The sequence below is a fragment of the Microbulbifer regidiadema (SeqCode) genome (genome assembly GCF_052466995.1).
This window is the reverse complement of the sequence record NZ_CP174297.1, coordinates 1,152,822-1,383,507: the sequence shown is the minus strand read 5'-3', so window position 1 is coordinate 1,383,507 and position 230,686 is coordinate 1,152,822. Positions and strand designations below refer to the sequence as shown.

The 230,686-nt window shown below is 49.7% G+C and carries 195 protein-coding genes and 1 pseudogene; 108 read left to right on the top strand and 88 right to left on the bottom strand.

Going from position 1 to position 230,686, the window contains the following annotated elements; translation table 11 throughout:
- Positions 1–158 precede the first annotated feature (158 nt).
- Complete coding sequence (locus ACJJIK_RS05815) at positions 159–1,124, top strand: NAD(P)/FAD-dependent oxidoreductase (RefSeq protein ID WP_444944461.1); 966 nt, start codon at positions 159–161, stop codon at positions 1,122–1,124.
- 154 nt (positions 1,125–1,278) lie between these two features.
- Here the strand turns inward: ACJJIK_RS05815 and ACJJIK_RS05810 are convergent, their stop codons facing one another.
- From ACJJIK_RS05810 to ACJJIK_RS05795, 4 genes are all read right to left on the bottom strand, one after another.
- A complete protein-coding gene (locus ACJJIK_RS05810; RefSeq protein WP_444944460.1) occupies positions 1,279–2,664 on the bottom strand; it encodes an L-serine ammonia-lyase in 1,386 nt (461 codons plus the stop codon).
- A gap of 187 nt (positions 2,665–2,851) precedes the next feature.
- Positions 2,852–3,829 carry a tRNA 5-methoxyuridine(34)/uridine 5-oxyacetic acid(34) synthase CmoB gene (cmoB, locus tag ACJJIK_RS05805; RefSeq protein ID WP_444944459.1) on the bottom strand — a complete coding sequence of 326 codons (978 nt, stop codon included), beginning with the start codon at positions 3,827–3,829 and terminating at the stop codon, positions 2,852–2,854.
- A 6-nt stretch (positions 3,830–3,835) separates the two neighbouring features.
- Positions 3,836–4,579 carry a carboxy-S-adenosyl-L-methionine synthase CmoA gene (gene cmoA, locus ACJJIK_RS05800; RefSeq protein ID WP_444930730.1) on the bottom strand — a complete coding sequence of 248 codons (744 nt, stop codon included), beginning with the start codon at positions 4,577–4,579 and terminating at the stop codon, positions 3,836–3,838.
- Between the two features lie 104 nt (positions 4,580–4,683).
- Entirely contained in the window at positions 4,684–7,593 is a 2,910-nt protein-coding gene (locus ACJJIK_RS05795) for an insulinase family protein (RefSeq protein WP_444944458.1), read from the bottom strand.
- Between the two features lie 177 nt (positions 7,594–7,770).
- Between ACJJIK_RS05795 and ACJJIK_RS05790 the strand changes: the two genes are divergently transcribed.
- The 3 genes from ACJJIK_RS05790 to ACJJIK_RS05780 are packed head-to-tail and all read left to right on the top strand — an operon-like array spanning position 7,771 to position 9,608.
- Positions 7,771–8,502 (top strand): DUF599 domain-containing protein, encoded by a 732-nt coding sequence (locus ACJJIK_RS05790; protein WP_444930732.1) that lies wholly within the window; start codon positions 7,771–7,773, stop codon positions 8,500–8,502.
- A complete protein-coding gene (locus ACJJIK_RS05785) occupies positions 8,489–8,824 on the top strand; it encodes a nucleotide pyrophosphohydrolase (RefSeq protein ID WP_444930733.1) in 336 nt (111 codons plus the stop codon). Before ACJJIK_RS05790 ends, ACJJIK_RS05785 begins: the two co-directional genes overlap by 14 nt.
- Positions 8,817–9,608, top strand: a complete 792-nt coding sequence (locus tag ACJJIK_RS05780) for a methyltransferase (protein ID WP_444930734.1) — start codon at positions 8,817–8,819, stop codon at positions 9,606–9,608. The genes ACJJIK_RS05785 and ACJJIK_RS05780 overlap by 8 nt, the downstream gene beginning before the upstream one ends.
- An 11-nt stretch (positions 9,609–9,619) precedes the next feature.
- On the opposite strand, the gene ACJJIK_RS05775 is transcribed toward ACJJIK_RS05780, so the two are convergent.
- Entirely contained in the window at positions 9,620–10,126 is a 507-nt protein-coding gene (locus tag ACJJIK_RS05775; RefSeq protein ID WP_444930735.1) for a J domain-containing protein, read from the bottom strand.
- 135 nt (positions 10,127–10,261) lie between these two features.
- Between ACJJIK_RS05775 and msrA the strand changes: the two genes are divergently transcribed.
- The 3 genes from msrA to ACJJIK_RS05760 all read left to right on the top strand — a co-directional run bounded on the left by msrA (position 10,262) and on the right by ACJJIK_RS05760 (position 13,161).
- Positions 10,262–10,885 (top strand): peptide-methionine (S)-S-oxide reductase MsrA, encoded by a 624-nt coding sequence (gene msrA, locus ACJJIK_RS05770; protein ID WP_444930736.1) that lies wholly within the window; start codon positions 10,262–10,264, stop codon positions 10,883–10,885.
- 623 nt (positions 10,886–11,508) lie between these two features.
- Entirely contained in the window at positions 11,509–11,988 is a 480-nt protein-coding gene (locus tag ACJJIK_RS05765) for a YopT-type cysteine protease domain-containing protein (protein ID WP_444944457.1), read from the top strand.
- Between the two features lie 429 nt (positions 11,989–12,417).
- Positions 12,418–13,161: a hypothetical protein gene (locus ACJJIK_RS05760; protein WP_444944456.1), complete on the top strand. Its 744-nt coding sequence runs from the start codon at positions 12,418–12,420 to the stop codon at positions 13,159–13,161.
- Positions 13,162–13,179: 18 nt separating this feature from the next.
- Here the strand turns inward: ACJJIK_RS05760 and ACJJIK_RS05755 are convergent, their stop codons facing one another.
- The 7 genes from ACJJIK_RS05755 to ACJJIK_RS05725 all read right to left on the bottom strand — a co-directional run bounded on the left by ACJJIK_RS05755 (position 13,180) and on the right by ACJJIK_RS05725 (position 17,974).
- Positions 13,180–13,860 carry an alpha/beta fold hydrolase gene (locus ACJJIK_RS05755; protein WP_444930739.1) on the bottom strand — a complete coding sequence of 227 codons (681 nt, stop codon included), beginning with the start codon at positions 13,858–13,860 and terminating at the stop codon, positions 13,180–13,182.
- Positions 13,861–14,016: 156 nt separating this feature from the next.
- Positions 14,017–14,286, bottom strand: a complete 270-nt coding sequence (locus ACJJIK_RS05750; RefSeq protein ID WP_444944455.1) for a hypothetical protein — start codon at positions 14,284–14,286, stop codon at positions 14,017–14,019.
- A gap of 69 nt (positions 14,287–14,355) precedes the next feature.
- Positions 14,356–14,892 carry an RNA 2'-phosphotransferase gene (locus ACJJIK_RS05745; RefSeq protein ID WP_444930741.1) on the bottom strand — a complete coding sequence of 179 codons (537 nt, stop codon included), beginning with the start codon at positions 14,890–14,892 and terminating at the stop codon, positions 14,356–14,358.
- Between the two features lie 125 nt (positions 14,893–15,017).
- A complete protein-coding gene (locus ACJJIK_RS05740) occupies positions 15,018–15,308 on the bottom strand; it encodes a YciI family protein (RefSeq protein WP_444944454.1) in 291 nt (96 codons plus the stop codon).
- Between the two features lie 153 nt (positions 15,309–15,461).
- On the bottom strand, positions 15,462–16,217 hold the full coding sequence (locus ACJJIK_RS05735) for a hypothetical protein (RefSeq protein WP_444944453.1): 756 nt from the start codon (positions 16,215–16,217) through the stop codon (positions 15,462–15,464).
- Positions 16,218–16,229: 12 nt separating this feature from the next.
- Positions 16,230–16,841: a DUF6915 family protein gene (locus ACJJIK_RS05730; RefSeq protein WP_444930744.1), complete on the bottom strand. Its 612-nt coding sequence runs from the start codon at positions 16,839–16,841 to the stop codon at positions 16,230–16,232.
- A 665-nt stretch (positions 16,842–17,506) separates the two neighbouring features.
- Positions 17,507–17,974: a sulfurtransferase gene (locus ACJJIK_RS05725; RefSeq protein WP_444944452.1), complete on the bottom strand. Its 468-nt coding sequence runs from the start codon at positions 17,972–17,974 to the stop codon at positions 17,507–17,509.
- Between the two features lie 268 nt (positions 17,975–18,242).
- On the opposite strand from ACJJIK_RS05725, the gene ACJJIK_RS05720 reads away from it, so the two are divergent.
- Both ACJJIK_RS05720 and ACJJIK_RS05715 read left to right on the top strand, forming a co-directional pair.
- A complete protein-coding gene (locus tag ACJJIK_RS05720; RefSeq protein WP_444944451.1) occupies positions 18,243–18,479 on the top strand; it encodes a hypothetical protein in 237 nt (78 codons plus the stop codon).
- A 927-nt stretch (positions 18,480–19,406) separates the two neighbouring features.
- On the top strand, positions 19,407–20,123 hold the full coding sequence (locus tag ACJJIK_RS05715) for a YopT-type cysteine protease domain-containing protein (protein WP_444944450.1): 717 nt from the start codon (positions 19,407–19,409) through the stop codon (positions 20,121–20,123).
- Positions 20,124–20,335: 212 nt separating this feature from the next.
- Here the strand turns inward: ACJJIK_RS05715 and ACJJIK_RS05710 are convergent, their stop codons facing one another.
- From ACJJIK_RS05710 to ACJJIK_RS05700, 3 genes are read right to left on the bottom strand one after another with little or no spacing between them, the layout of a single operon-like run.
- The gene (locus ACJJIK_RS05710) at positions 20,336–21,166 is read right to left on the bottom strand and encodes a sulfurtransferase (RefSeq protein ID WP_444930750.1); all 831 of its coding nucleotides are present in this window, start codon (positions 21,164–21,166) and stop codon (positions 20,336–20,338) included.
- A gap of 60 nt (positions 21,167–21,226) precedes the next feature.
- The gene (locus ACJJIK_RS05705; protein ID WP_444944449.1) at positions 21,227–22,879 is read right to left on the bottom strand and encodes an alpha/beta fold hydrolase; all 1,653 of its coding nucleotides are present in this window, start codon (positions 22,877–22,879) and stop codon (positions 21,227–21,229) included.
- A gap of 45 nt (positions 22,880–22,924) precedes the next feature.
- Positions 22,925–23,542 carry a trimeric intracellular cation channel family protein gene (locus ACJJIK_RS05700; protein ID WP_444930752.1) on the bottom strand — a complete coding sequence of 206 codons (618 nt, stop codon included), beginning with the start codon at positions 23,540–23,542 and terminating at the stop codon, positions 22,925–22,927.
- 219 nt (positions 23,543–23,761) lie between these two features.
- On the opposite strand from ACJJIK_RS05700, the gene ACJJIK_RS05695 reads away from it, so the two are divergent.
- A complete protein-coding gene (locus ACJJIK_RS05695) occupies positions 23,762–24,664 on the top strand; it encodes an EamA family transporter (protein WP_444930753.1) in 903 nt (300 codons plus the stop codon).
- Between the two features lie 18 nt (positions 24,665–24,682).
- Complete coding sequence (locus ACJJIK_RS05690; RefSeq protein WP_444930754.1) at positions 24,683–25,558, top strand: EamA family transporter; 876 nt, start codon at positions 24,683–24,685, stop codon at positions 25,556–25,558.
- A 73-nt stretch (positions 25,559–25,631) separates the two neighbouring features.
- On the opposite strand, the gene ACJJIK_RS05685 is transcribed toward ACJJIK_RS05690, so the two are convergent.
- Positions 25,632–26,816 carry an acyl-CoA dehydrogenase gene (locus tag ACJJIK_RS05685; RefSeq protein WP_444930755.1) on the bottom strand — a complete coding sequence of 395 codons (1,185 nt, stop codon included), beginning with the start codon at positions 26,814–26,816 and terminating at the stop codon, positions 25,632–25,634.
- A gap of 319 nt (positions 26,817–27,135) precedes the next feature.
- Between ACJJIK_RS05685 and ACJJIK_RS05680 the strand changes: the two genes are divergently transcribed.
- The 17 genes from ACJJIK_RS05680 to ACJJIK_RS05600 all read left to right on the top strand — a co-directional run bounded on the left by ACJJIK_RS05680 (position 27,136) and on the right by ACJJIK_RS05600 (position 47,571).
- The gene (locus tag ACJJIK_RS05680) at positions 27,136–28,572 is read left to right on the top strand and encodes an efflux transporter outer membrane subunit (protein WP_444944448.1); all 1,437 of its coding nucleotides are present in this window, start codon (positions 27,136–27,138) and stop codon (positions 28,570–28,572) included.
- Complete coding sequence (locus ACJJIK_RS05675; RefSeq protein ID WP_444944447.1) at positions 28,572–29,810, top strand: efflux RND transporter periplasmic adaptor subunit; 1,239 nt, start codon at positions 28,572–28,574, stop codon at positions 29,808–29,810. Before ACJJIK_RS05680 ends, ACJJIK_RS05675 begins: the two co-directional genes overlap by 1 nt.
- Positions 29,803–32,961: an efflux RND transporter permease subunit gene (locus ACJJIK_RS05670; RefSeq protein ID WP_444930758.1), complete on the top strand. Its 3,159-nt coding sequence runs from the start codon at positions 29,803–29,805 to the stop codon at positions 32,959–32,961. The genes ACJJIK_RS05675 and ACJJIK_RS05670 overlap by 8 nt, the downstream gene beginning before the upstream one ends.
- A gap of 334 nt (positions 32,962–33,295) precedes the next feature.
- Entirely contained in the window at positions 33,296–36,943 is a 3,648-nt protein-coding gene (locus ACJJIK_RS05665) for an amino acid adenylation domain-containing protein (RefSeq protein ID WP_444930759.1), read from the top strand.
- Between the two features lie 302 nt (positions 36,944–37,245).
- Positions 37,246–37,683, top strand: a complete 438-nt coding sequence (locus ACJJIK_RS05660) for a hypothetical protein (protein ID WP_444930760.1) — start codon at positions 37,246–37,248, stop codon at positions 37,681–37,683.
- A 196-nt stretch (positions 37,684–37,879) separates the two neighbouring features.
- The gene (locus ACJJIK_RS05655; RefSeq protein WP_444930761.1) at positions 37,880–38,449 is read left to right on the top strand and encodes a hypothetical protein; all 570 of its coding nucleotides are present in this window, start codon (positions 37,880–37,882) and stop codon (positions 38,447–38,449) included.
- Between the two features lie 321 nt (positions 38,450–38,770).
- A complete protein-coding gene (locus ACJJIK_RS05650) occupies positions 38,771–39,244 on the top strand; it encodes a CYTH domain-containing protein (RefSeq protein ID WP_444930762.1) in 474 nt (157 codons plus the stop codon).
- A gap of 1,240 nt (positions 39,245–40,484) precedes the next feature.
- Positions 40,485–40,922, top strand: a complete 438-nt coding sequence (locus ACJJIK_RS05645; protein ID WP_444944446.1) for a peptidoglycan recognition protein family protein — start codon at positions 40,485–40,487, stop codon at positions 40,920–40,922.
- Between the two features lie 51 nt (positions 40,923–40,973).
- A complete protein-coding gene (locus tag ACJJIK_RS05640; RefSeq protein ID WP_444930765.1) occupies positions 40,974–41,357 on the top strand; it encodes a hypothetical protein in 384 nt (127 codons plus the stop codon).
- A gap of 170 nt (positions 41,358–41,527) precedes the next feature.
- Positions 41,528–41,854, top strand: a complete 327-nt coding sequence (locus tag ACJJIK_RS05635; protein ID WP_444930766.1) for a low molecular weight protein tyrosine phosphatase family protein — start codon at positions 41,528–41,530, stop codon at positions 41,852–41,854.
- 177 nt (positions 41,855–42,031) lie between these two features.
- The gene (locus tag ACJJIK_RS05630) at positions 42,032–42,337 is read left to right on the top strand and encodes a hypothetical protein (protein WP_444930767.1); all 306 of its coding nucleotides are present in this window, start codon (positions 42,032–42,034) and stop codon (positions 42,335–42,337) included.
- Positions 42,338–42,442: 105 nt separating this feature from the next.
- Positions 42,443–42,949, top strand: a complete 507-nt coding sequence (locus tag ACJJIK_RS05625; protein ID WP_444930768.1) for a hypothetical protein — start codon at positions 42,443–42,445, stop codon at positions 42,947–42,949.
- Between the two features lie 770 nt (positions 42,950–43,719).
- On the top strand, positions 43,720–44,088 hold the full coding sequence (locus ACJJIK_RS05620; protein ID WP_444930769.1) for a L,D-transpeptidase family protein: 369 nt from the start codon (positions 43,720–43,722) through the stop codon (positions 44,086–44,088).
- On the top strand, positions 44,085–44,633 hold the full coding sequence (locus tag ACJJIK_RS05615; protein ID WP_444930770.1) for a hypothetical protein: 549 nt from the start codon (positions 44,085–44,087) through the stop codon (positions 44,631–44,633). Before ACJJIK_RS05620 ends, ACJJIK_RS05615 begins: the two co-directional genes overlap by 4 nt.
- Before the next feature lie 665 nt (positions 44,634–45,298).
- Complete coding sequence (locus ACJJIK_RS05610; RefSeq protein ID WP_444944445.1) at positions 45,299–45,865, top strand: hypothetical protein; 567 nt, start codon at positions 45,299–45,301, stop codon at positions 45,863–45,865.
- A gap of 513 nt (positions 45,866–46,378) precedes the next feature.
- Positions 46,379–47,029 (top strand): metallophosphoesterase family protein, encoded by a 651-nt coding sequence (locus ACJJIK_RS05605; protein ID WP_444930771.1) that lies wholly within the window; start codon positions 46,379–46,381, stop codon positions 47,027–47,029.
- 116 nt (positions 47,030–47,145) lie between these two features.
- On the top strand, positions 47,146–47,571 hold the full coding sequence (locus ACJJIK_RS05600) for a hypothetical protein (RefSeq protein WP_444930772.1): 426 nt from the start codon (positions 47,146–47,148) through the stop codon (positions 47,569–47,571).
- 405 nt (positions 47,572–47,976) lie between these two features.
- Here the strand turns inward: ACJJIK_RS05600 and ACJJIK_RS05595 are convergent, their stop codons facing one another.
- On the bottom strand, positions 47,977–48,333 hold the full coding sequence (locus ACJJIK_RS05595; RefSeq protein WP_444930773.1) for a hypothetical protein: 357 nt from the start codon (positions 48,331–48,333) through the stop codon (positions 47,977–47,979).
- A gap of 207 nt (positions 48,334–48,540) precedes the next feature.
- On the opposite strand from ACJJIK_RS05595, the gene ACJJIK_RS05590 reads away from it, so the two are divergent.
- Entirely contained in the window at positions 48,541–48,663 is a 123-nt protein-coding gene (locus tag ACJJIK_RS05590) for a hypothetical protein (protein ID WP_444930774.1), read from the top strand.
- A gap of 94 nt (positions 48,664–48,757) precedes the next feature.
- Here the strand turns inward: ACJJIK_RS05590 and ACJJIK_RS05585 are convergent, their stop codons facing one another.
- The 3 genes from ACJJIK_RS05585 to putA form a co-directional block, all read right to left on the bottom strand.
- Positions 48,758–50,737, bottom strand: a complete 1,980-nt coding sequence (locus ACJJIK_RS05585; protein ID WP_444930775.1) for an alkyl/aryl-sulfatase — start codon at positions 50,735–50,737, stop codon at positions 48,758–48,760.
- 486 nt (positions 50,738–51,223) lie between these two features.
- On the bottom strand, positions 51,224–51,613 hold the full coding sequence (locus ACJJIK_RS05580) for a hypothetical protein (RefSeq protein ID WP_444930776.1): 390 nt from the start codon (positions 51,611–51,613) through the stop codon (positions 51,224–51,226).
- A gap of 257 nt (positions 51,614–51,870) precedes the next feature.
- Positions 51,871–55,017 carry a bifunctional proline dehydrogenase/L-glutamate gamma-semialdehyde dehydrogenase PutA gene (gene putA, locus ACJJIK_RS05575; RefSeq protein WP_444944444.1) on the bottom strand — a complete coding sequence of 1,049 codons (3,147 nt, stop codon included), beginning with the start codon at positions 55,015–55,017 and terminating at the stop codon, positions 51,871–51,873.
- 141 nt (positions 55,018–55,158) lie between these two features.
- Between putA and ACJJIK_RS05570 the strand changes: the two genes are divergently transcribed.
- Positions 55,159–55,668: an Lrp/AsnC ligand binding domain-containing protein gene (locus ACJJIK_RS05570; protein ID WP_444930778.1), complete on the top strand. Its 510-nt coding sequence runs from the start codon at positions 55,159–55,161 to the stop codon at positions 55,666–55,668.
- 241 nt (positions 55,669–55,909) lie between these two features.
- Positions 55,910–57,064 (top strand): acyl-CoA dehydrogenase family protein, encoded by a 1,155-nt coding sequence (locus ACJJIK_RS05565; protein ID WP_444930779.1) that lies wholly within the window; start codon positions 55,910–55,912, stop codon positions 57,062–57,064.
- Between the two features lie 223 nt (positions 57,065–57,287).
- Here ACJJIK_RS05565 and ACJJIK_RS05560 read toward each other — a convergent pair whose 3' ends face one another.
- From ACJJIK_RS05560 to ACJJIK_RS05525, 8 genes are all read right to left on the bottom strand, one after another.
- Positions 57,288–58,136 carry a metallophosphoesterase family protein gene (locus tag ACJJIK_RS05560; protein WP_444930780.1) on the bottom strand — a complete coding sequence of 283 codons (849 nt, stop codon included), beginning with the start codon at positions 58,134–58,136 and terminating at the stop codon, positions 57,288–57,290.
- Between the two features lie 145 nt (positions 58,137–58,281).
- Positions 58,282–58,551 carry a DUF3601 domain-containing protein gene (locus tag ACJJIK_RS05555; protein ID WP_444930781.1) on the bottom strand — a complete coding sequence of 90 codons (270 nt, stop codon included), beginning with the start codon at positions 58,549–58,551 and terminating at the stop codon, positions 58,282–58,284.
- A 1,606-nt stretch (positions 58,552–60,157) separates the two neighbouring features.
- Entirely contained in the window at positions 60,158–60,766 is a 609-nt protein-coding gene (locus ACJJIK_RS05550) for a hypothetical protein (protein WP_444930782.1), read from the bottom strand.
- 1,303 nt (positions 60,767–62,069) lie between these two features.
- Positions 62,070–62,411 carry a DUF6717 family protein gene (locus ACJJIK_RS05545; RefSeq protein ID WP_444930783.1) on the bottom strand — a complete coding sequence of 114 codons (342 nt, stop codon included), beginning with the start codon at positions 62,409–62,411 and terminating at the stop codon, positions 62,070–62,072.
- Between the two features lie 85 nt (positions 62,412–62,496).
- A complete protein-coding gene (locus ACJJIK_RS05540; protein ID WP_444930784.1) occupies positions 62,497–63,444 on the bottom strand; it encodes an alpha/beta fold hydrolase in 948 nt (315 codons plus the stop codon).
- Positions 63,445–63,865: 421 nt separating this feature from the next.
- A complete protein-coding gene (locus ACJJIK_RS05535; RefSeq protein ID WP_444930785.1) occupies positions 63,866–64,147 on the bottom strand; it encodes a hypothetical protein in 282 nt (93 codons plus the stop codon).
- A 289-nt stretch (positions 64,148–64,436) separates the two neighbouring features.
- On the bottom strand, positions 64,437–65,177 hold the full coding sequence (locus ACJJIK_RS05530) for a hypothetical protein (protein WP_444930786.1): 741 nt from the start codon (positions 65,175–65,177) through the stop codon (positions 64,437–64,439).
- A 707-nt stretch (positions 65,178–65,884) separates the two neighbouring features.
- Entirely contained in the window at positions 65,885–67,405 is a 1,521-nt protein-coding gene (locus tag ACJJIK_RS05525; RefSeq protein WP_444930787.1) for a flavin-containing monooxygenase, read from the bottom strand.
- A 116-nt stretch (positions 67,406–67,521) separates the two neighbouring features.
- Between ACJJIK_RS05525 and ACJJIK_RS05520 the strand changes: the two genes are divergently transcribed.
- Positions 67,522–68,559, top strand: a complete 1,038-nt coding sequence (locus ACJJIK_RS05520) for a helix-turn-helix domain-containing protein (RefSeq protein ID WP_444930788.1) — start codon at positions 67,522–67,524, stop codon at positions 68,557–68,559.
- Positions 68,560–68,588: 29 nt separating this feature from the next.
- Here the strand turns inward: ACJJIK_RS05520 and ACJJIK_RS05515 are convergent, their stop codons facing one another.
- Complete coding sequence (locus tag ACJJIK_RS05515) at positions 68,589–70,124, bottom strand: DUF1254 domain-containing protein (protein WP_444930789.1); 1,536 nt, start codon at positions 70,122–70,124, stop codon at positions 68,589–68,591.
- Between the two features lie 803 nt (positions 70,125–70,927).
- Between ACJJIK_RS05515 and ACJJIK_RS05510 the strand changes: the two genes are divergently transcribed.
- The 17 genes from ACJJIK_RS05510 to ACJJIK_RS05430 all read left to right on the top strand — a co-directional run bounded on the left by ACJJIK_RS05510 (position 70,928) and on the right by ACJJIK_RS05430 (position 88,721).
- Positions 70,928–72,403 carry a class I adenylate-forming enzyme family protein gene (locus ACJJIK_RS05510; RefSeq protein WP_444930790.1) on the top strand — a complete coding sequence of 492 codons (1,476 nt, stop codon included), beginning with the start codon at positions 70,928–70,930 and terminating at the stop codon, positions 72,401–72,403.
- A 94-nt stretch (positions 72,404–72,497) separates the two neighbouring features.
- The gene (locus tag ACJJIK_RS05505) at positions 72,498–73,646 is read left to right on the top strand and encodes a PLP-dependent decarboxylase (RefSeq protein WP_444930791.1); all 1,149 of its coding nucleotides are present in this window, start codon (positions 72,498–72,500) and stop codon (positions 73,644–73,646) included.
- A 3-nt stretch (positions 73,647–73,649) separates the two neighbouring features.
- The gene (locus tag ACJJIK_RS05500) at positions 73,650–74,690 is read left to right on the top strand and encodes a hypothetical protein (protein ID WP_444930792.1); all 1,041 of its coding nucleotides are present in this window, start codon (positions 73,650–73,652) and stop codon (positions 74,688–74,690) included.
- Positions 74,687–75,520, top strand: a complete 834-nt coding sequence (locus tag ACJJIK_RS05495) for a hypothetical protein (RefSeq protein ID WP_444930793.1) — start codon at positions 74,687–74,689, stop codon at positions 75,518–75,520. Before ACJJIK_RS05500 ends, ACJJIK_RS05495 begins: the two co-directional genes overlap by 4 nt.
- On the top strand, positions 75,520–76,047 hold the full coding sequence (locus ACJJIK_RS05490; protein ID WP_444930794.1) for a hypothetical protein: 528 nt from the start codon (positions 75,520–75,522) through the stop codon (positions 76,045–76,047). Before ACJJIK_RS05495 ends, ACJJIK_RS05490 begins: the two co-directional genes overlap by 1 nt.
- A gap of 2 nt (positions 76,048–76,049) precedes the next feature.
- Positions 76,050–77,069 (top strand): hypothetical protein, encoded by a 1,020-nt coding sequence (locus ACJJIK_RS05485; protein WP_444930795.1) that lies wholly within the window; start codon positions 76,050–76,052, stop codon positions 77,067–77,069.
- The gene (locus ACJJIK_RS05480) at positions 77,062–78,924 is read left to right on the top strand and encodes an acyl-CoA dehydrogenase (RefSeq protein WP_444930796.1); all 1,863 of its coding nucleotides are present in this window, start codon (positions 77,062–77,064) and stop codon (positions 78,922–78,924) included. The genes ACJJIK_RS05485 and ACJJIK_RS05480 overlap by 8 nt, the downstream gene beginning before the upstream one ends.
- Positions 78,921–80,888 carry an NAD(P)/FAD-dependent oxidoreductase gene (locus ACJJIK_RS05475; protein ID WP_444930797.1) on the top strand — a complete coding sequence of 656 codons (1,968 nt, stop codon included), beginning with the start codon at positions 78,921–78,923 and terminating at the stop codon, positions 80,886–80,888. The genes ACJJIK_RS05480 and ACJJIK_RS05475 overlap by 4 nt, the downstream gene beginning before the upstream one ends.
- Positions 80,885–81,799, top strand: coding sequence for an alpha/beta hydrolase (locus tag ACJJIK_RS05470; protein WP_444930798.1), 915 nt, complete (start codon positions 80,885–80,887; stop codon positions 81,797–81,799). The genes ACJJIK_RS05475 and ACJJIK_RS05470 overlap by 4 nt, the downstream gene beginning before the upstream one ends.
- A complete protein-coding gene (locus ACJJIK_RS05465) occupies positions 81,796–82,926 on the top strand; it encodes a hypothetical protein (protein ID WP_444944443.1) in 1,131 nt (376 codons plus the stop codon). Before ACJJIK_RS05470 ends, ACJJIK_RS05465 begins: the two co-directional genes overlap by 4 nt.
- Positions 82,927–82,928: 2 nt before the next feature.
- Positions 82,929–83,183: an acyl carrier protein gene (locus ACJJIK_RS05460; protein WP_444930800.1), complete on the top strand. Its 255-nt coding sequence runs from the start codon at positions 82,929–82,931 to the stop codon at positions 83,181–83,183.
- A gap of 19 nt (positions 83,184–83,202) precedes the next feature.
- Positions 83,203–83,937 carry a hypothetical protein gene (locus tag ACJJIK_RS05455; RefSeq protein ID WP_444944442.1) on the top strand — a complete coding sequence of 245 codons (735 nt, stop codon included), beginning with the start codon at positions 83,203–83,205 and terminating at the stop codon, positions 83,935–83,937.
- Entirely contained in the window at positions 83,937–84,641 is a 705-nt protein-coding gene (locus ACJJIK_RS05450) for an ABC transporter ATP-binding protein (protein WP_444930802.1), read from the top strand. The genes ACJJIK_RS05455 and ACJJIK_RS05450 overlap by 1 nt, the downstream gene beginning before the upstream one ends.
- Positions 84,638–85,360 carry a hypothetical protein gene (locus ACJJIK_RS05445; RefSeq protein WP_444930803.1) on the top strand — a complete coding sequence of 241 codons (723 nt, stop codon included), beginning with the start codon at positions 84,638–84,640 and terminating at the stop codon, positions 85,358–85,360. The genes ACJJIK_RS05450 and ACJJIK_RS05445 overlap by 4 nt, the downstream gene beginning before the upstream one ends.
- Positions 85,361–85,362: 2 nt before the next feature.
- The gene (locus tag ACJJIK_RS05440) at positions 85,363–86,592 is read left to right on the top strand and encodes an ABC transporter permease (RefSeq protein WP_444930804.1); all 1,230 of its coding nucleotides are present in this window, start codon (positions 85,363–85,365) and stop codon (positions 86,590–86,592) included.
- A gap of 32 nt (positions 86,593–86,624) precedes the next feature.
- Positions 86,625–87,377 (top strand): outer membrane lipoprotein-sorting protein, encoded by a 753-nt coding sequence (locus ACJJIK_RS05435; protein ID WP_444930805.1) that lies wholly within the window; start codon positions 86,625–86,627, stop codon positions 87,375–87,377.
- Between the two features lie 12 nt (positions 87,378–87,389).
- The gene (locus tag ACJJIK_RS05430; RefSeq protein WP_444930806.1) at positions 87,390–88,721 is read left to right on the top strand and encodes a hypothetical protein; all 1,332 of its coding nucleotides are present in this window, start codon (positions 87,390–87,392) and stop codon (positions 88,719–88,721) included.
- On the opposite strand, the gene ACJJIK_RS05425 is transcribed toward ACJJIK_RS05430, so the two are convergent.
- The gene (locus ACJJIK_RS05425) at positions 88,718–90,982 is read right to left on the bottom strand and encodes a multiheme c-type cytochrome (RefSeq protein ID WP_444930807.1); all 2,265 of its coding nucleotides are present in this window, start codon (positions 90,980–90,982) and stop codon (positions 88,718–88,720) included. The genes ACJJIK_RS05430 and ACJJIK_RS05425 overlap by 4 nt on opposite strands.
- Before the next feature lie 214 nt (positions 90,983–91,196).
- On the opposite strand from ACJJIK_RS05425, the gene ACJJIK_RS05420 reads away from it, so the two are divergent.
- Together ACJJIK_RS05420 and ACJJIK_RS05415 are read left to right on the top strand one after the other, a co-directional pair.
- Positions 91,197–92,183: an HAD family hydrolase gene (locus tag ACJJIK_RS05420; protein WP_444944441.1), complete on the top strand. Its 987-nt coding sequence runs from the start codon at positions 91,197–91,199 to the stop codon at positions 92,181–92,183.
- 93 nt (positions 92,184–92,276) lie between these two features.
- Positions 92,277–93,788, top strand: coding sequence for an arylsulfatase (locus ACJJIK_RS05415; RefSeq protein WP_444944440.1), 1,512 nt, complete (start codon positions 92,277–92,279; stop codon positions 93,786–93,788).
- 57 nt (positions 93,789–93,845) lie between these two features.
- Here ACJJIK_RS05415 and ACJJIK_RS05410 read toward each other — a convergent pair whose 3' ends face one another.
- Both ACJJIK_RS05410 and ACJJIK_RS05405 read right to left on the bottom strand, forming a co-directional pair.
- Entirely contained in the window at positions 93,846–93,953 is a 108-nt protein-coding gene (locus tag ACJJIK_RS05410) for a hypothetical protein (RefSeq protein ID WP_444945040.1), read from the bottom strand.
- A 104-nt stretch (positions 93,954–94,057) separates the two neighbouring features.
- Positions 94,058–94,297 (bottom strand): hypothetical protein, encoded by a 240-nt coding sequence (locus ACJJIK_RS05405; RefSeq protein ID WP_444930810.1) that lies wholly within the window; start codon positions 94,295–94,297, stop codon positions 94,058–94,060.
- Between the two features lie 606 nt (positions 94,298–94,903).
- On the opposite strand from ACJJIK_RS05405, the gene ACJJIK_RS05400 reads away from it, so the two are divergent.
- From ACJJIK_RS05400 to ACJJIK_RS05375, 6 genes are all read left to right on the top strand, one after another.
- Positions 94,904–95,350 (top strand): hypothetical protein, encoded by a 447-nt coding sequence (locus ACJJIK_RS05400; RefSeq protein ID WP_444930811.1) that lies wholly within the window; start codon positions 94,904–94,906, stop codon positions 95,348–95,350.
- A gap of 133 nt (positions 95,351–95,483) precedes the next feature.
- A complete protein-coding gene (locus ACJJIK_RS05395) occupies positions 95,484–95,930 on the top strand; it encodes a hypothetical protein (RefSeq protein WP_444930812.1) in 447 nt (148 codons plus the stop codon).
- Between the two features lie 110 nt (positions 95,931–96,040).
- On the top strand, positions 96,041–96,976 hold the full coding sequence (locus tag ACJJIK_RS05390; protein ID WP_444930813.1) for a hypothetical protein: 936 nt from the start codon (positions 96,041–96,043) through the stop codon (positions 96,974–96,976).
- Between the two features lie 125 nt (positions 96,977–97,101).
- The gene (locus ACJJIK_RS05385; protein WP_444930814.1) at positions 97,102–97,614 is read left to right on the top strand and encodes a hypothetical protein; all 513 of its coding nucleotides are present in this window, start codon (positions 97,102–97,104) and stop codon (positions 97,612–97,614) included.
- A 666-nt stretch (positions 97,615–98,280) separates the two neighbouring features.
- On the top strand, positions 98,281–98,781 hold the full coding sequence (locus tag ACJJIK_RS05380; protein ID WP_444944439.1) for a hypothetical protein: 501 nt from the start codon (positions 98,281–98,283) through the stop codon (positions 98,779–98,781).
- 46 nt (positions 98,782–98,827) lie between these two features.
- Complete coding sequence (locus tag ACJJIK_RS05375) at positions 98,828–99,124, top strand: hypothetical protein (RefSeq protein ID WP_444930816.1); 297 nt, start codon at positions 98,828–98,830, stop codon at positions 99,122–99,124.
- Between the two features lie 64 nt (positions 99,125–99,188).
- Here the strand turns inward: ACJJIK_RS05375 and ACJJIK_RS05370 are convergent.
- Both ACJJIK_RS05370 and ACJJIK_RS05365 read right to left on the bottom strand, forming a co-directional pair.
- A protein-coding gene (locus ACJJIK_RS05370) for an IS3 family transposase (protein WP_444945039.1) occupies positions 99,189–100,315 on the bottom strand; the annotation gives its coding sequence in 2 pieces (ribosomal slippage) (positions 99,189–100,108 and positions 100,108–100,315; 1,128 coding nt in all).
- Positions 100,312–100,611, bottom strand: coding sequence for a site-specific integrase (locus ACJJIK_RS05365; RefSeq protein ID WP_444930817.1), 300 nt, complete (start codon positions 100,609–100,611; stop codon positions 100,312–100,314). The genes ACJJIK_RS05370 and ACJJIK_RS05365 overlap by 4 nt, the downstream gene beginning before the upstream one ends.
- Positions 100,612–100,770: 159 nt before the next feature.
- On the opposite strand from ACJJIK_RS05365, the gene ACJJIK_RS05360 reads away from it, so the two are divergent.
- Complete coding sequence (locus ACJJIK_RS05360; protein ID WP_444944438.1) at positions 100,771–101,034, top strand: hypothetical protein; 264 nt, start codon at positions 100,771–100,773, stop codon at positions 101,032–101,034.
- A gap of 162 nt (positions 101,035–101,196) precedes the next feature.
- Positions 101,197–102,288, top strand: coding sequence for an alpha/beta hydrolase (locus tag ACJJIK_RS05355; RefSeq protein ID WP_444930818.1), 1,092 nt, complete (start codon positions 101,197–101,199; stop codon positions 102,286–102,288).
- Positions 102,289–102,800: 512 nt separating this feature from the next.
- Here ACJJIK_RS05355 and ACJJIK_RS05350 read toward each other — a convergent pair.
- Both ACJJIK_RS05350 and ltrA read right to left on the bottom strand, forming a co-directional pair.
- Entirely contained in the window at positions 102,801–102,995 is a 195-nt protein-coding gene (locus ACJJIK_RS05350) for a hypothetical protein (protein WP_444944437.1), read from the bottom strand.
- Complete coding sequence (gene ltrA, locus ACJJIK_RS05345) at positions 102,992–104,071, bottom strand: group II intron reverse transcriptase/maturase (RefSeq protein WP_444930819.1); 1,080 nt, start codon at positions 104,069–104,071, stop codon at positions 102,992–102,994. Before ltrA ends, ACJJIK_RS05350 begins: the two co-directional genes overlap by 4 nt.
- 1,432 nt (positions 104,072–105,503) lie before the next feature.
- On the opposite strand from ltrA, the gene ACJJIK_RS05340 reads away from it, so the two are divergent.
- The 3 genes from ACJJIK_RS05340 to ACJJIK_RS05330 are packed head-to-tail and all read left to right on the top strand — an operon-like array spanning position 105,504 to position 106,187.
- The gene (locus ACJJIK_RS05340) at positions 105,504–105,638 is read left to right on the top strand and encodes a hypothetical protein (RefSeq protein WP_444930820.1); all 135 of its coding nucleotides are present in this window, start codon (positions 105,504–105,506) and stop codon (positions 105,636–105,638) included.
- 9 nt (positions 105,639–105,647) lie between these two features.
- On the top strand, positions 105,648–105,971 hold the full coding sequence (locus ACJJIK_RS05335; protein ID WP_444932311.1) for a Tse2 family ADP-ribosyltransferase toxin: 324 nt from the start codon (positions 105,648–105,650) through the stop codon (positions 105,969–105,971).
- On the top strand, positions 105,972–106,187 hold the full coding sequence (locus tag ACJJIK_RS05330; protein WP_444930821.1) for a hypothetical protein: 216 nt from the start codon (positions 105,972–105,974) through the stop codon (positions 106,185–106,187).
- Between the two features lie 83 nt (positions 106,188–106,270).
- Here the strand turns inward: ACJJIK_RS05330 and ACJJIK_RS05325 are convergent, their stop codons facing one another.
- Together ACJJIK_RS05325 and ACJJIK_RS05320 are read right to left on the bottom strand one after the other, a co-directional pair.
- Positions 106,271–106,492: a hypothetical protein gene (locus ACJJIK_RS05325; RefSeq protein WP_444930822.1), complete on the bottom strand. Its 222-nt coding sequence runs from the start codon at positions 106,490–106,492 to the stop codon at positions 106,271–106,273.
- 305 nt (positions 106,493–106,797) lie between these two features.
- On the bottom strand, positions 106,798–106,974 hold the full coding sequence (locus ACJJIK_RS05320) for a hypothetical protein (protein WP_444930823.1): 177 nt from the start codon (positions 106,972–106,974) through the stop codon (positions 106,798–106,800).
- A 392-nt stretch (positions 106,975–107,366) separates the two neighbouring features.
- Between ACJJIK_RS05320 and ACJJIK_RS05315 the strand changes: the two are divergent.
- The 6 genes and pseudogenes from ACJJIK_RS05315 to ACJJIK_RS05290 all read left to right on the top strand — a co-directional run.
- Positions 107,367–108,497 (top strand): annotated as a pseudogene (locus tag ACJJIK_RS05315) (IS91 family transposase); the annotation flags it as partial.
- Between the two features lie 103 nt (positions 108,498–108,600).
- Complete coding sequence (locus ACJJIK_RS05310) at positions 108,601–109,029, top strand: hypothetical protein (protein WP_444930824.1); 429 nt, start codon at positions 108,601–108,603, stop codon at positions 109,027–109,029.
- The gene (locus tag ACJJIK_RS05305; protein ID WP_444930825.1) at positions 109,029–109,802 is read left to right on the top strand and encodes a hypothetical protein; all 774 of its coding nucleotides are present in this window, start codon (positions 109,029–109,031) and stop codon (positions 109,800–109,802) included. The genes ACJJIK_RS05310 and ACJJIK_RS05305 overlap by 1 nt, the downstream gene beginning before the upstream one ends.
- Positions 109,803–110,014: 212 nt before the next feature.
- On the top strand, positions 110,015–110,377 hold the full coding sequence (locus tag ACJJIK_RS05300) for an ankyrin repeat domain-containing protein (protein ID WP_444930826.1): 363 nt from the start codon (positions 110,015–110,017) through the stop codon (positions 110,375–110,377).
- 127 nt (positions 110,378–110,504) lie between these two features.
- Positions 110,505–111,014: a hypothetical protein gene (locus ACJJIK_RS05295; protein WP_444930827.1), complete on the top strand. Its 510-nt coding sequence runs from the start codon at positions 110,505–110,507 to the stop codon at positions 111,012–111,014.
- A gap of 199 nt (positions 111,015–111,213) precedes the next feature.
- Positions 111,214–111,957, top strand: a complete 744-nt coding sequence (locus ACJJIK_RS05290; RefSeq protein WP_444944436.1) for a sporulation protein — start codon at positions 111,214–111,216, stop codon at positions 111,955–111,957.
- 100 nt (positions 111,958–112,057) lie between these two features.
- On the opposite strand, the gene ACJJIK_RS05285 is transcribed toward ACJJIK_RS05290, so the two are convergent.
- The gene (locus tag ACJJIK_RS05285; RefSeq protein WP_444944435.1) at positions 112,058–112,366 is read right to left on the bottom strand and encodes a winged helix-turn-helix transcriptional regulator; all 309 of its coding nucleotides are present in this window, start codon (positions 112,364–112,366) and stop codon (positions 112,058–112,060) included.
- 138 nt (positions 112,367–112,504) lie between these two features.
- Here ACJJIK_RS05285 and ACJJIK_RS05280 point away from each other — a divergent pair, with 138 nt between their 5' ends.
- Together ACJJIK_RS05280 and ACJJIK_RS05275 are read left to right on the top strand one after the other, a co-directional pair.
- Positions 112,505–112,810 (top strand): YciI family protein, encoded by a 306-nt coding sequence (locus tag ACJJIK_RS05280; RefSeq protein ID WP_444930830.1) that lies wholly within the window; start codon positions 112,505–112,507, stop codon positions 112,808–112,810.
- A gap of 357 nt (positions 112,811–113,167) precedes the next feature.
- Complete coding sequence (locus tag ACJJIK_RS05275; RefSeq protein ID WP_444930831.1) at positions 113,168–113,461, top strand: YciI family protein; 294 nt, start codon at positions 113,168–113,170, stop codon at positions 113,459–113,461.
- 54 nt (positions 113,462–113,515) lie between these two features.
- Here the strand turns inward: ACJJIK_RS05275 and ACJJIK_RS05270 are convergent, their stop codons facing one another.
- Positions 113,516–114,256 carry an SDR family oxidoreductase gene (locus ACJJIK_RS05270; RefSeq protein WP_444944434.1) on the bottom strand — a complete coding sequence of 247 codons (741 nt, stop codon included), beginning with the start codon at positions 114,254–114,256 and terminating at the stop codon, positions 113,516–113,518.
- Between the two features lie 103 nt (positions 114,257–114,359).
- Between ACJJIK_RS05270 and ACJJIK_RS05265 the strand changes: the two genes are divergently transcribed.
- Positions 114,360–114,962 carry a TetR/AcrR family transcriptional regulator gene (locus ACJJIK_RS05265; RefSeq protein WP_444930833.1) on the top strand — a complete coding sequence of 201 codons (603 nt, stop codon included), beginning with the start codon at positions 114,360–114,362 and terminating at the stop codon, positions 114,960–114,962.
- Positions 114,963–115,011: 49 nt separating this feature from the next.
- On the opposite strand, the gene ACJJIK_RS05260 is transcribed toward ACJJIK_RS05265, so the two are convergent.
- The gene (locus ACJJIK_RS05260; protein WP_444930834.1) at positions 115,012–115,560 is read right to left on the bottom strand and encodes a DUF934 domain-containing protein; all 549 of its coding nucleotides are present in this window, start codon (positions 115,558–115,560) and stop codon (positions 115,012–115,014) included.
- Positions 115,544–117,205 (bottom strand): nitrite/sulfite reductase, encoded by a 1,662-nt coding sequence (locus ACJJIK_RS05255; protein WP_444930835.1) that lies wholly within the window; start codon positions 117,203–117,205, stop codon positions 115,544–115,546. Before ACJJIK_RS05255 ends, ACJJIK_RS05260 begins: the two co-directional genes overlap by 17 nt.
- Before the next feature lie 433 nt (positions 117,206–117,638).
- Between ACJJIK_RS05255 and ACJJIK_RS05250 the strand changes: the two genes are divergently transcribed.
- Positions 117,639–118,451 carry a hypothetical protein gene (locus tag ACJJIK_RS05250; protein ID WP_444930836.1) on the top strand — a complete coding sequence of 271 codons (813 nt, stop codon included), beginning with the start codon at positions 117,639–117,641 and terminating at the stop codon, positions 118,449–118,451.
- Between the two features lie 113 nt (positions 118,452–118,564).
- Here the strand turns inward: ACJJIK_RS05250 and ACJJIK_RS05245 are convergent, their stop codons facing one another.
- The 3 genes from ACJJIK_RS05245 to metH form a co-directional block, all read right to left on the bottom strand.
- Positions 118,565–118,951: a lysozyme inhibitor LprI family protein gene (locus tag ACJJIK_RS05245; RefSeq protein ID WP_444930837.1), complete on the bottom strand. Its 387-nt coding sequence runs from the start codon at positions 118,949–118,951 to the stop codon at positions 118,565–118,567.
- Between the two features lie 551 nt (positions 118,952–119,502).
- On the bottom strand, positions 119,503–119,721 hold the full coding sequence (locus tag ACJJIK_RS05240; RefSeq protein ID WP_444930838.1) for a DUF2970 domain-containing protein: 219 nt from the start codon (positions 119,719–119,721) through the stop codon (positions 119,503–119,505).
- Between the two features lie 4 nt (positions 119,722–119,725).
- Positions 119,726–123,421 carry a methionine synthase gene (gene metH / locus ACJJIK_RS05235; protein WP_444944433.1) on the bottom strand — a complete coding sequence of 1,232 codons (3,696 nt, stop codon included), beginning with the start codon at positions 123,419–123,421 and terminating at the stop codon, positions 119,726–119,728.
- A gap of 221 nt (positions 123,422–123,642) precedes the next feature.
- Here metH and ACJJIK_RS05230 point away from each other — a divergent pair, with 221 nt between their 5' ends.
- The 8 genes from ACJJIK_RS05230 to ACJJIK_RS05195 all read left to right on the top strand — a co-directional run bounded on the left by ACJJIK_RS05230 (position 123,643) and on the right by ACJJIK_RS05195 (position 130,624).
- Positions 123,643–124,233, top strand: a complete 591-nt coding sequence (locus ACJJIK_RS05230; protein ID WP_444944432.1) for a TetR/AcrR family transcriptional regulator — start codon at positions 123,643–123,645, stop codon at positions 124,231–124,233.
- 119 nt (positions 124,234–124,352) lie between these two features.
- Positions 124,353–125,384 (top strand): NADP-dependent oxidoreductase, encoded by a 1,032-nt coding sequence (locus ACJJIK_RS05225; RefSeq protein ID WP_444944431.1) that lies wholly within the window; start codon positions 124,353–124,355, stop codon positions 125,382–125,384.
- Positions 125,385–125,417: 33 nt separating this feature from the next.
- Complete coding sequence (locus ACJJIK_RS05220; protein ID WP_444944430.1) at positions 125,418–126,098, top strand: type 1 glutamine amidotransferase domain-containing protein; 681 nt, start codon at positions 125,418–125,420, stop codon at positions 126,096–126,098.
- Positions 126,099–126,206: 108 nt separating this feature from the next.
- Positions 126,207–126,797 carry a Fe-S biogenesis protein NfuA gene (gene nfuA / locus ACJJIK_RS05215; RefSeq protein WP_444930843.1) on the top strand — a complete coding sequence of 197 codons (591 nt, stop codon included), beginning with the start codon at positions 126,207–126,209 and terminating at the stop codon, positions 126,795–126,797.
- Between the two features lie 258 nt (positions 126,798–127,055).
- Entirely contained in the window at positions 127,056–127,928 is an 873-nt protein-coding gene (locus ACJJIK_RS05210) for a patatin-like phospholipase family protein (protein ID WP_444930844.1), read from the top strand.
- Between the two features lie 181 nt (positions 127,929–128,109).
- Entirely contained in the window at positions 128,110–128,979 is an 870-nt protein-coding gene (locus tag ACJJIK_RS05205) for a patatin-like phospholipase family protein (RefSeq protein WP_444944429.1), read from the top strand.
- 351 nt (positions 128,980–129,330) lie between these two features.
- The gene (locus ACJJIK_RS05200) at positions 129,331–130,206 is read left to right on the top strand and encodes a patatin-like phospholipase family protein (RefSeq protein WP_444930846.1); all 876 of its coding nucleotides are present in this window, start codon (positions 129,331–129,333) and stop codon (positions 130,204–130,206) included.
- Positions 130,190–130,624: a nuclear transport factor 2 family protein gene (locus tag ACJJIK_RS05195; protein ID WP_444930847.1), complete on the top strand. Its 435-nt coding sequence runs from the start codon at positions 130,190–130,192 to the stop codon at positions 130,622–130,624. Before ACJJIK_RS05200 ends, ACJJIK_RS05195 begins: the two co-directional genes overlap by 17 nt.
- A gap of 34 nt (positions 130,625–130,658) precedes the next feature.
- Here the strand turns inward: ACJJIK_RS05195 and ACJJIK_RS05190 are convergent, their stop codons facing one another.
- Both ACJJIK_RS05190 and hrpB read right to left on the bottom strand, forming a co-directional pair.
- Positions 130,659–131,651, bottom strand: a complete 993-nt coding sequence (locus ACJJIK_RS05190; protein ID WP_444930848.1) for an endo alpha-1,4 polygalactosaminidase — start codon at positions 131,649–131,651, stop codon at positions 130,659–130,661.
- Between the two features lie 193 nt (positions 131,652–131,844).
- Positions 131,845–134,409: an ATP-dependent helicase HrpB gene (gene hrpB, locus ACJJIK_RS05185; RefSeq protein ID WP_444930849.1), complete on the bottom strand. Its 2,565-nt coding sequence runs from the start codon at positions 134,407–134,409 to the stop codon at positions 131,845–131,847.
- A 196-nt stretch (positions 134,410–134,605) separates the two neighbouring features.
- Between hrpB and ACJJIK_RS05180 the strand changes: the two genes are divergently transcribed.
- A complete protein-coding gene (locus ACJJIK_RS05180; protein WP_444930850.1) occupies positions 134,606–135,070 on the top strand; it encodes a cupin domain-containing protein in 465 nt (154 codons plus the stop codon).
- 583 nt (positions 135,071–135,653) lie between these two features.
- On the opposite strand, the gene ACJJIK_RS05175 is transcribed toward ACJJIK_RS05180, so the two are convergent.
- The 4 genes from ACJJIK_RS05175 to ACJJIK_RS05160 all read right to left on the bottom strand — a co-directional run bounded on the left by ACJJIK_RS05175 (position 135,654) and on the right by ACJJIK_RS05160 (position 140,096).
- Positions 135,654–136,109, bottom strand: a complete 456-nt coding sequence (locus ACJJIK_RS05175) for a cupin domain-containing protein (RefSeq protein ID WP_444930851.1) — start codon at positions 136,107–136,109, stop codon at positions 135,654–135,656.
- Positions 136,110–136,639: 530 nt separating this feature from the next.
- A complete protein-coding gene (locus ACJJIK_RS05170) occupies positions 136,640–137,227 on the bottom strand; it encodes a hypothetical protein (RefSeq protein ID WP_444930852.1) in 588 nt (195 codons plus the stop codon).
- A gap of 574 nt (positions 137,228–137,801) precedes the next feature.
- On the bottom strand, positions 137,802–138,752 hold the full coding sequence (locus ACJJIK_RS05165; RefSeq protein ID WP_444944428.1) for an alpha/beta hydrolase: 951 nt from the start codon (positions 138,750–138,752) through the stop codon (positions 137,802–137,804).
- Positions 138,753–139,415: 663 nt separating this feature from the next.
- Positions 139,416–140,096, bottom strand: a complete 681-nt coding sequence (locus tag ACJJIK_RS05160) for a hypothetical protein (RefSeq protein WP_444944427.1) — start codon at positions 140,094–140,096, stop codon at positions 139,416–139,418.
- A 750-nt stretch (positions 140,097–140,846) separates the two neighbouring features.
- Between ACJJIK_RS05160 and ACJJIK_RS05155 the strand changes: the two genes are divergently transcribed.
- Positions 140,847–143,021 (top strand): jacalin-like lectin, encoded by a 2,175-nt coding sequence (locus tag ACJJIK_RS05155; RefSeq protein WP_444944426.1) that lies wholly within the window; start codon positions 140,847–140,849, stop codon positions 143,019–143,021.
- 584 nt (positions 143,022–143,605) lie between these two features.
- Here ACJJIK_RS05155 and ACJJIK_RS05150 read toward each other — a convergent pair.
- The 20 genes from ACJJIK_RS05150 to ACJJIK_RS05055 all read right to left on the bottom strand — a co-directional run bounded on the left by ACJJIK_RS05150 (position 143,606) and on the right by ACJJIK_RS05055 (position 163,762).
- Positions 143,606–144,472, bottom strand: coding sequence for a hypothetical protein (locus ACJJIK_RS05150; protein ID WP_444944425.1), 867 nt, complete (start codon positions 144,470–144,472; stop codon positions 143,606–143,608).
- 57 nt (positions 144,473–144,529) lie between these two features.
- Positions 144,530–145,396, bottom strand: a complete 867-nt coding sequence (locus tag ACJJIK_RS05145) for a hypothetical protein (protein ID WP_444944424.1) — start codon at positions 145,394–145,396, stop codon at positions 144,530–144,532.
- 56 nt (positions 145,397–145,452) lie between these two features.
- Positions 145,453–146,319, bottom strand: coding sequence for a hypothetical protein (locus ACJJIK_RS05140; RefSeq protein WP_444944423.1), 867 nt, complete (start codon positions 146,317–146,319; stop codon positions 145,453–145,455).
- A gap of 56 nt (positions 146,320–146,375) precedes the next feature.
- Entirely contained in the window at positions 146,376–147,248 is an 873-nt protein-coding gene (locus tag ACJJIK_RS05135) for a hypothetical protein (protein ID WP_444930859.1), read from the bottom strand.
- Between the two features lie 56 nt (positions 147,249–147,304).
- Positions 147,305–148,177, bottom strand: a complete 873-nt coding sequence (locus ACJJIK_RS05130) for a hypothetical protein (RefSeq protein WP_444944422.1) — start codon at positions 148,175–148,177, stop codon at positions 147,305–147,307.
- Between the two features lie 56 nt (positions 148,178–148,233).
- Positions 148,234–149,046, bottom strand: coding sequence for a hypothetical protein (locus tag ACJJIK_RS05125; protein ID WP_444944421.1), 813 nt, complete (start codon positions 149,044–149,046; stop codon positions 148,234–148,236).
- Positions 149,047–149,156: 110 nt separating this feature from the next.
- Positions 149,157–150,023, bottom strand: coding sequence for a hypothetical protein (locus tag ACJJIK_RS05120; RefSeq protein ID WP_444944420.1), 867 nt, complete (start codon positions 150,021–150,023; stop codon positions 149,157–149,159).
- A 68-nt stretch (positions 150,024–150,091) separates the two neighbouring features.
- On the bottom strand, positions 150,092–150,958 hold the full coding sequence (locus ACJJIK_RS05115; protein WP_444944419.1) for a hypothetical protein: 867 nt from the start codon (positions 150,956–150,958) through the stop codon (positions 150,092–150,094).
- A gap of 56 nt (positions 150,959–151,014) precedes the next feature.
- Positions 151,015–151,881 (bottom strand): hypothetical protein, encoded by an 867-nt coding sequence (locus ACJJIK_RS05110; RefSeq protein WP_444930864.1) that lies wholly within the window; start codon positions 151,879–151,881, stop codon positions 151,015–151,017.
- A 56-nt stretch (positions 151,882–151,937) separates the two neighbouring features.
- Complete coding sequence (locus ACJJIK_RS05105) at positions 151,938–152,804, bottom strand: hypothetical protein (RefSeq protein ID WP_444944418.1); 867 nt, start codon at positions 152,802–152,804, stop codon at positions 151,938–151,940.
- Positions 152,805–152,860: 56 nt separating this feature from the next.
- On the bottom strand, positions 152,861–153,694 hold the full coding sequence (locus ACJJIK_RS05100; protein ID WP_444944417.1) for a hypothetical protein: 834 nt from the start codon (positions 153,692–153,694) through the stop codon (positions 152,861–152,863).
- A gap of 95 nt (positions 153,695–153,789) precedes the next feature.
- Positions 153,790–154,662, bottom strand: a complete 873-nt coding sequence (locus ACJJIK_RS05095; protein ID WP_444930868.1) for a hypothetical protein — start codon at positions 154,660–154,662, stop codon at positions 153,790–153,792.
- Between the two features lie 56 nt (positions 154,663–154,718).
- Complete coding sequence (locus tag ACJJIK_RS05090) at positions 154,719–155,585, bottom strand: hypothetical protein (RefSeq protein WP_444944416.1); 867 nt, start codon at positions 155,583–155,585, stop codon at positions 154,719–154,721.
- Between the two features lie 56 nt (positions 155,586–155,641).
- Entirely contained in the window at positions 155,642–156,508 is an 867-nt protein-coding gene (locus ACJJIK_RS05085) for a hypothetical protein (RefSeq protein WP_444944415.1), read from the bottom strand.
- A 56-nt stretch (positions 156,509–156,564) separates the two neighbouring features.
- Positions 156,565–157,431, bottom strand: coding sequence for a hypothetical protein (locus tag ACJJIK_RS05080; protein WP_444944414.1), 867 nt, complete (start codon positions 157,429–157,431; stop codon positions 156,565–156,567).
- 56 nt (positions 157,432–157,487) lie between these two features.
- Entirely contained in the window at positions 157,488–158,354 is an 867-nt protein-coding gene (locus ACJJIK_RS05075) for a hypothetical protein (protein ID WP_444944413.1), read from the bottom strand.
- Positions 158,355–158,549: 195 nt separating this feature from the next.
- Positions 158,550–159,416, bottom strand: a complete 867-nt coding sequence (locus ACJJIK_RS05070) for a hypothetical protein (protein WP_444944412.1) — start codon at positions 159,414–159,416, stop codon at positions 158,550–158,552.
- A 196-nt stretch (positions 159,417–159,612) separates the two neighbouring features.
- A complete protein-coding gene (locus tag ACJJIK_RS05065; RefSeq protein ID WP_444944411.1) occupies positions 159,613–160,479 on the bottom strand; it encodes a hypothetical protein in 867 nt (288 codons plus the stop codon).
- Positions 160,480–160,507: 28 nt separating this feature from the next.
- Positions 160,508–162,250 carry a hypothetical protein gene (locus ACJJIK_RS05060; RefSeq protein WP_444944410.1) on the bottom strand — a complete coding sequence of 581 codons (1,743 nt, stop codon included), beginning with the start codon at positions 162,248–162,250 and terminating at the stop codon, positions 160,508–160,510.
- Between the two features lie 555 nt (positions 162,251–162,805).
- On the bottom strand, positions 162,806–163,762 hold the full coding sequence (locus ACJJIK_RS05055; protein WP_444944409.1) for a ribonuclease Z: 957 nt from the start codon (positions 163,760–163,762) through the stop codon (positions 162,806–162,808).
- Between the two features lie 197 nt (positions 163,763–163,959).
- Between ACJJIK_RS05055 and ACJJIK_RS05050 the strand changes: the two genes are divergently transcribed.
- Both ACJJIK_RS05050 and ACJJIK_RS05045 read left to right on the top strand, forming a co-directional pair.
- A complete protein-coding gene (locus ACJJIK_RS05050) occupies positions 163,960–164,784 on the top strand; it encodes an arylamine N-acetyltransferase family protein (RefSeq protein ID WP_444944408.1) in 825 nt (274 codons plus the stop codon).
- 15 nt (positions 164,785–164,799) lie between these two features.
- Positions 164,800–165,387 carry a flavodoxin family protein gene (locus ACJJIK_RS05045; protein ID WP_444944407.1) on the top strand — a complete coding sequence of 196 codons (588 nt, stop codon included), beginning with the start codon at positions 164,800–164,802 and terminating at the stop codon, positions 165,385–165,387.
- 617 nt (positions 165,388–166,004) lie between these two features.
- On the opposite strand, the gene ACJJIK_RS05040 is transcribed toward ACJJIK_RS05045, so the two are convergent.
- From ACJJIK_RS05040 to ACJJIK_RS05015, 6 genes are all read right to left on the bottom strand, one after another.
- A complete protein-coding gene (locus ACJJIK_RS05040; protein ID WP_444944406.1) occupies positions 166,005–166,427 on the bottom strand; it encodes a GNAT family N-acetyltransferase in 423 nt (140 codons plus the stop codon).
- Position 166,428: 1 nt separating this feature from the next.
- On the bottom strand, positions 166,429–167,583 hold the full coding sequence (locus ACJJIK_RS05035) for a JmjC domain-containing protein (RefSeq protein ID WP_444944405.1): 1,155 nt from the start codon (positions 167,581–167,583) through the stop codon (positions 166,429–166,431).
- Positions 167,584–167,715: 132 nt separating this feature from the next.
- Positions 167,716–169,089, bottom strand: coding sequence for an adenylosuccinate lyase (purB, locus tag ACJJIK_RS05030; protein ID WP_444944404.1), 1,374 nt, complete (start codon positions 169,087–169,089; stop codon positions 167,716–167,718).
- Positions 169,090–169,104: 15 nt separating this feature from the next.
- The gene (hflD, locus tag ACJJIK_RS05025; protein WP_444944403.1) at positions 169,105–169,740 is read right to left on the bottom strand and encodes a high frequency lysogenization protein HflD; all 636 of its coding nucleotides are present in this window, start codon (positions 169,738–169,740) and stop codon (positions 169,105–169,107) included.
- 9 nt (positions 169,741–169,749) lie between these two features.
- Positions 169,750–170,895: a tRNA 2-thiouridine(34) synthase MnmA gene (gene mnmA / locus ACJJIK_RS05020; RefSeq protein WP_444930881.1), complete on the bottom strand. Its 1,146-nt coding sequence runs from the start codon at positions 170,893–170,895 to the stop codon at positions 169,750–169,752.
- Positions 170,896–170,992: 97 nt separating this feature from the next.
- The gene (locus ACJJIK_RS05015; RefSeq protein WP_444930882.1) at positions 170,993–171,595 is read right to left on the bottom strand and encodes a pseudouridine synthase; all 603 of its coding nucleotides are present in this window, start codon (positions 171,593–171,595) and stop codon (positions 170,993–170,995) included.
- 149 nt (positions 171,596–171,744) lie between these two features.
- Here ACJJIK_RS05015 and icd point away from each other — a divergent pair, with 149 nt between their 5' ends.
- The gene (gene icd / locus ACJJIK_RS05010; protein ID WP_444944402.1) at positions 171,745–172,995 is read left to right on the top strand and encodes an NADP-dependent isocitrate dehydrogenase; all 1,251 of its coding nucleotides are present in this window, start codon (positions 171,745–171,747) and stop codon (positions 172,993–172,995) included.
- Positions 172,996–173,102: 107 nt separating this feature from the next.
- On the opposite strand, the gene cspD is transcribed toward icd, so the two are convergent.
- On the bottom strand, positions 173,103–173,390 hold the full coding sequence (cspD, locus tag ACJJIK_RS05005) for a cold shock domain-containing protein CspD (RefSeq protein WP_444930884.1): 288 nt from the start codon (positions 173,388–173,390) through the stop codon (positions 173,103–173,105).
- Between the two features lie 451 nt (positions 173,391–173,841).
- On the opposite strand from cspD, the gene clpS reads away from it, so the two are divergent.
- A complete protein-coding gene (gene clpS / locus ACJJIK_RS05000; protein WP_444930885.1) occupies positions 173,842–174,222 on the top strand; it encodes an ATP-dependent Clp protease adapter ClpS in 381 nt (126 codons plus the stop codon).
- 134 nt (positions 174,223–174,356) lie between these two features.
- Entirely contained in the window at positions 174,357–176,636 is a 2,280-nt protein-coding gene (gene clpA / locus ACJJIK_RS04995; protein ID WP_444930886.1) for an ATP-dependent Clp protease ATP-binding subunit ClpA, read from the top strand.
- Between the two features lie 101 nt (positions 176,637–176,737).
- Here clpA and infA read toward each other — a convergent pair whose 3' ends face one another.
- From infA to trxB, 4 genes are all read right to left on the bottom strand, one after another.
- A complete protein-coding gene (gene infA, locus ACJJIK_RS04990; protein WP_010130378.1) occupies positions 176,738–176,956 on the bottom strand; it encodes a translation initiation factor IF-1 in 219 nt (72 codons plus the stop codon).
- A 125-nt stretch (positions 176,957–177,081) separates the two neighbouring features.
- Positions 177,082–177,801 (bottom strand): arginyltransferase, encoded by a 720-nt coding sequence (locus ACJJIK_RS04985; protein WP_444930887.1) that lies wholly within the window; start codon positions 177,799–177,801, stop codon positions 177,082–177,084.
- Complete coding sequence (aat, locus tag ACJJIK_RS04980) at positions 177,794–178,486, bottom strand: leucyl/phenylalanyl-tRNA--protein transferase (RefSeq protein WP_444945038.1); 693 nt, start codon at positions 178,484–178,486, stop codon at positions 177,794–177,796. Before aat ends, ACJJIK_RS04985 begins: the two co-directional genes overlap by 8 nt.
- An 89-nt stretch (positions 178,487–178,575) precedes the next feature.
- The gene (gene trxB, locus ACJJIK_RS04975) at positions 178,576–179,523 is read right to left on the bottom strand and encodes a thioredoxin-disulfide reductase (protein WP_444930888.1); all 948 of its coding nucleotides are present in this window, start codon (positions 179,521–179,523) and stop codon (positions 178,576–178,578) included.
- Positions 179,524–180,277: 754 nt separating this feature from the next.
- On the opposite strand from trxB, the gene ACJJIK_RS04970 reads away from it, so the two are divergent.
- The 7 genes from ACJJIK_RS04970 (at position 180,278) to ACJJIK_RS04940 (ending at position 188,199) form a co-directional block, all read left to right on the top strand.
- Positions 180,278–182,623 (top strand): DNA translocase FtsK, encoded by a 2,346-nt coding sequence (locus ACJJIK_RS04970; protein WP_444930889.1) that lies wholly within the window; start codon positions 180,278–180,280, stop codon positions 182,621–182,623.
- A gap of 94 nt (positions 182,624–182,717) precedes the next feature.
- Positions 182,718–183,329: an outer membrane lipoprotein chaperone LolA gene (gene lolA / locus ACJJIK_RS04965; RefSeq protein ID WP_444930890.1), complete on the top strand. Its 612-nt coding sequence runs from the start codon at positions 182,718–182,720 to the stop codon at positions 183,327–183,329.
- Complete coding sequence (locus ACJJIK_RS04960) at positions 183,322–184,665, top strand: replication-associated recombination protein A (protein WP_444944401.1); 1,344 nt, start codon at positions 183,322–183,324, stop codon at positions 184,663–184,665. Before lolA ends, ACJJIK_RS04960 begins: the two co-directional genes overlap by 8 nt.
- 14 nt (positions 184,666–184,679) lie before the next feature.
- The gene (gene crcB, locus ACJJIK_RS04955; RefSeq protein ID WP_444930892.1) at positions 184,680–185,054 is read left to right on the top strand and encodes a fluoride efflux transporter CrcB; all 375 of its coding nucleotides are present in this window, start codon (positions 184,680–184,682) and stop codon (positions 185,052–185,054) included.
- Positions 185,055–185,101: 47 nt separating this feature from the next.
- Positions 185,102–186,385, top strand: coding sequence for a serine--tRNA ligase (gene serS, locus ACJJIK_RS04950; RefSeq protein WP_444944400.1), 1,284 nt, complete (start codon positions 185,102–185,104; stop codon positions 186,383–186,385).
- Between the two features lie 92 nt (positions 186,386–186,477).
- Entirely contained in the window at positions 186,478–187,872 is a 1,395-nt protein-coding gene (gene cysG, locus ACJJIK_RS04945) for a siroheme synthase CysG (protein ID WP_444944399.1), read from the top strand.
- A gap of 63 nt (positions 187,873–187,935) precedes the next feature.
- The gene (locus ACJJIK_RS04940) at positions 187,936–188,199 is read left to right on the top strand and encodes a hypothetical protein (protein WP_444944398.1); all 264 of its coding nucleotides are present in this window, start codon (positions 187,936–187,938) and stop codon (positions 188,197–188,199) included.
- A gap of 19 nt (positions 188,200–188,218) precedes the next feature.
- Here ACJJIK_RS04940 and ACJJIK_RS04935 read toward each other — a convergent pair whose 3' ends face one another.
- The gene (locus ACJJIK_RS04935; RefSeq protein ID WP_444944397.1) at positions 188,219–190,576 is read right to left on the bottom strand and encodes a penicillin acylase family protein; all 2,358 of its coding nucleotides are present in this window, start codon (positions 190,574–190,576) and stop codon (positions 188,219–188,221) included.
- A 299-nt stretch (positions 190,577–190,875) separates the two neighbouring features.
- On the opposite strand from ACJJIK_RS04935, the gene ACJJIK_RS04930 reads away from it, so the two are divergent.
- The 4 genes from ACJJIK_RS04930 (at position 190,876) to ACJJIK_RS04915 (ending at position 196,550) form a co-directional block, all read left to right on the top strand.
- Positions 190,876–193,425 (top strand): TonB-dependent receptor, encoded by a 2,550-nt coding sequence (locus tag ACJJIK_RS04930; RefSeq protein ID WP_444944396.1) that lies wholly within the window; start codon positions 190,876–190,878, stop codon positions 193,423–193,425.
- Positions 193,426–193,823: 398 nt separating this feature from the next.
- On the top strand, positions 193,824–195,107 hold the full coding sequence (egtB, locus tag ACJJIK_RS04925) for an ergothioneine biosynthesis protein EgtB (RefSeq protein WP_444944395.1): 1,284 nt from the start codon (positions 193,824–193,826) through the stop codon (positions 195,105–195,107).
- A 2-nt stretch (positions 195,108–195,109) separates the two neighbouring features.
- The gene (gene egtD / locus ACJJIK_RS04920) at positions 195,110–196,078 is read left to right on the top strand and encodes an L-histidine N(alpha)-methyltransferase (protein ID WP_444930899.1); all 969 of its coding nucleotides are present in this window, start codon (positions 195,110–195,112) and stop codon (positions 196,076–196,078) included.
- A gap of 4 nt (positions 196,079–196,082) precedes the next feature.
- Positions 196,083–196,550 carry a DUF411 domain-containing protein gene (locus tag ACJJIK_RS04915; protein ID WP_444944394.1) on the top strand — a complete coding sequence of 156 codons (468 nt, stop codon included), beginning with the start codon at positions 196,083–196,085 and terminating at the stop codon, positions 196,548–196,550.
- A gap of 18 nt (positions 196,551–196,568) precedes the next feature.
- On the opposite strand, the gene ACJJIK_RS04910 is transcribed toward ACJJIK_RS04915, so the two are convergent.
- Together ACJJIK_RS04910 and ACJJIK_RS04905 are read right to left on the bottom strand one after the other, a co-directional pair.
- The gene (locus ACJJIK_RS04910; RefSeq protein ID WP_444944393.1) at positions 196,569–197,810 is read right to left on the bottom strand and encodes an SLC13 family permease; all 1,242 of its coding nucleotides are present in this window, start codon (positions 197,808–197,810) and stop codon (positions 196,569–196,571) included.
- Positions 197,811–198,043: 233 nt separating this feature from the next.
- On the bottom strand, positions 198,044–198,922 hold the full coding sequence (locus ACJJIK_RS04905; protein WP_444944392.1) for a 3-hydroxyacyl-CoA dehydrogenase family protein: 879 nt from the start codon (positions 198,920–198,922) through the stop codon (positions 198,044–198,046).
- Positions 198,923–199,463: 541 nt separating this feature from the next.
- Here ACJJIK_RS04905 and ACJJIK_RS04900 point away from each other — a divergent pair.
- The 9 genes from ACJJIK_RS04900 to ACJJIK_RS04860 all read left to right on the top strand — a co-directional run bounded on the left by ACJJIK_RS04900 (position 199,464) and on the right by ACJJIK_RS04860 (position 215,043).
- Entirely contained in the window at positions 199,464–200,585 is a 1,122-nt protein-coding gene (locus ACJJIK_RS04900) for an acyl-CoA dehydrogenase family protein (RefSeq protein ID WP_444944391.1), read from the top strand.
- 29 nt (positions 200,586–200,614) lie between these two features.
- Positions 200,615–201,658, top strand: a complete 1,044-nt coding sequence (locus tag ACJJIK_RS04895) for an HAD-IIIC family phosphatase (RefSeq protein ID WP_444944390.1) — start codon at positions 200,615–200,617, stop codon at positions 201,656–201,658.
- Between the two features lie 50 nt (positions 201,659–201,708).
- A complete protein-coding gene (locus ACJJIK_RS04890; RefSeq protein WP_444944389.1) occupies positions 201,709–202,311 on the top strand; it encodes a hypothetical protein in 603 nt (200 codons plus the stop codon).
- Between the two features lie 44 nt (positions 202,312–202,355).
- Positions 202,356–203,036 carry a hypothetical protein gene (locus ACJJIK_RS04885; protein WP_444944388.1) on the top strand — a complete coding sequence of 227 codons (681 nt, stop codon included), beginning with the start codon at positions 202,356–202,358 and terminating at the stop codon, positions 203,034–203,036.
- 9 nt (positions 203,037–203,045) lie between these two features.
- Positions 203,046–203,765 carry a hypothetical protein gene (locus ACJJIK_RS04880; protein WP_444944387.1) on the top strand — a complete coding sequence of 240 codons (720 nt, stop codon included), beginning with the start codon at positions 203,046–203,048 and terminating at the stop codon, positions 203,763–203,765.
- Between the two features lie 95 nt (positions 203,766–203,860).
- A complete protein-coding gene (locus ACJJIK_RS04875) occupies positions 203,861–206,599 on the top strand; it encodes a pentapeptide repeat-containing protein (protein ID WP_444944386.1) in 2,739 nt (912 codons plus the stop codon).
- A 50-nt stretch (positions 206,600–206,649) separates the two neighbouring features.
- Complete coding sequence (locus tag ACJJIK_RS04870; protein WP_444944385.1) at positions 206,650–210,996, top strand: hypothetical protein; 4,347 nt, start codon at positions 206,650–206,652, stop codon at positions 210,994–210,996.
- A gap of 64 nt (positions 210,997–211,060) precedes the next feature.
- A complete protein-coding gene (locus ACJJIK_RS04865; RefSeq protein ID WP_444944384.1) occupies positions 211,061–213,637 on the top strand; it encodes a hypothetical protein in 2,577 nt (858 codons plus the stop codon).
- A 56-nt stretch (positions 213,638–213,693) separates the two neighbouring features.
- Positions 213,694–215,043: a hypothetical protein gene (locus ACJJIK_RS04860; RefSeq protein ID WP_444944383.1), complete on the top strand. Its 1,350-nt coding sequence runs from the start codon at positions 213,694–213,696 to the stop codon at positions 215,041–215,043.
- Here the strand turns inward: ACJJIK_RS04860 and ACJJIK_RS04855 are convergent.
- The gene (locus tag ACJJIK_RS04855) at positions 215,033–215,275 is read right to left on the bottom strand and encodes an acyl carrier protein (RefSeq protein ID WP_444944382.1); all 243 of its coding nucleotides are present in this window, start codon (positions 215,273–215,275) and stop codon (positions 215,033–215,035) included. The genes ACJJIK_RS04860 and ACJJIK_RS04855 overlap by 11 nt on opposite strands.
- Before the next feature lie 61 nt (positions 215,276–215,336).
- On the opposite strand from ACJJIK_RS04855, the gene ACJJIK_RS04850 reads away from it, so the two are divergent.
- A complete protein-coding gene (locus tag ACJJIK_RS04850; RefSeq protein ID WP_444944381.1) occupies positions 215,337–228,413 on the top strand; it encodes an SDR family NAD(P)-dependent oxidoreductase in 13,077 nt (4,358 codons plus the stop codon).
- Positions 228,414–228,468: 55 nt separating this feature from the next.
- Here ACJJIK_RS04850 and ACJJIK_RS04845 read toward each other — a convergent pair whose 3' ends face one another.
- Complete coding sequence (locus ACJJIK_RS04845; protein WP_444944380.1) at positions 228,469–229,824, bottom strand: 2OG-Fe(II) oxygenase; 1,356 nt, start codon at positions 229,822–229,824, stop codon at positions 228,469–228,471.
- Positions 229,821–230,567, bottom strand: coding sequence for a TIGR02466 family protein (locus ACJJIK_RS04840; protein ID WP_444944379.1), 747 nt, complete (start codon positions 230,565–230,567; stop codon positions 229,821–229,823). Before ACJJIK_RS04840 ends, ACJJIK_RS04845 begins: the two co-directional genes overlap by 4 nt.
- Positions 230,568–230,686: the final 119 nt, after the last annotated feature.

The following is a 230,686-nucleotide window of genomic DNA, read 5'->3' as shown; positions in this document are numbered from 1 at the left end:
GTAGCATAAATGTCATTAAAGGCCGGCTACCATTGTGCCTTTTGTTGGCCTGTATGTGCTTAATGGCGCCATGACTCTGCGGGTGATCGCAGGGGAGCAGTGCGGCCATTATTGCCGAGGCCCCCGGGTCTATCGGTCATATTTCAATGGAACAGGGCATGGAGCGCTCGGCTTCGTATTTTGTACAGCCATTAAAGTTACACAATATCGGAGAGGTGATTATGGATGCGGATGTATTGATCATTGGTGGTAGCTTTGCCGGTTTATCTGCGGCGATGCAGCTCGTTTGTGGGTGCCGCAAGGTTGTTATGCTGGAGACGAATAAAGCTTCGCATGGCTTTGCGCAAGTGTCCCATGGGGTGTTGGGTTTGGGGGGGGATACGCCGCAAGAGATCCACACAACAGCGTTATCCCAACTGAACTCTTATTCAAGTTTTCAGCTCGTTGAAGATGTTGCCGATAGTGTTGAGGTCCTGGAAGAGGGATTTGCGGTTATCAGTGCACAGAGTGATACCACTTTTATGGCAAAAAAGCTGATTCTTGCAACCGATATTGCCGACCGGCTGCCGGATATTCCCGGGATAAAGGAGCGTTGGGGCAGGAGTGTGATTTTCTATCCCGATAGCCATGGTTATGAGTTGAAGGGGCACCCTTTAGGGGTGTTGGCAACCAGTGATCTGTCTTTCCAGCAAGCGGTAATGATCCCTGAATGGGGGGCTACGACCTTATTTACCCAGGGGCAGTTCCGCCCGGAGGAAGAAGTGCTCAATCACTTGCTGGCTCGGGGGGTGAGGCTGGAAGAAACCCCGATTGCCTATTTGCAAGGCGAGGGGGATAGCTTGGGAGGGGTTATTTTAGATGACGGCCGCAAGCTAACACTTGAGGGGCTCTACGTAAGTCCTAAAGCGGGGTTGGCACAGTCCTTTGTCAGCCAGCTGGGGCTGGAGTTGGAGGCGTCATTCCACGGGCAGGTCGTTAAAGTTAATGGTTTTAAGGAAACCTCGGTAAAGGGGGTATTCGCAGCCGGCGATATCTCCAATTCGGTGCAAGATGAGGCTTTAGCTATTGTATCCGGTGCCATGGCCGGGGTTGGGGCCCATCGCTCGCTGATATCGAAGCGTTGACGGTTTAACAATTGGCGCAATATCATCGATGCCATTGTGCCTGGCCCTATAAGGCATGGGGTCTATTCGAGCTTGCGGAGGTGTATTGAGCGAGTACCGCCTCTCCTCTGATCCGCTAAAGTGGCAGGAGCACCATTGGCTCCTGCCGAATCAATCAGCAGTTCACCGCGTTTACGGCCAGTCCGCCGAGAGAGGTCTCTTTGTATTTGCTCTGCATATCGATACCGGTTTGGCGCATGGTTTCGATCACGCTGTCCAGCGGTACGATATGGGCGCCATCACCGCGCAGGGCCAGGCGCGCGCCGTTAATGGCTTTTACCGCACCCATGGTGTTGCGCTCGATACAGGGGACCTGCACCAGTCCGCCGATGGGATCGCAGGTTAGGCCGAGGTTGTGCTCCATACCAATCTCCGCAGCGTTTTCGATCTGCTGATTGGTGCCCCCCTCTACGGCTGCCAAACCGGCGGAGGCCATGGAGCAGGCTACGCCAATCTCTCCCTGGCAGCCCACTTCAGCCGCAGAAATAGAGGCGTTCTTTTTAAACAGCATACCGATAGCGCCGGCGGTGAGCAGGAATTTCACTACCTGATCTTTCAGTTCACCGTGGATTTTGCTGTCGTGTACAAACTCTACGTAGTAGGCGATAACGGCGGGAATGACCCCGGCAGCGCCGTTGGTGGGTGCGGTGACGATGCGCCCGCGCGCGGCATTCTCCTCATTTACCGCCAGGGCAAAAAGGCTGACCCAGTCGAGAATCGCGAGGCCGTGGTTGCGCTCTTCCGGGCTCTGCTTGCTCAACTCCCGGTAGAGTTCTGCGGCGCGGCGGCGCACATTCAAGCCACCGGGTAAAATGCCATGCTGCTGGCAGCCCCGCTCAATAGAGGCGTCCATCACTTTCCAGATATTCCACAGGCGGTCTTTGACCTCCTGCTCGCTGCGGAAAGCTTTTTCATTTTCCATGGCCAGCTCGGCGATACTCCAGCCGCGCTGATCACAGATCTGCATCAGCTGTTCCCCGTTGCTGAAGTCATACGGCAGTAGGGTGGCGATCTCCTCTTTGTGGGCAAAGTCCTCCTCGGAGAGCACAAAGCCGCCGCCGATGGAGAAGTAGCTGCGCTCAAATAGCAGTTCCTCGCCGGAATAGGCCTGGCAGGTCATGCCGTTGGAGTGCTGGGGAAGGAACTCTTCCATATGGAAAATCAGGTCGCGCTCGCGAATAAACTCTATGTTGTGGTCACCGCTCAACAGTAGGGTACGCGCGCTGTGGATATGCGCCATTTTCTCTTCGATAGCATCCACATCGATCGTGTCAGGGGAGTGACCTAGCAGTCCCATCAATACCGCCATATCGGTGCCGTGGCCGACTCCGGTTAGTGCCAGTGAACCGTACAGGTGGACCTGTACGCGATCTGTGCGGGAAAGTTGATCTCGGCCCAATAAATCCCGCACGAATTGACGGGCAGCGACCATGGGGCCGACAGTGTGGGAACTGGAGGGGCCGACCCCGATCTTGAAGAGCTCGAATACGCTAATACTCATAAATATTCTCTGCGCTGGGCTGCATCCTGCGGCAGCCCTCCCTAAAGGATATAGTTGCACTATTTAGGGGCGCACTTTGCCTCATGAGTCCCAACAATCAAGATGGTGGCCCCCATTCCGTACAAAATTCTATCGCAGATCAATTTTGCGGAATTTATGAGGTCCCAGGCAAGAAGTGTAAGAGAAGTTACGGCGCTTCCGCGACCAAAACCGCCCTTTTGGGCGCAGGGTGACCCTCTACGGTTTTATCCGGCGACTCTGGGTCGAGAAAATCCGCCAGGGATTCGAAATGCATCCAGTCGGTACGGCGCTGCTCCCCCAGATTGGTGGCATTTAGGTCTACGGTTCTGGGGTTGCGGAAACCGCATTTGCGCAGCCAGCTCTCCAGGGTGGCACAGCTGGGGAAAAACCATACATTGCGCATTTTTGCATAGCGGTCTTCGGGGACCAGGCAGTCGCCCAGTCCGCCGTCGATAACCAGGGTCTCCAGCACCAGCTGGCCGCCGGGGCGCAGGGTTTCGCGTAGTTCGCGCAGGTGATCCATGGGCGAGCGGCGGTGATAGAGCACTCCCATGGAGAAAGTGGTGTCGAAAGCGCGCAGGTTGGCCGGCAGCGCTTCAATACCCAGGGGCAGCAGGTCTACCGGCGCCTCCCGGCCCAGGTATTTTTTCAGGGCGTAAAACTGTGCGACAAATTTGACCGAGGGATCTATGCCGATGACCCGGCGCGCGCCGGCGCCGTAAGATCGCCAGCAGTGGTAGCCATTGCCACAACCCACATCCAGCACCAGTCGATTTTCCAGTGGCGCCAAGTGCGGCAATACCCGGTCCCACTTCCAGTCGGAGCGCCACTCGGTGTCGATATGCAGCCCGAACAGCTCCCAGGGGCCTTTGCGCCAGGGGTGCAACTTGCGCAGCTCCCGTTCCAGGGCCTCGAGTTGTTCCGGGCTGGCGTCGGCCGGACTGCCCGCACAAACTTTGCTGGCAAATTCGACAGAGGAGGGGGTGATTTCCGGTAGGGCTTCCACTGCCGCGCGCCAGTCGGGCAGATCGCCCCAGCGATGCGGACTCAGGTTTTCAGCGACTTGTGTCGGCAACTGGGCCAGCCAGGTGCGCAGGGCGGGCACGTGTTGCAGGCCCTGGTAGAGTTGGGTGTAGTCGATCACGGGTACTTACTTTTCCGGCGCGCCTTTGATGGCGATTAAAGAGGCAAAATTAAAACACTGGAACCAGACATCGACACTGGTAAAGCCGACGTTCTTCAGCCGTGCGCGGTGGGTATCCAGGGTTTCCGGAATTAATACATTTTCCAGCGCGGAACGCTTCTGGGCGATTTCCAGTGCGCTGTAGCCGTTGGCGGCTTTAAAGGAGTGGTGCAGTTCGATCATCAGCTCGTTGTGGGCTTTATCGGCGAAGTCCACTTTTTCAGAAATAATCAGAATGCCGCCGGGACGCAGGCCATCGTGGATTTTCTGTAGGATTTCCTCGCGCTCTTCCACCGGAATAAATTGCAGGGTGAAGTTGAGTACCACGACCGAGGCGTTTTCAATGGTGACGTTTTGCAGGTTGTCGCAGATAAGTTGTACGGGAACTTCACCGCTATCGGCTTCGAGCACTGTGCGTGCCTGGTCGACCATGGCCTTCGAATTGTCTACGGCGACGATCTCACAGTCGGCGGCGGGGATGCGATGGCGCATGGCCAGGGTTGCCGCGCACAGGGAACTGCCCAGGTCGTAGCAGCGGCTTCCAGCTTGGGCGTAGCGCTCTGCCAGGGTGCCGATCATGGCCACAATCGTGGTGTAGCCGGGCACTGAGCGCTTGATCATATCGGGGAAAACTTGCACCACTTGGCGATCGAACTCGAAGCCGGCTACCTGGCCCAGTGGGTTTGCATAAATATTGTCGTGTTTACTCATTGGAACTTCGCTAGAGGATAACGGCGATACAGCGGCGCCGGTTTTTGTCCGGCGCCGCAGAGTTTCCCCGGAAGAGTTACTGCCGGGGAATAGATGGGCCCGGGTTAGAGCTTTTCTTCCTTCAAGTTGAGTTTGGCTGCCGCTTCGCTACCTTGGGGGCCGGTAACAATGGCGGTGCTGGCCTTACTCGGGTCCAGATAGGTGGCGCCCACCCGTTGCAGATCTGCCAGGGTAACTTCGGTGACCTGTTTGCGGAATTTCTGGCGCGCCGCGTGGGTGCGTCCGTACAGGCCCGAGTGGAAGTTCTTCTTGGCTTCACCAGCGGGGGAGCCGGGCTTATCCAGACCGCCGACGACGCCGAGGATCGCTTCCTCAACCTGCTCTTCCTTGTGCTTCTCTTCGGCCAGCCACTTCAGGGATGCATCGAAGTCTTCCAGGGTTTCACCCATACGCGGATCGCGGTAGGAGTAGAAGCGGAATACGCCGATATTGCTGTCGTGGCCAGCGCCGCCGCCGTAGGCGCCGCCCTGTTCGCGGATGGTGCGATGCAGGAAACCGTTGCGCAGGAAACCACTCAAAACCGATAGCGGTGCCGCGTCCGGGTGGGACATAGGCACAGTGGCGTAGGCTTTGGCACAGAAGTTTACCTGGCTGTTGGCAACCCAGAGTTCCTCGATCTGCTTGCGTTCGAAGGGCGCGGCGGGATCGGCAGCGGCAGTGCTGGGAGTGGAGGTCAGCGGCAGCAGTGTCTGGCTGAAATCGCCAATTTTCTCCTCTTCACCTATCAGCAGGAACTGGCGCGGTGCGGCGAGGATTTTCTGGTGGATAGCCTGGAAGTGGTTGGACAGGTCTTGCAGGCCGTCCTCTTTTTCCAGCCCGGCCACCAGGGCGCGTAGGTTGCGTAAACCCAGCAGGCCACCGCTGGCATGGCTCTCCCAGGCCGCGCGGTTGTAGCCGGCACTGGCAGCAGCCATAGCGAGGGCGTGGCCGTTGCCGACAACGCCCTGTTCGCGGCGGGCAAGGGTTTGCAGGAGCAGTTCCTTGATGCGGGCGTGTTCGTCAAAACGCACCTGCTCCATGGTGGCTTGCATCAGTTCGGTGAGGCCGCCCTGATTGCGAGCCAGTGCTTTACCAGACAGGATAAAGTGGCCGGACAAGTGATCCAGGTTGTCGATAGCAGTGCGGCTGCTGGTGAAGCCGTGCAGGGCGCCCACCACGCTGGTCTGCCACTGCTGGACTTCCAGGTAGTCTTTTTCACCCAGGCCGACTTCGCTCAGCACCTGGCAGTAGTAGGGCAGCAGTTGCTTTTCGGTTTCGCTGAATTCCGGCAGCGCGCAGACCATTTGCTGGTAGGCCAGGCCGTTGGTGCCCGCGCTGTAGCGGGTCAACTTCTGTGGACCCAGCTCTACTGCTTCGCCTTCGGTATCCGGCAGCTCTGCGGGAATATCTTCCACGCCGACTTTGGGCAGGATTGAGGCGTCGTCCTCGCGGTTTTGTCGATCGGTCAGGGCTTTGGCGGTTTCGACAATTTGCGCTTTTTCTTTGTCGCTGAGAGCAGCTTTGATTTCCGCCAGCTGGTCTTTCTCCGCCTGCTCGCGGCGTGCGGCCAGCTGTTCATCGGGGCTCAGTACCAGGCGCACGCGGTGCTGGTTTTCCAGCAGGAGTTCGCGGGCCTTGTTGGCGATAAATTTTGGATCTTTGATCTGCTCGCGCAGGCGCTCCAGGGTGGCATCGATATTCAGCAGGCCGATGGCATCGCCACGGTGGGTGGCACCGGTCAGCGCGGTGAGAATCAGCTGTAAGCCGAACGGGTAACCGTCGCCACCAATCTCCCGCTGTTGCAATTCCAGCTGGTGCAAGCTGGCTTCTACCTGTTCGTAGGGGATGCCGTTTTCCGCCACGTCCTTCAGTACAGCGAGAACCTGCTGTTCCAGTTCGTCGGCACTCTCGCGCTCGCTGCCCTCAATGCCGCAGACAAACACCAGTTCGCGCTGGGAATCGTCCAGGCCCACCAGCGGCGAAGGGGAGGTGCCCAGCTCGGTGGTTTCCAATAGCTTCATCAGCGGTGAGGCGCTGTTGTCCAGCAGTACGCCGGCGAGCAGGTGTGCGGTCAGGGCTTCTTCAAGATCGGTGACATCACCCAGCAGCCAGCTCAATACGATATGGGTCTTGGCCTTCAGGGGCTCGCCATTTAACGGGTAGCGCTCTTCGACTTTCAGCGGTGCCTGGTAGCGATCTTCGCGCCCGACGGAAATGGTTTTATCCAGTTTCTCGAACTTGTGCAGCGCCTTTTCTTCAAACGCGGCTTGGTGTTCTGCGGCGGGGATATCACCGAAGGTCATAAAGGTGGCGTTGCTGGGGTGGTAGTGGCTGCGGTAGAAGGCCACCAACTGCTCGTAACTCAGCTTGGGAATATCGCTGGGCTCGCCACCGGAGTTGTAGTGATAGGTGGTGGTGGGGAACAGGTACTTGCTCAGGGTGTGCCACAATTGTGAGGTGACAGAGCTCATGGCCCCCTTCATTTCGTTGAACACTACGCCTTTGTAGACGAGTTCGCTGCTCACATTATCCGCTTCGGCGAATTCCAGGCGATGGCCTTCCTGGGCAAAGTCCAGCGGGTCCAGGCGCGCAAAAAATACCGCATCCAGGTAGACGTCGAGCAGATTGTCGAAATCCTTGCGATTCTGGCTGGCAAACGGATAGGCAGTCCAATCTGAACTAGTGAAGGCGTTCATAAAGGTGTTGAGTGAGCGCCGGATCATCATAAAGAAGGGGTCGCGCACCGGGTACTTGTCACTGCCACACAGGGCGGTGTGTTCAAGAATATGGGCGACACCGGTGGAGTCTTCGGGCACGGTGCGCAGGGCGACAAGGAAAACATTTTCCGAGTTGTCTGCGGCGATGTGCAGGTGCTGGGCACCGGTAGTAATGTGTCGGTATTCCTCGACGCGCACGCCGAGAGAATCAATATCTGCGCTGGTAACCAGTTCAAATGCAGGATGTGAGTTGCTCAAAAGACAGCTCCCTGGAGTTATATGAATTTTCTGGCCGGCCACTGCTGCCGGCGAAAGGGCGCTATTCTACCGCTTGCACACACCGGAAAGACAGTGTTGACAAGGATGCCAGTAGGGCGAAGACTCCGCTTGCCGAACCTACGGCATAAATGTAGACGAACACGGAGATTTTAGAGGTTGTCCTGGTTGGATATTGCCAGTGTTACTGGTTTTTTTATCACCTGGGTGGGTTACACCGTATTTGCGCGAAAAAAAGCCAAAGAAACCTGGTGTCTAACATCATCACTTCAGTGGTACCGAGTTGAGTGGATGATGCGTATGCTCGATAGAGATATGCGCATGGCTGACACAGCTATTCTCAGCAACCTGGAGCGGGTGATTGGTTTTTTCGCCTCCACGAGCATTCTAATCCTGGCGGGTCTGGTAACGGCTTTGACGGCGAACAAGGCCGCCATTGAAGTACTCACCAGCTTGCCTTTTGCGGAGCCCACCACCGTTGAGCAGTTTGAACTCAAGGTGATGTTACTGGTCCTGATTTTCATCTTTGCCTTTTTCAATTTTACCTGGTCGTTGCGCCAGTACTCCTTCGCCAATGTCCTGATTGGGGCCGCGCCACCGCCGGAGGCTGAGGGGATATCGGAAGAGGAGCGGCGCCGTTTTGCCATCAGCACCGCCAAAGTGATCGACCATGCGGGCCACAGCTACAACTACGGCCTGCGCTCCTATTACTTCTCAATGTCAGTGTTGGGTTGGTTTATCCATCCACTGCTGTTTATTGCCGGTTACCTGTTTGTTGTCTGTGTTTTATACCGGCGGGAGTTTTTGTCCCGCGCACTGAATTCAATTTTGGCCGCCCGTGGTGGGGACTTGGAGCGCCAGCAGAGGAAGAAATCCGATGGAACATCGTGAAATCCTGGCGGCTTTTGATGGGGTTGCTGAGGCTCGCAGTTGGCAGTCACTGCACACACCCAAAAATCTGACTATGGCGCTATCAGTGGAAGTGGCTGAGCTGGGGCGACACTTTCAGTGGTGCAGTGATACGGAAATCTGTGATTTGATGGCCGGCGATAAGGCCGCTCAGATCGCCGCCGAGCTGGCGGATATCCAGATGTACCTGAGCAAGTTGGCCGCAGTACTCGGGGTCGATATGGATGTAGCGTTGCAGCGTAAATTTGCCGAGAACCGCCGCCGTTGTGCAGAGGCTTTGCAAGGCGAGGATTCCAATGGCTGACAGTCCGTATCAAGATCGCAACTTTGATGATCTCGCCCACCGTTTTCGCAAGCGTATCTACGGTGGCCTCAAGGGGGATATTCGCCTGGCGGTCCTCAACCGGGACTTGGCCCCTTTGTTGGAGAGCGAACAGCGCAGCCTAAAAATCGTTGATGCTGGGGGTGGTCAGGGGCACTTTGCCATGGATTTGGCTGAGGCGGGGCACGAGGTTTTCCTCGCCGATATCTCCGCACAAATGCTTGAGCACGCCGCTGCGGAAATTCACCAGCGCCATTTGCACAAGCAGATGACCCTGCTGCACAAGCCTTTGCAAGAGCTGCCGCAGGTGGAGGCGCTGCGCGATGCCGATTTGGTTATTTGCCACGCGGTACTGGAGTGGTTGGAGCAGCCACAGCAGGCATTGCAACAGCTGCGCGCGCTGCTAAAGCCCGGTGGCCACCTGTCGCTGACCTTCTACAACCGCCGCGCACTGGAGTTTCGCCTGTTGCAGCGCGGTAGCTTTCGCCAATTGGAGCGCAATATTGACGGAGATTACTGGGGAGGGCACCCAGGTAGTTTGACCCCGCAGAACCCACTTTTACCGGAGTGGGTAGACGAATGGTTGACTGAGGCGGGTTTTTCTGTGGTTTGTCACAGCGGCATCCGCTGCTTTCACGATTTTATGACGCCCTCAATTCGGGAAAAGTTGCCGGCATCGGCGATTGTGGCAAAAGAGCTTGAATACTCCCAGGTGGACCCCTATCGGCAGTTGGCCAGGTATATCCACCTGCTTTGTAAGGTTTAACCGGAAATTATTTATAGGCCCCTTAGCAACAACTGTTTGGCGGCATTGATACGCGATGCCAGGTAATCGTTGCCACCCCGATCCGGATGGAGTTTCTGGATTAACTTGCGGTGCGCACTAATGATTTCCTCTCTATCGGCATCGGTTCCGACACCAAGGATTTGGCGCGCCTCGTGCTCGGAGAGTGACGGGCCCTCACTATTATGTGGAGGAGGGCTCTGCGTACCCTGTGGATTTGAGCGCCGGTTTGAATGTTTTTCAAACAGCGGCATCAGCCAGGGTAAAAAGCGGATGACTTGGTTGAGTAAACGCCCCAGCAGGGGGAGTACTAATACCAGGGCTGCCCCCACCCAGTGCAGGCGCCCGGTTAGGGTCAGTGCAACCACAATCGCGGCGACGCCGGCGATACAGGCGATAAAAATTTGCTTGCGTCGGTTCTGCGGTGAGCTAGATTTGATTTTTTGCCAGAGATACCAGGCGGCGATAGCGATTAAAATCAGCAAGATTAAGCGCGCCAATGACAACTCCTTGTAGTGTTGAACTGCCGATGTTGGTTTTGCGTATCATAACTATTTGATTCGCAGATGATATGGGAGGATAAGCGCCTTAGCGCTATCCTGACAAAAGAAAATTCCTGTACTCGAGAAGACAGTATGCAATACGATAAATTTCAAATACCCGACGCGGATCAGGTACTGCCCGGTCGGCCCCAGCCAATGGAGATTAGTGGCACACACTTTGTAAATGGCAACACGATAAAAGAGCCATTCCCCGACAATCTGGACGTTGCCATTTTTGGTATGGGCTGCTTCTGGGGCGCAGAGCGCGTGTTTTGGGAGCTGAATGGTGTCTATGCCACGGCGGTTGGCTACACCGATGGCGCCACTGAAAACCCCAACTACGATGAAGTCTGTACGGGACGCACCGGACATGCCGAAGTGGTCAAGGTTATATTTGATCCGGCCAAAGTCAGCTATGCAGAGTTGTTGCGTGTTTTCTGGGATCACCACGACCCAACCCAGGGCATGCGCCAGGGTAACGATATCGGTTCCCAGTATCGCTCGTGTGTCTTCTGCCTGAACGAAGAGCAGAAACAGGAGGCGGAAGCGAGTAAAGCGGCGGTGCAGGAGGCCCTGGATGGGAAAGATCGCGGGGTAATCACCACCGAAATCAGTATGGTTCAACCGTTCTACTACGCCGAGGAGTACCACCAGCAGTATATGGCGAAGAACCAAGAGGCGATTTGCCCGATTCTTCGCAACCCCATGTACGACTAGACGTTATCTGTTAGCAGAAGCGGGCGGTGCAGGGAGTACCGCCTGTTTTTGTGGCACTGGCTACAATTACTCTCCCGTCATTTTCTCTTCCCCACCTACCTTCACCAAGTTAGCTTTCCTGTATTTGGATACAGACAAGTTATGGCAAAAATCTAAAAAATTAAGCCCGTAAGCTAAAGTTTGCTGCGGCCCTGGCGCGTAAAGTCTCACCTCTAGGTTGCTGTAGAGAGCACCCTGGAGCACCTCATTACTTGATGTGGCGGGGGCTTAAAAATAGGAACCGGTTACAGGTTTCACTCTAGCCGCGTATTTAGGCAAAGAGACATAATAATGAAATGCTATAGCAGCTTTAAGGTGGATTAATGGGTGTAAATAGAATTGCGAGAGCACATAATGGGGTTAAAACCTGGGGGTTTTCGCAAAGTTCACTCCGGAGTTGGGTACACTATGCCAAGTATGGTCCACGTGGAATATGTGCCGCACTCAGCGCACACTGGATTAAGACTCATGCGGTAGATGATAAAAGCCTGCCGAACAAGCTTGGATTGACACCGTGTTCTATAACTCTCGGTCCAATAAGATATCCCTCTTACCGATCACTTAATACCGGTGAGTTAGTCAAGGTGGCAAAGGATTTTCATTTTTGGACTAACGGGGGAGGCAGGCAGAGGGATAATATCGATAATTGGTTAATTTACAACGGTCTTACTAAGGCGAATGAGTATTGCACCAGTTGGGCAGATCTAGCCGTACAAAACCTTGCACCAATAGTGCCGGGAAACCCACCGCCACCTGCGAACCCCATTCCACCTGTTAATAGATGTCTTGTGAATGCATTTAGTCGCTTTCGTGAAACCTATGGATATATTTCTATTAGTTCACGGCGTTCCGGGCATGCGATAGCTGTTTGGATCGCGGATGAGCGTATTCCCTCTGAAGTTGGTGCTCTATTCTTTGATCCAAACTATGGTGAATTCCGCTTCCCGTCAAAAAATGATTTTCTTAATTTTTTTGATGCTTTTTATCGCTATGCCTATTTATCTGGTTGGCAAAATTATTCGGGCCGATGGAATATTAATGCTTATAAAGTAAGCGTTTGGTAATGGTTTTGGAGTTTGAGTAAGTGGTGTTGAACTTCAGGTGATAAAATGGCTGAAATGAATCAGATCTAATCGCGGCTTGTTGGAGGTGGCTTCACTGATGCGCACAATGGCCGATCCAGCTGTCGGGATAGGCGGGCATGGCAACTTGCCCGCTGTTGCTTATAGAAGTTAACTTGGATGCCAGGGTGGCCTCTGCTGTAAGTTCGTTAATTGCCATCACGGCGCGCAGAGATATTACGAAATTGTTTAAAGGTCTCCTCGGTTATTGAAGCCTCTTGGGTGCCAGACCCCTCAGCTTTAGGTTGTCCCATATCTGAAATCGCCTAAAACCTAAAAATATTTGCCCAATACCTAAAGTTAGTAGTGTGCAGGTGGCTTAGGATTAAGTTGTAAAGAATAGGAAGTTTAAATAGAAAGGAGGAGAAGGCTATGGGAGTCAATCGCATTGCAGCGGATCACAATGGTGTGAAAACATGGGGGTTTTCACAATCCTCCCCACGCACTTATATTCATTATTTCAGGTTTAGCAAATTTGGTATTTGTGCAGCTTTAGCTGCCCACTGGATTAAATGCGGAGCCGTAGATGAAACGGGGCTTCCGGACAAGCTTGGGCTAACGCCAACTACAGCAAATGCGGGCCGATTTGGCTTCCGTAGCTACCGATCTTTGAATGTTAACCAGCTAATCAGGGTGGCACGTGATTTTCACACCTGGACTTATGGTGGTGGCGGGCAGGGGCCTAATATTGAAAATTGGCTTATACAGCAAGGTTTACATCAAGAAGATCGCTGGAGCACTAGCCAGATTGATGAGGATCTTAATAACATGGTGGTGCTACGGCCAGGACAAGCTGCTCCACCGAGACCGCCTACACCACCAATTAATGTTCGCTTAGTGAATGCATTGCGACAACTTAGAGATGCCTATGGTTATATCACTTTTTCAGGTCGCAGAGCGGGGCATGCAGTAGGTGTTTGGATAGCAGATGATCGGGTGCCGTCTGATGTCGGAGCTCTATTTTTTGACCCCAATTACGGTGAGTACCTATTCTGGAATAGAAATGATTTCTTTAACTTTTTTGAGGCCTATTACCGCCATGCCTACATGTCCGGTTGGTTTATTCGGTTTACAAATGATTGGACAGTGGATGCCTATACCCGCAAAGTTTGGTGATCGTTTGCAGCTGGATTTCTAAGGCGCTGAGCGGACCTCAATCTGCTCGGTGTCTTTGCCGGTTAGAATATCTACAGCCTGAGTGATTGCACGGGCTGCGGCTTGAGGTTTAGATTGAAGGATAAAATGAGGTCCTTCAAGTTCGATAAACACGATATCTGAATATGCCACTTTAAATTCTTTAGATTTTTTCTCTGGGACGAGAGTGTCCTGTAATGCGCGGATATATACGGCTGGTACTGTTGAGCTAAAATTTTGGTATTTAGAGGTGGCTATTACCCTAAGTCTAGATCTTAGCGCTCCGCTGGGCGTTGCTTCGATCGCTAGTTTGAACTGATTTAGCGTGCTGCGGCTAGCTCTCCAGCCCAAACAGAACAGTCGATATACAATACTGGCCACCGGTAATCTTGCCATTTTATGGATTGGTAGTCGTGTCATTATGCTGGCGAGCAGCCGCTTAGGTGATGAGAGAAATGAGGCAACAAAAATGATTCCTTTTAAATTTGGGATCTGCTGGCCGGACAACTGTGCGGCAATACCTCCGGAAAAAGACTCCGCTATTAAAATAAAATCCTCATTTGGGAGTCTTTTGTAGATATATTGAGATAGGGTTAGATAGTCCTGCTCCCCTCTTTGGGGTAGGGGCAAAACTATGCTATCCACGGCTTGAAGCTCTGTGAGTATCGCTTCAAATAGCATTCCGGTTCCATCCATTCCGGGTAGCAGTACAAGTTTCACTGGTTAATGCCTCTTGATGATCGGTTGTGCCACACGCAGTGTGGGTGCCCTGAGATATCCGTGTGCTAATTGAGCTGAAGTTACTTAATTTGCTGCGCATATATATAAATGTGCAGGCTATTCAACCGGCTTTTTAAGTCCGAGTACCTTGGGACTGTGATCTAGAGCGTGGTCCTCGCCATACGAGTAGAATGACGCCAGTTCATCTGCTTGTATTGTCACCGCGAGATCATCATGATTTAGCCTGTAATCTATGTGGGAGGATTTATCTTCGTTGTAGACACGAAAGAGAAAAGTGCCGTCAAACGATTTAATGATGACTCCCGAAACTCCAGCGGCATCTTGCACTTTAGAGGGGCGGCCACTGTAGATATATTGTTCAACCATCTTTTGGCTCACTATCGTGTATGGGTGGTTTATGCTAGGCAGCCTAGAGGCACCCCTGAGTGGGCTTGCCTATATTTCCTCGATATACTTTGCAGGTACACTCTCAACCAGCCAAACATTATTTGCCGATTTAAAAAATTTGAATCCATCCGTATACATTTTCTGTGTGGCTATAGATAAAAGTATTGGTTGCCCATATCTGGAACCAACATTTTGAGCAACTGCCTGTGACTCAGTGAGGTGGACGTGATGTCGTTTCATCCTTTTTAACCCCTCCTCTCGAATAGCGTTGAGAAATTTACCGGCTGTTCCATGAACTAGAACAGTTGGGGGTTCTTGAGGTTGAAGGTCTAAGTCTATCTCAATAGAATGTCCCTGGTTTGCCCTGATAAATAACCCATCCTCGCTGATACTGAAGCGCTTCTTATCGTTGGTTTCAACAATCACTTCAACTAAATCCCGGTTGAGTGTGAAGTCTGTGGTTTTTTTGATCAGCTCTTCGATGGATGTCCATCCATTTTCATCTAATTCGAGGCCAATAGCCTGTGGTTTGTGTCGCAGCAGGTAGCTAAAGTACTTTGAAATTTTATTTAGGTCTTTGCTCATAGGAGTCTTTCGGTTATTTGTTTGTAATTTTTCTGTTTCTAAAAGTGGGCATGCTCAGAGAAGACGTGTGTAGACCAGCTGACATGTCGTTGATCAGTTGCACTTTTTTAACTTTATCGTGATGGTCAAGTGTCAAGCAGATGTTCAAGCTCTGCTGAGGTCTTGGTTGGTACTATTTGGGTTATATCGTACTCTGCTAAGTTCTCCCGGTAGAAGGGGTCTAGGCTTAAAATTTTGTCTAGTTCACTTCTTGACGTAACTGTTGCTATTATCACCCCGCCAGTTCGCGGCACTTTTCTTCCGGAAATTATAAAATTCCCCAGCTTGTATTGATTGTCTAAATATAGGATATGCTCATTCAGGTGTTTTTCTATTTTATCTAGATGTGCGGTGTAAGTAAGAGAAACTATATACAATTTCTTTCTCCTGAAATATTGATTTTGAGATTTGTTTTTTTGTGGCGCCAGAGGTGCGCAGCAGTTTAGAGTGAGAAAAATTCTGTCAAGGGCAGGCTGTATATGGCCTGCCCAGATATTATCTCATCGAGGCTTGATTATTAGCTTGCCTGATTAATAATATTCTTGCATGAGTTCATCTTGAATTTTTATCAGTTCTTCTACCGACATCGCTTTTACTGTGAAAGCAGGTTTTTTGAGCAGTTCATTAAGGGCGAACAGGTCGCTTTCTCTGCTTGTATTAATGGAGATGCACTTTTCTTGAGTGTCGTATGTCAGGCCAGCTGACTTGTCTAAAAGTTCTTTCAGGATGCTGGGAGAATCTGTTATTTCGTTGATGTCTCCCTTAAGAATCTCCGGGTGTTCATCGAAATAATAACTCAGCATCTTTTCTGATTCTTTTTTAAGCTCATCTAAGGATGCACCAAAAACCAGAGATTCTGAACATTCGTCATACTCCATCAAATATTCGTTAGCTTCGTTAAACCAGATAGCGTAGAATCTGGCTTCATCTTCAAACTTTGTCAGTTTGTAAGCTGTCAGATCGGCTATTTGTAAAAACTCTGCGAAATCATCGTCATTAAGGGCGCTCGGCACGAAGATGTCTCGATAGTCATCGTCTTTAAAAAGTTCAAAACCAAGTTTTTCTTTTACGAATCCATTGACTTTGTCAATTAATTCTTCATCACCGTCAAAAAACTGATAGGTCTCGCCCAGGTTAACTTCTGCCCAGTGCGCTCGTTCAAGTTTTATCTTTTCTGCTCGCGCGGCATCTTCACTGTCAAAGACTGTTTTTATATAGCTGCCACAGGGGTAAAATGTCTCGTCATTGTAGCCCCAATGATATCCGCGAATTACAAATTTACTCATAAATATAACTCCTTAAATAATTTTCTTACTTAGGTTCTTGAAGCTGGGGGGATAAGATATTCCATTGTCCATCCATAGCTCAGGTTGCATTGCATTAAAAAAAGTGGAAGGGTTGATCGAAAAATCATCAAGCACAGGGTTCGTATCAAAAATCATCGGTAGTATATGATTGATAAACCAGCTGTTATGCGTAATCAGTAGGGACTTAAATCTCCCTGATGCGGATAGAGGCGATAGAAGCAGTCTGGAAACTTCCTCGTTGCTAGAAAGTCGGCTGTGTAACTCCTCAATATCTTTCCGAAAGTTATTTGGCAGCTGACTTTCATCAATAGTTTCAACAAAATCTGACAGGCTCGGGATAAATTTATTGTGGTAGTCAACCAGCAGGTGGTCTCTTTCGCATAGGTCCTTGACGTCAACTTCCTTCCCGTCGGAGTTTGTAATCGTGTGGCCGAAAATGGGTACGACAAGATGGTGGACTGCCCACATATTGTGCAGTATCCGATGTCTCATATCGGAGCAAATAAATTTAGTGTGATCAATAAATGAGTGGATTTCTAAGTAATCCTCTTCCTGTCCTCCCCATCTGCGCACTGAAATTTGGCAATGTTTAGTTGGGTTCATGTGTGTACTTCCTGATTTTTTATCTCATCTATCCACGGAGCTTTAACCAATTGCTGAGACTGGGCTGCCCGGAAAAACTTCCTAAAAATATGGCTTAAGCTGTTCAAAGGGGGACGGTATGGAGTCCAAAGTTAGTCCAATTATCCTATTATACCGTGATAGTTTGGTGGCGATAGTCATTTTTTATTTTATTGGGAGTGTTCTTGGGCCCTTCTCGAATTTGATCACTGATTTTAGGCTTGGCTGCGAATTGTTATTTTGTGCTCAGGGCTTTTAAGTTGCCCGCTGAGCTGGACTCTATTATCCACATTTATTTAAATGAATAATTTGTACCAAGTAGGCTGTTTTTCCATCGATTTGATAGGCGGCTTGTGTAAGTAAAGTAGCCGACTAATTCCGCATAAAAGGTGATATCAGTTCCTGCGTTCTGATGTTTAGCTTAGTGCTAGCCGAGATAAAATTAGCTGCTGATTTATTTTAGAGTTTTAATTTGTGCGCTCGTACCATATAGGCCAGGCAGCTCTACAGATAGAGCTGCCTGGCATTGCGGTAAAAAATATGGCGAGGGAAAAGGGGTGGTCTCAGCGCTTTTTGCTAATGGATTGGATACATAATGCTATTCACGGAATTTTTTATTGCCAGTGAGTGATTGGCACCCCCTCTGCTTACTGGTGCGCACACCAGTCACTCCAGCTGCCGGGGTAGAGTAGAGCATCGCGGCGCCCTGCCAAATATTGTCCGTAGAAGTTTACACAGGCGGTAACGCCGGAGCCGCAATAATTGAGCAGCGGTTTGCCGTTGCCCAGGGTATCGAACTGTGCTTTGAGTTCGGCAGTGGACTTCACTTTCTCACTGTTTTTATCCGTCACATTTTGCCAGGGCTGGTTGATGGCAGTGGGTATACGCCCGGCAATCGGGTCGATGGGCTCCTGAAGCCCTGCAAAGCGCTGGGAATCCCGGGCATCTACTAGCTGCCAGGGGGCTTTACCGAGATTCTCTTTGACGCCCTGGTAATCCACCAGAAGATTCTTTTGTGGCTTTGCACTGAAATTGCCTCTTCCCGAGGGCACTGGTGGGCGAGTGCTCAGTGCTTTCCCCGCGCTGAGCCAGGCTTTTAAGCCGCCGTTGAGCACGCTGTTTGCAGTGGTACCCGTCTATTGACAGGAGCGAAAGCTTAAAAGAAGGTTGACCCCGTGTACCGATGAATGTGCTCCAGGGAGCCTAATTTCAAATAGCAGAACGTCCATTGCCTGCTTTTCATGCTAGAAAAAACCGAGGGCTTCCACATCTCCCCCCACTTTCGACCGCTTGCTCTCTTGTTTTGAAGGTAAGTTAATGACGGACAGTGTACCACCCTCTTGACTTCCAATAACAACTGTCTGGCCATTTGGGGGGAAGGCCATGTCCATCGACTCTTTCCTGTTGGAACTATGTGCTGCGTCCATAGGGAGGGTTCTCGATGATCGTCGCAACATTTCCATCCATATTTGTGGCAATCAGCCACTTGCCGTCAGGACTAAACCGCACAATCTGCGCAGGGCACTGATGGCCATTCAAACTAATGCGGGTTATCTGAGTGCATTCGATGGCATCAAAAATTACCAAACCAGGTACTTTGCCATCGGTGATGACCAATAGCTCCCCACCTGGGGAGAGGTCAATTCCAGCTGCGCCATTGGGTGTTGACAGCCTACGCTACGGGCATCAATCGTGCCGATGACTTCGCGGGAGCGTACATCGATTATCACGACTACGCCGCTCGCTTCCGCGCACGAGTAGAGTAGACCATTTGGCCCAAGTTTCATTGTATGGGGGCCTCGGTAAGGATTGATGTCGATGTATCCGCGATGTTGCTGTGCCACTAAGTCGATGAGCGCGATCAAGTGGTCGGGGTTTGGATTACTCCCAAAGATCCCAGAGCCATAGATTGGAACATATGCCTCTTTACGGTTGGTGAGATTGTTAATTTATGGGGTACAGGTGGAAAGTCGCTCAGAGTACTTCGTATCACAAAGGTGTCTGGATCGACGAAGTGAATTGTCCCTCCCTTCTTGTCGATGGCAATCATTTCCTAAGGCGAATCGATCATGATCTTCAGCTCATGTGGGTTGTGCTTTTGGACCCAGCGATGGTTAAAAGTGTCGTTGCTCAAGTACACTAATGCTGCAATTATCTGCGTTGCTAGAGTTCCCAATTACTTTATCTTTCTAAAAGTGCAGCAACGTCTTGATGACTTGCTTTGGTGGGAGTAATTGACGCTCAGGGTTACCATTAAATTGGCTGAAATATACCTTTGAGTTGGAGGCGGTTATCTTAAGAATAAAAAAGCTGCCTTATTCTCTGGAATCTAAAATTATACGACCAAATCCTAAAGATCTAGGGTCTGATTTGCTTTAGTTTACAGTAAGTCGAAATATGGCTAATTCGGCTGTCAGTATCAATTTGGTGCCAAACGTGAGGAGGGGGTTCTGAAATTCCTAGCCATTTTTTAGTTGTGGGTTTTCGTTTGGTTTAATTCAGGAAGTATATTTTTGGTTGTAATTATCTGTTGGGAGGGTTGTAAAAATGCGCGTTAGTACAATTGCTGGACGTCATCGCGGGCAAAAAGTCTGGGGCTTTTCCCAGGGCTCACTAAGAGTTTGGGTGCACTATGCTGGATTCAGTAAGTTCGGTATTTGTGGGGCCTTGACTGCGCACTGGATACATTGCAGGGTTTCTGAGGGGGCATCTCTATCAAGTAAATTGGGTTTGTATGAAAGATGGAAGATTGGAACAAGTCCATTTACATTTACTCGGCTTCGCTCTTTAAATATTGGTGAGTTGAGAAAAGTTGCTAAATCTCAGTGGGGTTGGGCACACGATAAAAATAATTCATATATGAACAATCTGGAAGGGTGGCTGAGGGGGCGTGGGGTGCATGCAGTGCCTGGGCTTGGCGAGGATTCCAACATGCAAATAGCTGTTCCTGGAGCTCAGCTTTTGTCAATGACTGATTTCTTGGTGGCATCATTAGAGCAGTTAAATGATAATTACGCAATAATTGTTGTGTCAGGTACAACCTTCGGTTGCTTTCGCGCAGCCCATGCAATTTCTCTCTATATTGGACCCGCCGGGACGGCTCAGAGATGCATATTTTTTGACCCTAATCATGGGGAGTACAGTTTTAATACAAAACAGGATTTTCTTAATTTCTTTCGTGAGTATTACCGGCGGAAAATTTTGTCGAGTGGATTTGGTTCCCTCGGTCTTTCAAGTGGATGGCGGACTTATGTTTATAATTGATAAGGTACAGAATGATAGACTTTCTTGAAGCAGCCACTGTTAAAAATGGTGTGGAGTAAGTTGGTATTGGTAGATGCCTATTTGACCGCTTTAATAGCTCTTTATATATAAATGTAGCTATGAACCTAAGGGCACTTGCCTGATACAATATCTTTGTCAAGTGTTCCAATTTCGCAGAGTGACTCTCGATAGTAAAGATTAACTGTTATCTGTTACTGATGTGCGCACCAGTCACTCCAGCTCCCAGGATAGAGTAGTGAGTCGTGGCGGCCAGCCAAGTATTGTGCATAGAAATTGACGCAGGCAGTAACTCCTGAGCCGCAGTAGTTGAGAAGTGGTTTACCGTCGGTTAAGTTATCGAATTGTGCTTTGAGTTCGGCAATAGATTTCACTTTCCCATTGTTTTTGTCAGTAATATTTTGCCAGGGCCGGTTGATGGCGGTGGGTATATGCCCGGCAATCGGGTCGATGGGCTCCTCAAGCCCTTCAAAGCGTTGACTGTCCCGGGCGTCTACGAGCTGCCAAGGTGCTTTACCCAGGTTTTGCTTGATGGTCTCGTAATGAACCAAAAGATTTTCTTTTGCTTGTGCGCTGAAGTTTCCCTGCCTGGATAGAATAGGTTCGCTTGTGTCTAATGCCTCCCCAACATCGAGCCAAGCCTTTAGGCCGCCATTCAGAATGCTGATTTTCTTGTGGCCGAAGAAGAAAAATAGGAACCAGGCGCGGGCGGCAAAGCCCAGGCGGTTATCATCGTAGGCGATGACCGGTGTGTCACTATTGATTCCCAGTTTGCGGGCGAATGCCTGGAACTGCGTGGCAGTGGGCATCGGGTGGCGGCCGCCGTAGCGCTGTAGGGGGGCAGAGAGATCCCGGTGTAGGCAGGCGTAGTAGGCGCCGGGAATATGGCCGGCCCGGTAGTCCCGCGCACCGCTGTCGCGGTCCGCGAGACTGTAGCGACAGTCCAGTATCACCGCTGCGCCGGTATTTTTAAGTTCGACCAAATCCGCCACTTCGATCAGGGCGCGGCTGCGGTTATTGTCCATGGGCCTTCTCTCAATCCTTGTGGCAAAATTTGTGCGGTTTGCTCCCCGCAGGGTTAGTGACTAGGGTGTACTCTCTGGGCCGGGGGCTTCCGCTGCTTGGGGCTCAATGGCCGGTTGCTCGGCTTCCTGTTGTAACTCCGACGTCTGCTCAGTGGAGATCTGATCTGCTAATTCTGCCTTGCGGCAGGTCATGGCGATCTCGGTTTGATCTTCGGCGGGGTTGTCGAGAAAGCGCGCGACAGCCCGCTCTGCACAGTTGCTGGCGGAGATAATATCGTGGGACAGCTGGGGAAATAGCAGCCACTGGTGGTTGGGCAGTTCCCTGCGGGCGATATCTACATCGTCTGCTGCGAGCACCGGGTCCAGGCCGCCGTGCAATACTATCGCGGGAACCGGTGTGGAGATCGCTTCTGACTCGGTCAGTGGCGCAGAGGGGATTGCCCAGATACGGCACTGTATCTGTAACAGGTTCAAATCTGAACGCACAGCGCCGCCGAGTATGCCGGTGTCGGCGGCGTTGGCTCTGGCCTGATCGAAATCGACAAAAGGGGCCTCTTCATAGCAGAAGTGGCTGACACCGGCGGCATCGCCAAAGTAGGGGTCCAGCACAATTTCCATAAAGCGCGCGATGGCCTCTTGAGCCGGCTCTAATCCTTCATCCCCTTCACTTTCCAGCCCCTCGATCATCTTGGGCAGTTTATTGTAGAAATTCTCGTCGTATAGCGCCTGGAACAGAACCCTCAGCAAGCGCTGTCCGGTGAGTACAAAGGGATAGCTCTGTCTGGCGTAGCGGTGCTTGATTGGGATAGTGCGCGGCTCTTCATCCAGGGTCTGCACCAGATTTTCCAGTCTGCGGCGCAGATTGGGGTAGCGGCTGTTGCACTTTTCGTCTTGGATGCAGTGCTGGAGACCGCGTTCATAGGCGGCCAGGGAGTCCTGTGGCAGTTGCTGAGTGTAGACGATATTGGGAAAGACGGCGCTGTTAAGTACCAGGGTGCGCACCGACTCGGGGTAGTCGCGAGCCACGGTAAGGGCGTAGCGGGAGGAGTAGGACACCCCGTAGAGGTCAAACTTTTCCAGTTTGAGTGCCTTTCTTAGCTCGTCTACATCCCGGGCAATAACCGAGCTGTTGTATTGGGCCAGATCGGTGTCCTTGCTCAGGCGGCTGTAGCAGCGCTCCATGCTAAAGGAGAAAACCCGGGACTCCTCTTCCGGAGACAGGTTGCGCTGGAAGGCGGTATCGGCATCTTCGATAAATTCGCTACAGGTGAGACGCGGTTGGGCCATGCCGGTGCCGCGAGGGTCAATAACAAACAGGTCCCGGCCATCTTCTACGGTCATGGCCGCATAGTTCAGCCACAGCCAGTCACTGGCATTCTCTGGCTCCAGCCCCATGCTGGCGCCCGGGCCACCGGCCCCCAAGTGGAGGAGGGGGATTTTTTCTGGATCGGGATCTGTAGCGCGAAAGCGCACGACCGGGAAGCGGATCTTGCGCTTTTCTGGGTGGGCATAGTTCTCCGGCACTTCCATCATAAAGCACTGGGTGAAGGGCCAGGAGTCATCGATTTTAAACCAGCAGGGTTTCGCGACCAGGCGAGCGTATTGCTTTTGCGGTGCTGGATCGGTTTGAGCAGAGTTGGTTGCGCGTTCACAGGCTCCAATCACTACAGAAAAGAGCGTGATAAGAAGGATGCGCAATCGGGTTTTTCGCACTTAGATGATTCCTGTAATTTGCTAATAGGGGGTTGTGGGCCTGGGTCACTGCTTGCCAAAGCGTGCTACCGGCGCGGAGATATTCCAGCGCAGAGCCGCCAGGCGGATTGCCAGTGTTACAAAAACGGCGATGGCTAATACCAGTTCATGGGATGGCCAGCCGAGGTGGTCCAGTGCAACGAATATGGCTGTACCAGTCAGTGCGGCAGTAGCATAGATTTCACGCCGGAGTAACAGCGGAATATCACCGGACAGTACATCTCGAATGAGGCCGCCAAAGGTGCCGGTCATAACACCGAGCACGATTGCGATGGTGGCGGAGTAGCCCAGCTCGAGTACTTTCTGGGTGCCGAGTACCACAAATACGGCGAGTCCAATGGCATCTGCAACCATAAGCAGGCGCATAGGGACCCTCAGATAGCGTATCAGGTAAAAGCTCACTACGCCGGTAATTGAGGCGATCCACAGGTAATAGGTGTGATCAAGCCAGAATACGGGGATATTGAGGATAATATCCCTGGCAGTACCGCCACCAATGGCGGTGACACAGGCGAGTACTACCGCACCAAATAGATCCATCTGCTTGTGGCCGGCGGCGAGTACGCCACTAAAGGCAAAGACCGCGATACCGATTAATTCAGACCAATACAGCAGCTCATCCATATCATTGTTACATCTAGTGATTGGCGGGCAGGGGAGAATAGCACTTCTGTCAATATAAGGGGAATTGGACCGCGAGTCGGGTCGAGAAGTGTGAGCTGCCGCAATCGGGCCGGGGCGCTTGAGCGACGGGCCACAGGGGAGGGGATCTCCCCTTGTAGCGGGGCCGGTGTAGATTATTGCTACTCTTATTTATCACCTTCTACCCCTGGTGACTGGAGTATGCCCCTCAAGAGCGTCCTTTTGGCTTTGTTTGCGGTCACTATTATTGGGCTGAGCTTTCCTGTGACCAAGATGGCCTTGGCTGATTTACCTCCACTGTTATTGGCTGCGGTTCGTTTTACACTGGTTTCGGTTTCTTTGGTCTTTTTTTGCCCATTCCCGAAGACATCGATTGCCAATGTGATAGGGATTGGTTTTTTTCAAGAGTTTCTGGCACTGGGATTTGTGTATTACGCTTTAAAGTCCGATATTCAGTCCGGTGTGGCCTCGCTCTTAGTGCAGTCGCAGGTGCTATTTACTCTGTTGCTGTGTGCGTTGCTCTTTCACGACCGATTAAACCGCCAGCAATTTTTGGGTTTACTGATTGCCATTGCGGGGTTCGCTATTTTCTTTTACTACGCCGATAAGGGAGGCTCGACAACGGCAAAGGGGCTTTTCTTGGTATTGGCAGCGGGTCTTTCCTGGGCGGTGGCGAATATTTTATTCCGCAGAATAAAGCCCGATGTGAATTTATTACACTTACTGGTCTGGGCTTCACTGGTGCCGCCAATACCTATGTTACTGCTGTCGCTGGTTTATGAGAGCCACACCCCCTGGGTGTTTTTCACCCATTTAAAAGGTATCACTTGGTTTTCTATTTTTTACCAGGCATTTCTTGTGACTTTGATCGGTTATGTTTTGTGGGGAGGATTAATACGCCGCTACCCCTCAGCCCTTGTCGCGCCATTTGCATTACTGGTGCCTGTTGTTGGGATGCTCGGTTCGTCAGTGATACTCAATGAGAGTCTTACTTATGCTGAGTGGTTCGCCTCTTTACTGGTCCTGCTGGGTGTTGCACTGTGTGTGGTGAAGTTTGGTGGTCGAAGCCCGGCTGAAACGAGTGTCGAAGCCGGGGAGCGATAGGGGTGGGTAATTTTAGTTATGCCATTGCTTAGAGTTCTACAAGCGCTCGCTTGCGCCCTGATAATTGGTATGGCTTACCCGATTATCAAATTGGCGCTTGGGGATGTTCCGCCGCTGCTGTTAACTGCGGTTCGATTTAGTTTGGTGGGGCTGCCGCTGGTATTTTTTTTTCCCTTTCCCAAAACGTCTGCTCTCAGTGTCCTGCTGATCGGCATTTTTCTTCAGTTTTTAACCACTGGTTTGGCGTACTTTGCACTGCGCGCTGATGCGCAGGCGGGTGTCGCCAGCCTTTTAATGCAGTGCCAAGTCATTTTCACGCTGATATTTAGCGTCTGTTTTTTTGCCGATAAGGTGAGTCGCCAGCAGTTAATCGGTTTGCTGATCGCTATTGGCGGGTTTGTTTTATTTTTTATTCATGCGGATGAAGATGGGGCGACAACCGTAAAAGGCTTTGTGCTTCTGGTGGGCTCGGGGATGAGTTGGGCAATCGGTAATATGGTGCTGAAGACCATGAAGGGAGTCAATCTGCTCCACTTGATGGTTTGGGCTTCACTGGTACCGCCGATTCCTTTATTTGTGATGTCTTACTATATGGAAACGCAGAAGCCGATAGCGATTTTACTGGGGGCTTCACCTATGGCATGGGTGGCCATTTTTTATCAGAGCTTTTTAATTACTCTGCTTGCTTTTATCTGCTGGGGAGACCTGATTCGGCGCTACTCTTCCGCCTATGTGGCGCCGTTTGGATTACTGGTGCCGGTTTTTGGCCTGCTGGGTTCGCGGGTGCTCTTGGATGAATCCATGGATGCGGTGGAGTGGGGAGCCTCGGTATTGGTTTTCGCCGGAATCGCACTCTGTGTCATCAATGTAAAGGCAATTGAGGGCAAGACTTGAAATTAGTCGGTGGGATTTAAGCAGAGGCGGGCGCGCCGCCGGCAGTTGCCGGCAGCTGCGCCCTGGAGATGCGTTACACGAATGCCTGTAGGCCGGTTTGCGCGCGGCCGAGGATTAGAGCGTGTACGTCGTGGGTACCTTCATAGGTATTTACGGCTTCGAGATTCATCACGTGGCGAATAACGTGGAATTCATCGGAAATACCGTTGCCGCCGTGCATATCGCGGGCAATACGTGCGATATCCAGCGCTTTGCCGCAGTTGTTGCGCTTCACCAGGGAAATCATGGTGGGGTCGAACTGCTTGTTTTCGTCCATGATGCGGCCTACGCGCAGGGAGGCTTGTAGACCCAGGGTGATTTCAGTCTGCATATCCGCCAGTTTCTTCTGGAACAGCTGGGTTTGGGCCAGCGGACGGTTGAACTGGGTGCGGTCCAGGCCGTACTGGCGGGCGGCGTGCCAGCAGAATTCACCGGCGCCCATGGAGCCCCAGGAAATACCGTAACGGGCGCGGTTCAGGCAGCCGAAGGGGCCGCGCAGTCCGCCGATTTCGGGGAACTTGTTTTCCTCAGGAACAAACACATTGTCCATCACAATCTCGCCGGTAATAGAGGCGCGCAGTGAGAACTTGCCTTCGATTTTCGGTGCGGAAAGACCTTCCATACCCTTATCCAGTACGAAACCGCGAATAATATCGTCGTCATCTTTAGCCCAAACAACGAAAACATCGGCAATCGGGCTGTTGGTGATCCACATTTTGGAACCGCTGATGCGGTAGCCGCCATCGACTTTCTTGGCGCGGGTTTTCATGCCGCCGGGATCGGAACCGGCGTCGGGCTCGGTCAGGCCGAAACAGCCGACCCACTCACCGGATGCCAGCTTAGGCAGGTATTTTTGCTTCTGCTCTTCGCTGCCGTAGGCGTAAATCGGGTGCATAACCAGGCTGGACTGAACACTCATGGCGGAGCGGTAGCCGGAGTCTACGCGCTCGACTTCGCGCGCCACCAGGCCGTAGGAAACGTAGTTGAGACCGGCGCAGCCGTAGCCTTCAATGGTAGAGCCGAGCAGACCCAATTCACCCATCTCGTTCATGATTTCACGATCGAAGATTTCGTGACGGTTGGCTTCCAGAACTCTGGGCATCAGTTTGCTTTGGCAGTACTCACGTGCCGTATCGCGCACCATGCGCTCTTCGTCGCTCAGCTGTTGATCCAGCAGCAAAATATCGTCCCAGTGGGCGAGTGGCTGATGTTTACTCATGGTTTGTCTCTTCTACTTCCGTTATTAATTTCACCGGAGTGTCCAAGGGGCGGGTTAAAGAAGGCCACACACCCGTGCACATAGGGGAGACTTTTTGGGTAAGCTCCGCGTCAAACCCCGGTGACTGTTCAGTTTAGTGTGCCGCATCATACCGAAGTCGCCGGCCACAGGCACTCCTGCGGACAGCAATTTTTTGTCTGATTTTTTGTACCCTGTGTAAACAAGAGTAAAACGCATTGCGGGCGATTTTGGGCGGCGGATAATGCACGCAATAAATCTCTATTTTTTACGATTAAACGTTTAATTTCGGTGATATTCCTTGTCCTTTTACCGCATTTTGGCAATTTGTGTTCCGTTGCTTGCCAGCTGTAGTTCGCAGCCAATTGAGACTATCGAGCCCGATAAAAACATGGGCTTACCAGAATTTTTTCGCGCATCGGGTACTGTTGCACCGAGTCTGCGCTGGTGGCGAGATCTAAATGATGAGCAGTTGGACAATTTGGTACAAATAGCTCTAAAAGATAACCCGGACCTTCAGGCTACTTATTGGCGCTTGCAGCAGGCGGCGGCTGTCGCGCGGGGAGCGCGTTCCAGTCTCTGGCCGAGCCTTATCGCCAGTACGGAAAATACCGAACAGCGCTATTCATCCGGTGAGTTCACAGACTCCTCCGCCGAGGGAAATAGCTGGAGTACCCGTATTGCCGCCAGCTATGAAGTCGACTTGTGGGGGCGGGTCCGCGCCGGTGCCAGTGCGGCTGAGGCGGCTTACCTGGCCCAGGAGCAAAACCTACACACCGCCGCCCTGACTCTGGCGAGTGAGGTATCCGCCACCTGGCTGGCGCTGCGGGAGCAGTGGGGCCAGCGGGATTTGCTGCAACAGCAGCTGGAGACCAACCGCAAAAGCTTAAAAGTTCTGGAACTGCGCTTTGGTCGCGGCGTCTCAGGTGCAGCGGATGTTTTGCAGCAGAAGCAACTGGTGCAACAGTCACAGCAGGAGCTGGATGAAGCGGGAGCCGATATCGACACCCTAAAGGTGCAGTTAGCGGCCCTTCTGGGCATCAATGTCGCGGAACTCGATGGCATGATTCATCAACAGTCCGGACTCCCAATCCTGCCGGCCCTGCCTGAGACCGGCGTGCCCTCACAGTTATTGTTGCGCCGCCCGGATGTCGTGGAGGCGCAGCGGGACCTTTTGCAGGGGTATCATCTGGCAGATGAGGCCTGGGCCGATCGACTGCCAGTATTCAGCCTGTCCGCCGTGGCCAGTAATGGCACCAGTTTGATCAGTAATGTGACTGAAAACTGGCTTTTGGCTATTGCCGCTTCGATCGAAGGGGTGATCTTCGATGGTGGCGCCCTGGCATCTGCCCAGGATCAGCAGGATGCGGTTTTGCAGGAGCGCTGGGCCCTCTACCGCAGTAAGGTCAATGAAGCGCTGTCTGAAGTGGAGCAGGCACTGATTCAAGAGAGCCTGATTGAGCAGAGGCTCAACCACTTGCGCGAGCGCAAGCGCCTTGCGGATCTTTTGCTGTTGCGTCAAAACCGCGCCTATGCGCGAGGGACCATCGACTTCCTCAATGTGTTGACCGCAACGGATGAACAACAGAGTCTGGCGAGACAAATACTGTCCGCCGAACGGGAACTGATTGAAAACCGAGTTGTACTTTACCGCGCGCTTTCCGGTGGAATTCCCAAGGCGGATCTTCCAGCCCCCGAGCCCGTGGATTTGGAGCTGTACCTGGAGGGAAATAGCTGATGTTGCAGAAGCTCAATTGGCGCCTGCTGATACCGGTAGTGTTGCTGGTATTGGCACTGTTGATCTTCAACGGGATGATGCGGGAAAAACCGTCGGTCAGTCGCGGCGAGCGCAGGGCGCCGCCGCCGACTGTCGATATAGCCGTTGCAGAGCAGGGCCGTTTCCCGGTGACCTTGAGTGCCCTGGGTACCGTGAGTGCCCGGGAGCTGGCGGAGTTGGAGCCCCAGGTAGAGGGACAGGTGCAATGGCTCGACTACGATCTGGGCCCCGGTGCAGTAATGCCGAAGGGGCAAATACTGCTGCGGGTTGACCGCGAGCCCTACCAATTGGCCCTGATGACGGCTCAGAGTGCCCTGGCCGAGCGCCGCGCCGAGTTGCAGCAGGAGCGCGGGCAACAGCAGGTGGCCCAAGAGGAATATGAGCTTCTGGGGACATCGCTCTCTGACGCTGACCGGGCCCTGGTCTTGCGCGAACCCCAGAGGGCGGCCGCCGAGGCGGCGGTGCAATCTGCGGAGGCGGATGTAGCCCTGGCCAAGCGCGATCTGCGCCTGACCGAGGTCCGTGCCCCCTTTGATGCCCTGGTGGTAGAGCGCGATGCCGATGTGGGTGATCGCGTGTCCCCAGGAGACACCCTCTACCGCCTTGCCAGTGCCAATCGTTTTCAGATTGCCGTTGAGGTGCCCGCGTCGCAACTGCATCGGCTTGGGCGCGGCGATGTGGAAGTTCGTATCTACGGCAGCCAGTGGCCCGAAGGGGCTTATCGCCGTGGTGAGTTTGTCCGGGTTATTCCGGTACTGGAAGAGCAGGGGCGTCTCGCCAGTGTATTGGTAGAACTGGAGGACCCGCTCTCTGTCCTGGACCCCTCCCAGCCGCAACTGCTTCTCAACGACCTGGCGAGAGTCGAGATTGTTTCCCAGAGTGAGGATGAGCGTGTGCGCATCCCTCTCAGCGCCTTGCAAGACGGCAACAATGTCTGGGTGGTTCGGGATAACCGCACCACCGTGCTGCCGGTAGATGTGGCCTATATGAGTGGCGACTACGCCGTGCTGGAGCAGGGCCTCAGTGGCGGCGAAACCTTGGTTACGACGCGGTTGGTGACAGTGACCGAAGGCATGCCGGTTCGCATTGCCGGGGACAGTAATCGCCGGCAGCGCCCACCGATAGATGCGGCCGCTGCCGCAGAACGCCCGCCGAGACGCGGTCCCGGTGGCCCCAATTCCGGGGGCGCAGATGACTGAACAGAATAGCCCCAAAGTGGCAGTCGATACCCGAACTGGCGCCATTGCCTGGATGGCGCGCAACCATGTCACCGCCAATTTGCTGATGTTGGTTTTCCTGATTGGCGGTTTGATTTTTTCGATAATCGTTAAGAAAGAAGTCTTTCCGGAATTCAGTTTGGATACCGTCAGCGTATCCATCTCCTACCCCGGTGCCAGTCCTGAGGAGGTCGAGCGCGGTGTGCTGGTAGCTGCTGAGCAAGCGGTACAGAGCCTGGTGGGAATCAAGGAGATGACCGCTAGGGCCAATGAAGGCAGCGCTTCTCTGACCCTGGAGCTGGAAGGTGACGCCGATGCCGCACTGGTTTACCAAAATATCCAGCAGGCCATCGATTCTGTTACGACTTTCCCTACGGATATTGAGCAGCCTCAGGTCAGTCTGGCCGAGCGCAAGCGGGATGTGCTGGATCTGGTGCTGCACGGCGATCTCAGCGAACACAACCTGCGCGCTCTGGCGATGCAGGTTTACGACAAGCTTGAGGCGCACAGCGGTATCACCCAGCTGGAAGCGCAGGGCATGCGAGACTTGCAGGTGGCGATTGAAATTCGCCGCGACGATTTGCGACGCTATGGGCTCACCCTGCCGGAGGTGGCGGGTATTGTGGAAAATGCGGCCGTGGACATTCCCAGCGGCAGTGTTAAGTCCGATGCCGGGGAGATACTGGTCCGAGTGACTGAGCGCCGCGATTGGGCCCGCCAGTTCGGCGATATTGTGGTTGCCCAGGGCAGCGGTGGCGGTGCAGTGTACCTAAAAGATATCGCCAACATCAGCGATGCCCTTGAGGAAGAGGCGCGCAATATGGTGTTTAACGGCGAGCCGGCCATCAGTATCAAGATCTACCGGGTGGGTGACCAGACGCCGATGAGCGTTAGCGAGGCCGCCCATGAAGTGATTGGAGAGGTTAGGGCGGGTTTACCCCCGGGTGTGACCCTGACCGTTCGCGATGACGACTCGGAAATTTTCAAAGCGCGCCTGACACTGCTGCTGAAGAATGGTTTTATCGGGCTGCTACTGGTGTTTGTTGTGCTCGGTGCCTTCCTGGAGTTGCGCCTGGCTTTCTGGGTAACACTGGGCATTCCCACCAGTTTCCTCGGGGCTCTGCTGTTCCTGCCCGGGCTCGATATTTCTATCAGCATGGTGAGTATGTTCGCCTTTATCATCGCCCTGGGAATCGTGGTGGATGATGCGATTATTGCCGGTGAGAATATTCATGAGTGGCGACAGCAGGGTTACAGCAATCTGGAGGCGGCGATTGCCGGAGCCCGACAGGTGGCGGTACCGCTCACCTTTGCGATTCTGACCAATATTGTCGCCTTCCTTCCTCTGATTGCCTTGCCCGGCTTTATGGGTAAGGTCTTCGGTGTAATTCCATTTGTGGTGGGCTCGGTCTTCATTATTTCCTGGGTGGAAGCCCTGTTTATTTTGCCCGGACACCTGGCCCACTCCCGTCGCGGCTATAAGAGTCGTCGGGCGCGCCGTTTTGCCGCGCGGCAAAAAATACTCGCGCGGGGTTTCGATCGCTTTATACAGCAGCGTTTTAGGCCCTTCCTGGATTTGTGTATCGAGCATCGCTACACCACGATTGCCGTGGCCGTTGCGGCACTGCTGGTGGTCGGCGGCTATGCGGCCAGTGGCCGTATGGGCTTTACCCTGATGCCCAGAGTTGAACGGGATTCCGGCCGCTTTGCCGTGACCTTTCCCACCGGCACGGCCCAGTCCCAACTGGAAAAAGCGCGCTCACAGATTATTTCTGCTGCTGATAAAGTGCTCGAGCAATACGATCGCGACAAGGTCTTTTTGGGGATTCGCGGTTTGATGGGGGATGATGCGATTATGGTGGATGCCTACTTCGTGCCCTCCGACGAGCGCTCCTTTTCCACTGGTGAGTTTATCCGCGCCTGGCGCCAGGAGACCGGGCCCATTGCCGGTGCCCTCAGCGCGACAACTGCCTCTGACCGGGGTGGTCCCGGAGCGGGTTCCTCGCTAACTGTGGAATTGCGCCATACCGATACGGATACCCTGGAGCAAGCCGCCATACGCCTGGGGGATGAACTGGAGAAATTCCCCAATGTCAGCGATATCGACCCGGGTATCTCTCTCGGTAAAACTCAGCTCGATCTCACGCTGACGGAAACTGCCAAGAGCCTCGGTATGTCTGCCGAGGAGATTGGTCGCCAGTTGAGGGCGGCGCTATACGGAGCCGAAGCTCTGCGCCAACAGCGTGGCCGGGATCAGGTGAAGGTGATGGTGCGCCTGCCAGAAGATGAACGGACCAATATAAATGATGTGAACAGCATTATGATCCGCGCCAGTAATGGCGTCTGGATGCCCCTGCCAGATCTGGTGAAAATTGATAAAGGGCGCGCCTACGCCACCATTAATCGCCGCGCGGGCCGTAGGGTTACCACGGTGACTGCCAATGTGGAGCCCAGTGACCAAGCGACCCTGGTGATTAATGAATTAGATGAAAGTGTGGTCCCCCAGCTGAAAGCGGAATTCCCCGGTCTCAGCGTTTCCTACGAAGGGCGCCAGGCGGAAGAGCGCGAGGGCTTGGCGAGTCTGGGGATGACCTTTGCCCTGGCAATGGCAGTACTGTATTTACTATTGGCAATTCCCCTAAAGAGTTACATGCAGCCGTTGATTGTGATGGTGGCGATACCCTTTGGGGTGATTGGTGCATTGCTCGGCCACTTGGGGATGGGCTATGGACTCAGTATGGTGAGCCTGTTGGGCATGGTGGCACTGGCCGGGGTAGTGATTAACGATACTCTGGTTATGATTGAGTACAGCAATCGCCTGCGCAATGACGGCGCCGATCTGGAAAGCGCTATTAAGGGCGCGGCAGTGCGGCGTTTTCGCCCGATCGTGTTGACTACCGTAACGACTTTCTGCGGTTTAATGCCGATGATCTTTGAAAGCTCGGTACAGGCGCGTTTTATGATTCCAATGGCGATCTCACTGGGCTACGGAATACTTGCCGCGACAGCGATCTCGCTGTTATTGGTACCCTGCCTCTACCTGATGATGGGTAGAGATATCCCGCAGTTGTTTGCTTGGCTGAGAAATAATATTGCCCACCTTGGGGGTGGGAATACTGCCGAGCAGAAATAAGTCCAGCCGCCGACATAACTGTGTCGGCGGCATTTTTTCTCAAACCCCCGCCTTTTGTGACCAAACCTTCCTTGCTGGTTCCAGGCTTCGCTGCCAGGCCTCTACGGGTTCTTCGAACACCAGCCCCGCCGCTTTAATTTTAAGTTTTGATTTTGCGGCAGCGAAAATGCTGCGCCAGTTCAAGGTTATGAAATTAATTCACGGCATACTTCGAAATTAGTCAGTTAATTCTACCCACTTTCAAATAACAGAAAATTTTGCCCAAATTTGAAAGACCCTGAAAGAAATTGAACGGTAGTTTATGACTTTTAATAAGTATAAAAGGAAAGTGTCAGTGTGCAGCTCAATTAGTAAACATAAAACCCAGCCCCAAAGTATGGAGCCGGTTGAATCGGGTGCTGTATCAACAGGAGATACCATTTGCGATTTAATCGACAGGCAAAGGCTTAAAAATCCTGATCAGATCGCCATTATTGATGGCAATACAGAAATAAGCTTCACGCGCTTGATACAGCGGGCCACTGGGATTGCCGCAGAGCTGGGGAATCTCGGCGTAAAGCCCGGTTCTTTGGTGGGCGTTTGCATGCAGCGCTCCTGGGAGCTTATTGCTGTGCTGTTGGGGGTGATGCGTGCGGGTTGCGCATACGTCCCCCTCGATCCAGCTTACCCGCGAGAGCGAGTGCAATATATGCTTGAGCACTCCCGCGCAGTAGCGGCAATAGTTGATGGAGAGCATTCGGTGGGCCTGTGCTTCGGTGTTGAAGAGTTAGTCTGGCTCGATGAACTACCGGAATCGCAGTTGGATTCACTGGTTAAAATACCGGGGCCAAGTGCCAACGATCTCGCCTATGTGATTTATACATCGGGTTCAACGGGCAAGCCGAAGGGGGTTGCGGTTGAACACCGAAGTGTTACTGCCCTCAGTGAATCTATGAGCGAGTTGTTGAGTGATAGAGAAATTGAGGGGGTACTTGCCTCGACCTCGGTCTGCTTTGACCCTTCAGTAATGGAAATTATGGGAACCTTGTCACTCGGCGGGACTGTAATACTGGCGGAGAATATTCTCGAACTGCCCAGACTGCCATCTTCGGATAAAGTGCGCACCTGTATTACTGTCCCATCTGCAATTCAAGCACTTCTTTCACTGGAAAAACTGCCTGAGGGGGTTCGCTGTCTGGTTTTTGGCGGTGAGGTACTCAAACGCTCTTTAGTTGAGCAAATTTATACAGGAGCGGTGAGCCCGCGCATAGTCAATGTCTATGGCCCCACCGAGGATACAGTTTATTCGACCTGTGCAGAGATTACGCCGGCCGTTGATAAAATCACCATTGGCAGACCCATAGCCAACACTCGCGCATATATTTTAGATCACTCGTTACAGGCGGTTGCGAGCGGAGAGGCAGGGGAGTTGTATCTGGCCGGTAGCAAGCTTGCCCGAGGTTACTTAAATGATGAACCTTTGACCCGAGAGCGATTTATTCAGCCCCCCTCTAATAGCACAATTTCCGATCGGCGTTTGTACAAAACGGGAGATTTGTGTCGGTGGACAGATAGCGGAGAAATTGAGTATCTGGGACGCATTGATCAACAGGTAAAGATCCGGGGATTTCGCATTGAGCTTGAAGAAATTGAATCGATACTTGAATCAATGCCAGGTATTGATTCTGCGGCCACTGCCGTAATAGATGGCGGGGTAGGGCAGAAGATACTGGTTGCCTATATCGCAAACGCGGATAAAGCAATTACTGAGGCGCAGGTAAAAGAGTTCCTGAGTGAACGTCTCCCCCACTACATGGTTCCCCAGTTTGTCCGGCACTTGCCAGCCCTGCCGCGCTTGCCCAATGGCAAGTTGGACCGAAGTAAGCTTTCTCTCGCGGAAAATATGCCGTTTGCCCCGCAGGGCAATCCGCAGGCGATGAAAGGGGGTGCGGTTAGCCAAAGTAGCAAGTTGCTAGAGCTATCGACTCATCCGGCAGCTTATAGTGAGGTGACAACCATTAGCATGATTCAGCAGGAGGTGGCCTCGCTGCTCAATCACCCTGACCCAGAGATTGTTTTGCCAGAGCTGCCATTTGAAAAGCAGGGGTTGGACTCACTGACAATACTGGAGCTTACCAGCCGCTTGAGTCACCGCGCAGGGCGAACTTTACCAGCTCAAGCACTCGTTGATTATCCGACCCCAAAATTATTAGCGGGCTACCTTATCCATTTAATGGGGGATCAGGTTGAAAGCATGCCTGCACAGGAGGCCGCTGCTTCAGGTATCGATTCTCTCGCCAATCTTCAGTTCCAGCTACAGTCCAGCCACCCAACCTTCCAGGCTGCAAAAGCCCCATCGTGGTCTGCTTCCGATAAAAGCAAGTGGGTCCAGGCGGTGATATCCATGACCAATAGCCAGCGCAGAAACCCCTATAGCAAGGTGTTGCGCACAGGGAGTGGCACTCGCGGCACCGTATCTGATGTCTATAGCGATGATGCGCAAGAGGCGATTATTTGGACAACTAACCTATACCTGGGCCTAAATCGGGATCGGGAGGTTATTGAGCAGGCATCATTGGCTGTTCAGCGTTTTGGCAGCGGAATGGGAACCTCTGCGGCAGCCTCTGGCTTAACAGATCTCCATCTCCAGTTTGAAGCGGAGTTTGCAAACTTGGTAGGAAAGCCGGGAGCCTGTTTATTCCCGACCGGCTACACGGCCAATGTGGGCGTAGTTGCCGGCCTTCTGGGCAAAGAGGATGTTGTAGTAATAGACCAGCTCTGTCACGCCTCCATCGTCGATGGTGCCCGTCTGTGTGGAGCAAAGATCAGGACATTCCAGCACAATAGCGCCAGCGACTTGGAAGCCGTATTAAAGTCGGAAGCATCTCCTTACCGTACTATCCTCGTTGTACTTGAAGGTGTTTACAGTATGGGCGAGGGCGCAGCACCGGTAGCGGACATTGTCGCCATCGCCAAGAAGCACAATGCCCTGGTGTTGGTTGATGAGGCTCACTCGTTCGGCTTTTACGGCGAAAGCGGTGCGGGAATCTGTGCGGCTCAAGGTGTCACTGATCAGGTCGACTTTATTATGACAACGCTCAGTAAGGCGCTCGGCAGCTTGGGGGGTGTTGTTGCCGCAAAGAAAGAGTATGTGGACCTGCTCAGGTCCTCAGCGCGGGCCTATATTTTTCAGGCCTCAGTGAGCCCCGCCGATATTGCTGCTGCCCTGGCAGCCCTGCGCCGGCTTAGGGTTGATGATGGGCTCCGGGATCGACTGTGGGATACGACCCGGTATATGCGCCAGCAGTTTGAGCGAGCGGGATATGACCTGGGTACCGGGGATGGCCCTATTGTGACTCCGCATTTTGCTGATAAAGATAAACTGTTTGCCATTGTACAGGCCTTATATCAGCGGGGTATTCAAACCTCGGCGGTCACCTACCCAATCGTGGAGAGTGGGCGTGGTCGCCTGAGGTTGATTTGTTCGGCGGCTCATACCAAAGAAGATGTCGATAAAACTCTGCAAGCTTTGATTGAAGCGGAGCGGGAGGTGGATGTTCATCTAGCGACAGCAGATGATAAACCTATGGACTTGGGGCAGGCGCGCGCTGAAGTTGGGGAGTGGGCTACTACTTTTTCTAACCATCTTAGATGTTATCTGGAAAGTGTACCCGGCCCCACACCTAACTTGTTGTTGTCTATCAGTGTCTCCGAGCAGTTTGAACCAGTCAGAGTGTTAGTCTACGGCGGCCATGTAAGCCTGAGTGACCACTCAATATCTGGCGTTTCTTCATGTACTATGGTACTTAAAAATAGGTGTACAGTTTCGGCCCTGCGTTTATTTGATATACAAACTTTACTTGACAGTATTTGCACGGGCACTTGTGTATTAAGTGGCGAGGCGGAGCCTTTTATCTGGTGTATTGCACGGATGATTGACTTTAAGCGGGGTTCCAAGGTTTTCAAAAAATTTGAGGCTAGTGAAGAGCTTACTATTTGCTAATTGGCTTGAGAGATAAAGCTACGGGCCCTTCAGTGAATGCTGCTGGGCCCATACTTTGTGATTAAGCTACCTACTACTTACTATCTGTACAGTAAGGCGATTTTGATAGTTGAGCTTCGCTCTTTATAGAGTTCAGGAGCAGCTGCTCTATATCTATTTTTATACATTTGTACTATATAGGGGTGACGTATTGATTCTTGGAACTTTTCTGGTGAATTGGAGTGAATGGGCTTTGGAATTATAGAGCGGTGTGATATATAGATGCTGCTTTTGAATTAACTGTTAAGCCTATGAGGAAAGAAATGGCTCAAGAAAGGAAAGCATTCATCACACTTGGAAAATCAAAGTTTTCCAAATTCGCTAATGGTACTGTACTCGTTATCTTACTTATCTATGTCGCTATAAAGAGTGGCATCATAGAGCCGGCTGTAACGCGAGGATTTGATTACACAATTCCTGCTAACGAATTGTCAGTTTCTAGCGCTCAGGAGTTACAAGAAAAATTGAGTGGCTTCTCTATCAATGAAAAAAAATTAAGCTCAGAGCTTGCTAAAGCCGGCATAGATTTGCATCAGTTTCAAGAAAACACGTCAATGGAGCTTGTTATTAGCACAACACAAAATGGTTTCGAAGGGTTGGTTGTTGAGTTTCAATCAACGCTGGATCCAAATCAGCTAAAGTCAGTTTACGCAAACATTGCCGATCAAATTCAAAACCATGTTTCAGGTAAAAAGGATTAACAATACGCTGCACCGGGTACTGACAGGCTTCCACTGTTGATTTTTGTGCTATAGGCCAAGAGTAAGTAATGGATAATCTAGGTGATATCTCTTTGATGTTTTCAAGATTAGGCGGTCAAAAAGAGTTGACTGCTACACTTCGCTTCGCTCGGCCTATGCCTTCGGTGTCATGGGTAAAAAATAGAGAGGTTCTGAGGTGGATATAGAGTTTGGAGGTGAAATTTTAGATTGCTATGGAAATAGTTCAATCATTTCGATTCATCCGAATGGTTCAAAGAAAGATATCCTGCATCCTGGCATTGTTGTGACGATTCGAGAATGCAATTCGATCAAAACAACTTTAAAGATTGCAGGAACAGATAAGGACTATTTCCTTTATAACAATTACGCTTTATGGCATTCTTGGATTGTGATTGGGTGTGGTGGTCACGCACATTTCATTTCAAAAGACTTCAAGAAAATAAAGTCACTAAGTCTGGGAGCCACTTCCTTTGGCTACTTCCAAGAGTTTCTAACCTCTGAAGATTACCCGCTAGGACTTGAGAAAAATCATCTATTAATTACGTCGGGAACTGGTCTAACTTTAATTGACGATAATGCTGATATTGTTTGGCAGCTAGATCACTTAGCTGTCGATGGCACGAATGTTCAAGACATTTCCGGGAATACTATTTATGGTAGTGCTGAAGTTGATCCTCCAGGCGGATGGCTAGATTTTCAGGTATCATTGGCCGATGGAGCGCTTATCAAAGCGCCGAAGTACTAGTGACACACATAAGGCGGGCTGCCGGTAGTTTTTAGCTATCATCCCCCCACACCAGCCATCGAGCGGTGTCCGCAATGTGAATATCCCCAATTTTTGCATTTTGCTAGATTGTAGTTTTGCTGGCAGCCTCCTTCCCATAAGACCTTGTGGTGTTGCAGTTGCCATTTGCCAGTAGTTAGCATTTAATGGAGTTCATTAACGGTGGTCTTCCTAAAGGGGGGCACCCCCTTGGTTCACGCCTATCCTGGGCCTGCCAAGTCAATGTTGCTCGCCGCTATCGAGGCCGGATAGAGTACGTTATGCGTTTTAAAGAAAATAGATATGGCTAAAGAAGTAGAAAGAAAGTTCCTGGTAGACCCGCAGATAGTTGCCGAGTTGTCAGATGGTGTGCGAATCTCACAGGGTTATATCAATACGGCGGATAAGACCGTTGTCAGAGCTAGAGTCAAAGGCGATTTGGCGTATCTAACTCTGAAAGGGGAAAGTAGAGGGATGACGTGCTCAGAATTTGAGTATGAGATCCCGATGGATGATGCTAGATCCATTATTGATGAGTTATGTCGAGGTAATACCGTCGATAAAACAAGATATGAGATCCAGTATGGTAAGCATTTGTGGGAAGTTGATGTATTTCACGGCGAGAATGAAGGGTTAATTGTCGCTGAGGTGGAATTGACCTCTGAAGCAGAGGCGGTGGATCTCCCTGCTTGGGCGGTTGAGGAAGTTACCGGTCAAGTTCGCTACTTCAATTCATCTCTGCTTAACGAGCCTTATTCGACCTGGGGGGGCATATAACAAAGTCCAGTAGTAAAGCAAGTTTTCCGCTATGGATGGCGTTAAATTTCTACAAAGAGCGCTATGAAAAATATGCGTACCACCCTGAAATCGCATAGCCAAACAAAGCAGTATGTGATTGATGCCGCCGGACCCGCTAGCGCTCGCGGTTTTTCGAGATGTTATAAATAAGTCTCCCAATGGATATTACCTACTCAAAACTGATAGAGTTAATTGGCTTAAATGAAGGAGTGGTGTGGGGCGAAAGCTCGTGCCGAGATACTCGCTTTTGTTTGCAGTTTTATGTTCATGATTCTAGAACCAGATGATTGGTTCATTATGTAGCTGAAGCTTCTAATACCCTATTAAATGTATATGCTAAAAATCTACCGGGAGAACTAGGCTGCGAGAATGATTTTGATAGTGAAATCGTCTATGAGTACAGGTCTGATTCGGATTGTGATGTCTTGGATAGGGTATGTTGGCTAGGTGCACATTTTACTTGGGCTATGTATAAAGCTGGTATTATCAACTCACAAATGGAGCAAGATTTTTGTGCTGTATTTGACGAGGTAAGTAGAAGTACATAACAAGCGTATGCTATTCGTCTCTATAGGCTGAGGCTTCCGGTATGCTGTGCTTCACTGCGACACCCAAATGTAGCTGTCAGAAAACTTGCAGATGGCTTGTGGATGTTTAAAGAGCCAGCCTCTAGCCGAGTATGCGACTAAAGAGAGTGCTGCAAAATAGTACCAGGGTTTCTTTTGATAGTCCTGTGTTAAGTTGGTGAGCACTAAAGCTCCACTGAATTATTGAAGAGTGTCGGTAAGGGAGTTAATAGGTTGACAGAATATGGTATCTCCTCTCGATGCGTTCCAAATTCCGGTTGCCCAGCAGGGCTAGGGTTTCAGTGTGTTGTAATTTGTCGCAAGTGCTTGTTCGGCTTCAAGTGTGGTAAGCTGCCTTTCTAACGATTTTTAGGTGCTGGGTGCTTTTGCATATTTGCTGAGAGTTAACATAACAAATGCATGGGCCTCTGCTGCTCTGTGTTAGTCACCTTAAAGGAAATATGCTTTAGAGCAAGGAGGGGAAGAATGTTGGATGTGGATACAAGGGGGTAGATTTCTGATCCAAAGGTTAAAAAGCTTGAGAACCCAATAATAAATCATGGCGTCATGTCTAGAGTCAGTACCATGGTGCTTCATCGAACAGGTACTAAGATTGGCCAATCAGTATTGACTGCTTGAGAGAGCAGGAAGGAATGCATTTTCTGATAGATGAAAGTGGAAAAATATTTCAGACTGCCAGTCTAACCACAATGTGTTGGTATGTTGGAAGGTTGTACTCAAAATGCAGAACTCTAAAGGCATGCAGTGCTGAAGAGGCAAGGCATATTGAAGGTCTACTGAAAACCAAAAATGCTTCTTGGGGAGCTAGGTTTAAATTGGTTACAGATTATGAACTAAAAAAGGATTATCCACTTCGCTATCCTCATAACCATGATTTCATTGGCATTGAGGTAGTTGGTTTAATGTCGAAAGAAAATGTATACGAAACCCCTAGCGAAGTCCAAGTAAAATCATTGATTTGGCTGTTGGGTAATCTTGTCGAAAAGTACGGTCTCACACTTACAGATCTTTACGCTCATGGAAAGATTGCCCATAAAGATCCAAAAAGACAGAAGGTACTGCGTCTTTAACTGCACACCTGTTGAAAAAGGCTCAATAGTATGTCATTGGGTAGAGTGCTGTTGTTTTTTACTGTTTTTTTCATAATTGTAGGGTGCTCGAGCGACTCTATAAGGGGTAGCAGTTATCCTTTTGAATATACTGAAATCCGTTATGAAAATTTAGAGGATGTCAACCAGTGCGGCTGCTCTTTGATATCCAGGGAAAAGCTGACACATATCCTGAAAACAGGTGTAAATAAAACAAGTATGGAAATCCATGATCATGTTTCAACAGTTGGTTGTACTGTAAATGGAACTCTGAAAAGAAATGGTCAGGTGCTTGATTTTTTGTTTGACTATGGGGGAGTCTTCTATTTTTCTGATGATTCTATGTTGGTCTGTGCTGAGTCGTGTTGTTCAGATGGCTTCGAGTTTTGCTCTTGGTCAGAAGGCGGCGAACAATAGGATATGTATGATATCCACCGCGTTTGCATGCAGGCTTAGTGCGTGTGCCAGACATGGCATTTTCTATTTCTTTTAATGTGGTGAGTTTTTTATAGGGATAATATATTTTGAGAACTACAGCAAGTTTCTCACTTTTGGATTGAAACGATCGGTGTGTCAGGGAAAGCGTTATGAATTTACTGTTTGTATGTAGTGAGAATAGATTGAGAAGTCCTACAGGTGAGGAGGTCTTTTCAGCTTACGAAGGTATCAATGCTATCGGCGCTGGCACAAATAGTGATGCCGAAACAACTGTAAGTGGCGACCTAATTGAGTGGGCTGATATTATTTTTGTTATGGAGAAATCCCATCGGAATAAAGTCTCAAAGAAATTCAAGGATCTCCTAAAAGGCAAGAAGTTGGTTTGCCTCGATATCCCTGATAATTATGCTCGTATGGATGCAGTGTTAGTCCGCCTACTTGAAAGTAGGGTGTCCAAGCATGTCCGCTTGCGGTAGGCTAAAACAAGGCTTATCGTAATGTTCAAGATGTTTCTGGCTTGCAAATAGCTTGGTCAGCATGAAACTTATACACTTTCACTGGAGAATTAAACTGCTCCTCTGTGTAAGGCTTTGAGCAGGATTGAAAGGTGTATATAAAATATAGGTAATGCATTGTGTGTATGGAGGAGTTCAATGAATTGTAATAGTTGCGATAACGAATTTGAAGTCGCTGAAGTGGTTAAAGAAAAAAAGGGCTACGGTATATTCTCAGCTATCTTCCCATGCCCGGAATGTGGAGTATTGCTTCGGATAGATAAAAAATTTAAAAGTTTCAGGGTGTGTGGAATCATAGGGTTTTTGCTTGGTTTGATATTGCTAATATTTAATCAAGTAGGGTTGCTCCCTATAGACTATAGGTATTCAATTGTTCTCATGGTTTTGGGAAGTGTGCTATTTGAGGTGTCTGTAGCCGGTATGGGCACTGAGATCGTTGAATAAGAGCGTATAACCAGTGGCAGTAATCGGGCATGGCAAAATTGCCACTCAATCCATTTTGCAAATAAGTATCAGTTCTATCCTGCTAGCAGCGTTAGTCGCACAAACATGAAAGCACGCGTAAATAAAAAAGAAGTAGAGTTTCAGTTGCTTCAGATAGCAAATATGAATTACGGTCAGATGCAACGCTGGAGTGATTTTGTGCCTTTAGAGTATGAGCTGGAAGTTGATAAGAGCACCTTTATTTTTCAAGTTAATGAGTACTTCGCTGAATTTCGTCGCAATGAAATTGAAGAGAATGATGTGGAGGAGTTTGCTGAGTTAGCTGCTTATAAAGGAGCTGGCTATCCCGATCTGGATAGATTGCTGTCAGATCATCCTGAAATCCTGGAGGGTGTTCTAAAATTCAATGATTATGACATTATTCATAGGGTGGTAGCTCGCCCTATACCAGGATCAAATTATTACTATTCGATAAATTCCTTGGCTTCAGTGCACGTTCGAGAAGAAACGGTGATATTAAAAGGCGTGTGCTTTCAAAGCGACTACGTGGAACATACTTACAGTTGCGAGTTGCCTAGAAGGTATGCACTACTCAGGTCTAAAGCCGAATAAGACGACGTGGCAAGCCTATACTGTGGTCGAGGGGTAAATGTACGGCCTTCACGGTATTTGTCATATAGATATATTCTGGGTATTTAAAGTAAGATGAGAGCCTTGATTTATTGCACTACGATTTAACCATCATCGAATGACCCAGCTTCACCTCAGCTTATCTGAGGTATGTTCGGCGGTATTGAGTGTTCCTGCCTTAGTGAATGATGCAGTGCTGGACTTCAGTTGAGGCCCCCTGCAAGCTATTTGCCCAAACAATTGGGGTGTCTTTGGCTCCACGTTTGTGAAAGTTAACCAGCGAATTTAGTCAATAATGAGGGCCTTTTGGCTAGGTGGGTTGATACCTAATAGTTCCTTTGACCTTTAATATTGAGGCCAAGGATTGCATAAGTAGCCTTGCTGGCGTAACGGCTATTCCCCTTGATTCCTGCATTCAACTCTGGAGTGCATTCACGCCAAGCTTGGAGTTTCGGTAATATGTGTACGGGGGTTTTAGTGATGAATAAATCACACAGAGCTCTGAAAGTTACCGAGAAAACAGCTAACCCATTGATTCGTAAAGGCTTCCCCAAAAGATATATAGCCGATAGAGTGCGAAATTGTAAATTGGCTGACCTATATCTGTTTTTATACATCGGTACCATATACGGGTAATCCATTAAGTTTTTAAATTTTTCTTTTTTTGAGGGAAATGGACTTTGGAATTGGATGGAATCATGATATACAAGTGCTACTTTTGACTTAACGGTTAGGATTTTGGAGGGTACTTTATGGCATATAAAATAGAAGTGGTTAGAGAGTTAACTAAAGGAAAGGGTGTGCTTACGTATGATTATGGATCTGTGTCGGTAAGCACCGAGTGTTGGTTTGAATTAGCTGATCCCATTCCAGCTAAAACCTATATTGGTTGTGCTGCTACGCGAATGGCCACAAAGAAAAATTCTAGAGGCAAGCAAAGAGAGGCAATTTATATCCCAGATGGGCAAACTAAGAGAAGGGGCATATTTATACATATGGGTAGCAGTCCTGCTTGGTCTGATGGGTGTATAGTTATAGAGGAGGAGGAAGTTATAAAAATATGGAATTCAATACAGCCAAAAGAAGCTCGCAATGTAACGGTGGTGGTTAAAGACCAATGAGCGCCAACTTAGCAAATAAAAGCCTGCTTGCATTGACATTTATAATGTTGTCGCTTCCTGTATTAGCCTCTCCTGATGTGGAGCTAATGATAAACAGACTCCTTCAAATAGATTCTGATAAGTATTATTCAGAAACTGACTCGGGTGAAAAGTACTACGATTCACTAGCTGAGTATAAGGAGTGGGAGTCACTGTATATAAAATTGTCAAAGTATAACTTAAAAGATAAGCAGTTAAATCAAGATGAAGCTAAGAAGCTGTTGTTTATGGGTTTTATAGCTCGGGCTAATTCAGATGCAGCTATTTCTGAGGCGTTTTCTAGTGATTTAACAGTTATATTTAACGCCAATAAAAATATATTGATAGAGGTTATGTCTGAGTTGAGTTTTGTGGTTCCCTCTACGTGTTACTACCTGTCTGAGTATTTTGGTTTCGAAGGTAAGAATAAAAAATCAAAGAGGCAGTGGATAGGCGAGAATCGCGCTCTTCTGGAAAATGGCCTGGGTTCAAGAGAGTATAGTGAATGTATGGTGTTCTTTAAGTGAGAACCCTAAAAAGAAAAATCAATGCGGGCTGACCTTTTGTTGTCTCGTTATATTTTTAGTGTTTAGGTTAAAAGTTCCGGTTAATTATTTTTTTGCGGGTTTCCTAGTTGTTTGCTCATACTCGTTTCTATTTGTGGTAGTGCGGATATAGACTGCGAAGAATCGAGGAAGATGGGGTGTTTCGTAAAATAGATCTGTCGCTGAAATATTTAGACTTGGATAAGAAGGGGCGCTACGGAGTGTGAGATTTCATACAGGTACAGTTTCGGTGCTCAAAATATAACAAGTGCCGATAATGCGGAATTTTTGACTGCTGGATTTTTGTCAATGTATCAGATAGCTGCCTGGCTGGAGGTGCGTTATCAGAAGTTTATTTACTAATGGATGCTTAAGTATCTTCACCTCAAGCCGCTAAGTAAGATTAATCTGTTACACTGTTGTGGGCGAACAAAGGAATTAATTGGTTGGGAGATGGGGTGTAATCCCAGATAAAATTACTGAGTGGCGGACAAAAGGCAGGTAGGTTGTTTATGTGTGCCAATAACCCGGTTCGCCTAGCTCTTCCTGGGTTGGGTTGGGTTGGGTTGGGTTGGGTTGGGCTGGGGTTTGTGCACTTCGTCTTTCCCTGTTAGAGCAGCTTTATGTGGTATTGATGAAAATAAATTATGATTGTAATTGGGTATATTTTATCGTTTTTTGATGGTGTTCTTTTATTTTTTTCAGTTTTTGGTGCGTTAATGCTGACAGGTGCCATTGCTCGTAATGTTTGGGATGTGATATGGAGTGATTGTTTCTCGTCCGTTGAGGGTGTTTTTACACTCCTTAAGGAGTATTGGGAGGGAGGGTTTTGGCTTAATTATTTTCTTTCTCTGTCTGTGCCGGCAGTTATTTTTTGTGTTTCAAGGTACAATTCGCTACTTGGTTCGCGTTACGCTTTCATCTTGTTTGTACCCTTGTTAATTATGATTTATAAGTTGTTCAAATCCTGGGGGGCTAAAAAAATTGCTGAAAAAATTATTGAGAGTACTGGTAAGGATCGTATAAAAGATATTGATATTCAAGATCTGGATTTGAGGTCAATGAGGGTGGTGAGCCGTATAAAGCTCAGGAGCGGAAGCGATCCGGTTCTTAGTGATGCACAATATTACTTTCGCTGGAATGTCGATATTTTTATTGCTATGCTTGTATATTATTCTTACAAATATATTTATTTTTTCTTTCAGATTTCTTGAGTTGGTAGGGTTTTTTTGGGGTGGGGCGTTGATTGAGCTGAAAAATATCTGGTGGGTGTATGGGGTATATTTCAATCTGGTTTTAATTTGAGGGGAGGATGCTTAAGCTAGATTTGAAAGTTGTATGGAGGCCTGTAACAGCTGGAGTGATAGTTTCGATATTTTCCCTTATTTATCTATCTCGGTTGGCTGAGTATTCTAGCTGAAAGTCTGTTTTCTTTTCCTTGGTGAAATTGTGGTTTTGTTTTTTTGTGAAGGAGATGTTAGCCCTTTAGGGGGCTATTTACAATTGCTTTTTTACATGTCGCAATCGATTCAGTTCAGTGTGGCCACTCGTGCCGAATCTTGCTGAGCTCGCCTTCTTTGAATTCTGACTTAAATTGTTGGTGTATTCTTTTTGTTGCCATATTACCCCTCACTTGGTAGTTTGGCGCTTCTTAGTCAGGGTCTGAAAGGGCAGGGTTGCGGTACATTTACCCTGCTGGATGCTGGGAGGCACTCTAAGGAGTTAATATGAAAGTATTTGCAATTTCTGATATACATGGCAGGCTGAGAGAGCTGAATGACCTCTTTATGCTGATTTCACCAGATAAGACAGATGTATTAATTTTCCTTGGGGATTTTATCGATAGGGGCCCTAAGTCTAACTTGGTTATTGAGCGATTGCTTGAAATATCAAAGCTTTACCCAAACTCCAGATTTATAAAGGGCAATCATGAGGAAATGGCCTTGTATTCAAGGTTTGATGAGGATGTTTTTAGATTATGGATGAGTTATGGCGGGGATAAGACTTTGGAAAGCTACCCTGACGGCATACCCAAAGGGCATTGGCAATTCCTTAGAGACCTTGAGCCTTATGTAGAGCTCGAAGATAAAATATTTGTTCATGCGGGTCTCGAATATAATTTTCCAATGTCGGAGCAGAACGAAGAGGTGTTACTCTGGAATAGATTAGCAGCGCCAATTTCTCATCGTTCAGGCAAGCGTATCGTTTGCGGTCATTCTGCGGAAAGATCTGGTTATCCAAAACAGTATGGTGATGCATGGAGTATAGATTGTGCTGGCTGGCTTACAGCTTTGGACGTGGGTAGTAACGATGTATATCAAGTAGACAGCACTAAGAATATTCGGCAGTTTAATTTATACTCTCAGCTCAACACCTAGCATGGTAATAAATTTCACGCTGGCCCTGTGATCTGTCGCGAAAGTTCTACAGCCTCTCAGGGGCAGCTGATTGTCGAGGTGTGAGATATATAAACTCAGTAACAAGGAAGAATATAATGAAAAAATTATGCATAATTTTTATGATAACACTGCTGTCTGGATGTGTGTCTACTCCAGAGCAGGTGTCTTTCAATGGGGAGGTGGTTGGAACCTACGGTCCAGCAGCCGGTTGTGGAACTCTATTACTAAATCAAGACTGTTCGCAAATGTCAGGAGCCAAAAGGGCAATTGAAATTGAAGGTATCCCCTTGAGAGTGGCAGGAGGTGAAGAGGGGAAGGTGGTGTTTATAATGTCTAAGCCAATGTTTTCTCCTGATGAAGTGGCATTGAGAAATGGGGCAGAAGCGATTAAAAAATTAATGGAGTCAAAGGGTATTGAAATCCTTACTACAAAAGTAGTGTATGGCAATGGGATAACTTTTGGTGTTCATTACACCTTCGATACTGATGGCTATAAATATCTCCAAGAATTATCTATCTGATATTTTTCTTTGAGCGTTTGTGATGGCCGTTACGCCGTTATCAAGCGCTCCATTCCAGATCGGCGACTGCTCGGCAGTGTAATATGATCTAAAGTGAGGGGAATTTTTCCAGTTGAATCAGTACAGAAAATTGATTTCAGGCCTTTCTTTGGGGGCTGTGTGGTGCTTCTTTATACTTGTTTTTCAAATCAGTTATGCGAACAGGTATTAACAAATTTGAGCGATTGTATGATCGAGACTGTTGAGGTATGCACTTCAGAGTTGAATTCGGGGTTCAACAGTAAAAGCACCCGACGTTAAAATTACCGCTTTAGTTTGGTTTTTCCGCAGGTGCTTAATACTGTTTCAGCTAAGAGAGTCAGGCTCTTACAAACCCACAGGGCTGATTAAATCTGGATAACCCAGCTACTGCCCCCTTACCAGCTCAACTGGCCCGTGGTCATCACAGTGGTCGCCATGGACATGATGAAGGCGGCCATTTACCAAATAGTCAATATGATCTCCGTGAGGCACTTGTTCATGTCCACAGTTTTCGTCGTGGGTATGAGCACTATCGCAACCTCCTGCGATTGGGTGACATCCCTCCGGATTGCTGGCACTGACTTCTAAGACGTGCTCGTCGTAATGGTCCTTATGAGGGTGATGCAGGTGGCCGTCGTGAAGATAGCAAACGTGATCACCGTGCTGTATGGCGGTGTGGCCACATTCGCTGTTGTGTGTATGTGAGTGATTTTCCGCTTGCTGGCACTTATTTGTGTTCACGATGGACCTCCTGGTCAACTGGCACTTTTGTGGACTTATCCACTACTAAATAGCCCTTTAGTGGCATTACAGCGCCACATTTGGGCAATCCTTCATAGTGAATTTAAGATCATTGGGGGGCAGTTTCCAAATATAAATTTTGGGTGGCGGGAGGAGAGATAGACCGTACCCTTGATGGGGGCTTTATTGCCGCTTGCGGATTAACTAGTGGAACGGGTTAAAAAGCTTGATTATACAATTTTAATTACAGTTGCTAAGCTGGCCCTTGCCCCACACTTTTTATCGGTTTTACCGCAAGGGTTTTTGCCAATAAAAAACCAGATGCTGTAAAGAATACTTATTTTTGGATTTATCTTTTGAGTCTTGCTCTAGGGAGGCCGCTGCGCTGCCTCCCTAGAGCACTAACTACTGCTGCCCTGTCTATTTAGGGGGTAACAAGACTAAAATTGCGATCAAATTTATCAAATAGTCTGCCAAATTTTATGAGTGCCAGAGGATTGCCGCTCACTTCGAGACGGCCATCTTTGATTAGGGTCGGGGCGCCGACCAAACCACTAAACATTAGACGCAGGTCGGCACTGCTCAGTGCGAGGCTGGCGGAGGGTTCATTGCTGTGTCGGCCGGGGTAGCCGTGTAGTACACCATTTTGTACAACGACTAAGTACTTTTCCCCAGTATCAGTCATATCGATATTCAGGTGGATATCTGCATCGGCTGCTTTTTTACCATTTAGACGTACTGCCATCGCATCGAACAGCAACTGTAGGGGGATTCGTGCCACTATATCTTCGTCGGGCAGTACTTCGGCGCGGTAATCGATGCCGTGGCGTAACTCCTTGGCGCCAGATAGGTAAAAATTACGCCAGATGCCCGACTCTGCCTGGTAGCCCAGTTGCTCCAAGCTGTCAGCCAAAAGATAGCGGGCCTGTTCGTTCTCCGGTTCGGCAAAAACTAAGTGCTTTAATACCATGGCCACCCAGCGATAATTACCCCGGGCGAAATCCTGTCGGGCGCGGGCTATGATGGCTTCTTCTCCCCCCATATACTCAACGTAATGTTCCGCAGCTTGTTCTTGAGGAATTGGGTGGAGATTTGCCGGGTTGCCATCAAAATAACCCAGGTAGCGGTTGTAAACTGCCTTGGCGCCAACATTGACGGTACCGTAGTAGCCTCGATTGGCCCAAGCCTGGGAGAGGTTTTCGGGTAGCTCAAGGCGCTCTGCGACTTCGATCATATCGTAGCCGTGGTTGGCCAAGCGTAGGGTCTGGTCGTGAATGTATTTATAGAGGTCCCTTTGTTTTATCAGGTAATCCATCGCTGCCTCTTTACCCCAGGTGGGCCAGTGGTGACTGCTGAATACTACCTCGGTCCTGTCGCCAAATTTCTCCATAGCGTACTCAATATAGCGACTCCAGGCTTTGGCATCGCGGGTTTTTGCGCCACGTAGGGTATAAATATTGTGCAGTGTATGATTGGCGATCTCACTCATGCAGAGGGCGTTAAATTGGGGGAAGAAAAAGACCATCTCTGTGGGGGCTTCGGCCCCGGGAGTACTGACAAAGGTTATGTCTACCCCATCAACCCTCATCTCGGCACCGCCCTCAGAGATCTCTATCGTTGGCGTGGCTATGCCATGTTCACCATCGGATACCCGGTTGCCCAAACCGGAGGAGACGAAACCCTCCGGACTGGAGGGAAGTAAATTGCCAAATTGATATAGCGCACGGCGTTGCATCACATTGCCAGTGCGAACATTTTCACTGATCGCTTCCTCGGCGAAGCCCTCGGGAGCAATGATATCGATAGAGCCGTTGGCGAGCTGCTCTTTGGACAGAACGCCAGTTATCCCGGCGAAATGATCTGCGTGGCTATGGGTAAAGATCACCGCGCTTACCGGTTGCTCTCCCAGGGCCTTATTGGCCAGGGCGAGAGCCGCAGCGGCGGTCTCTGCGGAAGTGAGCGGGTCGATCACAATCCAGCCGCTCTCCCCCTGTATCAGAGTCATATTGGCTAGGTCCAGGGAGCGCACTTGGTAGATACCGTCTACCACTTTGAACAGGCCGTTATTCAGGACATTGAGCTGGGCCTGGCGCCAGAGACTAGGGTTAACGGTATCGGGAGGATCGCCCTGTAAAAATTGCATCTGGGATAGGCCGTAGACCTCCCGACCCTGGGCATTTGTTATCTGTGCGCCGGGAATAGACTCAATAAAGCCCCGCTTCGCTAGCTGGAAGTCGGTTTCATCACTAAAGGGAAGTTGTTCGGCCAGGGATCTATTGTGGGATATAGTCGCCCTGGAGGCGGGTTTGATCTCGGTATTGAGGCGTTCTGTATGAGTTTTTGGCTCACTACTACAGGCAATTAAAAAGAAGGACAACAACCACATGAGTATCAGCGAGCGCATCGAGACTCCCCAAAATCGGTTTACATGAAACTTCATTTTTATACTGGAGTAGGTTTGTCTTTACCCAGAGTGAGCCTAGCTTCTCTTACCTGTGGTGGCGCGTCAAGACAGGAGCTCGCCGTTTGGCGGCGCAAAAGTCTTTCTGTATAGGGCATGTCCAAGCATAATCTATGGACTGTTCTATTTTTCCACCGAGCTTTGTATTTTCTACCAATATCGCCAAGATTGCTGGCGCTATGTATAAGGTGAAGAGTCTGCGTTTCTCCAGCAAAAAGAAGAGTTCCGCCGATCCACGGTTACCTCTTTTGCTCGCTGATTTTTTGTGTTTGATAAATTTATGGTGTTTTATCGTGATATATACTTGCCGGGATAGGTTGATTTTATTTTTTAAGCGCAAGTATTGAAGTCGAGCTCCTTTTGGAGGCTTTAGTCACTATCGTTCAATGGTTTTTCACAGTTTATTCGCTTTAAAATAAAGCTGCTTAACTAAGTGGCATGCGGTGTGCTTGTGTTTTTCTTGGAAAATAGTGCGCTTAAAGGCGAAAAAAGTACCAGAGCTAAAATATGAGGGGCGTAAAGAGTATATTCGCTAGGGTGAAAAAAATATAAAGTGGCTTCGCAGGCAATAATAGCTATTGCTGAGGTTGCCCAGGGGTGAAGGTTCACTAGTTTATATGCCAAAAAACTAAATGTAAAAATAAGCAATCCATAGTTCAGTGATTGAATAACCAAAATATCCCAAAGGATAGGTGAACTTCCAGAGGGGAGCGTTTTGAAAAAATTGGGCATGGCGATAGCGGCAGAATACCCGATAATTAAAGTGCCCAAGTATCCAGTGACTAAACCGATCATTATCCCAGCTATTATATTTTTCATTGGCTCCCTTCTAATTGTATCCATTATAAAGAGTGAGTAACTGTAGCCTAAATGAGGGTATCAAAAGAAGTCAAAGCCTTATTGCTACAAGGGACTATAGTATTAATACTGAAAATACTGGGTTGTATATCTCTGATACAGCTGGAAAACTTGAGGGGGCAGGGGGACGTATAAGTTGCCAGGTAGTCGGTGGTGCGGGAAAAGATACGGCAAAAAAAGAGCGGGCTAAAAGCCCGCTCTTTTTGTTTTACTGAAGCTTATTGCCCCAATGTAAACAGCTGTGTGTTGCCGCCAGTGGCAACTGTATTGATGGTTTTGGTTTTTTCACTGGCAAAGCGGAACAGGTAGTGCGGGCCGCCGGCTTTGGGGCCGGTACCGGACAGGCCGTGGCCGCCGAAGGGGTTAACGCCTACGACAGCACCGACCATATCGCGGTTCACGTAGCAGTTGCCGACGTTGATACGCTTGAATACGGCATGGGCGCGGCCTTCGATGCGGGAGTGCAGCCCGAAGGTGAGGCCGTAGCCGGTGGCGTTAATGCGGTGGATTACATCTTCCAGTTCCTCGGCCTTGAAGCGGACTACATGTAGGAAGGGCCCAAACACTTCGCGCTTGAGTACGGAGAAGTCTTCGATCTCTACTACTTGCGGGCCGAAGAAGGTGCCTGCGCTGGGCTTTTTCGCTTCCTCGAAAGCAAATAGCGGCTTGGCTTCTTTCTCCATGCGCTCGCGGTGCGCTTCCAGCATACCGAGGGCTTTTTCATCGATAACCGGGCCGATATCGGTGTCCAGCTTGCCGGGATCACCGAGGGTCAACTCTTCACAGGCCCCTTTCAGCATATTGAGCAGGTTGTCGGCAATGACATCCTGTACGCACAAGATGCGCAGTGCGGAACAGCGTTGACCGGCGCTGAGGAAGGCAGACTGAATGACATCGTCCACCACCTGCTCGGGCAGGGCGGTGGAGTCTACGATCATGACGTTCTGGCCGCCGGTTTCGGCGATCAGCGGTACAATCGGGCCCTCTTTTGCCGCCAGCTGTTGGTTGATCAGGCGCGCAGTTTCGGTGGAGCCGGTGAAGGCCACGCCGCCCAGGCGCGGGTCTTCGATCAGCAATTGACCCACTGCGGCACCGGTACCGGTGATCAGGTGCAATACCTTGGGCGGTATGCCGGCGTCGAGCATCAGGCGCACTGCGTGTGCAGCGATGATCGGGGTCTGCTCGGCGGGCTTGGCTAGTACGGCATTACCGGCGGCGAGCGCGGCAACCACCTGGCCAGTAAAGATTGCCAGGGGGAAGTTCCAGGGGCTGATACACACAAAGGTGCCTCGGCCACTCAGGTACAGCTGGTTTTGCTCGCCAGTGGGGCCGGGCAGTTCGGTGGGTTCACTGAAGTGCTGGCGCGCGGCATTGGCGTAGTAGCGGCAGAAGTCGATGGCTTCGCGCACTTCACTGATACCGTCGTTCAGGGTGCGGCCCGCTTCAATACAAATAATTGCCGCCAGCTCATTGGCTTTTTCTTCGTAGAGATCTGCGACTTTATCGAGAATATCTGCGCGATGGTTGCCGCCCTGGCGATCCCAATCGATCTGCACTTCAGTGGCAGCGGCATAGGCCTGTTCAATTAGGTGTTTATCGGTATTGGCAGTGTGGCCAATCTTTTCACCGGTTGCGGGGTTGTAAACCGGCTCTTCGGCTTCACCCATGGCGCCGTTGACAATGGGGCCACCGAGGAAGTGCTTTCCGCGCTGCTGCTCAAGTTCTTCCAACAGCGGGTTAACCGAGAGGGGGTCGGTCAGTTCGATGCCGTGTGAGTTTTTCCGTGGCAGGGCTTCTGCGCCCATATAAATATTCTCCGGGACAGGAATTTGTGGGTGACGGTAGGGATTGCAGGCTTCGCTTTGCTCCAGGGTATCCTGAACCAGGGCTTCAACCGGCGTATCCTCGTCCATAAAGCGGTTAACAAAGGAGCTATTAGCCCCGTTTTCCAGTAGGCGACGAACCAGGTAGGGCAGCAGGTCGCGGTGGGCACCGACCGGTGCGTAGACGCGCACGGGTACACGCTTGCCATGAACTGCTTCGATCTGCGCGTATAGCAGGTGGCCCATGCCGTGCAGGCGCTGGAATTCAAAATCGGTGCGGCCGTTGGCCAGCTGCAAAATCAGGCCGACGGTGTAGGCGTTATGGGTGGCAAATTGCGGGTAGATCGCATCGCCAGCATCCAGCAGTTTCTTCGCGCAAACCTGGTAAGAAAGGTCGGTGTGGCATTTGCGCGTGTACACCGGGTAGTCCGGCAGGCCCATTTGCTGGGAGTGTTTGATTTCACTATCCCAGTAGGCGCCTTTTACCAGGCGCACCATTAGCTTGCGGCCGGTATCGCGGCCCAGGGCAATCAGCCAGTCGGCGACATGGGGGGCGCGCTTTTGATAGGCCTGGAGCACAAAGCCCAGTCCCTGCCAGTCTTTTAATTCGGGGTCGCGGGCGAGCGCCTCGAAGATATCCAGAGAGATATCCAGGCGGTCCGCCTCTTCGGCATCGATATTCAAGCCCATGTCGTATTGGGCGGCGGCGACACACAGGCGCTTCACCTGGGGCAGCAACTCGCTCATTACGCGATCCCGCTGTAGCACACTGTAGCGGGGGTGCAGGGCGGATAGCTTGATCGAAATGCCGTTGGCTTCAACCACATCCCGCTGGGTGTTGTCCTTGCCGATGGCTTCGATCGCCATCATATAGGCATCGAAGTAGCGGTGGGCATCGGCCATGGTGCGAGCACCTTCGCCCAGCATATCGAAGGAGAAGCGGGTGCCGGGGAGGTTTTCCTTGGGACCGCGTTTCAGGGCTTCTTTGATGGTGCGGCCGAGTACGTATTGACCGCCCATGATTTTCATGGCCTGCATCATGGAAGTGCGCACCATCGGCTCACCGATACGGCTCACCAGGCGTTTCATCCAGTGAGAGGGGCGCTCAGTAATATCTGGGTCCAGCTCGACCACGCTGCCAGTGAGCATCAGCCCCCAGGTTGAGGCGTTCACAAACAGGGAGTCGGACTGGCCACGATGGCTGGACCAGTTGCCGGAATGCACTTTCTCGGCGATAAGTTTGTCGGCAGTATCGGCGTCCGGTACCCGGAGCAGGGACTCTGCCAGGCACATCAGGGCCACCCCTTCCTTGTTAGAAAGGCCGAACTGCTGGAGGAAAGCGTCCAGTGTTCCGCGCTTGCTGCGCTGCTGTCGCGAGTGGTGAACCAGTTCGCGCGAGGTGTTCAGGATCTTCTTGCGCATCTCGTCGCTGGGGCGTGGCGCGGCCAGTAGTTCGCTCACGCAGAGGTTTTCGTCGGCGTGCAAATACTCACGGGCCCGGTCTCGGGCATTCTGGAGGTCTCCGGCGAAGTTTGTCGACATATCGTCTCCCAAGCTCTATATCTAGGGTCAGAATAAAAGACCGGATTATGTGCGAAAATCCTTAGAATTAATCGCCATAATGTCGCCAGTTGTGGTTAAATATCACGCCTAATTGCGTGATTACCAGTAGGGTATTTTGTAATGTCTCGACAGTTGGAAGATCTAGATCGTATTGATCGCCAAATACTGCGAATTTTGCAGCGTCACGGCCGCCTGCCAAACGTGGAGTTGGCGCGCCGAGTTAACCTTAGTCCCACTCCCTGCCTTGAGCGAGTTAAGCGGCTAGAAAGAGAAGAGTTTATCCGCGACTACGTGGCGTTGCTCGATCCACTCAAAGTTCATGCGGGGTTGGTGGTCTATATCCAAGTGACCCTGAACAATACGGCAACTGAGGCCCTGGAAGCTTTTAACGAGCATGTGGCTGGCCTGGAAGAGGTCCAGGAGTGCCATATGGTTGCCGGAGGTTTTGATTATCTGGTGAAAATTCGGATCAAGGATATGCTGGGTTATCGCCGTTTCCTCGGTGAAAAGCTGGCATCGGTGCCGGGAGTCCGTGAAACCCACACTTATGTGGTGATGGAAGAGGTGAAGACTGATACTGCTGTGGCGGTACCTGACCCCGAGCCCGGTGTTAAAGGTTCGCGGCGCTAATTGAGCCCCGTCAAATATTCTGTGTGGAGCAGGAAAGCTGTAGCGATACCAAGGGTTGGTTTCTAGCGGGCCTGAATTCTCATCTCGGGCCACGATCATAGAGATTGATTGCTGATTTCATAGCTGAAAAGGTGGAATTGGCAACCATTGTCGGCGCAGTTTTTATTATGCTCGGCATAGCGATGCGGTACCAAGGCGGGTGCCGTGTGATTTGTCCGTAATAACTATAAATAGGTACTGTATGGATTTTTCACTGAGCGAAGAACAGCAGATGATTCAGGATGCGGCAAAGCAATTTGCCGACAGCGAACTGAAGCCGATTGCTGCCGAACTCGATAAAACTGGTGACAGGAAACTCTTGTTACAGAGGCTCAAGCAGTTGGCTGAGCTAGGTTTTATGGGCATCAATATCGATCCCAATTATGGCGGCACTGGCGCCGGCACCATAGCATTCTCCCTGGCAATTGCCGAGTTGGCGCGAGGCTGTGCCTCTGTGGCGACAACCACCTCAGTCACCAATATGGTGGCTGAAGTTATTCAGGCCGTGGGCTCAGAGGAGCAGCGCCAAAAATACCTTCCCAAAATCTGTAGCGGTGAATACCCGGCGGGTTCTTTCTGCCTTACCGAACCGGGCTCTGGATCGGATGCCGCCGCCATGCGTACCCGCGCGGACAAGCAGGGCGATGAATACGTTCTCAACGGCAGTAAGCTGTTTATCAGTAGTGCAGAATTTGCCGGTATTTTTGTTGTTTGGGCGGTAACAGATCCTGCCGCACCAAAAGGCAAAGGCATTTCCTGCTTCTTGGTCGAAGCTGGTACACCCGGTTTGGTGATCGGTAAGGCCGAAGAAAAAATGGGGCAGAAAGCCTCTGTTACCAATGAGGTTTCCTTCGACAACTGCCGTATTCCTGCCTCCCACCTGCTGGGTGACGAGAATCGAGGCTTCCGTATCGCAGCAGGCGAGCTTGCCGGCGGTAGAATCGGCATTGGTTCCCTGGCGCTGGGTATCGGCCTTGAAGCTTTAGACTGTGCCCGGGCCTACCTGCATGAGCGGGAGCAATTCGGTAAAAAGCTGGCGGAGTTCCAGGGGTTGCAGTGGCAGCTGGCTGATAAATATACAGAGTTGGAAGGTGCGCGACTGCTATTATTGCAAGCCGCCTGGCAGAAAGATGCGGGTATGGCCTTTGGCCCCGCCGCCTCAATGGGTAAGTTATTTGCCAGTGAGAAAGCGAATGAAGCCTGCTATTTAGCTCTGCAAATGCACGGTGGTGTGGGCTATACCCGTGAGTATCCGCTTGAGCGTATGAGTCGGGATGTGAGAATTACCACAATCTACGAAGGCACTAGTGAGATCCAACGCCTGATTATTGCCAGGCACTTGCTGGATGTGAGATAGCTTTATTGACCTGAGCCGGCGAAGTAAGCCGGCTTTTTATTTCTTTCTTCCTGTAAATCTAGTGGCTGTACCTCTGATACAGGTATAAATATCGGTCTGCTTAGTAGCTCTTTCTTTTTCTACTGCCCACATCGTCATAACGAGATTGGCTCGGGGTATGCTTGAAGATCTCTCTTTGCTGAATATACGTTAAGCTCTCGATAGCCTTATCTTGTTATAAAGTCTAGCTATCCGTAAATACATAAAGACGATTGTCGACGTTTAATACCTGATGCTTACCTATATCAATATACGGTATTTCCCAATGACAGTGCCCAAAAAGCACCAGGGAAGAACCTTGTGATTCTAAATAATCCCGAACCAGTGGCTCACCAATTTGACTGTTAAGCGGATCATCAGGGCCCTGATGTAAGAGTGTAATCTCTGTCTTGTTATTTACCGCTTTACGTAAAGCCTTATTAAACTCAGTGCTTGATTTTCTTTGATTCCTACCGCTGCGGCCAATTATCCCCGATACGCCGCCTATATTTAATCCGTTGATAGCCTGAATTTCGCCATCTAAAACTCTCACATTTGCCGCAAGAATTTCCTCTTGAACTGTATCATGGTTCCCGTGAACTCCAACAACATTTTCTGTTATTTCAGAAAAAGCATTCCAAACAGCTGTAACATCACCAGTTCCGCCCAACTTTTTACTGTCAGGATAGTCATACAGGTCTCCTGCCAGTAACACTAAATTAACTTCTGGGATTTCACCTAACTCCATTAATAGCAGAAGTTCTTCGGCTACAGCTTCACCGACTAACCGGTTACTCTTAATGTCAGCTTCCCTCCCTTGTAAATCCGAAACGGCCACAATTGCAGAGTAACCCTTGGGCAAGGCATCAACTTGCACCCTATAAAAAGGCAGGGTTAATGAACGAACCTCTCCACCTCTTCCCGAAGATCGATACATAATGTCATGAAAAGGTTTGTCTTCAATTTTTACAATCTTCATTTCAACCAAAATACGATGTTGATTTTTATAGCGCTGAGGCTGTGGTTTATGCGGGGGGGGCATCAAAGGGGGCAAAAATTCACCCGGTGAGGCCGCCTACAAACTTGAAATCCCTAGAGTGTTACGGTAAGCCCAGTATCTCTTGTTATTAATGTATCTGAGCTAGCCTGTAATAGATAGGGGCGAAGCGTATAGCACTTTGCCTTGCTTGTGCGATTTGTTAAGTTTCCTCAAAATAGTGCTCTAGATTATGAGCGATTTCTTGCTGCTCTTCAGGGTGAATCTGAAGCCTTATTTGTGTTTCCTGGCCTTTGCGAAGACAGAACAAAGTTAAACCGTTTTCATACGGCAAGAAACTGCAACTATAAAATTTTATGACTTCACCCTCGTCATAGGGGTTATAGTCATAGTCTCTGAATGGCTTTGCAATACGGTAATTCAGGCTTGCTTTTAGGTGGCCATATTGTTTATTGAGATTTTCTCTATTCATGCCCTGCTATTTAACACCATTGTCAATTACAAATCAAAGTTGAGCTACTGAAAAAGTTAGTATGAAAGCCCGAAACTTACTACGTATGGATGCGAGTGAATCACTGACTGTCACCTGCGGATCACCCGGTAAAAATTACTGGCGAAACGCAAAAGTTGAGGGTATTCATACTGCATTTAAAAATAACTTTCCCAAAGGGCGGACTTGATTTCGTTGCGTGACCGCTGGGTAGGAATTCATTATGGGGTGGTAGCTAGAAACTACCGGTCACCCAGTTTATCAATTTTTCAGCAGCTCCCTGATGGCTGGCACTGTGTGCTTCTCCGCAGGGTCACTACCATCTTTGTGATCGTGCTCGCTTTCATCAAATGCGCAATATGCTGAATAGCAGGGTTCTATAATTTCTAGATTATTCTCTATAACAAAGTCGAGCATTGCTGGCTATACACTATTCATTGCTGCATCAGCATCGACGTATGATACCTCGTCAGTTTCGAGCCTCTTTGTGAAAAGTTATGGCACAGAGTTAAATACTTCTGAAATTTCACAGCCCAATGTTTCGGTGCATTTTCCGAAGTCTCCCGGCTCACCTTCATCTCATTTTAGTTTTTCGTAAAGTTCTTCAATATTCATCTTGATGCAGAATGCCGGCAATACGGTCCGATATGGAGCAGCGAAGCTGCGGAATATAGGTCCAGTCAGTTTTTCTGGTGATAGTTCTTGGTGTTGTTAAGTACTACAGGCTCCACGGGGACGTGATATATAATTTGTCACTATCGTTTTGTAGCAGATAACGCTGATTGATAAAATGCCTCGAATATAGAAATACTGATAAGCACACCGCTGATATCAATAGTTTTATAAGGATTGCCTCTGAACTAGCCTCCATTTCTGTACCTTCAGGTGATGGTAAGATTGAAAGGAGTGTGTTAACTGCGTTGCTGGCACCTATGAAACCGACAATCCCACGCAAAACCCTTAAAATTATTATCATTTCACTGCCTTGTGATTTCTGCTTAACATCGTGCTCAGAAGTGTTTTGCTGTGGGCGAATTTTGCGTGAAAGGTGTACAGAGCAGGACATCTCCTGTAGTGATTGGTTATGATAAAGAAGGTTGCCATAACCCAAATAATTGTACCTACGATAGCCAGAGCCAAGCAGGCTTGCCAATTTCTGTTAGCATGAGATTTTGAGTGGCACCGATAATTATCAGTACAGAAAAGCTTATCAGAAATGCTGAGCTAACTCTACTATAGACCCTGATTTCTTCCTGAGCGGAAGCGGTTGACTTTCTTATATCAATAATATTCATTTGGATATTATACGGAGCTATAGGTCCGCCTAGTTAATAAACACTGGGTCAATACAGGTACGGAGTAGTGTTAGCAAGAGTGTAGGTAAAATTTAACTTACTACCTGGAAATGGCCGGCCGTAAAAAACTATCTATCTAGGCCGGCTTGGTGAGATCTAAAATCGAGTGCCTCTGCGTGCTCGATAGACTATTTATGATTTAATATTTTCTTGCCTCTCTTAATAAGTAAGCACCTGTCCTGTAGAGGAAGCTCTCTGAGCGGGACGTCGAGGACGTCCCGACCATGTATTTGCTAGGCCTTATTTGCAACTAATTTAACTGATCGATATGTAATATAATAAAGGCTAAAAAAGCCAACAAACATCACGGAAATGAATGTTGTAAGTATTTGTGTGATTTCGGCGCCCCAAACAGTTACCCCAATTATGCACGATATATATGCAATCTGTATAAAAAAACATATGATTGCTGGAAGAGGATTTCCAGATTCGGCACTCTTATCAGACCACCTTTTTATTGGGCCTGTAGATACGGAATACGACCATATCAATGCAGGAATTATACTGGAATGGTTGGTCTGCTCCATACAAAAAGCAAGTACAGTAATACACCAGGCGCTTAGTATAAAGAAAATATATAGTACGGATAAGATGCTTAATATATAGAGTGGAAAATTCTTATATTTCCCCAAAGAGCCCTTTCCAATTTCGCCGAAAATATCTCCAGGGATTAATGCTAAGTATAACCCGATTCCTGAAAGGAGTAAGACAAGTGCCCCATACCCAATTAGCGCCCACTCTCCCAGTATGGCAAGCCAAATGCCGGATATAAATCCACCGAAAAGATTTAGCAAGCCCATCGGTACAGTTAATACTATGAGAATTTTTTGTAACCCGTTCATTAGTCTTACTCCATTGCGTCTGATATTTTTCTTCAAAAATGGTATCTATTTATCACGCCTGTTTATACTTCGAGGGTCTGCTCAACTGAAGCTCCTAATAAGGTCGAGCAATCAACGCCCCCCAAATTGGTACAGGTGCTTAAATAGAGGGGGAGGGTAAAGCAGCTTCTATATACTTTAAAACTATTTTGGATACCCAGCAAAGAAAAAGTTTAAGGTGTCATGCCCATGGATACAATACTGAGACCACAATAAAACACTGGATATTGAAATTATTGAATCTCTATCTTGCAATATAGTCTAGCCGTTCACAAATACCTCTTGATCGACACCTTACCGTCACCGTATGCATAAGGCACTCTTTTGCGAAATGGTCTTTGACTTTTGGGGAGTTATAAGCGCCGGTACCAGTAGATTGAGACTGGGGTACAAAAAATGGTTGGCATCTTTATACTAGAACGTTTCTGAATAATTTTGTAGCGCCCCTGAAAGTTCCAAAAAGCGAGTCTTTAAGGCTATTTGGAGGTTCCCTAGAGCTTTTAGCTTATACAATGATGAGTAATCACTATCATATCGGGCTCTATATCGACTGTTAAGATGATCACAAATAAAGTCGATAGTACTGATGGGTGACTTTTAGTACTTTCGTACTTTTAAATTCCGTCCTCAAGGCTCAAAGAGGTTATTATTTTTTACGGAGCGCCTGATAGAGTCAGTAGGATTTGTGTGTGACTGAAATAAGCAGATTCTCTGAAAGCCAATGTGGAAGTTAAGTGTAGTGATCGCTGTTAGGTGAGTCGTTTCGCCCCCCTCAGGATCTGCTGGGCAAGAGCTATTGTAGTACTTGATTTTTCACTTGGAATTAACGCCTAAAGCACCTGAAGGAAATGATATTGAAGTGACTGTTTTTATGTTAGGTGCTTTTATTTTTTACATGTTGTCTTCTCGAGTTAATAATTTATTGGAAAAGAGGGTCAGAATGGCTGGCGGTATAAGCCATTAAACCACCGCCTGAAATTTCTCTATGAGTTGAAAGTGAACAGGGCCTCAAGTCTATCTTTGAATTATATTGAGCTTAACTAATTCAAGGTTAGAGCGCTCAGGCAGTCCGTCAGCAAGCACAGATCAATATAAATAATATGAAGTCTGTAAAGATGTTTGCGCTTGAGTTATTAAACATTACGCTTCCTTGCGTGTTTAAAAATTTAGTATGGGTTGCACAGGTGAGAGAAGCGCGGTGCAGGAAGTTCTCCCAAAAATAAATGCTATTTTATATTTTCCTTAAGTAGTCATCCTCCTGTGTTTATTTTGACTTAAATTGCCCGTATAGCTCTTGGGGTGTCTCGTCAAAGTATTTGAATAATGCAGGGCAAAGCCAGGCCTCTTTGTCCAGGGCTTTGGAATAATACCAATTGCCGCCAAATTCCTCTCGATCCCATGTGAGCTCTAATTGGTAGCCTGGGAACTTGGCGCCAGAAAATAGCAAATTAAACCCATTCTCTGCATCGGAGATTTCCTTTGTCATGATGTCAATCAGGCCATTAGCATCGTCTATAAATGGCTCTCGCACTAGACCTACATTGGGGTCATCAAATACCCATATTCCCTCTACCTTATACGGATGGATTATCATTATTGAATTCATTTAAATTTACCTTGAGGAGTTTAACATTAAAATAAATGCTGCGCTGCTAGGTGTGTCCAGTGGAGCGGTGTAGCAGCGGGATGAGCTATGGCGCTGCTGAAAAAGATAGAAAGGCTTCAGCAGTTTTTTTAGGGCTTTCTATCATTGGTAAATGACCAATGTTATTCATCAGATCAACTTCCGCATGTGAAATAGCTTGCTTAAGGGTATTGGCCCCTGAAACATGCAAAACTCTGTCTTTGTTACCCCATGTGACAAGGACTGAGCCTTTATAAGCGCTCAATGTTTGTTCAAGCGGTGAGTCTGGCTGTGGAACTCCATTTTTCATTCTATGTATTTGCCCGAAGATTTTGGTGTTTAGCGCAACTCTGGCTTCGGCCTTTGACGCCAAATGCTGTATAATTGGCTTAGGTACAAAAGGCGGCTCAACAAACAAGAAATCAAACAGTTGGAGAAATTCTGACTCTGTTCGAGGTAAAACTACAGGGTGCTGGCCGTTTATAATGGAAGAAAACATTTCACTTCTTTCGGTCCCTGCAACGCCAAAGGGACTGATTAGCCACAAATTGTCGACTTTCTCCGGAAATTGTGCTGCATAGTTTCCCGCAATGTAACCTCCCATTGAACTACCCACTAAGTCAACTTTTTCGATTTTGAGTGCTTTTAATATCTTGTCAACTCTGGCTACTTGTGAAAACACATCATAATCAAGTTCAATATTGCTCGTGCTGTTTCCAAAACCTGGCAGGTCAATTGCAATAATTTCGAAATTTTTACTTAAATGCCCGGCGACTCTATTCCAGTTATCTTTATCAGCACCAAACCCATGAAGTAAAACTAATGGTGTCCCACTTCCGCCATGTAGATACTCAATATGAAGGTCTCCCACTTCAAGTTGCTTCAATTCAAGTCCGGCGATACTGCGTTCTGCACTAATCATGAATTTAAATAACGTTGAGGTTGGAGTTATCACATATGTCAATAGGGTAATCGCTAACACCCCTAAAAGTATCGCTACACCTTTCCTTTTCATTTGTAAGCTCCCTGAATATTTTTATTTTATGTGGTATAAGGTCGATTTAAGAGAAAATCTTACTTCTGTGATTGAGTTTATTGTCTTTAGTCATGTTTTGCTAGAAGTTCTAGCTCAAGAGGGGTCTTGACTTTGTCGGGGCTATTTACTTTGTTTATGACCGCTCTATTGTCGCCAAGCCTAGAAGGTCAAACTTAACCAAGGTAGACACAGCTAAGCTCAAAATATCTCTCCTCAAGTAGATGCTTTGCATGGTGATAGCTTAGTGTTGTCTGAGTAGAAAGCGCCATTGAGAAAATATGAAGACCTTTGATCTAGAGTGAATTTATGCTTGATGTTTAGTGCATTGGTAGCCGAAATATGGTGTCGACTGCTCGGTCTGATTTTTTGATGGCGGTCATGCTGCAGTTTGTTATGTGGATCAGCTCAATTCAAAACCGCAGCTCTTGCAAAACTTAGGACTTAAGCCTTTGCCTAGATAGTTTTCACACCCTGGGCATCGCCAATTAAATTTAGAAAAAATTAAATACAGGGCCACAGCTAAGGAGCATCCGGCCATCCAGAATACTATAGGTAAGCCGCCAAAGGTCTCGACTCCACCTTCCATTGCTTCAAGTGAAGCAAAAATACCAATGAGAGCAGGAGTAAAGATAATACTCCCTATAATCTGCTTCTTGCGTAACTTATTAAATTTATCGTTCATCTAATTATTTTATCCATATAGTGTTTGTTCTGTGCTTTATACACGCCTTTGAATCCTATTCAAAGTCCCGCATAGATAAATAGTCCAGCCTCCTTTTGAGTGTGTAAAATTTACTCAGCTAGACTGGTTGAAGTCTGAAATTTCTTGAGCTTTATGATAAAGTTAGCGGTGTACTCACTGAAACTTTCTCGGCAGCTGTAGTAGTCTAATGATTCATAGGAATGCTGGGCTACAATAGCGGGCGAAGAGGGCTCCGCTTAGCAGGGCCCGATTGACTTTTTTCTATACATTACTTGATTGATATCCAGATATCTTTGTTTTCATGTTCGCCGTATATTGATTTTTTATGAATGTTTTCCTTATTGGATACTAATCCTAGTGATCTTTTTTCAATATTGTTGAGGTTGTTCACTTTCTCCTCAAGATTAACCGATGTCAGGCCTTGATTGTTTTCAAAATTCCCTTGTGCATACAGTGTATGGTGGTATGTATCATTTTTATTTACAATTCCTTTGTGCATATGTTTTGTTGGGAAAAATAATTGCCCATCATCATCTTTCCTAAACCAAAAAGCCATGGGGTGTACCTTTGCTTTCCCAGCTTTTAGTTTGAAAACTACAAACCCATAATTTGAATATTCTGGCGCTTGCTCAAAAAAAGTATCACTTAAGCTGAATCTGGAATCTAAACGCCTAAAATCATTGGGGGTTGGTACGAAAGAGGCTTCATAGGCTCCTACTTCATGTACCTCTATTGGGCTGTCTGCGCTTAAACAGTCCTGAAGGTATACTGCCGGCCATTGGAGAAATAAACTCTCAATGTCATCGAAAATATTCGAATAACTGGAAAGATCGATAAACTCTACGGGGGCGCCACTTGTAAAATTAGAGACTGGAATAGGTAATACCATCGCAGTTTCATCTTTTGCGGAGAGGTACATATCATAAATAATCAGCTGTCGTGAACCGTCTTGTCGAGAGAATATTCTCGTGTTTTCTACCGACTCAACTTCACCAGTAAAAATGCACATTTTCTTAATCTCCTAAGTTTATATGGTAGCCTAATGGGCTGCGCTACTAGGCATCAGCTTGATTAAAGTGTTGTCTATTTTTTGCCAACTTATGTAGTGTAAAGTAATGGGGCTTTATAATTGAATTGCTGACCTGCTGGGAGTAGGAAGGGTGGTTCTATTTTTGGAGTCTTGTCAAGTTTTCGATTCGAAGTAAACTCAAAGGTATTACCTGCTGCATCACCACAAACAAGCCCCACTAATGATCTGATTATCCTGTCTTCCAAACTAACTCCACTCCTTAATTTTCCCAAACCAACGGATGTCGCTATAAATGGATGCGGAAGTAATACGTAGGGAGTCCGCTGTAGGGCGATATGTTATACACACATTTTTAATCCTATTCAAAGCCTTATAAAGAGAAATAGCCCAATTCCCCAAAATTTAGTGTGTCACTACACTGTCGTATTTAAGCGTACCGCAAAGAAAGTAACCCCACTACATTCGCTCTAGTCTATTCATCGGATAGAAACGTCCTTGTTAGCCTATATGAAGAGAGTACTCTCGTACCTGAATGGTGGGTTTGCTCAGTGGGATGTTGAGGTAGCTCTCAAGTTGGCAGTATAGTGCTGCGAAGTAGGAAGGCTTTATATTCAGTTTACCGGCCTGCCTGCCGGGTGAAATGCAGGCAGGCCGGTATCCTTGATATTTTACTGTTTGTGAAAATATTAAACGCCACTTTCTGCTGCGGTGACTTCGCTGCCAACTTCCCCAGAAGTCAGATCGCTCTTATTGCTGGGGGTAAAGGTTAAAAATTCGTCTTCAATGGCTGAGTCAAGGAGGATCTTGCAGTCTTCCTCATAGTTATTTAACAGGCGCCATGGGTAGCGTGTTCCCTGTCGGGGAAGCTCTCCATTAGCTCGCTTTACATAGCCGGAATTGAGGCTGCTCATCACGGAGTCTTGTTCGGCACAGCCCTCACTATCTACGGCGGTACACACCTGGTAGCTGTGCGTGTCCATATGTTTGAGCAGCCTGCAAATGTAACGGGCGCTAATGTCCGCTTTGAGTGTCCAGGGGGCATTGGTGTAGCCGAACACCCATGAGATGTTCGGTACTCCCTCCATAAGTATGGCCTTGTAGGTGAGTTTTTCGTTGACCGCTATGGGGTTACCATCAATAAAGAGCTTGATACCACCCAGTACTTGTAATTTTAGGCCGGTGGCACTGATGATAATGTCCGCATCTAATTGCTGCCCGGACTTAAGCTGGATACCTTGTTGGGTGAAGGTTTGTATTTCATCGGTGACAACAGAGACTTTTCCAGAGCAGATTGAAGAGAATAGGTCTCCATCGGGAACTGCGCACAGGCGTTGATCCCAGGGTTTGTAACTGGGTTCAAAGTGACTAAGGTCAAAATTGTCCGGGAGACTTTTTTTCACATCTTTCAATAGTAATTTTCTAATAAAATTAGGCCAGCGCTTGGCGGCTTTAAATATCCAGCGTTGCAGCTTGATATTGCGCCAGCGACCGAGTCTGTGAACCCAGGACTCTGGGAGTAATTTTGATAGTGCGCGTGAAATCTTGTCGATTGATGGAATCGAAATGATATAACTTGGAGAGCGTTGCAACATGGTGACATGTTGGGCAGTGGTGGCGAGGGAGGGGACTAGAGTGATTGCGGTAGCTCCGCTGCCGATCACAGCAATGCGCTTATCGCAATAGTCCAGTTTTTCTGGCCAGTGCTGAGGATGTATCAATTCCCCTCGATAGCGCTCCACGCCGGGGTATTGGGGTAAGTAGCCCTCTTTGTGATCGTAGTATCCAGTGCAGGCAATCAAAAAGTTGCAGCTGTATCGCAGTGGGGTGCCGGATACGGTTTTATGGCCTTTCAGTATCCATATGCGCTCGCGGTTGCACCAATTCGCCGCAGTTAAATTGACTCCAAAGTGAATCCGCTTTTTAACGTCGAATTGCTCCGCAGTGGTCTCAATATACTTTTGGATGGCTGGGCCGTCTGCGAGTATCTTTTCTCCAGACCAGGGGCGGAAATCATAGCCGAAACTGTACATATCCGAATCGGATCGAATGCCGGGGTATTTAAATAGGTCCCAGGTGCCCCCCATCTGTGCTCGGCGCTCAATAATGGCAAAGCTGCGCCCAGGGCATTCGCGATTTAAATGACAGGCCATGCCCACTCCAGATAGTCCCGCGCCGATAATCAATACATCGAAATGAGTCGATTTCACAATGCCTTTCCCTCGCCTGGTTTCATGCTCTATAGACTGGGTAGATGTGCCAATAAATTATTGTTAGATTGCGACAAATCATTGTCTTTCCACGCCGCAGGGATGGGGAGGAAGTTGTGAGTAGCTTTGTGCGGGCCAGTATTCTGTCTGGCTACTGTGAACTCTTGGAGCAGCTTGGGGGTAGAGGGGAGGTTTACCTGGCTGAATTCGGTATGCCTTGTGATATCGGCCCAGCAGATAGTCGCTTTCTATCATTTGTCGACGTTGCGCGCTTGCTGGAAATTTCCGCCGCTCGATTGTGTTGTCCTGACTTGGGGCTGCGCCTCGCTTTACAGCAGGGGGTAGATCGCCTGGGTGGGATAGGGGTTGTGGCATGCAATGCTGCTACTCCCCGACAAGCGCTGCTCTCAGTTAGGCGCTTTCTCTCTCTGCACAGTTCATCTCTGAGCTTGCATCTCCAGCCACTTGGCGCTGGAAAGGTTTTGCGTATAGCCTTTGATTGGCTGGACCCGGCGCTTGGTCGTTACCGCCAGATTCAGGAGCAAGTCTTGGGGAATACACTGACAATGATACGGATGTTGGTGGAGTCTGAGTGTTGTCCACAGAAGGTATTGTTGCCCCATGGCCCGCAAATGGCGGGGGAAGACTACTGCAATTACTTTGGCTGTGAGGTCCTGTTTAGCTCGGGTTACTGCGCGATAGATTTCTCTGCTGGGTTGCTGGATATGTCACTACCTTCGGCCGATCCAGTAGTTGAGCGACTGGCCGCTCACCACTTGGAGCAGGAGAGCGCGACACTGCCTGTTGCCCTTGCTATAGAGATCCGGCAGCTGCTCAGTGAAATATTGCCTAGTGGTCGATCACAACTGGGTGTAGTGGCTGAGTCTCTGAGGCTTCACCCGAGGACATTGCAGCGTCGTCTCGCTGCGGAGGGGTTGAGGTTTGAGGAGTTGCTGGATGCTGTGCGGAGGGAGCTCGCGACTCGATACTTGTCTGATGCCAGTTTGGCTTTAGGGCAGATTACAGGCCTGTTGGGGTACTCTGAGCAGAGTACATTCCAGCGTGCCTGCCGCCGCTGGTTTGCCGATACCCCTAGAAATTATCGCAGGCGTCTAACCGGCGCTATATCCGGGGCGCGCTCGGGATCACAGTAAAGGTCGGTCATCCTGCCCGATAGGCTCCCTCAGTATTCGGTGGGCTTTACTTCCCCGGGGCGCCAGGTTTTTTCCAGCCAGGGGCTGAGGGGGCCATACAACCTCAGGATCACAAAGAAGCCTTTCTGCGGGAGGGTCTCCAGCCAATTCTTCTCGAAGCCCTTGGGAGCCTTGGGGCCGAAATAGATGTCATAGGAGCCGTCTGAATTTTGCTGAATCCCCTTTGATTGACTGCTTACTGCGGGGAAGGGCTGGCTGGTCTTTAGCAGGGAGCGGGTTTGGCTGTCATAGATATTGACGGCCCAAAAGGCATTGACCGGCACCTCGGGGGGCAGGTGCAGCTTGTATTTTTTTGCGCCGTCAAAAGGCTCTTTATTCTCATCGACAAAGGCAATGGCGTAATCGGACCCCTTGCCGGGCTCGATAGCCGCCATGGCGGGACTGACCCCGGAGTAGGGGTAAAAGTAGCTGACTCTTGCGTCGTTATTGATGGTTTTGCCGTCCGGGCCATTAAAGAAAATATTCTTACCGGGAAAGGCCATCACCCAGGCACTATCTGTGCCCGGGTAGATTTTTATATCGGAAAGGGATTTGTCTGTCCGTGGGTACCAGACAATCGAGCGGGCAATACCATTACCGATCGCTACTGCGTCTGTCAGAATTTTGGTCATTCTTTTGTCGGGACTGAAGGCTTTTCCTTTCTCTATACCTATAGAGGCGAAGAGGCCTCGCGTTTCCGGATTGAGCATACCAATCCACTCGTACTGAATAACCTCGTTGAGGTGTTGATAGAATTTATAGTCATTGGGGTGGATAGTGTTGAATGCCTTCCCGGAAGCGCTGATAAAGACCATTCTTGGAGCATTACCCTGTTGCGAGAGCGGGTAGATTCTCAAGTTATCCTTGATATTTTGCACCGCCTCCTGTAGCGGCTGGTTGGCCGGTGAGCGCATAAACACCCATAAGCGATAGGAGCGAGGGTGGAGGGGGAAGTGACCAAATGGAATATTGCCCTTGTAGTCCGGTGGCAGTACCAAGAACTTCCCGCCCTGTCCTTTATCCGGCCCCGAGGGACCAATCCCCTCTACAAAGCGGAACCAGGCGTCATTAAATGCGCCCATAACCCCCGGCGGTGAGTGAAGTACGGTTGGCCCATCCCGCTTTAAGTCTAAAAATGCGAGGGTATAAATTGTTGAAGTGCTGCCGGTGAGAAGAAGAGGTTCGGAGTCGATCCGCCGATCGAAAATAAGAACCTCATTGGCCGATTTGGCGCCAAGTTCTCTGCCCCCTTTCATTAGCGCGTGTACCGATGCGCCTTGAATTCCCTTGAGAAAGCTATCTACTCCGCGCATTTGGTCCAAATAGTCATACAGCTTCTCAGCGGTTTGGGGGGAGGGGGCGCCATCGCGGAACTCAAGAACACCGAGACTGCTTTCAACCTTATTTGGCGTACTGATAGATTTCAGGGTTTCTGGACTTACCTCGGCGCAAATAGGCTGGGTGTAAATGAGAAGCAATAGGATGCTTGCCGGCCCAAATACGTATTGAAGCAAGCGAATCAACATAGCGACCCCGATACAAAAGATGCTGGTTATAGATAAGTGTGTGGTATTGCCTCCTCCCTTAGCGTTATATCGTGCCAATTTTTATATTGGAAATAAGCTGACATAGTTGCTACTCACTTCAGTTTCTTTGCTTTGCCTTGGGAGTCTCTGGTTTGTGTGCTAAAGCAGGATTTGTTGATATTTTGCCCAGTTGGCTAGTCTGGGGGGCAGTGATCACTTATGTAGGAGCTGTTCCCAACTTTCAAATTTATTGCATTAGTAAATCTAAATATTTACCTGGCTCTCACCGGAAGTGACCCTCTCGCTGGAGAAAAGGCTTTCTGTCCCGTTCTATAACCTCGCTTTAGGGGTAAGTGAATAAATTTGGGGTGTTTATTTTTTGTAGGTATAGCGGCCTGAAAAATAGGCTTTGCGGCTGCGGCTTCCCTTTTTTAGTGCTGCAATAAAATCATTTTCACGCCAAGAAAATATGACAGTTGTTGCTGTTTTAGCGGGATAGTTGTTGTTTGATCTCTTTTTGTTTTTTGTTGAAGGTTTGATTGGCTGCTTGTGTATCTTTTTAATTATTTAACGCTTGTCATGTTTGTAATGTTTAGACAGGTTGAGAAATTTCTATCGAAGTTGGCTTTTGTGGAATATTTTTTCAGTAGGTTGGCAGTGTGGCGTGAGCATTTTCAAAAAAAGCTTGTCATTATTGGGTCATCCGTTTTATAAAATGATCGTCCCATGTAGCCGATATGAATGGTTTTTTTTCGTTCTGTCCGGGATAGATTGAAAAATTTAGAATAATAAATGGATTAAAAATGTTTTCTCTTGCTGACTTATTCGAAAGAGTTGTAGCAAATCGTTGGCAAGGCCGCCTGGAAAGTTTGAGTGGTGAAGTTTTGACCTCGACTCACTGTAGGGATGCCTTGCTGTCCCTTAGTGGTGGCGAAATTGGTTTCCGTGCAGGTGATCGAATTGTTGTTTGTACCCAGTCTGAAATAGAAGCGGTTGCCATCATGTTGGCCGCGTGGCAGTTGGGGTTAGTGGTCGTTCCTGTAAAAGGGGATTTGGGACCCTCCACCATTGAAATGATCGCTCGCGATTGCAATGCCAAAGCACTATGGCGTGCTGGGAATGTTGAACTTTTACAGAGTTTTCAAGCGGAACAGAGGCAATTTGAGATATCTACGGCACCAGTGGTTACGGGGATTGACCTGGCGCTGATTATTTATACTTCTGGAAGTACGGGTAAGCCGAAAGGAATTATGCTTACCCACCAAAATGTCTTAGTTTCCCTGGCATCAATTTGTCAATATCTAGATCTACAAGTACAAGACAGAGTTTTGTGTTTATCACCCCTATCGTTTGACTATGGTCTCTACCAGGTTCTATTTGCGCTATATGCTAATTGCACCACCATTCTCTACGACAAGCCGTTTAATCCCATTCAGGCCCTAAAAGCGATTGCAGATCAGCGTATATCTGTTCTGCCAATTGTACCGGCAATGGGCGCGGCTCTGGTGAAATTAGTGAACTTGGTTAAGCCGAACCTGAGTGATTTGCGCAGTATTACCAATACTGGCGGACACCTGTCTGAGTATATGATTCGCTCCTGGAAGGAGTATTGCCCAGATCTCAATGTTTTTTCCATGTACGGCTTGACTGAATGCAAGCGAGCTCTGTACTTGGAGCCTGAGCTTTGGGAGGAAAAAATGGGCTCGGTTGGAAAACCGATCCCGGGCTTGGATGCTCGTATCTTTGTCCCTGCTTCAGACGCCACAAAGCTTAGAGAGGCTGAGGCTTCTGAAGTGGGCGAGCTCTATGTCAGGGGTGCGGCAGTGATGCAGGGCTACTTTAATCAAGCAGCTCAAGGCGGCGCAGAAATGGTCCCCGGTCAATACCGGGATGATAACTGGCTGGCGACGGGAGACCTGTTTAACCGTGATAAAGATGGATTCTTCTATTTTAAAGGGCGCTCAAAAGACCTGATCAAACAGGGCGGGTTTTGCCTATTTCCAAAGGAGCTGGAAAACCATATCGACTTGTGTCCATTAGTGCATCTCAATGCAGTCGTTGGCACCAAAGATAAGTTGGAAAATGAGGTGGCTACCTGCGTAGTGCAGCTACATGACAATACAGCTGATAATCAGCAGCAATTTCGTACTTGGCTGAAGGCGAATATAGATGCTGACTATATGCCGAGAGATATTAAGTTCGTTGATAGTATTCAGCTAACAGCGAATAGCAAGGTCGATAGAAAGCATATTGAGCAAGCTTTACAAGTTCACCCCTAGTGGATTGGGTTTGCTTAAACGAGATGCTGTCTGAAATATAAGACATTTAATCTATTAAAAATAAAAAACTCTATGTTTGACTCTTGGGGGAGTTATGAGTGCTCTGTCAGATGCGCTGATTCGACAGTTGGGTGAAAAATCGAAACAGTTATCTACACCGTGTTATATCTATTCCGTTAAGGCTGTTCAGGATAATTATAGGGATCTCAAGGAAGCGCTGGGTACGGGGCTGATATACTCTCTGAAAGCCAATAGCTGTCTTGATTTAATTCTCCGTTGTGGACATATCTTTGCGGACGGTATTGAAATAGCCTCTATTGGTGAATTAAACCTACTGCCTAAGGGAGAGAGCCCTCGGTTTATCAATAACCCATCGGCCGATAAAAGTTTTATTCGTGCGGCTATTGCCAGTAAGTGTCATTTAATTATCGATAACTTAAGCCAATTGCCGCTTATTGAGGAAGTTAAGGCGAGGCGTGCGGTCAATCCTGTTGTTTTGCGGCTTAACCCTACGATCTTGGCTCACTTTGATAGCCAATTAAAGGGGCTGAGGAAAGATCATTTCGGTTTGGATTGGGAGGGGTGCCTAGAAGCTTTGGCGTTTTGCAAGAAGCATGACATCCCGGTTTCAGGCTTTCACTTGTTCAGGGGGTCGTACTCCTTTACTAAAGGTGCTTTTGATACTGCCAGAGTAGCCTTACAGGTCGTTGGTGAGTTTGAGGAACAATTGGGATACCCCCTGTCACTGGTTAATTTAGGTGGCGGATTTGACCCCAATTGGCGGGAACAGGGCTTTGATTTTGAGCAATACAGAAATTTGATGTCTGAATTTCCTGCGCATATCAGCATTGTTCACGAAAGTGGCCGGGCAATTATGGGGTCGGCGGGTTATTTTGTAACTGAAGTTCGCTATATAAAGAGCATTGATGGTGATAAGTATGCCGTATGCGATGGCGGAATGGCGCAAAACTTTCTATTGGCTAAAACTGAAAGTACCTTTAAACGATTCCAGCAACCACTGATATTGCGCAATGCTATCCCTCTCGACGAGAGTGGGGATGGCCAGAAAGTCCTTCTTGTGGGTACTTCGTGTAATAAGGAGGATGTGATTGGAGAGGTCAATAATATTGATCTTCAAGTAGGGGATTTAGCCCTATTTGATGGTTGCGGTGCCTACAATGCGAGTTATACCGTTGCCCCCTTCCTTAAATTGCCGGCCCCAACTTCTTATCTGGTGGAGTAAATCATGGAAATGCAATCGGTGCTAGGTAGCTTTATTGTTAACCAATTGTCCAGTATTTCGCCAGTGCCCAGCACGCTAAAATCACTGCTAGAAAACTCTTGTACTCGGCTATTCGATGCTTCAATGATTATTGAAGACTCCCTGGCGGAACTCGCACCGCTTAGAGAGGCCTCGGTGCAGCAGCCATTGGAACAATTTGAGCAGACTTTTGTTATCGATCAGATAATTGACTCTGTACGTGATGAAGGTTTGGATAACCACTTTCACAATATGATCGGCTTGTTTGGCTCAATTATGCTGAGTCTAACTGCCACAGAAGATCAGCTGGCTCAAGTCAATAAGTGGGTAGAGCAGGGGATCTTTGGCCACTTCCTGATGACAGATCCAGGCGGTCCAAGTCTTATGGGGTGGAAAACTGAGCTGGTTGAAGCCGATGGTGAGATGTTCCTGAACGTCGACAAGATCCACGGTATCGAGGCACAGCAGCTAGGTTTCGCCATGGTGGTTACCAAGCAGCCGGGAAGGCCCTTCCCCCTGACCGTGATGTTGCCGCCAGAACTCTGTGGCCAACTGCGGCAGAGTGCTGCGGGAGAGCCGTTTTTAAATGGCGCATTACAGTTGGGTAATTGTAAAGGTAAAGTGCCAATTACCAAGGATATGCTGCTAAGCAAAGGGGGCTTGGGCAGTGTAAACCGATTTTTAACACTGGTTCGCCCGCGCTTTGTCAAATCACTGATGCACTTTGTGTTGTGGTTGCACGACTGCAAAGAAGCTCAGTTGAGCAGTGATGATCAGGCCCATATAGAATACCTTATCCACTTGTGTAACGAGCAAGTGGCTGCAACTACTTTCTCTATGCACAGTGTAAACCGTGTTCTGGCAACAAAATTTACCAGTAATGAGATTTTATTGAATTTGGTTTTGTCAGGAAAAATCAAATCCCTGAACCGCCAGCGCGATCTATTGGCATTTACAAAAATGGAAGGCAGTTCATATCGCTGTTTCTTTGAGATATACAGCAAATTTAAGGGGCTGCGGGTATGAGTTTGTATCTGCGCTCTGCGGCTTTTACTCCTATTGAAGGAATCACATTTTTAACCAGTGGTGATGTGTCTACGGCCTTTGCTGATATTGCCAAGGTTATCCGCAGGCAGACCGATAGTGTTTTGGATGCCGCACCGGAAGTAAAAGATACACAAATAGATCGCCACTTTTTATGTTCAACTATGATTGAACTCCCTTTGAGTTCTGCGGCGGTTAGTGAGCAGGACTTCAATTATGGAGATGATGCAAGGGCACCGATTACCAGCTTTATTAATACCTATGAGTGCGCCTCTTGGGGTTATAGCTTGCGGCACTATTTAAAGCAAAGCCCTAAAGCTCGCTATTTACTTGTGAGTATCCTCGATGCCAATGTTCTGGATTTGAGTTTTTGGCGAGAGAATGATAACTGGGGAGATAGTGGTTTTGGTCTCTGCACATTGTTGTTCGAAGTGAGAGATGCTGGCAATGTAGAGCTTAATGCATCCTGTACGCTGACTTACAATACAACCCCGGAATTTGCCACAGTCATCCGCAAAATGGTTATGGGGCGAAATGACTTGACCCTATCTTTGCCTTTCTTTCCGGAGAATATTCGGCAAATTTTCACAAAATTACTGGCGGCCAATGTCAAATTGCCAGACTTACACGATCGCTGGGGGCATTGTTTTGGCAGTGACCCCTGGCTAAACATTATCTGCCAGGGAGTGGAAAAGGGATTTCAGGAACCAGAGAAGTTTCTGGCCTGTTCAATCGCACTTAATGGTTATTACTGCACTGTAGAGGTTACAGTCGATCAGCAAAGCCAGTTTTGTCTTATGGAGGCGGTGTGATGAATACTCTTGAACTGTCAGCCACTCTTGAGCGCAATCCGTATCCCGATTCATTGAAGCCCTGTGTAGCACAAATGCTGCCATTGCGGAATGAGCGAGACTTTCTCGCTTTATCTAATCTTCCGGTTAATACCAGTCCCGTTTTGCTTAATCATGCGGAGCACTACCAGTTACTACTGGATATTCTACAGCACCTTGAATCTGTGGATTTAGATATCGATATAGTCCTGGTCAGAATGCAGATGCCCGCCGGAGGGCGGATGCCAGCTGCACTATTAAAGGATACAGTCCTAATGCTTCATGATCTCATCGGAGAAGAAGCAATATTGGTTAGCGAGGGAAAGCCCTATATCGCAATCGAAGATAGCTTGGTCCGTCACCCCTTTGAAGCGGGAACCAACCAGCTAAAAATCAGGCTGGCAATGAGGAGTGATTGTCAGAATTTTTTCATTGAGGAGCTTTCCAAGCTACTTATCCAGTGCGGTTTCGGTGATATAACAAGAAACACCATAGACGGGACAGCATAGAGATGTTTATCAAAAGCCTATGGGTTGAAAGTGATGGAGCGGTCGATCAGTTGCTCCAAGCCTTAAGGTGTCACCTGGATAAGTTTGATCTTTTGCCTGAGCTTATCTATGTGGTCTCTGCTGGGGAGGCGAATGTTCTACAGGATAAGCGGGTTGTTGAGTTTATAGCAGACCTTGAAGACGATGGACATAAGATCTGCTTTGTTGGCAGTGCTTGTACCAGCTTTCATGCGGCAGTGTTGAGTTACTCCAAGTGTAGTGAGCGCGACGCTTTGATTTTGAATCTTGAGCTGGGGAAAGAGAGGCAGCAAGAGTGCCTGGACTCCCTGGGGATTGGTGTCGGGCCCGATCAGGATGGTCTTAATGTTCTTGTGGGAGTATCTGCTACCTGGGTGTGTCGCGAGTATTGTGACTCTCACCTCTGCCAAATATCCAGTTGTGACATCCTCTCACAGGCGCCGTCGTTAAGTGGCGGGCCAGAGCTGATAAAGAGTATTAAGCAGATCATTGCTACCAACTCAAACTGCGATACGCAGGTGGTTTCTTTTGATATTCGCTCTAGATGGGCCAAGGGCTTGCTTAAAGGCTTCGCGGATACGGAAAGATCTACCTGGCTACCCAGTATTGAAGAAGATGGCTGGCACTATCTGAGTATTAAACCTCTAGCCGAACTGATTCGCTACTACGTTGAGCAAAAAATGACTGATCTATGGCTGCTTACGTTGGGAGGTGGTGGCAGGGTCGGTTGTCTAAAAATAGATGTCCCCTCGGCAAAATTTCAAGGGCTTCTTTCCAGGTTGATTAATGTTGAAACGCTGGTGTTGGAAGATGCCTATATCGATTTTAATGCGGCCCAGCATATGGGTGAGACTGTCGAGCAGGATCACCTACTACTCATTCGCGAGGCCTTAAGGTATCCAAAGCGGATTTACCGGGGGAGACACAATCAGATATTTGATTGGGCACTAAATGCAAGTAGTTGGCGCACACTGTTGAAGTATCAAGGAGCAAAGCATGGATAATAATATTTATAAAACGGACATAAGAGAGTTTAAATTTCTTATTGAAGCGCAGTTCCATGAAGCGAAAGTCCTGTTTAATGATCCAATGTTTAGCGGGTGTTCGCCAGAGGTTCTCGATGAAATTTTACTTAGGGCAAAAAAGTTCTCCTATGAAGTTCTCGGCCCGGGGTATCAGGCTTCAGATCGAGAGGGTTGCCGTTTAGAGGGCGGAGAAGTAAAGCTTCCGAGCGCATTCCCGCAGATGTGGCAGCAGTTTAAGCGTGACTGGGGAGATATCTCCTCATTTCAAAACGGGGAAAATACCACTATCCCCCCCTTGGTAATGCAGATGCTCCTGGAAATGTTTATGGGAGCAAACCCAAGCTTTATGACATATGGTGGGTTTTGTCTGCCATCCTCCACTCTGGTGGAGAAATACGGCAGCGATGTGCAGAAATCCCTATTTAGGGATAAATTAGCCACCTCGGAATGGACCTCTTGTCTTTGTTTAACCGAACCCCAGGCGGGAAGTGATGTATCTCTTGTCGAGACCAGTGCCGTTCGCCAGGAGGATGGCACTTACCTGTTAACCGGTGAAAAATATTTGATCAGTGCCGGTATGCACGATCTAACCGAAAATACTGTTTACTTCGTTATGGGGCGCGGAGAGAAAAGCGGGTCGGGCACCTACGGTTTATCCTGCTTTATAGTGCCTAAGTACTGGGTTGAAGAAGATGGCAGTCTCGGTGAGTTTAATAACATTGAATGTGTTTCCCTAGCGGAAAAAATGGGCTTTAAGGGGTGTGCAAACACTCACCTACGCTTTGGTGACAATGGTCCGTGTAGGGCGTACTTACTGGGGGATCGCGAGAATGTAGGTTTATTGCAGTTCCTCACCCTGATGAATCAAGCCCGTATTAGCACCGGTGTCTACGCCCTGGGTATGGCCTCTTCGGCCTACTACAATGCGCTTTCCTATGCGACCAAGCGCCTACAGGGCAAAAAATTTCACGAGAGCTTTAGCTCTACGGCAAGCCGGGTCAATATCGTTGAACACACGGATGTTCAGCGGATGCTGCTTGAAATGAAATCCAAGGTGGAGGGCTGTCGAGCGCTGATTGCTAAGCTGACCCTGTCAGAAAGTTTGGTGAAGATCTACCAGGGGCAGGACAACAAAAAGGATCGTATTGCCCACTATCAGGGCTTAATGAACCTGTTAACTCCGGTAGTTAAAGCCTATATCAGTGATCAGGCTTGGCGTATCTGTGAGCTCGCCATCCAAACCTGTGGTGGACAGGGGTATCTTCAAGATCTGGGTATCGAACAGTACGCGCGAGACATTAAAGTCCTGGCAATCTGGGAGGGAACTAACTATATCCAGAGTCAGGACTTGATCAGGGATAAGTTGGGGTTGGGTAATTCCAGCAAGTTATTCCAATTTTATCAGGCGGAAATAGAGAGTTTCTTCAATCGGGCCGGGGACTACCCGCAGTTTAAGGCCGAGTTCGAGCGCTTACAGGATTCTTTTACGCATTTCGAAACGGCGCTGAAGTTGGTGCATAGCTGGGTAAAAAACAAAGAGATGTTTAAGATCCCGGCCTATAGTACGCGCATGCTGCATATGCTCGGTGATATCACTCTGGCTTGGCTGCTGCTGGAGGCTGCGTGCGCTGCATCCGATAAGTTGAGTCAGGAATTAGAAGAGACCGATAAAGCATTTTATCGCTCAAAAGTCACCAGTGCCCAATTTTTTATTCGCAACGAGTTACCCCGCACCAAGCTTGTTCTAGACATTCTTCAGGATAATGACTCCTTCTGTGAAATGGACGCTTCTGCTTGGAATTCATTGTTGTCAAACATGGAGACTGTTTCATGAGTAAGCTTGATCAGCTACAGTCCGATTACGATGTTGTGATTATTGGTGGTGGCTGGGCCGGTCTGACACTGGCCCGCCAGCTTAAGCTCAATAAAGATGATTTAACCATCCTGGTTGTTGAGGCGAATACCGAGTTCAAGGCCAAAGTCGGCGAAGCGACAGTGGAGATGACTGGCCATTACTTTATCAAGCAACTGGGTTTGGTGAATTACCTATATCGAAATCACCTGCCGAAAAATGGTCTTCGCTTTTTCTATGACAATCCAGAGCACACACTGTCATTGACTGAGATGAGTGAGCATGGAACCACCAGTATTCCGCCCCATCCCGCTTTTCAAATTGACCGGGCGCGATTGGAGTGTGACCTTGTCGATATGAATCGGGACAATGGCATACAGGTTGTTCAGGGTATAAAAGCGAAAAATCTTAGCATACTACCCGGGGATGAGCTTCACTCTGTCGAGCTTATTGACAGCGGTGCCAGTACCCTTGTCAATACCCGCTGGCTGGTAGATTGCAGTGGCCGAAACCGCATTGCCAAAAAGCATAAGAAGCTCACGCGCATAGAGAATGTGCCGAAGCACTTCTCTGCCTGGGGGCGATTCAAGAACATCCGGGATATTGACTCCATGGGAGATGAGAGTTGGCGCAAGAAGGCGTTTGGACGCTTCCTTTCCACCAATCATTTTTCTGGGGATGGCTACTGGGTTTGGTTTATCCCGTTAAGTGGTGGTTATACCAGTGTGGGGATTGTTGGTGAGAATAGTAAATTTGATAAGCCGCCAACAAAACAACAGGATTTTCTCGAGTTTTTAATGGCCTACAGAGCAATTTCAGAGCTGTTAGATGGCGCTGAACTTGTGGATTTTGAGGCCTGGGGGCAGCTCGCCTACAGGGCTGATGAGTTTATCTTTGCCGACCGCTGGGCGACCTCTGGATTTTCCTCCATGTTTCTTGACCCACTGTTTAGTGGCGGTGGGGATATGATCGCACTGTTCAATGATCATATTTGTAAATATATTATTGCCGATATTGCAGATAGTGATCGCAAGCAAGCGCAACAGCGCCTTGCGGACCAATTACCTATCGCCAATCAGGTCGTCAAAGAGTTTTACCAGGGGCTCTATGCCCACGTGGCGAATGTGTACCCGGTGATTGATTCTGCGGAATTGTGCTCCTCACTGCTGGCTTACAATACCGCAGCCTATTTTCTTGAGAGCGCCTGGGATTATATGTCCGGGAATTATCTGGACCAGGAGTATTGGCTGCGCAAGAGCTACCTGCGTCGTGGATATATGGCCTTAGAGTTAATTTTGCAGCGCCTATTGATTGAGACCGCAAAAGAGCTCAAGGCCCAGAATCGATATTTCCGTAGAAATGATGAGGGGTTCTTTGAATCGGGTGCCGATCACTACAAGTATTTTGTGTACCTGATGGGAACCCAGGGCCGAGATGGTTGGCGCATTGACTTGCGGGTTAAACTCTGGACTGAGATTTTCTTGAGTGTTGTGCAGGCGCGACTCGACCTCCCCAAACTGGCAAATCGCATGGTTGTTCAGCAGGCGATTACTTTTGCCGATTTACTGCAACGGCCAAATATGAATGGGGATGACCTCAGTTGGTTGCTTGAGAAAACCTCTTCCAAACTGACAGACTTAGTGAATGAAGAGATAGATCATCCAGTGAGTGTTGTTGTATCGGAAGCCTCTTTTCATACGGATATGCTTGAGATCGTGGATTTTTCCGCTAGTTACTCCGAAGAAGAGCTCACGCAGATTAATAAAAAAGCGAAATCAATTTGGATGCAGACACAGGAATATATCGCAATCCCCAGTATGGTTCCTGTATTTCTCGCCTTTGCCCGCAGTCAGCCGGATAGCATCATGGAATCGGTGGTAGACCAGCGGGAAGCTATGCAGACTGAGGAAATAGACTCTGCACTTGTGGATTCGGAGGCTGTGTGAACCAGGAGTTCTTTCAAGCACGGGATGGCAAAAAGCTCTCATTTCGCTGGTTGCCATCGGATGAATCTGATTTGGTACTTATCTGTTTACACGGGAGTACGTTTAGTAGTCAGTGGTATCTAATGTTTGGGCGGATGGTACACCGCAGTGGCATTAGTGTCTGTTTACCAGATTGGCGCGGCCACGGCAAGAGCGAAGGTGTTCCGGGTGACCTCGATTACTCCGATCAATTACAGGATGATCTTGCCGATCTGATAAAGCAGCTGAAAAAGAGGGGTGCAAAGGCTTTCGTGCTGGGAGGGCATAGTGCCGGGTCGCTGGTTGCACTTAAGTATCTGCATCTCTATAGCAGTGAAGATATCGCCGGTTTTTTTGCCATTGCGCCGCCACTGACTCAGTCCGAGGAAACCAGGAAATATGATATTCCCGTGTCTGGTTTTGAGTATTACATTCGCTACTCAAGGCGGCGTCACTATACGCGCCCCAGGGCGTCTGCCGGGGACCAGAACCTACCTAAAATCAAGATACTGAAATATTGGCTGGCACTGCTGTTTCCCCCATTGAGAAAACTGTCGGTATTGAGTTTTCCACCGGTGGGGTCCGCTGCTGGGAATCAGGGACGAGTATTGGATTGTACGTTTAACCTGCTCAGTGCCTATAACGTGGATCGTTACTCCGAACTCTTTGCCAGCTTAACGGTGCCCTGTCATTTTTTTGTCGGGGAGAAGGATGAAGTACTGGATACACAGGTTCTGTATACGGTATTGAACTGGTATCTGTCCCCGAATATTCAAGCGGGGCTCACTGAATTGCCCAGAGCTACCCATATGTCGGCTATTTCAGCTTCGGCAAAACCTATTTCCAGCTGGTTGGCAACATTGATGCGGCAGCCGGAGGGGGTTGTAGTATGAAATCAAGCAGCAATAAAGCGCCTTTGAAGAAGGTGCAGCGATTACCCGTTGGTGCAGAAATTTCACTGAACTCATTTTTGGGAGATGCCGCTTGGAAGAGCGTGCTGAGTGAAGACGGGATATCACTGGGCTCGATTAAAAGGACTGATGAAAGTCACTTTCATTTACAGGTTGGCAACAGTTTTCAGTTTCCCCTTTATTACTGCCTGAAGGGCGAAAGCTTATTTGTTGGGCAGGACTTAGCATTTTTCCCCCATATTGGTGCCGATACAATAGATTGCCATTACTTGATAGAAATCGAGTATTTTGGCTTTTCTATAGAGAGAAAGAGCCTTCTACAGGAAGTGAAAATGCTCTTTCCCGGGGATGATATTATTGTGTCAGGCAAAGAGCTTGTTTGGCTCTCCGCTGGCGGCCATCCAGCCGGCAAGTTGAATGCCGCACTGATAACGCCAGAGCAAACTACGGATAAACTGTTCAATAGTTTACCCAAGGTAACCTCGAAGCTTTTTTCGCCGGTTGACTCCACCTTTTATGCCCACATCGCTAATCGTTTAGCGGAAATAGAAGAATCGAATCTTAAAGTGGGTAGGCAGAACTTGCCTTTAACCGTTGGCTACCAGGATAAACGGGCAAAAATTTTCAATACAGCTCATAAGAGTAGGGTAGTAGAAGGTCTCGACCTGCAAAAGTATGCCGCCCGGGTTCAAGGTGAGCTGGATCAGATATGGCAGGGCTCAGGATCAAGCCTGGATAGAGAAGCGTATATCTATCAAGAGTTTTATCTGCCCTTTGTCCAGTTTTTACTCAATATATTGGCGATGAATGCCGGGAAAGTTGTAGAAATCGTTGATGGTGCCGGCGACGAGGGGGTTACAGCGCCTGTGTTTTCCATTGACGATAAGCCTATCTGCAATATTTATGAATCTTTTCAGCGGGTGTTTTTTTATGGGAACCCATGGCTTGCTAAAGTCTGGTTCTATATTCCACCCATGATCAGTGCCGCTGCTATAAAACGGCAGCGGAAATACTCAGAGAGCGAGCAGCATGTCTGTGTCTTTACCTTAACGTTGGACTACTTGCTGCGATTTAACCACCTAAAAACAGGAAATTTTACTGGAGAGTAAATATGTCTACAGCAGTTGTAGAGAGCAAGGTACAAGAGCTTTGTGAACAAATAGCTCTTATGCTGAATGTTGATGCTGTCGATGCAGATACACCCATTGCAGAGCTCGGGGTTGATTCCCTGAATATTGTTGAGGTGATCTTGATTTGTGAGCAGCTGTACCCCGGAGTGATGAGCCCCGAAAACCTCGTTTTCGATGAGCACACCACTTTGAGCGAGATGGATGGTCAATTACTTGAAAACTCAGTAGAAGTTTAACGTACTTTGGGGGCGGTCAATGTTTAAAAAAGTACTTACTATTCTTATCAGTAGTTTTTTTATTGGCAATATTATTGCCTGGTTTTCAGGTGCTGCTCCCATTGAGTTTGCTAAAGTTGCCTATTCAGAGGATGAGAGGGAGCAGGTAGAATTTCTCCGCGAGGAGATTGCGAAAAATAGAACTGATCCCGATTTAATGCTGGAGCTTGGACAGCTATTTAGCTACCACAACGAGCTTGAGAAAGCGGCACACTTGCTTGCCGCCGTGCATCAACAACAGCCAGACGATATGCTGATACGTGCGGCCTACTACTCCAATGAGGGTAAGCGCGCAGGTGCGATGTTCGATCCCGCCATGGGGCTTTACAAGCTCTACCGCTTGCGCCATGCCATGAACGAGGTGGATCAAGCGGGTCTCAATGCCGGTGCAGATTTCAATGTACGCCTGATACGCCTGATTACTTTTTCTTATGTGGGGGAAGTCAGTGGCCATTTTGAGCGGGTATTCGAAGATGAAGCTTGGTTTATGGAGCTGATAGATTCGGAGCCGGATAGCCTCCCCACCGCCATAGAACAAATTGTGTACTTGTCTTTAGCCAATGCCTATTGGGTTAAAGCGGGTGAGAAGGGAGAGGATTTGGCCGTAGCAATGGGCTATTACCAAAAAGCCATGGCTATGGCTCCCTGTCCCGTCACAATGCAGGCCTCTTGTGAGCAGTTGAGTCAGATGGCCGTGACCTTGGGTAAAAATTGATGTTGGTTGAGCTTAAGCGTGTTTCCAAGCGTTATCGCTTGGGTGATCTCTGGGTCGATGCACTGCTAGATATAGACCTCGCTATTGATCGGGGTGAATTTCTCGCAGTGAAAGGGCCCAGTGGTAGCGGTAAGAGCACATTGCTGAATCTGCTATCGGCATTGGATCAGTGTGATTCCGGGTCTGTTCATATTGACGGTGTCAATCTTGGCAGTTTGGGGGAGCATCAGCGCTCCCTGTTCCGGGGGCGGCATATTGGTATTGTCTTTCAGTCTTTCAACCTGATTCCGGTGCTGACAGCACTAGAGAACGTTATGTATCCCCTGACATTGCGCGGTGCCGCCAACGCCAGGCAACTAGCGCTGGCAGCGCTGGAGGCAGTGGGACTGGCCAAGCTGGTTAATCAGCGTCCCACCCAGCTTTCCGGGGGGCAGATGCAGCGGGTGGCGATTGCCCGGGCAATTGTCAGTAAACCGGATCTGGTACTCGCTGACGAACCCACAGCCAATCTGGACTCGCGTACATCGGAGAGCATTATGAGCCTTATGCAGCAGCTCAACCGGGAGCAGGGTGTCACTTTTATCGTGGCCACCCATGACGACTATGTAACCAGCTTGGCATCCCGGGTAATCACCGTACGGGATGGCCACCTGGTAGAAGACACAGGCACGGCTCAAGCCCTTATTCAGGAGGCTATTGCATGAAGACAGTGGTAAAAAACCTGTTGGTCCGGGGCCCGTTAGCCAGAGTGCTATCGGTTTTCTCAGTCCTGCTATTAATTTCTGCTGCGGCCCTGGCGGAAGAGTACATTTACCCAACGCCGATTCCGTTTACCAATAGTGAGAGGGAAGCGCTGTTTTCTGCCGTTAATGAGGCAATGAGCAGCGAGCAGAAAAAGCAAGCCTACCTGGCCCAGCTCGCACGTCTGACTTCGATGGAAGATACGGAGTTGAAGGCGGTCGAGGAGTTGGAAACCCTGATGCAGTCGCTGCAAGAAAGTCTACCGGATGATCCTGAACTCAATGCCGCACTGGGGTCGACAACTTCATTTAAATCCAGCTTCTATCTGGATCGACTGGCAAAACTATCGCTGTTCTCCCGGCGGGGCAATCGCATAATGGATCGAGCGGTTAAGCAAGCTCCGTTCAATCTCGGCGCCCGCCTCCAGCGGGGGATCAACTGTGCCAATATGCCGGCCTTCCTTAAAAGAGCTCGCTACGCTGTCGAAGATTTGGCCCTGGTAAGGGAGCAGGTTGGCAGCCAGTTCGGCAAAGAATTTCTCGGTTTCGTTGAGTTCTACCTGGCCCAGGCCTACAACCGCAATAAACAAGCCGATAAGGCCAGGCTTCTCTGGGAGAAGGTGGCGGCGGAGTCGGATACCGAATGGTCCGTTAAAGCCAAGCAGGCGCTGGGGAGTATTTAGCCATGGGGTTGGGGTGGAAAGTTGCACTGCTGAACATTATGCGTAACGGGCGCCGCAGTCTGATTACCTTGGCAGCGATCGTTTTCGGTTGTACCAGCTTGATTATTTTTGGCGGTTTTGTTCAGTCGATGTACGAGGGGATGCGGGAGAGTATGATTCGTTCGCAGCTCGGCCATATACAAATCTATGCCAGGGGTTATAACCAGTTTGGCAAGGCGGAACCGGAAAAATACCTTATTGCTGACCGGGATCTGAAGAAAATTTCCCGTGTGGTAGAAAGTGAGACGGATACACTGGTGGTGGCGCCCCGCCTTAATTTCAATGGCCTGCTCAGCGATGGCAAGCAATCGATCGCCATTACCGGTATTGGTATCGATGCTGAGAAAGAGGTGATGCTTTCCTCCGCAATTCAGATTGTTCAGGGGGATGACCTGTTTCCTGAGGATATTTCCGCTGCCCATCTTGGCGAAGGCCTGTTCAATGCGTTGAATGTTCAGGTTGGGGATTACTTGACCCTGTTGGCCAGCACCCAGGATGGGGCTATCAATGCCGTAGATGTACAGGTCATGGGGGTAATCACAACCGGGGTTAAGGAACTGGATGATCGCCTGCTCAGGGTGAATTTACCTCTGGCCCAAGAGCTGCTCTACACCTCGGATATTACCCGGTTAGTGGTTTTATTAGAGGAGACCGCACTCACATCTAGCTCAATTGCGACTCTGACCGATGTATTTGCCCAGAATAACCTGGATTTGGAAATAAAAAGCTGGGAAGAACTGGCCGGTTACTACCATCAGGTAGTCGGCCTGTTTAACGGAGTTTTTGGTTTTATTACTGTCATTGTGCTGGTTATCGTCGCGTTGAGTATTTCCAATACTATGTTGATGGCCGTAATGGAGCGCACCCGCGAGCTGGGCACTATTCGGGCTATGGGCGGGACTCCCCGCCAGGTTGTAAACCTGATTTTGTTGGAATCACTTCTTCTCGGTTTGATCGGAAGTCTGCTGGGATTGCTGATTGGTGCCCTGGCAGCCAAGGGAATTACCTATGCCGAGTGGATGATGCCGCGACCACCGGGTAGCACTCAGGATTACCCTATCCGCGTATTTGTGGTACCGGCTATTCTGCTGAAGACATTCCTGTTGGGCTTTTGTATTTCACTGGTCTCCAGCCTTTACCCTGCCATAAAAGCGTCGCGGCTGCCGGTGGTGAAAGCGCTTAGGTTTACTTGATTTTGCGTTATGGAACTTAGGTTGGAACTCCTATGAATAGATTAAACCCATTTTATGGCTGGGTATTGGCGCTAGCCGGCCTTTTTCTTAGCCACTCAACTTATGCATCTGTTTCGGCTGAGTCTTTGGTTAACAAGTTAGATGACTTTCGCGGCTTCAGGGATCAGGGCTTTAGCTTTGATATTACCAATATCAGCTATAAGAAGGACAAGGAACCCCGCACCAATAAGCTCAGTGTCAAAGTATTTAACGATCAATCCCTGATTCAGTTTTTAGCACCGGCTCGGGAAAAGGGCAGGGCAATGCTAAAAGAGAGTGCCAATATGTGGCTCTATATTCCCGGTACGCGTCGGGTTATCCGGATTGCGCCCTCCCAGCGTTTAATCGGGGAGACCAGTAACGGCGATGTGGTAGGGGCAAATTTCTCCCGGGATTACACGGCGGAACTGCAAGGGCAGGAAACCATTGACGGGGACAATTACTGGGTTCTGAGTTTGTCGGCCAAGGCCTCCGGTGTTGCTTATGACAAAGTAAAAGTATGGATGGCCGAAGCTGAGGGCAATATACCCTTAAAAGGGGAGTTCTATACCCGTTCCGGGCGACTGCTTAAAACTGCACACTACAAAGAGTTCAAGCAATTTGAAGGCGAACTGAAACTGCACAAATTACTCTTGGTGGATGCGCTTATTGAGGAGAGTTATACCTGGATGAAATTCGACGACTACCGTCTCGAAAGCCTAGATCCGGCAATATTCCAAAAAGGCTCCTTGGGCAGGTTGAATTAACGGATGTCGGTGATGGTTATCGGATTCAGAGCAGTTTTTTCGTTCCTATTTCTTCCCCTCGCTTTTACTGTCAGAGTGGTCAGCGCTGAGGACTACCAAGACCCTTTCGAGACCGGTGCCGAGCTTTTTGCGGAAGAGGGTACTGAGATGGGCGCCTCTCAAGCTGTATGGGATATTGATGCTTCACTATTTGGGTATCACCAGCAGAATACAGTTCGGGATGATGCCTATTTCGACCCGGGTCTGTTTGTTTTTGATCAGCGGGAATCCCTGCTTGCACTGGACCTCAGTAGCCAGTTTTCTCTGGGGGCACATTTCTCGCTCTACTCCCGGTTTGCAGCGATAGAGCACTACCGCTTTGATGAGGCCGACGTATCTGCAAAGGAGACGGAGTCTCACCTCTTAGAGGGTTATGTTTCTTCTTACACCGCTAATCGCCGTCTGGGTATTAACCTGGGGCGAATCAAGCCCCAGTGGAGCAACGGTTATAACTGGTCCCCCGCCAATCTGTTAAAAGCCACTTTTGACCGTCCCAATCTGGATACGGATGAACTTACCCAGCAACTGGGTTGGGATATGGCTCACCTTGATGTTCGCTATGGGCGCTGGAATGCCGGTATTTATATGGCCCAGATTGAGGCCAATTTAGAGGGGGGCGGGAGTGAGAGCGGGGGGCAGTACGCACTGGTGGTTAACCGTGAAGGTGACTTGGATAGCCGTTTGGTACTGCACCAGTTAGAGGGGGGCTCCACGAATGTGGCCCTAGGGCTGAGTACCTTGGCGGGAGACAGTGCCACACTCAGGCTGGAAGGGGCATGGGAACATCAGCGGGAGCTACCGCAGCCGGGCGAGTTCACCTATACCCCAGCGGAGGACGAGGGCTATTTGAAGCTGGTGCTGGGTACTCAGCTCAGTTTCAATCAGGGCTGGGATATTACAGCGGAGTATCTGTATAACCAGCATGGCTATGATGATGGCGAATGGCGCTGGATTCAGGCGCAGGTCGATCAAGCTAAGAACAGTTTGAACAGCGCGCGGACCTATGAGGCAATTGCCTTCCTGTCCGATAGCCTTAGCCTGTTATCGACCGGGCAGTTGCGGCAGGAGTATTTATTCTTTATGTGGGGCAATACCCGCCTAGATAAGAAATTCCAATATCGCCAGAGTGTTCAATACAATCTTGATGACAAAAGCCAGTACCACAACCTGGAATTGATTCAGAATTGGACGGAGCACTTTAGTACACGATTACAAGCCCAGTTTTTCAGCGGCTGTGAATCCTGTGAGTTTGGCCTGCTACCTGCGGAAAGGCTCCTTAGATTAAGCCTCTACTACGATTTTTAGGGCTTGCTGGCTAAAAGGGCTGCATATTTTTGTGCAATTTTCTGGTTGCCGGACTCCCTGCCAATAGCAATTAATGCCCGCAGAATATCCAAGTCCTGCGGAAATCGGTGATAGCCATCTTCGAGAATATCCAGGGCAAGTGCGCTGTTGCCTGCCGAGTGAACGGCGATGGCATACACATAGAGATAGCGGCCTTGAGCTTGTTCACCGTCAGCGGCGGCCTTTAAAAAACCCACTGCCTCCCGGTGGCGCTTCTGGCGAACTAGGGCGAGGCCTAGAGCATGCTGGATGGTGGCGATATCTTCACTTTTTGTCAGCGCCCCTCTGAGCAGCAACTCTGCATCGGCTTCACGTCCATCGACCCGATACAGGTCGGCCAAGTTGATATAGGCGGGGGTGTAATAGGGGACTTGGCTGATCGCCCGGCGATAAAAGGCTTCCGCCTGTTGTGTATTTCCTCGTTGAAAGTGGAGGTTGCCCAGATTTACCAGGGACTCCGGCCGGTCACTGTTGAATAATTCTGAGCTGGTATAGGTCTTAAGGGCTTTTGCGAACTGCTGCCGCACCTGCGCAGGCATGGTCTCGATGCGTGTATTGACCAGGCCATTGGCCGCTAGCGAGCGGGTCACGGTCATTTTGCTAAAAAGTAGCGGCACACCGATCATCAGGCGCAGTTGCTCCGGTAGTTCATCCAGGGATTGCGCCAGGGCTAGATTTAATAAGGGCTCATCGCCCTGGGCAATTTGTTGTAGCAATTGAGCGCTATCCATCGATAGGTAACGGGGCAACAGGCGGGCAGCACTGGCGCGGACAATGGCTGGCTGCGTGCTGTCCTGAATAAGCGCCATCAACTGCTTGCCGGCCTCGCTATCCCCGCGCATAGCGGCGTGCAGCACCTGCCCGTAGTGAGGGGGAGGGGGGCCGTACTTGTCCTCCAGTACCTTTGCCGCCCACTGGCTCGATTTGTCTCGGTGGCAGTGATTGCAGCTATTGGGGCTGCTCAACGCTTCGGAAAGATCGGGGCGGGGAATGCGGAAACTGTGATCTCGGCGCCCATCCACCTGCATAAAATCTTTCTCCGGCATATGGCAATTGATACAGCGAGCGCCGGGGCTCTGGGGTGGGTGCAGATGGTGGTCAGTGCGGGCAAATCGCTCCGGCATATGGCACTGGGTACAAACTGCATCGCCGGAAGCTCTCATCTGTAGGCTGTGGGGGTTGTGGCAGTGACTACAGGTAACACCCGCCGCGTACATTTTGCTTTGCAGGAAAGAGCCATACACGAATACCTCTCCATCGGCCTGGCCATCCGCATGGTAGAGCGGCGCTTGCAGAAGTGTGAGATTGAAGTGGTCCAGCAATTCGCTGTCAGCCTGCGCCCCGGCTAAATGTGTACTCCGGCGAGAATGGCATTGGGCGCAAGTGGGGATTTCCCGCTGGGTGTTTGCCGACGGTGCAAGCTGGGCAATGCCCGTTTGTAAATTCATTTCCCAGCCCTGCTGGGCTGGATCAGTCAGAAGGAGATTGAGCCCCTTGTTGTGCAGTTTCTTATCTTGTGTCGCGGCCCACTGAAGGTGCCTCGATCCGGGGCCGTGACAGGACTCGCAGCCGACACTGATCTCTGACCAGGATGTCCGATAGCTATCGGTTTTCAGGTCATAGGCTTTTTGCAGATTGCTGGAATGGCAGTCGGCACACATAAAGTTCCAATTCTGGTTGATCCCGCTCCAGTGCAGAGGGTGTTGATGGTCTATGGTCTGGTCGGCATAGAGGTGGAACCAGCGCTGGCCACCGGCAGAGTTCTCCCGGCTGTCCCAGGCGATACTCAATGCCTGCAGGCGCCCGCCCTCCAGCTCAATTAGGTATTGCTGTAAAGGGTGGAGCCCAAATGTATAGGTGATCCGGTAATCGCGGAGGTGCCCGGCGGGCCCGTCAGTGCGCACGTAATAGTTACCGTTCTTTCGATAGAAGAGAGACTTCTGCCCCCGATGCTCAAATGTGACGCCGGAGAAATCACCGAGAACGCTGTTGCTATCGGCGACTTGCATCGCCAACTGGTGGTGGGAGCCTTGCCAGGCATCGGCTTGGCCTTTATGGCATGCAGCGCATTGTACTGAGCCGACATAGGCGGCTTTTACAGGGGGAGTCTCGCTTTGCCTCCCCTGTGACTGGGCATCAACGGGCTTTTGCTCGTTACAGGCCATCAGTGCGAGACATATAAGAACGATTTGAAGGCGGCTAATGCCAGCTATATTTATCACGGCCTATTTTGTGCGCTGAGTTTTTATCCTGGGGGCCTCTGAATAATTATCGAAAGCCCCGCAGAGGCATTGCGGGGTTATTTAGAGGCGCCCTAGGACAAAATATTAGTTCATCTGCCGTAAATGTCATTTTGCGAGGATTTCCAGAATGTGGGATTGGACTTATCGGATCGTGTTGGGTAGATGTTGTCTATTACTGGTACTGGCGATTAGTTTGCCAGCCTTCAGCTCTCCCCTGCCATCCTGGCGGGACCATGGTGCTAAAGCTCGGATAGTGGCCTTTGTCGACAGGGTTACCCAGAGAGGCAGCGCCGACTTTATCCCCGTCAATGAGCGTATAGCGGTATTTGATAATGACGGCACCCTCTGGTCTGAGAAACCAGCGTACTTCCAGCTGCTCTATGCCGCAGATGAGGTTAAAAGGCTGGCGCCGCAACATCCGGAGTGGAAAACACAGGAACCCTTCGCCTCGATTCTAAAGGACAGCTTATCCGATCTGCTGGGGCAGGGGCGGGAGGGTTTGGAGGTCATGCTCACGGCGACCCATACGGGGTTGAGTACAGAGGCTTTCCAGAGTTCTGTTGCCCAATGGATCAAAACCGCGAAGAATCCGCTAACCGGACAGCACTACCGCGCAATGGTGTTCCTGCCCATGTTGGAGCTGCTGGCCTACCTGCGCTCAAAAGGCTTTAAAACTTATATTGTTTCTGGTGGCGGCACCGATTTTATCCGTGTGTTTTCCTGGGAGTTGTATGGTATTCCCCCGGAGCAGGTTATCGGCAGCCGCCTAAAGTCGCGCTATGAGAATGGGGGTGGGAATCCCCGTATTGTGAAATTAGATGAACTGGCCTTTCTCACCGATAAACAGGGAAAGCCCATAGCGATCAATGACTTTATTGGCCGCCGACCAGTATTTGCCGTCGGCAATTCCGATGGTGATTTACAAATGTTGGAATGGACAACTGGCGCCAAGGGAGCGCGTTTGGCCATGCTTATTCACCATACGGATGCCAAGAGGGAGTGGGCATACGATAAGGATTCGGCAGTAGGGCGGCTGGACAAAGCACTGCAAGCGGCAAAGGCAAATGGCTGGTTGGTGGTCGATATGGCGAAGGACTGGCAGCAGGTATTTCCGCCAGAGCTCAAGAAGTTATCGAGTAAAGGACCTGTAATTCCTCAAGCCCCCGCCTATCGGGACTAGTCTTAAAGCGCTGTATTGAGCCTGCCAATATCGAGGTGTGTAATGCCCCCACTTTCCCTTGCGTTTCAGCGCCTGTTCCTTTTAGTCGGACTGATGATTATAGCCCTCTCTCCCGGCAGTCTCTTCGCCCAGAGTAAACCCAATATTTTGGTGATCTGGGGGGATGACATTGGTATCTGGAATATCAGCGTCAACAATCGCGGCATGATGGGCTACACCACACCTAACATCGACCGTTTGGCCGTAGAGGGCCTCTCCTTTACGGATTACTATGGTCAGCAGTCATGTACCGCCGGCCGCGCGGCATTTTTAGCGGGTAATGTTCCCGTGCGCACCGGTATGACTAAAGTGGGCCTGCCTGGCGCCGAGGAAGGTTGGCAGAAGAGTGATGTCACCATCGCCACGGTGATGAAAAGCCTGGGCTATGTCACCGGCCAATTTGGTAAAAATCACCAGGGGGATAGGGATGAGCATCTGCCGATCAACCATGGCTTTGATGAGTTTTTCGGCAACCTCTACCACTTAAATGCTGAGGAAGAACCGGAAAACCGGGATTACCCCAAAGACCCTGAATTCCGCAAGAAGTTTGGCCCCAGGGGGGTGATTAAAGCCAAGGCCGGCGGTCCCATTGAAGATACCGGCCCCCTCACCAAGAAGCGCATGGAAACGATTGATGATGAAACACTGGCAGCGGCCATTGACTTTATCGAGCGTGCCCACGCTGCGAAAACTCCCTTCTTTGTCTGGTGGAATGCCACCCGGATGCACTTCCGCACTCATGTCCGAGAGGAGCACACCAATCTGGCCGGCCCGAACAGCAATAAATATATGGATGCTATGGTTGAGCATGACATCTTGGTGGGGAAGTTGTTAAATACGCTTGATCGTTTGGGTATCACCGACAACACCATCGTGTTTTACTCCACCGACAATGGCCCCCACTTCAATACCTGGCCAGATGCCGCAACCACACCATTTCGCAGTGAAAAAAATTCCAACTGGGAAGGGGCCTACCGGGTGCCCGCCTTTGTACGCTGGCCGGGCAAATTCCCAGCGGGCACCACGCTGACGGGGATTGTTGCCCACGAAGACTGGTTGCCGACCCTCGCCGCTATTGGAGGAAATCCGAATATAAAGGAGCAGCTCAAACAAGGTGTGGAGCTAAATGGGCGTGAGTATCGAAATTATGTCGATGGCTACAATATGCTGGATTACTTCAGCGGAAAAACAAAACTCTCGCCGCGAAAGGAGTTTATCTATGTAAATGATGACGGCCAAATTGTGGCCATGCGCTACGATCCCTGGAAAGCGATTTTTCTGGAGAATCGAGGGCAAGGTTTTGCTGTATGGCGAGAACCCTTTACCGAATTAAGAGTGCCACTACTGTTCAATTTAAGACGAGACCCTTTTGAGAAAGCCCAGCACAGCTCTAACACTTATAGCGACTGGTTTATAGATCGGGCATTTGTTCTAGTTCCGATGCAGCAGCTCGCCGCTAAGTTTTTGCAAACTATGCAAGAGTATCCCCCCAGCCAGGTACCCGGTTCTTTTAATTTGGAGAAAATACAAAAACAACTGGAGAATGGGGCAAGTGGCAGTAACTAAAGAGTCACTGCGGTGGGTATTAGTGAGGGTTAGGCGGGTGTAGTTGACCACAATCTATTAGTTAAGTGAGCTATAAACACTGCGTTTATGTATGCCAATAACGTGGGTGTAGATCTTGGCAGTACTGATATCGCTATGGCCAAGTAGCTCCTGGATATTGCGTATATCAATGCCTGTACGCAGAAGGCTAGTCGCAAAAGAGTGGCGAAAAATACTTGACCACTACATGCGAATATTGAGAGCCGAGACCGCTTTTGAAACTGCCCGCCTTACTTGTTGCTCGCCAATATGGTATCTCCGTACCCTATTGCTGCGGGGATCTTGCGTGCGAAAGGCAGGTAAACCTGTCCATCGTCTTCCGCCAGATCTGCTTGATACACAGAAAGAGAGTGGGTTATCTGTATTTTGAGTGGCTTAAGCAGAGATTTAGGCAGTAGCGTCCTTCGCCACTTCTTCCCCTTGGATTCCCGCACGATTAAGTATTGACCGGTGAAATCGATATCCAGCACTCTGAGCTACAAATCCTCCTCGCCCTAAAGGGCGGAGATTCCTACCGCTAGACGGCGATGCTCCGCCGTAAGAATATTTTTAGCCGCGTTTATATCGAGGTGGTGCTCAGCCCCACACTCTGAGCGGATCCACTCTCTTATTCCCAAACCTGACTTACCTTTTGGAAGTGAATAAATCCCTTTATCCAATGGATGTAAGTTTACTTCATTCGGTACGATAGTGTCTGTTTGCGAGTGTGCTGACGTAAAATATCCAGAAAATGTTCTGGTTTAGGCAGTAGCTTAGGGGGAATGCCATCCATGACAGTTTCTTTTTCTGTGTTGTCAATATCGAAGATCAAAAGCAGCTGCACATATCCACGCTAATATGAGTGCTAACTTATTGATTTTGAATGATTTATGCCTGTGATCAAAAGCAGCAAAATAACAAGATATGATGCATGTGCAATATATCCACCTGGGTATTTTTATGCTAAAGTCGGTTAACTTTTTGATTTATATATGTTTTTTGAGTTCCTGTTCCTGAGATATGTTGACAGGTGATATAATGTAGCTGCTTTTGAATACAGTGTTATGCCACTAATAAGAATTAAGTAGGAGTAGTTTATGAAATTAAGAATTGCAATTTTGGGTGTCTTGATACTGAACTCAAGTGCGGTAAGCTCAAATGAACCGGATACAGCAATGGGAGCAGCTGGACTTACTTCCCAGCTGTCGAGCCATTTGAATAAAATGGTTGAAAGGTGCATAGAGTTTATTCCAGAGGGTGAAACGAAAATTCTTACTGCGCAATCCGATTGGAGAGGTAGGAATATAGACGTTATATCCGTTGCTGAGGGATTGATGGCTAAGGCTCGTATGGAATTGCCGGAAGTCTTCGCAAAGTTGGATGTTGCCGAGGATAAAAGCATAGCCGCAATGTTTTTGCCGATGACAGCCGAAATTAAAAGACAGTATTGCGGAAAATATTTTACAGATATCACTAACGGCTCTAGAGACATTAGGAATATAAGTCCTAAAGCATACGAGTTACTAAAAAATTATAAATCCTGAATAGGCATAACAAGTCAAAGCACGCGGACTTGGTAAAGCTGTCACCTTTTTTGTTTACGCAAAAAAAGCCGCCAACTTCACCAAGCCGGTGTTTGAGGCGTTACGTGTCATCGAGTTAGAGTGAGAAATTTAGATGAATCCAAAGTTTGAAGTACAGCCAGAAATAGGAATTGGCCCAGTTAAACTAGGTATGGATCGTACTTCTGCTATTGCAAGCATGGGCTTAGAGCCGGATAGCTTTATGAAAACCCCAATGAGTCAGCATCCAACTGATTCATTTTATGAGGCAGGCTTTCAAATATTCTATGAGGGCGAAACTCCAAAGGTAGAGAGTATCGAGCTATCTCGCGGTTGCGGCTTCGAAGCCACGTTATCCGGCGAGAATATCCTTGATCTATCGGTTTCTGAAGTGCTTTTAAAAATAGAGAGTGCAATTGGTCTCAAGCCAAAAACAGAAGATGAAGGTTATACCTTTGAGATTCCAGGTCTCGGCTTGTGGCTTTGGCGGCAGTCAAATGATACTAACGATGAAGAAGGTCTATATTTTTCAACAATCGGAGTTGGTGCGGTCAACACGTAATAAGTCAAAGCACTCGGGCTTGGTAAAGCTGTCACCTTTTTTGCCCCCAAAAAGCCGCCATCTTCACCAAGCCGGTGTTTGAATGTAAGAGCATGCTGAGAGGAATAAAATTGAAAATAATAGTATTTGGAATTTTTCTTACTGTTATCGCTGGCGTAAGTCATTCTGCTGAATTACTACAAATTCCTGCAAATCCAGACAAAGGGTTCAATTATCCTTATTTGCTCAAATTACCAGAAATGGTGTCCAAGCAGGATAAAACCTTTTTAATTGTCGAAACCAATAACACAGGAAAGGTTTCTGATGATTATGATGTTCATCTTGAAGCTGCCAAAAATGCAATAGTGGGCAATGCTGTTGGACCGTGGTTGTCTAAGAAATTGTCCTACCCAATATTAATGCCGGTTTTTCCTCGTCCTAAGTCGGAATGGCAAATTTACACCCACGCACTTGATAGAGATTCCATACTTGCGAAATCTCTCCCATTCGAAAGGCTGGATCTACAGCTTAAGGCAATGATTGAAAATGCCCAGGATGTATTGCGTGAACGCTCGTTAGAGCCTGAAGATAGAGTCATACTAGCTGGCTTTTCTGCGTCCGGTACATTTGCGAATCGTTTTTCTCTTTTACATCCTGAAATCATTGAAATAGTTGTTGCTGGAGGGTTGAACGGTACATTGATGTTACCTACGGCCTCGCTTGATAGTCATGGCTTAAAGTATCCCTTAGGCATAAATGATTTCAGTCAGATAACTGGCAGAAATTTTGATCTGGATGAGTGGTTGAATATTAAGCAGTTCTTATTCATGGGTGAAAATGATACTAATGATGCCGTGGCATATGATGATGCCTATTCTGAAGAAGAGCGGTCGGTAATCTACAAAACTACAGGTAAATCAATTCATCCTGAGCGCTGGAATAATTCTCAAAAAATCTACAAAAAGTATGGAGCTAACGTAACTTTTCGCACTTTCAAGGGGCTAGGCCATGGCACCAATGGCGATGTACATAGCGAGTTCCTGGCATTTGTGCGGGGGAACATCTAACAAACAGCGGCAGAGCGACAGCCAACGCTACGCACTTTTTGTGTTACTCGCTGGCGCTCAAACATTAACACAAGAAGCGCTCCGCGCTGGCTACACCTGCGCAGGGCGTTATGGGTCCATGAAATATGGAAGAAATTTTTAAATATATTTCCGATAAAAGTGGTGATAATACCTACTACCTCAAGAGTTTAAATTGCTTGGATGGGGTGGATCTAGATTTGTACTGCTCGCTTGGTGAGGCCTTTCCGGTTCGAGACATCTATGCACTGCTAAGTGATAGAAATTGGCGTCCACAACTTGTTGCGTATACTTTTGCTCTAGCTAGAAATGGAAATAATGGTCTCGACCAGTTTAAGGCCGCTCTATCTAGGGGAAGTTTTGTCTCCCCACAGCTTATCGTTGCAATTGCCATGCTTGGAAAAAGAGAGTCCGGCAAATTTCTTTTGGAGTTGCTAACTGACTCAACGACATCCAGTAAGTCTAAAGGTGCAATCGTTGCAGCTCTGCCGTATTGCTTTGTAAATGAGGCTGCATTAGGGGAATACACGTTAGATTTGAGTGAGTTCGGTATGGGGCACAGTATTGCGGAGCAGCACATAAGGTTCTGGGACAAACGCGGCTATGTGCGCAAACCATAACAATCAGTGGCAGAGCGATAGCCAACGCTGGGCGTTAAGGCATAGGATGAATATCGTGCATTTACTCAAAGATTACAAAGAGACCATGATCGCGTGTGCAATCCTCCTAATGATTGGGTTGCCTCGGCACGGAGCAGTCGTCTTAATAATTGCCTTCTTTTTCATTATTCCTTTAGTTTTACAAAATATATTTTACATCTATAAAGATCCGAAGAGCATAAAGCTTCGATGTACGAGAATGTCTATATGGTTCGCATCGGTGTTTCTTATATTGGCCCACCATGCTTACCTACATAATAATGCGAGAGCCATAGCTGATCGAGCAAAGAATGAAGTTGTTCAATTCTACAATCAGAATGATAAATATCCAGATAGCCTTTCAGTTACAACGTTAGAGATTGATAGTTACAAGAAAATTGGTCTTTACTATTCAATAAATGAAGGAAGGCCAATGTTATTTTATCGTGTAACATGGATTCCTTTTGAAACGTATCAATTAGATTTCAAAGCGTTGCAATGGATTCAACACGGTTAAAATATCAGGCAAGCCTTAACAAGCGGCTGCAATCTGACCTCCGGCTACTGTCAATTTTTCTGCAAAGAACCGAAAAAAGGCGCCAGCAGCTTCTGGCAGTTGAGCCGGGCGTTAGATTCATGGAGAGAGTCTTGGACGAAATTCCGGAAAAAGTAATTACAGACAAGTTTGGAAACCGCTTGAAGCTATGCCAAAAGTGCAATACGCCTGTGCATTTGAAAGGTGCAATGATTACCTGCATGAACGATTGTTATATTGGAGAAATCAATTGGCGTCCTGAATTCTCCGATGAGCAGCCTGCTGAAGAAAACGGCTTCAGCCCAGTTGTTACGAAAATGTGCTCCAAGTGTAAGCTGGACGGTTATATCTATTTCAGGGATGGAGATAGCTGGTATAAAGAGCCGTGTGACTTTTGCAAAGGAAAAGGCAGTTTCAAAGAGAAAAAATATGAAGGTGATGATGCACCTTTAGCACTTGAGGTAAGTGAAGACGGTAAGACAAAATGCCCAAAATGCAATTTTCGCTTTAAAGTCACTGACCCTAATGTTTGGTCAGGTGATCGGCATAAAAGGTGTGGTAAAAGACTTATTGTTCCAGACAGTTGGTTACTCTATTGGCCAGAAAAAAGCTAAATCGGGTAACCGGCTGTCCTACCACTACGGCTATAAGGAAGCATATATGGCATTTAATATCCCAATGTCATTAATCGAAGATCATCCCGATCATGTGATTTACGAATACTATCGTGAGAAATGGGAAACTGATTACTCTAAGCCAGCGTTCACGAAAGAAAGAATGAAGCTTGCTAGCCGGCAGGTCGGTCGCATTAGCTTTGATAAGAAAACGGAAAAATTTACGCAGTTATCAGGGCAGGAATGGGATTCTAACGATACTTTTTGCCAGCGGGCTTGCATTATGATTTTACGTCAGGCAAAGAGTGGTATGTGGCCTCAAGAAATGGCGTATCAGGCGTGAAGCCTAACGAATAAGGACAGAACGCGCGTAGCCGCGATCTTATCCAGTTGTTGGACTGTAGTGGTCAAGTATTTTTGGTCACCCTCTTTTGAGTATATCGAAATTTTTCTTCTGCCACATTTGGCGGCAAGCCGTCGTTATGTTGATGTGGCCGCACTTGGCTGTAGTAGCCAATAATGTAATCGTTGATTGACTGTTTTGCCGCAGGCAAACTTGAATAGCCTACTTCCGGCACCCACTCCCCCTTTAAGCTCCTGAAAAAGCGTTCAGTTGGTGCGTTATCCCAGCAGTTGCCACGACGGCTCAGGCTCTGCTTCATGTGGTAGCGCCACAGCAGCTGCTGGAAACTCTGGCTTGTGTACTGACAACCCTGGTCTGAGTGGAACATTACTCCTTCCGGCGCACCTCGAGACTCATAGGCCATTGTTAACGCCTTCTTTACCAGGCTCGTATCTGGAGACAGCGATAATGCCCAGCCTACGGGTTTTCGTGCAAACAAATCCAGCACTACCGCTAGATAGGCCCAGCAAGTCCCCACCCAAATATATGTGATATCACCAGCCCAAGCTGCATCTGGTTTCTCGACGTCAAACTTCCGATTCAGCCGATTTGGAATATCAAGATGCGCTTGTTCCGCCTTCCTGTACCTATGCGAAGGGGGCTGGGAGCTTTCCAAACCCAGCAATTTTATTCGCCGGCCAGCCCTGTAGCGACTTAGTGGAACTCCAGTTTGTGTCACTATTTTTGCGATAGAACGAGCGCCGGCAGAGCCGTTACTAGCCTTATGTGCAGCCTTAACCAGTGCCTGGAGCTTCAGTTCCTCTGGGGCCGGCTCTGTAGGCCTGTTACGCCAAGCCCGATAGCTACTGCGATGAATATCAAATACCAGGCAAAGGCGTTGAACAGGGTGGCTCTCCTGCAACCGCTGGACTATCGAGAATTTTTCAGCGAGTCCGACATCAAGAGAGCTGTAGCCTTTTTTAGGATTTCCTTCTCCTCCTCAACTAACCGCAGTTTCCGCTCCAGCTCCTGTATGCGCCGCTGCTCCGGCGTTAAGGCGCTGCCAGTTGGCGTCTTGCCTACCCTCTCCGCGCGCTGCTTCCAGCTTGAACTCTGGGTTGAATTTTCTTTTTGAGCTAGCCATCTATCCACCTGACCTTCATTGAAAGTGATAATATCACTCAAATTCAGGTGGCCAAATTTACTATGCCACTACACTCGCGCTTGAGGATATGCTTCCAGAAGAACTGTAGGCCATTGCGATCAACCTTAACGGTACTCCAAGAATGGGAGTCCACCAGCTCAGAAAAATATTGTTCGAGTTTATCGGTTGAGATTTTATCGGGGCAGGCATTAAAATGCCCAGACAAGCGCCGCACAGCTCGCGCGTAAGCGTCAATAGTTCTCTGGCTGAGCCCTTGCAGTTTTAGGGTGCGTAGATGGCGCTGATAAAGGCTGTTGAAACGGCGCTGCTCTTTAGGTGTCATGATAAGCTCCTTTAATCTTCAGTCCGAATTGGACTGAAAAGAGCTTAGCTTGTGAGGCGTTTATTCTGCCGCGAAGCGGCTTCGTTCAATGGGCTTTGAATAGGATTCAAATATGTGTATAAAACACAGGCGCGGCGTTATGTGTAGTTTGAGATCGATATGAAGAAGAGATCACAGCTTATTGTAGTAGTGGCATATCTCGGGCTGGGGGCTTGTTTTATTCACCTCCTTGGCGAGTTTTACGCTACAAAAATGATGGAAGTCCTAACTGAAAACCCATCACCAGACTTGTATGCTAATGATCATGGCTTCCAGTACGTTGCTTTCTGGTTTCCATGGGGCATGGCGTTGGCTTTTTTGTTGATCTTGTCAGCAGTAGCACTTCACAAAAATCTAGGGAGGACTCGTGCTAAAAACACATAACAAGTTTGTCAACGATCGCCCTTCGGGCTGGACAGCTTTAAGCGTGGCTTCGCCACAAGACTGCCCGTTACAAAGGCGTTAGCCACCGAGGAATGTATGAGACTAATTTATTTAACGCTTCTATTTATTTCTTCGTATTCTTTTGGGAGTACGAATAGCTTTATGTTTTTTTCAGAGACAATTAATGAAGAAATAACAGTTCAAGTATCTTTGCCAGACACATACAAACATTCCGATACTTTCAAATATCCAGTATTGGTAGTTTTGGATGGTTCGACTCAATTTGAACATGTCGCGGCAAGTGCGAGATTCTTAAGTACTTATGCAATCATTCCAGAGATGATTGTTGTTGGCGTAAACACTCCTTATAAACGACTAAAGTTCTATACTCACACAGAGCCTGAAGAGTATAGAAACCGTTCTGGGCAAGCTGAGTTATACAAGGAATTTTTACAAGGTGAACTGTTAAATAAGATACGAAAACAGTATCGTTTAGCACCATATCAAATCATTTCTGGACACTCATTATCGGGCTTATTTACTAGTTACTTAGCTTTAAGTGAAGGTTCGGAATTTAATGCTGCAATTTCAATAAGTCCGAGTTTGTGGTGGGACGAGGCTACTCTTATAAGTGAGTACTCAAAATATCAACAGTTTAAGAGGAAAAAACCTATAAAGTGGTTCTTGAGCTTAGCAAATGAACCACATGATGAAATGAAAGGTGCATTTAAAGCAATGATAGAATCACTCAGCAAAGAATCGCCAAATAATGTAATTTGGGCTCATTCCACTTTCCCGAATGAGACTCATGACAGTACACCCTTGATAGGTAACAGCCAAGCACTTAAATCTATTTTTGATGGGTGGAATGCTGTGCCAGAGGTAGACGTGATGCCACTAATGAAATTGGAAGATTTTTATTTAGCTAAATCAACTGAGTATGGCTACACATTTCCTATGTCTGCTCACCAATTTAATGTATACGGATTAAAAGCAGTCTATGAGGGTAAAGTTAATTGGGGAGTAGCGATATTGGAGCGAGGAGTAAAGATCTTTGAAGCATCGGAAATTCTTTGGGATAGTTTGGCGACAGCATATTCACTTAATAATGAGTTTAAAAAAGCAGTTGATGCATCTGAAAAGGCATTGTTTCTCGCAAAAAGAAATAGCTCGTTGTTTCTTAGTGAAATTGTTGCTCAAAACAAAGTGTTGAAAGATAAAGTGGCTAACAAAGCCTTAAAGTCGGATTCGTAACAGTTGGCTCGGTTCCGCTTCGCTTCATATTTTAGCCAACAATTACTCACCGCTTAAGGCGGCGTTATGAATGGAGGCAGTAATTGAAAGTGAGTAAACGGCAATTGGTCTTCCTGTTGCTCGGCATATTATCTGGGTTTGTTGCGTGGTACTCGCTTGGTGCTGTACCTTCATGCGCTCATTTTGATATTAAGGGTTTCTGCACAGAGATATTCGCCGTGTCACAGAACGAAGCTGTGCTAAGCATGGAGTCAAATTGCTTTCGATTAGCTGAAATATCAAGCTCTTTGTGTGATTACACATTTAGGCTGGGCATGGTTGCGCTGGCCTTGGGTATAGCAACACTAATTATTAGTATTAGAGAGTTAATCTACGCTAATGTCGCTGACAATTGGAGTAACGAAAATTTATAAATCGGGTAGCCGGTAGCCGGTAGCCGGTAGCCGGTAGCGGTAGTTTCTAGCTACCGGCCCCCACACCACCCATCGTGCGGGTCCGCAATGGGCGGTTCCCTATCCGTAATGAATCTCTACCCAGCGGTCACGTAACGAAATCAAGCCCATCTTTTGGAAAAGCTCATTGTTGAGTGCAATATGAATACCTTCGGTCTTTGCATTTCGCCAGTAACTCTTACCGGACGATCCACAAGTGACAGCCAGTGATTCACTCACACCCATGCGTAGTAAGTTTCGGGCTTTCGTTCTCACTTTACGCCAGTTTTCCAGTAGCTCATTCTCAATCTTCGTCGTATCCAGCAGTCAAGATCGATACATTTTTGATAGCCTTGCGCTATACCAAAATAATTGATCCAACCACGGAGGAACACGGTAAGTTCTTTCAGTTTCTTTTCCATAGAAATACCACGGGATCGCCCTGTAATCTGGCGGATGCGGTATTTAAATTGGAGCAGGGACTTATCATGCCAGACGAGCCTTGCACCGCGAAAAGAGAATCCCAAAAACTTACAGCGGCTGACAGGTACTACTTGGCTTTTAGTATCGTTAACTTTGAGCTTAAGCTTGCGCTCAACAAGGCGTTTAATACTCGCCATAACCCGTTCACCCGCGCGCTTAGAAGCAACAACAATCACAAAATCATCCGCATAGCGAACAGAATCATGTCGGCGTTTTTCCAGCTCTTTATCGAGCAGGTCGAGTACAATGTTGGAGAGCAGCGGCGATAAAGGGCCCCCTTGTGGCACCCCCTCATGACAGGCTTTCCAGCATCCATCTTCTACACTTCCTGCACGCAAGTAACTTGCGATGAACTTGAGTAAACGCTTATCGCTGATTCTTTGGCCAAGTAAACTCATGAGGAAGTCATGGTTGACCCGGTCGAAGAACTTAGGTAAATCGACATCTACGGCTATTCGCTTCCCGCCTTCGATATACTTCTGTAGTTTTTTCACCGCATGATGCTGTGATCGCTTTGGGCGGAATCCATAGCTGAACTCCGAAAAGGTTTTATCGAAACTGGGACCGATGATTTGGGCGATAGCCTGCTGAATAACACGATCAAAGATCGTAGGTATCCCGAGCCCACGCTGGCCACCATCTGGCTTGCGAATGTAGACGCGCCTGACGGGAAGCGGCTGGTAATGACCCTGTCGAATAGTCTCGATGAGGTCGTCGCCAACTGCCTTGAAGTGCTGCACAAAATTATCGACAGTAATCCCGTCAATGCCTGCGGCACCTTTGTTGCTTCGCACGTGTTTCCATGCAGCATTAAGATTTTCTTTGCTGAGGATGGTTTCAAGCAGATTTTCATTTGAATTGAGTGTCATGGCAGTGCGCTACGTCAATTTTATATCCGGCTGGCAACACATCGGTAGGCTAGCTCTGTCTTTTAACTCGTGGATTTTGGGTTCAGGCCTTCACCGTATCCAAGGTATTAATCTTGGCATTAGGCTACTATGCCGTCGGCTGACTTCTGTTCAATCACCTTGGCCATTACTGGCCGAGGCGCCGCTCGCTGTGTTCCACCAATTTTGTTTACCCCCCGCGATGGTGGCTAGCGGGCTGGGCCTACTTATGAGTCAGCGGCCACGCTGACAGCTTTACAGCAGCAGGTTGAACAGATCTCCCCAGATAAGAGCGTGAACTTTTACTACACAACTGCATCATTTACTCTACCCGTTAGACCACATGGCTTCGGTATCCTTGGCTACCTCGCCTCCAGGCTAAGCCTTATATGATGTTTCTGTTCGTCAGCTCGTAGCTTTGCTAGCGGCTTCCTCCTCACAAGACCTCACGGTCTTGCAGTTGCCATTTGCTAGTAGTTAGCATTTAATGGAGACCATTAAATGGTGATCCTCCTACAGGGGACTTTCACCCCATTAGTTCACGCCCATGCTGGGCGTACCAAGGGCCAGCAACGGACCTCCGGCCGCTGTGGGCGGCGTTAGTGCGACAAGCGAAGCTTGTTGTATCTTGCTGGGTGAAAGTCCCAGCCTGGTAAGAGTTAGCCACTCACCAGTATCGGGTCTGCGTTGTGCGGAGCTTTAAATTAGGAGTATTTGAGAGGCAGGATGCACGAGCGAACAATCAACGTGAAGCGTAGGCAGAGAAATATGTAGGCCATAGGGAGTGCGCGCTCCTGAAGTGCTGGTGTCGCTTCGAAAAGCAAATTCTAGGTGACGAGGCTTGTAACGTGGTCGAAGTCCATACAAAGCAATCGACTCAGGAGTGAATTTTTTTCGCTACCTGAATGGCAAGATTATGGAGACCTAGCGGAGTTCTTAAGCCGTGGCATGCATACAGAGATGTAATGAGAACTTGTGAGACCCAAGGTAACTCCCAAAGGAATGGGTAGGGCAGTGTAGCTGAATAAGCGAGACGAACGATGGTGTCTTGGGAGTCGGACCAGCTCATAGTAGTCGGAGGGCGGGAAAGCCGTCTACAGGGCGAAGGGGCTGGCAGTTATATTGAGCTTGCAGTCGATACATACACCGGACATGTAGGGCTGGATATTGTATGAAAACAAAAGTGCAAGCATTACATTCAGTTGAATCTGAGTCTATACACTTCAGTCATTGGGTGAAAAGGCGAAGATGGGTGGAGTGAATAGCTTTGATAGGATTTAGCTGCGCGGTAAATAATATAACTGAGGAGCCGGATGCGGTAATTCCGCACGTCCGGATCTGCGTGGGGGCAGTCGGGTAATCGGCTGCCCTACCACTACTACCCCCACATCAACATAGTCATAAGGATCGTGTAATGACAGTAAAAGCATTAAAAGACATTCTTATTCAAAAAGGAAAAGTTGATTGCTATTTTGATGAGAAGGTTCCAGTTAATTTATGGAGAGCCTTAAAGAAAAAATCAAATCAAGCTATTTTTTATTTTTTTTAGGAGCCTACAATTTTATCCAATGGCCGCTCTAGGATAGCTGACATTAAAGTCTATAAGCATTCAAATGGTGAGAAGTGGGTTTCTGTAGAAAATAGGCCAAGAGGTGTAAGCACTTTTGATAAAGAAGGAGTGCCTCCTGGTAAAGGCTGGGAATATTATAAAATCCCGGCAGGAACAATAATCCCTGATGGTTTAGCTATCGTACGTGATGGATACAATAAAAAGTTTGACGCAATCCACTATACAATAGCTCCGGCCTATGATATGTCTTTAAGACAATTTAAAACTGCTTTAGCTGCATTTGCTGCTGAACTATTTGAAAAGGCTGTATAAATGAAGATTTCAAATACATTTGCCCCTTTATTATTGTCTGCTGTTCAAGATGCAATAATTTATCAGGAAGGGTTTCTTAAGAGCGAGACAATAAAGGATAAAACTGATTATGAAGAGTATGTATTGCAATTATCCCAGCTCCTAGAGGTTTTAAAAGAAGAATATAAGGAAGTCGAAGCAGAGGTAGGACTACCTCTAGAAAAAATCCTGAAGTAAACAGGTTATAAATCGGGTGGCCGGTAGTTTCTAACTGCCGGTCCCCACACCACCCATCGTGCGGGTCCGCAATGGACGGTTCCCTATCCGTAATGAATCTCTACCCAGCGATTACGTAATGAAATTAAGCCTATCTTTTGAAAAAAATCATTGTTGATTGCAATGTGAATACCTTCGGGTTTTGCATTTTGCCAGTAACTCTTACCGGACGATCCACAAGTGACAGCCAGTGATTCACTCATACCCATGCGTAGTAAGTTTCGGACTTTCGTTCTCACTTTACGCCAGTTTTTCCAGTAGCTCATTCTCAGTCTTCGTCATATCCAGCAGTCAAGATCGATACATTTTTGATAGCCTTGCGCTATACCAAATAATTGATCCAGCCACGGAGGAATACGACAAGTTCTTTCAATTTATTTTCTCAATTGTGCAAGCCCATAGCAAGGCTTTAACAGGTGGTTTAGGTGACGCCTATGGTGCACCTGAATCAAGCGTGTATGTTAGGTATGGCATTTGGCTAGAGAGGTAAAAGTCCTCTTATTAGGTGCCAGGGCAATCGTACCGGTATTTTTTAAGCATAGAAATCAATTATGCGGTGTAGTGGGCCAATCTATATTTCCGCCGGGTTAATAAATTTTTGCTTGATCAGCAGCTGAACAGCTTGTCTCGTCCAGAGTGTATAGGCCAGCTTCATTTGATCCGGGCGTTTATTGACAATCAATTGCTTGATGGTTTTCTCTTGCTCTTCTGAGAGTAGACGGTCGGTCCCAGGCTTTCGCTCCAGCATTTTGGCTGAAATTCCTTGGGTGCCATGAGCAAGATATGCTCGATACCATTTTCCAACGGTTTCAAAATGGACGCCAACAAGGTTGGCAATTTTTTGTCAACACTTCGGATAGCTTACCGAGGGCTACTTTATCAAAGGTCTAAGGTGCTCTAGAGTTGCCGATAACTGAGCTGTATGGCTGTAAGCCGCAGGGTTACTGGGCTAAAACTGTCCGAAGTGTTGAGGTATTACAAAATATATTTTCTGCGTATAGTGGTTGTTTGTCTAAAACTGCGCAGCCGCTAAAAAAATTAAAGACTATTTCCTCGATACAAGAATGCCGTACAAAAGCGATGGGAAGTAGTCATTATCTTTGTAAGCACAATTATGTCACTGAATAGCATCATTCTTGTGGGTATAGAAGTTGCCCCCTATGCTTAGATAGAAAACAGCTCCAGTGGGTTGATCAGCGGCGTCGTAAATTATTTGATACAGAACATTTTTATGTGGTCTTTACTGTACCTCATGAGTACCTGTCATTATGGCAATACAACGAAGAGAAGCTTACAGATATACTCTTTTTGTCGAGCAAAGAAACTCTGCTTGAATTAATGGCGAGTGAAGACTATCACGGAGTAACTCCCGGGATGCTTATGGCTCTGCATACCTGGGGAAGACAGTTAACTTTACATCCTCATATACACTGTTTGATAACTACTGGCGGTTTGACTTTAAGGGAGAAGTGGAAAGAAACAGGTAAGTATTTATTACCTGTGCGAGTGGTTAAGAGTCTTTATAGGGGAAAGTTTCAAGCGCTGTTACTAGAGCAGTATCGTGCTGGGTTACTTAAGCTGTCTCCCAGTTGGTCAATTGGCCAGTTTGACATTCTCTTTAAAGTTTGCTATAGCAAAGAATGGTCAGTTCGTACTCAAGATCGATATGAGCATGGACAAGGAGTGCTTCTATATTTTTCACGATATATCAAAGGTGGCCCGCTGAAGCCAAAGCAAATATTAAATGTAGATCATAAGGGGCTCGGATTTCGTTATTTTGACCATCGTGACCATCGTGACCATCGTGACCATCGTGACCATCGTGACCAGCGACTACGATCAAAACCTGAAGAGTTCTTAAGGCGTGTCTTGCAGATCATACCTCCGATAGGTAAACACATTGTACGGAGTTATGGATTATATGCTGGGTACAATGAGAAAAAGCACGATCTATGTAGTAACCAAGAGGGTTTAATGAAAGATCAATCACTCCCAGCAGGATTGCAAATCCAAAATCTGGTAGTAGAGTGTGGGCAGCGCCATGAATCTATAAAGTTGGGTGGTAGAGTGTGGTCTAAGGCAAAAAAAGGAATTTCCTTTATAAAGGGGGCGGCTCGGCCAAATAGTGCCGACGGGAATGTACAACATGGCGATGAACCAGGCACTGCAGGAATGGGCCTCTTTGGTTCGGCCTACATTCAATGCCAAGTCATTTTTTTACCGCTTGCAGTGCAGGTTATCTTAGCGTTATACCTCGGTATCCCGTTTTAGAATCAGGTTGGTCGATTGCGCAGAGGGTTCGCTGGCGGCACACTACCACTAGAACAGGACAAGAAGGGCGTATATTTCCTCAATTCATATAGGAGTAGAACTGGTGAGAATCCCCAGATCGAAGGTGTTTACTATTTCAGGAGCATTAATCTTCATGGCGTGCTGCTATGCATTTATCAAATATATCTTCTGGGAACCATCCGGAGTTGAGCGAGGTTCATTTGTTTACCAGTTAAAAATCCCAAAAATTGTAAAAAACTACCCAACTTGGGGTGAACAGGGAATGCCACTGTATGACCTGAGAATAGCTGATGGTGAAAAGCCGGGTATGGTAAAAGTCTACTACACAAGTTCTTTAGATTTTCCCAGTCTTATTTCACAGGTGAAAAAACTCAATTTTAACTGTACCGGTCCGGCAGAAAAAAATGTGATCTGCTTTAAAGATGGAGAGTATAGTGAGCGGTATGAAATAAATTTTAAGAAAATAAAAGCAGGAACCGAGGTAACGGTTTACATCATAGGAGAGTATTAGTGAGCAAGCGAGAAGATATACTGGATGGAAGAATACAGGGCAACTGGATGAAGAACTATGGACTTATGTATACTTGTAATGCTGGCTGGCTAGATTTGGGGCATTTAAATCCTAATAACTCCAGACAAGAAATTGGTGCTGCAAATTTATGGCGTACCATTAAAAATGAGGGTGCAAATTTATCTCACTGTCATGTCCAAACCCGAAGAGGCATCCGTTCTACGGATAATGGAAATTGTAGTGACAAGTTTTCTGATGGTTCTGCTGGATTTCAAGTCTACTACCGACAAGATCACGGGGGGATTCCAGGAAAGCCTGGCAGCGAAGGTCGATATCTAGTAAAAAAGGGGCTAAATGTTGAGCAGAAAAAGCGGGTGGCTCTTAGTATTTTAATGGAAGTGACGATGAAGTTTGAAAATCTTCAGAAGGTTGCTGGTTGGTTGGGGATTACTGACAGCGGTTATAGTCAGGAAGATTTAGTGTCAAACCTTATTGGGTTTTACATAGCAACAGGAGAAGTTAACAGGATGACAGCTATTTCAGCGTGCGACCCTGTTTCAGACCAGACTGCAAAAAGAATATGGGACGAGGAAGGCTCTGTCGGAAGTAATAAAAACAAAAAATGGAAGCCCTTATTAGCTCAAAGTACCAATGTGGACAATGGTGTAGCTTGTATTGATGAGTGTGCATTAAGCGAAAAGAAATTCCCTAAGGTTTTCCAAAGAATTCAGCCTATTATAAAGAGCATTTGGCATAAAGACTTATTTTTATGAGGTTGAATGATTGGAGCCTATAACAAAGGTCGACCCACAATATCGAAAGAACGGCCTTTACAGGACGTTGCCGAAGGGCTAGTTTGTAACCTTGTGATTGCCATTATTGGTAATGTGATGATATATGAGGAGGTGAATCGTTGTAGTGTGCAGTTTGTGTGCCCTACACTGTAGGGGGATAATGAGATACTTCGCCACCTCGATTTAGTGCCATGAGAAATGTTGAGACGATCTTCAGAGAAGTAGAGAGTATAGCGGATTTTATCGGACACAATATTGATTCTGCAACCTACACAAATGGATATGGAGATATGCCTTTGCATGTTGTTGCCAATTGGGGTGATTGTGAGGCTATATCAATTTTAGTCAATGCCGGCGCTAATATAGATGCAGTTGGAGAGTCTGGATTTACGCCTTTACACTGTGCGGCAGAGCAAAATAAAGCGGATGCTATTCTTCTGCTGCGCAGGTTGGGAGCTGCGATTGTTCAAGATGATGCTGGTGACACACCGTTAGAGCTTGCATGTTTACTTGGTAATAAAGAGGCGATCGATGCACTCAGGCAAAGTATTTAATGGGCCGCTTAAATGCGATCTCTATCCAGTTGTAAAATTTTGGACTGCACCAGGCTTGTTGCGTGTTAGTTTTTTTAGCTACAGTTGATAGTCGTTGAGATATTTGGAATGCTAGGGAGTATGGGTGATGAAAAAGAAGATTATTTTAACTTGTACGATATTAATGTTATTTGGGGGGATAGGCCTGGCATCTTCACCTTTCATTTATTCAATGAAACCATCTGCAAAAGCGAAGGCGGGGCGATCGCAGCACGACATTTCAAGGTTAGAGGCTGGAGACTTTATTTTTGAGGGCTTTGATCGAGCTAGTGCATGGGATGAAAGCGTATTAATCATCAAAGACTGGGATGGCTCAATCTATTCATATATGGTTCCGATAGAGCAGGGAAAAGTTATCATGCCTGATAGGTGGTGGGGATGGGGTTATTTCCATTGCGCTAACTTTGGTCCAGAAATGAGGGTTGATAACAAAATCAAAAAATCGGGCTACATTAAATGTCACGATACTGATGTGTCAGAATGGCAGCGGGAAGAGTGGGTGTGGTCGTATAGCGGAAAGTCGCAGAAATCTTGGGTGGAGAGTATGTACTCGCCCGGCCACGAGATTAATGGCAATTACCTCTATATTAACCGGTGATATAAGCGTGCTAACAAGCCGGTAAGGCTTGTTTCAGTTCTTTGGGGTGCTATTGGCTGGCGCAGACTGCGTACGCTGTGCTGAGGGCTGTGATCGGAGGCTCCGGGGGTTGCTTCTGTCGACTAAGGCGGTGAAGTAAGTTGGGTTCTATGTTATTAAGGTCCATATTATTTGCTGAAGTAGTTTTTTGATTATGTCTATGTTCCAAAAATTAAAAGCATCGATAGGTATTGGTGCGGCTAAAGTTGACACTGTTGTGCAAAATCCTGAGCTGGTTCAGGGCGATGTTATCAAAGGGGCTATCCATATCTCTGGTGGTGATATTGACCAGCAGATTGATGCTATTTGCTTGAAGTTGTGCACAGAAATGAAGGTGGAAACCGATGAGGGAGTAAGCTATGAGCGTTTTGTGCTGGGCGAGTTGCAGGTGCAAGAGCCCTTTACTATCGGTGCTGGTGAGAACCAGGAGGTGCCTTTCGAGCTGGCATTACACCAAGAGACACCGGTAACGGTGTTAAATACGCGTAAGAATAAGTGCTATGTGTGGCTGGAAACCTCGCTGGATATTGATTTTGCACTAGACCCCAAAGATCGGGACCCCTTGCAGATAAGACCTTTGCCGGTTGTGGAGAGGGTCCTTTCCATGATTGAGGATAGCGGCTTTACAATGGTCAAAGCGGATGTGGAGAAGGGGCATCTGCGCGGCGGTAATTTCGCCTCCCAGTCCGGCTGCTATCAGGAGATTGAGTTTAAGAATAGTGGTCTGCTGAGCTCTAAAGAGATTGAGCTTTCCTTTATTGTTGATGGCAATCAGGTGCATTGTTTGGCAGAGATTGATCGCAGGTTCGGTCTGCGTGGCGATCAATATTATTCGTTCTCATTGGCGCAGGATGCCAGCGATGATGAGGTTGCTACAGCTGTTCAGTCCGTTTTGTCGCAGTAGTAGCGCTGTTCGCGATAATCTGGCTGTGTCCGGCAGCCAGATTATGGTCATTAGGCCTTTGGTGGCAGGCTTGGGTCTGACTTACCAAGAGTGACCTGAGCTAATCTGCCTTGGCTCTTTGCCGGCACCGGGTTTCCCTGGTGCTGAGGGATTCCTCCCAGAGGCTGGCCCACTCTCTCAGCGGATCAAGGGTCCCCATTAGCGAAACCCCTAGATCTGTCAGTTGATATCCATTCGTACACTTATTGATCAATTTAGCTTCGCTCAACTGTTTGATTCTTGTATTTAGTACCGATGGGGACATGGCATCACACTGGGCTTGGAGTTCCCTGAAGCTCCGGGGTGCGTTCCTCAGTTCCCACAGTATTCTCATATTCCATTTTCGCCCGAGCAGATCGAATACAGCCATGATGGCTATACCGCTAGTCGAGCCTCTGACATTTTTTTTGGGTAGGGGAGTTGTCATGGTTCTTGCGCTTCTAAATTAGTAGCGTTACAGTTGCTACGAAATCAGTAGCAATCTTATGGTGTTTTTAGAGAAGAGGGAATGGCTGTGTTTCTAGTGGATATGCATTTTAAGGATATGGAAAAGCTAACCCCAGAGTTGACTGCGGAGCATAGGCTTTATCTGGAAGAGGAGTACAAGTCTGGAAGTTTACTCTTTGGGGGAAGGAAAAATCCCAGGACTGGTGGGGTTATTGTTTCTCGTCACAACAGTGAAGAAGCCTTGCGGAGAGTACTTGATGAGGACCCCTTTATAAAAAGTGGAGTGGCAGTTTATTCGCTAATCGAATTTGAGCCTGTTATGGCCTCTGAACAGTTTTTACACCTTCTAAAGATGAGTTCGCATTAACAGTCTTAAGAGTAAGCTCAAAGAGGGAGTGCCATCGCATTAATCCCCAACCGTTTTGAAGGGGATACCATAGCCTGGAGGACAGATGAAGCTCTCCAGGCCACATGTAACTTGATCAATCTGAAGTATCGTCTATTTAGCACTATTGCCTGAAGAAAGGTACGTGATGGCACCATTAAATTAAATGATGCCCGATCACCAATCTCCGATGATTTCCATTTAAACTACTGCTTGGGGATTATCCTCTACCGCCAAGGTGGGAAGAGTAGCTATCTATTAGATTGGTGGAGGCTATTTCTGCAAGCTTAAAGTGGTGTAAACAGCTGATATATGGCCCCTAAGGAGGGGAGAGATGTTATGTTTTTAGTGAACTTGAACTTCCCGGATCTAGAAAAGCTGACCCCAGAGTTAATGGCGGAGCATGTGAGCTACCTGGAAGGACACTATAAGTCGGGAGACCTGCTTTTTGGGGGAGCGAAAGAACCTAGAACTGGCGCGATAATTATTTCACGCCACCCCTCCGAGGAGGTTCTGAGAAAGGTCCTGGAAGAAGACCCTTTCACAAAACATGGGGCGTCGACATTTACGATTACCGAGTTTGTCCCCGTTATGGCTTCAGAGGAATTCTCCAGCTTACTGAAAGAACCCTAGATTGGGTTCTTCCGATACTTGTGTTACTTCTTGCTCAGGCAACCTTCGACCACGTTATTCGCTAAGGTCTGCGGTGATCACCGAATCAGAAAAGCTCTGGTAAGCGGCTTCAAAAGTCTGCGACATGGCATCTGGGAAGAGGTGGAAATCCCCGTTTCCTAGCGCGGCAACAATTTCCTCAGCCACTGCGCTGGGGGATTCCCCGTCCTCCAGCCCAGCCTGTTTGGCCATATCTGTTTTGATGGGGCCGGGGTGAACACTCAAAACTTGTACGCCTCGCTCCTGAAGGGTTTCTCGAAGTGCTTGGGTAATTGCGTAGCTGGCAGCTTTGGATGCGGAATAGGTGCTAATGTGTGGGAAGGTGCGCAAGGATGCGACCGAATTCATTTGTACCAGGGCGCCTTTGCTCTTTTCCAAATGGGGGGCGAATGCCTTGGCTACACGGACAAGCCCAAAGGTATTCACTTCCAGTTCCTGCTTAAGTGAGTCCTCTACATGGTCGCTAAGCGGGTCTGCGGGCGCAAGTACCCCGGCATTGTTCACCAGAATATCCAATTCCTGAATTGCCTTTGCCGCCGCTCCTACACTTTGGACTTTTGTCACATCGAGTTCCAATGTGATCACTTTGTCGCCATATTTTTCTGTCAGTTCGGACGTTGCCTCTGGGTTGCGCACGGCCAGATAGACTTTTTTTGCGCCACCGTCGAGAAAGCGCTCGACAATTGCCTTGCCAATTCCGCGATTCGCTCCAGTTACAAGAGCGGTTTTTCCTTCGATTGAAATGCTCAATTCCATTCTCCTGTGAAGGGTTGGGTCAATATTGTACCGATCGGTATGGTTTGAGCTAAGTCTTACCGATCGGTACAATATTGTCAAAACAATTTTTGGGAGATTGCCAATGGCGGGACGCAAGCCGGAGTTTGACAAGGCGCATGCGCTGGAATCAGCAACGAAAGTCTTTTGGAAAAAAGGCTATGTGGGCGCCTCAATGGCGGACCTGACCAAGGCTATGGGGATTAATAAGCCAAGTCTGTACTCTTCCTTTGGCAATAAGGAGAAACTGTTTGTTCTTTCGTTGGGGCAATACCTGGATAGATATGCCAAAGACCGTATGCGCTTCCTGACGGAAGAGGGAGTGCCGTTGCGGCAGCGATTGCATGGTTATTTGCTGGCTACCGTTCAAGGGCAGGCCGGGGAGGGGACCCCGAGGGGCTGTTACCTGGCGTTTGGACTATCGGAAACTGCCGGTGACGCTTTGCCTTCTGATGCCATTGACGCTTTAAAAGCTGCTGACGCAGAGGCGGTAAAGCAACTGGTTGACTTGTTTCATTTTGATAAAGAGTCCCAGGCTTTAGGGCTGGATCGGCGTGCCGAGGAGTGCGCTATGTACCTGATTACCTTGTTGCATGGCACGGCATCGGTATTGCGATCTGGGCGAGAACTCAAGGAGGTGGAACCCTCTTTGGAGTTTGCGCTCGATGGATTGGGGTTGGAGTCGTGATGGAAGTAGAAATTTAGACCCCTGAGTATTCAGAGGTCTAAATTGAGCTTTAGAAGCGTCGACGGAACATGGGTAGCGGTTGGTCCACCCCTGCTTGGTAGCTGTCACCAAAATCGCTCATCGAGTCTTTCAGGCTTGCCAAAGGCTGCTCGCCTTCAAACGCGTAGGCGTTAAAGCCGCAGCGCTGTAGATAGGTCAGCTGGTCGCGCATAAATCCGCCTACTGCACGCAGCTCACCGGTAAAGCTGTAGCGCTCGCGCAGCATGCGGCCGGCGGTAAAGCCTCGGCCATCGGCAAACGCGGGGAAGTGCACAGCGATTACTGGCAACTTGGGGGCCTCTTCGGCAATCAGCTCTGCGCCTTCTTCGCTGTCCAGCCACACACCGATTTCGCCACTGCGGGATGCCAGCGCATCGCGATGCGCCTGCCACTGGCGTAGCGGCAGGATAATTTTGCCGGAGGGCAGGGTGCTGAGGTCCAGCTCTTCTCCCGCTTCCAGTTGGGGCAGCAGCTGCCACTCATTGGTCTTTACTTCGCCATCGATAATCAGTTCTGCGGGGTTGCCCGGCTGCGGGCCCAGTTTAGCTGGCTTTGGCATAAACTCTCTCCTTGAAGGGCTGAAGGCCGATGCGATTGTAGGTGTCGATAAAGGGCTCTTCCGTTTGGCGTTGCTCGACATAGAGGTCGAGGATTTTGCCGATTACTTCCGGCACTTCGGCGCGGGAGAAGCTGGGGCCCAATACTTTGGCCAGGCTGGCGTCGTTAGATGCACTGCCACCGAGCTGGATCTGGTAGAACTCTTCGCCTTTTTTGTCGACCCCGAGAATACCGATATGCCCCACATGGTGGTGGCCACAGGCATTCATACAGCCGGAAATATTCAGGTTGAGGTCGCCCAGGTCGTAGAGGTAGTCCATATCGTCGAAGCGGCGCTGGATGGCTTCCGCTACGGGAATAGATTTGGCATTGGCCAGGGAGCAGTAGTCGCCGCCGGGGCAGCAGATCATATCGGTGAGGGTGCCGATATTGGGAGTGGCGAAGCCGTGCTTGCGGGCCTGTTGCCAGAGTTCGAACAGTTTGTCCTGTTCGACGTCGGCGAGCACCACGTTTTGGTCGTGAGTTACACGGGCTTCACCAAAGCTAAAGGTGTCGGCGAGATTGGCGATGGCCTCCAGTTGGGCATCAGTGACATCACCTGGCGGTACACCAGTGGGTTTGGTGGACAGCTTGATCGCGCGATAACCGGGTACCCGATGGGGGTAGGTGTTGCGCTCAAGCCAGCGGGCAAAGGCCTTTTCGCTGTCGGCTTGTTGTTGCAGGGAAGCTTCGCTAGCCGCTCCGTCAAACTCGCGGTATTCCGGGGCGGTGAAGAAGGACTTGGCCCAGTTGAGTGCTTCCTGGGTCAGTTTCTCAGCGCCATCTTTGATGTGCTGCCACTCTTCTTCCACGCGGCGGCCAAACTCTTCCGGGCCGAGAGCTTTCACCAAAATTTTAATGCGCGCCTTGTACTTGTTGTCGCGGCGGCCCAGCTGGTTGTAGACGCGAACAATCGCCTCAAGGTAGGAGAGCAGGTCTTCTTCCGGCAGGAAGTCGCGAATGGTCTCGGCAATGACCGGCGTACGGCCCTGGCCACCGCCCACTAATACCTGAAAACCGATCTCTTCACCGCGCTTAACGATTTGTACGCCGATATCGTGTACGCGAATTGCTGCGCGATCCTGTACCGAGCCACTGACGGCAATTTTGAATTTGCGCGGCAGGAAGGCGAATTCCGGGTGGAAGGTAGACCACTGGCGAATCAGCTCGCAGTAGGGGCGCGGGTCGGCAATCTCGTCGAGGGCGATGCCGGCGTAGGGGTCCGAGGTGGTGTTTCGGATACAGTTGCCGCTGGTCTGTACAGCGTGCATCTCCACTTCCGCCAATTCATCGAGAATGGCGGGTACATCTTCCAGCTGCGGCCAGTTGAACTGGAGGTTCTGGCGCGTAGTGAAGTGGGCGTAACCTTTATCGTAGTCGCGGCTAACGCGCGCGAGACGGCGTAACTGGACGCTGTTGAGCAGGCCGTAGGGAACGGCGATGCGCAACATGGGGGCCAGTCGCTGAATATAGAGGCCATTTTGCAGGCGCAGCGGTAGGAATTGTTCCTCGCTTAACTCGCCGGCAAGGTAACGTTCCGTCTGGCCGCGGAACTGGGCTACGCGATCGTTGATGATGGCGCGGTCCCGGTCGTCGTATCGATACATAACAGCTTGATTCCATTGCCTTTGTGCGCTGATGGTGGAGAAAGGGGCAGGCCCCGGACAATTCTCCGCTGGCGCATAACATACCAGCGCTCTTATGCAATAAATAACAATATTTTCCGCTATATCTCTAACCAACAGTTATAAGAGGGGATAGTGGACCCTCTGCCTGCCAACGGTTGGAGGTTTACTCGGGGCGTTGGGGTCTGGGTTGCTGAGGTGTGCTGCTCAATTTTTGATCGGGCCTCAGTCAGTTGAGTGTAGTGACTTTAGCCGATAGCTCGATATAGCCAAGCAAATTTGGCTAGCTGTGAATTGGTACCATCTTTCCGTTTGCCGACAGTGATATAAATCGCGAATTGTCAGTCACGAATCATCTGCCCGAAAAGACAGGTGAGTGGTTGAGCGCTAAACATAATTACAAGAGGTCAACGGGATGGCTAAAGATATCCTTGCTGCGATGATTGAGTTTGATGACTCGTCAAAGTTCACTGGTGTGAGCAATACTAACTTCAGTGTATTTACAGGAGCAGTAGCTCGCGCTAAGGCGATGATGCAGGACTATCCTGACGATAAATATATCAAGATGCTGGTTGCACCAGAGTATTATTTCTCTGGCTATGCCTCTAAAGCCGTTACCAATCATATCGACTCCCTGAGTAAAGGTTCCAAGAGCGATATTTACTCCAGTCTGCGCACAGTTTCTCGCCAATACCCGAATATTTTGATTGTGGCAGGGACGATTGCTTATACAAAAGGCGGTGGATGCTTATCTTCACCCTCTTACCTGAGCATTGCGCCTATCCTGGCCGGTGGCAATTTTCTGCTGAAGAAATATAAAGTCGGTAACGATCAGTATCAGACCAAGGATAGTTTTGTGTCTAAGGTCAGTGGAAGTACCTTCTCGCACAAGGGCTTAACGTTTGGCATTGATATCTGTTTGGACCACAACAATAAAGTGCTAAAAAAATCACTGGACGGTAAAACTGTCGATGTACATATTCTAATCTCCGATGGTTCAAGCCCGAGTCCGGGCTCCCTGGCAACCAACAAAGATGGTGGTGGGGCCGTGGTATTTTGTAATATGACGAGCACTAACAAGGGTAAGGGGGTTAACGGAATCATGTCAGTCTCACCCAATAAGTGGGGTAACCTGAATGTCAACGTTGACAGTCGCAAACAGGTTGCCAAGACTGGCCAGGCCCTCAGCGGAGGATTCCATATTGCCCTTTACTCCGGGCAAGCCTAAAGAGACGGTTGGGCGGGCGGGTTGTCCCGCCTCACGTCGGTAATTTACAGGCGGCTAGTTGAGCGCTACACCGGCCGCTACAAATCTCTGTTAGTGCGTCGGTGACTTCCCGCTCAAAGTAAGTAGGTTTTGTTTAAGTATTGAGTTCTCGATTTCGTCATTTCAATTTCGCACTCTAATTGGGCTTCATTCCGCTGTCTGCCGCCACTGTGCAGTGTATAAAATGCATCGCAGTTTGCGCTTTTAAATTTAATCCAAGACCGCTGGCTTTTGATAAGGCTGTTTTTTAGCACAGTTTTGTCCACTAAACTGGCGGACAGCCCGCCGGCATCTATTCCTGTTATTATTTGTCGATAGGTATTGTTGAGCGCTTTGTCTGCCACTTCGAATTGAGCTTGTAGTTTGCATAGGCTTTCTGGCAGATCGCAATCTGCTTTGGCTTTTTCAGCGGAGATGCCTCCCGATAGGGCGGCTAAAATTAAGACTAGTGGCTTGTGCATAGGTTACCTGGAAGTAACGGGTTACTTTACTGTGGCGGGGCGAGAGTGCTCTTCCGCTTTTTCATATTTAAAATTGCAGTAGCAGTTGATGTGCAATTGTAAGGGGAACTGTTTCCAGTTACCGCCAAATATCACGAGTATATACGGCACCAAATTTTCCTGGTGATAACGAGTCGTTAATCGTGGCGAATTCAGTATGGTAAGGGTGGCTGCCATCGCTATAGAGGGTTTGGGCTGGACCCAGCTTGCAACCGCCGACTCAATTTGCTCTACTTGAGAGGCCGTTGTCGACGGCCCAACTACTTTAAATAACAATAAAGAATGATCGGAGAGATTCGATGGACGATGAAGTAGCTGTAGTTTCTGAAGATGATAATGTGGTAGATGCTATTGCGGCTGTAGCATTAGTTGCAATTTTCGTAGCCACTTGTGTTTTTTGGGTGGCCACGCGCTAGCCCGCTTCTGGCCCGGAGCTGTGTAGTCCCGGGCACCATGCTCACAACAATGCAAATAGATATAGTTACCGCTATTTGCATTGCTGTTAAGCGCTTTTAGCCCATATTGCCGAGCACGATTTTTACCAGAAGCGCCAAGCCGATCACAAAGATGGCGGTAAAAACAACGCCGGCAATAATGTAAGTCATAATACTGCCGCTCTGAAAATCCCGTTCACGATTTTTATTGCTCTGTACGCCGATCGCGGCGGCCAGGGTGCTGATTACCACCTGGCCCACATTGGGTTTTTTCGCCTTCTTGTTGTTTTCTTCCATGAAATTATTCCTCAAGATTGGGACGTAGCCAGCGCTCCAACTCCTGCTCGCTGACCCCTTTTCGTTCGGCCAGACTCTGCAACTGGTCCCTGCCGATCTTGCCGACATTAAAGTATTTTGCCTGGGGGTGGGCAAAGTACCAGCCGCTCACTGCAGCTGCGGGCATCATCGCAAAATGTTCGGTGAGGCTGACCCCAGCATTGTGCTCCGCTTGTAGCAATTTGAACAGGGTGGCTTTTTCCGAATGATCCGGGCAGGCCGGGTAACCGGGGGCAGGGCGGATGCCCTGGTAGGCCTCCTTGATCAGCTCTTCATTGCTGAGCACCTCGTCTGCCGCATAGCCCCAGTACTCTTTGCGCACCAGGCGGTGTAGTGTCTCGGCAAAGGACTCCGCCATGCGGTCCGCCAGGGCTTTTACCATAATGGCACTATAATCGTCGTGCTGGGCCTCGTAGTGCTCCGCCAGTTCATCTGCACCAATTCCCGTCGTTACCGCAAAGCCGCCCACATAGTCGATTTGCCCCGATTCCAGGGGGGCGACAAAGTCTGCCAGGGAGCGGCACAGGCCATCGCCGCCGCGTTTCTGTACCTGCTGACGCATATGGTGCAGGCGGGCCAGCTCTTCGCTGCGGCTTTCGTCCTTGTACACAATAATATCGTCGCCGACACTATTGGCGGGCCAGAGGCCGAATACGGCGCGGGCGCGCAGCAGTTTCTTATCGATAATCTCTTTCAGCATCCGCTGGGCATTGTTGTACAGATCGGTGGCCGCTTCCCCGACAATTTCGTCCTCTAGGATCGCCGGGAATTTACCCGCCAGATCCCAGGAGATAAAGAAGGGGGTCCAGTCTAAGGTGTCGAGCAATTTCTCCAGGGGGAAATTGTCGATGACGGTGAGGCCCAGTTTGTTGGGGCGTGCGGGCTGGTAGTTGGCCCAGTCAAATTCCGGCGCTGTGTTCTGTGCGTCACCGTAGGTCAGGCGGGTGTCATTGCGCTTGCGGTTGGCGGTGCGGGTACGCACTTTTTCGTATTCGGCCTGAATTTTCTCTATAAAGGCCGGGCGCAGCTCATTGGATATCAGGCTACTGGCGACACCTACCGCGCGGGATGCGTCGGCTACGTATACCACCTGGTTGCGGTTAAATTGGGGGTCAATTTTTACGGCGGTGTGGGCTTTGGAGGTGGTGGCGCCGCCGATCAGCAGGGGGATATCAAATTCCAGGCGCTCCATCTCGGCGGCCACGTGGACCATTTCATCCAGGGATGGGGTGATTAGGCCGGACAGGCCGATAATATCGCAGGCCTTGTCCTTGGCGGTTTGCAGAATGGTTTCTGCGGGCACCATCACGCCGAGGTCGATTACTTCGTAATTGTTACAGGCCAGTACCACGCCCACGATATTTTTGCCGATATCGTGTACGTCACCCTTTACCGTGGCCATCAGGATGCGGCCGTTAGAGCGGCTGTCCTCGGTTTTCTCCGCTTCAATGTATGGCTGCAAGTAGGCGACTGCCTGCTTCATAACCCGGGCGGACTTTACAACCTGGGGCAGGAACATCTTTCCATCCCCAAACAGGTCGCCGACGATATTCATACCGTCCATCAGCGGGCCCTCGATAACGTCTAGAGGGCGGGAGGAGTTGGCGCGGGCCTCTTCGGTATCCTCTTCGATATAGAGGTTGATGCCTTTCACCAGGGAGTGCGCCAGGCGCTCTTTGACCGGCAACTGGCGCCAGCTCAGGTCCTCTTTGCGCGCGCTACCGCCGCCACCGCCCTGGTATTTGGGCGCGATTTCCAGCAGGGCCTCGGTGGCATCGGGGCTTTGGTTGAGGATGACATCCTCAACCTTTTCCCGCAGTTCCTTCGGCAGGTCGTCGTAAACGGCCAGCTGGCCGGCGTTGACGATCCCCATATTGAGGCCGGCTTTGATGGCGTGGAATAGAAATACAGAGTGGATAGCCTCGCGCACCGGGTTGTTGCCGCGGAAGGAGAAGGAGACATTGGATACACCACCGCTGATCTGTGCGCCGGGCAGGTTTGCGCGAATCCAGCGGCAGGCCTCGATAAAGTCCACCGCGTAATTGTTGTGCTCCTCAATGCCGGTGGCGACGGCAAAAATATTCGGGTCGAAAATAATATCGGTGGGATTAAAGCCGACTTCATCGACCAGTACGTTGTAGCTGCGCTGACAGATTTCGATTTTGCGCTCGAGGGTGTCCGCCTGACCATCTTCATCAAAGGCCATCACCACCACCGCCGCACCGTAGCGCAGGCACAGCTTGGCTTTGTCGATAAACTCCTCTTTGCCCTCCTTGAGGCTGATGGAGTTCACAATGGGCTTGCCTTGAATGCACTGCAAGCCGGCTTCGATCACTTCCCACTTGGAGGAGTCCACCATAAATGGCACCTTGGCGATATCCGGCTCGGTCGCGGCAAGGTTGAGGAAGCGGCGCATAGCGGCGAGCGCGTCGAGCATCGCCTCATCCATATTAAAGTCGATGACCTGTGCACCGTCCTCCACCTGGGCGGCAGCCACTTGCAGGGCGGTGTCGTAGTCCTCCTCAAGGATGAGGCGTTTAAAGCGGGCGGAACCGGTGACATTGCAGCGCTCGCCCACGTTGACAAACAGGGAGGACTCCGCAGAGACAAAAGGCTCCAGACCGGATAGGCGCAGCGCGGGTTTAATTTCCGGTAGCTGTCGCGGGGGCATATCGGCCACCGCTTCGGCAATTGCGCGAATATGATCCGGGGTGGTGCCACAGCAGCCGCCGAGGATATTGATAAAACCGCTGCGGGCAAATTCCGCTACGATTGCGGCGGTTTGCTCTGGGGTTTCGTCGTACTCGCCAAATTCGTTAGGCAGTCCCGCGTTGGGGTGGGCCGAGACATAAGAGGCGCAGGTGCCGGACAGGGCCTCTATATAGGGGCGCAATTCGGTGGCGCCCAGGGCGCAGTTCAGGCCGACAGAAATCGGCTTGGCGTGTGCAATGGAGTAGTAAAAGGCCTCGGTAGTTTGACCGGAAAGGGTGCGCCCGGAGGCATCGGTGATGGTGCCGGACATCATTATCGGCAGCTCGAACCCCAACTCCTCAAACAGCTGCTGCATGGCATAGATAGCGGCCTTGGCATTGAGAGTGTCAAAAATCGTTTCAATAAGGATCAGGTCACTGCCACCCTCTATCAGGGCGCGGCCGGCTTCTACATAATTTTCTACCAGCTTATCGAAAGTGACATTGCGCGCACCGGGATCATTGACGTCCGGTGAGATACTGGCAGTGCGGGACGTGGGGCCGATTACCCCGGCCACCCAGCGCGGGCGCTCCGGTGTGGAGAACGCATCTGCGGCGCGGCGCGCGATCTCTGCGGAGGTGCGATTAATCTCTGTGACCAGATGCTCCATATCGTAATCGGACTGGGACAGTTGGGTCGCGTTGAATGTATTGGTTTCAATAATATCGGCGCCGGCTTGCAGGTACTCCCGGTGGATACTCTCAATCAGCTCTGGCTGGGTCAGGCTCAACAGGTCGTTGTTGCCCTTCAAGTCACGGGGAAAGTCGGCGAAGCGTCCGCCTCTATAATCGCCCTCTCCCAGCTTCTCCCTTTGGATCATGGTCCCCATAGCGCCGTCTAAAATCAGGATGCGCTGTGTGAGCGCGGCATTAATTTGCTCGAGACGTTGGTCGCGGGACTGCTGGGACATTTACCAATCCTTATGTTGTCTATTCGGTTGCCTGTGGTGAAACTGGCGTCAATCGTACCATAGTCACACCTTGCCACTGGCCGCTACTTATGGCTTTTTGACTATTCCGCCACAATAACAGCGTAGTTTTAATTAAAGCTGAGCAATCTATGGGTACTTTACGGCTTATTCTAACGATAAAATTCTAGACGACCGGTCTAGTTGGGTGTAAGGTGCGGTTTATGAAAAGCAGCTATGAAGATACTCGCCAACACCTTCTGGATACGGGCTACACCGTGATGGCCGTAAAGGGTTTTTCCGGTGTCGGCTTGAGTGAAATCCTCAAGACCGCCGGTGTGCCGAAGGGGTCCTTTTATCACTACTTTAAGTCCAAGGAGCAGTTTGGCGTGGCTCTGCTGGAGGATTATTTTCGCGGCTATCTTGAGCAGATGGATGCTGCCTTTTCCTCCCGGGAGCAGTCGGCAGCCGACAATCTATTGGCTTACTTTGAGGCTTGGCAGAAAAGTAGTGGCGAGCGCTGCGATACGCACCGCTGTCTAGCGGTTAAGCTGGGTGCAGAGGTGGCGGATTTGTCTGAGTCGATGCGCCTTATCCTTCGGGATGGAACGGAGCAGATTATTCAGAAGCTTCAGGGCTGTATTGAATTGGCGGGAGAGGACGGTTCTCTGCCCGTCTCATTAAATACCCGTGCAAAAGCGGCGGCCCTGTACCAATTGTGGCTCGGCGCTAGCCTGCTGGAGAAGCTAAACCGCAACGATATGCCGATGGCAGAGGCGATGAAGGCGACCCGGGAGATGCTGGGAAAAGACTGAAATTTTAACTGAGCCCGCAGAGGGAATACCGCTGCGGTTTTTTTTGTAATGTTGGATTAGACGACCGGTCTAATTTAACGGTGCTGAAATCCATTTGATAGAGCTATGGAGACTGAAAAATGCAATCGAGCGATATAAACCGACGCCTGGTATTGGCATCGCGCCCAGAAGGCGCGCCGACGATAGAGAACTTCCGCCTGGAGCAGGCCCCTGTGGTCAAGCCGGAGGCTGGGGAGGTGTTGCTGCGCACGATCTACCTATCCCTCGACCCCTATATGAGGGGGCGAATGAATGATGCCAAGTCTTACGCCGAGCCGGTAGCGCTGGGGGACACAATGGTGGGGGGGACTGTGAGCCGCGTTGTCGAATCGCAACTGGACGGTTTCGAGGAGGGCGACTGGGTCCTGGGCTATAGCGGCTGGCAGGATTACGCCCTCTCTGATGGCACCGGGCTGATAAACCTGGGCAAGAGCCCCGAGTACCCCTCCTTCTCCCTGGGGGTGTTGGGTATGCCGGGAATTACAGCTTATTTTGGTTTGCTGGAAATTGGTGAGCCCAAAGAGGGGGAGACCCTGGTAGTGGCGGCGGCGACCGGCCCGGTGGGGGCGACGGTTGGACAAATTGGCAAGTTGCAGGGGTGCCGGGTAGTCGGTGTGGCTGGCGGTGAGGAAAAATGTCGCTATGCCGTGGAGAAATTGGGCTTCGATGTGTGCCTGGACCACCGCGCTGAAGATTTTGCCGAGCAGCTCGCTGCAGCCTGTCCCGATGGTATCGATATCTACTTTGAAAGTGTCGGTGGCAAGGTGTTCAACTCTGTGCAGCCACTGCTCAATGACTTCGCGCGGATTCCCGTGTGCGGGCTGATTTCACAATACAATGCAACCTCTCTGCCGGAGGGGCCCGATCGCACCAGTATGCTGATGGGGGATATATTGGTTAAGCGCTTAAAAATCCAGGGCTTTATTATTTTTGATTACTACGAGCGCTTCTATGAAGCAGTGCGTACATTAAATCAGTGGGTTGCTGAGGGCAGCATCAAATATCTTGAAGATAGGGTTGAGGGGCTGGAAGAAGCACCTGAAGCCTTTATCGGCCTGCTGGAAGGAAAGAACTTCGGCAAGTTGGTTGTGCGTGTCGGAAACGATGATTAAAGCAAAGTTGTCCGAGCTTGTGCGGAGAGAAATATGAAAATTTTGATGGTGCTAACTTCCCACGATGCGCTGGGTAATACGGGTGAGAAAACCGGTTTTTGGCTGGAGGAGTTCGCGGCACCTTATTACATTTTTAAGGATGCGGGGGCTGAAGTGACTTTGGCTTCACCCAAAGGCGGGCAGCCACCACTGGACCCTAAAAGTGATGAACCCGATTTCCAAACGGATGATACCCGTCGCTTCCAGGCCGATGCGGATGCTCAACAGATTTTGGCCAATACCCACGAGTTGGCCGATATGAGCGAGGCCGATTTTGATGCAGTCTTCTACCCAGGTGGACATGGCCCTCTGTGGGATCTGGCCGAGGACGCAGCCTCAATTGCCCTGATTGAACGTTTCTTTGCCGCAGACAAGCCGATCGGTGCTGTATGTCATGCCCCGGGTGTTTTCCGCCATACCCGCCGTCAAGACGGTGCCTTCCTGGTGTCGGGGAAAGGCGTGACGGGCTTCACTAACTCGGAGGAGGCCGCAGTTGGGTTGGTGGATGTAGTGCCGTTTTTGCTTGAGGATATGCTTGAGGAGCGCGGTGCAAACTACTCCAAGGGTGATGATTGGACACCCTATGTGGTGGTCGATGGCAAGCTGGTGACCGGCCAAAACCCGGCATCTTCGGCGGAAACGGCCCAGACTCTGCTGGGGTTTATCCCCGCCTGAGTCAGTGATGGAGCCGGTCGCTCAAAAGGCTTCTAAGCGACCGGTTTCCCTTGAGTCTTTCTGAGAGTAGAATACCCGACAAAGAAGCTTGGTTATTTGAGAGCCCATATGTCTGATTTGAATGTCACTATTACCGAACCCGCTCAGGAGTACCTGAAAGAGCTACTGGCCAAACAGGACTGTGAGGGTATTGCCATTCGCATGTTTGTTTCCAGTCCCGGTACGCCCAATGCCGAGACTTGCATCGCCTACTGCCGCCCGGGAGAAGAGGAAGAGGGTGATGTGATGTTGGAAATGAATGGTCTCAAAGCCTACTTTGAGGGGCGCAGTGTCCCCTACCTGGACGATGCCCGGGTCGACTACTCCTCGGACAAGATGGGTGGGCAGCTCACGATCCGTGCGCCCAACTCCCGTATGCCCAAGATTAACGACGACAGCCCCATCCAGGACCGGATCAACTACGTTTTATACAACGAAGTAAACCCTGGTCTGGCCGCTCACGGTGGACAGGTAAGTTTGGTGGAGGTGACTGAGGATATGTTTGCTGTGCTGAAGTTTGGCGGTGGTTGCCAGGGTTGCGGCATGGTGGATATGACTCTGAAAGAGGGTGTGGAAAAAACCCTCAAAGAGAAAATTCCCGAGCTCGCAGGAGTGAAGGATATTACGGATCACACCGATAAATCCCAGGCTTACTATTGAGTTCCTGCAACTGTCTTGAGTCGGCCAAGTGGCTCAAAAGAAAAAGGCGAACCTAGTGTTCGCCTTTTTTATTGCCGTGGCCCTCTTAGGTTAGATCCCGCGAAAGCCTCCCCACGAATTCCTCTCTTCCTGTATATATTTGAAATATTCCTCAATAGTAATTTGAAGTTTTGAGGTAAGGAAAAACGCCGGTGCAGCAATCGAGCGACAAGCTTGACTCTTTGATTCTGCCTGCGCCAATCCCAGGGAAGAAAATCTATGTTTGACCAAGTGGTGTTTGCCGGTGGCGGCGTGCGCTGTACCTGGCAGATCGGGTTTTGGGAGTCGGTTGCAAAGGAAATCGATCTGGCACCGAGAGTTGTCAGTGCGGTATCTGCGGGAGCTTTGGTGGCCAGCCTGGTGTTGATGGGCAGATCTCTGGATGGGGTTGATCACTTTATTTCAGCATTTAAAGCCAATGGCAAAAATGTCTATTGGGAGAATATGTTCCGCAAGGACCCTGTATTCCCACACTATACAATTTACCGCCGGGCATTAAGTGAGTTGTTTTCCGGCGGTTTTGATCAGCTGCGCGAGGCGGCGGATTTGCGTATCGGCGTCAGCACCTCACCCAGGTGGTTGCCCGGCCCGATCGCATTAATGGTCGGTGCTGCGATCGATTACTCTGATACCTATATTTTCCCCAATCTTCATCCGAGCACGGCGGTTAAGCTGGGTTTCCGCCAATCTTTTCACAAAGTGCGCCACTGCTCCGAACCGTCGCAGCTAGAAAACTTGGTGATAACCTCGTCTTGCACCCCGCCACTGACGCCGCGCTTGAAGCTGGGCGGGGCGGAGGTACTGGATGGCGGTGTCGTGGATAGTGTCCCTATCGGGGGCTTAGATGCTACTGAGGGGCGGGTACTTATTTTGCTGACTCGGCGTTTTCCACAACTGCCGGATCGTTTTACCGTACAAAAATTTAACCAGGAGTGGACATACGTTCAGCCCTCGGGACATGTCCCCCTGAATGTGTGGGATTTTGCCAGCCCGGAAGAGGTGAAAGAGGCTTTCAGAATGGGAATTGCCGATGGTCGCCAATTCCTGGCGGCCCTCAGTGGCGAGGGGAGGCTTATTGCCGAGCGCCTTTAATTAGATTGGTTTTGTAGGCTCGGGCCAGTTCGGTGAGGCCGCTGTTCTTTAATAGGCCGCAGCGCTACCGCAGAATTAGTCGGGGGTCCCACTGAAGGCTTGGGGCAATATTTTTTTGCTTTGTTATTTTTAAGGGAGGAGCCTAATCAGGTGATGTTTCCAGTGGGGGGAGTGAGCCCACATGTTTAATCAAATGGTGTTTGGTGGTGGAGGGAGCCGCTGTACTTGGCAGATTGGTTTTTTGCTGTCATTAAGTCGCGATCTGCCCGTTCGCCCCAAAGTGGTATGCGCCGCCTCCGGGGGCAGTATGGTGGCGGCGCTTATGTTGACGGATCGCTGCCGGGAGGGAATTAACTACTTTCATTCTGTCTGTAAAAAAAATGAAAGGAATGTTTATTGGAATAATTCTTTCCGCAAAGAGCCGGTCTTTCCGCAGTTTGATATTTATCGCAAAGGGGTTCACGAGCTGTTTCACGATAGTCTTGAGTCTCTGCGTCAATCGGCAGATCTCAGGATTGCAGTGACCTATCCCCCCGAATGGCTGCCTGTGCCCTTGGCGTTGACACTGGGATTGGCGATTTTCTACTCCAACAAGCATATCTTTCGTGACCTGCACCCAAATACCGCGCTGAACCTGGGGTTCCGCCAGTTGTTTCACCCGGTGAGTAACTGCAAGGACGGCAGTGAGCTTGAACAGCTTATTTTAAGTTCCTGCTGCGCACCGCCTATCTCTCCCCGATTATCCCTTTATGGCGCAGAGGTGCTGGATGGTGCTCTGGTGGGCAATGCACCGGTAGCTGGGTTGGATGCCATCAAGGGGCGGGTGTTGATTCTAGATACGGGGCGCTTTCCACATCTACCAAATAGCTTTAGCGTCCACAAAAAGGAGCAGGTTTGGACCTATGTGCAGCCATCCCGCCCCCTGCCTATAGGGATGTGGAATTTTTCCAACCCCTGCGCATTAAGGCGCACCCTGAAAATTGGCTTGGCCGATGGCCGCGCCTTTGTCGATGTACTCCTGTCGGGCAAAGAGCGCTTAGTGCAAATCTAGGGCGGTCCCTAAAAGGCATAGCGATTGTGTTGCAGTTGGGGCTGTGCGCGCCGAGCTGAGTCTTAACATCTGTAGCCTTCAAGCCCGACAGAGGTATTGTGGAGTCATTTAGAGCCCCAGGTGGGCTGTGGCTCGATAGTAGCGGTTGCACAATATTTACAATTCCATTAGCTTATGCAATTAGTTGCATATGGAGCTTGACAGGAGTCTGTGATCCCGCGCGCCAAAACTGATTGGTCACGGTTTGGGGCTGCGATTTTAGAGATGGACTTGGCTGGGGCTCTGAAGGCCGTAAAGCACAGGGGAAACTCTGGTGTTTTACCCAAAAAGTGGTTACAGGGAAGTAAAGTTATGTTTGACCAAGTTGTATTCGCTGGGGGTGGCGGGCGGTGTACCTGGCAGATTGGTTTTTGGGAATCGATCGCCGAGAGTATCGACCTCTCTCCCAAAGTCGTTACCGCAGTCTCTGCCGGGGGCTTGATGTCGAGCCTGGTATTGATGGGTAAGACGGAGGAGGCGCGAGAGTATTTTTGGTCTGCATTTGCCGCCAATCAAAAAAATGCATACTGGAGTAACCTGTTTGCGAAGGAGCCCGTATTCCCCCAGTACGGTATCTATCGCCATGCGATGCTAGAGCTGTTTCGCGATGGCCTGGAAACCCTTCGGCAGGGCGCCGAGTTGCGTATTGCAGTTGTCCACCCGCCCAAAGGGCTCGCCGGCGGTTTAGCGTTTGGGGTGGGCGCTATGGCCTACTACGCAGATAAGCACTTTTTGCGCAATCTCCACCCCAAGATAGCCCAGCGCCTGGGCTTTAAGCAGCAGTTTTATCGAGCGCGGGATTGCGCGAGTGTTGAGGAGTTGGTGGATTTGATTTTGTGCTCCTCTTGCACACCGCCGTTTACCCCGAGACTCCAGTTGCACGATCGCCCAGCCCTTGATGGAGGAGTAGTCGACAATATCCCTGTAGCGGGCCTGGATAGGGGCGAGGGCAGGGTGCTGGTACTGCTGACACGGCGCTATGACGGGTATCCAGATCGGTTTACACAGCGCAAAGGCGATCAGGTCTGGACTTATGTTCAGCCCTCCAAGCCACCATTTATCAGCGTTTGGGATTACACCAACCCTGAATTGGCACAGCAAACTTACGAGCTGGGCTGTGCTGACGGGCAGGAATTTTTACGAAAACAAGTGAACGAAGGGAAAGTTTCCAATGAACAACTCCAATAAAAAAATAGCGGAATCCATTGCTCTGTGGCATGAAATGGTCGCAGCGCAGGATCTGAGTCGTCTGCCAACAATCGTTGCGGAGGATGCGGTTTTCCGTTCACCGGCATTCTTTAAGCCCTACCACAGCTCCGCCGCTGTATGTCTGATTCTCAATACGGTTATGCAGGTGTTTGAGAGCTTTGAGTACGACCGTAAGTTTACCACTGAGTCGGGGTATGATCTGGCTCTGGAGTTCACCGCCAGTATCGGCGATAAAAGCCTGAAGGGGCTGGATATTATTCGCTTTGATGACGAGGGCAAGATCATTGAGTTTGAAGTGATGATCCGCCCCCTAAATGCCCTGCAAAAGTTGGCTGAGGAGATGTCTGGGCGCCTTTCCCAGTACGTGACTCAGTATAAGGATGTTCAGCAGGCTTGATGCCTGCTGAGTTGACAGTATAGAGACCGAGTGATTACTCGCTGGAATCGAAGTGCTCAAATACTTCGATTCCATCCATATAGGCCCCATCGAACCCTGCTTCAACAATCCTATATATGTAAGAATCATTGTTGCCGTAAATAATATCTTGCCAGCCCTGCTGCCAGTAATTCACGTAATAATTTCCCGATTCTCCGGGAACCTCTTCCAGTAGCCAGTCGGGTGGGCTGCTATACCAGTAGGAGTTCCAATAGTCCCGGCTGTCTTGTGCTTCGCCGATGTTGATGTAGGCTAAAACCAGGCGGCGTCCACCATTTTCTTTTTGTTTGAGCTGCTCAATTTGCTCTTCGGTATAGGGTTCGTCGTTAAAGAAGAAATCGATAATCAGTATGTCGTAGTCGGTTTCACTTAGAGTATCGACGAATTCCTCGGGTGTTGAAGAGAGGCGCGGATCTGTGATGTGGATAAAATTGCTGGCCTCATCGAGACTGTCGATATCCCGTGAGTTTACATTGAATGGCTCATCGGGGTGGCTCGGTATATCGTCCAGGGTTTCTGTATTTGCGGCAAAAGAAATATATTCAGCATCCTCATTATCCTGATAGGAGTCATTAATATCTTGTTGGATATTGGCGAAATCAGTAATCAGGATTGTATGGCCCTCATCTTTGGCCAAGTCTAGGTAAGTTTGCAGGCGCTGTGTTTCAGAGGTGCTAACCGGTTCGTTAACGATATTGTTTTCACCAAAGAATAGGGCCTCCTGGGCAAAGCCATCGGTGGCGTCCAGGTAGGCCTCATTGATCGAGCCGGTCGTGGCCGTTGTTGTGGTAATCAACTCAACCCCATTCTGGGGGACAATGATAAATTGCTGGTTGATATCCTTCGCGTAGGCGCTGATATCCTCTACGAAGTAACGCATTTCCCGATCATAATCGAGGGGTGACTGATTCAAATCCTCGGGAAGATCATCGAGGTTACAGCCCGATATCAATAGTGGGCTGAGAGATAATAAAAGTGTGCGGCGCAAAATACATCTCCATTGCTATAAGTGAGAACGCATTCGTTCTCAGAGCTTCACTGTGGGGCAAGCAGGTTCAGGTTTGCCTTATTGGTACGGGTTCCTATCCCGTGTGACAAACTGCGAGTTATTGCTAAATAATAACTGAACCGCTGCCCAGATAAACCACTTTGCCACCACTGGGGCAGCAAAATTTAAAAGACTAACGTCCCATATCCATTCTTTTTTTGGTCTTGGTGGTGGCAATAGCTGTTAGGGGGTCGTCGGGCCAGTAGTGTTTCTGATATTTAATCCGCAACTCCTTCTTAACCTCCTGGTAAGTATTGGCCCAAAAATTTGCAAGATCACGGGTAATTTGTACTGGCCGCCGCGCTGGTGATAGCAAATGGACCATCAGTGGATAGCGCTTGTTTAAGATGGTGGGGGTTTGCGTTAGACCAAACAGCTCTTGCAGTCGCACAGCCAGAATCGGCGGGGTTTCTTTATAGTCGATACTTATGCGGGAGCCGCTGGGAACCAGATAGTGGCTGGGGGCAAATTCGTCAAGTTTTTGCACTAAGTTCCATTCCAGTTGGCCGCGCAAGATATTTGCCAGGTCGAGTTGTGCGAGCTGCTCAAGTTTATTGAAGCCCTGTAAATGGGGGAGCAACCAATCTTCCATGGTATCGAGAAGCGCAGTATCACTCCAATCTGGTACTAGGGTGCCTGCGAGTAAGTCCTCAGACTCCGGGCTTTGGCGTAAAAATTCGATGCGAAAGCGCAATTGATCGGCTTCTGGAGTCCAGGGTAGGGAGGTCAGGCCTTTCTGGCGAATAGCGTTGAGCAGCGCGCGACTTAAAGCCTCAGCCGGAACCTGTTTGGCCGGTTGTTGGTGTAACACCAGTGCTCCCAGCATCGTTTGCTGAAGGGCTTCGGCGCGCCCAGAGGCTTGATCCCAGCGCACAGAGATATCTTCCTTTATTTGGGGAGCAAAGACTGCCTTTAAGGCGGACAGGGAAATTTCTGCGGCCAGTTGGATACGGGCATCGCGGCCCTGGCCATCGAGGTCAGCAATTACCAGGTATTCACTTAGGGCGAGAGCGTCGTCGTGGGAGAAGTGGGCGCCGCTCCCACTGGAGAGGAGATATCGGCGAGCACTGTCCCTGCGCGACTTGGCAATTCGATCTGGATAGGCGAGCCCGAGCAGGACGCCTATTTCATCTGAGCGATCGATAATCTGCTGAGGTTTCTCCATTCCCGCTGTAAATTCCTTCAGCTGAGCCAACCAGGTTTTGGACTGTTGGCGCACCCGGTGAATGGTGCCGCGATCCGCCTTTGGGTTATGGCCCTGAGACTTCAGGCTATGCATACGCTTGCTGATATCCCGGTCCCAGCGCGCCTCTCCCCGAAAGATATCCCTTTCCGACAGCAAGGCGGCGAGCAGGCAAGCCTGTTCCTGCAACCCCCAAGCAACACTGGCAACCAGCATATGAGCCAGGCGGGGGTGGGCACCCAATGTGAGCATGTTGGTGCCGTGAGGGGTGATTCGGAGTTTCTTATCGAGAGCGCCCAGCTGCTGTAATAGCTGTTGCGCCTGGGCCATCGGACCGGCGGGTGGGGTATCGAGCCAGTTGAGTTCACTGACATCGGTCACCCCCCACTTTGCCAGCTCCAGGGCCAGTGGGGCCAGGTCACTGCGTTTGATTTCCGGGGTATTTTTGGCACTCAATGAGCGCTGGCGGCCCTCGCTCCAGAGCCGCAGGCAATAGCCGGCACTTAAGCGCCCGGCCCGGCCGGTACGCTGGGTGGCAGAAGCTTGTGAAATATGGCTTGTCACCAATCGGTTCATCGCGCAGTTGGGGTTGAAGCGCGCTTCACGCATAAGTCCGGAATCGATAACAATCCGGATGCCTTCAATGGTCAAGCTGGTTTCTGCCACATTGGTGGCCAATACAATTTTGCGCTGCCCCTTTGCCGCAGGTGCTATGGCTTGATCTTGTTGCTCGCGGCTCAAATCTCCAAACAGTGGGGCGATAATAATATCGCGGTAATTATCATCCCCGCTGAATCGCTCATGCAGAAAGGCTTCTACCTGTTTAATCTCCGCAACCCCAGGAAGGAATGCCAGGATGCTGCCATCCTCCCGGTGCAAAGACTGTACAATTTTTCTCGCCATTAATGACGGCATTTGGCGCAGATCCTCAGGCTCTTCCCGCCGCTCCAGGTACTCGATATCTACTGGGAAGCTCCGTCCCTCGCTGGTGATGATGGGAGCGTTATTGAGCAGGGAGGAAACTGTATCGGTATCCAGAGTGGCCGACATAACCAGTAACTTGAGGTCTTCTCGCAGGTACTCCTGGGATTCCAGGCAAAGTGCGAGGGAGAGGTCAGCCTGTAAGCTGCGCTCGTGGAACTCATCAAATATCACCAGGGCGTATGAGGCCAGCTCTGGGTCTGCTTGTAGCAGGCGTGTAAGAACGCCCTCGGTCACTACCAGGATTCGGGTTTTTTGGCTGGACTGGCGCTCACCTCGGACCTGAAACCCAACGGTATTGCCAACTTTCTCGCCCAGTTGGGCCGCCATTCGTGCTGCTGCGGTTCGCGCAGCTAAGCGGCGCGGTTCCAGCATAATAATCTTCTTTCCGTTCAACCATGGCTCATCCAGTAGGGCCAGTGGCACAGCGGTTGTTTTACCGGCACCGGGTGGCGCCTGGAGTACGACATTGCTATGCCCACTTAGGGTCTGGAGCAGCTTGGGAAGGGTACTTTGAATAGGTAACTCAGACATGGGCGCGATTATAGTGATTTCGCAAGGTGTGGGGTACCAGTATTGGGACCTTATTCAAAGGTTAAGCCTAGGGCCAAAAGTTAAAGCGCGGCCCTTTCAAACTCTGTGGTCTTGACGGTTGTAGGGCGCAACGGAATAGGGCCTGAGCTGAACTATATTCCCATGTGTTTTAGTCACTACTGTACGGGAGGGGGGTATGGCGATAAATATTCGTCGCGTAGTAACGGGCTGTGATTCTCAGGGTAAACCGGTGGTGCTTATGGATGACCGGGGTTTGCATACCAGTAGTTGGCGCCCACATATGATCCAGCAGCAGTTATGGACCACCCGGGATTTACCTGTGGATTTATGTGAAGATGGCGAGGACCGGGGAGGGTGCAATATTGCTGGAACTACTATTCCAGGAGGGTCAGTTTTTAAGGTGGTAGAGTTTGGGCCGGGAGTGACTCCACGATCCCACCAAACCGATAGTATCGATTATGCGGTGGTAATGTCTGGAAAGATTGAAATGGAGATGGGCGATGAGGTTGTTGTGCAATTGTCAGCGGGTGATACGCTGGTTCAGCGGGGCACGGTTCACAATTGGGTCAATAGCGGTGAGGAGCCCTGCGTGATTGCTTTTGTATTGATTAGCTCTACGGGAAGTGCGGCATTTGGCTAGTGTTCTTCATGATTAGTTATTTTCGAGGCTTTCTCTATTTCTGGGTGTTATTGAATCGAATGCGCCGAGGAGGCTTAAATTTTCGACTGATTTGACTGGCTGCATACAAATTGCAAAATCTCAATTGAAGTAGGTTTGAGCTAATAGAAAACCCCAGAAGGTGCCTGCTGCATGCTTGACTGGGACATCATAGGTATTTGCGAGAGAAGAGGTCGGCATGAAGCCATTTTATTTATCGTTCGTTGTTCCAGATCCAGGGAAGGCAAGAGCGTTTTACGTAAACCTGTTTGGCTGTGCAGTAGGTCGAGATACAGGAAGGTGTATTGATGCGATATTTTATGGGCATCAAATCACTATACATCAAGAAAGAGATTTCAGGCACTGTAGTGGGTGGCAATAAATAGCAAAAAGGTGGCTGCTAGCTAGGGATTTTCTAAGAGGTTAGCCTTTAGCCCTGCTTCTGATAACTTGTAGTGGTTCAGGCTTGATCTGACAGTTGCCAATTTTTCAGAAGATGCGCTGTCAGGTCAGGTTTAGTTTTCAAGCTTTCCCTTCCAGTCGGAGTTGAAGGCGGGAAATAAACTTAATCGATTAGCCGAGATAAAGAAGGATCTACGGCACATATTTCTTCAGCCACCCTGGACCCAGGTACAACCAATTCAAAATCAGAAAATTCAAACCCCGGCCCCACTGAACACCCCGCTAGAACGTAATTTCCTAAAGGCTCCGCAGCCTGCCAAACACCAGCCTGTACCACATGGCAAAACACCTTACTCTTCTCTGATATCTCAATACGCTCTAAAAGGCCAAGTTCTTCATCCCAAATCGTTAGATATAGACCGTCCCCTTGATATAGGTTCCAAACCTCATCCGCTTCTACCCGGTGAAATCGTGACACTTCACCTTTTTGCAAGGAGAAATAAATATGTGTTATGGCGCTTCGTTTTTGCCCATCCTCTCTGGTCACAATCGCACTCGATTTAAATACCTCAAGAAATTTCCCGCCTTCAGGATGAGCAATTAGGTTGTCAGGTTTCATAGATAGGCCTCGACTATAAAGGTATCAATAAAATATTGTGCTTTATATTGCTTGTAGTAGTCCCTGTCTTACTCGTCATCTATGTTGGAAATCCTGTCGACTACACTGCCTATGGGCTTTTTCATCGCAGTCACAACTGCTGTCAACTCCTCACTATATAACACAGACTCTTAGGGGGGCTTAAGTTTCCTCAGCTAGAGGTTGGATTTAAAAATATCAGTCGGCTGTATAAAATATAGCTTGCGAAACTTTGCCGCTCCTGGGGGCGAGGGCTGAACAAAATGCTAATAGTTGTTTAAGGCGCTTATTTTAGATGACTGGAAACTGGCAAGATACCCCAAGCCCGAATTGATGGTGCAGTATTTAGAATCAACCCTGGGCTTAAGGTAGTATTAAATGACCTGAGTCTGCTTGAATTTCTGGTGGGTAGATATGTACCACTTATGTTGGTAGGCTAGGGTTTACCTATTATTTATTTCTGGGAAGCCTAAAGGTTGGACTTCCCAGGCGAAGGGGTCGCTATTCCGCGCTTAAGTTTTATCACCAATTTCAGAAAATTTGACGTTTGTGATAATGCCGTCAGTGTTGTAGTTGAGGATTAGAATTTTTTGGTAGGATGTTGGCTGGAATATAGCCTTGCTAGTCTGGCTATACATATAAACTTTGGCCTTTTCTGCTTTGTTACTAATCAGTGGATATTGATATTCTCCGGAAGGTTTGCCTAGCAATTTCTGCGCTTCCTGAATGGTGGTTTGGCCTTCTTTGATTAGTGGTACTTTTGATTCATCAAAGTCAGTAGAATCTTCGGCAAGAGAACTGACAAAATCTTGCCCGATAAGCTTTTCGTTAAAAAAGTAGAACCCTTGGTTACGAGTGCCGTTAATATTTTCTTTAACTGTTTTTTTTCCTATAGTGGGGTATACGTAGGCAATTGTTACAATTTGTTGATTGTTTTTTATAAACATCCCTTTTTCATAGGGTTTGCCAAGTTTCTCTTTAATCGTTTTCTCGGTGTCGATACCCAATACGACTTCATTTTCTTCTGGGGGCTTTGGGCCAATCCCACTACACCCGGATAATACCAATAGGGAAAAAATAACTGTTATTAGTCCTTTCACTACTACCTCCTCATTATGTCCTTCAGATCTTCCATGACCTGAATATGTGGCGCGCATCCTACAATCGGCACCTTGTAATTACCAGTACTTGATTGGGCTAATTGATATCTCGGAATTACAGTAGGCTGGCGGACTTTATAGGCGACAGGCTTGGTAAGGCTTGCCGAGAGCGCAGAGTCAACCAGGGGCACCTGAATGGTATCGTGTCTGCTTGGAAATACTACAGACCATTGAATGACATCGATACAGGGGCCTAGTTCCTATCTATTTGTAAAGTATTTCAGATAAGGCCCATTCGTGCGTATCTCACCGGGCTTGTCATGAATTAACAATTTCCTTGCAAGAGGAGGGGACTGAGGCGAGTAGGGAAGGGGGCGACATCAGATAGCTCGGCTCTGCTTGATAGATGTCGCTAATGGCTTCTGTCACTGCTGCTTTCATTGGGACTAAAAGCATAGAGGGGTCAGGGGGTGTCTGATAGTTGCGCTACCCGGTTGCTACTACACACATTAAGCCGCCGAAAGCTACAGTTTCTTCCACGCCTGGGCGCGCTCTGGTTTGAATCGTACCGCACTTAGATTTCTTGCATAACTCGCACGCGATCTGCAAATGCCCGCTGTGAGATGGAAATATCTGGGGCAAAAAGTTCCCAGGAGTGAATGACACCGGGACGAACATGGAGTTCCGTACTGACACCAGCATCGGTGAGTAAGCGGGCATATTGCATATCTTCATCGCGGAAAATATCCAGTTCGCCAACATCGATAAATGCCGGAGGGAGATCTTGGGCATCCTGTAGGCGTGCCGGCGCTGCGTGGGGGCTGACACTGGGACTTCCTACCTGATTACCCAGGTAAGCTGTCCATCCAGTAAGGTTGTCTTCGTAGGTCCAGGTGATAAATGGCAACAATTGGGGATCGGGAGTGACTGTCCTGTCATCTAACATGGGGTATAGCAATAGCTGCCGCGCGAGAGATGGCCCCTTCTTATCCCGGGCCATAATGGTTAGGGCAGCAGCTAGTCCACCTCCAGCACTATCCCCCATTACACCAATTCGTGTGGGGTCAATGGAGAGCTCCTGAGCATTCTGAAACAGCCATACAAGTCCACGATAGCAGTCGTCGATCGGTGTGGGGTAGGGGAATTCAGGGGCCTTTCGATAGTTTACCGATAGGAGTGGGACTCCGCTGGCGGCGACATACTGTGCAAGTACCAGGTCGTAGCGGGAGATATCGTGGCAAATTAGACCGCCCCCGTGAATATAGAGGATAGCGGAGCCCGGATTACTATCCGCTTTTCGGTACCAGCGCAGCTGCACCTCTTCATGGTCTGCACCGCGAGTGGCAAAATTCTGGAAGATAACATCTGCGGGAAAGGTATGCCCCTGAAAGAGTGCCTGGGTAAGCACCGCGCCATTTTTGCGACGGGTGTCTATGTCGCCAATAGGGGCCTCTGCCAAGCTATCTAGTAAGTTGGCATATTTGCCAAGGGCGGTAGAAAATTCCGAGTCTAGGTAAAAGCCCATAGTTAGGTTCCTTTATCAGAGTTCCTTCCTGTAAGAGTCCACGCCTAAATGTGGACCCTTATCCGGTAAATGTCAGCACTCACAGTAGGATTCGATGACACCACTTGCAGCTTACAAGTCCTGATTGGTCTGTCGGTAGTTCATGACTCCTCTATTTTTTTTGTACGATTCAGTCGTGTTATCATTCTGGCAGTACGGTAGGATGGGTTTTCCCCCTTTTTTTTCTAAAAATCGTTGACTAGGCCCAGAAAGAAAAGGCCCTTGATCTTGGCGTGAAACTTCAAACAGGCTATTAATGGTGGATCATTGATTAGAGGCGTAAATATTTACGTTGTCCAGTATTTGTAGGCAGTTTATGGAGCTCTATGGCGGAGGGCGGCTAACGGTATGAGGCGGTAGCTAGCCAACGTCTGGCAAGCGCGGGTGAAGATAGGGGCTGTATGCTTTAGTGCTTCAAGTAGAGTGAGGGCTCCTTAGTTATCTCAAAATATTCAAATCTAGACCGCAACCCGTATATTGACTCCAGCGGGTTTTGTCTGATGCTAAGCCAGTCTAAGATTCTGTAATTCTGCCATTAACATCAATTTTACGGATTTTAATGGCAGTGAAGATTGAATTTACTGCTTGTGCTGTCACTCCGCTTTTAATAAGAGGAACGGGTTACTAAGGGCTGGGTTGGGGCTCTTTCGTGGCCTGAAATAGTAATTCTATCAGCTCTTGATTAATTTCTTTCTGGTGTTCAGCTCTCAAGTTCCTCATGTACTCAGACTCGCCGGGAACGGTGATTTCAGGAAGTATCTCTTTAACCGCAGTATCGCCATTCCATTTTACGGTAGCTCTACTGTCGAAGCTGGTTCTGAATTTTATATATTTATCTTTGTCGATAAATACGTAGCTATTTGAGAAATATTCTATATCATTTTTATCGGTAAGCATGAAGGATGACTTCTGGCCGGAGTAGGACTTATTACCGGTTTTGAAATTAAACGCTTCAATACTTTCCTCTGATCTGGCTTTATAGTGGCCGTGCTCTACCGCCAGGTCAATTTCATCTCGGATATCTTTCATCTCTATAGCGATAATTTCGTCAGTATCCTCCCATGAAATAGTGTCGATAGGATATATGTAGACATTGATGATATCAGTAGGGTATTGCTTGTTGTCGTACTTTAGGGCAATCCCCAGCATGGGTTCATCGAAAATGCTGCTTTTTTCGAGTACAAAGCTGTTGGTTTCTTCTGGGGCGATTAAGTCTTGTTGATAATTGCTTGCATCGTGCGGTCGTATAGACCCGCATGAAGCCACAATAATACTGGTTAGTACGACAAAAATCTTGGTTTTCATTCTCTCTCCCTGGTGGCCTGTTTTTTTGTGCGCATAATTGTTCTTAGTATGCCCTTTGTGAATTTGCAGTCTTTTGATATTCCAATTTGTTGTTTAATTCGGCTTGTGGGGTAGATGTATTTTCTTGTTGAGTCCCTCTGTTTGAAGTTCTATTTCTGCTTTATTCTTCAGGGTTTATTTTGACCGATTTTTAGTTGGGTTGCACGCCTTGAAGCTTAAGTTTTGACTGTTTTTCCTATCTTTTGTATCAGGGGAAGGATTCTGTTGTCATTTTTGCTTATCTTTTGGTTTTTTGTTTCGACTATTGAGTATTTTTTGTGGGTGTAATAGATGCTGGCTTCTCTATGACATGTAAGCCTTTTATACCTCTTGTTTGGGAACTTTTGGGCCATAAAGGCACAAGGTGATTTTATGACCATATGTTTATGTTGGATCTATTGCAAAGAGTGGATGTTTATAAAGTCAACTTCGATTTGTAACTAACCGGTCATGTTTCGATTTTATTGTTTTGTACCTTTTTAAATGTGTGTTTTTGAGCTGAGAGTAAACGTTTATCTAGATCAAGAGACGCATAAATTATGGAAGTGTAAAGTAGGGTAAATGACCGGATTAGACTACTTGGTACTGTTGTAGCTTATCGGGTCGCAATAGGTGGCGCACCTGTTTCATTTATTCAGTTCAATAGGGAGGGAAATTAGCGGGGGTTTATATTTTGCAGTAACTATAAAAAATACTTATCAGGAAAATATAATGAATAAAATGATTGGTTTGGTTTTGAGCTTATTCTTGAGTTTGTCACTCTCGATGCAGGTTAGTGGCGAAATTGATTCTAGTGATGATAAAGTGAAGCGTCTGGACCTACAGGGGCAGATCGATACAAAGGCCCCACTGTCAAAGACCCTATGGGCGGGGGCGCATAATGCCTATGCGTCCTATCAATGGGATCAGGGAGTTTATACGGATGTGAACCAGTGGTATGCCCCGGAAAAACTGTTCAGTCGCGGTATTCGTCTTGTTGAATACGATGTGTACCCCGCTTCCAATCTCAGCTCTACCCCACACCTATGCCATATGGGCCTGGAAGAGGCCACCATGTGCATCTATATGTTCGGCACCGCTGCAACACTGGGAGATGGGTTGGATGAAATTAAAGATTTTCTTGTAGAGAATATTGATGAGGTGATTTTTCTAAAATTTGAAGCCTACGACTCTGATTACCACCAAAATTTTCGCAATAAAATTGGTGAAAAAATTGAAAGTAGGTTAGGTGATTTGGTATTTAAACCCACTGATTGGGGGTATACGGAAGATGATTGCGCCTCTCTACCGGTACAGACATTAACGAAACAGGATGTGTTAGATGCCGGGCGCAACGTTATCTTATTTATTCAGGTGCCAAGGGAATATCCCCATACCGGTGATAATGATCTCTGTGACTATCACGACGAATCAAATACTTCTAAATTCAGGCGTAATGTTTGGATCGGTGTGGATGAAATGGATGCATCGGGGAATCTCACACCTAATGAGCCATTGGCACAAAATTCCAGTCAACTTACATCTGATATTGATGGCAATACCTCTGCGGCCACCCATTATCACAATGGAAATCTTAGTGTGGCTCTGGATGCAACAACGGAGTACAGCAAGGATGATATCAAGTATTCCGGCAGCGCCATTAAAGAGAAGGCTGAAGCCGGATATAACATACTTGAATTGGCACTGGTGGAGGCCAATGCGACCACTATAGGCGCCTCTAAAGCACCACAAATCGAAGATTTCACCTGGTCTTGGCGTAATGATTCCCCCAGTGGCAGCCATAGCTGCGCCTGGCTAAGTAGTGATGGTGAAATTCGCGATTATAGCTGTAGTACAGAGCGGGTTTTTGCCTGCCTAGACGATGAGCGAAACTGGCATATTAGCCGTACTTCTGGCACTTGGAGTGAAGGTTACACAATCTGTGCGGCCGATGGTTATCATTATGGTATGCCCTACAATGCACTTGAGAATGCAGCGCTCTATGCTAAGAGAAACTCAGAAGGGGTTTCCACTTCGGTTTGGGTAAACTACTACGAACCATTTGAAGGATTCTGGATTGCCAATCAGACGAGCTATTCGGATTTTGGGTATATCAAAAAAGATGCACTCGGAGGCACTGGTGGTGATGAATTCGATTCGATCGATTTGGTAAAACGCAAATTACTTGGCAGTGGAACCATGAATCTAAAATCGGTACAGATTCGTTCCGGTAGCCGAATTGATGGGCTCAAGGTTTGCTATGAATTCAAGCAATCACTCAGCCATGCCACAGCCAGTGACCATGAATATTGTATTGAGTATGGCGATGGTGATGGGGGCTCAATGGGTAGCGTGTTGAGTTTTGATTCTGCCAGCGGTGAATATCTCGATGATGTTAAAATCTGTATTGATGATGAAAAGCATGAAAGTGGTAGTGTTTACTATCTCAAATTAACTTCGAGCAATAACTCATTTATTTCAGGTGGAAGCCAGCAGGGATCTTGTAAGACTTATTCATCCACCTCATCCCAGCAGATTTTTGCTTTTCATGGGCGTCACGGTGATGAAATTGATGCACTAGGGGTACATAAACTGTCCAATACCTTGGTCAATCCAGGTTACTATATCAGCGAATGGTTGGAACTGGATAACCCTTCCTCAGATGACATGGATCATGAAACCTTTAATGAGTACAAGGTAGCTGGAAATATTGCTGATAACTGTTCTGTAAGTGATATTGCAGGTATTAAGGCCAGGTTGGTGGACACCAAGTTGGATCACACTCTTACTGGTGAAGGTATGTATGTGGGAAATACCGGATCAGATTATCATTTTTCCTGCGCTACGGGAGATTGTAGTGATTATGAGGTGAAGTACTTCTTTACTAAGGCGGCTTGCCAGCCCTAACAATCCCCTCCCGGCAGCAGGAATGCTGCCGGTGCCCTCCCTGTGGCCGACTTCGCTATTTTAATCAACAATCACCGGCCGCTCATCAATATCAATACGATCTGGGATAAGTTTTACTCCTGATTCTAAGCCTATCCAGTTACGATAAGATTTATCTTGGTAGACACGGCCCTCAGTTAAATTGATTAATTCAGTGATTTTCTCCGAACTTGTGTTTTTCAGTTGATGGTCGATTTGCATCTTTATGGCGAAGTCGAACTTAGTATGCTTCCTACCCCCATACCGTAACTGCAGGCTTTGCGGTGGGTGCTTTTAGCACAGTAAGAGCTGCAACGATACAGTTCACGAGAGATGGTTTTGTTGGAACGATTGGCTGCTGCGCAATGGCTCTGGTTGAATCGTCCTGTCTATTGATTGCTTCTATCTGGTATCGTTCTTTTAAGCTTAGCGGGCTCCCTTTGCTATTGCCAAGAATGTCAGTTGTTATGGGAATCTAGGGTATATATTCTCATTGCTGGGGGAGGGGAGAAAAGTTTTAAAAAGCCTCCCCTTAGGTAAGCTTAGTCAGAGAGTATGGATCACGCTTAGTCTACCCACAATCGGCGATCTATCGTTTTACCAATCTTAGTAAAGTAAAAGCAGGGATCTTTCAATAGCTCATAGTTCCCAAATTTATCCTTGGGGGCGTTATCATAGTGGCAGATCGGCTTTTCTTGACTGAAGTTGCGCAATCCAGTTTTCTCCAGTTCTTTAATTTCCTTCTCTATCGAGTTGACAAGCGTGATTTCAATATTATTTAAAATAAAGCGAACAATCTTCTTAAAAAGAGCGAAGGCGCCGGAATCATATTCATCTGTCTCTGCACTAAATGAAAAAAGCAATTCATGTTCAGCTGAAATGGCGGAGCGAACATAGTAGGTGAATCGGTCACCTTCATCACAGCAGAAATTTTGCACGATATAGGCAACCCATTGAAGATCCCCTGTTTTAGGCAGCCTAAAGGTTTGCCAAAAAAGAGGAAACAGGTATAGCCATTCATCAAAAGATGATCCAGTGCCGGGCTCGTAGTAGCCTTTAATATCCTTGTCGATAAAATGCTCATAATGAGCGGCTTCGAGTAAATTGGGGAACTTGATTGCTCTTCTCAACTCAGCCGAAAATGCCATTCCGCCAATACCGGGACTCCATAGGGGGATACCGTTGTATTGATAGAACTCTTTAGCTAACAGAAACCCCCAATCTATATCTGAAAGTTGCTTAAATTTCTCCAGAGAATAGATATTCAGATCCAGGTCCAAAGGTAAGTCAGGTCTTATAGTACCGATGCCCAGCATTGAGGAGTTGGTAGGAGGCTTGACAAAGTTAAGCTTTGTGCCAGATAAGTTGTAGCTTACCCGGTTGGACTTGCTCAGGTTAGGCCCTTTAGGGTTTTTTACGGTTCCAAATAGCATCTAGAGATTCACTTTAATAGTAGACATTTGACTAAATTGACCATTCTCAAGTATGGGCTAATCCACCCAGAGCCTGCGATCTATCGTTTTACCAATCTTGGTAAAGTAAAAGCAGGGATCTTCCAAGAGTTGATAATCCCCGGAACTGTTTTTAGGGGCGTTATCATAGCGGCAGATCGGCTTTTCTGTACTGAAGTTGCGCAAGCCCGCTTTCTCCAGTTCTTTAATCTCCCTTTCTGTAGACTCAACAAGCGTGATTTCAATATTATTTAAAATAAAGCGAACAATCTTTTTAAAAAGATTAAAAGCGCCAGACTCATATTGATCACAACTCGACCTAAATGAAAAAACTAATTCATGTTCATTTGAAATAGCGGACCTCACATAATAAGTAAACCGATCACCATTTCTACTGCAGAATTTTTGCACGATATAGGCAACCCATTGGATATTGCCTGTTTTGGGTAACTTAAAGGTCTGCCAAAAAAGAGGAAATAGGTGCAACCATGTTTGAAAATTCGGCTCTCTGCCTGGTTCATGGAAATCTTTTATATCTTTTTCAACCCAGCTTTCATAATGAGCGGCTTCGAGTAAGTTAGGGGGATTGTCCGGTCTTTTTAGAGCTACATGAAATTTCATACCGCCAATAAGGGGGTTCCATAGGGGGATGCCATAATAGTGATAGTTTTCCTCGCCAAGAAAGAATGCCTTGGCTCTATCTGATGTCTTAACGAACTCCGCCAAAGAATAGATATTGAGGTCAACATTTAGGGGGCCGTTGGAGGGGGTAGGAGCATAGTCTGGTAGCGAAGCATTACTTGGGGGCTTAAGGAAACTAAGTCTTGTACCGGATAAGTTGCAGCTTACCCGCTTAGATTTACCTAAGTTAGGCCCTTTAGGATTTTTTGTGGTTCCAAATAACATCTAGAGATTCACTTTAATGGCAGGTGTTGACTGAATTGATTATTCTCAAGCATGGGCTAGTCTACCCACAATCGGCGATCTATCGTTTTACCAATCTTAGTAAAGTAAAAGTAGGGATCTTCCACTAGCTCATAGTCCCCAAATTTGTTTTTGGGGGCGTCATCATAACGGCAGATCGGCTTGTCTGTGCTGAAGTTACGCAATCCCGCTATCTCCAGCTCTTTAATCTCCTTTTCTATCGAATCGACAAGCGTGATTTCAATATTGTTTAAAATAAATCGAGCAATCTTCTTAAAAAGAGCGAAGGCGCCGGAGTCATATTTGTCCGTTCTTGCACTAAATGAAAAAAACAACTCATGCTCGCTTGAGATGGCGGAGCGAATATAGTAGGTAAATCGGTCTCCATCGTCACTGCAGAAATCTTGCACGATATAGGCAATCCATTGAATATCGCCTGTTTTGGGTAACTTAAAGGTTTGCCAAAAAAGAGGGAATAGGTATAGCCATCTTTTAGAGTGTGTTGATTCACCTGGTGCATAGGAGTATTTAACATCCTCCTCGATAAAGCTTTCATAATGAGCGGCTTCGAGTAAATTGGGACGTTTGGCTACTCTTCTCAGCTCAGAAGAAAATACCATTCCGCCAATATTGGGGCTCCATAGCGGTATACCATTGTATTTATAGACCTCTCTGATTAGAGGAAATCCCCAGGCTTTATCTGAAAGTTTCTTAAACTTCTCCAGAGAATAGATATTGAGATCCAACTCCAGAGGTGAGTCAGGCTTTGTAGTACGCAGACCTGGCACTGAGGTATTGCTAGGGGGCCTAATAAAATTAAGTCTTGTTCCGGAAAAATTGTAGCTTGCCGGCTTGGACTTACTTAAGTTAGGCCCTTTAGGATTTTTTACGGTTCCAAATAACATCTAGAGGTTCACTTTAATAGCAGGCGTTGACTAAGTTGACCATTCTCAAGCATGGGCTAATCCACCCAGAGCCTGCGATCTATCGTTTTACCAATTCTGGTAAAGTAAAAGCAGGGATCTTCCAGCAGTTCATAGTTCCCAAATTCGTTTTTAGGGGCGTCATCATAGCGGCAGATTGGCTTTTCTGTGCTAAAGTTACGCAATCCCGCTTTCTCCAGTTCTTTAATCTCCCTTTCTGTAGAGTCGACAAGTGTGATTTCAATATGATTTAAAATAAAGCGGACAATCTTTTTAAAAAGAGTGAAGGCACCGGAATCATATTCATCTGTTTTTGCTCTAAATGAAAAAATCAGCTCATGTTCACTTGAGATGGCGGACCTTACATAATATGTAAATTGGTCGCCATTTCTACCGCAGAATTTTTGTACGATATAGGCAACCCATTGGACATTACCTGTTTTGGGTAGTTTAAAGGTCTGCCAAAAAAGAGGGAACAGGTATAACCAGCGCTCAGAGGCAGTTGCTTTACCTGGTGCGTAGTAGGACTTTATATCTTTGTCGATCCAGCTTTCATAATGAGCGGCTTCGAGTAAGTTGGGGTACTTGGTTGCCCTTCTGAGGTCAACAGAGAATTCCATGCCACCAATCTTAGGGCTCCAAAGGGGAATACCGTTGTACCTATAGTGCTCCCAAGCTAGTGAAAACCCCCAGGCGTCACCCTCACCTCCAAGGTTAATAAAGTTATCCAGAGCATAGATATTTAGATCCAGCTCCAGAGGTAAGTCAAAATCTGCAGTGTCCACACCCGGCACTGGTGTATTGGTTGGGGGCTTAACAAAATTAAGCCTTGTACCGGATAGGTTGTAATTTACCTGCTTGGACTTGCCCAAGTTAGGCCCTTTAGGTTTTTTTACGGTTCCAAATAGCATCTAGAGATTCACTTTAATAGCAGGCGTTGACTAAGTTGACCATTCTCAAACATGGGCTAATCCACCCACAGCCTACGATCTATCGTTTTACCAATCTTGGTAAAGTAAAAGCAGGGATCTTCCAGTAGTTCATAGTTCCCAAATTCGTTTTTAGGGGCGTCATCATAGCGGCAGATTGGCTTTTCTGTGCTAAAGTTGCGCAATCCCGCTTTCTCCAGTTCTTTAATCTCCCTCTCTGTAGAGTCAACAAGTGTGATTTCAATATGATTTAAAATAAAGCGGACAATCTTTTTAAAAAGATTAAAAGCGCCAGACTCATATTGATCACAACCCGCCCTAAATGAAAAAACTAATTCATGCTCACTTGAAATGGCGGACCTTACATAATATGTAAATTGATCGCCTTTTCTACCGCAGAAATTTTGCACGATATAGGCAACCCATTGAACATTGCCTGTTTGGGGGAGTTTAAAGGTCTGCCAGAAAAGAGGGAATAGGTATAGCCAATCATCAAAAGCCGATCCAGTGCTGGGTTCGTAATAGCTTTTAATATCCTTTATGATCCAGTTTTCATAATGAGCGGCTTCGAGTAAGCAGGGGTACTTGGTTGCCCTTCTGAGGCCGGCGGAGAATTCCATGTTGCCAATACTAGGGCTCCAAAGGGGAATACCGTTGTACCTATAGTACTCCCAGGCTAGTGAAACCCCCCAGGCGTCACCCTCACCTCCAAGGTTAATAAAATTCTCCAGAGCATAGATATTCAGATCCAGCTCCAGAGGTAAGTCAAACTCTGCAGGGTCCACACCCGGAACTGACATATTGGTTGGGGGCTTAACAAAATTAAGCTTTGTACCGGATAGGTTGTAATTTACCTGCTTGGACTTGCCCAAGTTAGGCCCTTTAGGGTTTTTTACGGTTCCAAATAGCATCTAGAGATTCACTTTAATAGCAGACGTTGACTAAGTTGACCATTCTCAAGCATGGACTAATCCACCCATAGCCTGCGATCTATCGTTTTGCCAATCTTAGTAAAGTAAAAGCAGGGATCTTCCAATAGCTCATAGTTCCCAAATTCGCTCTTGGGAGCGTCATCATAGCGGCAGATCGGCTTTTCTGTACTGAAATTGCGCAATCCGGCTTTCTCCAGCTCTTTAATCTCCCTTTCTGTAGACTCAATAAGCGTGATTTCAATATGGTTTAAAATAAATCGAACAATTTTTTTGAAAAGAATGAAAGCGCCAGAATCATATAGATCCGTCATCGTTCTAAACGAAAAAATTAACTCATGTTCACTTGAAATTGCGGAGCGAACATAGTAGGTAAGTCGATCACCCTCGTTACTACTGAACTTTTGCACGATATAGGCAACCCATTGAATATCCCCTGTTTTGGGTAGCTTGAAGGTTTGCCAAAAAAGAGGAAATAGATATAGCCATCTTTTAGGGTGGATTGATCTATCTGGCGCATAGGAGCGCTTAATCCCCTTATCGACAAAATCTTCATAGTGAGCAGCTTCGAGTAAATTGGGGGGCTTGATAGCTCTTCTTAAGTCAGCAGAAAACTCCATCCCACCAATATCCGGGCTCCATAGCGGTATACCGTTGTATTGATAGTACTCCATGGCTAGCGGAAACCCCCAGGCTCTATCTGAAATTTTCTTAAGTTTCTCCAAGGAATAGATATTCAGATCCAGCTCTAAAGGTAAGTCAGGTCTTATAGTATCGATACCTGGCATTGAGGAGTTGGTAGGAGGCTTGACAAAGTTAAGCCTTGTGCCAGATAAGTTGTAGCTTACCAACTTGGATTTGCTCAAGTTAGGCCCTTTAGGGTTTTTTATGGTTCCAAATAGCATCTAGAGGTTCACTTTAATAGCAGGCGTTGACTAAGTTGACCATTCTCAAGCATGGGCTAATCCACCCAGAGCCTGCGATCTATTGTTTTGCCAATTTTTGTAAAGTAAAAGTAGGGGTCTTCCAATAGTTGATAGTCCCCAAAAGCGTTTTTGGGGGCATTATCATAGCGGCAGATTGGCTTTTCTATACTGAAGTTGCGCAATCCCGCTCTCTTCAGTTCTTTAATCTCCCTTTCCGTAGACTCAACAAGCGTGATTTCAATGTTATTTAAAATAAAGCGAACAATCTTTTTAAAAAGATTAAAGGCGCCAGATTCATATTGATCAATACCCGCGTCAAATGAAAAAACTAATTCATGCTCACTTGAAATGGCGGACCTTACATAATAAGTAAACTCATCGCCATTTCTACTGCAGAAATTTTGAACGATATAGGCAACCCATTGAACATTCCCTGTTTTGGGTAATTTAAAGGTCTGCCAAAAAAGAGGAAATAGGTATACCCAGGTTTGAAACTTCGGTTCTTTACCCGGTTCATAGAAAGCTTTTGTGTCCTTTTCAACCCAGCTTTCATAATAAGCGGCTTCGAGCAAATTAGGATGCTTATTCGGTCTTTTTAGGTCTACACGAAAATTCATGGCGCCAATATGGGGGTTCCATAGGGGGATACCATAATAGTGATAGGTTCCCTCACCAAGAAAGTATCCCCAGGCTCTATCTGATGTCTTAACGAACTCCTCCAGAGAATAGATATTAAGGTCAACATTTAGGGGGCCGTCGGAGGATGTAAGATCGTGGCCTGGCAGCAAAGCATTACTTGGTGGTTTAAGGAAATTAAGTCTTGTACCGGATAAGTTGCAGCTTACCCGCTTAGACTTACCTAAGTTGGGTCCTTTAGGGTTTTTTGTGGTTCCAAATAACATCTAGGGTTTCACATTAATAGGCCGAAATTAAATCGGCTGACTTGGTTAAACGGCAATAGAGATTATGGCTAGTCGACCCACAATCGGCGATCTATGGTTTTACCAATCTTGGTAAAGTAAAAGCAGGGATCTTCCAATAACTCATAGTCCCCAAATTTATTCTTGGGAGCGTCATCATAACGGCAGATCGGCTTTTCTGTACTGAAGTTACGCAATCCAGCTATCTCCAGCTCTTTAATCTCCTTTTCTATCGAATCAACAAGCGTGATTTCAATATTATTTAAAATAAATCGAACAATTTTCTTAAAAAGAGCGAAGGCACCAGAATCATATTCATCTGCATCCGCGTTAAATGAAAAAAGTATTTCATGTTCACTTGAAATGGCGGAGCGAACATAGTAATTGAATTGGTCACCATTGTCACTGCAGAAGTTTTGCACGATATAGGCAACCCATTGAATATCCCCTGTTTTAGGCAGCCTAAAGGTTTGCCAAAAAAGAGGAAACAGGTATAGCCATTCGTCAAAAGGTAATCCAGTGCCGGGCTCGTAGTAGCTCTTAATGTCCCTGTCGACAAAATTCTCATAATGAGCAGCTTCGAGTAAATTGGGGGACTTGATTGCTCTTCTCAGCTCAGCCGAAAATTCCATTCCACCAATATGGGGACTCCATAGTGGTATACCGTTGTATTTATAGAGTTCTTTAGCTAATAGAAACCCCCAGTCTATATCTGAAAGCTTCTTAAATTTCTCCAGAGAATAGATATTGAGATCTAGCTCCAAAGGCAAGTCAGGCGGTGTATAATTTATCCCTGGTATTGAGGTGTTGGTCGGAGGCTTGACAAAGTTAAGCCTTGTGCCAGATAAGTTGTAGCTTACCAACTTGGATTTGCTCAAGTTAGGCCCTTTAGGGTTTTTTACGGTTCCAAGTAGCATTTAGAGATTCACTTTAATAGCAGGCGTTGACTAAGTTGACTATTCTCAAGCATGGGCTAATCCACCCATAGCCTGCGGTCTATCGTTTTACCAATTCTGGTAAAGTAAAAGCAGGGATCTTCCAGTAGTTCATAGTCAGCAAGAGGGTTTTTGAGTGTGTCATCATAGAGGCAAATTGGCTTTTCGGTGCTAAAATTGCGTAATTTTGCTTTCTTCAGTTCTTCAATTTCCCTTTCTATAGAGTCGACAAGTGTGATTTCAATATTATTTAAAATAAAGCGAACAATTCTTTTGAAGAGAGTGAAAGCGCCAGAATTATATTCATCTGTCGCCGCTCTAAATGAAAAGATTAACTCATGCTCGGCTGAAATGGCGGACCTTACATAGTAGGTGAATTGATCGCCATTTCTAGCGCATAAATCTTGCACGATATAGGCGACCCATTGAATATTTCCTGTTTTTGGTAGTTTAAAGGTCTGCCAAAAAAGAGGAAATAGGTACGACCATTCGTCAATTACTGATCCTGGCTTGGGCGCATAATAGCCTTTAATATCCTTGTCAACCCAGTTTTCGTAATGAGTGGCTTTGAGTAAATTGGGATGATTACTTGGTCTTCTCAGTTCAGCAGAAAAATCCATGCCGCCAATATGAGGGCTCCATAACGGTATACCATGATAATCATAGAGCTCTTTTGCAAGAGGGTATCCCCAGGCCCTGTCTGAAAGTTTAACAAACTCCTCGAAAGAATAGATGTTCAGATCAACTTTCAGTGGGGGGGGTGAAGCTGAAGGGACTCTGCCTGGTAGCGAAGCATTGCTAGAAGGGCTAACAAAATTAAGTCTTGTGCCGGACAAATTATAGCTTACCGGCTTGGACTTGCCCAAGTTAGGCCCTTTAGGGTTTTTTACGGTTCCAAATAGCATCTAGAGATTCACTTTAATAGCAGACGTTGACTAAGTTGACCATTCTCAAGCATGGACTAATCCACCCACAGCCTGCGATCTATCGTTTTACCAATCTTGGTAAAGTAAAAATAGGGATCTTCCAGCAGTTCATAGTTCCCAAGTTCGTTTTTAGGGGCGTTATCATAGCGGCAGATTGGCTTTTCTGTGCTAAATTTACGCAATCCCGCTTTCTTCAGTTCTTTAATCTCCCTTTCTGTAGAGTCGACAAGTGTGATTTCAATATGATTTAAAATAAAGCGGACAATCTTTTTAAAAAGAACGAAGGCACCGGAATCATATTCATCTGATGTCGCTCTAAATGAAAAAACTAACTCATGCTCACTTGAAATGGCGGACCTTACATAATATGCAAATTGGTCGCCATTTCTACTGCAGAAATCTTGCACGATATAGGCAACCCATTGAACATTGCCTGTTTGGGGTAGTTTAAAGGTCTGCCAAAAAAGAGGAAATAGGTACGACCATTCGTCAATTACTGATCCTGGCTTGGGCGCATAATAGCCTTTAATATCCTTGTCAACCCAGTTTTCGTAATGAGTGGCTTTGAGTAAATTGGGATGATTACTTGGTCTTCTCAGTTCAGCAGAAAAATCCATGCCGCCAATATGAGGGCTCCATAACGGTATACCATGATAATCATAGAGCTCTTTTGCAAGAGGGTATCCCCAGGCCCTGTCTGAAAGTTTAACAAACTCCTCGAAAGAATAGATGTTCAGATCAACTTTCAGTGGGGGGGGTGAAGCTGAAGGGACTCTGCCTGGTAGCGAAGCATTGCTAGAAGGGCTAACAAAATTAAGTCTTGTGCCGGACAAATTATAGCTTACCGGCTTGGACTTGCCCAAGTTAGGCCCTTTAGGGTTTTTTACGGTTCCAAATAGCATCTAGAGATTCACTTTAATAGCAGACGTTGACTAAGTTGACCATTCTCAAGCATGGACTAATCCACCCACAGCCTGCGATCTATCGTTTTACCAATCTTGGTAAAGTAAAAATAGGGATCTTCCAGCAGTTCATAGTTCCCAAGTTCGTTTTTAGGGGCGTTATCATAGCGGCAGATTGGCTTTTCTGTGCTAAATTTACGCAATCCCGCTTTCTTCAGTTCTTTAATCTCCCTTTCTGTAGAGTCGACAAGTGTGATTTCAATATGATTTAAAATAAAGCGGACAATCTTTTTAAAAAGAACGAAGGCACCGGAATCATATTCATCTGATGTCGCTCTAAATGAAAAAACTAACTCATGCTCACTTGAAATGGCGGACCTTACATAATATGCAAATTGGTCGCCATTTCTACTGCAGAAATCTTGCACGATATAGGCAACCCATTGAACATTGCCTGTTTGGGGTAGTTTAAAGGTCTGCCAAAAAAGAGGGAATAGGTATAGCCAATCATCAAAAGCCGATCCAGTGCTGGGTTCGTAATAGCTTTTAATATCCTTTATGATCCAGTTTTCATAATGAGCGGCTTCGAGTAAGTTGGGGTACTTGGTTGCCCTTCTGAGGTCAGCATAGAATTCCATGCCGCCAATCTTAGGGCTCCAAAGGGGAATGCCGTTGTATCTATAGTGCTCCTTGGCGAGTAGCCTTCCCCAGGCGTCACCCTCACCTCCAAGATTAATAAAATTCTCCAGAGCATAGATATTCAGATCCAGCTCCAGAGGTAAGTCAAACTCTGCAGGGTCCACACCCGGCACTGATATATTGGTTGGGGGCTTAACAAAATTAAGCTTTGTACCGGATAAGTTGTAATTTACCTGCTTGGACTTGCCCAAGTTAGGCCCTTTAGGGTTTTTTACGGTTCCAAATAGCATCTAGAGATTCACTTTAATAGCAGACGTTGACTAAGTTGACCATTCTCAAGCATGGACTAGTCCACCCATAGCCTGCGATCTATCGTTTTGCCAATCCTGGTAAAGTGAAAGTAGGGATCTTCCAGTAATTCATAGTTCCCAAATTTGTTTTTGGGGGCATTATCATAGCGGCAGATCGGTTTTTCTATACTGAAGTTGCGTAAGCCCGCTTTCTCCAGTTCTTTAACCTCTCTCTCTGTAGAGTTAACAAGTGCGATTTCAATATTATTTAAAACAAAGCGAATAATTTTCTTAAAAAGAACGAAGGCACCGGAATTATACTCATCTCTCTCCGCCTTAAATGAAAAAATCAACTCATGTTCACTTGAGATAGCGGAGCGAACATAGTAGGTAAATTTGTCGCCATCGGAACAGCAGAATTTTTGCACGATATAGGCAACCCATTGAACATTGCCTGTTTTGGGTAATTTAAAGGTCTGCCAGAAAAGAGGGAACAGGTATAGCCAGCGTTCAGAGCCGCTTGCTTTACCTGGTGCGTAGTAGGATTTTATATCTTTATCGATCCAGTTTTCATAATGAGCGGCTTCGAGTAAGTTGGGATACTTGGTTGCCCTTCTCAGATCAACAGAAAATTCCATTCTGCCAATATAGGGACTCCATAGCGGGATACCATTGTACCTATAGTGCTCCCAAGCTAGTGAAAATCCCCAGGCGTCACCCTCACCTCCAAGGTTGATAAAATTCTCCAGAGCATAGATATTCAGATCCAGCTCCAGAGGTAAGTCAAACTCTGCAGGGTCCACACCCGGCACTGACATATTGGTTGGGGGCTTAACAAAATTAAGCTTTGTACCGGATAGGTTGTAATTTACCTGCTTGGACTTGCCCAAGTTAGGCCCTTTAGGGTTTTTTACGGTTCCAAATAGCATCTAGAGATTCACTTTAATAGCAGACGTTGACTAAGTTGACCATTCTCAAGCATGGACTAATCCACCCATAGCCTGCGATCTATCGTTTTGCCAATCTTAGTAAAGTAAAAGTAGGGATCTTCCACTAGCTCATAGTCCCCAAATTTGTTTTTGGGGGCGTCATCATAACGGCAGATCGGCTTTTCTGTACTGAAGTTACGCAATCCAGCTATCTCCAGCTCTTTAATCTCCTTTTCTATCGAATCAACAAGCGTGACCTCAATATTATTTAAAATAAATCGAACAATTTTTTTGAAAAGAATGAAAGCGCCAGAATCATATCGATCTGTCATCGCTCTAAATGAAAAAATCAACTCATGTTCACTTGAAATGGCAGAGCGAACATAGTAGGTAAATTTGTCACCATCGTCACTGCAGAAATTTTGCACGATATAGGCAACCCATTGAATATCCCCTGTTTTAGGTAGGCTAAAGGTTTGCCAAAAAAGAGGAAACAGGTATAGCCATTCGTCAAAAGGTAATCCAGTTCCGGGCTCGTAGTAGCTCTTAATATCCCTGTCGACAAAATTCTCATAATGAGCGGCTTCGAGTAAATTGGGGGACTTGATTGCTCTTCTCAGCTCAGCCGAAAATTCCATTCCACCAATATCGGGACTCCATAGTGGTATACCATTGTATTGATAGTACTCGCTGGCTATTGGAAAGCCCCAATCTATATCTGAAAGTTGCTTAAATTTCTCCAGAGAATAGATATTCAGATCTAGCTCTAAAGGTAAGTCAGGCCTTATAGTATCGATGCCTAGCATTGATGAGTTAGTCGGAGGCTTGACAAAGTTAAGCCTTGTGCCAGATAAGTTATAGCTTACCAACTTGGACTTGCCCAGGTTAGGCCCTTTAGGGTTTTTTACGGTTCCAAATAGCATCTAGAGATTCACTTTAATAGCAGGCGTTGACTAAGTTGACCATTCTCACGCATGGGCTAATCCACCCAGAGCCTGCGATCTATCGTTTTGCCAATCCTGGTAAAGTGAAAGCAGGGGTCCTCCAATAGCTCATAGTCCCCAAATTCGCTCTTGGGAGCATCATCATAGCGGTAGATCGGCTTGTCTGTGCTGAAGTTACGCAATCCCGCTTTCTCCAGTTCTTTAACCTTTCTTTCTGTGGATTCGACAAGCACAATTTCAATATGGTTTAAAATAAAGCGAATAATCTTTTTAAAAAGAGCGAAGGCACCAGAATTATATTCATCCGTTTTTGCTCTAAATGAAAAAATTAACTCATGCTCACTTGAAATAGCGGAGCGAACATAGTAAGTGAATTGGTCACCATCCGAACAGCAGAACTGTTGAACAATATAGGCAACCCATTGAATATTCCCTGTTTTGGGTAATTTGAAGGTTTGCCAAAAAAGGGGGAATAGATATAGCCACCTTTTAGAGGGTTTTGATCCACCTGGCGCATAGGAGTATTTAACCTCTTCCTCAACAAAACTTTCATAATGAGCGGCTTCGAGCAAATTGGGGTGCTTGGATATTCTTCTCAATTCAGCAGAAAACTCCATCCCGCCAATACTGGGGCTCCATAGAGGTATACCGTTGTATTGATAGTGCTCCCTGGCTATTGGAAACCCCCAATCTATATCTGAAAGTTTCTTAAACTTCTCCAGAGAGTAGATATTCAGATCCAGCTCCAAAGGCAAGTCAGGCCTTATAGTATCGATACCTGGCATTGAGGAATTAGTAGGGGGCTTGACAAAGTTAAGCCTTGTGCCGGATAAGTTGTAGCTTACCAACTTGGACTTGCCCAGGTTAGGCCCTTTAGGGTTTTTTACGGTTCCAAATAGCATCTAGAGATTCACTTTAATAGTAGGTGTTGACTAAGTTGACCATTCTCAAGAACGGGCTAATCCACCCACAGCCTGCGATCTATCGTTTTACCAATCCTGGTAAAGTAAAAGTAGGGATCTTCCACTAGCTCATAGTCTCCAAATTCATTTTTCGGGGCGTCATCATAACGGCAGATCGGCTTGTCTGCGCTGAAGTTGCGCAATCCCGCTTTCTCCAGCTCTTTAATCTCCTTTTCTGTCGAATCGACAAGTGTGATTTCAGTATTATTTAGGATAAATCGAGCAATCTTCTTGAAAAGAGCGAAGGCGCCGGAATTATATTCATCTGTGTTTGCTCTAAATGAAAAAACTAAGTCATGCTCACTTGAAATGGCGGCACGAACATAGTACGTGAATTGATCACCATTACTACTGCAGATATCTTGAACGATATAGGCAACCCACTGAATATCGCCTGTTTTAGGTAGTTTGAAGGTTTGCCAAAAAAGAGGGAATAGGTATAGCCAATCGTCAAAAGGTGATCCAGTACTGGGTTCGTAGGAGTCTTTAATCTCTTTCTCGACAAAATGCTCATAATGAGCGGCTTCGAGTAAATTGGACCATTTGGTTACTCTTATCAACTCAGAAGAAAACACCATTCCGCCAATATCGGGGCTCCATAGCGGTATACCATTATATTTATAGGCCTCTCTGACTAGAGGAGATCCCCAGACTCTATCTGAAAGTTTCTTAAACTTCTCCAGAGAATAGATATTGAGATCCAACTCTATAGGTGAGTCAGGCTTTGTAGTATGCAGGCCTGGGATTGAGGTATTACTAAGAGGCCTAGTAAAGTTAAGCCTTGTACCGGACAAATTGTAGCTTGCCAACTTGGACTTGCCCAAGTCAGGCCCTTTAGGGTTTTTTACAGTTCCAAATAGCATCTAGAGATTCACTTTAATAGTAGGTGTTGGCTAAGTTGACCATTCTCAAGCATGGGCTAATCCACCCAGAGCCTGCGATCTATCGTTTTTCCAATCCTGGTAAAGTAAAAGTAGGGATCTTCCAGTAGTTCATAGTCTCCAAAATCGTTTTTGGGGGCGTTATCATAGCGGCAGATCGGCTTTTCTGTACTGAAGTTGCGCAATCCCGCTTTCTCCAGTTCTTTAATCTCCCTTTCTGTAGAGTCGACAAGTGTGATTTCAATATGGTTTAAAATAAAGCGAACAATCTTTTTAAAAATCTTAAAGGCGCCAGAGTCATATTGATCACAACGCGACCTAAATGAAAAAACTAATTCATGCTCACTTGAAATGGCGGATCTTACATAATAAGCAAACCGATCACCTCTTCTACTGCAGAAATCTTGCACAATATAGGCAACCCATTGGATGTCGCCTGTTTTGGGTAACTTAAAGCTTTGCCAAAAAAGAGGAAATAGGTGCAACCATGTTTGAAAATTCGGCGCTCTGCCAGGTTCATAGAAAGCTTTTATATCTTTGTCAACCCAACTTTCATAATGAGCGGCTTCGAGTAAATTAGGGTGATTGTCCGATCTTTTTAGATCTACATTAAAGTCCATACCACCAATAAGGGGATTCCATAGGGGGATACCATAATAGTGATAGGTTCCCTTGCCAAGAAAGTATCCCCAGGCTCTATCTGATATCTTAACGAACCCCTCCAGAGAATAGATATTGAGGTCAACATTTAGGGGGTCGTCGGAGGATGTAGGAGCATAGTCTGGTAGCGAAGCATTACTTGGGGGCTTAAGGAAACTAAGTCTTGTACCGGATAAGTTGCAGCTTACCCGCTTAGACTTACCTAAGTTAGGCCCTTTAGGATTTTTTGTGGTTCCAAATAACATCTAGGGTTTCATATTAATAGGACGGAATTAAACCGAGAAGCCAATAGTTCTTTCTGGTCGGTCGGGATACTTGGGGTTATATAGTACGATCTAAATAGTTATTGCTGATTATGTTCTTGTATAGAAGATTTGCCGGTCTAAATCCGTTATGGAGATAGACCGGCGGGTTTGGTTAAGCGGCAATTGAGATTACAGCTAGTCGACCCATAGCCTGCGATCTATTGTTTTGCCAATCCTGGTAAAGTAAAAGCAGGGATCCTCCAAGAGTTGATAATCCCCGGAACTTTTTTTAGGGGCGTTATCATAACGGCAGATTGGCTTTTCTGTACTGAAGTTGCGCAAGCCCGCTTTCTCCAGTTCTTTAATCTCCCTTTCCGTAGAGTCAACAAGCGTGATTTCAACATTATTTAAAATAAAGCGAATAATCTTTTTAAAAAGATTAAAAGCGCCAGACTCATATTGATCACAACCCGACCTAAATGAAAAAACTAATTCATGCTCACTTGAAATGGCGGATCTTACATAATAAATAAACTGATCGCCATTTCTTCCGCAGAAATCTTGCACGATATAGGCAATCCATTGAATATCCCCTGTTTTGGGTAACTTAAAGGTCTGCCAAAAAAGAGGAAATAGGTGCTCCCATTCTTGAAAATAAGGTCCTCTGCCAGGTTTATAGAAAGCTTTTGTGTCTTTGTCAACCCAGCTTTCATAATTATTGGCTTCGAGTAAATTAGGATGATTGTTCGGTCTTTTTAGAGCTACATGAAATTTCATACCGCCAACAAGGGGGTTCCATAGGGGGATGCCATAATAGTGATAGTTTTCCTCGCCAAGAAAGTATGCCCTGGCTCTATCTGATGTCTTAACGAACTCCGCCAAAGAATAGATATTGAGGTCAACATTTAGGGGGCCGTTGGAGGGGGTAGGAGCATAGTCTGGTAGTGAAGCATTACTTGGGGGCTTAAGGAAACTAAGTTTTGTGCCGGATAAGTTGCAGCTTACCCGCTTAGATTTACCTAAGTTAGGCCCTTTAGGATTTTTTGTGGTTCCAAATAACATCTAGGGTTTCATATTAATAGGACGAAATTAAACCGAGAAACTAATAGTTCTTTCTGGTCGGTCGGGATACTTGAGGTTATATAGTTCGATTTAACTAGTAATCGCTGATTATGTTCTTGTATAGATGATTTGCCGGTCTAGCTCCATGTATGGAGATAGACCGGTTGGCTTGGTTAAACGGTAATGGATGTTATGGCTAGTCGACCCACAATCGGCGATCTATCGTTTTACCAATCTTGGTAAAGTAGAAGCAGGGATCTTTCAATAGCTCATAGTTCCCAAATTCGCTCTTGGGAGCGTCATCATAGCGGCAGATCGGCTTTTCTGTACTGAAATTGCGCAATCCGGCTTTCTCCAGCTCTTTAATCTCCCTTTCTGTAGACTCAACAAGCGTGATTTCAATATGATTTAAAATAAAGCGAACAATTTTTTTGAAAAGAATGAAAGCGCCAGAATCATATCGATCTGTCATCGCTCTAAATGAAAAAATCAACTCATGTTCACTTGAAATGGCGGAACGAACATAGTAGGTAAATTGATCACCTTCGTCACTACTGAGCTCTTGCACGATATAGGCAACCCATTGAATATCCCCTGTTTTGGGTAGTTTGAAGGTTTGCCAAAAAAGAGGGAATAGATATAGCCATCTTTTAGGGGGGGTTGATCTATCTGGTGCATAGGAGCGCTTAATCCCCTTATCGACAAAATCTTCATAGTGAGCAGCTTCGAGTAAATTGGGGGGGTTGATAGCTCTTCTTAAGTCAGCAGAAAACTCCATCCCACCAATATCCGGGCTCCATAGCGGTATACCGTTGTATTGATAGTACTCCATGGCTAGCGGAAATCCCCAGGCTCTATCTGAAATTTTCTTAAGTTTCTCCAGAGAATAGATATTCAGATCCAGCTCTAAAGGTAAGTCAGGTCTTATAGTATCGATGCCTAGCATTGAGGAGTTGGTAGGAGGCTTGACAAAGTTAAGCTTTGTGCCAGATAAGTTGTAGCTTACCCGGCTGGACTTGCTCAGGTTAGGCCCTTTAGGGTTTTTCACGGTTCCAAATAACATCAAGAGACTCACATTAATAAATCTGGTATCAAGTGGTGATATGATCACGGTATGCAGACGCTTTATCTACATCTGCCAGTTCACTTGTGGGCATAGAGCTTAAATCTCCGGTTTGCCTCTGCACAGAAAGCAGCTCTACCTTTTGGATTACACCAGCACGAACAGCAGTCGCAATTATAATACCAGCGGCGGTTGCAGCAGTAGTTAATGCTGCAACCGATGGGTTCTCTACCATGATTCCGGTGGCAATCTGTTCTAATTTGTGAAGGAGTCCTAGATTTGAGTTCATTGCAGCAACTGATTTTTCTGCAAGCTTTTCTGCATTATTAGCGAGAGCTTCCATCTCTCCTTTACCCCCGGTTTCACGCACAGCATTGAAAGCACCAAGACTGAGCGCAAGGCCAGTCTTAAGGCCTGTTGCAACAGCACCGTGGCCACTAAACGCGGGGGCTTGGGATTTTAACATATTGTCCCTTTCTTTTTTACTACCCGCAGAAAAAGCCGGGTGCAGCTGCTCGCGCTCCTTCACTTTTACTGCGACTTGGGTACGACGCTTAAGTAGGGAATATTCACTTGAGGAAAAGCCATCTACAAGTAGGTTTTTAAGGCTAACAGGGCTTCGGGTGCCCCGCTTGGAGCTCCATTCCATGCCAATTTTAGCCATAGCCTTGTCTAAGCGATTATCGTTGACTGTGTAATTATTTAGGAAGATATGCTGTAGCTTGTGACTGTTCAGATTGTTGCTAGAGGCGCTGTTGCCCATTCCGTAAACGTTTTCCACATTGACTTTCCGGGCAGCTTTTTTTACGGCCCGGCTGAACATTTTATCACCATTCCCGGAGGCTGTCCAGCAGACTACCGGATCTGGAAGGCCTTTTTTGTTGCTGGCAAGGGCATTTAAATCTTTCGATTTTCCAGTCAAAGAAGTTTGCTCGCCGAGGGCTTTATCCTGATTTTTAGTGCTCATATTACCCAGGTCGGGATTCGTCCATTCGGCGTTAGCTTTCTTGTTTTTTCTTATTTTTTGAATCGTTTTTTTATTCTTAGTCTGTCTGAATTGATATTCTTTAGCGCAGACACTAGCCGCACCTGCGATGACACTGGTTATTTCATTGATAAACTTCGCTTCTTTATTTACCGGATCAGGCCTGCGCAATTTGAAAAAACCCGTGAAGGTTTTCTTTTCGTAGCGGTAGAACATGTAGAAGGTATCGTTTTTGCTGAGTTTATGTTCAGGATGGCCAGAGTTAATAACTGCAGCTCCATATCTAGAGGCAACCTTCGGATCTTGAATTTTAGAATCGCTAATAAAGATATGTGTTGTCGAAGAAGGAGGGAGTTTGAGTTCATTTAGCGAGATTTTCTCTGTAATCCACTTGAGGTCATCCCCACATGATTTCTCTTTGTCAACTGATACTTCATATAAGACCTTATCTTTATTACCCTGTTCAAAAATCTCATCCTCAAAATCAATCTGAATATCAGTGAGATGGATATGGCCCCTGGGCAATAGGGTGTAGCTTAACTGGTAGCCCCGCTCGGTTTTTACTTTGATGCGCTGGTTATTGATTTTTGACTGGGTATCAAAATCATTGGGTTTGGCCAGCAAGCCCCGAATAGCCATATAAGCACCCACAGCGTGATAGTTTGGCGCTGAGGTATGCACCGCTTTTGAACAGATGTGTGACCAAAGTTGAGCTGTTTCCTCGGAGGCAACAAGATTGCGTCCACCACTAGTACAAAGAATATGAGTCTCGGTTCGCTGGTCCATAAGTGCTAAGTATCCCTGGTCCTGTTTGGGGTTATTGCATCAGATTGGTAGTGCTCCCTAGAGTAGGATGCATCTATTCAATCAAATAGTAATCATATTTCTAGTAATTTATCAGCTGTTGTTATAAGTGTAAATTTACGAAAATTGTCACTGATCGACAATATTTGATGTAAATATTAGATTGAGGGAGTTAAGCCATATTTTCCCGCTAAAACGTTAACAAGATCACAAAAATATTCTTGTTTCTGCCTGGTTTTAGGGCCTCATGTAATGAGGTGTAATCACTTTTTTTAGGGTTAAAATTTTTCTGATTCAGTGGGCTGGTGCAATGCGGATAGTTAATACCATGGTCCTGGTAACCGCCTGTATACAGGTAACTGAGTAATTATATTGTCAATACTTTGGGCAGTTTGGGGCTAGTTATTTTGGGTGTTGTGTCTTTTGCGGAGGCTCTGCCCCTAAAGCTAAATATCAATCCAGGTATTGCGGCAATAATTGGTGCGATTGTTCCAAATAAAAGCTAACCCCAATACCCGCCATAGGGTCAGCAGTAACTCAGCACTGCTTAATAAGTGCCCCAGACTTCTCCAGATGTAGCCGCATAAAATCTTCAGCTAAATACAGATTTCCGCTATAAGCAGCATGGGCTTCCCGCTCAATAACTTCAATTGAGGCATCTGCGTCGGGGCTACTTTGGTAGCGAGAGCTGAAATGGGTAAGTACTAGGTTGGGTATTGAAAGCTGTTCAGCAAAGGAGGCAACCTGTTTGGCATAGCTATGGCCGACACGGCTCGCTTTCTCGGCCATGTCTTCAGTATAAGTGGACTCATGTACCAATATATCGCCGTTAGCACAGGTGCTTTTGAGTAATTCTGGTTTGTCATTATCTCCACATATTACGATCTTGCGAGGGCGCCTCGCCGGTAAAATAAACTCAGAAGCGGAGTATTGCTGCCCCTTATAGGCGATATCGATACCGGCTTTTAGTTTGCCCCACATAGGGCCCTGAGGAATCCCCATAGCGGTGAGCTTCTCAGTATCCAGCCCTGCGGCAACGGTTCTCTCGGTAAAACTGTATGCGTAAGACGGCACCCGGTGAGAGAGTTGCGTAGAGCAAACGGTAAACTGCCCGATATTTACTGAGGGCAGCTCTTCCAGGGGGATAAAATTGAGCTCGAAAGGAAGATACAGCTCGGTGAGGGTTTGTGTTGCGGCCACCCAATCGTAAACCGCTTTGGGTGCGATTAAAGTGAGCGGCTTAGTTCGCCCTTGCATTCCCGCACTGGCCAGTAAACCGGGGAGTCCATAGCAGTGGTCTCCATGTATATGCGTGATAAAAATTGCGCTCAGCGAATTTAGCGATAGATTGGTACGCAGGACCTGGTGCTGCGTAGCTTCACCACAGTCGACTAAGTACCAGCCTTTGCCCTGGCTCTCGATAAGTGCGATCCCGCTAACGTTCCTTTGCTTGGTGGGGGTAGCGGAAGAGGTGCCAAGAAAAAGTAATTCCATTTTTTTACTGCCTGTCAAATGAATCGCTAATCATACTCAAAGGAGAGCACTCGTTGCCAAGGGTTATCGGGCGTAAGCTCTTGTCCTTGCCGGGTATTAGAGTAGAAACTTGAAGTATAGCTGTTGACCTAAAGTTAGGTTGAGGTAATAGACTCCCGCCATATCGTTTTATGCCGAGATCTTGAGGAGGCAGTTGAGTGAATACCCCAGCGATTAACTTGGAGCGTTATTTAGCCCGTATAGAGTTTGCGGGCGAGCCTGCGGTCAGTTTGAAGTGCCTGGAGCAGCTGCTAATCCAGCATGTTCGCAATATTCCCTTCGAAAATATCACCTCCTTTCTGGGAAGCGCGGTCGATATTACATTGGACGCTATTGCGGCCAAGCTTGTGGAGCAGCGGCGCGGGGGCTATTGCTATGAGCAAAATGCTTTACTAGGGGCTGTGCTGAGACAAGTCGGCTTTAAAGTTACGAATCTTGCCGCACGAGTGCTATGGCAATTGCCTGCGGGTTATCCCGCTGCACAATCCCATATGATTCTTATGGTAGAGCTTGAGGGGCGTCGGTTTTTGCTTGATGTGGGCTTTGGCAGCAACACTTTAACCGCGCCGCTGGATATCGACTCCAGTGTTCGTCAGAGCACACCTCACGCTACATACCGCTTTACTTTCGTGGAGGGGGATTACTTGCTGGAAGTTGCGAGCGGAACGGGCTGGCAGCCTATGTATAGCTTTGACTTGCGCCCTAAAACCGATGGCGATTATAAAATCGGCAACTGGTATTGCTCCACACACCCCAACTCCAAGTTTGTGGAGCAGTTGATTGTTGCCCGCGCCTTTCCTGGGGGGCGGCATGCACTGCTCAATCGCCAGTTCACTTATCAGCCACTGGCGGGGCCCAAGAGTGTTGCACTGTTGGCAGATGTGGAGGCGCTGCGCACCACTCTGCGGGATATTTTTAATATTGACGTGCCAGTTGGCGCCGAAGTTGATGAAAAATTAAAGCTGATTTTTGCCGCTGACTGAGTAGGGGAGGGGCTTATGATTAAAATAGGTGTTGTTTACCATTCGGTATCTGGTTGCAGTAAAGCTTTAGCGGAAGCGATTGTTGAGGGAATTCACTCGCGGGATGGCTGCGAGGGCGTCGGCCTTGAGATTCGGGGAGAAAAAATCCAGCAGGGGCGCTTTGATGATCAGGCGTTGTTGCGCCAGTTGGATCAGTGCGAAGCTATCGCACTGGGATCTCCCACCTTTATGGGAACTGTTTCGGCCCAGTTCAAAGCCTTTATGGATGCGGCCAGTGAGCGCTATGGGGATCGCAGTTGGCTGGATAAGCTGGCTACAGGGTTTACTGTGGGCAGTCATTTTAGTGGCGATCAACTTGCTACTATCAGGACTTTACAGGTCTTTGCCGCCCAAATGGGGATGCTGTGGGTGCCGCTGGATATTTTGCCGAGCCAAGATCCGCAGGGCCGAAATCGGGGCGGTTGTCAGTCGGGGTTGGTGGCGGTTGCCGAGGGAGCCGGTGAAATCCATGAGCTGGACCGTTTAACAGGCGTACAGTTGGGGCGCCGTATGGGAGCTTTGGCACAGCGTTTTTCAGGTTCTGGAGTAGAGCCGTCGAGCTAATTGGGGAGCCACCGCCAGTAATAACGGGCTGCTGAGAAGCCCTGCCGGGGTGTGAGAGGGGGCCTGGAAAAGTTGCTATCGCAGGGTTTGAAGTGTCGATATCGCCACTCTTTTGTAGGTAGGGGGCAGTCCAGCATTGCCCCAGCCGCGACACAAAATGCCCAGCGACAATGGTAGCCAATTGCCGGGGGTTGCTTGGGGCTACTGTGGGAAAGAGGGGGCGGCTAAGGCTCAATTTCACTCTGGCAATCCCAACCTTGTGCCGAGCGGGGCTGGTTAAGATACCGGCAAGTCGCTGGCGGCGCTGTTATTGACGCGGGCATGTTTCCATCGGGGTCAAAAGGATGCCATTGAGGGGCGAGCGCAGGGCCTTTCAGGCGGCTGCAGTAAGTTTCAAACCCACCATTGCCGAGTAATTTCAACAACAAAAAGAATACACTTATAAAGTCGTTATCAAATTGTTTTTTTCTATCAATAGCAACATCTCGCGAATCGTAATCAGTAGGGGGGAAGGGTTGCCGGCGTTGATAAGCGCGGCTTGGCGTATAGGGGAGGCGACAGGGAGGGGTGAAGTAAAGGCCTGCCCACAATTGTCGGCAGGCCGGGCCCGAAAAGGGTTAAATCAATGTCCGCACCATTTTCACATGGGGAATTCCCGCCTCGTAAAAAACCTCACCTTCAACTTCAAACCCAGCTCTCAGGTAGAAGCCTTGAGCCTGCTGCTGTGCGTGCAAATAGAGGTGCTGGAGGTTCTGCTGATGGGCGTGCTCACAAATAGCGTGCAGTAACTTTGCCCCAACGCCCAGACCCCGTGAGGATTTTTGTACGGCCATACGCCCGATCTTTCCCTCTTTAGTCAGGCGCCCGGTAGCTACTGGGAGCGCTTCACTGTAGGCGAGAAAGTGCTGGGATGTCTCTTCTTGATCATCCCACTCCAGATCTGCGGGGACCTGCTGTTCCTGTACAAAGACCGCTTCGCGTATTGAGCGAATAGCCTTTCGGTCAGTGTTCCAGTCGGCCGGGCGTATGGCTATGGACATATTAGAAATCCTCTGGGGGGTAGATCAGGGTACCCTGGGCAACGAGTTGATCGAGGAGGCCGCTGTCTTCGGCAATTTCCGGGAAGGCTTCGATATCATCCCAGGATATTTCATGGGATTCAGCAAACTGCTCGGCAAATGCCAGGGGGCAGGGGAAGGCTTCACCATCCACAAACAAGGTGGCGGGTTCGCGGCAAAAGGCCGCTCTGGAGGCGGGGTTCAATACCAGCTGCGCGCCCTGGGGCATCTGCTCACGCCAGTCTGCGGCATCGTCGGCATCCAGGGCGACAGTATCCGGGTATTTCGCTTCTGTCATAACCGCGCCAAACCACTGGGCAATTTTTTCCGGCTGCTGTAGCCATTCGCCGAGCTGTTGTTGCAGGCGGGCGACAGAGGCGGGATCAATTTCTGCCGGGTTCTCGGCCACTTTGGCGCCGGCATCGGTGTAGCGCTGGCTGTCCGGCAAATCCATGGCGACTTCGGCGGCGAGGTCTTCGAGGATCGCTGCGGCGGAGGGGGCGCGGAAGCCGATGGAAATCGTGGTGCAGCCGCCCTCGGCAATACCCCAGTGGCTGTACTGGGGCGGCAGGTAAAGCATATCGCCGGGTTCTAATACCCAGCTGTTTTCCGCTTCAAACTCTCTCAGGATATTGAGTGGGGTGCCCTCCAGGCGAGGGTCGTTTTCATCCACTTTGGGGCCTTGTTGCCACAGGCGTTTGCCTTCGGCCTGAAGGAGAAATACGTCGTAGTGATCGTAGTGGGGGCCGACGCTGCCCTTGTCGGCGGCATAGCTGATCATTACGTCGTCCAGGCGCCAGTCGGGGATAAAGCGGAAGAAATCTTTCAGTTCGGCGATTTCTGACATCCACTGATCGACAGCCTGTACCAGTAGTGTCCAGTGGGTTTTGGGGAGGGAGAGAAAATCCTCTTCAGTGAATGGACCTGTGCGCAGCTCCCAGGGACCGCTTTCACCATTTTCCAATACCAGGCGAGACTCGACCGCTTCTTCCAGGGCCATGCCCGCGAGTTCTTCACCGGAAATAGGCGACTCAAAATCGGCGAAGGCGTTGCGTATCAGCAGGGGTTTCTGCTGCCAATAGTCACGCATAAAAACTTCGATGGGCATGTCGCCAAGGTGGGTAAGGGGGCTGGCCACGGTAACTCTCACTGTCAGATGGGCTGGAATTTGTTCGCTTGAGGATATTTCGCTACTCGAAATCATCCGTTGTATTTTTGTCTCTGCAAATTGGGCTCAGCCGCACCGGGTGCCGCTGAGCCCTGGGCTCGGTTAAATTTTGCGAGCCTGCGCTACGGCATTACCGATATAGGATGCCGGGGTCATTTCCAGCAGATCGCTCTTGGCTTCTGCGGGAATTTCCAGGTTCTCGATAAACACTTTCAGGGTATCGCGGGTGATGCCCTGGCCACGGGTAAGGGCCTTCAGTTTTTCGTAAGGCTCTTCAATGTTGTAGCGGCGCATAACCGTTTGGATCGGCTCCGCCAATACTTCCCATGAATTGTCCAGGTCTTCCGCCAGGCGTTCGCGGTTGATTTCCAGTTTGCCCAGGCCTTTCATGGTGGCGGCATAGGCAATAGCGGAGTAACCCGCACCCACCCCCATATTGCGCAGCACAGTGGAGTCTGTCAGATCGCGCTGCCAGCGGGATACCGGCAGTTTGGCGGCCAGGTGCTGGAATACGGCGTTGGCGAGGCCCAGGTTGCCCTCGGAGTTTTCGAAGTCAATGGGGTTCACTTTGTGCGGCATGGTGGAGGAGCCCACTTCACCGGCAACCACTTTCTGCTTGAAGTAACCGAGAGAAATATAACCCCACACATCGCGATCGAAATCGATCAGGATGGTGTTGAAGCGGGCAGCGGCATCGAACAGTTCGGCAATGTAGTCGTGGGGTTCGATCTGGGTGGTGTAGGGGTTCCAGGTAAGGCCCAGTGAAGAGATAAACTCTTCGGCGTTTTGCTCCCAGTCAATATTGGGGTAGGCAGACAGGTGGGCGTTGTAGTTGCCCACTGCGCCGTTAATTTTACCCAGCAGTGGTACTGCTTTGATCTGAGCAACCTGGCGGCGCAGGCGCGCTACAACATTGGCCAGCTCTTTACCGACAGTAGAGGGGCTCGCTGTCTGGCCGTGGGTGCGGGACAGCATGGGGACATCGGCGAACTCCTGAGCCAGGTCTGCGATGGCTTTAATCAGGGCTTCCATCGCCGGCAGCATAACGCTGTCGCGGCCGGCGCGCAGCATCAGGGCGTGGGACAGGTTGTTGATGTCCTCAGAGGTGCAGGCAAAGTGTACGAATTCGCTCACTTTCGCCAGCTGGGCGTTGCTGCTGATTTTTTCTTTGAGGAAGTATTCAACCGCTTTGACGTCGTGGTTGGTGGTGCGCTCGATTTCCTTGATACGCTCGGCATCTTCGAGGGAGAAATCAGCCACAATGCTATCTAGCAATTGGTTGGCCGCTTCATCAAACTGCTCAACTTCGGCGATCTCTGTATGGGCGGAAAGTTTTTGCAGCCAGCGTACTTCCACTTCAACGCGGGCGCGGATCAGGCCGTATTCACTGAAAATTTCACGCAGGGGGGCAGTCTTGCTCTCGTAGCGACCATCAATAGGGGATACCGCTGTGAGTGCGGAAAGCTCAACTGTCATAGTAAATCTCCGGGATTAGTGTTCTATAGATTCGATATGTGCGATCAGTTCGCTGGTCGCACGCAAAAGTTTTTTGCGCTGAAACAGCAGGTGCAGACGGCGTCCACCCAGCTGCCGCCACAGGGTTGCCGAGCGAACACCGGCAAACAGCATGGAGCGAATTTGATTGGCTATGCGTTGCTGCTGTAGGTAGTTGAAATCGCCCAGTACCTGAATGCGAAAACGGAAGGTACCGAGAGTATCGCTGTAGATGCTGGCGAGATTGGAAAATACATTCTCGTGGGTCAGCTCGAAGTGCTCCGCTTGCGCTTTGGCCTTATCCAGGCGGCTGCCAATAATAGACAGCAGGTCATTATTTTTACTGAGCTGTCGCTGTAAGTAGATCACCGAGAGGGCGTAGCGCAGACCGTCGGTATATTCCGGGTGTTGCCGGGTTTGTAGTATTTGTTGCGATACCTTTAAGCCGGGCAGCAGTTTGTCTGCACCGGCGAAAATCTCTTCAGTGCGATCGGGGTTGAGCTGGAAGAGGCTGTACACCCCGGTTTCCAGCTGTGCCTGCGGTGCAGAGCCCGTTTTGGCCAGGCGCTCCACCAGTGTTGCGGATTGGAATATTCCTGCCAGTGCCAGTGCCTGATCCCGCCAGTTATTCAAAATTACTCCTTAATCTTTCTTGTATTTTTCCGGTACTGCGGTGCCAACTCCGGTGGCTCTCTCGATTACCGCACCACCGAGACAGGTCTCCCCATCGTACAGCACCAGGGATTGCCCCGGCGTGATTGCACGCTGTGGTTCATCAAAATTCACTACCAGATCGCCGTTGTCTCGCAGGTGCACGGTGCAATCCTGGTCTGGCTGGCGATAGCGGGTCTTGGCCTGGCAGCGGAAAGTTTTGCCCGGTGCTGCGCCGTTGATCCAGTGGGTCTGGCTCGCCTCCAGTCCCGTGGCATAAAGCAGGTGGTGGTGGGCTCCCTGAGCCACAATCAGCACATTGCGTTCCAGGTCTTTTCCGACCACATACCAGGGTTGGTCGCCGGCACCTTTGACCCCGCCAATACCGAGTCCCTGGCGCTGGCCGATGGTGTGGTACATCAGGCCCGCGTGGCGCCCCATAACTTCACCCTCGGGCGTTTCCATATTGCCGGGCTGGGCGGGCAGGTATTGCTCGAGGAAATCCTTGAAGCGGCGCTCGCCGATAAAGCAGATGCCGGTGCTGTCTTTCTTGTTGTGGGTGATAAAGCCGTTTTCTTCGGCGATGCGGCGAACCTCGGGTTTTTCCAGCTCGCCAAGGGGAAACAGGGAGCGGGCAAATTCAGCTTCTCCCACCGCGTGCAGGAAGTAGCTCTGGTCTTTGTTGCCGTCGAGCCCCTTCAATAGGTAGGCGCGGCCGTCGATATCGCGGCGGCGGGTATAGTGTCCGGTGGCGATCGCATCCGCGCCCAGTACTTCGGCGTACTCAAGGAAGACCTTAAATTTGATTTCCCGGTTACACAGGATGTCCGGGTTGGGAGTGCGCCCGGCTTTATACTCGGCCAGGAAGTACTCGAAGACGTGGTCCCAGTACTCTGCGGCAAAGTTGGCGGTGTGCAACTTGATGCCCAGCTTCTCGCAAACTGCCTGGGCATCGGCCAGGTCCGCCTTGGCGGTGCAGTATTCTGTGCCGTCGTCCTCATCCCAGTTCTTCATAAACAGGCCTTCTACCTGATAGCCCTGCTGGATCAGTAGGTGTGCGGCCACAGAGGAATCTACACCGCCGGACATGCCGACGATAACGCGCTTTGGCTGTTTGTTGTGGGTGGAATCAGGCATAAGAGGGACAGTCACTACTTCACTGGTATGAAAGGGGGGCGAATTTTACCTGTGATCGCCCCTTTTGACCAAGACCGCTTTGATCTTCCGTTATAGATTATCGCTTTCGGCGCGGCCGATTGCGATTGTGTGGCGGCTTTGTGCGGGGTTTGGGGGGGCTGAAAACCTCTTCTGTGCGGTATTCGCCGGGCTTCAGGGCGTCGAGCTTCCAGTTGCCAATGGATACCCGGATCAATCGCAGGGTGGGAAAGCCCACAGCGGCGGTCATTCGCCTGACTTGGCGATTCCGCCCCTCGGAAATGGTCAGCTCCAGCCAGCTGGTTGGAATCGACTTGCGCTCGCGAATGGGGGGCGTGCGGGGCCAGGGCTCCATATCCGGCAGGCGCTTTGCTTTGGCGGGGGCGGTGCGGCCATCTTTCAGGTCGACACCCTGCCTGAGCATATACAGGGCATCCATACTGACTTCACCTTCCACTTGAGCCCAGTATGTCTTGGGCATTTTGCGCTTGGGGTGGCTAATTTGATGTTGTAGCGCTCCGTCATCGGTCAGTAGTAGTAAACCTTCAGAATCGTAGTCCAGACGGCCCGCCGCATAGAAACCTTTGTGCGGAATATAGTTGGCGAGAGTGGCTCGATCCTGGTCGTCGGTGAATTGGCTTAACACGCCAAAAGGTTTGTTGAGGAGAATAATCTTGGCCATAACAAAAATTGAGTATTGTAATCCAACTACAAAAATTAGCCGAGGCTGCTATAATCCGGCCGTTTTTTATCCCCGCCCCAAGGTCCCGGGGGAGCGGTGCAAGCAACGCTGGACCTAAAAAGTCATAGAATTTTGGGAGTTTACGCAATATGGGTCATATCCAAGTGCCGGCAGACGGCGAAAAAGTTACAGTCAATTCCGACGGTTCGCTGAATGTTCCGAATCGCCCGGTTATTCCTTTCATCGAGGGTGATGGCATCGGTGTGGATATCACCCCGGTAATGCGCAAGGTGATCGACGCGTCTGTAGAAAAAGCTTTCGGCGGCGAAAAGAAAATCGAGTGGATGGAAATCTACTGTGGTGAGAAAGCGGCAGAGACTTACGCTGGCGACTGGTTCCCGGCTGAAACTCTGGAAGCGATCAAAGACTACGTTGTCAGCATCAAAGGTCCTCTGACCACTCCAGTTGGTGGCGGCTTCCGCTCCCTGAACGTTGCTCTGCGTCAGGAGCTGGATCTGTACGTATGTCAGCGTCCGGTTCGCTGGTTCAGCGGTGTACCTTCTCCGGTTAAAGAGCCGAACAAGGTAGACATGGTTATCTTCCGTGAGAACTCCGAAGATATCTACGCGGGTATCGAGTGGAAAGCTGACACCGACGAAGCTAAGAAAGTTATCAAGTTCCTGCAAGACGAGATGGGTGTTAAGAAAATCCGTTTCCCTGAGAACTGTGGTATCGGCGTTAAGCCGGTTTCTTCTGAAGGCACCAAGCGTCTCGTGCGCAAGGCTATCCAGTACGCTGTGGACCAGGATCGCGATTCCGTAACCCTGGTACACAAAGGCAACATCATGAAGTTCACCGAAGGTGCCTTCGCCGATTGGGGTTACGAGCTGGCGCGCGACGAGTTTGGCGCTCAGCCGCTGGACGGCGGTCCCTGGCACAGCTTCAAGAACCCGAAGACTGGCAAAGAAATCGTTGTTAAGGACGTAATTGCTGACGCTATGCTGCAGCAGATCCTGCTGCGTCCGGCTGAGTACGACGTAATTGCTACCCTGAACCTGAACGGTGACTACCTGTCTGACGCACTGGCTGCGCAGGTGGGCGGTATCGGTATCGCGCCGGGTGCAAACCTGTCTGACGACGTTGCTCTGTTCGAGGCGACTCACGGTACTGCGCCTAAGTACGCTGGTCAGGACAAAGTTAACCCGGGCTCCCTGATCCTCTCCGCTGAGATGATGCTGCGTCACCTGGGCTGGAACGAAGCCGCTGACCTGGTAATCAAGGGTATGGAGGGTGCTATCGAAGCCAAAACCGTAACCTACGATTTCGAGCGTCTGATGGACGGTGCTGAGCTGAAGTCCTGTTCTGCGTTTGGTGACGAAGTTATCAAGCACATGGCATAATAAGCCGCACCCGTGAGGCCGGGCCGGCTCTGAGTTGGCCCGAGCCCCATAAAAAAAGCCCTTCACGTTAGTGACGGGCTTTTTTATTGCCTGTGGGTTGAGGCGCTTTAGCCGACGGCTTCGGCCTCCTTCTCCCTGGGCTTCTCTGCGTGTATTACGTCTGCTTCATTTTTGTGCGAAGTGGTTTCGGAGGTGAGTGCAGAAATGTTGGCGGCGTGATAGCCCTTGTCTCCTCGAATAATATCGAAAGTGACCTGTTGGCCCGCCTTCAGGGTTCGGTAGCCTTCCATCTGAATAGCGGAATAGTGCGCGAACAGATCCTCCCCTCCCTCATCTGCAAGAATAAACCCGTATCCCTTAGCGTTGTTGAACCACTTTACAGTACCGGTAGGCATAACGATTCCCTCTAATTGCCTGAGTGGCCCCTGGCCACCTTACAGAGTTTTTATATTTATTTGACCTGCTGGTTAGCCGGCTGCGATCCTATCTGCGACTAACGTTTGATGTAGCGATCACTACCTCTTGTAGTCAACGGCTAGTGGAATGTCAAGGGAGTCGCCGGTTAATTGGGTGAATCGTTCAGGCGGTCTCGCTGATTGGCTCGTGAAGGGTCTTGATGGGGGTGGCCGCTACATGTAATTCTTGCTGGCCGCAGTGGCTATTTTGGCGATAAGTTGCGTCTAGCGTCAGTCTCTCACTAGGTCGCTAGTGGTATTGCGGGGTTAATTGGGGCTTGGGTTTTCCCTTGATCGCTGTTTCAAGTGTCAAATAAGGTTACAATGTGACGTCATTGAGGGTTGCATTGGGTGCAATTTTCAGGCTCGATAGAATTCACTGATATTTGTTATGAGTACTTCGCAAATCATTAAACTAAGCTCCAGTGACTCCGATGGGGGCAATCCTTACTCCGATGATTTTGATGGTGGGTTGGCTCTTGAAGAGGCGCCGCCTCAACTGAAGCGGCCACCTATGTATAAAGTCATCATGCTCAATGATGATTACACCCCCATGGATTTTGTTGTTGAGACTTTGGAGTTATTTTTTTCAGTAAACCGGGAGCGCGCCACACAGTTGATGTTGCAGGTTCACACACGGGGAAAAGCGGTGTGCGGTGTCTATACTCGGGATATAGCGGAGACAAAGGCCGCACAGGTCAATCAGTTCGCGCAAGAGAATGAGCACCCCCTGTTATGTGAAATTGAAGCGGACGAAAGCAAAGAGGATTGATTCTGACAAAAGCTGCATTGAACAAAGGGTCCCGTCACCTGAAGGGAATCAGCCAGGGTATAAACGCCGGCGAAGGGTGCGCGCCTACCAGTGGAGTCGGCGGGAAATATTGGCGATTAGGGTTTGAGGTTTAGATGCTCAGCAAGGACTTAGAGGTAACGCTTAATCTGGCGTTCAAGGGTGCTCGCGCGAAACGGCATGAATTCATGACCGTCGAGCACCTATTGCTGGCGCTCTTGGATAATGAATCCGCAGCAGATGTATTACATGCGTGCGGGGCGGATTTAAGTGCATTGCGCCGTGAATTGCTGGAGTTTGTAGACTCCACAACACCGTTGATCCCGGAGGCCGATACAGATCGCGAAACCCAGCCGACACTGGGCTTTCAGAGGGTCCTGCAAAGGGCTGTTTTTCACGTCCAGTCATCGGGTAAAAAGGAAGTCACCGGAGCTAATGTTCTGGTTGCCATTTTCTGTGAGCAGGAGAGCCAGGCTGTTTATTATCTGAAGCAGCAGAGTGTTGCGCGGATAGATGTGGTCAATTACATCACCCATGGAATTTCCCGTGTCGGCTCCAGTAGCAATAACCACCACCACAGTTCCGACGCGGCCCCCGAACAGGTCGATGAGGAAATTGGTGGGGGGGCTGAACCGGGTGGTTCCGACCCGCTGGAGAGCTATGCCACCAATCTTAACCAGGAGGCAATTCTCGGTCGTATTGATCCACTCGTGGGGCGTGCGCCCGAGGTAGAGCGCGTCACACAGGTGCTCGCCCGCCGCCGCAAGAATAACCCGCTGTTGGTGGGGGAGTCCGGCGTCGGTAAAACGGCGATTGCAGAGGGTCTGGCTCGCCGTATTGTCGATGAGGATATTCCCGAGCCCCTTAAAGAGAGCACAATTTACTCGCTGGATCTCGGCTCCCTGTTGGCGGGAACCAAGTACCGGGGCGATTTTGAGAAGCGCTTTAAGGCGCTGTTGGCGGAGCTTAAGAAGCGCGAGCACGCGGTGCTGTTTATCGATGAGATTCATACCATCATCGGTGCCGGCGCCGCTTCTGGCGGAGTGATGGATGCCTCCAACCTGCTCAAACCGCTGCTCTCCAGCGGCCAGTTGCGCTGTATCGGCTCCACTACCTTCACTGAGTATCGCGGCATCTTTGAAAAGGACCGCGCGCTGTCGCGCCGCTTCCAGAAGATCGATGTCAGCGAGCCCTCGGTCGAGGAGACCGTGCAGATTTTGCAGGGGCTCAGAAGCTGCTTTGAGGACCACCACAAGGTTCGCTTTACCGACGGGGCTCTGGATGCCGCTGCGCAACTCTCCAGTCGCCATATCACCGAGCGCTTCCTGCCGGACAAGGCCATCGATGTCATCGATGAGGCCGGAGCCTATCAGTCTCTGCTGCCTGCCGAGGAGCGCAAAGAGGTTATCGGGGTTTGTGAGATTGAGATGGTGATCGCCAAAATGGCGAGGATACCGGCCAAGAGTGTCTCTGCCTCCGATAAGGAGCAGTTATCACGTCTCGACGACAACCTGAAAATGGTGGTGTTTGGGCAGGATAGTGCCATTGATGCGCTGGGTACGGCGATCAAGTTAAGCCGCGCCGGGTTGGGGTCTGAAGAGAAGCCCATCGGCTCCTTCCTGTTTTCGGGGCCCACCGGTGTCGGCAAGACAGAACTCTGTCGTCAGCTGGCAAAAGTGATGGGTATCGAGCTGATTCGCTTCGATATGTCTGAATATATGGAGCGCCACACGGTTTCCCGCTTGATCGGCGCGCCGCCGGGATATGTCGGCTTTGATCAGGGCGGCCTGTTGACCGATGCGGTGACCAAGCACCCCCATAGTGTTGTACTGCTCGATGAAATTGAGAAGGCGCACCCCGAAGTATTCAACCTGTTGTTACAGGTAATGGATCACGGCACTCTGACAGATAACAACGGCCGCAAAGCGGACTTCCGCAATGTCATTTTGATTATGACGACCAATGCCGGGGCGGAGGTGATGAGCCGTCGCTCTATCGGTTTCTCCCATCAAGATCACTCCAGCGATGGTATGGAGGAGATCAAGAAGATGTTTACCCCGGAGTTCCGCAACCGCCTCGACAATATTATCCAGTTCCGCTCCCTGCCTCTGGAGGTGGTGAAGACGGTGGTAGATAAGTTTATCGTTGAGTTGCAGGCGCAGCTGGATGACTCCAAGGTGACACTGATCGTCGATGATGAGGCTCGCGAATGGCTGGCGGTGCGGGGTTATGACGAGAAGATGGGCGCGAGGCCGATGTCCCGCTTGATTCGCGACAAGCTGCGCAAACCCCTGGCGGAAGCCGTGCTGTTTGGCGAGCTGGCGGAAGAGGGCGGGCGTGTGTGCGTCACCATTGAGAACGATGAGCTGGCGATTAAGACAGCGGTGCCGGCCTGAGGTTAAGGTGAGTTAGCTTCAGGTAAGCAACAAAAAAGCCACCGCAAGGTGGCTTTTTTGTTTTTGGCCAAGCAGCCTCGCGGCTTTGGCCTCTGAGCAGATTAGCGCGCGCGGTACGTAATGCGGCCCTTGCTCAGGTCGTATGGAGTCAGCTCCACCTTCACCTTGTCACCGGTGAGAATGCGGATGTAGTTCTTGCGCATCTTTCCAGAGATGTGGGCAATTACCACGTGTCCGTTTTCCAGCTTTACGCGGAAAGTAGTGTTCGGCAGGGTGTCGATCACCTCGCCTTCCATTTCAATATAATCGTCTTTTGCCATGCGGCAGCAACCTTACAATAACGTGATCAGACCTTTACCCCGGAGGCTCTTTGGCCTAGCCGCGGCTTGACGGGCGAGCATTTTGCACGAAAAGGCAAGATAGAGCAAAGGGCGTGTGGGTTAAACTAGAGCGATTTAAGGCTCCAGCGGTTTTCTTTTAGCATTTCAATAGGGCGAAACTGGCTTTTATAGGCCATTTTATGGCACTGCTCGATCCAGTAGCCCAGGTAAAGATTGGATAGACCCAGGCGTCTGGCCCACTCAATCTGGTAGAGGATACAGTAGCTGCCCAGGCTCCGCTTGTCCTCCTCGGGATCGAAAAAAGTATAGATGGCTGACAGCCCTGCAGTCAGGATATCAGTCACCGCAACGGCAATCAGCTTGCCCCGCGCCCTCAGCTCGATATAGCGCGTGGCGCCCCAGGCCTGGCCGAGAAAGCTGCGATACTGCTCGCGGCTGGGCGGGTACATCTCCCCGTCGGCGTGGCGCTGCTCGATATAGCGGGCGTAGAGTTCGTAGTGTTCATCGGTATCGATGGACTCGACATGGAAGATGTCCAGATCCTTGTTGCGCTTCCAACAGCGGCGCTGGTTGCGGTCGGGGACAAACAGGCTTACCGGTACACGAGCCGGCACACAGGCGTGGCAGGTCGCGCACTGCGGGCGATAGAGGTAGGCGCCGCTGCGCCGGAAGCCCAGCTCGGAGAGACGGTTGTAGAGCCGTTGATCCACATCGGTTTGCGGATCGACAAATACCGTCGTCGCCTCCTGGTCCGGCAGGTAGCCGCAGGGGTGGGGCAGGGTGGCCAGTAGGCGCACCGAATCCAGCTGAGAATATTTACCCATAAGTCCACGAAAGCTTCCAGGGCTGCGGGAAAGGCGGCTGTTTAACGCCGTCCGCCAGCAGCTGTTCGAAATCCTGACGACATATTTCCACTGCGCCGAGGCTGCTGAGGTGAGGATTGCTCACCTGGCAGTCTATCAGTGGGCAGCCCCACAATTCTAATTGCCGGACGAGGTGGACAAAAGCGACTTTTGAAGCATCTGTCTCCCGGTGGAACATCGACTCTCCAAAAAATACCCGCCCCAAAGCAATACCATAGAGTCCACCTGCCAGCTGGCCATCCCGCCAAACCTCCACAGAGTGGGCGAGCCCTTGATGGTGCATATCGATATAGGCATCGCACATCTCATCGGTGATCCAGGTGCCGGTTTCATTCGCCCGGGGCTCTCGGCAGGCCTCGATGACGTCGGCGAAGGCGCGGTCAAAGGTGACTGAAAAGGTGCCCCGACGCAATACCTTGCGCAGCGTGCGGCCTATACGAAATTTCTCGGGGATGACCACGCAGCGGGGGGAGGGGCTCCACCACAGGATGGGCTGGTCTTCTGAATACCAGGGAAATATACCCCGCTGATAGGCTTCACTCAGCCACTCGGGGGTCAGGTCGCCACCGGCGGCCAGCAAGCCGTTGGGGTCGTCCAGTGCATGCTCGGTAGGGGGAAAGCCGACAACGCTGTGGTCGAGCCACATCAGGCGGCCTTGGGTGTTCCCTGCCACGATCTGACTCCTGTCGCTAGGGGGGAGGGCCGGGCAGAAAGATTTCTGCCCGGAGGTTCAAATTACTTCTCGGCGTCGAGGAAGCGCTCGGCGTCCAGAGCGGCCATACAGCCGGTGCCCGCAGAAGTTACCGCCTGGCGGTAGATGTGGTCGGATACGTCACCTGCAGCAAATACACCGGGAACAGAAGTCTGGGTGGCATTGCCATTCAGGCCGCTCTCCACAATGAGGTAACCCCCATTCATCTCGAGCTGGCCTTCAAAGATACCGGTATTCGGTTTGTGGCCGATAGCAATAAACACACCGGAAACGTCCAATTCCTGGGTGGTGTCATCCTGGGTGTTGCGCAGGCGCAGTCCAGTAACACCGCTATCATCCCCCAAAACCTCGTCCAGGGTGTTGTGCCAGCAGACTTTGATATTGCCGTTTTCCACTTTATCCATCAGGCGATCCTGAAGGATTTTCTCTGCGCGCAGCTCGTCGCGGCGGTGGATCAGGGTTACTTCACTGGCGATATTGGAGAGGTACAGGGCCTCTTCAACTGCCGTGTTGCCACCACCGATAACAGCGACTTTCTGATCGCGGTAGAAGAAACCGTCACAGGTTGCACAGGCGCTGACGCCGCGACCCTGGAACGCCTCTTCGGAGGGCAGGCCCAGATACTGAGCGGAAGCGCCAGTAGCGATAATCAGGGAGTCGCAGGTGTAGGTTTCATTGCCTTTCAGGGTGAAAGGGCGCTGCTTCAGATCGACAGATTCGATGTGGTCGAAGATGATTTCAGTTTCGAAGCGCTCTGCGTGCTGCTGCATTTGCACCATCAGGTCCGGACCTTGAAGTTCCGGAATGCCGCCCGGCCAGTTCTCTACTTCAGTGGTGGTGGTCAGCTGGCCACCCTGCTGCATACCAGTGATAACAACCGGGTTCAGGTTTGCGCGGGCAGCGTAGATCGCCGCAGTATAACCGGCGGGGCCTGAGCCGAGGATGATCAGTCGATGATGGTTATTGCTCATGAAGTACTCTTTAAAAAAACAGCCAATTTGTGAAGTTTACCCAATAGACTGGGAGCCTGTATGCCCGTCCATTTTTTGATCGGGCGAGGCTATTAAATTGGGCGATATAATAGGCGATATTTACAATCCGGCGAAATAGTTTGCTTTAATTTGTTCGATTGAGCGCGCCTATCCAGCCCGATCCAAGTGGCACCAGAGCTTGCTTCAAGCTTTGGATTAACTTTGGATATAGATTGTAAGATATTGAAAAATATAGAAAAGTTCCGATATTAAGCCAGGAGTTGCCGGCCTCTCTCGGTAGGAGGTGGGCGGAGAGGTAGGCGGATTCGCGCTATCCCGCTGAATCATTGGATACTGTCGCAATCAAAATAACCCTGCGCACAGTTCGCCACAGTGGTTGTGAGGGGGCGGTCCAGGCGATTGTCGGCGGCGTGTGCGGGAAAGGTGGAGGGCAATATACTTCGGCGATGATGCCAAATTGCATCTACCACACGTACAAATCGATCAATTTAGAAGAGAATACCGGCTGAGGGCGCTCCCCGTTTTTCAGCGCTATCACCAAATCACAAAAACCGTTAGATGCTGGGGCCCGGAAGGCGCAATCTGAAAGCGTAAATTGTAAAATGGTTTGATGGAGTGATTTTCTTCTGTAGGTAGTACAGAAGTTTGTCGAAAGGTTTGGAAATTTTGCTTTCCGCTAAACCCTGTCGAATCTATGTGGATATAAAAAGTACAGAATTATTGAGGTAAGCCATTGAAGGCCGAAAGTGCAACTGAAAAAAGCCCTGCGGAGAGTAATGCATTGCCAGACTCACTGATCGCCCGACTCGTTCGCGAAGGGGCCCTGATCAGTTTGCTGGCCGGTGCTCTGCTGCTCGCCATCAGCCTGTTAAGTTTTAGTGCAGAAGACCCGGGCTGGTCGCAGACGGGGAGTTCCCGGCAAGTGCACAACGCCATCGGTCCGGCCGGAGCTTGGCTGGCGGATGTGTGCCTGTCTCTGTTGGGGTGGATGGCCTACCTGTTCCCCTTGCTGATTGGTTTGCGGGCCTACCATATTTTGCGCGATCGCAATGCACGCTTTCACCTGCCCCTATTTGCCTTGAGGGTTTTTGGCCTGCTGCTGGTGCTGATCACTGGAGCGGCTATGGCGACTCTGTGTTTTGATCCCGCCGATCCCCCTCTGCCGTTTACCAATGGGGGCATTATTGGCAATGCCCTGTCTTCTGCGCTGGGATCAAGCCTCGGTTACGTTGGCGCCACCATTCTGCTGCTGGCCATATTTGCTATTGGTGTTACGGTATTTACCGGCTTGTCGTGGCTCAAGCTGGCGGAAACGATTGGTAAAAATGTCCTCGGCCTGTTTGCCCTGCTGGGCAGTCTCTACCAGCGCTGGCGCCAAAAACGCAACGAGCAAAGAGTTGCGCGGGAGGCGATCGTCGTGCGCAAGGCCGCTGTCGAGGAGGAGAAGCAGCGCGTGGCCAAGCGAATCCCCCCGAAGATCGAACCGGTTGCGCCCAAACCCAAGCAGAGCCCCAGGGCGGCAAAAGAAAAAAAGCAGCAGGAGCTTTTCAAAAATACGCCCGTTACCGGCACCCTGCCGCCGCTGGGCCTTCTCGATCCCGCAGATCAAAACAAGAAGGCCGGCTTTTCCAGGGAGTCCCTCGAAGCGCTGTCCCGTTTGTTGGAGCTTAAGCTGAAGGACTTTGGCGTTGTTGCCGAAGTGGTCTCTGTACTCCCCGGGCCGGTGGTAACGCGCTTTGAAATTCAGCCGGCGCCCGGCGTTAAAGTGAGCAAGATTTCCAACCTGGCAAAAGACCTGGCCCGCTCACTGGCGGTGATCAGTGTGCGCGTGGTCGAGGTAATTCCGGGCAAGTCGGTGGTGGGTATTGAGATTCCCAACGAAAACCGACAGATGGTGCGCCTCAGTGAAGTGTTGTCAGCGGATGTCTACGACAATGCCAAGTCGCCACTGACACTGGCACTGGGCCACGATATTTCCGGCCAGCCGGTAGTCGCCGACCTGGCCAAGATGCCCCACTTGTTGGTAGCGGGTACCACGGGCTCGGGTAAATCCGTCGGTATCAACGTGATGTTGTTGAGCCTGCTGTATAAATCCTCACCCGATGAAGTCCGCCTGATTCTGGTAGACCCGAAAATGTTGGAGCTCTCGGTGTACGAGGGCATTCCGCATTTGCTGACCCCGGTTATCACCGATATGAACGATGCGGCCAACGGTTTGCGCTGGTGTGTTGGTGAGATGGAACGCCGCTATAAATTGATGGCGGCAATGGGGGTGCGAAACCTGGCGGGCTTTAACCGCAAAGTGAGAGAGGCGGAAGAGGCCGGTGAACCGCTGATTGATCCTATCTGGCAGCCAGACCCCGCCTCCAGCGTACCGGAAGATGAACAAACCGCACCGGCACTGAAAGCGCTACCGGCCATCGTTGTGGTTATCGATGAATTTGCTGACATGATGATGATTGTCGGTAAAAAGGTCGAGCAGCTGATTGCACGAATTGCCCAGAAGGCCCGTGCTGCCGGTATCCATCTGTTGCTGGCAACTCAGCGCCCATCTGTGGATGTTATTACCGGCTTGATTAAAGCCAACGTACCCACTCGCATGGCGTTCCAGGTATCCTCCAAAGTGGATTCCCGCACAATTCTTGATCAGGGCGGTGCGGAACAGTTGTTGGGCCACGGTGACATGCTCTACCTGCCGCCGGGAAGTGGTGTGCCGGTGCGTGTCCACGGCGCTTTTGTCGATGATCACGAAGTGCATAAAGTTGTCGCCGACTGGGGGCGTCGCGGTGAGCCCGAGTATATCGACGGTATTGTCGATGACAGCAACAACAGCATCCCGGTACCGGGATTGCAGTCTGAAGGCGGTGAGGACGAAGACCCCGAAGCCGATGCGCTCTACGATGAAGCGGTCGCCTTCGTTACCAAGTCGCGCAAGGCATCAATTTCTTCTGTGCAGCGCCAGTTGCGGATTGGTTACAATCGCGCGGCTCGAATTATTGACGCCATGGAGGCGGCCGGGGTGGTCTCTCCAGCGGGCCACAACGGCAATCGAGAGGTGCTGGCGCCGCCGCCAGCCTGATAGAAGGTTAGCCCTCGGGGGCTGCTGGCGGGTTAAGCCACGGTTCACTTAGGCGGGGCTAATCTTTAAAAAATTAATATGTTGAGACCCTACTATGAAAAGAATTCTGCACGGTCTGCTGCTTTCAATCAGTGTTACCGCCAGCGCAGCCTGGGCTGATGCCACCGATGATCTGAGCGGTTTGCTCAAGCCGCTGGAGGCGCTTTCGGGCAATTTTAGCCAGACGCTGATCGATGAGCGCGGTGAAGTGACGCAAAAGAGCAATGGGAACTTTTCGGTGCAGCGCCCGGGTAAATTGCGCTGGAAAACCGGCGAGCCTTACCCCCAACTGCTGGTGACAAACAATAAGACCCTCTGGCTGTACGACCCTGACCTGGAGCAGGTGACAATCCGCCCGGTGGATGCCCGGATTAAAGATACTCCGGCGCTGTTACTGGGGGGCAAAGTCGAGGAGATCCGAGGCTCTTTTAATGTGAGTCTCAAAGACGGGGTTTATCATTTGACCCCCAAGAATCCATCGGCCCCATTTAAGGCCATGGAAATTCGCTTTGCCCAAAATGGCTTGCCGTCAGCGATGACTGTGCGCGATGGTATGGGCCAGACCACTGAAATCCAGTTCAGTGGTATTGAGGCGAACCCAAAACTCGCTGCCTCTATATTTGATTTTGAGCCCCCAGCCGGTACTGACATTATTAAAGATGAGTGATCTGTTCGATACCCCCAGAACCCACCAACCCCTCGCGGCCCGTATGCGGCCAACATCCCTGGCTCACTATGTGGGCCAGTCGCATTTATTGGGGCAGGGCAAACCTCTGCGCGAGGCGGTAGAGCGCGGCCAGCTGCACTCCATGATTTTGTGGGGGCCTCCCGGCGTCGGTAAAACCACCTTTGCGCGACTGCTGGCGGAGGAGTGCGATGCCCGCTTTGCCACGCTGTCTGCGGTACTCGCCGGGGTGAAAGATATTCGCCAGGCGGTGGCCGAAGCGGAGCAGCACCGCATACAATCGGGCCGCCACACCATTTTATTTGTCGATGAAGTGCATCGATTTAATAAAGGTCAACAGGATGCCTTTCTTCCCTATGTGGAAGAGGGCACCGTAACCTTTGTCGGTGCCACGACGGAGAACCCGTCTTTTGAACTGAACAATGCGCTTTTGTCCCGGTGCCGGGTCTATCTCTTGCGCAGTATTCCCGAAGCTGAGTTATTGGGGTTACTGCGCCACGCCCTGCAAACCGATCCGCAGTTGCGAGAGCGGAGCGTTAAGATTCCCGAGGAAGTGCTGGGTAAGATTGCCCGGGCTGCCGATGGGGATGCGCGCAGCGCCTTAAACTTGTTAGAGGTGGCCTGCGACTTGGCCAAAGAGGAGGGCGGGCGCCTGATCGTCGATGAGGACGTGCTCGCCGAGGTGCTCAGTGCCGATGTGCGCCGCTTTGATAAAGGCGGTGACTATTTCTACGATCAAATTTCAGCCATGCACAAATCCGTGCGGGGCTCGGACCCGGATGCGGCGCTCTACTGGTTTGTACGGATGTTGGACGGGGGCTGCGACCCACTGTATATCGCCCGTCGTGTGGTGCGTATGGCCAGTGAAGATATTGGCAATGCGGACCCAAGGGCGTTGCAGTTGTCACTCAATGCCTGGGACGTGCAGGAGCGCCTCGGCAGTCCCGAGGGTGAATTGGCTATCGCCCAGGCCATTACCTACCTGGCGGTAACGGCAAAGAGCAATGCGGTGTACTCCGCTTACAATCGCGCGGTGGCGGATGTCCGGCGCGAACCCAGCTACGAAGTGCCGGTGCATTTGCGCAATGCACCCACCAAGCTGGCAAAAAGCCTGTCCCACGGTGCGGAGTATCGCTACGCTCACGACGAGCCCGATGCTTTTGCGGCAGGGGAGAATTACTTTCCCGAAGAGATTGCCGAGCGCGAGTACTACCAGCCGGTTCCCCGAGGGTTGGAGTTAAAGATTTCAGAAAAACTGCAAATGTTGCGCCGCTTAAATCGCGAGAGTGACAAGCAGCGTTACCGAGAGCCAAGATAGAAGGAAACGGGTCAATGCAGTGGCTGGCAGTCGCCTTGGGTGGCGCACTTGGGGCGGTTCTTCGCCACCTGGTGAGTATTTGGAGTTACCCGGTATTCGAGGGCCGCTTTCCTCTGGGAACGCTAATCGTCAATATTGCGGGTTCTTTTTTGATCGGCATCGTGTATGTGCTGATCGCCCAGCGGGCCATGTTGGGGGAGGAGTGGCGCCTATTATTAATGACGGGGATGCTTGGCGCGCTGACAACCTTCTCCACTTTCTCCCTCGAAAGCCTGATACTGTGGCACAATGGCCAACCGTTGGTAGCCCTTGGCTATATTGTCGGCAGCCTTGTAAGTTGTCTGTTGGCTACCACTGCTGCTGTCGCTCTGGCGACGCGGTATTTTTAATTTAACTTCTTTGTTGTAGGAGCCTGATAACAGGCGAACTGGAAACGATGCTCGATCCCAAACTGATTCGCACGGATATGGACCTGGTGGCCACCGCCCTGAAAAAGCGCGGTGTAGAACTGGATACTGCTAAACTTGAAGCCCTTGAAGAGCGCCGCAAAGAATTGCAGGTGCGCACCGAGAGTTTGCAAAACGAGCGCAATAGCAAGTCGAAAAATATCGGCCGTGCCAAGGCAAATGGTGAAGATATTGCTCCGCTCCTTAAAGAGGTGGAGTCCCTCGGTGGTGAATTGCAAGATGCCAAGCATGCACTGACTGAATTGCAGGAAGAGCTGGATGCAATTTTGTCCGCAATCCCCAATTTGCCGGACGCCTCGGTACCCGAAGGCGAGAGTGAAGACGATAACGTAGAAATTCGCCGCTGGGGTCAGCCGCGCACTTTTGATTTTGAAGTTAAAGACCATGTCGATCTGGGTACACAGCTCAATGGCCTCGATTTTGAGATGGCGGTGAAGCTCACCGGCTCTCGCTTTGCGGTTATGAGTGGTGATATTGCACGCCTGCACCGCGCCCTGGCACAGTTTATGCTGGATACGCATGTTGAAGAGCATGGCTACCAGGAAACCAATGTACCGGTGGTAGTGAACGGTGACTCCCTGTACGGCACTTCCCAGTTGCCCAAATTTGGGGAAGACCTGTTCAAGCTGAAAGATGATCGCGGTTTCTACCTGATCCCGACTGCGGAAGTCCCCCTCACCAATATGTATCGCGATCATATTGTTGAAGATGGTGCGAGCCTGCCGCATAAATTGGTTGCCCACACTACCTGCTTCCGCTCTGAAGCCGGCTCCCACGGCCGCGATACCCGCGGCATGATTCGCCAGCACCAGTTTGAAAAGGTGGAATTGGTTTGGGTGGCGCGCCCGGATCAGTCGGAAGAGGCCCTGGAAACCCTCACGCAAAATGCCGAGACCATTTTGCAGAAGCTAAACCTGCCATACCGCACAGTGATTCTCTGCGGTGGCGATATCGGTTTCTCCGCGCGTAAGACCTACGATATTGAAGTTTGGATTCCGTCCCAGGATAAGTACCGCGAGATATCCTCTTGCTCCCTGGTAGGTGACTTCCAGGCGCGCCGAATGAAGGCACGCTGGCGCAACCCGGAAACCAATAAGCCCGAATTGGTGCACACACTGAATGGCTCCGGCCTCGCCGTGGGTCGTACCCTTATCGCAGTTCTGGAAAATTACCAGCGCGAGGATGGCAGTATTGAGGTGCCGGAAGTATTGCGGCCCTATATGCGAGGCCAGGAAGTGATCTCAGCTTCCTGAGCGTAGCACTCCAAAAGGGCGAGCGTAGAGTTCGCCCTTTTTTGTTTGTAGTAATGAGTTTCACTTTGCCCGCTATTTGATGGAATAAGAAGTTGCGTTATTTACCCCTCGCATTTGATGTCAAAGATTATCCCTGTTTGATTGTTGGCGGTGGTTCCATCGCCACGCGTAAGGCCCGCTTACTGCGCAAAGCTGGGGCACGCTTATTGGTGGTATCCCCGCAAATCACCGATGAGCTTCAGCAAATGGTGGCGGATTCTGCTGGGGAGTGGTTTCAAGCTGCCTATTCGAGCGAGCATTTGCAGAAAGTGGGGCTGGTGGTAGCCGCATCCGATAGTGAATCGGTTAATGCGCAGGTTTCAGTCGACGCCCAGGCCCAGCGCCTTCCGGTCAATGCGGTGGATGCCCCGGAGTTGTGCACCTTTACCTTCCCGGCCATTGTGGAGCGCGGCGATCTGTCTATTGGAATTAGCAGCGGTGGCGCAGCGCCAGTATTGGCCCGCAGAATTCGCGCTCAGCTCGAAGCGCTGTTATCACCGGGGCTGGGCCCACTGGTGACTTTGGCGGCGCGAATGCGCGACAGGGTGAAAGCGGCACTGCCTGAATCTCGCCGCAAAAACTTTTGGGAGTGGGTATTTGCCGGTCCCGTTGCCAACCGAATGGAAGCGGGGCAGTCGGCAGATGCAGAGCGGGTACTTGTGGATGCGCTTCGAGATTGGCAGGGGAGCCCCAAGCCGATAGGTGAAGTCTACCTGGTGGGCGGAGGCCCTGGAGATCCGGACCTGCTCACTTTTCGCGCGCTGCGCTTGATGCAACAGGCCGATGTGGTGCTCTACGATCGCCTGGTCTCAGCGGAAGTGATGGAGTTGGTGCGCCGGGATGCGGAGCGGATTTATGTGGGCAAGCGCAAGGCTTTTCATGCGGTGCCCCAGGAGGATATCAACCAGCTACTGGTGGATTTGGCCAGCCAAGGCAAAAAAGTATTGCGCCTTAAAGGGGGGGATCCCTTTATTTTTGGCCGCGGTGGCGAGGAAATAGATAAGCTGTCAGAGGCGGGTATTCCGTTCCAGGTAGTGCCGGGAATTACCGCCGCTTCCGGTTGTGCCAGCTATGCGGGTATTCCGCTGACCCACCGGGATCACGCGCAGTCTGTGCGTTTTATTACCGGGCACCTGAAAGAGGGCGGTCTGGACCTTCCCTGGCAGGAGCTTGCGGGCCCGGCACAGACCCTGGTGTTCTATATGGGGCTCACGGGCTTGCCAACGATTTGTGCCGAACTGATCAAGCACGGACTCGATGCGAGTACGCCGGCGGCCCTGGTTGAAAAGGGTACGACACGAGATCAGCGAGTGGTTGTCGGTGATTTGAGCAGTTTGCCGGCACTTGCGGAAAATAGTGAGGTTCGCGCACCAACACTCACTATTATCGGCGGGGTAGTGAGCCTGCATGAAAAACTTCAGTGGTACCAGCCGACCCGGGAGAGTTAGCAGCGGCATCTGCGCCGATTGGGAGTACCTATACTCAGGAGGTACTCCCAGGGGGTGTTCAAAATGCTATTTGCATTTATTCGCTTCTATTGCAGCAAGGCCATGGGATTTTTCCTCCCGCCAGTGCGTGAAATCGTTATTCCTTCAGCGCAAGATAGCCACACTCGGCGCTACACCTATGCTTACCAGCAAAAGAAAGGTTGGGTAAAAAAATTTTGGCTGGTATCGATAACGCTAATGCTGTGTTTTCCTATACTGCCTTTTGTTCTAACTCTCGCCATCTTTACTACATTTTTATCTTTTGCCATTCTCGATGAGAGTGTCTGATCTCAATAGCCCGTTGAGCCTAATTCAGTGTGAGTCGGTAGCGGGCCTCGCGCTCGACAAATGGTGAAGCATTTCCCTCAACCCAATCCCGGTGGCCATTGCCGAAAAAGGGTGACAGTGGATGGGCACTTTGGCCTGTGGCCATATGGAAAATACCACTGGAATCCCGCCCCGGAGATACGACTAAACGCTGGGAGGCGCCGTGAGTCGGGGTCTGGAAGCGGGGCATATGCGTGTCCCCGGCGAGAGGGTCGGCCGGCATGGCCAGAAACCAGTTGAGCAGTGGGATTGCCCTGCCCAGTGGATGCTGAATCTTGGCCCTGTTTTCGACTCCCCAAGACTGCCGCTTGAGGGGCAGGTTATCGGAGCTCATTTTCTCCAGCACTTGATCCAGGGCGGCGAGCTTTATTGCGTTCCAGGATTCAAAGTCTGGATTGAGAAGTTGCGGGGGCTCCTGCTGAACCATTTCCCACAGTGGGTATTCAAATTGGTGCTTGAGTTGGCCAAAAGAAAAATTGGGCTGGTAGCGGCGCATATACGTCAAAATTGGCGCTGTTGTCAGCTCCATCAACTTGAGGCGATAGTTGCGAACAATGCGATAGCCCACCGAGTCGATACTGGCTCGCGCCCCCCAGTTTTGAATTTGTTCATATATCTCGCGGTAGTCCTCCCGCTTCTCAAGCAGGGCGAGCAGGTGCTGTTGCCAGCGTTCGAGGAATAGGGCCCGATCATCGAGTTGGATATTCAGCAGATCGCGCTCATGGAATTGCTCCCGGGCGAAAAGCTGATCGCGAATCTGTTGCTGGCGGGCGCCCAGTGCATAACCGTGGTTGCCCATCAGTTCCAGGTAGTTTCCATCGACAATGCGGGCATTGGCACTCCAAATTCGGCCGGACTTTGGGTTGTACAGGTGGGGTTGCTGCTGTGAAGGCAAATAGCCATCCCAGTAGGCGCCGCCATCTGCCCAGCTGACCGATCGACTGCCATCAAAGCCCACTCGCTTGGGGATAGCGCCGGCGACAGACCAGCCAATATTGCCCGCGCTGTCGCCCACCACCAGGTTCTGGTGGGGAATGCCTATTGAGGCGGCAAGATTCAGCGCTTCTGCGGCACTGCGGGCCTCCTCCATATTGAGTAGGTTCATATTGGCGCCGGAGATATCGTGTGCAACCCAGCGAAACGCGAGGGGGACTCCGTGGTGGTTTGTGCCGATCACGGGCCCCCAGATAGTGGTGCGCACTTCGATGATTTTTGCATCGCGGCCCTTGATCGCGATAGATTCTGTCTCGCGGCCAAAACGTCTCCAGCCCTCGGGTGTTTTATATTGATCTCCGTCCTCGCTGAGTTCCAGGGGGATCAGATCGCTCCAGTCGCCACCGGTGTTGGTGAATCCCCAGGCAACCAGGCCGTTACTGCCCGCAACTGTAATTGGGCCACCGGGCAGTGTGACACCGCGAACAAATCGGTCGCTGCCGGGAATACCCCAGCCGGCCCGAAACCAGATATTGGGAACATTGAGCCCGAGGTGCATATCGTTGGCAAGAATCGCAGCGCCGTGTACGGTCAAGTTGCCGCCGACAACCCAATTGTTACTGCCATAAATTTTGTCATCACTTTCCATCGACTGGTAGACGATAGAATCCCGATCCCCCAAGAGGGTCGAAATTGGGGTTTCGGGAATGCTGACTTTTTTGCGTGCCTTGCCAAATAATGGTGCATCCCATTGCCCGCCTTTGGGAAAATAGAACGCGTATAGATCCGCTGGAAGTAATTCGGCTAAAGCGGTATCGCGCAACTCAAAACTACCCCGTTCACTTTGCAGTGTCAGGTACATGCTGTAGATAGTTAACAGGCTGTCAGCAGAATTCCAGGGGCGGGGCTCCTGGCCGAGTAAGGCGTACTCCCAGGGCTTTGCCGAGAGGTGATTGAGACCGAAATTAACGCCGTTGACATAGTGCTCCAGTAGCATTTTCTGTGGCGCAGGCATTGCGGAAATATTGCGCTCCGCTCGCTGGCGGAATTGATGTTGGCGCACTTTTTGGTCGTGCTTTACTGTTGTATGCCCCAGTAATTCTGATAACTCTCCTGCGGAGCTTCTCCGCAACAAATCCATTTGGAAAAAGCGCTCCTGCGCATGTAAAAAACCCAGGGCGAAGGCCGAACTATTTCGGTTTTCCGAATGGATTAATGGGACTCCCTGTATATCCCGTTCAATAGTAACTGAATTTTTTAATTCTCCCGTGGCGATGGTGCCGTCGAGAGCCGGCAAACTTTGCCGCAGCCAGATCCAGAAGCCCATTAAAAATAAAATAATCAGAGCTAAAACACTGATAGCAAGGACCGGTAGATACCGCTTGGAAAATAGAAATTTTGCCATTGTGATTGCCGCTAAATCCCTGGATTAATGTCGATAATACTTTGCCGTGCAGTTTGAGTTTCACCGACAAAGTTACCGTGGGGGAGCAGAGGGTAACTTTTGGTGACAACACTCCAGCCTTATAGCCCCGGATTTTCCTGTCTTTCGCTGCTATCTACCGAAGAACTGACCAGTCACAAGAAAAAAGTCATTACAGGCTTTTCAATAGGAAAACGCAACCGTAAGATGGCGTGCAATAACAAAAACAACAACCAGTCGAAAACATCAGGCGGTATAACAATAAACGCGAGGACGCGATGATGCACGATGTTGGTAGAGCTGTAATAAACCGTAAATTCAATTTTTCTATTCTCCCCGGAGTCATTGCTCTTCTCACTGCTGTGGCTTCTCACGTTCACGCCGCAGAAATTGAAGAAGTTGTGGTTACCGCACAGAAGCGAGCAGAAAACCTGCAAGAAGTGCCTATCGCGATTTCCGCTTTCACCGGGGAAAATATAAAGGAAGCCGGTGTCAAAAATCTGACCGAGTTGGGGAAATATACGCCGGGCGTGGAAATGCACAATGATACCGCCCTGCAACCGACTTACAGTATTCGCGGGGTGCAAACTAACGATTGGACAGTGGGCTCCGATCCTGCGGTAGCCGTTTATGTGGATGGGGTCTATACCGGCCGCAGTGCGGGTGCAGAGATACCACTGACCGATATTGAACGGGTCGAAGTTCTCAAGGGTCCACAGGGTACGCTATTTGGTCGCAATGCTACCGGTGGCGCGATTCATATTATTACCACCAAGCCCCAGGCGGATGACTCTACAGAACTGAACCTGACAGCCGGTAATTATGGGCGTCAGTCAACGGATTTATTGGTCAATCGTCAGATCAGTGACAACCTGTATGGGCGTTTTTCCGCGTCAACCAATCGCCGCGATGCCTTCGCCGATAATTTGGCCAATGGTTTTTCTGCCGGGGATCAGGACACTCAGACCTATCGCGCCTCTTTGTTATGGGAGCCATCTAGCGATACCGAAGTCTTGTGGCGTGCCGATTACGGTGTGATGGATCAGGGCAGTGCTCTGCGGACAACAATTATCCCCAGCCTGAAAGGGGAAACCGATGTCTTTGGTGATTACGCCCTGGATACGCCGACGATTGAAGATCGGGATTCCTTTGGCACCTCCCTGACCATCAGCAAAGATTTCGATAACTTCACCTTTACCTCGATTACTGCTTACCGTGAGTTCGATGCGCATCTGCAACAGGATGAGGATGGCACCGCCAACCCAGACTATATGTTTGGCTCCGCGAATACGGATGATCAAAGCCAGTTCTCCCAGGAATTCCGCCTCAACGGCACTACCGATACTATCAAATGGACTCTGGGCGCCTCATATTCTGAAGAAGAGGTGGATCACACCACTTACGCCAATTTTACCACCGGCTCGGTGGAGTCCTTTGCCGTGTATGAGGGGGTCAAGGCTGCCTATCCAGATTTGACCCAGACCGAGCAGGAGGAGCTGGCGGTTATCACCCGTACGCAGTTACAGCAGGCGGGTCTGGAGGGAATTGCCAGCGCCTCCTTTGTTTACGATTTATTGGTGCAAAGGGGAGATATATCCGCACTGCTCAGCGAGCTCGGCTACCCGGACTCAATTAGTGCGGAAATGCTTCACGCGGATGATATGATCGGACAAATGATGGCGGGCTTTAATCCCTGGATAGCCTCGGATGCGCCTTGGGGGGAAAGTGTACGCAACACCGGTGATTACAAGTCAACGGCCATCTACGGCGATATGACCTGGAGTCTTACCGACAAGATGGATCTGACTGTCGGTGCCCGCTATACCTACGATCAGAAAGATTTCACCATCCAGACGGCCTATAACAACTATATTCCCCTGTCATTTTCCGGCGGAACGGTAAACTTGGTCGATGAAGATGGCAATTTTGTAGGCTCTATCTATATGCCTACACTTGACCTCGGGTCTGAGTTATTTGGCATTGTGTTTTACAATAATGGCCAGCCTGTTTTGGACGATAAACTCAGCGATAGCTGGAGCGATTTATCTGGGCGTATAGTATTGGATTATCGTTGGAATGACGATGTAATGACCTACCTCTCCCTGGCAGATGGCTTCAAAGCTGGCGGATTTAACAGTCTTAACTTTGGTCCCGGGGTGGAGTCATCATTCGACCAGGAAGATGTTGTTAACTTGGAGGTTGGCCTTAAGAGCAGCTTGTTCGACAACCGGGTGCGCTTGAATACCTCAGTTTACACCTATGAATACAGCAATCTGCAAGAGCTGGATTTAGTCGGCACCCCGATTCCCGGTTATAATCTGCGGAATTCAGATGCAGAGGGTACCGGGGCGGAGATTGAAGTGCAGTGGGCAGTAACAGAGAGCCTGTTTATTGCCGGTAACTATTCCTATCTGGATACAGAGTTTACCGATTACCAGATCATTGAGGCGATTGGTGAGACAGATGAGGACTCGAAAGTAGGCCAGTCCCGGGTATCAACGCCGGAGCACAAACTCAACCTTATGGCTGAATATACTGTAGCGCTGGCCTCTGGGGGAGAGCTTTTATTCCGTGGCGATTACAATTGGACGGATGAACGCATAGGTTCAATTACGGATCGCACACGGATTGTAGACGATTACCAGTTGTTTAACTTGCGAGGAGCTTGGAACAGCCCTTCAGATAGTTACTCCCTGGCGCTTTGGGTGCAGAATTTGACCGACGAAGAAATCGCCGGCGGTTACGGTGGTACCGGTGCTGCTATTGGTGCCAGCCCCGCTTGGCGCTTTATGCCGAGAATGTACGGTGCAGATTTGACCGTCCGATTTTAATTAACCCGTGGGTTAATACGGCACAGGGAGGTGTTGTTGTCGAATAAAGACGCTTCTGAAAATCTTATGCAGATATGGTGAGATAATTCAGGGCTTCTCAAGTAGACGATAACCGATAAGGTCTGTATGAGGTGAAAAATACCCATAGTTTGAAATGGGGTGTACAGAAGTTAACGAACCCGCTTGGTTTTGGTTCTTGATTGATTTTATTAGTGTATTCCTGTCAGCATGACGAGAGAGTGGGCCGGTTTATCCGGCCCTTTTTTTTATTTCCGCATAAAAAGAAAAATAAACTGGCACAGATATCCCCCTGTTAAATAGCGAGCCCGTAGGTTTACGCCTAAAACTGCGTATGATGATTTCAACAGAGAGGCAATGTATCCCGGTTGACTAGGAATATGGCAATACATATCGGTGAGGTAACTTTAGAGGAAATCCAATATCAGCTTCTGATGGATTACCAGAAAGTTCGCGCGGAGACGGAAAATTTGGCAGCGCCGTTGTCTGCTGAGGATATGCAGTTGCAATCCATGCCGGATGCCAGCCCCACCAAATGGCACCTGGCGCATACCAGCTGGTTCTTTGAGACCTTTATCCTGGCGCCGGAATTATCTGGCTATCAGGCCTTTAATCCGCATTTCAATCATCTGTTCAACTCTTACTACAATAGCCTGGGCACCCCCTTTGCGCGCCCCAATAGGGGGGTGATCTCGCGCCCGGATAGCTCCCAAATCTACGAATATCGAGCCTTTATTGATGATGCTATGCGCCAGCTGCTCAATGAGCAGCCGCTTTGTGACAATTTGGCAGCCTTGGTTCAGTTGGGGCTGAATCATGAGCAGCAGCATCAGGAATTGATACTGACCGATATCAAGCATGCGCTATCCGCTAATCCTATGATGCCGGCTTACCGGGATGCCTTGCCCGAGGATGAGGACGGGGTGCTGGAGCCGTTGCGCTGGCTCAAGATACCCAGCGGATTCTATGGGATTGGCAGTAATGGCGACACCTTCTGCTTTGATAACGAGGGGCCAGAACACCAGCAGTTTATCGATGAGTTTGTGATTGCCTCCCGTCTGGTAACTAATGCTGAGTACCTTGAATTTATAGAGGATGGGGGCTACCAACAGCATCGCTTATGGCTGTCAGACGGCTGGTCGTTGGTACAAAAGCAGCAGCAAGAACATCCGTTTTACTGGCGGCGGAATAGTAGTGGCTGGCAGCAGTACACTCTCTATGGTTTGCTGCCGCTAAACCCTGTCGAGCCGGTCTGCCACCTCTCTTTTTATGAGGCCGATGCCTTTGCCACCTGGGCTGGAAAGCGATTGCCCACCGAATTTGAATGGGAGGCCGCAGCTTGTCAATTGCGCCAGCCCAACCAGATGGCAGCGGCCAACTTCCTGGAAAAGCGTTTCTTCAAGCCTTTACCGGTACAGCGGAGGCAAACACAGTTTCTAGGAGATTTATGGGAGTGGACCTCCAGTGCTTACCTGCCTTATCGAGGTTACAAGGCGAGGGAGGATGCGGTGGGTGAGTACAACGGAAAATTTATGTGCAACCAAAAGGTTCTGCGCGGTGGATCTTTTGCGACTCCCGCTGACCATATTCGGATCAGTTACCGCAACTTCTTTTACCCACATCAATCGTGGCAATTTACTGGTGTCCGTTTGGCAGGAGACTAAGTGTGAAAGTAGCCGTATCAATGATGCAGGAAAGCTCATATCAGGACTATAAATTTCGCGAAGATGTTTTACAGGGGTTGGCAGGAGAGCAGAAAACACTGCCGTGTAAGTATCTATATGATGAAATCGGCTCCCAGTTATTCGAGAAAATATGTGATGTGGAGGATTATTATTTAACTCGTATAGAGGCTGGGATATTTAAGCAGTATTTGCCGGATATTGCCGAGGAAATAGGGCCGGGGGCGCTATTGATTGAGCCGGGTGCGGGCAACTGTGAAAAGGTAGAGGCTTTACTGCACTTGCTGAAGGACCCCAGTGGTTACTACCCGATCGACATATCTCCAGAGATTCTCTATCAAGCCGGACAGCGTATTAAAAAGAGTTTGCCGCATCTTTCCATCTGGCCGGAAGTGGGTGACTTCACCCAGGCAACGGTTTGGCGCAACATTTCAACTATTGACTCAAGAAAAAGAGTGGTTTTTTTTCCGGGCTCGACAATTGGAAACTTTGAGGCGGGTAGGGCGGAAGCTTTACTGGAAACCTTTGCCGCCAATCTGAGTTCTGGTGATGGCTTACTGATCGCCACCGATTTAGTCAAAGATTCAATAGTGCTTGAGAGAGCTTATCACGATAGGGAACATATCACGGAGCAATTTAACAAGAATCTGTTACAGCGAATCAACAGTGAACTGGGCGGAAATTTTGATTTGTCATTATTCTCCCACCGTGCCTTTTACCAGCCGTTGCGGCAGCGTGTAGAAATGTACCTGGTCAGTCTCAAGGAGCAGCGTGTTTCAGTTGCTGGAGAGCAGATAGTGTTCGCAGAAGGGGAGACCATTCATACGGAGAATAGTCACAAGTATAAAATTAGTGATTTTAATGCGCTGTTAAAGCAGGGCGGATTTGAGCCTGCTCGCTATTGGACCGATTCCTCTGAATCCTACGCTATCCACTATGCCCAGGCGATCTAATGGAATGCTGGGTTTGCTGCTCTCGCTGATTACGCTTGGGGTGTCAGTGGGAATGGTTGTTGCTGAGGAAGATGTCGCGCAATATGCTGATAGCTTTGTTGTGTATAAGCACCCACTTTGCTTTTGCTGTAACCGCTGGATTGATCATTTGCGGGAGAACGATATTACCGTAACTGCCCATGCTGAAGTCAATATGGAAAAAGTGCGCAAGCAATGGGGGATTCCCCGGGGAATGGAAGGTTGCCATACGGCGGTATGGCACAACCAATATATCTTTGAAGGACATGTTCCAGCGGTCTATATCCAGCAATTTCTTTACGCCCCACCGGAAGGTGGTATTGGTTTGTTAGTGCCCGGGATGCCAGTCGGCAGTCCGGGGATGGAGGTGGATGGTAACTTTGAGCCCTATTATATTTACCTGCTACTCGAGGGCGGGGATTATCGCCCTTTCACTCGTATAGAGAAACCTTAGGGTGCCTCTAAATCACATCTATAGTGAGCCGAAGTAAATGATATAGAAATAGCTAACCGCTACACTGATAAGACTTACCGGTAACATTAACAAAAAAAATTGCCAGAAGTTAAATGGCTTTACCCCAAACTTTTCCGCCTGTTGCAATACTATCACATTGCTGGCAGCGCTGATGATAAAGAGGTTTCCTGCTGCTGTGGATATGGCTGATAGCATCATTAGTGTTTGAGTTTCTTTTTTATGCAGCAGGTTCAGGTAGATTTCTACTACGGGAACATTGGAAAACAGCTGGCTGGCAAAAAAGCTGACAAAGGTTACAGTTTTTGCCTCGGCCAAATTAATTTCGCTCCCGTGGAGGAGCAGCTGTAGCGAGCCGGATTCGAGCAGTGAACCAGTTACTATAAACATCGAGACAAAGAATAAGAGGGTAGTCCAATCCACTTCTCGCAGGACTCTTCTTCGCTTATCGCTTGCCAGATATATTGGAGAGCACGCCAGTAAACCGATTTGGCCTAAGGTTGGGAGGTAGATACCCTCTATACCATGTAACACATTCCCTAAAGCGATTAGGACTATCAGGAGGGCTGTCGAAAGTAGGGGTGGCCACTTTTGTGTTATCTGATTGTCTGTACTGGGCTGAATACCCACCTCGTGACTGGATTTGTCAACTTTCAGGAATCGTTTTAACCAGAGAATCGAAAATAGCATAGTGATCGCTGCTGGGATAAAGATCCACTGGACAAATACAAGAAACATATTGTCAAACTGCCCTGCATTGGCAATCAAGATATTTTGGGGGTTGCCAATCGGAGATACCATACTGCCGACGGTCACGGTAGCGCAGAGCAAAATAAGTAGGGGTACAGCATTCCAGTTTAAATCCCGTGCCATTAGCAGTGCGATAGGTACACCAATAACTGCTGCCGCATCATTGGTAAGCAGGGCGGCACAGCTCGCCATAATCAGGGCATAGCTTGCCAGCATGGTATTGGGCGTTTGCCGCGAAAGTATTCGTTTGCTGATTTGTGCGGAAATTCCTGTGTCATACAAAGCCGCTGCAATTGAAAATACAGAGAATAAATAGAGGATTAAATCCCAGTCAACGGCAAAAAAGGCATCCTTAAAGGTGATCTGCCCTAGGGCCAACAGTGCCGCTGCGCCAAGGGTCATAATATGCCAGATACGGATGGCTGGTGGCAGCCATTGGCGTGCGGCTATTAGGATAAAGATGATTGCCGAGATAGTTAAGCTAATAGACATCTATTCTTATTCCAGTGTCGCTAGCCCGAATTACTATTTCTGAGATGCTTTCCCCTGTGGCGGAATGCCCACAAAGCTATTTATCAGAGTTTAAACAAACCTCTTCTCTTTACGAGTCTCTTTATTGGGAATATACCTATGGGGCCTTGTCTGGCGATCTGCTTGCGGGGGTGTGCTGGCAGTTGGCAAACAAAAAAACCGCGCTCTATATACAGGGGTATTTCGGTAGAGTATTAGTATTGATAAAAGCCCTGGCCTGATTTTTGACCGAGCAGTCCGGCTGTGACCATTTGCCGGAGCAGGGGGGCAGGGCGAAACTTACTGTCAAGGGCGTTCTCATAGAGCACTTCCAGCGTATTTAAGACCGTGTCCAATCCTATCAGGTCTGCTGTGGCCAATGGGCCGATTTTATGGTTGTAGCACTGTATAAAAATCTCGTCGACATCTTTTGCTTTGGCCAGTTTATCCTGTACTACCCAAATGGCCTCATTCATAAATAAATGGGAGATGCGGTTAGACACGAAACCGGGACCATCCTTGACTACTATGCTGTCCTTGCCAAGCTGTCTTAACAGGGTTGCAGTGATGGCCAGGGTCCGGTCGCTTGTGTGGTAACCATTAATAACCTCTACTGTGTGTTTCAGTGCCACCGGATTCATAAAATGGATGCCAATGATCTGCCCCGGCCGCTGTGTCAATGAGGCAATCCGAGTGATTGGGATGGCGGAGGTATTCGCAGCAAATACACAGTTGTGACGGCAAATTTTATCTATCGCGGGGTAGATTTGTGCCTTTACAGCCCATTGCTCGGTCACGTTTTCAATGACAAAGTCGACGGGCTCTAAGGCAGATAGTTGTCCATCGGTCACTACCTGCCCAAGAAGACTATCCAGATCCGTGTTGCGGTTAATCCGGCCCATCATCATACTCATTCTTAGCTGCTGGTGAAGGCGGTTTTTGGCTTGTTTCAGTGTGGAATGGCTATTTTCAATCAGGACAACCTGATGCCCGGTTTCAAGCAGTGCCTGGCTGACCCCGAGCCCCATCACCCCGGCACCTACAACTCCGACGACAGCAATAGAGCGATTATTACTGAACTCTGAGCTTTCCATTCTGTATAGTCCTAATTAAAAATATTGGCTTGCGGAAGTTTGTATACCTCTATTTTTGCTGGCGAATATTCAGCAGTTTTCTGGCTGTATTATATTCAGAGCGGCTATTAAAAATCACTCACAAGCGTGGCTCTTGTCACCGTTTTGTTCAGACATAAGTTGATGTATCTGTAGCTTATTAATTCTGGCTAAGCATCTCTGCCTTATTTATTCTGGATAAGCATTTGTATCACTTTGAAAAAGGTGATTACATTTTACCTGTAAAATACTGGCGGGCACCAATTCCCAAATCGAGTCGCTGGCGGAAAATGGCTGCCAAACTTACAGAGTGGTTATGGGTGTCTCTAGTTGGGGGTATAAGCTTCAAAAAAATAATATGTAAATAATTTTTCATCAAATAAGGCCTCTATAAAACAATAATAACCTGTAAAAAATCATAGGTAGAGGCGCGCACTGGCCAGCCCGTAATTCACAGCCCAGCCCCTGGGCTGTGAATGCAATCAATAAAAATTACTAATTCTGCGGGATAATGGAGTGAGGCTTGAATTTCCAATTCACTGAAAAACAACACCAGCTGCGGCAAAAAATTTCTCTTTTTACTTCTGAGTATATTTCGCCGTTTGCCGCTGAGTTTGAACGCCAACAATCGCTCCCCGATAGCTTGGTGCGATTGATGGCTGGGGAGCGCTACCTTGCGCCGACTATTGCTTCTGAATTTGGCGGTGCGGGGTATCAATGGATTGATTTTGCCATTCTGAATGAAGCTGTCGGTCAGGGGTGTAGCTCAGCTCGCAGCCTTATTACCGTCCACAGTATGGTGGCATACGCAATTGAGCGCTGGGGTAGTCAGCAGCAAAAGTTGGACTGGCTGGAAGACCTGGCCTTCGGTCGGAAGATCGCCTCTTTTGCACTCAGCGAGCCTGATACCGGTAGCAATGGTGCAGGTGTGGCTGCATCTGCTGAGCCAAGGGGGCAAGAATATACCCTTAATGGCCATAAACAGTGGATCTCTTTTGGCCAGATTGCCGATCTTTTGCTGGTTTTCGCCCAGCAGGACGGCAAACCGTTAGCCTGCCTTGTGGAAAGCAGTCGCCCGGGAATCTGCATTGAGCCTATCAACAACATAAGTGGTTGCCGTGCCAGCCTGCTTGCCAATATTTACCTCGACGACTGTCGAATTCCGAAAAGTCATGTTCTCGGTGGTATCGGTTTTGGATTCAGCGCCGTAGCGCTGTCAGCGCTTACGATCGGACGGCTAAGTGTGGCCAGCGGCTGTGTGGGTATGGGGCAGGCCTGTATGGAGGCCAGTTTCGAGCACGCCGGCAAGCGCCAACAGTTTGCGCAACCGATTGGTGACTTCCAGCTGGTGCGGCGCATGCTGGCGAATATGAAAACCCGGCTAGAAGCGGCGCGGCTGTTAACTTACCAGGGCGCGCTGGCTATGGATGCGGGGCTGTCAGAAGCTGATGAAAAAATCATGCTGGCCAAATATTTTGCTGCGACCACAGCCGCAGATGTGGCCCGGGATACGGTACAGATTCATGGCGCGCGCGGATGTATTGATGACCATCTGGCCTCCAGGTTTTATCGCGATGCCAAAGTTATGGAAATCATCGAAGGCAGTAATGAAATGCATCAACTGATATTGGGGGCGTCAATATGATAGTTGCTGGCAGCCCAGTTCAGGAACCGATGCTAGAAAACAAGAGCAAACCGATTAAATGTGTGGTCTGGGATCTGGATCATACCCTCTGGCAGGGCGTGTTACTGGAGAGCGACAGGGTTGATTTGAAGCCTGGTATCACCCGAGTCATTAAAGTTTTGGATAGCCGTGGCATCTTACAGTCCATCGCCAGTAAAAATGATTTTACTCTAGCCAGATCCCGGCTCAAAGCACTGGGGCTGTGGGAGTATTTTCTCTATCCACAAATTAGTTTTAATACCAAATCTTCAGCCCTGCAACAGATTGCCAGTGACTTAAATATTGGACTGGATACACTGGCTTTTGTTGACGACCAACCCTTCGAGCGCAAAGAAGTTCAGTTTGAGCATCCACAGGTGACGGTAATTGATGCCGTACACAGTCTGTCAATACTGGACTGGCCCATTATGCAGCCGCAATTTCTCACCGGTGAAAGCATCGCTAGGAGACAGTTGTATAAAAATGATGAAAAGCGCCGCTATGCCGAGCGGGCTTTTATCGGCCCAAGCGAAGCTTTTCTAGCTTCCCTCAATATGGTCTTTGAGATTTATCCCGCTACTACCCGGGATTTGGAGCGGACTGAGGAGCTGATCCAGAGAACCCACCAGTTGAACACTACGGGTTATACCTACAGCGTCGAGCAACTCAAAACATTCTGTCAGTCCGATAATCATTTAGTTTTAGTCGCCAAGCTCAGCGATGATTTCGGCAGCTACGGCACTATCGGTTTTGCACTGGTTGAGCTGCGGGAGGCATGCTGGATTATCAAGTTGTTGCTGATGTCCTGCCGGGTGATGTCCCGTGGGGTCGGCACCATCATGTTGCACAGCATTGTGAATGAGGCCCGCAAAGAATCGGTGCGTTTACAGGCTGAATTTATTTGTAATGGCAGAAACCGCCAGATGTATGTGACATACAAGTTTGGTGGTTTCCGTGAAGTCAGTCAGCTCGGTGCAGTGCTGCTATTGGAGCATGAGTTTAAGTATATCCAGTCATTGCCGGACTATGTCGAAGTGCGGTTCCAGTGTCATTGATATTGGGCCGTTTGGGTTTTGCCCACTAAACCATAAAAAGGAGACGAGTGATGTCAAAAAGCAAAGGGTTGACCAAGGAACAGAAAAAGCGGCTCTTACAGGGGGTGAAGGACAAGGGCCTGAGTGAGGACAGTGTTGCGGGGCATGTCGAAACCAGTGGTGGCGAATGCTATCTGACCGATAGCGTAGGTAAGACGTCGCTGATAAAACCCCAGTATATCGAAGTTGAAAATTTGGATGACTTAAAAGCACTGGCCGGCAATGCCGACCAAGACTACGAAAATGGCACCATGGAGCGGCACCTACACGAGAACCTGCCCGACTGGGATATGGCAAAAAGCAGTCACGCCCCGGAAGCCCTGTCGGCAGAGGAAAATAACAATATCGTCAAAGCGATGAAAACCTACGTCTATGGTCACTCCAGCCATGTCAAAAGCTATAAGGACGTTATTCACAAACACCATTTTCCCATGACCCTGATGGCTTTCAGCGCTGAGAATATTACGGTCAAATCGGGAGATACACTCAATGTCACTTCCGACTCCACTCCTGGCGCCGTTGCTGATATTGGCAAGCTGACCATAGAGGAGGGCGGGAGTATCAATTTTGAAGTCCACGCTACCTGGACCGTACAAGAATTCGTCAGCGAATAGCCGCTACAGCCTTATTTTCAATTCAACTTATTCGGGAGATGACCATGAGTGCCAGTGATTCAGTTCCGTACACTATCAGCGTTAAAGGCGGCGATGGCAGTAAAAATACCACCGCGCCACCAGCCCAGGGTGATGTGAGCCCGCCGCAGGCGCCTTCAGGGAAAGATGCCAAAGACGATGGTAAAAGTTGTGGTACCAAGGCCACCGATGGCGATGCTGGAACTACCGGTAAAACCGGACAAGCGGGGCAAAATGGTGGCAATGGTGGTGATGCCGCCGTGATCAAGTTCACCAACAACGTTATGACAGGTCACTACTCTTTTTCAACAACTGGCGGCAGCGGTGGTGACGCCAGTCAGGGGGGGCAGGGTGGTCCCGGCCAGATTGGCGGCAAGGGGGGCAAGAGCTCCTCGCATTGCAGCGGTGGTAAACAGGGTGCGGGAGGTCAGGGCGGCCAGGGTGGGCCGGGCGGCCAGGGTGGTGATGGCGGTGATGCCGGTGAGATCTATATCGTTTATTACGCAGGTTCACCGGAACCTACCTTCGATGCGTCAACCCAGGGGGGCAATGCCGGCTCCAGCAATGTTGGCGGCGCCGGAGGTGAAGGCGGTAAGGGTGATCCAGACGGTGGTACTGGTGATACTGGGGATAACGGTGGTGAGGCCAGTGCCGGTAAGGGGGGTCAAGTGTATATTAACGGCAAGGTGCTGTCTTCTAACCCGTGAGGCATAGTCATGGAGAAAATATATACAATTCAATCCCGAGGGGCTGCCGGTGCCAATGGAGTGTTTCAGGGCAATGGTGACACCGGAAAAGTGGGGCCTCGAGGCACCGATGGTGTCGAGGGAAAACACAAAACCTGTAAAACACCTGGGCGCGACGGCCAACCAGGCGACCCCGGCGGTAAGGCGCCTAATGCGCAAAACGGCGGAGACGGCCAGCGCCCGAGTGCGGTCAAAATGCAGTGCGTCGACTTTAGCGGAACTTTTAGTGTCCTGGCCTCGGGGGGCAACGGTGGCACTGGCAGTAACGGCGGCGATGGTGGCAGCGGTGGCGATGGTGGAAACGGTGGCAAGCAGCCGCAGGTTTGCCAAAGCGAACATGGTGAAACCGAGGGCGGTATGGGGGGGCAGGGTGGTAATGGCGCTAACGCGGGCTCCGGCGGTAAGGGCGGGGATGGGGGACAGGTGGAAGTTACCTATGACAAGACGCTGCCCTTGCCCGTTTCGGACGTCTCCAGCAATGGGGGTAATGGGGCTTCTGCGGGCGCTGCCGGGAAAGCGGGCCCTGGTGGCCAGGGTGGGCTAGGTAGCGATGGCAAGACCCGCGCCGATAGTGGCGGCTCAGGAGATCCCGGTAATGTCAGCCCGTCGGGCGATGGCGGCACGGGTGGTCAACCTAAGTACACCCCCCAAGAAAACCCAAAATACAAGCTGGTGCTTAATATCAGCTGAGCCAGAATGTCCGGTATCTGTCAGTCGTCCGGACAATAAATAAAATCGGGATGGGGCTATAGGCCCGTGCATCCAGAAAGGACGACAGGTGCTGAATGTCTATGAACTTTTACGGGAAGTGGTCCTTCAGACAGGACAGCCAATACATCACTCTGGATACCGGCTCCGATAACGGACAGCTAGATGTCAGTGGTACCAGCGAAGGTGATGAACAAAAATTCAATGCCTATGGCAGCGACAGCGGGTTTATCCTACAGGGCCCCAATGGTAAATATGTCGCTTGGAGCGGAGACCACTATCAAGCCAGCCTTGAGCGCGACGGGGAGCTGACTTATTTTTCTCTGGAAACCGATGGCAACGACTTTCGAATTGTAGACCGGGGAATAAAGGGGGGCGGCAGCACTCAGTACTACCTTGATAACAGCTCCGGTAAATTAACACGGGTCGATAAATCCGGCACGCCGGCGGCGACAACGGTATTCAGTCGAACTGTAGTGACCGTTGGGCTGGAGCAGATTCAAAATGAAGGCTTCCAGTCTCCCAAGCCAGACTTGCGCTGGGTTTATCTGGAGGATGCGGACTTGTCCAGCGTTATTGACTTCTCCAACGTCAATGCTACAGACGCGAACCTGTGCGGGGTTAACCTCTCAGATGTACCGATGAACTCGGTAACTTTCACCCGGGCGCTGGTGAAAAATGCCAAAATGACCGGGATCAGTGCTGATTTAAGTGGTTCTAGCTTATTGCAAGCTGATTTTACCGGTACGGATTTTACCGATGCGACTTTGATAAAGGTAAATTTTACCGGGGCTAACCTCACCGGTACCAATATGACCGGCACAAGTCTTAGCCAGCCGGATTTCACCGATGCCAATCTGAAAAATGCCCGCCTGAGTAATCCCAGTGCCGCCGGTGGCAGTATCGATCTGATGGAGATGATTTTCTCTGAGGAAACCAATTTCACCGGCACGGAATTGCGCTACAACTATTTGCAGAATAATGATTTTACCAGACTGGTATTCAGTCATGCGGATTTGACTGGCTGCAAGATGGACAACTGTAAACTGGATCGCGCAGATTTTGCCTACGCCAACCTGACGGCTACCTCGCTGACCGGCAACATCTCCATGGTAGGCACCAATTTTTCCAACGCGACCTTGACCGACGCCAATATGACAGGAGCGCAAATGGGCTCTATTGGCCTGCGCTTTAGGGTAACGGATGCCGCCGAGTTTGATACCTTTAAACAGGCTTTGCTGGACGACAATGTCGATACGGTAAAAACCATTTTTAGCGATAACGGTTATCCGTTGAGCGGTACTGTCTCCATCACCGATGCCGCCTATGCACCGGGTAGAATCTGGGAGGTACAGGATTCTTCCGGTACTTATACCGTGCGACTCGAATCCGTGGGCGGCAGTAACTCTCTGGCCGTTTATCAGACTGTGGCAGCGGCTATTTTGGTCAATGCATTTATGCGGGGCACCATCCTTACCTCGGCCAACCTGTTCAATGTTCGGGCATCCGGGGTGCAACTCTACGGTGGTGCCAAGCTTGATGGCGGCGCGATTCTGGAAGGGGCCCAGTTTGACAATGCCAATCTGAGCGGCATCAACTTGAAGCAGGCCCAGCTGTATGGGGTGAGTTTCAATTATGCAACCTTGACGGATGCTGAGTTTCAGGGCGCCAAACTGACTCAATCGGCGAGCGGCGGGGGGGCAAGCCTGCTCAGGGCCAATTTGCAGGGTGCTAATTTTTCCGATACCGAGCTGGATGAAGCTATTTTTACCGATGCGGCAGTGTCAGTGAGCGATTTAACCGATACCAGCGTGCGCAATGGTGTCTGGTTATTTGACTCGGCGCAGAGTACTAGTTTGAGTGAAGAATTAACTAACGCTCAGAATAGTTTTACTCTGCCGACAGAATTACTGCCCTATTTACACCAGGGCAAGGTAACACCACAGATTCAGGCTGGTTTCTCGGCCAATGGTGTCACCATCAGCGACGATGCTATTGTCTCGGTGCAGCAGTATGGAACCTATTGGCAAGTAACAGATGGTACCAATCAGTACGTAATTTTCCAGAGTGTCGACGGCGACCAATACCAGCCGGCTCTGGGCGTTGCCGAGGGTACCGATGATACCAAGACACCGGCGTTCTTTATGCCGCTGTATCTGGAGAGCCTGCTCGGAACTGGCCCTGTCAGTGCCGCTATAGCCGCCCAGTTCAAACAGAACGGTATCGATCTGAGTAGCGATGCCACAGTTGAAGCTAAACAGCAGGAAACCGACTGGCTGCTGACAGATACGTCGGTGTCTTACAATCTCTGGCGCGGCCTGAATTTATATGAACTGGCGTTGACTGCCAGGCCGGCGGTGCCGATGCTGTTGTCCCTGTTTTCTCTGCACTCCCGCCCCCTGACCAACCGGGCCACCGTCAGTAGCAGCCAATCCGGGCGCTGGCGGGTGGACAATGATTCTAATAATCCCTTCAACCCGATCACCAATTACATCAAGTTCAATCTGGTTAATGACAAGGCTGGTGACACGCTCAATATCTACGGTGATATGTTTCGCGTAATCCGGCTGTCCGCCCAGGGGGAGACCGAGTACGAGAATGTTATTTGTGGTGTTACTGAGCTACCGGAAAGTGTGCTGCAAGCATCGACAATCTGTCCCAATTCGGTTCGCTTTGATGTAAACCAGCATGCCGGAACTGATTACAACCAGTGGATGCGAGCTAAAGAGCTGCCCCTGTCTCCCTATTGTGTGCCCTCGGCGGATGGAATTTATTATTGCCCGCAAAAACCCCCATCAAGCCCGCCTGTGAATTGAGAAGTGCTTGTCTAAAACCAGAATAACAATGATAAAAATAAGGAAAGAGCATGAGAACACTGGAATCTACCTTACTGCACTTTGACCTGAGCCATTGTCCCCAAAGTGCCAAGTTTTCCCTGATTGGTGGCGATGGAAAAAAGCACTACCTGACCGCCTATGCTGATGCGCCGGGCAAGTTCCAGCAGCATCAGGGGAAGAATAGGGCACTGGCCGCGCTGCCCGCTCACCACCACGATAAAATCACCCATTTTCTTGAGGATGTGCCCATGCCCAGGCACCAGTCCTCAATGCGGCAGGTTGTTTACGATTCACTGGATGACCACCCGCTGCCCGAGATTGCCATGAGCTTTATCCATATTCCGGAAATAGCTCATAGAAGACCATTGCACCATAAAGTGGCCAAACGTCCTGCTCAGCCCCACACGGTTTTTCAGCACTATGGGGTTAACTTGGCCAATATGTCCGAGACAGAACTTGAGCAACTGCACACGGATGCCTACAACATCAAGCCGCCTTATGAAACTGCCCGGGCAATTATTTTTCAGCACCCGGAAATCGGCTCTGTGAATCCAGCGGTCACCAAGTATGTGTTTGATTACCACGTCAACAATACCCAGGATTTTCAGAGCCTGATCAGCTATGTACAAATAAATGGTCCCGGATCGCCAACCTGCTGGTACAAAAAGAGCTGGGTTATGTGGACCAACCCCGATACCAATCAGGAAGAACCGGTTCCGGCCAATATGGATCTGGACTACAAGGACGGCAGTAAACCCGATTGGCCAACCAACCCCGATACCGGCGAGCCCTCCATACCCAACTATGAATTAACCGATGAATACAGTACCGGCTCTGCCGCTGATACTGGGGTTATCGGTGCGGCAACGCCTGCGGTGCAGCAGGTACTGAAACTCACTAAAAACGACGAGGTGCTCAACGGGCAGTTATGGACGACACAAAACGGTACTACAGAAAGAGCCGAAACAGAGGTGCCGCCCAACCCACCATCACTGGCAGCAGATGCCGTGGCATTGGCGGTCGAGACTGACAGCGCTGACGCCACAGGTTTCGGTATCAAGAATATCACTTCGAGCTACGGACTCTATCTATACGACAGCGAACTCAAATACGACTATGACAGCAAAAAGCTGTCGTTTCCGGTCAAGAACTGGCCCAGCCGTTATCTGAGTCTTTATGTGGAGTTCTACAAGCAGGACGGCACCCCCATTAAACGGGTGGATATCAAAGACTGGGATGACCCCTTGCCGGACTTTTTGCGCAGTGCTTTTGAGCCCAGTGACAGTAAAAATTATCTGGACTGGATCAGCTCGGGCAACGCTATTTTCGGGGTGCCGGTACCGCCGCTGACGGGTAAGACCGATGTAGAATTCCAGTGGCCGGAAGAGGCTTCTTCCGCGCGGGTTCTGCTGGGGGGGCTGGGCTGTGCCAATGGCTTCAAGGACTGGGACTCTGATGTCGATATTGTCGGTGTACTGGGTACCGGTATCGTGAACTACGGCATCACTGTTTTGAGTACTTTACTCAGCGTCTATATCGTCAATCCATTTATCAGTGGCCTGAAAGGTGATGCCAAAATTGCCTTCTATATTGTTTGTGGCTTTGGTGGCTCAGTCGCGGCCATATTGGGGGGGCTGGAATACAAAACCAATGCCGGCAAAGCAATCCTGTCCAAATTGGGCAATATCGCCAGCAGCATTATTTTTGGTGTCGCGGTCCAGAAAATACTTCAACAAGTCTACAAGCAGGCCATTGAGAAGATCATTGCGGAAACGGTTGCCGAGATCACTGCCGAGGAAGCCCTGGGACAAATACCCGTAGCGGGCTGGGCGTTGAAAGTGGCTAGCATAGCTGCCGACTTGGCCGCACTGAGCGCCACGACGGTGGAGTGCGTATTGTCGCCGGCCACTTATTCCCTGGAAGTTCAGCATACCCTTGATCTGAATGTGACAGTAAAACCCGATCCCCGCCACGGTACCGAGGAACAAGCGCCGATCTGGCCTCTGGTAGCAGACCACTATGTGATTCAGGTCAAATATCCCAAAGGCGACGGCAAGGAAGGCGGAACAACCTTTACCAAGGCCGGCCCCATGCCGGGTCAGCATGATGCCCCCATTGAAGTCACGTTTGAGAAAATACCTGCCGGCGGCAAGATTGAAGTGGTGGCCAGCGTATATTCCAGCAATGATTGGCTGGCTGGGGTTTATAACAGCGGCTGGATAAATGCCGATCCGGACCGCAATGATCAGCTGGCTGTGACTGGTGCCATCTTGGAAAAGTTAGTGCCTCTGACGGCAGATACCTCTTACAGCCAGAAGCAGACATTGGCCTATTCCGACAGCCGCCAGCACTACTGGGAGGTGACTCAGTTCTCTATCAGTGCCGACCTGGCTTCAGACCTGGATAAAGGCGGTAACCCAGATGAAGCCGTGCGTGCCGCCTTTGCCGAAAATGGTAATGATCTGTCCAGCGATGCGTTAGTGACAGTGGTCACTGCCGGCAGTCAGTGGACGCTTGCGGACAATGACGCCGGGGTGAATTTCGCCATTGATAAAAAACAGATATACAGTGGCGATGGCTCCACCCTCTATGAGCTGGAAGTGCAGAACACTACCAACCCCGCCCCCGGCCTGCCTGCGGTTCTCAATGACTGTGCCAATGATGGTCACCGTATATGTGACCGCATGGATATCACCATCAATAACAAAGAGTATCAGCTGGGATATGCCTGGCGGGCCTCTGGCCAGAACCTGCCCCGGGACTACGGCTCGGCCAAAGAGAATGGCCAGATGTACAGCTTCCAGAGCATCTCTACCCTGGCGGAGCCACAGGATGCCATCATTGAGCCCAGTCGCGGTTTCTCCAATCCCAGTTTTATCGCCTACGACCAGTTTGGATTAACAGACCTGTTTGAACTGGATTACGGCAGCTATCGGGAAACACTCAATAGCGGTGGACCGGTGCCGGAGGCACTGGCCAAAGAGTTTGCCGGTTACAGTTTACCGCTACCGGATAATGCCACCATCACGGTAGTTACCAGCGATCAGGATTGGACCATTGGCGCCCCGGACGAGGAACCCGAGTACGAGTTGGTGACCCAGCGGGTGGTCAGGGATGGCGAATGGGTGAGCGTTATCGGCGTCTTCTCCTATCCGGTCCCCAAGCTGGACAACTTCTATCTGGACTCACGCACTTATACCGAGGAAAACCAGCTCTATTACCTGCGTGGTGTCTCGTTTAAACCCGGGGTCTCCACGTTTGATTACGACCAGACCAAAGCCTGGGGCTCCTTCCAGGATGTGACCATCAAAGGTATGGCGGTACACCCGGAGGGGTATGTTATCGGTGTGGATTACGACAACCACAAACTGTTGGCGCTGCGCCTGCCGGGGGAGGCGGTAGCCAATGAAGAGTCGCCGGTGGCCATGCCGCTGTCCGGTGAAGGTTTGCGGGAAGGTTTGCTGGACAAGCCGGTGGCATTGACCATTACCTCAGCCGGTCGCATCCTGATTCTTGAAGAGGGCAATGAGCGCATACAGGCCTTTGATGTCAAGGGTAACGCTGTGCCCTGTTTTACTGTGGGACAGGAAACCTGGGAGATGCCGCTCAGCTTCGTGTCCGAGCTGGATAGCCGCGAACCCGGTACTGACATGGTGCAGGAGTTCCAAAAAAATGTACTGCCAGCCAGGGCCCCCTGTTTTACCACAGACACTTCGCCAGTAGATGCCCTGGACCAGGGGCAGGTGGATGACTCGCTCAGTGCGGACTTTGTCAACAACGGCTACGCCAGCGGTGCAGACGCCAATCCTGTTTTCACGGTGACGGTCACCGAGACCGGCAAGCTTTGGCTGGTTACTGACCAGGATAGCGGTGCCGTATTTGACGTGCGTGTTTTGCCGGATCAATACCAGATTCCGTATTTGTTTATATACCGCGCGTTCAGTCTCGGGGTGACGGTCAATGCCAAAGGTTTGCAGTGGGAAGTGAGCGACACCATTAACGCTATGAACTTCCGGGTGGTCAAACCCCAAAGTGGCAACTTGCAGGTGACTCAATTGGTGGCCTTAATGCCGCTGCGCCAGCAGACGGGTAAAGACATCAGTTACTTGGATATTGCCGTAGAGGACAAGGGCTATATCTACGTGCTGATGAAAGCCAATGGCAGCAGTCCGGAATTTATGCTGGATATCTACAACCCCGATGGCAGTGTCCTGCTCACTGAGCCGCAAACGGGGGTCAATGCGGCCAAGCTAACGGTAGACCAGTGGCGCAATATGTTCACTTTGAACTATACCGCGCTGCTCGGCCCGGGCCAGCGCACAGAGCCTGGAATCAGCACCTGGATTCCGTCGACCCCAGGAGAGCCGGACGCGTAACTGACTGGAGCGGGACAGGTTATGCCAAGGGCCTGACCTGTTCCTGTTCAAGGGGGATATCGCTATGACAATATTGCCGCCTTATCAGGTGCCGGGTGCCATTGCCGGCAGTTTTCCTCAGCTGATTATGTTGCAAAGTGATGCGGCCGCTACGATCAGCAAGCTGGTTGAAAACAGTGGAGATTTTCAGGATTTCCTACAGGTTATTATGGACCAGGGGGCACCTTCAACCGATACGGGTTGGGCGCGGTTGGTGGATATTCCGTCCCCCAATGGAGAAAAAAACACTTACCAGCGTCTGCAACTATCCGATAAAACCGTACAGGGTGTACCGGCATTTCTTGCCAGCGTATTAACCCCGGCCAACAATGATCCCCGCCTGAAAGACCTGGTGTGGACTGTGCAAAACGGTACTGTACCAGGGCCGCAGGAGGGCCCTTCATCAATTCCCAACTGGACACAGACCAGTCTCAACCCGCAGAGCGGAGTGCTGTTCCAGTCGGTTGGATTTAGCGGTGACAGCAACAGTTTTCAACTGCTTCTGGCCAACGATATGGCCTGTCACCTGGGTGTCTATGTGGAGTTTTTTCAAGGTGGCAAACAGGTAACACCCAAGGACTGGGTTTCACGACTGCCCGCTTCAGTAACTTCGGCTTATGAAACCGCAACGCGGAAATACCTCGGCCTGCTCAAGCCAACGACGGCAGTTGCAGGCATTCCTGTAGCCAGCACGGGTCAGTCTTTTGATATTCCGCTGCCGGATAATGCGGAGCAGATAAAGTTGGTATTTGGCGGTATTGGCAGAGGGGGCTGGGATGCTTGCAGTGATGCCGCTGGCCTGATTACGTCGTACATACTGGATATTTCCGTGCCGATGATTCTGGCCAATGCCCAGCAGATGCCCACACAAAGCTGGTACGACAGTTTGCTGAGCGATCAGGAACTGCTGGCTGATATTCTCAACGCCGGGGATTTTCTCCTGAATAGCAGTCAGGTCAATAGCGTTAGTGGGGCGCTGGGCTGTCTGTCCGGGCAACTGGCAGCTTTATTCTTGTCTGAGGAATTGAGCGCGTTGAGGCAGAATATCAATACCCGCTTCGGCCAGGAAACCGTAGAAAATGCTCTGCCATATCTCGGCTGGCCTGCACAAACTCTCAAAGCCCTGTTGGATAGCGGAGAGGAACCCGATGGTGGGGCCCTGGCTACCACCACCGCGCCTCTACTTGCCAGGCCTCCCAGTTTCGATATGCCCCTGGCTCCGACCTCCCTGATTGATCTCAAGGTAACCATTGAGGCGGATAAAACCTATGGCCAATGGCCTTTGCAAACTAAGCAATGTGAAATCGATATCGAGTATGCAGAAGGTTTTACCCAGAAAAAAAGCGTTGATATTGATTTGATGAGCCTGGCTCAGCCCATCGTGGTGAACTTTGGCAGTATCATTAATAAAGCCCCGGTTAGCATCAGTGTGAGCTGTTTCGACAGCGGTGGCAGCGTCGTTGCCACAGGAGAGTATAAAGGGGTTATAGACTGTAGCGAGCGTCTGGGTAGCCTGATTTTTTCAGCTCAAAATATGCCCGTTACTATCGATGAATCCACGGCGTATAAACACTATTGCAAGCTGGCTTACTCCGGCGGGCACTATCTTTGGCAGAGCGATATTTCGGCACCGTCTGCAATAAAAACGGATCTGGATGCCTCTTCGAAACTGTCTGGACTGGTAGATATTACCCTTCAGCAGGCTAATGCGTCGGTGGGTTATAGCTGGCGAGCTTCCTCCCTGTCGGTCACCGATTGCAGTAGTGGCAACACATTGAGCACGGCCTATTTTTTTCAGAATGTGGGTACTGTACTGGCGGAAGAGAATCTCAAAGTTATTGATTGTGGTTTTGCCCTGCAACCGGGGCTGGTTTACTGGAATGCACAAGCCGATCAATCAGTACCGGACAACAGCAGTTTTTACCTGGACCCGCGCAGCAGCCAGTTCGCCTTGAGGCCGGTCGATCTGCACGCGGGCCAACCGTTTGATCTCACTGAATCCACCACCGCAGGGCGCTTTCTGGAAAATGGACTCACTGGGCTATCGATCCACCCAGAAGGCTGTGCCATAGCCTGTAGCTGGGCCAACAGTAAACTGGAGATTGTCCAGCTATCCGACTCACTGACCAGTGATAGCAATGCCAATCGCTCGCAACTGCTTTGTGGGAAGGGTTCAGAGCGGGGCCTGTTAAATGGGCCGATCGGAACCGCCGTCACTCCATCCGGATTTATTTTGGTGCTGGAAGCTGCGGGCAGGCGTCTGCAAGCGTTTGATTTAAACGGAAATCCCACCCCACTGTTTAGCGGCTCACCGTACTTACCCCTGCAAGAAAGTGACAGTGCCTGTTACCTCGATCTGGCAGTAAGCCCCGGGGGAATTATCTATGTGCTGTCCCACACCTGTGACGGTAGCAAAGTCAATGACTACTACCTGGATTTGTATCGGCCCGATGGTGATTTTATCAGTCGCACGGCGGGGGTTAACGGCGCGCGGATAGAAGTGGATTCCAGGGGGGTGGTTTATACCTTGAACTATGAAGTCATCGACGGGCCAGCTGGCAGAGCAGAGCCCTCTATCAGTAAATGGATCCCAACGGGATAGGCGCTCGGTTGTACCAGCCGTTTTTATTGCTAACAAGATCAATAAGAATAAATACCATGCAATCCCAGCATAATTCTGTAGTGGAGACGCGCAGCACTGTCTGGCCAGATAACTGGAAAACGGTTTTCAGTGAGTACGCTCGAAAACTGGGCTGGACTGCTAGTGCTTTTCCTGAGCGGGTGATAGATACCGGCAGCTACCCCGGTGTGACATGGTTTTCCCGCGACACTCAGTACCCCGCCACGCTTAAAGCCAAATTTATCACTGTGGCGACAGTAGCAGAACAGAAGGCGCTGGGAGGTATAGCCGACGAGCTGTATGACAAGGGGGTTATTCCCAGGCATCTGGATATCCCGCCCTCTTGGGATTGCCATCTGAACAGCTTTGCAGCTACGGCGAATTTAACCGATGAGCAGAAAAACCAGATATGTCAGGCCCACTCGGCTTTTCTATTTGGTGATAGTAAAGCAGTGGCCAGCTACTGCGAGATGATTAATCAATTGCATTACCCCACTCATGTGGCGGTATATGCCGGTAAAACCCTGCACGTGCGTAAGGGCCACCCAGTAATTAGCAAAGCCCGCTTCGACGGTGAACCCATAGTACTTTTTTTTGAGCAAATTCTGATGGAGAGCGGAGCAGAAATTAACTGTCTCGCAGATACCTCCATCTATACGGGAGCTCTGATTCAGGTAGATAAGAGGGGCCGACCGCTAAGTGAATCAATGCTGGCGCAAGCGGCGCCGGTGCGGATACACAGTCTGGGGGAAAACGGTGAAATTGCACTTCCGGGCGTTGCCGGCGGTGACGGTACTCACGGTTTGCCCGGAACCCCGGCGCGAGACCGTAATATGAGTTGCTATTTACAGGCGGGATCTGGCGATCCAGGGGGCGCAGGTGAACCCGGGAGCTGCGGCGGCAATGGCAGTCGGGGGAGCGATGCTTTTTTCCTGACAATAAAAGTTGGGCAGCTGCGAGCGGCGGTGTTGTTGGCAAATTATGGGGGCAGTGGCGGCGATGGCGCACGCGGGGGCAATGGCGGCTGCGGCGGTGACGGCGGCGCTGGGGGGGCGCGCTCAATCTACTGTCCTGCGGGACCGTGGGGTTCAGGGGGCGATGGCGGTAACGGAGGGCCGGGCGGAGTGGGGGGCAATATGGGGGATGGCCGCAATATTTACCTCACCTGTTGGCACCGCAGCGAGAACAGCCGCTTGCTGCTAGCGCCAAATCAACAGCGAGTTGGCCGTGGCGGTGCGCCAGGCCTGGGGGGGATGGCCGGGTCTCCCGGCGGCTGTCCTGGTACCCCGGGGCAGCCTGGCAAAAACGGCAAGCCCGGCAGGGCAGGGCGGATATTTGACAACGGCCGCCCGCTGGCTGGAAGTGACGGTTACTCTGTTATTGGTTAGTTTTTTGCGCGACATACGCCGCGATATTATTGACCGTATTGAAATTCTCAATGCTCAGCTCATGGTTTTCTACGGTCAGAGAAAAAACATTTTCAATAAAAGTGACCAGCCTCATGGCAAACAGTGAATTGACAAACCCTCGGCTAAAAATATCGTCGTCATCATCCAGGGTATTGGCGCGAATATGCTGAAGTAAGAAACGCTTTATCTGTGGCTTGATATTATCGTTCATGGTTCGGCGGAATCGTTATTAGTGTTGTTCCAAGGGCCTGACTAAAAAAATGAAGCATGGAATGCTAAAAGTCAACTTGATTGCCCACTTGTCTGAACAGGCCCAAAAAGACCAGGGGATCGTCTTCTATTTTTCCGGCAATAAGCGACAATCTTTTGGTTATCGGCAATTATATGTCGAGGCCTGCCGGACCCTGGCTTCTCTTCAGGCCCGGAATCTTCCGGAAGGACAAACGGTTATTTTGCAGCTGAGTAACCAGAGAGACTTTCTGGTGGCTTTCTGGGCCTGCCTGATTGGGCAATATATCCCCGTGCCACTGGCGGCCGGATTAAATACTGACAGTCGCAATAGAGTATTGCGGATTTTTGCGCAGCTCGATGGGGCGTTGCTGATCGGGGATGGGGAGTATCTGGAAAAACTGACCGCAGCTTTGCCCGCTGATCACCCCATTATTGAGCGCACACTAATTATAGAGGCGCTAAACCAGGGGAGCGGTGTACCGCTAGTGGCGGAAATTGCGGCCGAAACAACTGCATTTATCCAGTTCTCTTCCGGCTCTACAGGCAACCCGAAAGGGATAGTACTGAGCCATCAGAATCTGCTCACTAATATTCAAGCCATCGGCTTGGCCCTAAATGCGCAACCGTTTGAAAAGACTCTCAGCTGGCTGCCGCTCACCCACGATATGGGCCTGATTGGCTTTCATCTGGTGCCCCTGGTACACGGATGGTCCCAGGTGCTTATCGACCCGGAACTGTTTGTCAGGCGACCGGCTATCTGGCTTGATGCGATCAGTTCCACAGGGGCGACTTTAACGGCGTCGCCCAATTTTGGTTTGAAACATCTGCTAAAACACTTCAAGCCCAACCCCTCCGTTGACATAGATTTATCGTCTATCCGCTTGATTTTTAATGGTGCCGAGCCGGTTAATGCGGGAGTGTGCCGGGAATTTACCGCAAGGTTATCTCCACTGGGACTGGCTCCCGCCGCCATGTTCCCGGTTTATGGTTTAGCCGAGGCCAGTCTGGCCGTGGCATTTCCCCCCGCCGGTGAAGCATTAATAACCCGGCGTATTGACCGCGCCTCTCTGAGCGTCGGTCAATCAGTCCAGCTGGATAAGGAGGGCATGGAGCTGGTTGATCTGGGCGAGCCGGTAGCGAATTGTCGTATCCGGATTGTCGGCGATAACAGTCTTGAATGCCCGGCGGGCACCGTAGGGTATGTGCAAATTAAAGGCGAAAATGTCTCTTCCGGTTATCTGGGGATAGCAGCTGTGGAGACATTTACTGACGATGGCTGGCTCGATACCGGCGATATTGGTTTTTTGCTCGATGGCAGGCTGACCCTGGTTGGACGATCCAGGGAGATGCTGATTGTCAACGGCCAGAACCTCTACCCCTACGATCTGGAGGCTATCGCTGAAACACTGCCAGGTGTTGAGCAGACTGCTTTTGTCGGCTGTGACCCGGCGGGGAGCGGTGATGAAACGGTGGTTGCTTTCGTCCGCTGCAAAGGGGGCGAGGACGAATTTATATCGCTGAAACAGCGCCTGGAGCGGCATATGGTTCGGGAAGCGGGCATCTCCCTTGCCGCAGTGGTTCCCCTGGCCCGATTACCCAAAACAAGCAGTGGAAAAATACAGCGGGTACTTTTGCAGCAGCGCTTCGAAGCGGGGGAATTTAACCCAGGCAGCAGCGTATTGGTCGAACTGATTCAGATATTTGAGCAGGTTCTATCGATTGAGAAGCCGGGACTGGATGAAAACTTCTTTGATTTGGGCGCTGACTCCAGACAGATATTGGAAGTCCAAACCCTTTTGCAGCAAAGATTTGGGGCCGCTGTAGGCGACAGTACACTGTTCTCCTATCCCACGCTGAGAAAGTTAGCTCAGTATTTATCCGGCGAGGCTGCGGGAGCACAGCGGAAAAGCGCTGGGCCCGGCTGTGATATCGCCATTATCGGTATGGCTGGGCGTTTTCCCGGGGCCAGCAATATCGATAAGTTCTGGCAGAACCTCACGGATGGTGTGGACAGTATCAGCCATTTCAGTGCGGCGGAGCTGCTGGAGGCGGGGGTCGCCAGGGAGCAGCTGGAGCACCCGGACTACGTCAGGGCCAAGGGGGTGCTGGCCGGCGCAGAGGATTTTGATGTAGAGTTCTTCAACTACGCACCGATAGAGGCTCACAAGCTCGATCCGCAGGCCCGAATCATGCATGAGTGTGCCTGGACCGCTCTGGAGCATGCCGGTTACGACTCCCACACTTTTAGCGGCAGAATCGGTTGCTATGTCGGGGCCTCCCCCAGCGAGGCCTGGGAATCCCGCTGGCGTCGGGATAATGATGCCGAGGCCTTTGTCGACACCCCGTTGACCGACAAGGATTTTCTCAGTACTCGCCTGTCATACAAACTCAACCTCTGCGGGCCCAGTGTCAGTCTCTACACCGCCTGTTCCACCTCGCTGGCTACTGTCGCTACGGCTTGCCAGGCGCTGACTGCGGGCCAGTGTGATATGGCGCTGGCCGGTGGTGTATCTATTATGTTGCCAGTGCGGCGCGGTTATCGGTACGAGGAGGGCATGCTGTTTTCGAAGGATGGGCAGAACCGCAGTTTTGACCGGGATGCCAGCGGCAGTGTGTTCAGTGACGGCGCGGGTATTGTGCTGTTAAAGCCGCTGCAAAAAGCCCTGTTGGATCGGGATAATATCCTGGCGGTGATAAAAGGCATTGCCATAAATAATGATGGCAAAGGCAAGGTGGGTTACACCGCGCCCTCTGTGGCCGGGCAGGCTGATGTAATCTCCAGCGCACAGCAGATGGCGGGGGCCCAGCCACAGGATATCGGTTATATCGAAGCCCACGGCAGCGCTACCGCACTGGGGGATGTGATTGAGGTTGAAGCGCTCCGCCAGGCGATGCCCGGCGCCCGGCAGTGCGCCCTGGGTTCGGTCAAGGCCAATATTGGCCATTTGAATAGCGCTGCCGGTATCGCGGGGTTGATAAAAGTTGTCAAAATGCTGATGCACCGGCAATTGCCTCCCAGCCTTCACTTTGATAATCCGAACCCCCGCATCAACTTTGCTGAGGGGCCCTTTTATATCAATACTCATCTGACCCCCTGGGATAAAAATCTGCCAGCTCTGGCTGGGGTCAGCTCGTTTGGTATTGGCGGTACCAATGTGCACGCTGTACTTGAGGCGCCTGCGCCCAGAAGCGCAGCCGGAGAAGCCCAACAAGATTATCTTTTTGTACTTTCGGCCAGATCTGATAAAGCCCTTGATATTCGCTGTAGGGAGCTGGCTGAGTATCTAAAACAAACTCAAGCGCCCGCTCTGGGGGCTATTTGCCATACCCTCCAAGTGGGCAGGCACCATTTTGACTGCCGGTTGTATTTTATCTGTTCAGGTTTGCAAGATGCGCTGGCCTACCTTACCGGTGACAAGGTGTGCGAACGCGCCCAGGTATTGGAGCCGTTTGAGGGTATCAGTACAGAAGAGTCCGCCAGTTTGGAGGAGGTGGGCCGGTTATGGCTTGCGGGCGCACCCATTGACTGGTGCAAACTGGCTTTGCAGGGCGATGGTTATCGCGTTGCCCTGCCAACCTATCCCTTCGAGAGGCAGTGCTTTTCCTCCAGCCCGCTGCCTGCCGACTTTTACAGTTATATTCCCCGCTTAGTTCCCGCTGATGTCCCTAGGGGGGGCCCTGTCGACCTCAGCTCGGGAGTTTTGCTGATTGAAAATGACAGTGGTTTAGCCGCCTGCCTGCAAAAGGCTCTGCAAGACCGGGGTATACCGGTGTCAGTCCACAGTCCCGGTGACTACGACTCGGTGCTGGATAGCCTAAAGCGTAACGGCTGCCTGCCCGCCGCCGTTCTCCATATGGGGGTGCAGGGCACAACTGAAATAGATCAGTTTTATAAAAGCTATCTCGATATTTGCGCTTTGCTCAGAAGTTTGATGAGACATATGGATACCCGGCGGTGTTATGTCCGGGTATTGGCCCGCGCCGGATCGACCCTCTCCAAGGCCGCTGCTGTTGGGCCACTCAAGGCCATACAGGGTGAAACGGGCAGTATTTTCGGTGCGCTTATAACTGTGACCTGGCCACAGGGCAGTGTAGAGGAGCGCTGCCTGCTGGTTGAGCAGCTCGTGCGGGAATTAAGCACCGCTATAGACCCGACTGGGAATGTTATTGAACTACAGGGATCGCGACGCTTGGTGCCAAGGTACCAGCCAGTAGCCAGCGATATTCACGATTCCTATCGATTCAGGAGGTTGGGGACTTATGTTATTACCGGCGGCCTGGGCGGTATCGGTTTTGCTCTGGCCAAGTATTTGGCCGAGACAGTTCAGGCCAATCTGATACTTGTTGGACTGACAGCCCTGGACTCGGATCAGCCGGGCAAACTGTCCCAGATTAAACAGTTGCAATCCCTGGGCAGTCGGGTCAGTTATCGTACGGCTGATGTGTCCAACTCGGCGGCCATGTCCGATATATTCAACGAAGGCCAGGAGTTATTTGGGCATATTGATGGGGCTATTCACTGTGCCGGGATACCGGGCGGGGGGCTGATACTCTCCGACCAGCGGGAGCAGAATACCCGGATATTTGATTCGAAAGTTAAAGGCACTCTGGTATTGGCGGAACTGCTGTGCAGGCATAACTGCGATTTTCTGTTGCTCTGTTCGTCAGTGGCCTCTCTGTTAAATGTTCCTGGGCAATCCGCCTATAGCGCGGCCAATGCTTTCCTCGATGAGTTTGCCCATCACCACAAACTCCCGTGCCGGGTTCGCACGGTGAACTGGGATCACTGGTTGAACCTGGCCCATTCGAGTTTTGCCCGGGCTTCTATGACCTCTCTGATGGGGGAGGAGGGGCTCAGCCCGGCCCAGGGAATTAGGGCGCTGACCTGGGCGCTGGGGCAGTCGCAAGCGCAGGTCATCGTCTGTGCCACCGAGTTTGCAGAGCGCCAAAACCGTATCGAGCAGATTCCTGAGCAGGCCGGGTTTATGCCCGCTGCACTGAAATCGAGGCCAAATTTGTCGGTAGCCTATGCCCCGGCGCAATCGGAGAATCAGGCGCTACTCATTGCGCTGATCGAGCAGTATGTCGGTATAGCTGACGTCGGTATTTATGACAACTTTTTTGAGCTTGGCCTGAAGTCGCTGGACCTGTTCCAACTGAATCAGCAGCTGAGCCGGCGATTGAATCGCCCCCTGGCGCTGACCGCTCTTTATGCCAATCCGACCATCGACAGCTATTCCGGCTATCTGGCGCGCAGCGTTGTAGAGGTTGTATCGCCGCCCGCTGCAATGCCGGCTTTAGAGAGTGGCAGCGATGATATTGCCATTATTGGTATGGCCTGCCGCTTCCCGGGGGCGAAGGATGTTGACGAGTTCTGGCAGAACCTTAAGGGGGGCCGGGAGTCGATCCATTTTTTCAGTGAGGATGAATTATTAAGCGCGGGGGTTGATGCCGAGACCCTGGCCGACCCCGATTATGTTCGGGCCAAGGGGGTTGTTCGCGACCTGGATCGTTTTGACTACGAGTTTTTTGGTTTGTCACCTCGGGAGGCCCAGATTTGCTCTCCCCAATTGCGCTTGAGTTACGAATGTATCTGGCAGGCATTGGAAGCCGGCGGCTATCCACCGGACAGTCACGAACAGACTGTGGGCCTGTTTTTTGGTGCATCGCACAATATTGCCTGGGAAAAGACCGCGATGGATTCTTCCCTGGGGGCAATTCTGGGGCAGTTTGAAGCCACCTTGCTCAGCCACAAAGAATTTCTCGCTTCCAGAGTGGCCCATAAACTCAACTTTAATGGTCCGGTTTCCCAGCAGTTTACCGGCTGCTCTACCTCTTTGGTTACGGTTCACCAGGCCTGTCGGAGTCTATTGGCCGGCGAGTGCGATATGGCGGTGGCCGGCGGCGTCTCGGTTGAGTTGCCATTTCAAAGTGGGTATCTCTATCGGGAGGGGATGATTTTCTCACCTGACGGTCACTGTCGCTCATTTGATAATGGAGCCAGCGGCTCCTGTTTTGGTGACGGTGTCGGAGCCGTGTTGCTCAAACCTTTGCGATGCGCCGTAAAGAGCGGTGACAATATCGTTGCCGTAATCAAAGGCAGCGCCATCAATAATGATGGGGCCAGCAAAGTGGGTTATACCGCGCCCAGTGCCTCAGGTCAGGCCAGGGTTATTCGCATGGCGCAAAAGGCTGCGGCGGTTTCTGCGGACACCATTGGCTATGTGGAGGGTCATGGCAGCGCTACGTCTATGGGCGACCCCATTGAGCTGGAGGCTCTGAAAGCGGCTTTTGCCACTGAGCGCAAACAGTACTGTTATATTGGCAGCGTTAAGAGCAACCTGGGGCACTTGAATACTGCCTCGGGCATCGCCGGCCTGATCAAGACCGCTCTAGCTGTCTGTCACGGAGAAATCCCCGCGAGCCTCCATGCTCATCACCCCACCACTAAATTTGATTTCCGTGATAGCCCCTTTGCTGTTTGCCAGCAGTTAACGCCCTGGCCGGAAATCTTTGCAAAGCGCCGTGCCGGGGTCAGTTCGTTTGGCATTGGCGGAACCAATGCGCACCTGATACTGGAGCAGGCGCCTGAAACTGAAAGCAGCCCCTGTAGCGGACCACACCTGCTTGTGCTGAGTGCGAAATCGACTGAATCCTTGCAGGGCAGCGTCGACAAGCTCGCCGACTTTTTCACGCAAAACCCGGGGGTTAACCTGGCTGATGTCGCCTATACCCTACAGGTTGGACGGAGCCTGTTTAACTATCGGCGGCTGCTTATCTGTGACAGTGTGGAAGAGGCGCTAGATCTATTGGCGCAATCGCCTGCGGCTAGCGTTGATATCGCGGATGGGCAGTGTCATATCTCAGGGAAGGGCGACAGGGTATCGATCTTTTACGGCGCTGCTGAACCCATACAGCAGTGTTTGGACCGATACCAGCAGCAGTGCAATAGACCGATCAGAGTGAATCTATTGGATGGGAAATTGCGCCGCTTTTTACCGCTCCCCACTTATTCTTTTGCCCGTTTGTCCTGTTCCGCACAGCAACCGCCACAGCCGGAAGCCCCAGCTCTGCACAGTTGTCTCTATCAGCCAAGCTGGGCTCGCGTAAATCTGCCTGAGCAGAATTTACCTGAGACGTTACTGATTGTCGGCGATAACCGTGCGTTGGCTCGGGAGCTGACTGAAGACGGTTATGGAAGCTACTGCTCTATCGAAGAGCTCGGCTCACTTTCCTCGGCATCCGAACCCATAGCCCATATTGTTTATTGTTGTGCGCAAGTGGCAGATATGTCGGCCAGGATGCTGGGGGTGGTGGCTCTGCTCAAGCAACTTGCAGACGGCTCGCAGGTACGTTTGACCCTGTTGAGCCAAAACCTGTATGCGGTGCGCCCCGGTGAACAGGCTCAACCTGAGGACGCGGTGCTGGCGGGACTGGCACTGGTGATCAATCAGGAGTACCGAAATATCAGCTGTCAGTTGCTGGACTTTGATCGGCGGGAATTGGCGCAGGCTGCGGGCTCAGTGCTGGCGCGGGCGCTGTCCTACAGCGGTGATGAAGTTATTTATGCATGGAGAGAAGGGCAGTGTTGGCAGCGACAGTGGGCGCCATTCACTGACAGGACTAAGACTCAGCGGCTGCGCAAGAGGGGCGTCTACCTTATTACCGGTGGCTTCGGCAAGGTGGGCCTGGCTCTGGCCGAGGGGCTTGCCAGGCAATATCAAGCCAGGCTGGTGCTGCTCGGGCGCCGTGGCAGTGACGACGAAGGCCGGGTTAAGGCGCTGGGGGCCGATGTGCTCTGCTTTGCCGCCTCCTGTTCCGATGAGCGGCAGATGCGACAAGTGATTGAGGCGGCGGAGGAGAGGTTTGGGGTTATCCATGGGGTAATTCACTGTGCTGGCTGGGCGGATGAGCATTCCGCCTGCCCGGTGGCCGAGATAAATACGGATTTCATCGCCCGGCACTTTGAGGCCAAGGTCCATGGGACTCGATTGCTGGGCAAGCTGTTCGCCGACCGCTCACTGGATTTTTGTTTGTTAATGTCCTCCCTGTCCGCCACTCTTGGCGGGCTTGGGCTGGCCGCCTATGCGGCGGCAAATCAATATATGGACAGTGTGGCGGCGAATTCCGATCAGCGTTGGATTAGCGTTAACTGGGATCGCTGGGAGACACCCGGGAGCAGTCAAAACCCCTACCTCCGCAAGGTGACGGGGGGTATTGGGCTGACGCCTGCGCAGGGCTTTGACATCTTCAGGCGTATTGTTGAGCACTCCGTGCCCTCCCAGCTGGCGGTGGCCGGGAGTAACTTGCCCGAACAGCTGGCTCAATGGGCCAGGCTGAAGCCACCCTGCCACCAGGGGGGCTTTGCCGGAGCGCTTTGCCGCGATCGTCTGGCGACACCTTTTATCGCCCCGCAGGGAGCGCTGGAAAAACGTCTGGCGGAGATTTTTGCCGATTACTTTGGTTTTGCCGAGATCAGTGTCTGCGACAATTTCTTCGATCTTGGTGCCAGCTCGGTAGATTTGGTGCAGCTGAATTTACTCGTTAACCGGCAGCTCGCGGCAGCCGTTCCCCTGGCCAAATTTCTAACCTACACCAGTATTCAATCACTCGCGGGCTATTTAACCGGTAACAGCGAAGTTGCAAAAGAGTGTGCTGGAAAGGTCTCGTCAAGCGTAGCACCGCAACAGCCGCTAGAAGTGCAGGAAAATGATGTGGCGATTATTGGCATGGCCGGGCAATTCCCCGGTGCCGATAATATCGAGCAGTTCTGGCAAAATCTGCGTGACGGTATCGACTCTGTGACTCGATACGGCCGGGAAGAACTGCTGGAAGCGGGTCTGCCAGGTTCGTTAGTTGACCACCCTTCATTTGTTGCGGCTCGCGGTGTACTGGAAAATGCCATGGCATTTGATGCGGAATTTTTCGGGTATACGCCCAGGGAAGCCGAAGCCATGGACCCTCAGGCCAGGGTGTTGCATGAGTGTACCTGGCACGCACTGGAGTACGCCGGCTATAACCCGCAAGATTACCCCGGCAAAATTAGCTTTTTTGCCGGGGGCGGGCCACACCCGTACTGGGAACACCTCTCAACGCCATCCGTGATGGAAACCGATAAACCCTCTGATCAGTACGCCCGGGTTCAGCTTTACGAGAAAGATTTCTCCCCCTCGCGAATTGCCTACAAACTCAATTTAACCGGCACTACCCTGAGCCTTTTTACGGCCTGTTCGACCGCCCTGGTGGCCGTCCATATGGCCTGTAAAAGTGTGCTTCAGGGCGAGTGTGATATGGCCCTGGCGGGTGGTGTATCGGTATGGCTGCCACAAAAAACCGGTTACCTGCACGAGCAGGGGATGATTCTGTCGGGGGACGGCTATCACCGCAGCTTTGATGCCTGTGCCAGTGGCTCGGTGTTCAGTGACGGTGTGGGTGTTGTGGTGGTGAAAAAACTGTCGCAGGCACTGGCGGATGGCGATAGCGTACACGCGGTGATCAAAGGCTCGGCACTAAACAACGATGGCGACAGAAAACTGGGCTATACCGCAGTGAGTGTGGCCGGGCAGGCGGATGTGATTCGGTCTGCGATGAATGCTGCCGGGATCGGTCCCGAACAAGTCGGCTATATCGAAACTCACGGCTCGGCGACTGCCCTTGGGGATGTGATTGAAGTTGAAGCCTTGCAAAGCGTTTTTAGCCAGTCCCGGGAAAAATGTGTTCTTGGGGCGGTAAAAACCAATATCGGCCACAGCAACAGTGCCTCTGGTGCGGCGGGCCTGATTAAAACTGTGCTGGCACTCAAGCACCGCCAACTGCCAGCAACCCTGCATTTCGATACCCCCAACCCCAGCATTGATTTTGAAAGTTCACCCTTCACGATTAATAGCGAGTTACAGCCCTGGCCCGGTTCTGGGGACAGGAAAATTGCGGGGGTAAGCTCGTTTGGAATTGGCGGCACCAATGCGCATGTTATTGTGCAGCAAGGCCCGACTATACAGCCCGGTACGCCATCTGCTGGCCCCTGGCTGATCACACTGTCGGCCAGATCAGAACAGGCGCTGGCACTGGCCACAGAGCGTTTTTGCAACTGGCTGGATGAAAATCCAGCGGCTCCTATGGCGGATGTTGCCTATACCTTGCAGCTGGGTAGAAAAGCATTTGAGCACCGCATAAGTCTGGTCTGTAACAGCGCCAGCGATGCGCTGGAGCAGCTGCGCTCAGAGCGCTCCGGCAGAGTGCTGAGTGGTGTCTGTCCGGCGCACAAGCGGCAAGTGGTGTTTATGTTCCCGGGGCAGGGGGGGCAGTACATTAATATGGGGCGCGGGCTCTATGAGCGGGAACCGGTCTTCCGCGAAATCATGGATCTCTGCTTTGACGACTACCGGGACTTAACGGGCAATAACCTAAAGGTTGTGCTTTTTCCCGATCATGAGAATAGGGAAACCCTGACCGACACCGGGGTGAGCCAGCCACTGTTATTCATATTTGAATATGCTCTCAGCCGAATGCTGATTAGCAAAGGCATAGTGCCGGAGTTGATGGTTGGGTACAGTTTTGGCGAGTATGCCGCAGCTTGCATCGCCGGTGTATTTAGCGTGCGGCAGGGGCTGGAACTGATACATATCCGCGGGCGGCTTATGCAATCCCTGCCCGAGGGGCGCATGCTGAGCACCTCCTTGGACAGGGAACAACTCAAATCCCTGTTATTTGGATCACTGGCTATCGCCATAGAAAATCCTGGAACCAGTATTGTTGCCGGCCTGAAAAGTGAAATTGAGCAGCTGGAGCAAAAGCTGCGCCAGTTGCGCTGTTTTACTTTCCCGGTAGACGTGACCCACTTTGCCCACTCCCCGCTATTGCAGGCCATAGAGTCTGAGTTCAAGCGGGCGCTCGAACGAATTGACCTGCGGCCTCCTCAGATACCCTATATCAGCAACGTGACCGGCCGAATTGTTGAGCCCGGGCAGGCCACCGACAGCGCTTTCTGGTGTCAGCACCTGTTGCAGACGGTCAAATTCGAAGACTGCCTGGATAGCCTGCTCACCACCAGCGATGGCGTTGTGTTGGAAGTCGGTCCAGGCAATGATTTAAGTGTATTGCTGCGCTCGAAACTTACCACAGCCTCAACACAGCAAGCGGTGAACCTGGTCGGCACTAAGTATGAGCGGGTAGATGACACTACCTATTTGCTTAACAGTCTCGGGCAGCTGTGGCTTTATGGGGGGCTATCGGACTGGTCCGCCCATTATTCCAATGAGCGTCGATTGCGCTTGCCACTGCCACTGTATGCCTTCGAGCGGCAGTTGTTTAATCCACCAGAAATAACACAGGTAGGCAGTCGTCCGCACCACTCAGGCGGTATGGTCGATGATATGGATCAGTGGTTCTATCAGCCTGTCTGGCAGCCATCGCCAGCTCGGGCCACAAGCGCGTATATCGGCCCAGAGCCACAGCGGATATTGTTGTTTGTCGATGACTTGGGTGTGGGGCAGAGACTGGCCGACTCGCTAATTGCCGCTGGCCAATTCGTTGTGCAGGTGAGTCGGGGGGAGGCTTTCTCCCAAATAGATGAGCTGCGCTTTGTGCTCAACCCGGCTAACCCTGATGATTATCAGCAACTGCTCCAGGCGCTGCCTGAACTGGAGGCCGTTGAGTTACATGTGGTACACCTTTGGACAGTGACAGGTCACCTGCCTTTAGAGCGGCAATCAGCGCTGAATTGGGGCTTCTTCAGCAATATATATTTAAGCCGGGTGCTGGCCGTTCACCCGGGGGTGCGCAAAATTCAGTGGCTGATGGTGTCCGATCGGAGTCAGCAGGTTGCCGGAGAGACCGATGTGCAGTGTGAAAAAACTGCAATATTGGCGTTGCCCCTGGTACTGCCACAGGAGCACCCGCACATCCTCTGTCGCCATATCGATATAAACCCGATGACTACAGCGCGCGGTTATCAACTGATCAATCGGCAGTTACTGAGCGAGCTGGGGGATGAGAGCCGGGATAAACCCAGAGTGGCCTATCGGGGTAACCAGCGCTGGGCCGAGGGCTATGAGCCAATGCCGGCGGAATGCTTTGCTTCCAGTCGACTGAAGCGCGGAGGGGTTTATCTGATTACCGGTGGTCTGGGTGGGGTAGGGTTGATCCTGGCAGAATATTTGGCGCGGGAGTATCAGGCTAAATTGGCTTTGATCTCCAGACAACCTTCAGCAGATAAAACCGCTCAGCTTGACGTTATGGGGGCTGACTTTATTGCCCTGGCTGCTGATTGTGGCGACGAGGGCGCTCTAAAGTCTGCAATTATAACGGTGGAGGAACACTTCGGTTCACTCGACGGCGTGATTCATGCCGCCGGGCTGCTGGGCATGGAGTGGCTTTCACCGGTAGTGGATACTGACCCGGATGGCTGTCGGCAGCAGTGGTGGCCGAAGATAAAAGGAATTCAGGCTCTGGCTTCGGTTTTGGCAGATAAGCCGGTGGACTTTGTGCTGTGCATGTCCTCCATCTCCAATGTCTTGGGCGGACTGGGGCACGCGGCTTATATCGCCGGCAATCAGTTTATGGATGCTTTTGTCCGCGAACAGAATCAGGCTCAGCCCAGCCCCTGGATCAGCGTTAACTGGGATGGTTGGCAGACAGAAAGTGCTTCCCAAGCGGGCAGCGCTGTTACTGTGGCACAAGACGACTACTTTATGACCCCGGCGCAGGCTGTTTTGGCGTTTGAGCGGGCGCTTGCTGCCGGCGATACCGAGGTGCTGGTCCAGTCAACAGGGGATCTGCCCACAAGAAGGCAGCAGTGGATCGAGCTTTCCGGGTTGGAAAGTGCGGCGATCAAGCGCTATGCCCGTCCGAACCTGGCCACCCCCTTTGTCGGGGCCGAAACCCCGCTGGAAATCAGGTTGTGCGAGATACTGCAAGAGCGGCTGGGTGTTGAGAAAATCGGCATCCACGATGATTTCTTTGAACTGAATGCCAACTCATTCCTGATAGTGCAGATTATTAATCAGATCAAACAACAGCTGGGGCAGGATATGTCGGTACTCACCTTGTATAAATACCCGACTATTGCCCAGCTGTCCGAATTTATCGGGCAGGTCGGTGGCGAGATTGAAGGAAATTAAAAATCATAAAAACCACAACTTTACCGGCACTGTTAGTGGCGCCCATCCATAGTGACTATGGGGCAACACTGTAAAACAGCACCAGCGAATAGCGCACCCCTTCGGTTAGCCGACTCACACCGTGAACCAGATTGCCGGCGTGGAGCAGGGCATTGCCCGAGTGCCATGGCACTGTCTGCAATTGGTTATCCCCCAACATGACAAAGCGGCCCCCCTGGAATTCACTTTCATCATTCAGGGCCAGTACTGCGGTATAGCGGCAGATATCGGAGTGAAAGGTGATATAGGGGCGGGTGTCGGGTGAGTAAATCCTGAGGAATATTGTTGTCTGTCTGTTGCCTTCCTCTCCGTTCAGGTCTGCATGTTGGTGGAGTATATCCGGCAGGGCGAGCAATTTATCGACGGTGCACTGGTCGAGTAGTTGGGCCAGTTGCTCCAAGGTGATATTGACTTGATACTCGGGCTGGTCGTCGACGGAGTCCGGGACGACAGAAGTAATATGCTCGCAAATATGCCTGCGCAATATCGTACATTGATCCGCTGTCAATACGGGCAGGTTGTCAACCACAACCACAGGGCTGTTTCCATGAGCGCTATTGTTAGTGCCATAGCTGCGAATTTGTTCCAGCTCTTCAGCTGTTGCTGAAGCTGGGTCTGCATTGTTGAGTAAAAAGCGTTTTACTGATGGACTTTGACCATTGCGATGGCTCCGATAGGCTCGCCGCTGTAGCCAGGTCAGTTTATCCAGAATCGCAGTCGGCGACGGTAAGGCTTTATTCAGCGGCAGGGCGGTTGCGGCGGCAAAGGCAACTTCATCACTGATATCCGGCTGGCGCAATTCCGGGGTAATCAGCGCTTCAGGGCGTGCCAGTGCCGGTAAAGTCAGCTGAAAGTGGAGAATATGGCCCTGGCCGGAAAGGCGGTGGCGACGATATCCGCTGGCGATGATCAGCGTCCCTCCCGCTAGGTGGGCCGTTTCACCAGTATCAAACTCTAACTGGCAGGGTTTCTCGGCCTCGAAATCCAATCTCAAATAGACACATAGAGCGGATTTCCCCCGTAAGAAGGGGGTTTCGCTGTGCTCGTCGCGCACTTGAAGTACCAGATTGCCAATGGCTGAGTCATTGATGGGAATATCATTATTCCTCAGGTGGCAATAGACCCTGTCCACTGAATCCAGAAAACCCTGCCATTGCTCCAGGCCGTACCACAACTGTACCGTACCGGTAAAATCCCGGTAACCATCTTCTGGCAGGTAATGGCATAGGGCCTCTTGATACTGTCGCCAAGCGGCTGGGCTGGAGCAGTGCTCAAAGAGCTGAGTTTGCCAGAGACAGTGTCCGTGATGGTTTACCAGCGTGTAGTTATCGGTTGGCTGATAGCACCGGGTGGTAGTAGTTAGTTCCATCATGTGTTTAAGCCGGCGAGAGCCGTTTCAGTGTCAGTTTCCGGCAAAATTTGGGTGACTCTTTTCCAGTGCTCGGGTGAGGGCATCAGGAATTCGGGGGTGGCACAGTCTTCACTATTTTTAGCGGTCAGGACCAGGTCGAAAGAGAGGGTGACTCGCTCTTCATCAGTTTCATTGGCCGCAACATCATGCATCTGCTTGGAAGGAAATAACAGCAGCCGCCCTTCAACGGGGTCATAGTTGGCCTGCTGAAAATTCAGCGGGTTAAATTCGCTGTAACCCTCTGTCATATTGGAGCCGATGCCACTAGACAGTTCGTTTTGTCGTGTTTCATTAAAAAAGCGGGTTTGCCCAGCATAACCCTCTGTGGGTATAGAGATGTAATAGACGGCGCTGAGGTTAGCGGTATGGTGAGCGTGGCGGGCAACATACTGCCCCTTGGTGGCAATAATGGGCCAGGAGCGCTGAATATAAATGTCGATTTTGCTTAAATCGTGGCCCAGAGTTTTCAGATAGATCAAGGAGTGAAGTTCAACCTGTTCAGTCACCCAGGCGAAGGCCGGGTCATTGTGAATCTGGTCTATCCTGTGGACGTCGCCGGTCCAGCTGGCGCTCTCCGTAGTGCGCTGCTTGCCCGATTGTTCACGCAGCGTGTGAATTCTTTCTAGAAAAGCATTTTTATATTCTGAATGGTTTGTGAGGTCAGTGTAGTAAATCGCCAGTGGGAACCAGACGTCAATCGCCATTAGTCGCACCCTATATTTATTATTGTTTTATCCAGCTAAATTAGATTGAAACAAAAAATACCGCTACTACAACCAAAACTATAAACCAGCTTATTCTTCCAGCCAATACAAAAAACGGT

Coding starts and splice junctions, on each gene's coding strand:
- ACJJIK_RS05815 (WP_444944461.1), top strand. CDS start 159: ATGGAGCGCTCGGCTTCGTATTTTGTACAGCCATTAAAGTTACACAAT.
- ACJJIK_RS05810 (WP_444944460.1), bottom strand. CDS start 2,664: ATGAGTATTAGCGTATTCGAGCTCTTCAAGATCGGGGTCGGCCCCTCC.
- cmoA (WP_444930730.1), bottom strand. CDS start 4,579: ATGAGTAAACACGACAATATTTATGCAAACCCACTGGGCCAGGTAGCC.
- ACJJIK_RS05785 (WP_444930733.1), top strand. CDS start 8,489: ATGGAACATCGTGAAATCCTGGCGGCTTTTGATGGGGTTGCTGAGGCT.
- ACJJIK_RS05780 (WP_444930734.1), top strand. CDS start 8,817: ATGGCTGACAGTCCGTATCAAGATCGCAACTTTGATGATCTCGCCCAC.
- msrA (WP_444930736.1), top strand. CDS start 10,262: ATGCAATACGATAAATTTCAAATACCCGACGCGGATCAGGTACTGCCC.
- ACJJIK_RS05760 (WP_444944456.1), top strand. CDS start 12,418: ATGGGAGTCAATCGCATTGCAGCGGATCACAATGGTGTGAAAACATGG.
- ACJJIK_RS05755 (WP_444930739.1), bottom strand. CDS start 13,860: ATGCTATTTGAAGCGATACTCACAGAGCTTCAAGCCGTGGATAGCATA.
- ACJJIK_RS05750 (WP_444944455.1), bottom strand. CDS start 14,286: ATGGTTGAACAATATATCTACAGTGGCCGCCCCTCTAAAGTGCAAGAT.
- ACJJIK_RS05745 (WP_444930741.1), bottom strand. CDS start 14,892: ATGAGCAAAGACCTAAATAAAATTTCAAAGTACTTTAGCTACCTGCTG.
- ACJJIK_RS05735 (WP_444944453.1), bottom strand. CDS start 16,217: ATGAGTAAATTTGTAATTCGCGGATATCATTGGGGCTACAATGACGAG.
- ACJJIK_RS05730 (WP_444930744.1), bottom strand. CDS start 16,841: ATGAACCCAACTAAACATTGCCAAATTTCAGTGCGCAGATGGGGAGGA.
- ACJJIK_RS05720 (WP_444944451.1), top strand. CDS start 18,243: ATGTCCATCGACTCTTTCCTGTTGGAACTATGTGCTGCGTCCATAGGG.
- ACJJIK_RS05715 (WP_444944450.1), top strand. CDS start 19,407: ATGCGCGTTAGTACAATTGCTGGACGTCATCGCGGGCAAAAAGTCTGG.
- ACJJIK_RS05710 (WP_444930750.1), bottom strand. CDS start 21,166: ATGGACAATAACCGCAGCCGCGCCCTGATCGAAGTGGCGGATTTGGTC.
- ACJJIK_RS05700 (WP_444930752.1), bottom strand. CDS start 23,542: ATGGATGAGCTGCTGTATTGGTCTGAATTAATCGGTATCGCGGTCTTT.
- ACJJIK_RS05695 (WP_444930753.1), top strand. CDS start 23,762: ATGCCCCTCAAGAGCGTCCTTTTGGCTTTGTTTGCGGTCACTATTATT.
- ACJJIK_RS05690 (WP_444930754.1), top strand. CDS start 24,683: ATGCCATTGCTTAGAGTTCTACAAGCGCTCGCTTGCGCCCTGATAATT.
- ACJJIK_RS05685 (WP_444930755.1), bottom strand. CDS start 26,816: ATGAGTAAACATCAGCCACTCGCCCACTGGGACGATATTTTGCTGCTG.
- ACJJIK_RS05675 (WP_444944447.1), top strand. CDS start 28,572: ATGTTGCAGAAGCTCAATTGGCGCCTGCTGATACCGGTAGTGTTGCTG.
- ACJJIK_RS05670 (WP_444930758.1), top strand. CDS start 29,803: ATGACTGAACAGAATAGCCCCAAAGTGGCAGTCGATACCCGAACTGGC.
- ACJJIK_RS05660 (WP_444930760.1), top strand. CDS start 37,246: ATGGCTCAAGAAAGGAAAGCATTCATCACACTTGGAAAATCAAAGTTT.
- ACJJIK_RS05650 (WP_444930762.1), top strand. CDS start 38,771: ATGGCTAAAGAAGTAGAAAGAAAGTTCCTGGTAGACCCGCAGATAGTT.
- ACJJIK_RS05645 (WP_444944446.1), top strand. CDS start 40,485: ATGCATTTTCTGATAGATGAAAGTGGAAAAATATTTCAGACTGCCAGT.
- ACJJIK_RS05635 (WP_444930766.1), top strand. CDS start 41,528: ATGAATTTACTGTTTGTATGTAGTGAGAATAGATTGAGAAGTCCTACA.
- ACJJIK_RS05630 (WP_444930767.1), top strand. CDS start 42,032: ATGAATTGTAATAGTTGCGATAACGAATTTGAAGTCGCTGAAGTGGTT.
- ACJJIK_RS05625 (WP_444930768.1), top strand. CDS start 42,443: ATGAAAGCACGCGTAAATAAAAAAGAAGTAGAGTTTCAGTTGCTTCAG.
- ACJJIK_RS05620 (WP_444930769.1), top strand. CDS start 43,720: ATGGCATATAAAATAGAAGTGGTTAGAGAGTTAACTAAAGGAAAGGGT.
- ACJJIK_RS05615 (WP_444930770.1), top strand. CDS start 44,085: ATGAGCGCCAACTTAGCAAATAAAAGCCTGCTTGCATTGACATTTATA.
- ACJJIK_RS05610 (WP_444944445.1), top strand. CDS start 45,299: ATGATTGTAATTGGGTATATTTTATCGTTTTTTGATGGTGTTCTTTTA.
- ACJJIK_RS05605 (WP_444930771.1), top strand. CDS start 46,379: ATGAAAGTATTTGCAATTTCTGATATACATGGCAGGCTGAGAGAGCTG.
- ACJJIK_RS05600 (WP_444930772.1), top strand. CDS start 47,146: ATGAAAAAATTATGCATAATTTTTATGATAACACTGCTGTCTGGATGT.
- ACJJIK_RS05585 (WP_444930775.1), bottom strand. CDS start 50,737: ATGCGCTCGCTGATACTCATGTGGTTGTTGTCCTTCTTTTTAATTGCC.
- ACJJIK_RS05580 (WP_444930776.1), bottom strand. CDS start 51,613: ATGAAAAATATAATAGCTGGGATAATGATCGGTTTAGTCACTGGATAC.
- putA (WP_444944444.1), bottom strand. CDS start 55,017: ATGTCGACAAACTTCGCCGGAGACCTCCAGAATGCCCGAGACCGGGCC.
- ACJJIK_RS05570 (WP_444930778.1), top strand. CDS start 55,159: ATGTCTCGACAGTTGGAAGATCTAGATCGTATTGATCGCCAAATACTG.
- ACJJIK_RS05565 (WP_444930779.1), top strand. CDS start 55,910: ATGGATTTTTCACTGAGCGAAGAACAGCAGATGATTCAGGATGCGGCA.
- ACJJIK_RS05555 (WP_444930781.1), bottom strand. CDS start 58,551: ATGAATAGAGAAAATCTCAATAAACAATATGGCCACCTAAAAGCAAGC.
- ACJJIK_RS05550 (WP_444930782.1), bottom strand. CDS start 60,766: ATGAACGGGTTACAAAAAATTCTCATAGTATTAACTGTACCGATGGGC.
- ACJJIK_RS05545 (WP_444930783.1), bottom strand. CDS start 62,411: ATGAATTCAATAATGATAATCCATCCGTATAAGGTAGAGGGAATATGG.
- ACJJIK_RS05540 (WP_444930784.1), bottom strand. CDS start 63,444: ATGAAAAGGAAAGGTGTAGCGATACTTTTAGGGGTGTTAGCGATTACC.
- ACJJIK_RS05535 (WP_444930785.1), bottom strand. CDS start 64,147: ATGAACGATAAATTTAATAAGTTACGCAAGAAGCAGATTATAGGGAGT.
- ACJJIK_RS05530 (WP_444930786.1), bottom strand. CDS start 65,177: ATGTGCATTTTTACTGGTGAAGTTGAGTCGGTAGAAAACACGAGAATA.
- ACJJIK_RS05515 (WP_444930789.1), bottom strand. CDS start 70,124: ATGTTGATTCGCTTGCTTCAATACGTATTTGGGCCGGCAAGCATCCTA.
- ACJJIK_RS05510 (WP_444930790.1), top strand. CDS start 70,928: ATGTTTTCTCTTGCTGACTTATTCGAAAGAGTTGTAGCAAATCGTTGG.
- ACJJIK_RS05505 (WP_444930791.1), top strand. CDS start 72,498: ATGAGTGCTCTGTCAGATGCGCTGATTCGACAGTTGGGTGAAAAATCG.
- ACJJIK_RS05500 (WP_444930792.1), top strand. CDS start 73,650: ATGGAAATGCAATCGGTGCTAGGTAGCTTTATTGTTAACCAATTGTCC.
- ACJJIK_RS05495 (WP_444930793.1), top strand. CDS start 74,687: ATGAGTTTGTATCTGCGCTCTGCGGCTTTTACTCCTATTGAAGGAATC.
- ACJJIK_RS05490 (WP_444930794.1), top strand. CDS start 75,520: ATGAATACTCTTGAACTGTCAGCCACTCTTGAGCGCAATCCGTATCCC.
- ACJJIK_RS05485 (WP_444930795.1), top strand. CDS start 76,050: ATGTTTATCAAAAGCCTATGGGTTGAAAGTGATGGAGCGGTCGATCAG.
- ACJJIK_RS05480 (WP_444930796.1), top strand. CDS start 77,062: ATGGATAATAATATTTATAAAACGGACATAAGAGAGTTTAAATTTCTT.
- ACJJIK_RS05475 (WP_444930797.1), top strand. CDS start 78,921: ATGAGTAAGCTTGATCAGCTACAGTCCGATTACGATGTTGTGATTATT.
- ACJJIK_RS05465 (WP_444944443.1), top strand. CDS start 81,796: ATGAAATCAAGCAGCAATAAAGCGCCTTTGAAGAAGGTGCAGCGATTA.
- ACJJIK_RS05460 (WP_444930800.1), top strand. CDS start 82,929: ATGTCTACAGCAGTTGTAGAGAGCAAGGTACAAGAGCTTTGTGAACAA.
- ACJJIK_RS05455 (WP_444944442.1), top strand. CDS start 83,203: ATGTTTAAAAAAGTACTTACTATTCTTATCAGTAGTTTTTTTATTGGC.
- ACJJIK_RS05450 (WP_444930802.1), top strand. CDS start 83,937: ATGTTGGTTGAGCTTAAGCGTGTTTCCAAGCGTTATCGCTTGGGTGAT.
- ACJJIK_RS05445 (WP_444930803.1), top strand. CDS start 84,638: ATGAAGACAGTGGTAAAAAACCTGTTGGTCCGGGGCCCGTTAGCCAGA.
- ACJJIK_RS05440 (WP_444930804.1), top strand. CDS start 85,363: ATGGGGTTGGGGTGGAAAGTTGCACTGCTGAACATTATGCGTAACGGG.
- ACJJIK_RS05435 (WP_444930805.1), top strand. CDS start 86,625: ATGAATAGATTAAACCCATTTTATGGCTGGGTATTGGCGCTAGCCGGC.
- ACJJIK_RS05430 (WP_444930806.1), top strand. CDS start 87,390: ATGGTTATCGGATTCAGAGCAGTTTTTTCGTTCCTATTTCTTCCCCTC.
- ACJJIK_RS05415 (WP_444944440.1), top strand. CDS start 92,277: ATGATTATAGCCCTCTCTCCCGGCAGTCTCTTCGCCCAGAGTAAACCC.
- ACJJIK_RS05400 (WP_444930811.1), top strand. CDS start 94,904: ATGAAATTAAGAATTGCAATTTTGGGTGTCTTGATACTGAACTCAAGT.
- ACJJIK_RS05395 (WP_444930812.1), top strand. CDS start 95,484: ATGAATCCAAAGTTTGAAGTACAGCCAGAAATAGGAATTGGCCCAGTT.
- ACJJIK_RS05385 (WP_444930814.1), top strand. CDS start 97,102: ATGGAAGAAATTTTTAAATATATTTCCGATAAAAGTGGTGATAATACC.
- ACJJIK_RS05375 (WP_444930816.1), top strand. CDS start 98,828: ATGGCATTTAATATCCCAATGTCATTAATCGAAGATCATCCCGATCAT.
- ACJJIK_RS05365 (WP_444930817.1), bottom strand. CDS start 100,611: ATGACACCTAAAGAGCAGCGCCGTTTCAACAGCCTTTATCAGCGCCAT.
- ACJJIK_RS05360 (WP_444944438.1), top strand. CDS start 100,771: ATGAAGAAGAGATCACAGCTTATTGTAGTAGTGGCATATCTCGGGCTG.
- ACJJIK_RS05355 (WP_444930818.1), top strand. CDS start 101,197: ATGTTTTTTTCAGAGACAATTAATGAAGAAATAACAGTTCAAGTATCT.
- ltrA (WP_444930819.1), bottom strand. CDS start 104,071: ATGACACTCAATTCAAATGAAAATCTGCTTGAAACCATCCTCAGCAAA.
- ACJJIK_RS05340 (WP_444930820.1), top strand. CDS start 105,504: ATGACAGTAAAAGCATTAAAAGACATTCTTATTCAAAAAGGAAAAGTT.
- ACJJIK_RS05330 (WP_444930821.1), top strand. CDS start 105,972: ATGAAGATTTCAAATACATTTGCCCCTTTATTATTGTCTGCTGTTCAA.
- ACJJIK_RS05325 (WP_444930822.1), bottom strand. CDS start 106,492: ATGAGCTACTGGAAAAACTGGCGTAAAGTGAGAACGAAAGTCCGAAAC.
- ACJJIK_RS05320 (WP_444930823.1), bottom strand. CDS start 106,974: ATGCTGGAGCGAAAGCCTGGGACCGACCGTCTACTCTCAGAAGAGCAA.
- ACJJIK_RS05300 (WP_444930826.1), top strand. CDS start 110,015: ATGAGAAATGTTGAGACGATCTTCAGAGAAGTAGAGAGTATAGCGGAT.
- ACJJIK_RS05295 (WP_444930827.1), top strand. CDS start 110,505: ATGAAAAAGAAGATTATTTTAACTTGTACGATATTAATGTTATTTGGG.
- ACJJIK_RS05290 (WP_444944436.1), top strand. CDS start 111,214: ATGTTCCAAAAATTAAAAGCATCGATAGGTATTGGTGCGGCTAAAGTT.
- ACJJIK_RS05285 (WP_444944435.1), bottom strand. CDS start 112,366: ATGGCTGTATTCGATCTGCTCGGGCGAAAATGGAATATGAGAATACTG.
- ACJJIK_RS05280 (WP_444930830.1), top strand. CDS start 112,505: ATGGCTGTGTTTCTAGTGGATATGCATTTTAAGGATATGGAAAAGCTA.
- ACJJIK_RS05275 (WP_444930831.1), top strand. CDS start 113,168: ATGTTTTTAGTGAACTTGAACTTCCCGGATCTAGAAAAGCTGACCCCA.
- ACJJIK_RS05270 (WP_444944434.1), bottom strand. CDS start 114,256: ATGGAATTGAGCATTTCAATCGAAGGAAAAACCGCTCTTGTAACTGGA.
- ACJJIK_RS05265 (WP_444930833.1), top strand. CDS start 114,360: ATGGCGGGACGCAAGCCGGAGTTTGACAAGGCGCATGCGCTGGAATCA.
- ACJJIK_RS05260 (WP_444930834.1), bottom strand. CDS start 115,560: ATGCCAAAGCCAGCTAAACTGGGCCCGCAGCCGGGCAACCCCGCAGAA.
- ACJJIK_RS05255 (WP_444930835.1), bottom strand. CDS start 117,205: ATGTATCGATACGACGACCGGGACCGCGCCATCATCAACGATCGCGTA.
- ACJJIK_RS05250 (WP_444930836.1), top strand. CDS start 117,639: ATGGCTAAAGATATCCTTGCTGCGATGATTGAGTTTGATGACTCGTCA.
- ACJJIK_RS05245 (WP_444930837.1), bottom strand. CDS start 118,951: ATGCACAAGCCACTAGTCTTAATTTTAGCCGCCCTATCGGGAGGCATC.
- ACJJIK_RS05240 (WP_444930838.1), bottom strand. CDS start 119,721: ATGGAAGAAAACAACAAGAAGGCGAAAAAACCCAATGTGGGCCAGGTG.
- metH (WP_444944433.1), bottom strand. CDS start 123,421: ATGTCCCAGCAGTCCCGCGACCAACGTCTCGAGCAAATTAATGCCGCG.
- ACJJIK_RS05230 (WP_444944432.1), top strand. CDS start 123,643: ATGAAAAGCAGCTATGAAGATACTCGCCAACACCTTCTGGATACGGGC.
- ACJJIK_RS05225 (WP_444944431.1), top strand. CDS start 124,353: ATGCAATCGAGCGATATAAACCGACGCCTGGTATTGGCATCGCGCCCA.
- ACJJIK_RS05220 (WP_444944430.1), top strand. CDS start 125,418: ATGAAAATTTTGATGGTGCTAACTTCCCACGATGCGCTGGGTAATACG.
- nfuA (WP_444930843.1), top strand. CDS start 126,207: ATGTCTGATTTGAATGTCACTATTACCGAACCCGCTCAGGAGTACCTG.
- ACJJIK_RS05210 (WP_444930844.1), top strand. CDS start 127,056: ATGTTTGACCAAGTGGTGTTTGCCGGTGGCGGCGTGCGCTGTACCTGG.
- ACJJIK_RS05205 (WP_444944429.1), top strand. CDS start 128,110: ATGTTTAATCAAATGGTGTTTGGTGGTGGAGGGAGCCGCTGTACTTGG.
- ACJJIK_RS05200 (WP_444930846.1), top strand. CDS start 129,331: ATGTTTGACCAAGTTGTATTCGCTGGGGGTGGCGGGCGGTGTACCTGG.
- ACJJIK_RS05195 (WP_444930847.1), top strand. CDS start 130,190: ATGAACAACTCCAATAAAAAAATAGCGGAATCCATTGCTCTGTGGCAT.
- hrpB (WP_444930849.1), bottom strand. CDS start 134,409: ATGTCTGAGTTACCTATTCAAAGTACCCTTCCCAAGCTGCTCCAGACC.
- ACJJIK_RS05180 (WP_444930850.1), top strand. CDS start 134,606: ATGGCGATAAATATTCGTCGCGTAGTAACGGGCTGTGATTCTCAGGGT.
- ACJJIK_RS05175 (WP_444930851.1), bottom strand. CDS start 136,109: ATGAAACCTGACAACCTAATTGCTCATCCTGAAGGCGGGAAATTTCTT.
- ACJJIK_RS05165 (WP_444944428.1), bottom strand. CDS start 138,752: ATGGGCTTTTACCTAGACTCGGAATTTTCTACCGCCCTTGGCAAATAT.
- ACJJIK_RS05160 (WP_444944427.1), bottom strand. CDS start 140,096: ATGAAAACCAAGATTTTTGTCGTACTAACCAGTATTATTGTGGCTTCA.
- ACJJIK_RS05155 (WP_444944426.1), top strand. CDS start 140,847: ATGAATAAAATGATTGGTTTGGTTTTGAGCTTATTCTTGAGTTTGTCA.
- ACJJIK_RS05150 (WP_444944425.1), bottom strand. CDS start 144,472: ATGCTATTTGGAACCGTAAAAAACCCTAAAGGGCCTAACCTGAGCAAG.
- ACJJIK_RS05145 (WP_444944424.1), bottom strand. CDS start 145,396: ATGTTATTTGGAACCACAAAAAATCCTAAAGGGCCTAACTTAGGTAAA.
- ACJJIK_RS05140 (WP_444944423.1), bottom strand. CDS start 146,319: ATGTTATTTGGAACCGTAAAAAATCCTAAAGGGCCTAACTTAAGTAAG.
- ACJJIK_RS05135 (WP_444930859.1), bottom strand. CDS start 147,248: ATGCTATTTGGAACCGTAAAAAAACCTAAAGGGCCTAACTTGGGCAAG.
- ACJJIK_RS05130 (WP_444944422.1), bottom strand. CDS start 148,177: ATGCTATTTGGAACCGTAAAAAACCCTAAAGGGCCTAACTTGGGCAAG.
- ACJJIK_RS05120 (WP_444944420.1), bottom strand. CDS start 150,023: ATGTTATTTGGAACCACAAAAAACCCTAAAGGACCCAACTTAGGTAAG.
- ACJJIK_RS05115 (WP_444944419.1), bottom strand. CDS start 150,958: ATGCTACTTGGAACCGTAAAAAACCCTAAAGGGCCTAACTTGAGCAAA.
- ACJJIK_RS05110 (WP_444930864.1), bottom strand. CDS start 151,881: ATGCTATTTGGAACCGTAAAAAACCCTAAAGGGCCTAACTTGGGCAAG.
- ACJJIK_RS05105 (WP_444944418.1), bottom strand. CDS start 152,804: ATGCTATTTGGAACCGTAAAAAACCCTAAAGGGCCTAACTTGGGCAAG.
- ACJJIK_RS05095 (WP_444930868.1), bottom strand. CDS start 154,662: ATGCTATTTGGAACCGTAAAAAACCCTAAAGGGCCTAACTTGGGCAAG.
- ACJJIK_RS05090 (WP_444944416.1), bottom strand. CDS start 155,585: ATGCTATTTGGAACCGTAAAAAACCCTAAAGGGCCTAACCTGGGCAAG.
- ACJJIK_RS05085 (WP_444944415.1), bottom strand. CDS start 156,508: ATGCTATTTGGAACCGTAAAAAACCCTAAAGGGCCTAACCTGGGCAAG.
- ACJJIK_RS05080 (WP_444944414.1), bottom strand. CDS start 157,431: ATGCTATTTGGAACTGTAAAAAACCCTAAAGGGCCTGACTTGGGCAAG.
- ACJJIK_RS05075 (WP_444944413.1), bottom strand. CDS start 158,354: ATGTTATTTGGAACCACAAAAAATCCTAAAGGGCCTAACTTAGGTAAG.
- ACJJIK_RS05070 (WP_444944412.1), bottom strand. CDS start 159,416: ATGTTATTTGGAACCACAAAAAATCCTAAAGGGCCTAACTTAGGTAAA.
- ACJJIK_RS05065 (WP_444944411.1), bottom strand. CDS start 160,479: ATGTTATTTGGAACCGTGAAAAACCCTAAAGGGCCTAACCTGAGCAAG.
- ACJJIK_RS05060 (WP_444944410.1), bottom strand. CDS start 162,250: ATGGACCAGCGAACCGAGACTCATATTCTTTGTACTAGTGGTGGACGC.
- ACJJIK_RS05055 (WP_444944409.1), bottom strand. CDS start 163,762: ATGGAATTACTTTTTCTTGGCACCTCTTCCGCTACCCCCACCAAGCAA.
- ACJJIK_RS05045 (WP_444944407.1), top strand. CDS start 164,800: ATGATTAAAATAGGTGTTGTTTACCATTCGGTATCTGGTTGCAGTAAA.
- ACJJIK_RS05040 (WP_444944406.1), bottom strand. CDS start 166,427: ATGTCCATAGCCATACGCCCGGCCGACTGGAACACTGACCGAAAGGCT.
- purB (WP_444944404.1), bottom strand. CDS start 169,089: ATGACAGTTGAGCTTTCCGCACTCACAGCGGTATCCCCTATTGATGGT.
- mnmA (WP_444930881.1), bottom strand. CDS start 170,895: ATGCCTGATTCCACCCACAACAAACAGCCAAAGCGCGTTATCGTCGGC.
- ACJJIK_RS05015 (WP_444930882.1), bottom strand. CDS start 171,595: ATGGCCAAGATTATTCTCCTCAACAAACCTTTTGGCGTGTTAAGCCAA.
- icd (WP_444944402.1), top strand. CDS start 171,745: ATGGGTCATATCCAAGTGCCGGCAGACGGCGAAAAAGTTACAGTCAAT.
- cspD (WP_444930884.1), bottom strand. CDS start 173,390: ATGCCTACCGGTACTGTAAAGTGGTTCAACAACGCTAAGGGATACGGG.
- clpS (WP_444930885.1), top strand. CDS start 173,842: ATGAGTACTTCGCAAATCATTAAACTAAGCTCCAGTGACTCCGATGGG.
- clpA (WP_444930886.1), top strand. CDS start 174,357: ATGCTCAGCAAGGACTTAGAGGTAACGCTTAATCTGGCGTTCAAGGGT.
- infA (WP_010130378.1), bottom strand. CDS start 176,956: ATGGCAAAAGACGATTATATTGAAATGGAAGGCGAGGTGATCGACACC.
- ACJJIK_RS04985 (WP_444930887.1), bottom strand. CDS start 177,801: ATGGGTAAATATTCTCAGCTGGATTCGGTGCGCCTACTGGCCACCCTG.
- aat (WP_444945038.1), bottom strand. CDS start 178,486: ATGTGGCTCGACCACAGCGTTGTCGGCTTTCCCCCTACCGAGCATGCA.
- trxB (WP_444930888.1), bottom strand. CDS start 179,523: ATGAGCAATAACCATCATCGACTGATCATCCTCGGCTCAGGCCCCGCC.
- lolA (WP_444930890.1), top strand. CDS start 182,718: ATGAAAAGAATTCTGCACGGTCTGCTGCTTTCAATCAGTGTTACCGCC.
- ACJJIK_RS04960 (WP_444944401.1), top strand. CDS start 183,322: ATGAGTGATCTGTTCGATACCCCCAGAACCCACCAACCCCTCGCGGCC.
- crcB (WP_444930892.1), top strand. CDS start 184,680: ATGCAGTGGCTGGCAGTCGCCTTGGGTGGCGCACTTGGGGCGGTTCTT.
- serS (WP_444944400.1), top strand. CDS start 185,102: ATGCTCGATCCCAAACTGATTCGCACGGATATGGACCTGGTGGCCACC.
- ACJJIK_RS04940 (WP_444944398.1), top strand. CDS start 187,936: ATGCTATTTGCATTTATTCGCTTCTATTGCAGCAAGGCCATGGGATTT.
- ACJJIK_RS04935 (WP_444944397.1), bottom strand. CDS start 190,576: ATGGCAAAATTTCTATTTTCCAAGCGGTATCTACCGGTCCTTGCTATC.
- ACJJIK_RS04930 (WP_444944396.1), top strand. CDS start 190,876: ATGCACGATGTTGGTAGAGCTGTAATAAACCGTAAATTCAATTTTTCT.
- egtB (WP_444944395.1), top strand. CDS start 193,824: ATGGCAATACATATCGGTGAGGTAACTTTAGAGGAAATCCAATATCAG.
- ACJJIK_RS04915 (WP_444944394.1), top strand. CDS start 196,083: ATGCTGGGTTTGCTGCTCTCGCTGATTACGCTTGGGGTGTCAGTGGGA.
- ACJJIK_RS04910 (WP_444944393.1), bottom strand. CDS start 197,810: ATGTCTATTAGCTTAACTATCTCGGCAATCATCTTTATCCTAATAGCC.
- ACJJIK_RS04905 (WP_444944392.1), bottom strand. CDS start 198,922: ATGGAAAGCTCAGAGTTCAGTAATAATCGCTCTATTGCTGTCGTCGGA.
- ACJJIK_RS04895 (WP_444944390.1), top strand. CDS start 200,615: ATGCTAGAAAACAAGAGCAAACCGATTAAATGTGTGGTCTGGGATCTG.
- ACJJIK_RS04890 (WP_444944389.1), top strand. CDS start 201,709: ATGTCAAAAAGCAAAGGGTTGACCAAGGAACAGAAAAAGCGGCTCTTA.
- ACJJIK_RS04885 (WP_444944388.1), top strand. CDS start 202,356: ATGAGTGCCAGTGATTCAGTTCCGTACACTATCAGCGTTAAAGGCGGC.
- ACJJIK_RS04880 (WP_444944387.1), top strand. CDS start 203,046: ATGGAGAAAATATATACAATTCAATCCCGAGGGGCTGCCGGTGCCAAT.
- ACJJIK_RS04875 (WP_444944386.1), top strand. CDS start 203,861: ATGTCTATGAACTTTTACGGGAAGTGGTCCTTCAGACAGGACAGCCAA.
- ACJJIK_RS04870 (WP_444944385.1), top strand. CDS start 206,650: ATGAGAACACTGGAATCTACCTTACTGCACTTTGACCTGAGCCATTGT.
- ACJJIK_RS04865 (WP_444944384.1), top strand. CDS start 211,061: ATGACAATATTGCCGCCTTATCAGGTGCCGGGTGCCATTGCCGGCAGT.
- ACJJIK_RS04860 (WP_444944383.1), top strand. CDS start 213,694: ATGCAATCCCAGCATAATTCTGTAGTGGAGACGCGCAGCACTGTCTGG.
- ACJJIK_RS04855 (WP_444944382.1), bottom strand. CDS start 215,275: ATGAACGATAATATCAAGCCACAGATAAAGCGTTTCTTACTTCAGCAT.
- ACJJIK_RS04850 (WP_444944381.1), top strand. CDS start 215,337: ATGCTAAAAGTCAACTTGATTGCCCACTTGTCTGAACAGGCCCAAAAA.
- ACJJIK_RS04845 (WP_444944380.1), bottom strand. CDS start 229,824: ATGATGGAACTAACTACTACCACCCGGTGCTATCAGCCAACCGATAAC.
- ACJJIK_RS04840 (WP_444944379.1), bottom strand. CDS start 230,567: ATGGCGATTGACGTCTGGTTCCCACTGGCGATTTACTACACTGACCTC.